This is a genomic window from Paenibacillus favisporus, assembly GCF_040545415.1.
Classification (GTDB): Bacteria; Bacillota; Bacilli; order Paenibacillales; family Paenibacillaceae; genus Paenibacillus_AQ; species Paenibacillus_AQ favisporus.
Map to the genome: position 1 here is coordinate 230,686 of NZ_JBEPLV010000005.1, position 230,686 is coordinate 461,371.

Sequence of the window (230,686 nt, forward strand, 5' to 3'; positions counted from 1 at the left end):
TCATGTCCGGGGCGATCCGGTTTGTGTACAGGCAGAACCGGGGGGTTCTGGTTCGCAGCGGGCAATTGGACGATTTTCCGACCGTGACGGTCATGGTCCCCGCCCATAATGAAGAGTTGGTCATTACCGCGACGGTGGAACATATTCTGCAGCTGTATTATCCCCCGGACAAGGTCCAGATCATCGTAATCGCCGATAACTGCACCGACCGCACTGCGGACAAGCTGAAGGCACTGAAGGCCAGAACCAGCTATAAAGACAGAGACCTGCTCATTTTGGAAAGAACCGGCACCGGCGGGAAATCCGGAGCTCTGAATGATGCGCTGAAGGAAGCTACCGGCGATTGGATTTGCGTCTATGACGCCGATGCCGCACCCGAGCACAACGCCCTCTACTTTCTGATCCAGAAAGCCATGGAGCAGCCAGAGCGCTACGGTGCGGTGTTCGGACGCAACAAAGCGCGCAACCGCGGGCAGAACCTGCTGTCGCAATTCATCAACCTGGAGCTGATCACGATCCAGCGGGTGCATCATACCGGTCTGTGGGAGCTGTTCGGTCTGGGAACGATCCCCGGGACCAATTTTATCGTCAAACGCTCGCTTATGGAGGATATTGGGGGATGGGATGAGCACGCTATCACGGAAGACACGGCGGTGTCCTTCGAAATTTTGGGCCGCGGCCAGCTGATCGCGCTCGCACCGCAGGCCGAAGCCTATCAGCAGGAGCCGGAAAGGCTCGGCGTCTACATGAAGCAGCGCCAGCGCTGGGCCAAAGGCAATTACAAGGTGGTCGTGGACAATATCCACCAGCTGTTTAATCGGAGCAGCTGGCGGATCAAGCTGCACGTGCTTTATTATGCCGCAAGTTATTTTTGGTTCATGGTGGCGATTATCGTTTCCGACCTTATTTTTATCGTCAACCTCGTGTACCAGATCATTGCGCTCTTTCACCCGGACACGGTATCTCCGTTCCAATTCAGCAGTGACCTGTATGTGTATCTGGTCATCGCCTGGGCACTGATGTACTACATTTATGTTCTTCAGATCAACCTGGCACTGGCCACCGATATCGGACAGAGCAACGTCAGGAACTTCATCCTGTCCTGTGTGTCTTACTTTACGTATGCTCAGCTGTTTCTGGTCATTTCGCTGCTGGCCTTCTGGTCGATGATCGTTGATAAAGTGACGGGCAGGCAGAGCAAATGGTATAAAACCAAGCGCTTTGGTTAGGCGCCTCTCACCATTGCCCAGCCGCGGCATATAATGGACCGACCGGTGCCTACAGAAAGGAGATCACGCCATGAGTTATCCCTCGTACGGTGGATGGTGTCCCCATTATTACCCGCGGCCCTATTACTATTCATGGATTCGTGAATACCCCCAGATCAAGACCGATACCCTCAACCAGTCCATTCAGGGATATTATTCGCTGATGGAGGAGGGCTACAAAATTCTCAACAGGCTGTCGGACCATGCCTTTGCCGTTCAGGTGATGACAGCCGCCCAGGCCGGCAACAAGCAGGAGGTGGACCGGCTGATGAAGTCGATCAGCAGCCAGTCGAAGATTTCGTCCGAGTTTTCTCCGAGCGGAATCGGGATTACCGTCGACCCGTTAGTTGAGACCGACCCTTGCTGCAAACTGGCCATGTTCCTGAAATGGGGAAAATAAACACAATGAACGGCATATGTAAGGATCATTCCAGTTCCACTGGCAGCCCGGAACCTTCGCGTTTCGGGCTTATTTGACGTTCTATGCGGAGTTCCCAAACAGCCGGGCCTCCTGATTTGTGCTGCCTTCGCGAAACGGAGTGCTGTACCCCCGTGTTCCTGTTGTATACTTAAGTTTAACGGAAGAATGTAACGGACAACCTGTTCGGCAATAGCACGGAATGACAGGATTTTGGCGAATGACGGGGTTATGATGACATACGAGGAGTGATCGGATATATGGCATGGGTAGAATCGCTGCAGCGGGCAATCGATTATATGGAGGACCACCTCTCCGAGGACATTACCATTGAGGAGATCGCGAAGCAGGCGCATTCGTCGCCGTTTCACTTTCAGCGGACCTTTACGCTGCTGACTGACATTACGATCGGCGATTATCTTCGGCGCAGGCGGCTGTCTCTCGCAGCAAAGGAGCTGACGGGGACGGATACCAAAATTATCGACCTTGCCTGCAAATACGGGTACGACACTCCCGAGGCGTTCTCGAAAGCTTTTCGCAAGCAGCACGGCGTTACCCCGACGGAAGCGCGGAAAGGGATCGGGAAGCTGCAATTTTATAACCGCCTGGTCATCCAGGTGAGTCTGAAAGGAGCCGAACCGGTGAAATATCATATTGTGGAGAGAGAAGCGTTCCAGGTCGTAGGAGTCAAGCGGGCCTTTTCCTGTGAAAATGGCCAGAACCTCGAGGGGATTCCGAAGATGTGGCAGGAGGTTCACCAGAACGGGGTCAACGACCTGCTGTTCCGCGTGAACAGCGGGCAGATCAAGGGTGTGCTCGGCGTATGCGTCGATCAAAGCGCGGTGAGACCGGAGGAGATGGACTACTGGATTGCGACCGAATGCGATCAGGAGGTGCCGGAAGGCTTGGAGAGGCTGGACATCCCGGCATCCAAATGGGCCGTGTTCGAAGTGCGCGGCCCGATGCCGGACGCGATGCAGAGCGCCTGGAAGCGGATTTTCTCCGAATGGTTTCCGTCCAGCGGGTACGAGTATACCGGCACCGCCGAGCTGGAGGTTTATACAGACGAGGATCCTTCCAGTCCGGACCTGTATTCGGAAATTTGGATTCCGGTGAAGTAACGATCTTTATAATCGCTCCAGCCCAAACAAGGCCGCCTTTTTAGAGGTGGCCTTGTTGATGTTGTGCCAGTGAAAAGCAATCGTTGATTTCCGGCCTGCTGTTACGGCTGGATTTTTGCAGGAAAGCCGGAAGCGGCCGGCGTATCAGTATATGATCGACCGCTTTAAGCATGAATCCCGTTTTGGAGGTTGGAGAAGCCAATGACGTCTTTTACGATGAACGTCATCCACATTATTCAAAATATACCGGAAGGCCGCGTGATGACCTACGGGCAAATCGCCGAGCTGGCGGGGAGCCGGAGAGCGGCAAGGCAGGTCGTGCGCATTCTTCATTCCTTGGGCAGGAAGCACCATCTTCCCTGGCACCGGGTCGTCAACGCGAAAGGCGAGATCGCTCTTGTGGAGGAGGAGTCGCGCATGCTGCAGATTCTGTATTTGAAGGGCGAGGGGGTAGAGGTCGACGCCGAGGGACGGATTGATTTGGAGGCATACCGCTATCATCCTGAGCCTGAGGCGGACTGAGGCCTTGCCACAGACTCCCTCCGTTCCAATAAGTGTAGCGGGGGGCGCTTTCCCGATGGATGCAGGGTAAATACGGCCGGGACATTCAGGAGGAAGCGAGCAATGCGCCCAGCTCTTTTTGATATTGCAAGAATCGGTCTGTAGAAGGGATGACCCGTGCGGCGGACTGGATCCCGCCGATTTTGATGCTTCGGACGACGGGATACGGTGCAGACAGCAGTGCATGCAGTAGGGAGAGATCCCGAGCGCTAAGCTGCCGGTGCCGCTGGTAGTATTCGACGGCGCGCAGCATTCCGCCCGCGTTCCAGGTAAAATTGCGGTGGAGAATGTGGGCTAAGTCCTTCATTCGCACATGCAGTGAGCTGTTTTCAAAGTCAATCAGATGCAGCTTTCCCCGCTTGTCTTTAATCAAGTTGGGATAATTATAATCTCCATGAATAAAAGCAGATGCCTGCTGCTCCGCTGTCATCGCCGCAAGAACGGCGGGCTCTCGCAGCCGGCCGATCACTTCTTCGCAAGGAGGGACTAAGTGGCGTGTATTTTCGTAATACCCAAGCAGGTCCTTATAATCCGAGACATCTTTCTCCAAGTCGAAATAACGCATCCTAGAGGCGGGGGCCTCCCCTGCGGGAAAGCCTTCGGCGGCAGCGTGAAATCTGGCCAGCGCGCGCAGACCTTTCCTCAAATCCGCTGCTGACCCAAAATCCGGCTGCCTTCCGTGCACCCAATTCGTCAGCATGTACACCGAGCCCTGATGGATCATGATCGGCGAAAGTGCGGTTGTAGGGTATACTTTTGGACTGCGGGTAAATCCCCGTTCGTCGAGGCAGGCAAAGACCCGGGCTATATAGAAGACTTCTTCCACTTGAACATCGTAGCCCTTCAAGCAGTAAGTACCCAAACGAGTCCGAATTCGGAACACGTCCTTCACCCGTCTGATTTCACGGATTCTCATGCCGTAGGTTTCTTCAATGCCGGTCCTGAAGTCCGTCACAAACATCACCCCTTGGTTATAGATTTGCCCACCTGCTCATGTATTCCATCGCCTGACGCCTGAGCACCCAGGTCTGGTCCATGGTCTTCAGCATCTCGGCGCTTCTGTTGCTCCGTGGGAACCGGACGGCATACCAGGCTTCCCGCGGCAAGCCGTATAATGCCGTGACCAATTTCCGCTCCGGTGGGCTTAAGGTCCGGATCCCTTCGTATCCCCTAAGAAAAGCCTCGATGAATGCGGTATTAAACCCGGTCGTATTCATAATCGTCTTGGCCGTATCCGCATAGGTGGAACCGACTCTGATAAAATCCCAGTCTATAATATGAAGACGCTCGTCATTTGCAATAATGACATTCGGCGGCGTGATATCGCCGTGAATTAAGGCCGGATTGGCCTTTTCCTGGGTGCAAAGCCGCGAAATATCCGGATGGCGGATTTCGGACCACGCCTCATCGGAGAAGCGTTTCCAATCCGCGCCGTATTTCCTGGCAGCTCTTCGGAGCGCCGGATTCGCGGAAGCAGCTTGAACCATGTTTTTCCGCAGATAACGATCCTTGACTTTCCACAGCCGAACTTGCTCCAAGGTAGCCGATTTCGATGTGGGCGGCAGCCCGCAGGGGAGGGTGTGAAGCTTTGCCAGGGCATGGCCCAGCTGCTCACAATCCTGCTCCGTCCCCATCGGCCGTCCATGAATCCACTCCGTCATATAATAAGGCTGCCCCTGGCGCATGACCCACAGCTTTCCCGAGTCGGCAGGAAGCCAGTCCGGCATAAAGCCATAGTCGCTGTTCATTAACAGACGAACATACTTTGCGGCGGATTTGATTTGGGCAGCCAGACCTGAGCGAAGGTGGGGATTCCGGTTATACGGCTTTAATGCAAACGTGCCCAGGTTCGTCTGGATCTGGATCACGGCGTTTTTCCGGTAAAACGATGAGACAGGCGTGGAGCGAAGGGTTTGCAGACGGAAACGCCGGGAAATGCTGCGGATTTCCCTTTGACTCAGTAGATGTGACATGGGTGGGGTCTCCCTCCGTTAGAAAGTAACTTAGACAGCAGCGCATGGTGTGGTGACCGTTGATTTTTTATCGTATTCTTTTTGTCATGAAAGGTATGGACATTCGCCTTGGATTTTGAAAAGCTTATGGATTCCTGGAACGATGGACGCTGGCACAGGGGTTGACTTTCCACTTAAGGGAAAGCTTTATACTGGAGCGGAGAGGAGGCTGGGAAATGTTCAAAATTACGGAATTTTCGAAAATTAGCCAGGTATCGGCCAAAGCGCTTCGCTATTACGACCAGATTGGGCTGTTGAAGCCGTCATATACCGATCCGGATACGGGATACCGATTCTATACGGCAGACCAGCTGAAGCGGGTTCACCGGATTCTGGTGTTTAAGGACCTGGGGTTCACCTTGGAGCAGATGATTCCGCTGCTGGACGGAGCCCTGGGCACGGAACAGATGCGGGCGATGCTTCTTCATAAATCGGCCGAAATTGCCGAGATGCTGAGGGAGGAGCAGGCCCGCCTGAACCGGATCGAGGCCAGGCTGGAAGAGCTGGACCGGAGTGGGGATGGAGAGCCACCCCTGGATGTCGTCGTGAGGCAGACCGGCCCTGAATGGATCGCTTCCATTCGGGAAGTCACTTCCAAATCAAAGGTTCCGGGGCTGATCCGGGAGCTGCGGCAGGCCGTCAAGACGCTGTACAAGGGCGCTCTGGACCAGAGGGTGATCGTTCTGTGGCACAGCTGCGCCGAATGCGAAGACGCCGTGGACCTGGAGGTAGGCGTTCCGGTTGCTGACCCCCTCCCGGACCAAGACCGGATCCGGGTTAGGGAGCTGAAAGGCGCCCGGCTTGCTTGTATAGCCCATTCCGCAGGCCTAGCAGGTTCCTATGAGGTCACGGCCAAGCTGGCCGGTTGGCTTGAGGAACAGGGATACGGCATTTCGGAGCAGGAACCGAGCCGGGAGATTTACTGGGAACTGCCGGACCAGCCGGCCAGCCCGGTGCTGTCCGAGCTGCAGATGCCGATCGTGGACAGACCGGGCGGAGCTCCCGGGGCAGAGGGGGGACAGGCATGAGGGAAAGAAGACGGGTTCCGTCCGGTATTCTGCAGGTCCTCCTGCTGGCGGTGGGCATATTTGTGATCAGTACGTCAGAGCTGCTCCCGATGGGTCTGCTGCCGGACATCGGGCGGCAGTACCAGGTCACCGTTCAGACGGCAGGCTGGCTCGTCACCGCCTATGCGCTCGGGGTTGTCGCGGGAGGACCGCTGCTGACGGTCGTTACAGTCCGGGTCCCCCGCAAACGCCTGCTCCTATACATGCTGGCCCTGTTCGGGGCAGGGAGCCTGCTCAGTGCAGTCGCGCCTTCCTTCGGACTGCTGATCGCCTCCCGCGTCGTCAGCGCCGTGGCTCAGGGGGCCTTCTTCGGTGCCGCCGTCGTCATGGCAGGCCAGCTGGCGGCTCCGGGACGGGAAGGCGCGGCCATATCTCTAGCCGGGTCGGGGCTGACGATTGCGACGGTCATCGGCGGGCCGCTGGGCACGCTGCTCGGACAGCAGTTCGGCTGGCGATTTCCGTTCTGGATGCTGGTCATCATTACGCTGCTCGTCGGAGCGGGCATCCTGTGGAAGATTCCAGACATGCCGCAGGTGACACGGCCTCAGATCCGCCGGCAGCTCGGGCAGGTCGCGCGTACGGGCCCGGTGCTGGCCCTGTTTACGACAGTATTCGGATTTGGCGGCGTCTTTTTGGCCTTTACGTATATCTCCCCGATCCTGCAGGAGATCACGGGGCTTCCGGAAGAGCGCATTTCAATCGTGCTGCTGCTGTTTGGGCTGGCGTCGGTGATCGGGAATGCCGCTGGAGGCAAGCTGGCCGACCGGCATCTTCATGCGGCTCTCTTGGGCAGTATGGGGCTGCTGATGGCAGTGATGATCGCCTTTTATTTCACGAGTACTTCGGTCGTTCCCGCACTCATTACGGTGTTTGTGTGGGGAGCGGCCGCGTACGCGATGGTCACTCCGCTGAACGTCCAGGTGCTGCGGCGGTCCGGCTCGGCGCAGGATTTGGCTTCCACCCTGAACATCTCTGCCTTTAATCTCGGCAATGCGCTCGGCGCCTTTATCGGCGGGTATGTGGCTGAGAGCAGGCTGGGGCTGTCCGGACTGCCGCTGGCTTCGGCCGTGATTGTGGCCATTGGCATCGCCTTAGCCGCGGGCAGCGTGATGCTGGAGCGCTCGAAGCCAGGAAGTGCAGAGTCTGCGGGGCAGGCGGAATGCGTGAATACTGCAGGCGAGGCGTCTTGCGGAATGAATCCCGGCGCCCAGTCATAGATTACAGGAAGCCGGATCATAGAAGCCGATGAGACCTCCCGAAGGCGGGAGGTTTTTTTGGTCTGTGCCGCTTTTTTCATTTTTTTCTGCTTTCAGTGTCACAAATGCTTCCCCTTCCTCGTGATATATGCAAAACCAAAGCGGGGAGTGGACGTTATGGAAAAGTTAACATGCGTCGTGGTCGGCGGCGGCTACGCCGGAATCAATGCGGTCAAGGCTTTGCAAAAATCGCTTAAAGGGGCTGGCCGGGAACTCAGGCTCATCCTGATCAACAAGGATCCTTATCACCTTCGCAAGGTGCTGCTGTTCAAGCCGGCGGCTCTGCAGGAGGATATTGCCATCCCCTTGAGACGATTGTTCCCGGAAGGGGAAGGCGTAGAACTCGTTCAGGGGGAGGTCACGCGTGTGGATTTTGACGCCAGGCAGCTGATCTACAGCCGCAGTGAGGGCGGGGACGCACGCCTTGGTTATGACATCCTGGTAATGGCGGCGGGTAGCATGGTCCGGCGCCCACAGCCGGATCAGGGCGGTATCGCGCTGACCTCGCCGGAAGCGGCTGAACAGATCCGCCGGATGTGGAAGCAGAATCTCCGTGAAGCGGCCGGCGCCGGTGCGGAGGAACGCGCCAAGCTGCTGACGTTTGCTGTGGCCGGAGGAGGCATCAGCGGCATTGAAACCTCAGCCGAACTGGCTCATGCCATTCGTGCCGATGCCGAAGGTATGGGTCTTCATCCCGCAGACATCCGGGTGTATCTGGTCAATGCCGAGGAGCGGCTGTTTGCACAGGGTCCGGCGAAGGTGTCCCGCAAGCTGGAGCGGCTGCTAGCCGATGAGGGGGTCACTACACTGCACGGACGCAAGGTCATCCGGGAACGCGGCGGGGTGATCGCCCTTTCGGACGGAAGCGAAATTTCCGCAGGGCTGTGCGTATGGACGCTTGGCATCGTGCCGAATCCAAGGCTTTCCAGCATGGGCTTCCCGGTTACTGTGGAAGGGAAAGTAGTTGTCGATGCGAGCTATCGGGTGGAGGGCAAACCCGGCGTCTACAGCATTGGAGATTGCGCGCAGATCGTCGATCCGGAGACGGGCCGGGCAGATGCTATGACCTGCAAGGAAGCCGGCGCTCAGGCGGCCAGGCTCGGCCAGGTCGTAGCAGCGGATGTCGAGGGCCGTCCTGCACCTGTCCATAAAGGGTATATGGATGTCTTCTGCTTCGGCCTTGGTCCGGCCAAAGGAATGGTCTGGACCCGGCAGTGGGGACTCGATATGATCATACAAGGGAGACTCGGCTGGAATATTCGGAAATTCACCTGGGATCATGCGAGTCTGCTCAAGTGAGCAACGCCATGCCAGCAGGAAAGGTGAGCAATCCATGAGGGAACTGTATGAGAATTACCGTCCGCTGCTGTTTTCGATCGCTTATCAAATGATGGGCTCCGTGTCCGATGCGGAGGATGCAGTGCAGGACGTTTTCGTGAAGCTGGCGGACCGGGACCTGGCACAGCTGAATGAACCGAAATCCTACTTGTGCAAAATGGTTTCGAACCGCTGCCTGGATATGCTGAAATCCACCCAGAGGCAGCGGGAGCAGTACTTCGGGCCATGGCTGCCCGAGCCGATCGAGACGTCGGCGGAGGATACCGCCGAAACCGTGGTTCGCGGGGAGCTGCTGTCCTACGCGATGCTGGTGCTGCTGGAGCGGCTGTCCCCGCTGGAGCGCGCTGTCTTTATCCTTCGGGAGGCGCTAGGCTTTGAATATCCGGACATTGCGGAACTCGTCGAGAAAACGGAGGTATACTGCCGCAAGCTGTTCAGCCGGGCCCGTGCCAAAATGGGGTTCGATCCCGAGATGCCGATTCAGCCGGAAGCTGCGGACGAAGAGTGGGTCCACCGGTTTCTGTCGGCTCTGGAGCAGGGCAGCATGGATTCCGTGCTGTCTCTGCTCTCGAAGGACGTCGTCATCACCTCCGACGGGGGCGGCAAGGCGTCCGCGGCGGTTCATCCGATCGTGTCGCCGATCTTCGTCGCCCGCTTTGCACTGGGCGTGTATCGCAAATTTTCGGCCGCTGACGGAGGCATCCAAATTGAGCATGTCTCACTGAACGGCCAGCCTGGGATTGTGTTCCGGTCTCAGGAGGGGGTCGAAGGCGCCATGCTTCTCCATGTGGAAGGTGACCGGATTCGTGATCTGTTTATCGTCAGAAATCCCGATAAGCTTCAGCATCTGTAGAACGGTGAGTTAACGCAGCAGTTTAAGGCCCCGGGAGTTATCCCGCGGGCCATTTGCTTTTCGCCCCCTAGAAAATACCTTGGTAACCGCCCCCACCATATGGGTAATGACCTCTATAAGGCTGAATCCTGACATCTGGGGTGGACATTGTGGGAAAAAGAGAGAGGATAACCTATCTGGAGCTGCTGAGAGGCATATTGATCATCGCGGTGGTTGCCATTCATACGACTTCGTTTTCGGTCACGAAGCTAACGACCGGTTCAACGTTATACCCGCTTTACTATATCATCAACGTCGGCTGTAATTTCGCCGTTCCGGGATTTCTGTTCCTGAGCGCGCTTCTGCTGTTCTATCATTACGACGGGAGGCAGCTGAGCTGGCTTTCATTTTATAAAAAGCGGATCAAGAAAGTCGTGGTTCCGTATCTGTTCTGGTCCTTTTTTTATGCGGCCTATTACACGTACGCTCACGGGCTCCCGCTGGAGCGGGGCTGGCATCGATTCTGGAGCAACCTGCCGCTGGGGAACAATTACGAGCATTTGTACTTCATGATCATTATCGCGCAGTTCTACCTACTGTTTCCACTGTTTATGCTGCTGCAGAAAATTCCGGTGCTGAAACGCCATCCGCTCGTCTTCGGGATCGCCGTCCAGCTGGCCATCTATTTGCTGAACTATTATGTATGGCATATGGACGAAATCGGAACGTTTATCGGATCGTATATGCTGTATTTATATCTGGGGGCTTATGCTGCCAAAAAGATGAGGGAGAAGGGCGTCCGACAAGCGTTTGGCTCAGGCGCGGGCTGGATGGCGGCAGCGTTTATAGCGGCTGCAGCCGTGTACATTGGGCAGAAATGGCTGCAGACCGCCGCTCCGCACTGGGTTCCGCAGCCGTATCTATCGTACATGAACAAGCTGTCTGAAGGTTTGTATTTCTCACTGGCCTGCTTATTCCTGCTGCAGCTGGCGCGGAAATTCCGTCAAGGAAGCCCGCTGTACAAGACGCTGTTTTCGCTCGGGACGTATTCCTACGGCATTTACCTGCTGCATCCATTCTTCCTGCTTCTGTGGCGGGAATATGTGCAGCAGACCGGACCGTTCTCTTATCATTTGCTTGTATGGGCCGGCGGAGCGCTGTCTATCCTGCTGTCCTGGGCGATCGTCAAGGCGGTCTCCCGAACGCCCCTGGCACCTTACATTGTTGGTGAATCGGCGAAATAGTCATAATTTCCCCTATTCATTTCCCAAGCGATCCTCTATTATATTACACAGGCATTGAAGGAGGACACGATGAAATGAGAAAGTGGTTTTTCATGCTCGCAGTCATCGTCATCCTGGTGCTGGTGGGCTTTAGAAGCGTACAGCATCAGATCGGCGGCTCGGGCACAAAGCATGTGAAGACAGAAACGGAACAGGAAGCCGCCAAGCAGGGCGGAGCTTCGGCGAAACCGGAAGAAGAATCCCCTTCCAAGGAAGAGAGTCCTTATTTGGACGTCAACTCGAATCAGGTGCATCTGGGCAACCTGCTGCTGGTCAACAAGGATCATCCCGTTTCCGGGGCTGCGGTAAAGAAAGATGTTGTCAATCTGTTTGATCATAAAGACCTGATGGAAGGATACAGCCTGCTGGACGCGCATATTATGCTGTCCGAGGATTTGGCACGCCATTTTATGACCATGGTGGACGCGGCCAGGAAGGACGGCGTGGATCATTTTCTCATCAGCAGCGGCTACCGCGATTTTGACAAGCAGGAGGAGCTGTATAAGGAAAAAGGCTCCGAGTACGCCCTTCCGGCCGGTGCTAGCGAGCATAATTTGGGGCTCTCCATGGATATCGGTTCCAGTCTGAAGGAGATGGATAAGGCGCCAGAAGGCAAATGGTTGAAGGAGAACGCCTGGAAGTACGGCTTTATTTTGCGTTATCCCGAAGACAAAATCAGCATTACCGGCATCCAATATGAACCGTGGCACTTCCGGTATGTCGGCCTGCCGCACAGCGCCGTGATGTATGAGAAGAATATGGCGCTGGAAGAATATCTGGACTATCTAAAGCAGCAGGGGAAGATCACGGAGACGGTGGAGGGCAAGACCTACGAGATCGCTTATTACCCGTCGGCCGATATGGGAAAAATTGATAAGCCGGCTTCTGCAAACTATGAAATTTCCGGGGATAATATCGATGGGGTCATTGTTACGACCGAGAAAGAGCAGGCAGCAGAATAGGGAATGTAACAATTTGGCTGCTTGACTCTGCCGAAGTCAAAGGAGTAGGATAGTTGCATGACTATCAAACTAACGTCAAAAGACGATGAGAAGCGGGCCAAAATTTTCAAGGCGCTGTCGGAAGTGAAGCGGATCGAAATGATCCGGTATCTGGTTCGGCATCCGGAACACAAAACATGCGGTGAGGTCGGCGAATCGCTTGGGATGGACAAGTCCAACGTGTCTTATCATCTCAAGATTTTGTATGAGGCCGATTTGATCCACATTTACCGGAGAGGCCAGAATAAATACGGGCAGCTTAGAGAGGATACGTTTAACGCATTTTTACCGGGTTTCCTGGACAGTCTATGATTGGGCGGGAAACCTCTCTTTATTCTCTGTAATTTGAAAGTTTTAAAACTATCCGATTAATACAAAATGGTTTTGAGGCCGTGTAGTCATCGCCTTTTGATCCCAATTCTAAATGATGGAGATGTGAATATTGTATGGTACAACCATTGATGAACCGTTCGATTCTGTTACAATCGCGCCCGGTAGGCATGCCGGGACCCGAAAACTTTGAGTTCCGCGAAGGGAGCGTCCAGGAGCCGCAGGAAGGACAAGCCGTCATCCGCACACTGTATCTGTCGGTGGACCCGTATATGCGGGGAAGAATGAGTGACGCGAAGTCGTATGTGGAGCCGTTCAAGCTGAATGAGGTCATTTCCGGCGGGATCGTCGGCGAAGTGGTGGAATCGAAGTCCGATGCCCTGCAGCCAGGGGACAAGGTGATCGGCATGCTGGGCTGGCGGCTGTATAACACGGTCGATGCCGGCAGCGTCCGCAAGCTCGATCCGTCGATCGCGCCGTTGTCCGCTTACTTGAGCGTGCTGGGCCTGACCGGATTGACGGCCTATTTCGGTCTGCTGGATATCGGCAAGCCGAAGGCAGGGGAAACGGTCGTCGTCTCGGGAGCCGCCGGCTCCGTCGGCATGTTTGTGGGCCAGATCGCCAAGATCCAGGGCACCCGCGTCGTCGGCATCGCCGGTACGGATGAGAAATGCGAGTACCTGATCCGCGAGCTCGGCTTTGATGCGGCGGTGAACTATAAAGCCGACAATTTCCAAGAAGAGCTGGCAGCGGCATGTCCGAACGGGGTCGACGTGTATTTTGACAATGTCGGCGGCAGCGTATCCGATGCGGTCATGAACCTGCTGAACGACTATGCGCGGATTCCGCTGTGCGGCGCGATTTCGTCCTACAACAGCACGGAGGATGTCGGCCCGAGAATTTTTTCCAAGCTGATCAAGACCCGCTCAATGATCAAAGGTTTCGTGCTGAGTGATTATGCCTCCCGCCAAGCTGAGGGCATGCAGCAGCTGGGACAGTGGCTGGCCGAAGGCAAGCTGAAATATGAAGAAACGATCGTCGAGGGCTTTGACCATGTGATCGATGCGTTCCTGCAACTGTTCCAGGGTACGAATCTCGGTAAAATGTTAGTAAAAGTCAGCGATCCGCAAGCCTAAAAATGGGCGCGACAAAAAAACATCTTGATCTGGTATGCATTTCATACGTTATGATCAAGTCAGGGAACGGCCGGAGGCCGCCGGCGTTACTGCGGTCATCGCGGGCGTGACGGGGACTCTCTTGGCGCTGTTCCTTGTCTGTTATGTAAAAAAGGATTAGAGCGGTGATCGCTCTAATCCTTTTTTGGTCTTCAACGTATGCCGCGGCTTACGCGCGGATATAGAACAAAAACTCCTGCCCGTTCCGGACGGGATCCTGTTCCAGCGTATACCCATGCTTCACGACTTCCTCCGGTACGTTGCGGAAGGAAGAAGGGCAGTCGGTAATGACCTGCAGCAGCTGGCCTTTCTTCAAGTCACGCAGCGTTTCCAGCGTGTAAATGACCGGATACGGGCAGGATTCTCCGCGGAGATCGAGCGTAAAATCAATGGACATGTTTCGTTTCCCCTTTCTTAAAGCCGATGCCAAACCGGTAGTTTTTTTGCCAGTACACAGCGATACCAAAGCCGACCGCCAGCAAAGCCAGCGTCAGAATGATCGCACCGGCCGGTCCCATTGCCGTAATAAGGTTGATCGGTTTGCCTGGCTTCACGATGGCATTGAAAATGCCGAGGTGGTCCCAGGCGTATGCCAAAGCGGTGGCTCCCGCAATGTTGCCGATGAATACAGGCAGGAATACCACCTGGCCTTCCATCAGACGGTACATCATGCCGGTTTCGCAGCCGCCGGCCATGACGATTCCGATGCCGAACAGGATACCGCCGATCAGCGTGCTCGGCGCGGCGATCTTCGTAATCGGATCCATTCCGTTTACGAGAATAATGATCAGCGTGGCGACGGAGCTGACAGCCATTCCGACGAAGATCGCCTTCGTCATGGCTGCCCGTCCGCTGATCCAGAGATCGCGGAATGCGGACGTAAAGCAAATCTGTCCCCGTTCAATCAGAATGCCGAAGGCGGCCCCGAACAAAGCGGCCGTGCCCAGCATCGTTTTGCCTGCCGCATAGAAATAGACGATCAGAGCCGCGTACGCGAGCGCCAGAACGGCACCGACGTAGGGCTGGATCTTCTTGCGGGGCGCGGAAGGCGCGGCGGCATTACCCTTCAGAAGGGTGGGCTTCCCCTTCCACCAGGAGGTATTTACCAGCTTGGTCCCGAGGTATGTACCGATTGCGGTAGCCGCAATAAAAATCCAGGAGTGGAGGGAAAACTGCGGCACGCCCGTGAAAAAGGCCGCCAGATTGCAGCCGAGGGCAAGCCGCGCTCCGAAGCCGGCGACAAAACCTCCGGCCAGCCCCTGAAGCAGCCGGCGTTTCTGCCGCGGCACCCTGATTTTGAAGCTGTTGCTGAGCAGAATCATGATCAGCGCGCCGATGAACATGCCCCAGACGATCCATCCGTCGGTCCGGGTGAACGTGGTTCCGTTCATATGGATCAGCTGAAAGTAAGCCCAGTCCGAAATATCCACGCCGCACCATTCCAGAAGATGTCCGCCCAGACGGGTAAACTCCCCGGTGACGGCCCAGACCGTGCCGGTGATACCAAAATACACGGCGCTTAGAATACCGGCCAGCGTCATGGCCAAATAAGGGCTCCAGTAGCGGTTAAACACTTTGTCGTACACCTGCTTCATTCTCGTCCAACATTTCCTTTCCGAACAGTCCCGATGTAGGGAACTGTTGAATTCATCATTTGGCTCTCCCAATGGTTTCCTTGCATTCCATAGGGATGCCATTCTATTCTACAACAACGGGCCGAAATGAGAAGAGGGTTTTTCGCGCCGGGCGATGCCCATGGAGATCGGAGGAAGTTGTGGTACAATGGCTCTAGTCAAACAAAGATTGGAGATGATTTCGCCCATGAACAAGCCGCTCAAACAACAAGAGCTGATTTCATATATTGCCGAGGAAACCCAAGCCGACCGGGACAGCATTACGCTCGTCCTGAAGCATGAGGAAGCCTATATTAACAACGCCAAGGCCGATGTGAGAGGCGAGGTGGAGATCGACATGGACGATTTGGTCGATTATGTGCTGAGCCGCCGCGATATCAAGCTGGACGAGATGACCGTGGAAGCTATTCTGGAGGCGGAAATGGATTTCTTGATGGACCAGGGATTGGCCAGTTACGAGGACTAGGCAGCCGGACCAGGCAGACAGACGGAAAAACCGCAACGAGCGTTTAAACTGCATCCTCAGTGGTAGATTGTCTCTACTCTGGAGGTGCAGTTTCGTTCGGGCGGTTTTTTTGATTCGTTCTCTTAAAATCGATAAAAGCACTACGGAACCAGCCGCATTAGTGCAGCGATTTGCCGTAATCCCGGATTTTGACGTCGACGTGCACGCTGATATCCGCTTTGGAAAACACTTCTTCCCACTTCAGCTGCTTCCATACGCTGTGGGGAATCGAGTTGCGGACATACTGTCCGATACCCATCGGGTCGGATTTTTTCTCCTGCATGTGGTCGATCAGCTTCTGGCACTTCCGGTTAATGGTTTTTTCCAGCTCCGCCTCCAGCTTTCGCTGATCGGTCCGCTTCTTCATGTCGAGCGCTCCGATATACTCCAGCAGCGAGCCCGACAGCTTGATACGGAGGGCGACCTGAATCGGCCTGCCCTCGCGGATGTCCCGGGTCGAGAGCACTTTGATTCTCCGCTTGCTGGACAGGTACTCCAGCGTCGCCTGCTCTTCCGCGTTCCGATCCGTTTGAATGCTGACGTTTAAATCGCCGGCACGGACCCCGTGATGGAGCAGGGCGAAGAACATCCGGTCATCCGCATCGATTTTCCCGACATACTGATCGTTTTTGAACAGGGCGATGCCGTCAATGGACAGAGAATCTTTCTCTTCCTTTAAGATCGTGGCTACCGGGTCAATGCCGTCGTCATAGTAGTCTCTGGTGAATGTATACAAGGAGGTGTCGGGAATTTCACCGGCTTTGGCCTCGGTCCGGATCAGCGTGTCGATATATTCCCCTGCAGTGGGGCCCTGGGGATAATCGTTGCGGATCAGGATGTGATGCGGGTCGGATTCCGCCACGATAATATGCAGGCGCGAGCCGATGGACGGGTCCCGGGTCAGCGTGTCCATGTTGCTCCAAACGCCTCTTCTCGCGAGCCTCTCGCCGAAAACGACCTGCCGCAGCTGCCCGTTGACCAAGCGGCGGTTGTTCTGCCGGTCAAAGATCATCTTGGCTTTTTTTCCTGACTCCGCCATGGTGGTGTAGACAATCGCGTCCTCGTGGTTGGACTTCGGGATGCTGGCGGTTACCCTTAATTTTGTATTTTCTCCTTCCCCGGATAAGTCATAGGCGAGCGTCCGGACGAAACCTGCCCGTTCGATAATATGCTGGTCGGTGCATCCCGTAAGCATCAGCATAACGGCAGTCAGCGACATCAGCAGGCGCTTGTTAATGCTCATGGCTGTTCATCCTTTCCCGAAGCTTTTGAAACAGGAGCACCAGGATCAGCAGCATAGGCAGGATAAAGGCAATCCCGATCTCCGTGAAAAGTACGCGACGGAGCTGATATTCCGACTGGGACAAGTACTTGGAATAAAACCCGACGATAAATACCCCGAGCACGATCAAAAACTCGAGGCGCTTGGGGCGGGTCTTGGGAAAGATCCGCTTGACCATAGACAGGGACGCGAACGAAAACATCGTGGTCGATATCAGATTGCCGAATACGAAAATGACAAACACCAGGTTTTCCACCCGGTTAATAAACGGCATCTCAATAAAATCCAGCATATCGATGATCGGGTACAGCAGGGATTGAAGCTGCTGGAAGCTGAAGAAGCCAAACGCCGTCAGCAGGACGATCACCTGAGCCAATGCAGTCAGCAGATGACCGTACAGAACCCCCTTGAACAACTTGCTCTTTTTGTTGACATAAGGGAATAGAAAGATGCACAGCTCATAACCAAGAAAGGAGGTATACACCTCGGCCCAATTGTGAAGAACCTGCCCCCCGGCAGGATCCTCAAAAAAATAAGACGTGAGGCGGATCAGCTTCCACTCGCGCGCCTGGTAAGACGTCAGCAATAAGGTCCACCAAGTCATAAATGCAAACACCGTGGCTGCTTTGCCGATGCTGTAAACAGGCTTGATGAGCAGGAAATACACCATCATACAGAACAGCAAAAAGATAAACGTGACATTGGATGTCTGGAACGAAATCATCTGAAAGATCAGAAAGAAGTTTTTTCCGACAAAGGAAGCGATCATGATATAAAAGACGGCTAATCCTGCATATACCGGGTAGAGAATCCATTTGGACAGGGATTTCTCCAGAATGTCGAACACGGACCGTCCCTTCCCCATGCGATAGACGACCAAATACAGCAGAATATTGCCGGTGGATACCAAGGCAAGAATGATATATCCCACCCAGCCGTTGGTTCCCATGTTCTCCGCTACCAGCCGCGGCAGGGCGAACAGGACGATGTTGTTCTCGATCATATAGATCAAGGTCGCAATATGAAAAGCGTTTAATTTTTCGTTCACAGTCCATCACCGCCGCTATTTCCGCATTTTGTTGATTTTTTTGTTGGATGTTTTCGTTATCGTTGGCCGACTGCGCAAAGCCCAAAACGGCCCCCGGATATAAGTGTCTAGCATGTCCTTAAAGTTGATTGGGGCCAGGGGCGTGAGATAAGAGGTCCCCATGTTCGTGACTCCCGCCAAATGGATCACGACCATGCCGATGGCCATTAGCAGACCAAGGTTCCCCAGAATACCGGCCATGATGATCAGCCCGAACCGGATGAGACGGATCGATGCACTCATGATGTAACTCGGGATGACGAAGGAAGCGATCGCGGATGTCGCGACGGCAATGATCAGGATGTTGCTCGTAAACCCGGCCTGAACGGCAGCCTGACCGATGACGATACCGCCTACGATGCCGATGGTCTGTCCGACCTTGGTCGGCAGCCGGGCGCCGGCTTCCCGCAGCAGCTCGATCGTCGTTTCCATGAGCAGCGCTTCGAGCAGCGGGGGAAACGGGACCTTGGCCCGGGACTCCGTCAAGTTGAGCAGCATCGTGTGCGGGATCATTTCATAATGGTAGGTTGTGACAGATACGTAGAAGGCGGTAAAGGAAATCGTAATCAGGAAGCCGATGAAACGCAAAACACGAAGCGCCGTGCCGATCAGCCACCGCTGATAATAGTCGTCCGGCGATGAGAAGAAATCGAAGAAGGCGGTCGGGCAGGTAAAGCCCGACGGACTGCCATCCACAAATCCGGCGACCCGCCCGGCGACCAGCTTGGACACGATTGCATCCGGACGCTCGGTCGTCATAAATTGCGGAAAGATGGAGTTGGGATTCTCATCGATAAACTGTATCAGCATATTGGAATCGGTAACGGCGTTATATTCAATCCTTTGGATCCGCCTGATCAGCTCGTCGACAATTTCCTGATTGGCGAGCCCTTCTATATAAGCGATGACGACGACGTTTTTGGCGACCTCCCCGACCTCCAGCTTAATGAACTTTAAATGGGAGCTCTTCAGCCTTTGGCGCAGGACACCGAGGTTCTGTCCAATATTCTCCACGAAGCCGTCATGGGGACCGGAGATGACCGTTTCGGTCTCGGATTGTTCGATGCTGCGGCCGGCCGGTTTGGCGATATCGACCAAATAAGTGCTGCCTCGGAAGAAAACAGCTGCCTTGCCGTTTAGAATGCCGTTGATGCACTCTTTGCTGTCTACGACGACGACATATTGGGAACGGCTAAGGACGGTTTTGACTTGTTCTTCGTCCGCATCGGTAAAGGGCTGGATGATTTCCTGCAGCAGCTGGTCATTGCCGACGAGAAAAGCCAAATAGATGACATCCACTTTGCAATGCGGGTAGGTTCGGTGTATAAAATCCATCGAGTTTTCGAACTGCCGGATCGTGTGCTCTAGCGAAGGATGCTCATTTTTTTCTGGCTCTTTGACTGTTGTTTTCTCTTGTTCCCCGGCTACAAAAAAATGCTTAATTTTTGCAAATATGTCCATAAATCACACCTCGTGGGTATTCTATCCAATTGCGATACAGTTATACGCGACCAGGTGCAGGCGGCAGAGGTTGCTGTTTGATCACAGAACAGAGGGGTAGTGTATGAAGTAGAGGATAAACTTCAAAGGAGGCGGGCCGGGGATGAAAGATTACCGGGAACTATATATTCGGGGGATATTGGATATAGCGGAGGAGCATGGGCTGGATTATACGAGGGAGAAGCTGGAACCTATGACTGAAGACGAGCTGATTGCGCTCCGGGACCGGCTGAGAATGAAATATGAGAACATCCATTTCAAGCGGTACTGTTGAGGGGGTGCAGGTTTGATTAGGGGGGTGAAATATTTCTCCTTTTGGAAATTTGGTTATGGAGAAAATATCTAGCCATTGCTATAATGGAGGCATCTGAGCGGGATCGAAGGGATGTGCGGTACATGAAAGCAATTGGCCTGGATATAGGCGGAACCTCCATCAAGGGCATGGTGCTCGACGGGAGCGGGCAGGTGCTCGACCTCGGTAAAATCGCGACCGATGCGAAGCAGGGAAAAGACCGGATTATGGCCAACATGCATTCGCTTTTGCATGAGCTGCTGCAAAGAAACGGGGAGGTAACGGGCATTGGTATCGGCACCGCCGGCCGGGTCGACGTCCACACCGGAAGGATTGTGTATGCGACCGACAATTTGCCGGGCTGGCAGGGAACGGAGCTGAAGGCGATCCTGGAGCAGGCATACGGGCGGCCGGTCTTTGTCGATAACGACGCCAACACGGCCCTCGTCGGAGAGGCCTGGTTGGGAGCGGGCAAGGGGATTCCCGACGTCACCATGCTTACCCTGGGCACCGGCGTAGGCGGGGCGAACATGGTGGGCTCTGAACTGTTCAGGGGGGCTGGCTGGAACGGCGGAGAATGGGGACATACCATTCTCATACCCGGGGGCCGGCCATGCAACTGCGGCCAGCGGGGCTGCGTGGAGCAATATCTGTCTGGGACGGCGCTGGTTTCCCTTGCGGCTGAGGCTGCAGGCGTATCCTATCCGTCAGGAGTTGAGGTGCTGGAGGACTTGAAGCGAGGACTTCCGGCTGTTGTGAAGGTTGTCAACGAATATGTCCGAAATTTAGGTGTGCTGCTGCACAATATCCATATCGGCCTCAACCCCGGTGTGATCGTCATTGGCGGAGGCTTGACCGATTCACGGGAAATCTGGTGGCCGCTGCTTGATGAATGTCTCTCCAGCTTAAGTCCGGGGATCGATGTCCGCCCGGCGCAGCTCGGCAACCAGGCAGGAGCGATCGGGGCAGCCAGGCTGATTTTGAACCAACTGGAAAGAGATTAGAGATACATAGCATGGCAGCCATTCGGGTAGAATGGCTGCTTTTTGGCGTATGGCGTTCATTTTTTTGAAAACCGGATGTATCCCCTTACACCTGTACTGCGCATGATGAAGGGGAAGGGAAGCGATTGAATAAATAGTTTGTATGTTAATTATATGTTTACAAATATTATTTACAAAAAACATTTTTGGCTGTAAAGTGAAAAGAAGAACATGCACTAGAGAAGGGACGATCCGGCCGTGAACAAGGGAGACTACGAGGATCTGTACGGACAATTTGTTTCCAGAACCAGCCGCGCGCTGAACCGGTACATGGCGTTACATTTAAAGGATGACGATATTACCCCGGAACAATGGACGGTCATTAAGCGGCTCAGTGAGCAGGACGGCATTACGCAGAAGGATCTTGCATGGATTGCCGATAAAGACCAGGCGAACCTGACGAAGATTCTCGACATCCTGGAACGTAAGCATCTCGTGCGCCGCAGCCGAAATGAAGAGGACCGGCGGTCGTTCTTGATCTATATCACGGAAGAGGGCCGGCAGCTGCATGGGGAGTTGGTCGGGCGGATCAACCGGCTGTACCGGGAAGATGTGCTCGCCGGCATTCCGGAGGCGGAGCTGGCCCTGTTCAGCGAAATGCTGAAGCGAATTAACCGGAATATCGGAGCGAGCGGTCCGTTCGTTGATGAATATGAGGCTGAGCAGTGATGAAAAGGTCCAGATGAAAGGTAGAACGTACCGCATTGATGGGTGCGAACCAATATGGAATCTAAGAGAAAGAGATGATGCGATTTGAATACGATGCATACTTATCCGGGGGTCCGGGCGGTTCACAAGGGCCCGGCTCCCGGAACCGTCCGGGACGCGTTCTGCATCCGGCGGATGCCGCTGCAGTGGTTCCGGGGGATCGGCTCGGCCGTTGCGGCAGGTGTGCCTACACTGGTTGGCGCCCTGACCGGACATCTTGATTACGGGCTGTGCGCCTCAATCGGGGGCTTTGCTTTTCTGTACGTGGGAAGCGAAACGTACCGGCAGCGGGCGATCAAGCTGGCCTGTGTGGCCCTGGGCCTGTCGCTTACCTTTGGTCTCGGGTCGCTCTCGGCGGCAACCCCGTGGCTGATGGTGCTGCTGTTTGGCTTGATCGGTGCCCTTGCCGTATTTGGCTTCGGCGCATTTCAAATGGCCGGACCGTCGGCCATGTTCTTCATTCTGACCTTCTCGGTCGGAACGAGTCTGCCGTACGATCTTTACGCCCTGCCGCTGCGAACCCTGCTCGTGCTGACCGGCGGAGCCTTTGCCTGGATGGTGGGAATGAGCGGTTGGCTGCTTCACCCTCATGGGCCGGAGACCAAAGCGGTCGCCGGGGCTTACCGGAGCCTGGCCGCCTTTGTGGATGCGATCGGAACCGATTTGTACCCGGAGAAAAGATACCAGGCGGCCGTTCAGCTTCGGGCAGCCGACGCTGCCGTGTCCGGCGGGGAGCTGCGCTGGCGCCGGAATTACGGGCCGACGCTGCGCCTGATGGCATTGAACCGGAAGGCCAATGAGATGTTTATGGCCGCCGTCGAAATCTCGCTGGACCGCCAGGCGGCGAAGGTGCCGGAAGGGACGGCGGCGTCCCTTCTCTCGATTGCGGATCGCTTGCAGCATCCGCAGCAGGAGATGCTGCAGCCCAAGGCGGCTGCGGACATCCCGAACGGGCATGTCCGGCGCTTGTCCGGGCTGCTGAACGAGGCGGCCTGCATCTGCCTAGGGGAAGATGCAGGCCGCGGGACGGCGGAGGAAGTGACCCTTCCTCCCTCTTTTTCCTTGCGCCGTCTCTTGTCCAGCGCTCTGAATCCGCACTCGGCGCTGCTCCATACCTCGCTTCGGTACGGCATCATGATTGCCGTCGCTGCTGCGGTCGCCTACTCCCTGGATTTGAACCGGTCCTACTGGGTGCCGCTTTCTTGTACGGCGGTGATGCTCGGTACGACGGTGCTCGGCACGGCCCACCGGGCCATCCAGCGGACGGCAGGCACCGTCGTCGGGCTGTTCCTCGGCGCCTTTATCCTGACGCTGCGGCCTGAGGGCATTTATATCGCGCTGATTATGGCTGTTCTTCAATTTATTATCGAACTGATTTACTTGCGCAATTACGCCCTGGCCGTCATCTTCATCACGCCGAGCTCGCTGCTGATCGCAGAGAGCAGCCATCCGGATATGGCGGTAAGCTTCTTCATCTCGGCCCGGTTGACCGATATTCTGATCGGGAGCGCCATCGGCATCATAGGCATGCTTCTCCTCTGGAGACGCGCTTCTTCCAGCAAGCTGCCGCGGGCGCTCGCAGGCGTCATCCGGATGGAAGGCAAATTGCTGGAGAGCATCCTGTCCTCCTCCCCTTCTAGTAGGGTTACCACATGGACGAAAGAGCTGGAAACTTCGCTTATCCGGCTGCGCCTGCTGTATGACGGTGCGCTGGCCGAGTCGGTGGGCCGGCGGAATCAGGCCAGCTCCTGGTGGCCTGCGCTGGATGCGGTGCAGCACATCGGTTACGCGCTGATCACGGCTGCCGGGAACGCCCAGAGCTATGCCGCACCTGATAAAGCGTCATCGGACTGCAGCCTGTTCTTTGAACAGATGGCTCAGGCTGCCGAGCGGCAGCTCACGCCTAAGCCGGCGAACATCCCAGCGCTCGGCTCCATCCCTGTGCTGCAGCATGAACTGGCCGGGCTTCATGAAGCGCTGCAGATCCGGGACCGCACGGCGCAGTCCCCTGCCATCAAATCATCATAATCTAACCTCTTCGGCAAGCCGTAATAGGACTTTATGTCCCGCGGTTTGCCTTTTCTTTTCTTATCCATCTCATTTCATCACGTCTCATCTCATCTCATCTCATCTGTTCTCTTCTACCTTTAACTTTAACCTTCCAGCTTTTACCGCCACCACCAGCTGTTCTTCGACAAAGCCTCCTATAGTTGTACTGAAAAAGACTACGCTTTTCGACAAGTTATGACTTGGCCAAAATCATATCGATGAACCGCTGTGCAGGGGGAGAGGCCTCCTCCTTCCGGGTGTAGATGGAGACCGGATTCGTCATATGCACGCCGTCGACTTCCACCCGGGAAATGACACCTGCCGCAATATGTTCGCGGGTCTCCAGCAGCGACAAAAAGGCCGCGCCGTAACCCTCCATCACGACCCGCAGCGTTTCGTTCAGACCGTTCATCTGCAGCCCGACCGGCGGGGCGGGCAGATGGCGGGCGGAGCATAGAGCGATCAGCTGCTCTCTGCCGAAACTGCCCTCCTCGCGGTAGATGAACGGCTCCTGCAGCATCTCTTCCAGGGTGACCCGGGCGCCGGCTAGAGGATGCCCCTTATGAACGATAAAGCACATTTCGTCCTCATACCAAGGGGTGCGCAGCAGAAGCGGATGGTCCAGCCGGATGCCGCCGATAAAGGCGATCTCCGCGCGGTAATGCAGCAGCAGATCGGCGGCCTGGCTGGAATTGGCGGTGCTGAGCTCGACGCCGACGCCGGGATAAGCGCGTTTGTAGCGGGCAATCCACTTGGGGAGCAGGAAGTTGGCCGGAAGATAGGTGGCCGCCAGGTGAAGCTTGCCGGCGCTGCCCGCCTTCAGCTGCTCCAGGGTCTCCTCGATATGGCCTTCCAGCTCGAACAGCCGTCGGGCTTCGGCGGCCAGATGCCTGCCGGCCTCCGTCAGCATGACGCCCCGCCCCTGGGGAATCAGCAGGCGGAGGCCGATTTCGCGTTCCAGCTTTTTAATTTGGGCCGTCACGGCGGGCTGGCTGAGATGCAGAGCCTCGGCTGCGAGAGTTACACTTCCGAGGGAAGCGGCTTGGTAAAAGAGGCGAAGCGCGTGCAGGTTCATGGGAGTTCTCCTTTACATAGGGATTAGAGATTGAGGTCAATTCATAATTGAAATTTATGTTTTATGAAAAACAATATATTAGATTTATGCCGTAACAGAGCATATTCTAAGCTTAAATTACAGGCGGGTGCAACCATTTGAGGAAGCTCAACGTCAAAATAGGAGGAATTTGTCAATGAGGCTGAAATGCGTGGATTGCGGCAGCAGTTGTCCCCTGGAGCCGTTTCAGGTTCGATGCGGGTGCGGCGGGCTGCTGGAAGTGGAGCAGGACCTGACGCTGGTCGATGCCGAGCTTCTGAAGCGGCGGTTTCAGGAGCGCCTGTCCGAACGGATGGGGGTCTATGCCAGCGGTGTATGGCGGTATAAAGAATTAATTTTTCCGGAACTTCCGGACGAATATATTGTTACTAAATATGAAGGCAATACCGGAATGTACGCTCCGGAGCCGATTCGCGAAACGCTGGGAATCCGCGGGCTGTACTTCAAAGCACAGAGCGAGAATCCGAGCGGCTCATTCAAAGATAACGGGATGACCGTGGCCGTGTCGCATGGTCGTTCTCTCGGGTACTCCGCATTTGCGTGCACCTCGACGGGCAATACCTCCTCATCGCTCGCCATGTATGCAGCCATGGGAAGGAGCCGGGCGTATGTTTTCGTCCCCAATCGGAAGGTATCCGCGAACAAGGTGCTGCAGACTCAGGCTTACGGCGCCCGGGTCCTCAGCTTTGACGGCACGTATGATGACGGAATCCGCTTCTTGGAGAAGCGGGGCGAGGAGTTGGGGTTGTACGTCTGCAACTCGGTGAATCCGCTGCGGATCGAGGGTCAGAAGAGCATCATTTATGAAATCGCTCAGACGCTCGGCTGGAGTCTGCCGGACTGGATTATCATTCCCGGTGGCGCGCTCAGCAACGTATCTGCACTTGGCAAAGGGCTGGCCGATTTGAAAAGCCTCGGGTTCATCCCGTCGGTGCCGCGGATCGCACTGATCCAGGCGGAAGGGGCCAGTCCCTTCCACCGCATGATAGCTTCGGGAAGCCCGGTGCTGACGCCGGAACCCCGGCCGGATACGCTGGCCTCAGCGCTGAACATCGGCAACCCACCGAGCTGGAAAAAAGCGCGCAGCGTGCTGGAGATGAGCAGCGGCGTAACCTGCTCCGTCACCGATGCGGAAATTCTCGCCGCCAAGGCGCAGATTGACCGGAGCGGAATCGGATGCGAGCCGGCATCGGCGGCGACACTCGCCGGATTGCAGAAGCTGATCGCCGAGAAGACGATTGCCAAGGATGAAACGGCGGTCTGCATTTTGACGGGAAACCTGCTGAAGGATACCGATGTGCTGAAGGGAAGCTTTCAGGACATTCCGGTTGACTTGTCGGGCTCGGATTGGGAGGCGCTGCTCCGGTAAACTTAAGCCGCGTCTCCTAAAGCCGGCGGAGGGTGACTGGGGGAATGATCGCCCACATACGGGGAGCGTTTTTGGGGCATCTTTTATGGAAAGGTTCGCCTGCGCTGACGTTGCCTTCTAATATCCGTCACGGGTTAATGATAACCAAGACGCTGTGGCACCCGCATGATTAGACGGTTTCCAGACACGATTACAAAGGGATAAGGGGCGCATGCTTTTTCATGATCAATAAGAGGAAATTCGTATATTTCGTCCTTGTTCCACTCCTGCTTATAGGGCTGGTTATTTCATTGACGCCGGCTTCCTTGTTCCGTGAGGCCGCGACAGCTCAGGTGGATGCTCCCGTAAGGACGGGGGGCACAGCGGGAACGCAGGGCAAGCAAGCGCAGGGCATGCACACACAGAGCAAGTATTACGACATCGTCGTCATCGGCAGTGAAATACAGGGGGTGCTGCTGGCCCGGGAAGCGCAAAAGCAGGGGCTCAGCGTTCTGATTCTCGATCCGCGGAGCAAGCCGGGCGGCGAGCTGATTCAGGGGCAGATGATCTTTCTGGACGAGCCGCATGACGCCAAGAAGCGGAGCCTGGTCCAGGGCGAGATCAAAACCTTGTTTGATGGCTACAACAGCGGGAAGATCCGGAAGGCGGCCGATTTTAACCGGTACTATAACCGGCTGATCAAGGGAATTCCGGTCCAAAGCGGAATCACGGTCAAGTCCGTCACGGCTGCGGCTTCCGGCGGCAGCAAAAAGCTGCTGAAATCCTTGACGTACCGGGATCCTCAAGGCAGCGTCGTTACGGTAGAGGCGGGCTATTGGGTGGAAAATACGGACTTTAATGCTCTGACCGGCAAGCTGAATGCGAAGCGGATTCCCGGGATGGAGCGCATTTCAAAGGTCGGCCATCCCGACTACATGGCGGCCACGATGATGCTGAAGTTCAAGCATGTGAACTGGAGCAAGCTCCACCAGGCTGTGCTGGACGACTACCCGTTGACCAACGTCCGGGATAAGTACGGCGGAAATACGTATGTCGATTGGGATTTTGCCACCGGGTTCAGCAACATCACGCTCAAATACAAGCCGCGCGATCCGCAGCTGCTGCTGAGAGGAATGAACACCTCTTACCAGAAGGGCGGCGAAGCTATTATGAACTCCCTTCTGATCTTCGACGTCAATCCTTCCGATCCGAAGTCGGTGCAGTCCGCCCTGGATAAAGCAAAGGCAGAGGCTCCGTCCATCCTGCAATTTTTGAGGAAGAACATCCCTGGATTCGACCGGGCCGAGCTGAACGGCTTTCCGGATTATTTGTATATCCGTGACTATAACCGGTTCGAAACGGATTATATTTTGACCTTCTCGGACGTCATGAACAGCCGGATGTTCTGGGACAACGTCAGTATCGGCGGCTATGCGCTGGATCTGCAGGGAACCCGGACGGTGCCGAAGGGCATCCATCTCGGGCAGCCGGACCGCTATGGCATTCCGCTGCGCTCCTTTGAGCTGAAGGGCTATGACAACGTCCTGGTGACCGGCAAAAATATCGGGGCGTCCATCGAAGCCTACGGCAGCGCGCGCATCATGCCGAACACCGCTCTGGCGGCGCAGACCATCGGCATCATTTTGGGCAGGGAGCTGAAGCAGGGCAAGCGCCTGCACGACCTGAACCAGGAAGACTTCAAACGGATTCATCAGTATTTGAAAAAGGAATACCATATTAAAGTAGACGGATAAGGAATGCGTTAGGATATTCGGGCGCTGCCCCTCGTCCCCGGTGTTCTTTACCATTCAACCGTTACCATCTGCGGTAATCTGGATCATCAGTGTGTCAGAAAAGGCAGGGGGCTTGGGGCTCTCTGCCTTTTTGCGTCGTTCGTGAAAGGCATCCCTTCGGGAACCGGTGCCGCTTGGAGAACAACAGCGTCTAGCGGCGCTTTTTCCATACAGGTGCGGTAGAGTCGCCTGCAGGGGAGATGCAAAATCAGAGACAGCGGATTGTCTTTTTCGCGCATTTACAGCGGATGATGGATCTGCTAGAATAGCGGTAAATCAATTGTCAACCAACACAAAGTTATTTTGGTTGACAATTAACGAGTAACAAATAGACCGATGTAACGACTTAACGATACCGAAAATATAACAGTTCGAAGGGATGATAACCTATGCAGAAGGACATGGTTCTGAGAAGCCCGGTACGGCAGGACTGGCAGGCATTGGCCGATAAGGCGCTGAATGGGCAGCGGCTTACCATGGAAGAGGGACTGGCCGTATTAAACGCACCGAACGATGAGATTCTGGGACTGATGCAGGCTGCTTTTACGGTAAGAAAGCATTACTACGGCCTGAAGGTGAAGCTCAACATGATCTTAAACGCCAAGAGCGGGCTGTGTCCCGAGGACTGCGGCTACTGCTCCCAATCCATCGTATCTACGGCGCCGATCGAGAAGTACAGCCTGCTGGATAAAGAGACGGTGCTTGCCGGAGCCCGGGAGGCTCTTGCGCGTAAAGCGGGTACATACTGCATCGTGGCCTCCGGCCGTGGCCCGACGCCGAGGGAACTGGATCAAGTAGTGGAGGCGGTTCAGGAAATCCGGGAGACGATGCCGCTTAAAATTTGTGCCTGCCTTGGGCTGCTGAAGGACGGGCAGGCCGAGAAACTGGCTGAGGCAGGGGTGCACCGGTATAACCACAACCTCAACACGAGCCAAGCGAATTATAGCCGCATTACCACAACGCACACCTATGACGACCGGGTGGACACAGTGCAGAAGGCCAAAGCCTCCGGCTTGTCCCCCTGCTCCGGGGTCATTATCGGCATGGGCGAAAGTGACGAGGATATCGTCGGCATGGCCTACGCCTTGCGGGAACTGGACGCCGATTCGATCCCGGTTAACTTTTTGAACGCGATTCCGGGGACGCCTTTGGAGCAGGCCGGACGTACGCCCGCGCTGAAGGCGCTGAAGGTGCTGGCTTTGTTCCGCCTCGTGTGCCCTTCCAAGGAAATTCGCGTGGCCGGCGGCCGCGAGCTGAACCTCCGTTCCCTGCAGCCGCTCGCACTCTACGCAGCCAACTCGGTGTTCGTGGGCGACTACTTGACGACCGAAGGGCAGGACGTGCTTGCGGACCATGCGATGATCGAAGATCTCGGCTTTGAGATCGAGGAGCGGGCGGTCTAGCTGAGGATGCGGAACCGTACGGCAGGAATACGGGCAGGTGCTGCGTAGACCGACCACAACCGCCTAAAATCAACGTATGTTTCGACAATTTCCCGCATAGGATGAAAAGCCGGAAAAACGACATTTGCCAGCAGGTGATGGAGCCGCTATAATAAACTCATTAAACTATCAGTAAACGGGTGTTTATTTATGCAAATTCTCAAAGATGACGTCCGCCAAAGTATTTTGAACGCCGCACTGGCCGAATTCAAGCAGCACGACTACGCCGATGCCTCCATGCGCCGCATTTCCGCCTCGGCCGGCATGACCACCGGGAACATCTACCGTTATTTTAAAAATAAAGAGGAGCTGTTCGAAGCGCTGGTCGGGCCGGTCTATGAGCGATGCATTGCCAACATCCTGGTCATTAAGGAGGAAGTGGACCAGAACTTCGCCAAAGGGACGGAGGCGAGCGATTGCCTGCAGATGGTCGAGAGCATTATTCTCGATCTGTTCGAGGAATCCAGCGCTGAGCTGATGATTTTGCTCAACCGCAGCACCGGTTCAAAATACGCCGGCGTGAAGGCAAGCATTTGCGCCTTGGTCGTATCGATTCTGGAGAGCATGATCCGCTTCGGTAAGGATGAGACCGGCGAGCTGACGCTGGAAGAGAAGCAGACGGCTCAGATGCTTGGCGGAACCGTGGTGGAAGGTGTATGTCTGATTCTGCGTGACCATGAAGACGGGGAAACGGTCAAACGGCTGGTGAACCAGCTGGTGTATCTGTACTACTTTGGCACCGATCATTGGAATAAGAAAAAGGGATGAATCCAAGGGATTCCCTTTTTTTTGCTCAAAAATGAACGCTTGTTTACTAAGGAAGTTGAAGGAGGAATATCAACAACATGCGGCAAATCATCAAGTGGCGTTGGGCGATTCTGGTGTTATGGCTGGTGGCGACGGTCCTGCTGACCGTGTTCCAGCCCGACGTGAATGCCATTCTCCAGCAGAGAGGCCAGGATCCCCTCGCCGAAGACAGCCCTTCCAAGGTTGCGGGGGCGCTGCTCAATAAAATGACCGGCCAGAGCGGGACCAGCGACATCGTGGTGTTCCACAAAGAGAACAAGCTGACCGATGAGGATATGAAGAGCATCGAGAGCGGCGTGATGAACATGAAGGCGAAGCAGTCTGAGCTTGGCATCACCGAAGTCCTGGACCCGTTCTCGATGCCTGAAGCCAAATCTCAGCTGATTTCGGAGGACGGCACGACCGTGATGGTCAGCTTCAGCCTGGACAAAAACGGGCGGGATATGGAAGAAATCACGGATCAGTTCAATCAGGCGCTGAAGGATGTCAAAGCGACGTACTACCTGAGCGGCGAGGATTTTATCCAGAACGACTATATCAAGGCGTCCACGGCAGGGGTGGAGAAAAGCGCGGCGCTGACCGTTATTTTTATTCTCGTCGTGCTTATCGTCATGTTCCGTTCGATCGTGATCCCGTTCGTGTCACTCCTTGCCGTGGGTGTATCCTACCTTTGTTCGATGGGGATTGCGGCGCAGATTATCGATAAAATGAATTTCCCGGTCACCAGCGTGACCCAGATGCTGCTGGTACTCATCCTGTTCGGGATCGGGACGGATTATAACATTCTGCTGTTCAACCGTTTTAAAGAAGAGTTGTCGCATGGCAGATCCGTCGATGAAGCCATCGTCGCTTCCTACAGAACGGCGGGCAAAACGATTGTATACAGCATTCTTACCGTCTTTATTGCCTTTGCAGGACTCAGCTTCTCGGACTTCGGTATTTATAAATCGGCCAATGTGGTTGCAATCGGCACAGTGATCTTGGTGCTTGAAATTCTGACGCTGACACCATTCCTAATGAAGACGCTCGGACCGAAGCTGTTCTGGCCGTCGAAAAAGGTCACGGGCCACAAGGAAAGCACCTTCTGGGCGAAGCTGACGGCAGTTTCCGTTAAGCATCCGGTCATCGTGACGGTCATCATCGTCATTCTGATGATTCCGGTGCTGCTGACCAGCGGCCAGAAGCTGTCGTTCGACCAGCTGAAGGAGCTGGGGGACGGCTATCCATCGACCAAAGGCTTCAGCATCGTCGCTGATCATTTCAGCCGCGGCCAGGCGCTGCCGACGACTGTCGTCATCGAAGACGACAAGACGATGGACAATAACGATACACTTGGGGTCATCGACAAGCTGACCGAGAAGTTAAAGGGCATCGACGGGGTCAAGTCGGTATCAAGCGTGACTCAGCCGCAGTCAGAGCCTGTGGAGGACTTCTATATAAGCAGCCAGACGGAAACGGTGACGGACGGCATTTCGGCCTCCAAAAAAGGCGTGGACCAGATCAAGGACGGCCTGGACCAGATCGGCGATAAGCTGACGACGCCTGACTTCTCCAGCGCCAATCAGCTGGTGTCGGGTACAGGGCAGGTCAAGCAGGGTTACGATCAAATTACGGATGCGATCTCGCAGGTGTCCGGCGGCATACAGCAGGGAGCAAGCGGCGCATCGGAGCTCAGCAAGGGCATCGCGAAGCTTGAAGCCGGCATGAACACCGTCAGCACCAATACATCCAAAATCAATCAAGGACTTTCGGAGCTGTCCAAAGGATATGCGTCGCTCGCAGGCGGTTATGAGCAGGTATCCGGACAGATTCCGCAAATTCAGCAGGGGCTTGCCGGCATGAATACGCTGATCGGCAATCTGGGTGATAGCCACAGCGAGCTGGCCGAGGATCCAAACTATATCCAGCTGAAGCAGACCGGCGAAGGACTTGTTACCGGTTTGGCACAGCTGGACGGCGGTCTCAAGGAACTGAATGCGAATTATGCCAAGCTGAACGCATCCTTCGCCCAGGCTTCCGGCGGCTTGGGCCAAATTGCCGCGGCGCAGAAGCAAATGACTACCGGCCTGGCAGCGCTGGAGCAAGGGGCTGACCAGTTGGCCAAGGGATTGCGCCAAGGCAGCAGCGGCAGCCAGGAAATCGCCGCAAACATGAAGAAGCTGAATGCTGCGCTGGGCAGCGTCCAAAGCGGGCAGCAGCAGCTGCTGAGCGGATTATCCAGCCTCTCGGGCGGCATGTCCCAGCTGAAGGAAGGCATCGACCAGAGCGGCAACGGACTGGGCGACATCTCTGATGGTCTCGGCAAGACCAATGACTTCCTGACCCAGCTGAACAGCTCGAAGACCTTCTTTATTCCACGGGAAGCGCTGGAGAACAAGGACTTCCAGCAGGCAGTGGATGCCTTTATGTCCAAGGACCGCAAGATTACGAAGCTGATCGTCATCCTCAACGACGATCCGTATTCCCCGGCGGCCATGAACACGATTGAGAAAATCAACAGCGAGGTTTCCGGTACGCTGAAGGGAACCGTGCTGGGCGACGCCAAGTTTGGAGCTGCGGGACCAAGCTCAACGACGTACGATACGAATGAGGCCCAGATCAAATCCTTCAACAGCACGGCGATTATCGTCATCGTCAGCGTGTTCGTCGTTCTGCTGTTCGTGATCCGTTCCTTCTGGCCGTCGGTCTTTATCGTATTGTCGCTTGTCGCTTCCTACTACGTGGCGATGAGTGCCTCGAAGTTCGTGACGACCTATATCATCGGGGCGGAAGGGGTATCATCCTTCGTGCCGTTCTTCTCCTTCATCGTCATCGTCGCGGTCGGCGTGGATTACAGCATCTTCCTGATGGAGCGCTACAAGGAATACGGGGAGTTGTCACCGGGAGAAGCGATCGTCAAGGCAGCCCGAAGCGTGGGCGGCGTCATTATTTCCGCCATGGTCATTCTCGGCGGAACGTTCGCAACGCTGATGCCTTCGGGGCTCGTGCTCTTGATCGAGCTGGCTGCGGCCGTGATCGTGGGTCTCGTCGTGCTCTGCTTCATCCTGCTGCCGATGCTGGTACCGGCCTTGATCGTGCTGCCGGAAACCCTGTCGCGCGGGCGGTCCCGCAAGCAGCAGATGGCCCATGTCAGCGGGAAGGACTCCACGCTGGATTCCTAATAACTTGTAAACGTATGAACGCATTGTGCAAAGGTCAAACCAGAACAATATTCTGTACACAGCAAAAAGACCGGAAGAGGCTGCAGCCCTCTTCCGGTCTTTATTTATATCAAGGCTTCACGCGGCGCGTTGTCCCGGGGGTGGGGCGGGACCGCATTAAGCCAGTGTTTTCAGCGCTTCAGGCGTGAACGGAGCAAGCTCGTCGAAGCGGCCTTCACGCACCTTGGTGGCCCAAGCCGGGTCTCCAAGCAATGCACGGCCTACGGCAACTAGGTCAAATTCGCCGCTCTCCAGGCGTTCCAGGAGATCGTCGATATCCTTGCTGCCTGCACCTTTGCCTTCGGCAAACAGGCTTGTGAACGCTTCGTCGAGTCCGACGGAACCGACGGTAATGGCCGGTTTGCCCGTCAGCTTCTTGGCCCAGCCGGCGAAGTTCAGGTCGGATCCTTCATACTCCGGCTCCCAGAAACGGCGGGTCGAGCAGTGGAACACGTCGACGCCCGCGTCAGACAAGGCGCCAAGCAGCTTCCCGAGGTCTTCCGGTGTTGGGGCGAGCCTTGCGTCGTATTGGTTCGTCTTCCATTGGGAGAGGCGCAGCACGACAGGGAAATCCGGTCCTACGGCACGGCGGACGGCTTCAACGACTTCAATCGCGAAGCATGCGCGCTTCATCATATCGCCGCCGTAGCGGTCCGTGCGGCGGTTCGTTTGTTCCCACAGGAACTGGTCGATCAAATAACCGTGGGCGCCATGAATTTCCACACCGTCAAACCCGATCCGTTTGGCATTGGCAGCCGCATCGGCATAAGCCTGGATCACGTAGGCGATTTCTTCTTCGGTCATTGGTTCGGAAACCTTATTGCCGTTCAGATCAAGGCCCGAAGGACCGATCGGCATCGCTTCCGGGTTCGGCTCGGCGCCGACCGGACGGGTCATGCCGATATGCCAGATTTGCGGCATAATCTTGCCTCCGGCTTCATGAACCTGCTTGACCACTTCGGCCCATCCGTTCAGGGCGTCTTCACCGAAAAATCTCGGAATGTTCGGGCTGTCGGTAGACGCCGGGTGATTGATTACCGTACCTTCGGTAATGATGAGGCCGACGTTGTTCTCGGCACGGCGGCGGTAATAGGCTGCTACGTCCGCGCCCGGCACTCCGTTCGGGGAGAATCCGCGGGTCATGGGCGCCATGACGATGCGGGTGGGCAGCGTCAAGTTGCCAATGGTAAAAGGTTCGAATAAAGCTGCGGTGGAACGGGTATGCTGTGTATTGCTGTTCATGTATCGGTTTCCTCCAATATGTGAGATTTATATCTTTATACATTTACATAAAAATAGATATATATAATGAAAAGAAAGAGCGTTTAAGCCAAAAGGTTCAGATGTGTACCATATGTCATTTTAGCCTAAAGCTCTTTCTTGAGTTGTTCGATAAAGCGGTTGATACCCTCCTCATTCCGTCTGTAGTAGGTCCACTGGCCGGCCCGGTGGGATTCCAGCAAGCCAGCCTTTTGCAATTTCACCAGGTAGCCCGAAACAACCGACTGTGCAAGCCCTGTTTTCTGCGAAATGCTGCCGACGCAAATGCCGCCTTTGAAATTACAAGATGCCGGCATATGCTCCTGAGGGTCAAAGTGCTCCTCCGGATGCTTCAGCCATTCGAGAATTTTAAACCGGGTCTCGTTTGATAGTGCTTTAATGGTTAATAAGGTATCCATGACTTTATTATATCTATTTTTATAGAAATGTAAATATTGTTTGGCAAAAAAGTTTAAGATCCGCAAAAACGCCTTTGCAGTATGGCTTTTAACGAATGTACCGCAAACGTCCAAGTTAACATTCCCGTTTGGGTGGATTTTCATTCGGGTAATAACGGGTGTAAATACTCGGACACCGTCCGTAACCGACCAGGAGGGGATGCATTGATGGACCGTAAGAATGAACAGCAGCCGCAGAAGGATGTAAAGGACAGCCAGCTGGAGGAATTCCGCGTCAGCGATGCGGGGAAACCCATGACTACGAACCAGGGCCTTCGGGTCTCTGAGGACGAACATTCGCTCAAAGCGGGTGAACGCGGGCCGACGTTAATGGAGGATTTTCATTTTCGGGAGAAAATGACCCACTTTGACCATGAGCGTATTCCTGAGCGTGTGGTTCATGCCCGGGGCTTTGGCGTACACGGGTATTTTCAGGTGTACAAGCCGATGACGAAGTATACGAAGGCGAAGTTTCTGCAGGACCCGTCGATGAAAACGCCGGTATTCGTGCGTTTCTCAACCGTGGCCGGTTCGCGGGGTTCGGCTGATACGGTGCGGGACGCCCGGGGCTTTGCCACCAAGTTCTACACGGAAGACGGCAACTTCGACCTCGTAGGCAACAACATTCCGGTTTTTTTCATTCAGGATGCGCTGAAATTTCCTGATTTGGTGCATGCGTTCAAGCCCGAACCCCATAACGAAATTCCGCAGGCGTCGACGGCCCATGATACGCATTGGGATTTTGTCGCCAATAACACGGAATCGGCCCACATGGTCATGTGGACGATGTCGGACCGGGCGATTCCGCGCAGCTACCGGATGATGGAAGGGTTCGGCGTACATACCTTCCGGCTAGTCAATGACAAGGGCGAAGCACATTTCGTCAAATTCCACTGGAAGCCGCTGCTTGGCGTGCATTCCCTGGTCTGGGACGAAGCGCAGAAAATCGCCGGCAAGGATCCCGACTTTCACCGCCGCGATCTGTGGGAAGCGATTGAAATGGGTGAATATCCCGAATATGAGTTTGGCGTGCAAATGATCCGGGAGGATGAGGAATTCAACTTCGACTTTGATATTCTCGATCCGACCAAAATATGGCCGGAGGAGCTTATTCCCGTTCAGCGCATCGGGAAAATGACGCTGAACCGCAATGTGGACAACGTGTTCGCCGAAACGGAGCAGGCGGCCTTCCATGTGGGCAACGTCGTGCCGGGGATAGATTTTTCCAACGACCCGCTGCTGCAGGGACGCTTGTTCTCTTATACCGATACGCAGCTGATCCGTCTGGGCGGACCAAATTTCCACGAAATTCCGATCAATCGGCCGGTGGCGGAGATCCATAACAACCAGCGCGACGGATACCACCGTATGACGATCAACCGGGGCCAAACGAGCTATCATAAAAACTCCCTTGGAAACAACGATCCCCGTCCGGTTTCGGAGCAGGAGGGCGGATACACCCATTATCAGGAAAAGGTGGAGGGGCGCAAGGTCCGGGCGCGCAGCGACAGCTTCAAGGACCACTATACCCAGGCCAAGCTGTTCTGGAACAGCATGTCCGACGTGGAGAAGCAGCATATTATTAAAGCTTTCCGCTTTGAAGTAGGCAAGGTGAAAAGTAAAAGCGTGCAGCAGCAGGTTGTCGACATGTTCGGCAACGTCGATCTGATGCTTGCTGAGCAAATCGCCCTTGGCGTTGGTGTCAACCCGCCGAAGGCCGGAGAAGAAGCCTCCGGAGCGACTGTGGCAGGAGGTGCCGAAACCCAGGCTTCCCCGGCGCTGAGCCAGCTCCACACCGCCATGTCTCCCGCTACCCGTAAGGTGGCGGTGCTGGCTGCTGACGGATTCGACGCGGGCGAAATGAAGGCCGTCCTCGCGGCCTTCGCTGAAGCAGGTGTCGTTCCGGAAGTTGTCAGCGAGAATCTGGGTATGATCGCAGGAACCGACGGCAGCCAGCTGGAGGCCATGCATACCTTCCTGACGGCTGACTCCGTGCTGTTTGACGCCGTCTATGTGGCCGGCGGGGAGCAGAGCATCGCCAAGCTGCAGGGCATCAAAGAGGCGGTCAATTTCGTGACGGAAGCCTATAACCACTTCAAAACCGTAGGCGCCTCCGAGCTGGCGGCCGGACTGCTATCCGGCTCAGGCATTCATTTGGCCGACGCCTCGGCATCTTCCGGCCATCTGACGTCTCCGGGCGAGGATACCGGACTGGTGATCCGCAAGGAGACGGAAGACGGTAGCGTCTTTGCCCGGCAGCTGGTCGACGCCATCGCCATGCACCGCCATTGGGGCCGGGAAATGCAGATGATTTCTCCAATGAAGTGATCGATTGAGAATAAAAATGGAATGGTCCGGCTCCGCTTGTTGCGGGGCTGGATTTTTTAACATTCAGCGTTATTCAGGCAGCGTTATTCCGACAGCATTATTCCGATCCTTGGCAGCCGAATCTGGCCTTCGTGCCTTCGTTTCTCTCCGCCCCGTTTGCCGCTCTCTCATTGCGTTCTCACATAGAAACCCGGTTCATTGGACGTGTTTGGATGGGATGAGTGCTTTATGGTAGGATAAGGAAGAATGTCAGGACCAACATCAATGGGTTTTCGCTGCTGAAAGGGTGCATAACATGAAGGAAAAGCTGGAGCGGTACAAATTTTTCCGTATCCTGGCTTCGATATATGAAATCAAAGCGATTCGTCTGCTCATTCCGCTTGCGGTGATCGCGCTCGTCTATTGGGAGGGACAGCGGGAGCTGCGGCAGATTCACTTGGCGCGTACGTTCCATGAGCTGCGTCTGCTGCCGGTGGGCACCGTTGTGGGGATTTGTCTCTTTTCCCTGTTTTCCGTCGGGGTGATGAGCCTGTACGATTACATGATCCGCATGCATTTCAAGCTGAAAGTTGGCTGGTGGAACACGTTCCGCTATGCCTGGATCGCCAACACGTTCAACAACATTATCGGTTTTGCCGGACTGACAGGCGCCGGTCTCCGTACCTTGCTGTATAAAAGGAGCGGCATTGCGCCCTCACTGATGGCGTCTGCGGTCGTATTTTTGTCACCGGTCATCATCACGGGGTTATCCATCATGTCCTGGGCCGTTCTAACCGGGCTGTTCCCTGCAACCACGATGATTCGGGAGCACCGCTGGCTGATTTTCGCCGTATGGGGGATGGCCCTTTACCTGCCTTTATTTATTCTGATGCAGCGCTCATCGCTATTCGCGCGGTGGTTCAACAAAGGGGAGGGCCGAACGCCGTGGAGCACGGTAGCCGTCTCTCTGTGCGCATCGCTTCTCGAGTGGGTCTGCGCCGGCGTGACGTTTTGGCTGATTGCCGCCAGCGTTCTGCATGATGTGACCTTCCAGGGCGTCATGGGCATGTATACCGTATCCGCCATTGCCGGTATCCTCAGCATGGCGCCGGGAGGCATCGGCGCGTTCGACCTGACCGTCCTGCTTGGCATTGAGCATATGGGATTTCCTGCCGAAAGGGCGATGGCCGTCCTGGTGCTGTTCCGGCTGTTCTACTACGTTATACCCTGGCTGATCGGGCTGATCATGGCGGCCTTCGAATTCGGCAGTCCAGCGAAACGCAACTTGGAGAAGGTCGAGACCGCCATCGAGATTCCGCTGAACGCCTGGCAGCGGCTGTGGCGCTGGCCGGGGCAGATGCGCTTTCTCAGTGATCTGGGCGTGTGGGCGCTTGGCAAGCTCGTGCTGGTCAGCGGTCTGCTTCTGCTGCTGTCGGCGGCCACGCCGGGACTGCTATATCGGCTGCGGTTGAGTGAGGAGCTGCTGTCCATGCCGATTATGCGCATCTCCCACCTGCTGTCGGTCATGATCGGCTTTATGCTGATTATCCTCTCCCGGGGCATTTCGCTCCGTATCCGCGGGGCGTATTTATGGACGAGCGGGCTGCTGTTCGCCGGGGCAATCTTCACCTTTACGAAGGCGTTTGATTTCGAAGAAGCGATCTTTCTGCTGATCGTTGCACTGATGCTGTGGATCTCGCGGGCCCGCTTTTATCGCTCGGGCGCCCTGATCGAGTGGAGAAGCGCAGCCGTATGGTACGTGCTCTCGGCGGTCATCGCCTTGGCTTATTACTGGATCGGCGCCCATGTCCACCACGGATGGCTGCGCCACCTGCCGACCACGGAGCGGATACATTGGATGGTCGGCTCAAATCCGTATGCCGCATCTGCTGTGATCGGTCTCGCTGGGGCATGGATCCTGCTGACCATGCTGATCGTGCTGCGTCCCAGCCGCAAGGTCGCGGCCCCGGCGACACCGGCCGATCTGGACAGGCTGCGGCAGTATCTGCAGAGTCATCACGGAAATTTGCTGACCCATATGCTGTTTACGGGGGATAAAAGCTTCTTCTGGTCCGCGGACGGCGAAGTGCTGATCCCTTACGCCCGCTCGCGGGACAAGCTGGTCGTGCTCGGCGATCCGCTCGGTCCGGAGAAGCTGGTACCGGATGCGTTGGGCGAGTTTTTGCAAATGGCCGATACCTACGCGATGTCCGTGGTCTTTTATCAGGCGACCCCCGGCTATCTGCCGATGTATCATGAGTTTGGCTACCGGTTTTTCAAGCTCGGGGAAGAAGCCTTGGTGCATCTGGATCAGTTTACGCTGTCGGGCAAGAAAAACACGGACCTGCGCACGGTACGCAACCGCTTTGAGCGGGAGGGAGCGGTGTTTGAAGTGGTTCATCCGCCTTTTGCACCGGAGCTGCTGCGTGAGCTGCTGGCGGTGTCGGACGACTGGATGCACGGCAGGCGGGAAAAAGGGTTCTCCCTGGGCTGGTTTGACGAGCGCTATTTGCAGGAGGCGCCGATTGCCGTGCTGCGGGAGACCGGAGGAAGCATCTTTGCCTTTGCGTCCCTTGCACCGGCTTATGACGGCGGACGGACGATATCCATCGATCTGATGCGCCACCGCAGCCAGGTTCCGAACGGGACGATGGATTATTTGTTCGTCCAGCTCTTGGAGTGGTCCAAGGAGCAGGGATACAAGATCTTTAACCTCGGGAACGCGCCGCTGGCAAGCGTGGGCGAGACCCGGAGCGCGCTGCGCGAGGAGAAGCTGGCCGCGCTGGTGTTCCAATACGGAGGGCATTGGTACGGATTTAAGGGCCTCCGGAAGTACAAGAGCAAGTTTTCGCCCGAATGGGAGCCGCGGTTCCTGGCATATCCCGCTTCCGTGTCCCTGCCAGTGCTGACCGTCGATCTGGTGCGGCTCGTATCGCGCAGGGTGTAAGGATGCCAGACGTGGCGTTGCTCGGGATGGCGGCAAAGGTCCAGTATTTTATATTGTGAAGTTTGGAGATCGGCCAGCCAGCGTAGAACATCTTTACCGCCAGGCTGGCCGTAAATTTGGAAATTCAGTCCGAAAACCTGAAGAATGCCGGAGAAGAGAATAGCTGAATGGTTTGCGATTTAGACGATGTAGAGCGGGTTCACGGTTAAATTGATCTTGTCTACTTATAATGGACAAATTCAGTTTTTGTCTTTTAAATGGTGGACAGAGGTAACATATCTTTGCTCAAACACCCGCCTCCACATATAGGACATGGGTCGGATATCGGCACTAAATATAGTTATTTTTGAGCCCGAACGCATGCAGGAGGATATATATGTCTTGTCCTTCTTTTGTAGGACAAAATAGGGATGTGTCCATAGGATAAGGACAGATCCCGTTTTTCATACTGTGGATGGCCAAAAGGCAAATGATCATCGTCATCAAAGGGAACCGGAATAAAACTTCAGCCACTCTTCACCAAAGAGATCCTATATGAAAAAACAGTCATTCCCTCTACAAGGAGGCTGCGACATTTTTAATTTTATTGTTCATATAAAAAGAGGCAGACCGTACCAGGCCCCTAATAGGGTGGCCGGTACAGACTGCCTCTTTTGTTGTTAAAGCGAAGCTTGCTTTGCTATACAAGCATGATGCGGTCAGCTCGCAATATCTTGTTCGTTGGTGTGCGGCTCCGACCGCTTGGGTCTGGGCGTTCTTCGGCGGCTGAAGAACATCGCAAACAGGGTGACCCCGATCAGAAGGACGAAGAAGACCGCCGCGATCATGAGGTCCGCGGTCGTAAAGCGGCCCGTCTCGGCATTCTGGTTATTGCCGCCCATCCCCGGCATGCCGGGGAAGCCGCCGCGGTCGTTGCCGCCTCCCTGGCGGCCGGCCCATGGCATATTGCCTTGGCCCGGACCGCCTTGCATTCCCTGGGGCGGCTGCATCTGCCCATCCGGAGGCTGCATGTTCCCCGGCATCTGCCCGTCAGGCCAGGCCGGTCCCGCTCCCCCGGCCTGGCCTTGCGGCGCGTCGCCTGCGCCTTGCCCTTGGGAAGCGGCGTCTCCGCCCGCCCCACCGGCTTGGCTCTGCGGATCGCCGGCCGCGTTCGGCCCGCCGTTTTGCGCCGCCTGCGCGCCGTCGTTAGCGCCCTGCACCGCTCCGCCGTTGCCTGCCTGTGCAGCCCCACCGGCTTGTTCGCCACCGTTGCCTGCCTGTGCCGCTCTGCCGCCGGTTTGCGCGCCGCCATTGCCGCCGGCCGCGGCCTGGCCGTTCATTGCCGGCGGCTGGCCGCCAAATCCGCCGAAGCCACCATCGGTCTTGGCTTCGACGACTAGCTCTCCGGACAGTTGCTTCTTGATGGACTCGGCCCGTTCGGTGGCGAATTTCACCAGGCTCTTATCCCCAGAAGCTCCTTCTAGCAGCTGTTCCTTGGTATAAAACTTGGTTGGATCTTTTTCCACATAAGGTGCGATCAGGGAAGATACCTGTGTTGTCAGCGACTGCATGTTCTCTTCCGCAAAGAAGCCGTCGGCGATCTGCTGCAGGTACGTATTATATTTCTCCCGGTATTCGTCGACCGAGAGGAGGGCCTTGATCAATGGCCGTTCGTCCAGCGTCGTCCCCGATACCGGAGTCGTAATGCTGAAATTGATATTGTCCTCGCTCAGGAAATTGGCGGCCATATCCATGCCCATGCCGCCCATGCCCATGCCTTGGCGGCCCTGGCCGCGCTGGCCGGGGTTCGCGTTGCCGGCCGCATCAGCGCCAGCCGCGGCGCCGTTCGCGCCATTGCCCGCGGCTGCTGCGCCACCGTTGGCGCCATCCTGCCCACCCCTGGCAGGAGCGCCGCCCCCTTGACCCGCGCCAGCATTGCCCTGCGACTGGCCGGCTGCTCCAGCGCCATTCGCGCCGTTATCTGGCCCTGCACCAGCATCGGCTTGCGCGCCGTTCGCGCCGTTACCCGGCGCTGCAACGGCATTCCCGCCCGGCGCCGCGCCGTTTGCGCCGTTACCAGCGTCCGCCGCGCCGGCGTTGCCGTTTCCGGCCCGGCCCTGGCCGCCGTTCATGCCGCCGCGGCCGCCCATGCCGCCGCCCATGCCAACGCCGAAGCCGGCGAAGGCCATGTTGTAGTCCCAAGGCAGCATGGAGAACTTGCCGTTTTGCTCATACAAATAGTAATTATGCTTCATTTGCCCCTGGTAGCTGTCCAAGCTGACCAGCGCTGTGGTGGCGGCAAAATACCGCAGCATTTCGTCCACGTCCGCGACATCCGCCACATTTCCGCCGTGATTGATCGTGTCGAGGAACTTTAACATGGCGGTCTGCGTGGAGTTCGGATTCGTTTTTAGGTTCAGACCGGTGTAATCCTTGATGTTATCGCTGATCCATTTCAGGTCGCTGCCCGTGCCGTCCGGCTTGTACAGGTCTCCGGTGCTGTTCCCGAAATTGCGCTGCAGGTAAGGCTCCTCGATCGCTTCCACGCCGAGGTACAGTCCCCATTCCTTGCCGTTGATCGTAACGTACATGTAGGCGTAGCCGGGAGCGGGAACGTCCATTTTGTTCATCAGCTCATAGGACAGGTACTCGCGCATTTGCGTAGGATCGCTGTAATTGTTGTTGAGGTTCAACTTGCGCAGGCCGTAAAGATTCTCGTCGTCGTTGTAGTGGTCAAAATCGATCTTGAAGCTGTACCGGTCGGAGTCCTCCATCTGCGCGACGGAGGAGAGGGTCATGTTTCCTTTGACCCGGATGCCGACCCCGTCGACCTGCTTGCCGTCCACGTTCACGTTGGCCTGCATCATTTCCTCGTCCAGCGGGTTGTCCAGGATCGACTGCAGATCCTTCGGGTTCATCGTAATGTCCACCGTATGGACCTTGCTCTTGTCAAACACCTTATCCATGTAGGTATCGGCCAGGCTGACGGTTTCCAGTCCCGCTTTCGGAAGAACGGCCGTTACCGTGACGAACAGCACGACGAGCAGCGCCGCGGCTGCCACAATGGTTCTGTTTTTCACCAAGCGTCAAACTCCCTTCCGTCCCAAAAGTGCTTGCTGCGGGACTTACGCGGTGAAATTGCCGTCGTAGCTCAGCATGATGGCAGAGGTGACACCTTCCATGCTCATGATTTGCTGCACAAATTCGGTGTTGTTGTCCTTCAGGCGGATTTCATAGGTCATTTCCAGCCCGCTGCCGGGAACGACGGATTTGGACTTGATGCTGTGCTTTTTGGACTGCATGGAGATCATGTGCTCCAGCGGCTTCTCAACTTCGGCATTCGTGTATTTCACGACAAGCAGGTACGGGTTGTCGATGGTCAGGCGGTTCACGAAGAAGAGGAGCACCAGGCCGATCAGAATCGCACCGATGATGACGAGCGGGATGAGGCCTGCGCCGCACAGAATGCCGGAAGCGACCGACCAGAAAATAAAGATCAGATCCATCGGATCCTTGATCGGCGTACGGAACCGGACGATGGAGAGGGCGCCGACCATGCCGAGGGACAGCACGATGTTGGTGGATATCCCCATGATGATCAGGGCGGTCGCCATGGTCATCACGATCAGCGAAATGTTGAAGCTGTGGGAGTACATCACGCCGCTGAAGGTTTTTTTGTAAATGACATAAATGAACAGTCCGACCGCGAATGCGACCACGATGCCGATCAGCGAATCGACGATGGAGAAGCTGCTCGTTTTTTCCAAAAAGCTGGATTTGAATATATCCGAAAAATTGGTGGTTGTCGTTTGATCCATGAATCGTTCCTCCGAATTTTAAATAGGATGCCTCCGCTGCCGGAGGCTCTGGTGCTCAGCCGTACATCCGGCTGTACTGGTATTTGGAAAAGGATGTCTTCCGGCAATCCTTTACTTGCAGAAGGTATTTGATCACATCCGGGAGATATTCGTCGTATTTGATCTCCAAGATGACCATGTTCGGGTCGAGGGTCTCGACCATCAATAAGTCCGGGTTCAGGATATTGGTGTCTTTGTAGCTGGTTTTAACGGAGCTGTCGAAGGTCACCCGCACATTCCCCTGCTCGTAAATGTACACCTCGCGGATATAATCCACGACGCAAACAGGCTTCAGCTGAAACAGGTTCATATGTACGTACAGCTCGCGCATGAGGGGACGGCCGTCCTCCTCCATCCAGGCGGTGTCGCCGATGCGGATCCGCTCGTATTCCTCGGCAGTGATCCGGCATTTTTCCTTGTAGCACAAATTATCACGTTTACTCTTCTTCTCCAGATTGATAAAGCTCGCGTCATGATCGTATAGGCGGACCCGGAATTTATCCCGGTGATAGAGCCCTTCCTTTTTCTGGTTCAAAATCTTGTTGTCGAAATTATCGAAATACACGCTTCGGATCAAATATTGCCCGTCCTTTTTGGCATGGGGGTCGAGCGTCATAAAGTGCTGCAGGTTGCTGCGGAGCAGGTGGCAGTCAAGCCGGGTGATCGCATGCTTCAGCTCCCGGCGTCCTTTGACTGGCGGCCGTTCAGGGGTCGTTCCTGCTGGGTTCAAGTCCACATTCCTCCTTTTGTTAAATTGGTTTGCGATTTGTATTATCGCAGTGCAAACTTAACGAAACCTTAAGCTGAAACTTCATGTAAAATTCAGAAAAGTTCCGAAAACCCCGAAAGCCCCGAAAGCCCCGAAAACCCCAAAAGTCCAAAAGTCCCAACCGCCCCAAAACATCATAAACACAAAAACCCCCGCATCTTGGTGTTCAAGACGCGAGGGGTAACATATTTCCTGAAAAACCCGAGCGGAGGGAGGCAGCTATTTAGGCAGACGGATGCGGATAATGACGCCCTTCGGATGGTTATGAAGCGCCTGGATAGTGCCGTGATGGCTGTGCACGATCCACTGGGCGATCGAGAGCCCGAGTCCGGAGCCGCCGCTCTCCCTGGTGCGTGCCCGGTCTTCCCGGTAAAACCGGTCGAAGACGCGCTGAAGGCCCTCCTCGCTGATACCGATGCCGGTGTCGCTGACTTCGATAAACACCCGATTTTCCTTGATATAGGTGCTGATCCCGATGCTGTCTTGCTCTCCCGTGTATTTGAGGGCATTGTCCAATAAAATGACCATCAGCTGATGCAGCCGGGCAGGATCCGCCTGGATCCGGGCCTTGCTCGTCAGCCGGAGCCAGATATGCTTGTCCGAAAGCTCGGCGATCTCGATATACGGGCTGCACATTTTGTGGATCAATTCGTCAATGTCGACCGGCTGCTTCTCCAGCTGGGTTTCAGTGGAATCGGCCCTGGCGAGCGTAAGCAGATCGGTCGTCAGCCGGGACAGCCGGCGCGTTTCTGAGAGGGACAAGGCGATGTTCTCAAACGTGTCCACGATTTTTTTATCCGGCATGGTCTGCAGCAGTTCCAGCTTGTTCTGGATGATGGTGAGCGGGGTGCGCAGCTCATGCGATGCGTTCTCCACAAACTCCACCTGCTTCTCCCAAGAGCGGATGACGGGTTTCATCGTTTTCCGGGATAAAATGATGCTGGCGGTGATCGACAGCAGGATAAACACGGCCGCGCAAATGATGATGATGCGCTTGAAGTTGCCCAGCAGATTATGCTCGGTATCGACATCAACCAGCAACTGGATGTAGCTGCCCTTGGAAAGGGGGTCGGGAACGGTCAGTGTGCGGAAGTGGTACGTGCCGTTCAAGGTCAGGTTGGAAATGACGCCAATCGTAGACAGGTCGAATTTGAGATTCTCCAAGCCGTAATTTTCGTAGTTCAGCATGCCGATCTGCTGGATGTTGGTAATTTCTCCATTGGCGTCCCATTGAACGGGAATGATCCGGGGGCTTGGAGGGGGCATGACCCTGCCAAACCGGAACCTCTCCGACGACCCATCCTTGAGCGGACTGCCGCCGAACCTGGCTTCGATGATGCTTTTGTACATGGTCAGATCCCGGTCGGGTTTGGCGAACAGCGTCGTTCGCATTTGGCCGAATACGATTGCTCCGAACAGGCCGAACAGAACGGTGAACGCGATCAGATTGTACAGAATCAGCCGGAGCTGCTGGTGACGGATCACTTTGTTTTTATTCATGGTCTTCACCGTTCTCCGACAGCATGTACCCCATGCCGCGGATTGTCTTGATGTATTTGTCGTAACCGGCCGCTTTGAACTTTTTGCGCAGGTTGCTGATATAGACCTCGATCACCGTGTTGGTGGTGCTGGAGTCCATACCCCAGACCCGGTCGAAAATTTGTTCTTTGGTCACGATGATGTTTTTGTTGTTCATCAGGTATTCCAGCAGGTCGATCTGCTTGCCGTTCAGCAGGATCGCTTCCTCGCCTATGCTGACCGTACGGCTCTTCAGATTGAGCTTCAGTTCCTTGAAGGAGAGGGTGTGCTCCCTGAACCCTCCGACAGAGCGCCGGACGATGGCCTCCAGGCGAAGCAGGAGCTCCTCGCGATGGAACGGCTTGACGAGATAGTCGTCGGCCCCCTTCTTGAAGCCCTGAATCTTGTCGTCGATGCTGTCCTTGGCGGTCAGTATCAGCACCGGCGTGGAGATGCCATATTCCCGAAGATGGGTCAGCACTTCGTACCCGTTCATACCCGGCATCATAATATCCAGAATGATGACATCGTATATATTTTGCTGGGCGAGATACAGTCCCTCTTCGCCGTCAAAGGCTTGATCGGCCTCAAACAGGTCCCGGGTCGTCTCGCATACCGTATCGGATAAATGCTTGTCGTCCTCAATGACAAGAAGCCGCATGGCATGTTCACCTCAATTGACGTTTGATCCTAATCGAAACCTATTTTGTCAGGAATGTCAAATGGGGAACTGCTTGCGGCTTAACTTGTTCAGAGCTGGAATGCATTCCGCTGCACGAGGCTCGTTCAACCAGCGGTCGGCCCAAGGAAGGATTAAGCGTGATTTCCCGTCTGCTGCTGAGGTTTCCAGGCACTCATGAGTGGGCCCGCCGCACCGTACAGCGGATCGGTATTCGGAAGGGGCACCCGGGCGATGTCTTCCAGCACCTTTGGGCGCTCCCCGGGCTTGCCGGTGCACAGATTGTAATCCATGCCGTCCGGATAGGCTCCGACAACCCTGAAATCCTTGCTGGCAGAGCATCGCTTGTGCCCCGTTCCGGCTGGAAGGACGGCCACGTCACCGGCGGTCAACTCGAACTTCTGGCCATGTTCACCGCCGAGCTGAAGCACAGCGGAGCCGCGAATAACCCCCAGCACCTCATGCGCATTGCTGTGATAATGATGGTAATCAAAGACGCCGTTCGTCCAGCTGTTCAACCAGCCGTTGCGGTTAAAGATAGCTTCCGTTTCCTCCGGTTCATCCTTAAGCGAACCCAAGTATAGGATGACCGGAAGGTAGGGGTTGCCCGGAATAACACCGTCATCCTTAAAAAATATCGTTTTGATCTCCGCACCGTTCATGCCGTCAACCTCCGCTCATCTGCTTTCATTTGGAATGTAAATAAACATATTCGCACTTTATGAAACGCGGTTGTCCTTAGAACGATACCTATGCTATAATCAAGACTGGTAAACGTCAATTTCATATTGTCGGGTAAATGAATGAATATATCCTTGGATAAAAGTCATTTATGGCCTAACTTTTTCTTGCTGTTAAAGGGAAAGTTAGGCCTTTTTGTTTTGCTGAGGACCCGGAGGTTGTGCCGGGGACAGGGAAACACCCGCTTATTTCGTAATCAGGAGGGATATAAAGACACGCTTTTGCGGACACGTGATATAGCGGCTTGCCGCGATTATGTTTAGCAGCGTACCGCAACGACGCGTCTAACTCAATGGATCAATTACATAACCAACAACCATTTCATCAGCTCTTTGCCAGCTATACCAGCAAGCTATTAAGAGACCACTTTGGCAAAGGACCTGAATCCGTGGTGGTTTCTGTCGGTCACACCTTTATTACGATATATTTGCGCAACTTCCTGACGCCGTCTGAACGCATCCTGCTGGAACAGGAGCAGGAGGACATGATTGTGCAGACCAGAGCCAATCTGATGCAGGCGGTGATTCCCGAAATTATCAGTTATCTTGAAATCATGAACGGATCGAAACCGGAAGAGGTGTATTATGACTGGAATCTCCATAAAAGATCGGGGATGATCGCGGTCGTATCGGCAGAGGCGGGCAAACAGGGCACCGCGGTGAACAGGGAGTACCCTGTGAAATCCGAAGTGGAAGCGGAAATACTCCACATTTGCCAGCAGATTCAAAAATCGCCCGAGCAGATTGATTCCTTTGAACTCAATTCCAGAACGCTGCTGGTAGTGCGAAGCGGCGTATACCTGGAGCTGGAGAAAACACTAATCCGGCTGGGCCATGGCCGCTTGCTGAAGTCGGTGAAGAGCGGACTGGAAAAAGAGTATATTATGCGCAGCAAGCGTCTGAACAGCCTGCTGCATCAGCCGGTATCCGATTGCTTTATAGACTGGAATGATAAGCTGGATAAGAGCATTCTTCTGCTGATCATGAATCCGCCCCGATAAATTTCGCGGGCGGATTTTGAATTTATAGAGGTGGGCCTATGGCGTCCGGGGCGTGTAGCGGTGCGTCAGCTTGTCCGTCATCTCCCGGATTTCCTCCTCGGACGGCAGGTGCAGGCGGCTCGCCGCCTCGGCTACTCCGGCAGCCGTCTGGAGGCTCCGGACCACTTCCTTAACGGAAGCGGCAAACGTATCGGCCGCACCCGGACCCATGCCGGTCAGCTCGTCCAGCGAAGCCATGGTACCGGGCTCAACGGACGGGTAATCCCCGTCTTTGGCCCCGGCTGCAGCCAGGTCGTAGAACGACTTGACCAGCTGACCGCGCTCCCGCCCGGATCCGCCTGCAATCACAAAAGCCTGGATCACGTAGGCATGAGCCTGGCGGCGCTGCGCAATGCCGCAGAACTTGCGTCCGCCGATGCTCAGATCATAGTCACCCGGGCAGTAAGCCCCGGCGACTTCCCCTTTGTCCACCGTTTGGCCGGTGGCGGCCAGCGCCTGCCGGATGAGCGCGTACATCCGCTCGAAGTCCCGGTGGAAGTGGAGATCGCCAGCGCCCCGCTTCGGCAGGATCAGCGACACGTTGACCACGTCCGGATCGAGCGGAACGGCGGCGCCGCCCGAATTGCGGATGGCCGTGCGGTACCCGAGCGATTCCAGCCAAGCCCGGGCCTGCTGCGCTCCGGGAAGCCGGCTGTCCCTCAGACCGATAATAAAAGAGCGGGGATGACGCCAAATATGGCATAACGGCGGACCGCCTTCTCCTGTGCGCCGGCACAGCAGCTCGTCCATCGCGAATGGATACAGGGCATCCACATCCTCCAGGTGTGCCGTCCGGTCCAAAATGAGCATCTGCCCCGCTATTTCCGTAATATCTTCAAACATGCGCACCGCTTCCTTTTCCTCAGGTAATACCGGGACCACCGGTTACCACCCGTTTATTCCGTACCTTTTACAATCTCCCTGATCCTGATTATGACATAACCGATCCGGCGTGGCTACCGCATGAGCATGGGCTTTTTCGACGGAGCAGGCCGCCCGAAAATGTCAAGAAACAGACAAAGGAAAAGCATACACCGAGCCTGTGAATACCATATAATGGATACAAACCGGACGGTCGGTTTTAAAACAACAAGGAGCTTTCCAATCATGAAAAAGCGTAAATACGAAGCCGAACAGACCAAACAGACCATTGTCGAGGGGGCTAAGGCGCTGTTTGCCGCCAAAGGGTATGCCGCAACGTCCATGATGGATATTTGCGAGGCCACGGGCTGCAGCAAAGGGAGCATCTACCACCATTTTCAGAGCAAAGAGGATTTGTTTCTCTACTTGGCGGAGCAGGCGTTTACGAACTCTTGGCAGACCTGGCATGAGCAGTCCGGGGAAGATCGCTCCGCGACGGAGCAGCTCTACGCTTACGCCGACTATTTTGTCGACACGCTTCAGAAGCCGCTCAACAAGGCCGGCGAGGAATTTATGATCCGGGTGGGTGCCGATTCGGAAGCCGGGCGGCGGTTCATGGAGATCATCCAGAACTACATGAAGGGATTTGAGGATCTGGTCCAGGCCGGACTGGACAGCGGGGAATGGAAAGGGGAGAGCGTGCAGGAGCTGTCCTTTATTATTCTCAGCTTTTATTCCGGTCTCAGCGACAGCTACCACCTGATGGACAAGGCAGCGATGAAAGAGCTGTTCCGCAAAGCCACCACGTTACTGCTTGATGGGATTCGCAAGTAATCAATCCTAGGGAGAGATGGCTGATGGAAACAAAGCGGTTCGCAGGTACCGACCACACGGGGAACATTAAATTTTCGGTGATTATTCCGGCCAGAAACGAAGAGAACTATATCGGGCGCTGCCTTGATTCTCTGGTTGCCGCGGCGAAGCCTTATCCGGGACAGGTGGAGGTCATCACCGTCTTAAACCGGTGCACCGACCGGACTGAGGAGGTTGCTTCGTCGTACGGGGCCGTCATTGTAAAGAACGACAGCAAAAATCTGTCGCAGATCCGCAACGCAGGGATTCAGGCGGCTAGGGGAGAGATCATCGTGACGATTGACGCCGACAGCTGGGTGACGGACAACATGCTGACGGAGATCGACCGGCTGCTGGCAACCGGACAATGGATCGGCGGCGGGGTGAGGAGCCAGTTTGAGCGGGTGTCGCTCGGTATCATCGTCTCCGGGATGCTGCTGATCGTGCCCCTTCTGTTCAAATACGGACTGGTTACCGTCGGACTGTTCTGGGGGTACAAGAAGGATTTTGAAGCGATCGGCGGCTTTAACGAAAACATGCTGATGGCGGAAGACGCCGAGTTTGCCAAGCGGCTCAAGCAATGGGGCAAGCAGCAGGGGAAGAAGTACGGCACCGTCACGAAGGCCAGCATGACGACCTCCTGCCGGAAGTTCGATAAGTACGGCGATTGGGGCGTCGTCAAGAACCCGAAAATTATATGGGCGTATCTGAAAGGAACCGACCGTAAGCACGCGGACGAAACGTACTACGAAATCCAGCGGTAGCTGTTTTACGGATCATCAGGCGATTTTTATCATAAATATATATTTCTGGGGCATACTAAGCGGACACCGATGAACTGAGGTAAATAACGGGAGGGTTCGCGATGTATTTCGGAAAAAAAGTGGTCGAGGAAATTCCCGAGGCCGATACTTTAATCTGGTCATGCGTAAACGATGGATGCAACGGCTGGATGAGAGACAACTTTGCTTTTGAAACGGAGCCGGTTTGCGTTCAGTGCAACTCTCCAATGGTGAGCAGCATGAAGATGCTGCCGCTGGTCGTCAACGACCATCCGACGAAAATGCTGAAGAAGGGGACGCTCATTTAAGGGCGTGACGTCCGGTCAGCTCAAAGCGATGTATGAAGAGGTCCTGCGAGGGCCTCTTCTTTGCTTTGGATGCAGGTTTAATCTGATCCGACGTTTCTTTTTATATCACCGTTACATTCACTTCTTAATATCTAGGCTGCAGGCCGGTTCCAAACCGATTCAAAAAGAAGCGGGAACGATGAGACAGAGCGAAATGAGGCGGAGCGATGCGGAAGAGCTATCCCTTTGAGCGAGCTCTTGACCTGCAAGCCGAATCTCAAGCCTTATGAGTCCGTACCGGACCGGATCGCGGAGATGGTCTGCATTTCGTCAATTCTACAAGGAGCTGAGGGATGTTGAACAGACTCATTGGGGCAGCGATGAAACGAACCGTACTGATTCTGATTTTGCCGGCCATCATTGTAGTTTGGGGAGAAATGTCTGCGTACCGAATGCAGCGGGGGGATCTCCCACCGATCAATCATTCTGCGCTTTTGATTACGGTTCAAGCCCCGAGTTACCTGGCCGAGGAAATTAAACATAACGTAACAACGCCTATTGAGCAAGCGGTCCGCACTGTGGAAGATCTGCAACTGCTGGAGACGAACAGTTTTAATGGCGGACTCCTGATCGGCCTGTATTTTCCCTTGCATTATGCTATGGACCGTGCCGAGCGGGATGTAAACGAAGCTTTAAAGGGCGTGGATTTGCCTGCGGGCACAGGCGAGCCGAAGGTCACCCGCATCAGGGCTGACTCCTTTCCGATCATGAAGCTGAAGGTGACAAGCCCTTCAGGGAAGGTGGATGAAGAGACGCTGCGAACGACTGTTCAAGCCCGCATCGCCGATGAATTGCTGCGTACGACGGGGGTAAGCGAAGTCCGGGGTACCGGCTCGGGAGATAATACCTATGTTCTATCGGTTCGGATGGATAAACTGGCCAAGGCTGGATTAACGGTCGATAACGTCAAGCAGTCCTTGGACGGGGTAAAAGATCTTTCTGTTCAAGGTCGGCTGGCGGACAGCGTTACGTTTATCCCTTTCGAAGCTGCAGGCCGGAGCCCGTACGAGACGGATTGGATGGACGCTGCCATCTGCGGAGACCACGGACAGAGCGTGCCCCTCTCTTCGGTTGCGACCCTTTCCCCATCGCTGGTTGATAGGCAGACGACTGCCAGGACCGGTGGAGTTAGGGGTGTCGTTGTGGACATCTTCAAAGAACCGTCGGCCAACCTTGCGGAAGTATCGAAGAGGATCCGCGGACGTCTTTCAGGCATGACGGGTTATCCGCCGGAGGACGTGAAATTAACGGTCATGTTTGACCAAGGAGCGCGCGCCCACCCCCACTGAACAGGGCTAAATGCTGTGTTGCTGCACCCCTGGTACTTCAAATAATTTCCATAACCATGTATGATTGGGCTAAGTGATTAAAATGTCCAATGCGTTCTGAGGCATACAGATTCATGGAAAAGAGTGTGCAGCAGCATGAGGAAATTATGGATGCGGGCGGCTGCGGTAACCGGTCTGGCCGCCGCCGCATGGAGCTTATCCATCGCCGCTTATTCTTCCGATACGCTTCAGGTCAAGCCGGTTCAGCCGCGGCTTGTTTTTAACGGGGAAGAGGCGAAAGGCGGAACCGGCCCAATGTTCTCCTACCGGGACTCGACGTACGTCCCGCTGCGCGACGTTTCCACGGCGATGGGAGCCAAAGTTTCTTACGACAAGGAGTTCAAGACGGTGCATGTGGATACGCCTGTTCCGGTGACCGGAAAGTCGAAGGCCAATGCCACGAAGACGTTGGGGGATTTCAAGCTGTCCATTTATGCAGCCGAAACGGAGGTTCCCTACGGCAAGCCGATTCCGGTCTGGGCGCAGATGGAGTATCTGGGGGACAAGGACGCGGTTGTTAATCAGGGCTTTAAGCCGTTCTACTTTGAGATCCGCAACGAGGCGGGAGAGGGAGGGGGCGCCCTTATCCCCGCGATCCTGATCCCCACTACATACTCGCCCGGTGATGTGTTTCTGGATCAGCTGGACTCATTCATCGATATTCCAAGCTATAACTTTACGATCTATCAGAAGGCCCACCCGAATGAGGAATTGCCCGCCCAGATGCTGAAGGACACCAGGTGGAGCACTCTTCCTCCAGGGAAGTACACGATCGCCGCGCGTCCTGATTTTAGCCTGAAGTCCACGGGCGAGCGTTTCGAGGAATCGGCCGAAATTCAAATTACTGTCAAGTAAAGTAACCGTAGTGGACCCAAAAAACCGGCTCCTATACATCAGGAAGCCGGTTTTTGACATGGGCATCGATTCCGTAGGGATGAGTGAAAGCTATACTTTAATGCGTCCGAGCGCCTTCTCCGCCGGCACGTAGTCGTAGCCGAGGTCGCGGGCCACCGCCTCGTAGGTGATGCTGCCGTTGACCACGTTCGCCCCGCTGCGGATGGCGCTGTTCGTTGCCAGCAGATGCTGCAGGTCCTCGCCGGCCAGCTTCAAGGCGAACGGCATGGTGGCGTTCGTCAGCGCCAAGGTGGACGTTTGCGGCACTGCGCCCGGCATGTTCGCCACCGCGTAGTGCACGACGCCGTGCTTCACGTACGTCGGGTTGTCGTGTGTCGTGATATGGTCGATCGTCTCGACGATGCCGCCCTGGTCGATCGCCACGTCCACGATGACCGAGCCCGGCTTCATCGATTTGACCATCTCCTCGGTGACGAGGCGCGGCGCTTTGGCGCCTGGAATCAGGACGGCGCAGATCAGGAGGTCCGCCTCCTGTACTGACTTCGCGATGTTCGACGGGCTGGACACCAGCGTCTTGATCTGGCTGCCGAAAATATCGTCCAGCTGGCGCAGCCGCGGAATGCTGAGATCGAGCAGGGTGACGTCGGCGCCGAGACCCACGGCGATTTTCGCCGCGTTCATGCCGACCGTGCCGCCGCCGATGATCGTCACCTTGCCGCGCGATACGCCCGGAACGCCGGAGAGCAGGATGCCCTTGCCGCCATGCGGGCGCTCCAGCAGCTGGGCGCCGATTTGCGCCGCCATTCGTCCGGCCACCTCGCTCATCGGCGTGAGCAGCGGCAGGGTGCCGTTCACGTTTACGGTTTCATAGGCGATGGCGGTAACGCCGGACTGCACCAGCGCCTCGGCCAGCTTCGGCTCGGCGGCCAGGTGAAGGTACGTGAACAGGATGAGCCCTTTACGGAAATATCCGTATTCGCTGGGAAGCGGCTCTTTCACCTTCATAATCATATCGGCCTGGGACCACACCTCCGATGCTTCCGTCAGAATGGTGGCTCCGGCCTGCTTGTATTCTTCATCGGGAAATCCGCTTTCCGCACCGGCCTGATGCTCGATATATACCGCATGTCCGTGCTGAATCAGTTCGAGGGCACCTGCCGGCGTGACGGCGACGCGATTTTCGTTGTTTTTAATTTCCTTGGGTACTCCGATTTTCATGACAGATCACCTCACCTCATAATATATTAAAAGTGTACAATCGAATCGGCGCGTATTCATCATACGTCTTGTCAATCCGTTTGCCGCAGCGGCAGGACATAATGTTCGGCTGGTGTTACCATAATTAACATAAGGGATGTGAATGCCGATGAGCAGCGGCTTCAACCTGCATATCCGGGAAGTGCTGGAGCGCCCGGTGTTCAAGCGGGCCCGGCTGATTGCCGGAGCGAACGGCCTGGACCGTGAGGTGGGCTGGGTGCATATTCTCGAAATCACGAACGTGGCCCCGTTCGTGACGAAGAACGACCTGATCCTCACCACCGGCCTTTGGCTCCATCATTACGAGCAGGAGCGCCTGTCCTACATGCAGCAGCTCATCCGCCAGCAGGCGGCGGGGCTGTGCGTGGAGCTGGGCACGAGCATCGAGAACATTCCGGAGGAAATTATCGAGCTGGCGGACCAGTGCGATTTTCCGCTGCTCGTGTTCGAGCAGCCTGTCCGCTTCGTTGAAATCACCCAGGATATTCACGGGCTGCTGATCAACCAGCAGCATCAGCTGCTGAAGGATCTGGAGGCCTTTTCGCGCCGGCTGCAGCAAATTACCCTGCAGAGTACGGATGTTCATGCCGTTCTCCATGTATTATATGAATACACGGGTTATCAAATTGTGTATCATTCGTCCGTGGAGGCGAATAAATTTTGTCCGAAGCCGGCAACCACGGAGGAGGCCGATGAGCTGACTTTCTTCTACCGCAAGCAGGTGGAGGGAAATGAAGCGGCCGCCCAGGAACCCAGCCGCTTCCCGATGCCGGGCGACCGGCTGCTGCTCTCGCAGCCCGTCATCTGCCTCGGCGAGACTTTGGCGTACGTGGGGATGATTCTCCCGGGCGAGCAGCCGCTGGACCGGATCGTCCTGCTGCTGGACTACACGGCCAAATCGCTGGCCACGCTGCTGCTGCGGATGCTTTTCCTGGAGGAGAAGCATTTGCGGGATCAGAACCAGCTGATCCAGGACATCCTGTCCCACCAGCTGGAGGACGAAGAGGCGGCGCGATCCCGGATGGGCGTACGGCCGGCCAAGCAGGGAGAGGTCCTCTTCATCGGCGGCATCGTCGAGCTGGAGTATCCGGACAGCGCCCTGCGGCCAGACCGGGACCGGATCGAAGCGGAGGAGCAGGATCTTCTCGTCCGGCTGCGCGCCCTGCTCAAGAAGCACGGTCTGCGCAATTTGCTGATGCAGAAAGGGCACCGCATCTACATTTTGTGCGCGCGGGAGCGTTCCGCTTCGGGAGACAACGCAGCGGCCTTGAAGCAGGCGGTGCGCCGGATCGTGGAGAGCCTGCGCCTGACGGGTGTGGGTCTGACCCAGCCGTTCAGCCTGCACGCAGGCTTTGGCAGCATCCGCCCGCGGATGACCGACATGCACAAGAGCTTCAAGGAAGCGGAGCAGGTGATGGAGGTGTCCCGCTCGGTGGAGCTGATGCGCAGTAGCCTGTTCTACGAGCGGATCGGCGTCTACCAGCTGCTGAAGGCCATCCCGGACAAGGCGTTCCTCCAATCGTTCGTCGAGGAGCAGCTTGGGGCGCTGATGGCTTACGACAAGGAGCATCACCTGCATTTGGTGCAGACGCTCGACGTCTATTTGCAGTACATGGGCTCGAAGAACGATACGGCCAAGGCGCTGTTTATCCACCGGCAGACCCTGTACAACCGTCTGGACAAACTAAATGAAATTCTCGGGGAGGACTTTTTGGAGCCGGAACGCCGTATATGCCTGGAAATGGCGCTGCTGGCCTGCCCGCTCTTGTCCTGACCCGTAAACCTGTTGATTTTCCAACTCAGAAAGGCAGTGCAGATAAAGGATGATGAAGTTATGAACAAAGTCGGACTGGTCATGAGAAAGATCCAATTTACCGAGAGGCAGGGGCCGCGCGTCTTTGCGGACCGCCTGCAGGCCATTGGCCGCGAGCTGGGGGTGGATATCGTCTTTATATCTCCGGAGCGCCATGTGAGCGGGTATGACTGGGTGCCGGGATATGAGCATGAGAAGGGTGACCTGGTGAACTATGACATCGTGCTGGACCAGATCTACGCGAACGGCATCGAGCACGTGATCTATACCGTATCTGGGTTTACTTATCTGAAAATGTTTCTGAAAAACAGCGTGCTCTTTCCGCACAGCTTTCCCGACCCGGCTCTGACGGGGTACGATATGATGAAGCCTTTTTATCAAATGGTGGACAAGGCGGTCGTGCAGACCGAGTTTTTGAAAGGCGAGCTTGCCCGCAATTTCGGGGTAACCGACGTGGATGTGATCCCGATCGGATTCAGCGAGGATCTGGCGGAGCGGCATTTTGACCCGTCGCAGATCGTGAACAACCGCATTTTGTGGATCGGACGGGACGAGGAGAACCGCCGGCCGGATCTCGTGCTGGAGTATGCCCGGCAAAATCCGGACAAAGAGGTGTACATGGTCTTCGGGGGCGAACGCTACCGGGAGAGCATGAAGAAGTATGACATCCCGCTCAACGTCCGGCTGCAGTTTGCGCTGAGCCAGGATGATATTTTTAAGCTGATGAACACGGCGAAGGTGTACTGGAACTGTTCGAAATTCGATACGTTCGCCATGCCGCTGACCGAGGCGCTCGCCATGGGCAAAATCGTTGTAAAGCCCGAGCACCCTTGCTACGGCCATATCAGTGCCCGGCATTCCTTTTCAGGGAACGAAAAAAATTGGTTTGAGCTGGTCAACATGGCTGCGGCATCGCCGTCTTCTTATTCCTGGGACAACCGGAGCTACGCGTTTGAGAGCTTTTCCAGCCGCATCATGAAGGAAGGGTACCGCGAGTTTTTTGACAAGTGGCTTAGGGAATAAAAGATTTTTGCCGGATATTGGTCGTGACAGATGACCGAAAAAGGAGTAATCTTCACTAGCGTATATGTCTTAAATTACATATCGGTGAACATGTAGCTTACCTCAAATAAGCGTAAAAAGGTGATGCAGCCATGTCCTTTTTCAACAAGTATGTCAAGAAATACTGGAAACTGTTTTGCGTAGCGGTATTGTTTCTGGCGGTAGAGTCGCTGTGCGACCTGCTGCAGCCGACTATGATGTCTAAGGTCATCGATGTCGGGGTGGCCCAGAGCCGGATGGATCAAGTCCTCCATTACGGAGGGCTCATGCTCCTGATCACCGCCGTCGGCGCAGTGTCGGCCTCCACCCGGAACATCATTTCAAGCCATGTGTCACAGCGGTTCGGGGCGGAGATGCGGTCGGATTTATTCCGGAAAATCCAGTCCCTGTCATTCGAGGACATGGATAAGTTCGACCGGGCCTCGCTCATCACGCGGCTGACGAATGACGTCACCCAGGTACAGAACTTCGTGAACGGGATGATGCGGTTCTTCGTGAAGGCGCCGCTGCTGTGCGTGGGCAGCCTCATTATGGCCATCCGTTTGGATGTGCATTTGTCGCTCGTGCTGGCGGTGGTGGTGCCGATTGTGGCCGTCCTGATCGTGTTGAACATGAAGATCGGCTTTCCATTCTTTATCCGGGTACAGCGGGCGTTGGATAAAGTGAACGGCGTCATGCGCGAGTATTTGTCGGGAGTAAGGGTGGTCAAGGCGTTCAACCGGTTTGATTACGAAGTGGAAAAATTTGAAAGCGCCAACACGGAGCTGTCCAGCCGCTCGGTCCTGTCGATGAGGGTCATGTCCGTTTTCGGACCGGGCATTTCGCTCTTCCTCAATTTCGGCATCATCGCCGTCCTCTGGATCGGCGGGATTCGGGTCGACAACGGGCAGATGCAGGTCGGCAGCATCATCGCGTTCATCAACTACATGACGCAAATGCTGTTCTCGCTGATGATGATCAGCAACGTCTTCAACATGTTCGTGCGGGCCAAAGCGTCCGCCGGCCGGATTGGCGAAGTATTTGCCGAAGGAAGCGGGCTGGATCATGGAGGGAAGTCGGCGGCGAAACGCGATTCTCAGCGCGGACGCATCGACTTCGAGCATGTGAGCTTCTCCTATGCGGGGACCCAGGGCGACCCGGTCATTCGCGACTTTTCGCTGACCTGCCTTCCCGGAGAGACGGTGGGGATTATTGGCTCGACCGGTTCGGGGAAAAGCACGCTGGTCAGCCTGATTCCGCGCTTTTACGATGCCGGCGAAGGGCGGGTCAAAGTGGCCGGCACCGACGTGAGGGACATGGACCCGCATGCGCTGCGCGAGATGATTGCCGTCGTTCCGCAGAAGATCATGCTCTTCACCGGCACGGTGGAGGACAATTTGAAATGGGGCAAGGAAGACGCGACCCAGGATGAAATGGAAGAGGCCTGCCGGATCGCCGAAGCGCATGACTTCATCATGGCTTCGCCTGAAGGATATGCCAGCCGGATCGGCCAAGGTGGCGTCAACTTCTCAGGCGGACAAAAGCAGCGCTTGTCCATTGCTAGGGCGCTGGTGAAGAAGCCGGAAATTTTGATTCTCGACGACTGCACGAGCGCGGTGGACGTCGCGACCGAAGCCAGAATCAAGGAAGCGCTACGGACGTATGCCAGCGAGCTGACCTGCATCCTGATCGCCCAGCGGATCACGTCGGTCATGGATGCCGACCGGATCGTAGTGATGGACCGCGGGGAGATGGTCGGCACGGGCACGCATGAAGAGCTGATGGAGACGTGCCGGGTCTACCAGGAGATTTACCAATCCCAGATGGGAAAGGAGATGCATCCGCATGCCGCAGAATGAAGCCGCACAGGCACAGCAGACGCCGCCTCCGGGAGCGCCGGGTCCTGCGGGACGCCCTGGCGGGATGATGAGGGGACCCGGAAGCGGGGGAATGGGCCGGGGCAAGCCGGTCAAGCCCAAAAACTTCCGGAGAACGATGGGGCGCCTGTGGCGTTATTTCGGACGCGAGCGCAAGCTGCTCAGCCTGATCATGGTATTTATCATCATCGATGCGGGCGTAAGCCTGATCGGGCCGTTTCTGATCGGCAAATCGATCGACGCTATGTCCGCGAACCAGGGACGCGTCGCTTTCGGGCTGCTTCAGTCGTTTATTATCGTGCTGGCAACTGCCTATATCACGGACGTCGTGCTCGTCTTTCTGCAGGGCTGGCTGATGGCCGGCGTGTCGCAGCGAATCGTTGCGGGGCTTCGCCGCTCGTTGTTTCAGAAGCTGCAGAAGCTTCCGGTATCTTATTTCGACGCCCAGTCGCACGGGGAAGTGATGAGCCGGCTGACCAATGATATCGACAATGTGAGCCAGACCGTTTCCCAATCGACCACACAGCTGATGGCCGGTGGCATCGCGATTATCGGCTCGCTGGTGATGATGATCGTGCTCAGCCCGATCCTGACCTTGGCGAGCCTTATTACCGTACCGATTTTGTATTTATTGACACGCACGGTCACACGCAAAACGTCGGTGCTGTTCAAGGAGCAGCAGGTTCAGCTCGGCATGCTGAACGGACATATCGAAGAGACGATTTCCGGCATGGAAGTCGTCAAGGCGTTCAATCACGAGCACCAAGCGATTAACGAGTTTGAGGCGGTCAACGGACGCTTGTTTGAAGTCGGGCTCAAAGCGCAGATCCGCTCCGGCTTCATGATGCCGCTCATGAACGTCATTAATAACATCGGCTTTGCCGCGGTCGCGCTCGTCGGCGGGATTCTCGCCGTCAAGAGCCTCATTACCGTCGGCGTAATCGCGAGCTTCCTGAGCTACTCCCGCCAGTTTGTTCGCCCGCTGAACGACCTGGCCAACATCTATAATCTGCTCCAGTCCGGCGTGGCGGGTGCAGAGCGGGTGTTTGAAGTGCTGGACGAGAGGGAGGAGCCGGATGATTTGCCGGATGCGGTACGGCTCGATCGCACCAAAGGCCACGTCGTATTCGAGGACGTAAGCTTCGGGTACCGGCCAGAGGTGCCGATCCTGAAAAGGGTTAGCTTCGAATCGAAGCCGGGGACCAGTACGGCCTTGGTGGGGCCGACAGGGGCGGGCAAGACGACGATCGTCAATCTGCTGACGCGGTTCTATGACGTGACCGGGGGTTCCATCCGGATCGACGGCGTCGATATCCGCCATTACACCCGCGACAGCCTCCGCCGCACGTTCGGGATCGTGCTGCAGGACACGTATCTGTTCTCCGGCACGATCAAGGAAAATATCAAATACGGCAAGCCTGACGCGACGGATGAGGAAATCCGCGAAGCCGCCGTGATGGCGAACGCCGACGTATTCATCCGCCGCCTGCCGGACGGCTATGAGACGGAGCTGTCGGAGAACGGCGGCAATCTCAGCCAGGGTCAGCGCCAGCTGCTAGCCATCACGCGCGTCATTCTGGCGAAGCCATCGATCCTCATCCTCGACGAAGCAACGAGCAGCATCGACACGCGAACCGAGCTGCATATCCAGGATGCGCTGCTCCAAATCATGAAGGATCGTACGACCTTCATTATCGCGCATCGGCTTAACACGATCCGGGACGCCGACAACATCATGGTCATCGATCATGGCGAGATCGTGGAGCAGGGCAGCCACGACGAATTGATCGGGCGCCAAGGCTTCTACGCCCGGATGTTCGAGAGCCAGTTCAAAAACCTGGAGATCGCAGGAGAATAATTGGTCGGCTTGCGCTCCCGGACCTTGTTCACGATTATATTGAATTTGTTTTAACCAGATCGAACACATTTGAATTGTTCCGTTTAAAGGAGTTTGTTCACTGACAACAAACACATTTCGAGGTGTATCTAGGTGTCTGTTCACTGACAACGAACAAATTCAGATTGTATCTTTACAAGGATTTATTCAGTGATAACGAGCAAATTCAAATTTGTATCTTTCAAGGTGTTTGTTCAGTGATAAAAAACATTCAGACTGTATCTTTCAAGGCGTTTGTTTACTGACAATGAACCAAATCTAAATTTTATTCCCATAGTGTTTGTTCACTCGTAATGAACAAATCTCGATTTTGTCTTTTAAATGGTGGACACTAACACTATATCTTTGCTCTCAGTCACCATCCCATATATTGATTTAAATATAAACATTAACACAAAATATGGGAAAATTTTCTATCCAGCTGCCCGTTGAAGAATATAGTGTCGTGTCCTCCTTTTGTAAAACAAAACAAGGATGTGTCCACTATATGAGGACAATAGATATACGAGAGCTATTTCAATGGAGAGTCTCGGGGAGCAGCTGGTAGGTTTGAGATTTGTGGAGTGTCAGGGAGCAGTTAGTGGGTTTGTGATCAGCAGAGTGTCGAGAAGAGTAGTAGATTGGTTTGAGATTGGAAAAGTGTTGGTGGTTTTAAGATCTGAACAGTGCCGGAGAAAAGGCTGATTGATTTGGGATTTGTGATTGTCGGGAGCAGCTAGTGGGTTTGAGATCAGGAAAAGTGTTGGTGGTTTTGAGATCTGAACAGTGCCGGAGAAAAGGCTGATTGACTTAGATAAGTGGAGTGTCAGGGAGCAGTTGATTGGTTTATGAATTGTGGAGTAGCCATGGGGCAGTTCGTGAATTTAAAACCAGAAGAACAACGGGGGAAAGTCGAACGGTTTGCACCCTTGCCCCTCATGCTGGTTCCCGATTAGACCAGTTTTGTCTACTGAAAACGAACATATTGCGATTTTGTCTTTTAAAAGGTGGACACTAGTACCATTCTTTGGTCCAGCATAATACTTCTATATATAGATAACGGACGGGTTTTAATGCTAAATATAGGGGTGAACTCTTGAAATGGCGAGCTGAAGAATATTAGTGCCGTGTCTTTCTTTTGTAGGACAAAATGGAAAAGTGTCCATTGGATAAGGACGTTTTTGGTATATCCTCTCTGTTATTCTTATAGGGTTAAGCGAAGTCCCCAATAGAATTGGGGCGCCAAGAATATACCAGCCATTCAGGTTGGAAGGCCCAGGATGAAAATAACGAACAAGCAACCTGCCCCCATTGAAGGGACCCCCAATGAAAAAGCAGCCATTCCCCATAGGGGAGGCTGCTTTTTATCTGTTTAATAGGCTTGCTTTGGACATATTAACGCTTGTCGATAAGCTGCTTCACCGAAGACTCGGAGGAAGTCTCTTCTTCATCGACGATTCCGCGCGTAGAGCTTCGGAACTCGCGGAGCGTGTCCCCGAACGCTCTTCCGAGCTGCGGGAGCTTCGATGGCCCGAAGAGGACGAGGGCGATGGCCAAAATAATGACCAGGCCGGATACACCAATGTTGTTCAGCATAGCATGTACACCTCTTTTCTGGATTAACGTCCTAGCCCCAGATGACTGAACACTGGACGGATGGCGGCTGTCGTATGGTCAGGACTGCAACCCCGAGTTGCCGGACTACGGAACTGATGCGGTCTCGGATAGACGGAGAGTACAATTTCCTGGCTGCCAGACGGATTGAACTGCTGCAGTTGCCAGACTTTGGGATTGTGCAGCTGCTAATGAGCAGGAACAGTTTCCTAGCTGCCGCAGGGCGGGAGGGCAACGACTTAGCTACCGGATGGCGGGAGTACAACGACATAGCAACCGGATGGTCAGGATTGCAACGATTTAGCTGCCAGACGGCTGTGCAGCTGCTAATGAGCAGGAACTGCAGTAGTCTAGCAACCGGATGGTGGCACTGCAACGACCTAGCTGCCAGACGGGCTGGACTGCATTTTCCGCCACTGGCGGCCGGATACGTAAACGCTGATCTCGAACAGCAGGATGAGCGGAATGGTGACGGACAGGTGCGAGACGAAGTCCGGCGGTGAAATGCAGGAGCCGAGGATCGCCAGCCCCAGGTACGCGTATTTGCGCGTCTTTTTCAGCGTATCGGGCGTCAAGATTCCGATTCGGGTCAGGAACAGAATGACCACTGGAAGCTCGAAGGCGATGGCCATCGGGATGACCAGATCGAACAGGAACCCGAAGTACCGGTCAATCCCGTACGTTTCGATCGCCCCGATCGTTTGGTTCATGCGCTTCATGAACTTCAGCATCATTGGAAACACGACGTAATAGCTGAACGACAGCCCGGCCAGAAAAAGCATGAAAGCGACTGGAATGAAGGGGAACGCGCTCTTCGCCTCATGCTCCGTGAGCCCCGGCTTCACAAAAGCCCACAGCTGGTACAGCAGGACGGGAACCGTGAACATGAGCGCGAAGATCAGCGCGCATTTCATGTAGATCAGAATGCCGTCCGTAAAGGAAAACACGTTCCAGGCGATCGGCTCCGCCAAAGGCTGAGACTTGAGGTAGAGCAGGATGCCGGGGGCGGCGTACAATCCGGCGGCAAACGTCACGATGAAGCAGATGCCGACGATGATCAGCCGCTTTCGCGCCTCGGCGACATGAACAATCCAGTTGTCTTGATCCATTTGATTCCCTCCGCATTTTCCTTGCCCACAGGCGGTGTTTTCGCTTAAACGAGAGATCCGCCCGATTTCAAATATTTCGCAATGCCTTCCGCAGCCCGGTAAGCGAGGGCGCCAACGGTGCCTGTCGGGTTATAACCGCTGTTATGCGGGAAGGCGGACGCGCCGACGACAAACACATTTTCGGCATCCCACATCTGGAGATAGTTGTTGACGACCGAAGTTGAAGGGTCTGATCCCATAATCGCCCCGCCGGTGTTGTGCGTGGATTGATACGGCACGATATTGAACGGCCCCAGCTCTTTGGAGGAGCCGATGGACGATGGCTTCATTTCCTTCATGATGGCTTCGGTTTTATCTGCCATGAAGGCGATCATTTGCCGGTCCTGCTCCTCAAAGTCGAACGTGATCCGGATCAGCGGTTTGCCGTAAGCATCTTTGTAGGTCGGATCCAGATCGAGATAGTGGTGCCTCCAAGGCATGCTCGATCCCTGCGCCGCCACGGTCAAGTAGTTGTTCGCGTATTTCAGCGAGGTCGCTTTGAAGTCCTTGCCCCACGTTGGCGTCCCTTTCGGAACCGAATTGTTCGCGATCGGGCGGAGCCCGGTTTGCGAAATCCGGATGCCGGCACCGTGGATGAAATTCAGATCGCTGTGGTCAAAGTTGTCGCCGTTGAAGTCCGGGATTTCCATGCCAAGCGCGCCGGCTCCGGCAAACAGGTTGAACTGCTTGTCGTCATAAAAACCGGTCGCTGAACCGCCATTTGTTTGGTAAGCGTAGTTTTTGCCCACAACGCCCGTTCCCGAATTCGGATCGTACGGCTTGCCGAGCTTGGACGTCAGCAGCAGCCGGACGTTGTTGAACACATAGCTCGCCAGAATGACGACGTCTGCCGGCTGTTCGTATTCCTGGCCGGTCAACGGGTTAACATATTTCACGCCTGTGGCCTTCTTCCCGTCATGCAGAATATCCGTCACGTTGGCATACTCACGGAGCTCGAAATGCCCGGATTTCTGTGCGACCGGAAGCACGGTCACGACCGGATCGGCCTTGGCGCCGTATTCGCAGCCAAAGCGCTCGCAATAGCCGCAGTACTGGCAAGGGGCGCGGGTAATGCCGTCCGGGTTCGTATACTGCTCGGACAGGTTGGCCGACGGCATCATATACGGATGGTAGCCAAGCTTTTTGGTCGCTTCCTCGAACATTTTGATCATCGGCGTCTTGATCATCGGCTTGGTCGGGAACGGCTTGGAACGCTTGCCGACCATCGGCGTCTGTTCTTGTTCCCCGGAAATACCCGCGACCTCTTCGAACTTGTAAAAATAGGGCTCCAGCTCGTCGTATGTAATGCCCCAGTCCTGAATGGTCATGCCATCCGGGATTTTTTTCTTTCCATAGCGTTCGATCGTTTTGCTCCGGATTTCGAAATCGTACGGCAAGAACCGGTACGTTTGTCCGTTCCAGTGGATGCCTGCGCCTCCGAGGCCTTCCCCGAGCAGGAAGGCGCCGTATTGGCGCATCGGCAGGGCGGTCATTTTCGACGTGTTCCGAAAGGTGATCGTTTCCTTGGACAAATCCTGCATCAGTTCATAGCGCTGGGCGTAACGGAGCTCATCATGGACCATGTAATAATCCTCGGTGGAACGGGGTTTACCGCGTTCCAGGCCGACGACCTTGATTCCCTGTTTGCTTAATTCAGCGGCGATAATGCCGCCGATCCATCCCATCCCGACGATCAGGACCGGGACTCTTGGCAATTTCGTAGCCATGGATAACTCTCCTTCTCTGTCAGCATGTAAAAATTAATGTGTGGCCAAATGGTCATGCAGGCTGAGCGGATCTGTTTTTGCAAAAGCGTCCTCACCGACAATTTTGGCATAGGACATCTGGTTGCCCGGATAGTTCCGCATCTTCCAGCCCTCCATGTTGACGTTGCCGCCATAGAGCGGGTCCGCATATACGCCTTCGAGCGTCATATTGCGAAGCAGATCGAAGAAGCTTTTGCCGGTGATGCCGTTAATCACTTCAATGTCACCTTTTTCGAGCGAAGTCAGGATGGCATCTTTTTCTTCGTCGGCAAGGTCGGTAAACCCCTTTTGGTACTTTTTCTGGCTTGCATTGTCAATCGCGGTAAGCCCGAGCAGGAAGACCTCGTTACGGTTAATGCTCTGATAGTCGCCCTGTGTGGCTTCCCCTTTAACAAAAGGCCCCATGCGGTATTCGCGGGCGTTGAAGCCCCAGTGGCCGGCTAACTGGTGGTCGATGTAGTAAGCAACGCCCAAGTCGTTGGCTCCAGGACCGTTATCGTCCTTAGGAAAAATGCGCTCTGTCGCTGCCTGTGTAATTTGCAGCTGGCGCTGGTTGAAGTACATGGTCGCATGGTTATAATCTGCAGCAGGCTGCGTTCCGGTTTGCGGCGATGTCGGCGCATTTGCAGCCGGCTTTTTCTTGTTGAAGCCGCCGGTAATGGCCCCGCCGATAACGCCACCGACGACCAGACCGCCGATCGCCGTCCCTGAATATTTCAGGAACTGGCGCCTGGACCCGCTTGGTGGTTGTTCCTTTTGTTGTTCTGCCATGGTTTCATTCCTCCTTGTGGGATATGTTCCCCTTTGCTGGGTATATTATGCACTTGCCATGCCAAGCCGAAAAAACCGCAAATACGAAAAATCACGATAATCCGCGTACATGAAAAGCTTATTGCTGGGGCATCGTAGCTGTATTGAGGCAAATTTGAAAAAGTTGAAGGGAGACACCTCCAAATGAAAAAATCGATCATTTTCCTGAGCCTGCTGCTCGTTCTTTCCCTGTCCGCCTGCGGTAAAAGCAGCGACAATAACAACAACCAGGGCGCAGCCAATAACAACGCCGGCACTACCGGGAATACGGGTACAACGACCGGGCAAACCGGCGGCAACGCAGCAGCCGGCAACGGGGAAGCGACCTTTAAAGCCAACTGTGTCAGCTGCCACGGCAACAACCTCGAAGGCGCTGTAGGACCGAACCTGCAAAAGGTCGGAGCCAAATACTCCGCGGACGAAATCGCCGGGATCGTATCGAACGGCCGCGGCGGCATGCCGGCTTTCAAAGGCCAACTGTCCGATGCTGACATTCAAGGCGTAGCCCAGTGGTTGGCCGCCAAAAAATAAGCGCGCTTCGGCCCAGCCATGCAAAAAGCAGCCTTTCCGTCAGGGGGCTGCTTTTTTACTTAGCCGGGAAACGGCGCTGCATTCGCATGTTCGCTGCAGGCTTGATGCTTGGCGGCTTGTTTATTTTTCGACAAAATCGGGTAATTTTAGAGAAAATTCAACATCAAGAATTTCGATATGGGGGGTTTCGCATGAAAATGGGAAGAATCCTTCTGGTCTGCCTGCTGCTCGCGTCAATGCTGACGGCCTGCGGGAATAACGGGGAGAATGCCGGGAAGGTCAAGCTGGAGTTTTTTCAAAACAAGCCGGAGGCCAAAGGCTCCTTTGATAAGCTGGTGGCCAAGTTCAACGCTTCGCACCCCGGGATCCAGGTCACCCAGGTGAATCCGCCGGATGCCGAAACGGTCCTCAAGACAAGGGTCGTCAAGAACGACATTCCCGACGTCATCGGCATGGGCGCGACCGACACGTATTCGATCCTGGCGCAGAGCGATATTTTCGCCGATCTGACCCAGAGCAAGCTGGTCGAGTCCATTGATCCGAACTACATAAAAATGCTCAAGGACGTAACGGGGCTGAGTAAAATTACCGGTATCCCTTACGCAACCAACGCCAACGGCATTATGTACAACAAGGACATTTTCAAGAAGCTGGGGCTGAGCGTTCCGAAAACGTGGGATGAGCTGATTGCGACTGCCCAAAAGGTGAAGGACAGCGGCATCATTCCGTTTTATTTTACATACAAGGACGACTGGCAGACGAATCTGCCGTTTAATGCGCTAGCACCTAACCTGGTCGGCATCGATTTCTTCAAGCAGCGCCGTGAGAATCAGGTGACCTTCCAAGAGAAATTCCGCGAGGTGGCGGAGAAGCAGCTGAAGCTGCTCGATTACGGACATGGGGACAACTTCGGGAAAACGTACGCGGACGGCAACCGTGCTTTTGCGCGCGGGGAATCGGCCATGTATATCCAGGGCAGCTGGGCTATTCCGGAAATCCGGAAATCGAACCCGAACGCGAATATCGGCTTCTTCCCGTTCCCGACCGGAAACGACGCCGACAAGAACAAGCTGATCTCTGGGGTGGACACGCTGCTGACCATCTCCGAGAGCACCAAGCATAAGAAAGAAGCGGAAGAATTCATCGCTTTTCTCCTCGAGCCGGATAACATCGGCCAGTACATCAAAGAGCAAACCGCGTTCTCGGCCGTCAAGGGCGTGACGCAGGACGACCCGGCGGTTGCCGAGCTGCAGCCTTATTTCAAGGCGGGCCGAGTCGTCGATTTTGCCGACCACTACATCCCGGCCGCCGTGCAGCTGAACTCGATCGTTCAGGGATTTCTGCAAAACCGGAATATCGACGCCTACCTGAAAACGCTCGATACCGAGTGGGATAAAGTCCAGAGCCGGAAATAACACCATGACCAAAAGAGGAGGATGAAGGGATGTCCAAGCGACTTACGGCGTTTTATTGGATGACCGTGCCGGCGGTCGTACTGTTCTTCGTATTTATGACACTGCCCGCCCTGCAGGGCATTTACTATTCTTTCACGAACTGGAACGGGTTCGGCAAACATTACGACTTTATCGGGTTCCGCAACTACGCAAACCTCTTTACGGACAGCAACGTGGGGAACGCCTATCTGTTCACCTTCAAGTTCGCCATCGTCGTCACCATTCTGATCAATGTGCTCAGTCTGCTGATCGCCCTTGGCCTGAACGCGCGGATCAAGGCGCGCAACTTCTTCCGCGGCATTTACTTTCTGCCGAACATTTTGAGCGTGCTGATCGTCGGCTACATTTTCAACTATCTGTTCTCCAACGTCTTTACGATCTGGGGGCAGAACCTGGGCATCCATGCGTTCTCAACGAACATTCTGGGCAACGAAAATCTGGCCTGGATCGGGGTCGTTATCGTGGCGGTATGGCAGGGGATTGCATTTAATACGATTCTGTATCTGGCGGGACTCCAGACCATCCCGGCTTCGCTGTACGAAGCTTCAAATTTGGACGGGGCCAGCCGCTGGCAGGAATTCTGGAGAATTACCTTTCCGCTCATTTCCCCGTTTTTCACGATCAATATGGTGCTGGCGATGAAAAACTCGCTGATGGTCTTCGACCAGATCGTCGCCTTGACCAATGGCGGGCCCGGCCGGGCGACACAGTCCATTTCGCACCTGATCTACATCGGCGGGTTCCAGGGAGGCGAGTTCGCTTACCAGTCCGCCAACTCGGTCATTTATTTTATCGTCATTGCGATCATCTCCATCCTGCAGCTTAAATTTCTTCAAGGAAGGGAGAGCGATATGTAATGAGAACGAAAACGAACTGGGCCGTCATGATCCTGATTGCCCTGGGGACGCTGCTGATTTTGTTCCCGCTGTACATGACCTTGACCATTGCACTGAAAAATCCCGAGGAAATGACGCGGTCGGTCTTCGCGATCCCGACGACGTTTCACTGGGAAAACTTCTCGAACGCGGTGAAAATGACCAACTTCTTTCGCGCATTCCGCAACAGCGCGCTCGTGACGATCTCGACGGTGGTGCTGACGCTGCTCACCAACTCGCTCGTGGCGTACGCCATCGCCCGGAATATGCACCGGAAGTTCTTCAAAGGGCTGTACTTCTACTTCATCAGCGCTATGTTTATTCCGTTCCCGATCATCATGCTGCCGATCGTCAAGCTGGCATCGGCGCTGCATATGACCAATCTGGTCGGCCTGACGATTCTGCATACGGTCTATGCGCTGGCCTTTAACGTCTTCGTCTACGTTGGCTACATCCGCTCGATCCCGACGGCGCTGGAAGAGGCCGCCACGGTGGACGGGGCAACGACGTGGGGCACCTTCTGGCGGATCATCTTCCCGCTGATGGCGCCGATCAACGCCACCGTCGGCATCCTGATCTGCCTGTCGACCTACAACGACTTCCTGCTCCCGCTGATCATCATCAGCGACCAGTCGAGCTATACGCTGCCGCTCGTGCAGTACATTTTCCAGGGACAGTTCAACACGGACTACAACCTGGCGTTCGCTTCGTATCTGATGGCGATGCTGCCGATGATCATCATCTACCTGTTCGCACAAAAATGGATCATCAACGGCGTGACACAGGGCGCCGTCAAATAAAGTGTAAAGCGTTGGTTACAAGCCGCTCCCCGGGCAAGCACCGGAGGGCGGCTTTTGACGTTCTTGACGAAAGCAGTGCTGTAAGCGTGCTGTCATCACAGCCGCGGCAGTCCTACAGCTGTTAGCTGCTCGTTCGTGCGCGCTTGGCCTTAGTCCTCCTGCCGAACTTCGGCTTTGACCCGAGGGGATGCGGATTTTTTTCTCCGTTTCAGGTACACGACGAGAGCCAGGACCGTAGCAGCCACCAGGATAGCGGCTAGCGAATACTGGGAAATCAAATGCAGAAACTGCTCGATCTTCGAGCCGACCAGCCTGCCGATCATGACATAGACGATCACCCAAGCGAGTCCGCCGATGTAGTTATAGATAAAAAAGGTCCGTACATTGATCCGGAGCACGCCGGACACGTATCCGGTAAAATGCCGGAGTCCAGGCACGAAGTAACAGATCAGAATGAGCTTGGTGCCGTACCGGTCGAACCAGCCGGTAATTTTGGCGATCCGGGCCGGGTTCAGGAGGACGTACTTGCCGTATTTTTCAAAGAAGGGCGTTCCCATACGATACCCGATAATATACGTCACCGTCGTGCCGACGATGGCGCCGATATACGAATACAAAATAATTTGCAGCAGGTGAAAGCTCCCCAGCGTCGACATATGGCCGGAGATGGCCATGGCCAGCTCTCCCGGGAAGGGAATCGCCAAAGATTCGGCGAAGAGGCCGCCAAACAGCACCATATACCCGTATTGTTCAAACAGATGGATGATCCACTCCATAGTTTCTCTCCTTACCGGCCCTCGCCGCCTGCAGTCAAATCCAACCTGAGGCCGATGCCGTCTCATGCTTTCGTCCATTCTAACGGAGCAGCGGGTCATCCAGAAACTGTCTCTGGACTAGGATCAAACTGGACTTTGGTCTTGGAGATTGCAGAAACTTTGCGAAAATCCCTGAATAATAAGAAAAACGCCTATCTTGCGATATAAGGAGGAGCACTCTCTGGAGCTTATACTTTCTTATATCTACAAATAAAAAGAACACTTCCCCTTCGGCCGAAAGGGAAATGCCCTTTTTAAGGTTTACCGGTTATTTCTTCGTGCCATGCTGCTTGGTCGGAAGCTTTGCGCTGGCTCCTTTGCTGATGCCATCCTTGTGTTTGCGGGCTTTTTCCTGGGTATCGTGGAGCTTCTCCACATACTCATGCGTGCTGTCCATGGCTGTACAACCTCCTTGTGTTTGCAGTCGGCATTCCCTGTTACTATGACCACTCCGGGCGGCCTGCATTCATTTTGCGGGAGGAAGGCAGAAGAATAAAAATACCCAGAAACGTTTGACAAAAACCGGTCAGCTGTTAGAATAAAAACTAAGTCAGTTAATTGAGAATGAATATCATTATTAATTAGATCGAAAGTGACATATGCTTTTTCGGAATATTTTCATTATTTTCAATGACTGGCCAGACTAAAGAAAGCGTTGGATAGCCATGAAAAACACTTACCTGTGGACGCTGTGGATCCTGCTTATCGTATTCTCAGCCGCTTCTTTGTTTATCGGGGTGAAGGATATTTCCCCGCTGGATCTGTTTCATCTCACAGCCGAACAGAAGCAGGTGCTTTGGATCAGCCGCCTTCCGCGCCTGATCAGCATTATCATCGCCGGCACGAGCATGAGCATTATCGGCCTGATCATGCAGCAGCTGACGAGAAACAAGTTCGTGTCGCCGACGACGGCCGGAACGATGGATTCGGCAAGGTTCGGCATTCTGGTGGCTCTTATGGTGTTTGGTAACGCGGCACCGCTGGTGAAAATGCTGGTGGCCTTCGTCTTTGCCCTGCTGGGAACGATGATCTTCATGCGGATCCTGGATAAGGTCAAATACAAGGATGCGATTTTTATACCGCTTGTCGGACTCATGTTCGGCAACATTGTCAGCTCGGTCACGACGTTTTTCGCCTATAAAAACGATCTGATCCAGAACATGTCCTCCTGGCTGCAGGGCGACTTTTCCATGATCCTCAAGGGCCGCTACGAGATGCTGTACATCAGCATTCCGCTCCTGATCATCGCCTATCTGTTCGCGAACCGCTTTACGATTGCGGGCATGGGGGAAGAGTTCGCGGTGAACCTGGGGCTTAACTATAAGGCCGTCGTCAACATCGGACTGGTCATCGTCGCCGCTATTTCATCGGTCGTGATTTTAACCGTGGGCATGATTCCTTTTCTGGGCCTGGTCGTTCCGAACATCGTCACGATGTATCTGGGGGACCATCTGAAGAAGAGCCTGCTACATACCGCACTGCTGGGAGCCGTGTTCGTGCTGTTCTGCGACATTCTGGGCCGGGTCATCATCTATCCGTATGAAATCTCCATCGGCGTCACCGTCGGGGTGATTGGCAGCGCGATCTTTATCTACTTACTGCTGAGAAGAAGGGCTTATACATGAGCAAATCCAACCTGACCAAGCTGATCGTTCTAACCGTCATCGCATTTGTCCTGATCGCTGTCTTTATGGTGATCCAGTCCGGGGGCAACTGGGATTATATCCTTCCGCGCAGGGGCAAAAAAGCGCTGGCCATGGTCCTGACCGGCGGAGCGATCGCCTTCTCGACGGTCGTGTTCCAGACGATTACCAATAACCGCATTTTGACGCCGAGCATTATGGGGTTGGATTCCCTGTATATGCTGTTTCAGACCTTTATGGTCTATGTGTTTGGCTCGATCAGCCTGACGGCGATGGGCAAAAACGTGAACTTTCTCATTTCCGTCGGCATGATGGCCGTGTTCTCGGTCGTGTTCTACAAGCTCCTGTTCAAAAGGGAAGGGCAGAACATTTACTTTCTGCTTCTGCTCGGTCTGATCTTCGGCACATTGTTTCAGAGCCTGTCCTCCTTTATGGAGGTGCTCATCGATCCGAACGAGTTCCAAATCGTCCAGGACAAAATGTTTGCCAGCTTCAACAACGTCAATACGGATCTGCTGCTGGTGTCGGCGGCCGGGATCGTGCTGGTGACCGCCTATTTTACGCGCTATACCAAGTATCTCGATGTTATTGCTATGGGAAGGGATCACGCCGTCAATCTGGGCGTCGATTACGACCGGGTGGTTAAAAGGCTGCTCATTGTTGTGGCGGTACTCATTTCCATCGCGACGGCGCTCGTCGGGCCAATCACCTTCCTGGGGCTGCTCGTGGCCAATGTGGCCTATCAGCTGATGCGGACCTACCGGCACACGCTGCTGATTCCGGCTGCGGTGCTGATCAGCATCGTCGCCCTTGTCGGCGGGCAGCTGCTGGTGGAGCGGGTGTTTACCTTCTCCACGACGCTGAGCGTCATCATCAATCTGGTCGGCGGCGTGTACTTTATCTATCTTTTGCTAAAGGGGAGTAAATCATCGTGATCGAGGTTAAAGGGGTTTCCAAACAATATGGCGGCAAAGCAGTGGTCGACAACGTCTCGGTGAACATCGCCAAAGGGAAAATCACCTCCTTTATCGGTGCCAACGGGGCGGGCAAAAGCACGCTTCTCTCCATGATCAGCCGCCTCATTTCCTGTGACGGCGGTGAAATCCTGATCGAAGGAGAGCGGGTGGACCGCTGCAAGAGCAGCGAACTCGCCAAGAAGATCTCGATTCTGAAGCAGTCCAATCATATTAACGTCCGCTTGACGGTCAAGGAACTGGTAAGCTTCGGCCGGTTCCCTTACTCGCAGGGCCGGCTGAAGCCCGAGGACTGGAAATACGTCCAGGAAGCCATCGATTATATGGAGCTCGGCGATCTGCAGGACCAGTACCTGGACCGGCTGAGTGGCGGGCAGCAGCAGCGGGCCTTTATCGCCATGGTCATTGCCCAGAACACCGACTACGTGCTGCTGGATGAACCGCTGAACAACCTGGACATGAAGCACTCGGTGCAGATCATGAAGGTGCTGCGGCGGATGGTGGATGAGCTAGGTAAGACGGTCATTATCGTCATTCATGATATCAATTTTGCCTCCGTCTATTCAGACGACATCGTCGCGCTGAAGAACGGCAGGGTCGTGAAGGAAGGAACGGCGGACGAGATCATTGATACGCCGGTGCTGAAGCAAGTCTACGGGATGGATATCCCCATTGAGAACATTAACAACAACAAAATTTGCGTTTATTTTGCCTGAAGCCTGAGGCCCGGGAGAGGTAAGAAGCAGCTTGTTCCAAAAATAATGTTCTCCCGGAGTTGATCGCGCCAGGTGAAGAATCAATTATGTGCAGTGCCAACTATAGGAAATTATATGCGTGGACTTATCCCAGCCAGGCGCCGGCGGGTAGTTCATCACATAATTTTATACATTTACGGCTTGGTTCAAGCCGAAACCAAATCAGAACATGGGGTGGATGAAGTTGAAAACAAGAAAGATGATGCTGTTCATCATCACGGCCGTGTTGGTCGTCGTGCTGGCGGCATGCGGCAATAAAAATACGGCAGAACCTACCAAAGAGGCGTCTGCTGAACCAACCAACACTTCGGCGGCTTCCGGTTCCGAGGAGCTGACGATCAAACATAAGCTGGGCGAGACCAAGGTCAAAAAAAATCCGCAGAAGGTCGTCGTGTTCGACTTTGGCATTCTGGATACATTGGATAAATTGGGCGTTCAGGTCACCGGGGTTCCGCAGGCGAACATTCCACCTTATCTGTCCAAATATGCCGACAAGGATGCATACAGCAACGTGGGGAGCCTGAAAGAGCCGGATTTTGAAAAAATCAACGCGCTGAGCCCGGACCTGATTATTATCTCCGGCCGCCAATCCGAAGCTTACGAGGAGCTCAGCAAGATTGCGCCGACGGTCTACCTGGGCCTGGATACGGCGCGGTACATGGAATCGTTTAAGGAGAATATGAACACCGTTGGCCAGATCTTCGGCAAAGAGGACGAGATCCAAACGGAGCTGGACCATGTCGACAAGACGATCGCGGAAATTCAGGATAAAGCCGCTGCTTCGGGCAAAAACGCCCTGATCGTGCTGGCGAACGAAGGCAAGCTGAGCGCTTACGGCGCGGGCTCCCGCTTCGGACTGATCCACGACGTGCTGGGCTTTAAGCCGGTGGATGCAAACATTGAAGCTTCCACGCACGGCCAAAGCGTCACATCCGAATACGTAGCCGAGAAGAATCCGGACTATCTGTTCGTCGTGGACCGCGGCGCGGCTGTGGCCGGAGAAGGCGGGGAATCCGTATCCGCCAAGCAGACGGTGGAGAACGATCTGATCAAAAATACGAAAGCCTTCAAAGAAGGGCATATCGTATATCTCGATCCGAACTACTGGTACCTATCCGGCGGCGGACTGCTGTCCGTGCAGGAAATGGTCAAGGAAGTCGGAGCAAGCATTCAGTAGTTAGGCAAAGAGTACGAGGTCGTTCAGGCGCGTGCCACCAGGAGCTGTCGCGGAGGTCCGTAAGGACGCCGCGGCGGTTTTTTTGTGTTTCTTCTCTGCCACCTTATCGCGGCCGTTCCGCCAGCATCAGGAAGTGGGTGACCAGATAAGCGCAAGAGGTAGCGCCAAACCATGCAAATATGCCCGGGGTCATCGCGAAGTACAAACTAATGGGCAGGGACCAAAGAAAAGCGATCAGTACAAGCGCTTTACGGCGAAACCAAGCAGACACGATCGCAAGGGCAGCCGGCACGCACAGCGTAAAGAAGGTGATTTGAAGGGGGCGGGTTTCGAGGCTGGATGAATACGGATTGAAAAAGCCCAGTGTCATCCAAAGCAGGATGGTGGCTATACCGGCGGTCGTTGCTAGCAGAGCCGCCGGGCGTCTGAGTTGGCGTATCATCGATAAAACACCTCTTTCGTCACTTGACCCCCGCCGCCCATTACCGGAGTGACCTCCAATTCAGAAAAAGGCGACTGGTGAGCCATGAAGAAGAAACGGGAATGCCCCGTAACGGACAGCACTTGAGCTTCGTTATTCCCTTTTACGGTCATGCTGGTAATCTTCGGGTCAAACACTTTTCCGGCAAGAATGTTCACATTACGCCCCTTAGCGGTTTGAACGGTAAAGCCTCCGGTCATATACGGGGTGTCCTCTCCTTGAAAGTTCAGATAGTCAGATGATCGGTACCACTGATACCCGCGGGACCCCTCGTTCACCCCACCCACTCCGAAGGCGCCGTATTTTTCGTAAAAGATGAGCTCTTCCCCGTCGACCGTGATGGTCGTGAGTACGTCGGACAGTTCAACCTGCTCTTCATGAAGGCCATATTCTACGGCCTGTTCAGCACTTGAAACCATGGAGAGCCGGGCGACGCCGACGTTGCACGGCTGCAGCCTATCAACAGGCAGATGACATATAACACAACCGGTACCATGACCAGTCTGGTTTGAATTTTGATCACGGCTGTACCTCCTACTCATACCTCAAAATCCAACGTCTTTTACTCTTGAACGTTACGCTGTGATAAAAGTTGGCCTAATGGCATCATTTCATCATATGCCTCCATCCTATTGTGCGGCAAATCGGGAATATGCTTAAATAACAGAAAGGGTTATAAACGATCGCCAAGGTACGCGTAAAAGAAAGGGGGGAGGACGGTGGCCCAGCTGGATTTTGATCCAAGCGGATATACGGTCAGCTACCAGGAGGAGTGCATTTCGCTGCTTGCCAAAGAGTATGCGCTGCTGCAATTTTTATACAGCCATCGCGGCCAGGCTTTCAGCCGGGAACAGCTGCTGGACCGGGTATGGCCGATGGAATATCCGGTGGAGCGGACGGTGGACGACCACATTTACCGTCTGCGTAAGAAGCTGCGTCCTTGGAGTAACCGGGTCTTTCTGAATACCGTGCGCGGCTATGGCTACAGCCTGACGGTCAAAGAGCCGGATCTCCGCAATCCGTCGATGCAGGATACCGAGCTGCAGGCCCAAATGCGGCAGCTGATGAACAAGTACCTCATGTACGGTCAATGCAAATCGATGATTACGCTGGCGAGCCAGCAGGATCTGCTCGGGTTTGAGCTGCCCCCGTCCCACCTGATTTTTATCCGGTATGCGCAGGCGGATATCCACTGGTTTTTGACGGATAACGAATTCCCGCTCTCGAGCAAGCTGTATTATTTGCTGCATTTTTACTTGTACTTTTACCATGAACCGGGAAAATGCCTGGATTATTTCGAGCGAACCATGGCCGCCAACATTGGTCCGGAGGATCATCAGCGGGAGCTGAGGATTTTAAATATTATCGGGCTGTATACCGACAACGGCCGGCCCGAAGAGGATCTGTCCAGGGTTAGGGCGGCATACGAGGCCGTTCGTGAAGCGGGGGGAGATCTGGATATTTTCAACGTCCATATCAAAATGGCGGAGATGTACGTCCACCTGGGTGCAGACAACCTGCCCGAAGCCGAACGCTGCGCAGGCGAAGTCGAACGGATGCTGGAGGAAACCCCGTATTTGCGGGAAATTTGCTTTTATCACGGGCTTAAAGGCCGGTTGCTGCTCCGGCAGGGGAAACGCGCCGAGGCCGCGGCTGCCCTGAACTACGGCATTGAGGTTGGAGAGATGACGCACAACGTGCCGCTGATCGTCGGATCGATCCGGGAAACGCTGGTTTTTCTGGAGCGCAGCGTGCAGGATCCACAGCTTCATCGCCAGTTTGCCGCGAAATACGCCGAATATAACCGGATATATCAACTGGAAGCCAATAAAGTGCCGATCGAAGAAAAAATCGAAAGCATTCTAAATGCTGTCTGATGTTCCTCTGATATTCCTTCGTTACAGTGAGAGTACGCCATATTCTGACTGAACGGAGGAATTTTTCATGTCTACCCTTGTTACTGAGCCGCGGCCCCCCGCAAAATCGGTGTGGACCAACCGCATCTATGCCAAAATGTTTACGGCTTACGCCATCTCGTCGTTTGGTGAATGGTTCGACGCTTTTGCGATCCAGGTTCTGGTCGCTTACCGATGGCAGGCCGATCCCTTAATGATTGCGCTAATTCCGGTCATGATGGCCCTGCCGGGCATCCTTCTCGGGTCGCTCGCGGGGGTGGTGGCCGACCGCTGGAAAAAGGTCAACCTGATGCTGATCGCCGATGCGGCCGAGACCGTTCTAACGGTCCTGCTGCTGTTTGCTCCCGGCATGCACTGGCTGCTGCCGCTATTGGCGCTCCGTGCCGCCATGGGCGTATTCCGCGTCCCGTCGCATCAGGCGCTGACACGCCAAGTGGTCCACGAGGATCAGCTGCTGAAGGCGACTTCCTACAACGGTCTAGTCAACCAGTTCTCCAAAATCGCCGGTCCGCTGCTGGGCGCGGTCGTCCTGACGGTGCTATCCCCGCAGATGTGTATTCTGGTGAATGCCGTAACCCGGTTGATCTCCTGCCTGCTGCTGTTTACGCTGCGCCGAATCGAGGCCAATCATACGGCTCCCCAGGACGACATGAATCCGGGTGAAAATGCCGGTCCGGAGCACAGACCGGGCTTCATCGAGCAATGGAAGCAGGGCTGGGCAGTGCTGCTGCAGCGCCGGATTCTGCTCACCACGCTGATCGTGAATATGACGGTCATCCTCGTTATTCTTATGATCGATTTCCAGTTTCCTACGCTCTATAGAGAGATTGCACCGGATAACGAATCTCTTCTGGGCTGGATGGTCTCCTCAACCGGCGTGGGTGCCGTAGCCACGATCATGATCTTGAATCGCCGGAACCGGATCGGTTACGGCACAGGGATCGGGGGCGGCATCGTCCTGGTAGGCGCAGCGATCGGGGCGATGGGGCTGCTGAGACCCGGTTCTCCGGAGATCTGGAGCATCGTGCTGGGTCTTGTCATCGGGATCGGCAACGGGCTGTTTATGGTGACGAACAATTACGCGCTGCAAAAAGAAACACCGGAAGGCATGACCGGACGGATATTCGGCATTCAGAACATGATGTCCAGTACGATTATGATCGCAGCTCCATTGGCCGGTGGTTTGCTGATCAAAGGATTTGGCGTGGGAGAGGTGTTCTGCGTCCTTGGCCTGCTCGTACTTGTTTTTGGTATCATCTGCCTTCTGCTTCAGCGGATGCTCTGGCCGACGGACGCCAAGAAACGCGCCCATGAAGAACCCCTGCGGCAGGTATCCGGGTAGACGGTGCCGCCTTGATCCACGTGCAGGCTGGATAGCTCCCGGACATGAGCACTCCTTCTGAGAGCTCAACCAGAAGCGGCTTGGCAGCCGGACAAACAAAGCCATAACTAATACAGCCCTGAGCCGGTCAACCGGCTCAGGGCTGTTTGTTCTGGCTGAAACTCCCCCTGCTTATTCTGTAAGCGGACTAAACAATGAAGAGGCTTGTATCCCGCACTTTGGTCGGGGGCGGCATCGACCAAAGTCCAGGAAAAAGTCTGGACCCCGGATAGAATTGCCGGAACCTCCTTCTCTGTACAATAAGACGTAATCAATGCCAAAACGTTCGGATGGAGGAGATTATTCATGGAAATGGTCAATGTAAGGAGCGTGGGCGCCCGGCCGGCGTTCCGCTGGTTTGAAGGGGAGAAGTGGCTGGTCCTAACCGCTGTCTTGGGATTTCTGCTGTCCGCCTTCTGCGGGATCTGGACCCTTGTGAACGGGGCGGAAGTAGCCCCTGGGGGCAATGTTCAAAACGCATTTTCTTTTAACGCTGCGATCGGGATATTTTTGCTGTCGACGGCTCTCATTATCCCGTATTCGGGTCTAGGACGAAGAGGCAGAGCCTTTTACCGCTACCCCTACATCGTGCTCGCACTCTATTCCTATTTTGCCGAAACGGTACAAAATTTCCGTGGAGTTAATCCCCGGTTTGTCAAAGATGGGTCCGCCTTTGACAAGGCAGTGGGCAACGTTTTTGCGTTCATCGCCCTGCTGCTCGTCGTTTTTTATCTGTTCCTGGCCGCGCAGTATTTCCGTCGCAAAGTATACGCGGCTCATCCTGAGCTGGTGACGGGCATCCGTTATGCCATGGTAGCCGTGATGCTGTCTTTTGCAGCGGGGATCTGGATTTCGGTTAACCAAGGCCGGACCGTGGGGCTGCATGGTAACATTATTTGGCTGCACGGCCTGGGCTTCCACGCACTTCAGGCCATCCCGCTCGTCGCCTGGCTGAGTACTCGGACTTCGCTCTCCGTTTGGGTACGTCTCCGAATGATCCACCTGACGGGCATTTGCTACGTGCTTGGATTGGTCTTCATCGGATGGCAGACCTTGTTGGGCCATACGGTTCTTGAATGGTCAACGCTCACTGTCGCTGCCGGCTTCTGCTTCCTGCTCTCCTTGGCTGCCGGTGCTTTGATGCTGCGCAACGCGGACGGATTATTGAGAAAAATGCATTGAGTCATTTATCTACAGCAGCCAGAGGAGTACCCTTTAGGAGTACAGCGCCGCGAGCTTTTCGGCGGTCCTGCCCCATGTGAAAGACTGAAGTACCATGCTGCGTCCGCTGCCGCCCAGGCTGCGCCGCAGCTCTTTGCTTTGGGCCAGTGTGACCAGATATTCCGCAAAACCTTCCGGACGCCAGTAGTCATCCACCAGGTAACCATTTACCCCGTGCTTAATAATTTCGGGAATGCCGCCGATCTGCGAAGCGATGACCGGAAGCCCGGATGCCATGGCCTCGACGTTCACGAGGCCGAAGGCTTCGTGCCGCTGGGAGGGACAGACAAAGCAGTCGGCCATCCGGTAGATGCTGTGAATTTCGCTGTGGTTTTTGTTGCCGGTCCAGGTGACCGCTACCCTCAGCTTGGCGGCCTCGGCTTTCAGCCTCCGGATATATCCCTCCTTGCTCCGGCCTGCAATCACAAGATGCAGTGGGACCTGCTTGCTTGCGATTTGCGCGGCTTTCAGCAGAACGGGCACGCCTTTTCTCGGGATGATCCGTCCAGTGAACAGCACGGTGAAGACATCCCCGATTCCATACCGGCTGCGGGCCTGCGCCCGCTCAAAATCGGTTGGCGGACGGAACCGGTCGGTGTCGACGCCAAGCTCGACCGTACGTATTTTGTGTGCTTGTGAGGGAAAACGTACGGACAGCTTTTGCTTTAGCGAAGCGCTGTTGGCGACAATCCACCATGCATGCTTCAGGCTCGCGGCAACGAGCCGTGTCGAAGGCACGAAAGTGAGCGAATGCAAAAACAGGGTTACTTTGGACTGGGGAACAGCCCGCTGAATAGCGGCCATATAGTGGGGACGGTTATCCACCTGGATGACGTCGTAAGTTTTCCCATGAATGAATCGAAGCACCGAAGCGAGGTAGACTTTGGAGCTGCCGGAACGGACCCTGACAATACGAACCCCCTCATCCGTGCTCTCCAGAGGCAATCCCGCGAAGGCTCTGCTTAAGACGGTTACCGCATGCTTCTTGGCAAGCTGCCTGGCGATGGATAAAATGCAGATTTCCACCGAGCCGCTGCCGGGAACAGGGAGCCGTTCGGGGGCTACGATCAGTATGTTCAAGCCGCTTTCCTCCCTTACAGCAAAGATGCTGATCCCCGCACCTGCTGCTTCAATTGATCCTACTATTATTTATGCGTGCCCCCATAAGGGAGTACGGGATGCCAGCCCAGAAACGGAATCTATTGTTCTGCTTGCGGGATGAATGTCCTGTCCAGTCCGCCGTGCCTTGCATACAATAAACAGGTTTTGCAAGCGCGTTACAATCAATTTTGAAGACAGGACAGGAGAGATCGGTGGATGGGGGAGAAGAACCGCACGGCAGTCGTCAGCAAGTGGATTAAAACGAAAGTGCTGCTTGGCAGCAAGGAAGTCCGGCCGTTTATGCTCGATACCCGTAAAATTAGCAAAACCGACCTGAAGGAGATGCTGAAGTCATACCGTATGGTCTATGTCAAACCGGAAAACGGCACCCACGGCAAAGGGGTAATTCGGGCGGAACAGCTGGAGAACGGAGATTATTCGTATCAGATGGAGACGGTAAAAAAGACCTTCGGCAGCTATGATCCGTTCTATCAATCGTTGCAGAAGCTGACCGGAAAGCGAAGCTACCTGATTCAAAAAGGGATTCATCTCGTAAAGTACCGTAAGCGCCGTTTCGATATCCGGGTGATGGTGCAGCGGCGTCCTGGAGGAGATTGGGAGGCGACCGGTTTGATCGGAAGAGTCGCCCACGAAGGCAAAATCGTGACCAATTATCACAGCGGGGGCACGCCGATGGATGTCAAAACGCTGCTCGGGGCCCATTTAAATGAGAAAGAGACGGCTAAAGTCATCCAATCCCTGAACAAGCTCGGAGTGACTACCGCAAAGCATCTGCACAAAAAGTACCCCGGTTTCCGGCACATCGGCCTGGACATCGGCTTTGACCGGACGTGGACGCCGTGGATCATTGAAGTGAATACGAAGCCCGATCCGTACATTTTTAACCAGCTGAAGGACAAATCCATGTATCGTAAAGTAATGAAGTTCAGACAGGCTTGGAAGTAAGCAGGCATCCACCGGATGACGTTCATAAGCAGTATATGCGGGGAAGGGGCTTGGCTGAAGAGCCGGCCTTCTTTTTTGTAACAGGCACTTATCATCGACGGCTTCCCCGAATGTTAAAAATGCAGCCTTTGTCCTGCGGTTGAACCCGCGGTCAAGGCTGCTTTTACTGTTCTAGGACGTTTGCCCAACCTCCCGTTCAAAACCGACGATCCAATCGCCCTGGACCGCGGCATACCCTTCATCTCCTTCGGCAACCAAGCCGTACAGATGCTTCACGTCCAAATATTCCTTCCGCTCCCCGTTATCAAATTCCAGGGTGATGTAATAGTACGTTCTGGAGGAGCCGCTGGAATTGACAAAGCCGCTGCCGTTATCATGATGGCTGCCGCTGTGATGGCGAACGTCCATCCGTTTGGAAATGACACGGGCGTACATGGACGACCGGGGCGTACGGGCATTTTTGAAATAACGGGCACCATTCATAATGATGCTGGCAACGATGATGATGAACACAATGCCGAATATAAAGGGGAAAATTTTAAACATAAAATCGAAGAAGTCAAAGCCTCCTCCGCCAAAGGGCGGTGGCCCGGGAGTCACCATAACGTTATTCTCCTTTCATGATGCCGGTTTGGTGTGCATTCAACCGGACATTGTGTAGAACGCGTAAAACGAAGGAAAGTTGTCGATTATCGGCAAAAAATACGGCGATTGGATGATTCATGGTCCGCTTCCATCTCTATATCTGCTATGCTAGTATTTGGAAATAAAAGATGATAGGGGGAGCTGCTATGCCAGAATCGAACCATGAGCCGATCATCTCCATCCAAGGACTCGAAATGAACTATGGGGGAAAGCAGGTTCTGAAGGGCATCAACCTGGATGTGTATGAAGGGCAGATCATCGGATATATCGGCCCGAACGGCGCGGGAAAAAGCACGACAGTCAAAATCATGCTGGGGCTTGTCAAAGGCTACAGCGGCCGGGTTCGCATCTTCGGCAAGGATATTTCGGACGGAGAGGTAGAGTATAAGGCTAGGATCGGCTATGTTCCGGAGATCGCCGAGATGTACGATAGCTTGACCGCCCAGGAATACCTGACGTTCGTTGGCGAGCTGTACGGTCTTGAGCGGCGGCTTGCCGATCACAAGGCGCAGCGGCTGATGGAGCAGTTTGGCTTAGAAGAGGTGTACTTTAACCGGATATCCTCTTTAAGTAAAGGTATGCGCCAGAAGGTGCTGTTGATCTCAAGCCTCCTGCATAATCCCGACATTCTTTTTTTGGATGAGCCGCTCAGCGGGCTGGATGCAAACAGCGTTATGGTGGTGAAGGAGATGCTGGCAAGCCTTGCAGCCGAAGGCAAAACGATCTTTTATTCTTCGCATATTATGGAGGTTGTGGAGAAGATCAGCAGCCGGATCGTTTTGCTGAATGAAGGGAACGTTGTTGCCGACGGCAGCTTCGAGCAGCTGCAGGAACGGCTGCATGAAGGAACACTAGAAGAGATTTTTACCGAGCTGACCGGTTATCATGAGCATAAAGATACGGCAGCCCGAATCGTGTCCATCGTAAAAGAGGTACAGCGATGAATGATTTCAAAACGCTGATTGTGCTGGACCGCTGCAAGGGTCTTTTCGAAAAGGCAGGGATGGATTATGTGCAGATGCGCCGTATTTTACAGGTCAAACTCACGATGGATGGCCGCCGGGCGCCGACACTCATCGGTAAAACTTCCCGATCTGCTGATCCCGATGAGCTGTCGAACCAGTTTCTTAAGTCGCTGTGGATTTATGCCGTGATGGGGGTGGTCATGACCCCATTCGTGGTCATGGGTCACAACCTTATTTTTCAGATGAGCATCGTATTCGGTATCTTGATGTTTATGATCACGACGTCGATGATTTCCGACTTCTCCTCCGTATTGCTGGATGTTCGGGACCAGACCATTTTGGGTTCCAAACCTGTGAACGCTAAGACGATCAATATGGCCAAGGCCATTCATATCATGATTTATTTGTTTTTTATTACAGGCTCGATTACGGCCGCACCGCTTGCTGCCGCCCTGTTCCGACACGGCATTGTATTTTTCTTGATCTTTGTGCTGGAGATCGTGCTGATGGATCTGCTGATCGTCGCGATAACGGCATTGTTGTACTGGCTCGTCCTCCGCTTCTTCGACGGAGAAAAGCTGAAGGACATCATCAATTATGTGCAAATCGGCCTCACGATGGTAATGGCGGTTGGTTATCAGCTCATCGCCAGAGTGTTCAATGTGGTGGATTTGCAGATCGGGTATGAGTCCCATTGGTGGCATGTATTTCTGTTCCCGGTCTGGTTTGCGGCTCCGTTTGAATGGTTGTTCGGTGGACATAGGGGAGAGGCGATCATCGTTTTCAGCCTATTGTCGGTCCTCCTGCCGCTCCTGGCCGTATGGATTTATGTCCGGATGATCCCTTCGTTTGAAGCCAATTTGCGGAAACTGTCCACCCAGACTGCCCGCAAGAAGGGAAGGGGCGGACGGTGGCCGGATGTTCTGGGGCGCTGGATCTGCAGAAGCCGGGAGGAGCAGGTGTTTTTCCGCTTTGCGCTCGGCATGATCCGGAAGGAGCGGGATTATAAACTAAAGGTGTACCCTTCGCTGGGACTCTCGCTCATCTTTCCGTTTGTTTTCATGTTTAATACGTTTAATTCGGGCAGCAGCTGGGAGGAGATCCGTTCAGGTAACTCTTATTTGTTTATGTATTTCTGTGCCCTGATGATACCCAGCGCCGTCATGATGCTGCAGTACACCAGCACGCCGAAAGGGGCGTGGATTTTCAGTACGGTACCGCTGCGTAATCATGAGCCTATCTATAAAGGCACGCTTAAAGCATGCATTGCTCAGCTTATTTTGCCGATTTTCATTGTGGAGAGCATGATCTTTATGGTGATTTTCGGCGTCAGAATTCTGCCGGATCTGCTGGTCATATTCGTCATGACCTTACTGTATACCGTGATCAGCTTCCGGCTGATGGGTTTGGAGATGCCGTTTACCGAACCTGCTCAGGCAGGAACGCAATCTGGAAGGGCCGGCCTGATGCTCCTACTATTTTTGATCTTGGGGGCCATGGCAGGGCTTCATTTTGCACTCCGTTTCTCGACTTACGGAGTATATGTGCTGATGGTTGTGGCCTTGATCGCCAATATTGCCGCATGGAAACTGGCCTTCCGTAACCTTTAAGCTAAGGGCCGGAATATATTCGGCAATCGGTCTTCTATCAAGCTGTACATAAAGCGGCTCCGCCAATGCGGCGGAAGGCCGCTTTTTCATGCCCAAAATCGCTATTGACATCCCAATTGAGAACCAATATCATTTAGATATTTAATTGATACTGATTCTCAATATCAATAATAAGTACATAGCAGAGAGGGAGATTGTGTTCATGAAGACATTCCGGTTAAAACGGGGGCTGCTCGCCCCGTTCATCGTGTGCTGCCTCATCGCTTTATTCACTGCAGGCTGCAGTACGGGGGGAGAAGCCAAGGAAGGAGCTGCGGCACAGGCTGGCAGCGGAGATTCAAGCACACCGGCCCAACAGGAAGAAGTTCGCACGATCCAGCACTCGATGGGAACCGCCGAGATGAAAGGGACGCCGAAAAACATCGTCGTTCTGGAATGGACGTACGCGGAGGATTTGATTGCATTGGGCATTCAGCCCAAAGGTGTCGCCGACGTGGAAGGGTATAAGAAATACGTGAACGCCCAGCCGGGGCTGTCGGCGGACGTCATCGATGTAGGTACGCGGCAGGAACCCAGTCTGGAACTGATTACAAGCCTCAAACCGGACCTGATTATCGCGGAAAATTTCCGCGTGAAGGATACATACGAGCAGCTAAAGGCGATTGCGCCGACCGTAGTTTTTGATAACTACTCCAAAGAAGCTTCCCAGGATCAATACGCCACGATGGAGCATTCCTTCCGGACGATTGCCGATATCGTCGGCAAGAAAGAGGAAGGCGAGAAGGTGCTCGCTGACGTGCAGGCCACCTTTGACGATGCCAAAGCGAAGCTGAAGGCGTCGGGCAAAGAGCATGTGAAATACGCTTTGATCCAAGGCTTTTCGAATCAAGATGCGGCGGTCATGCTGCTGTACTCGGACAACTCGATTGCTGCGGGCGCGCTGAAGCGTGCGGGTTTCGAGAATGCCTATCAGCCTAATCCCCTTCCGGAGGACGGCTATGCCCAGACGACAGTGGAATCATTGGTACCTGTACAGGATGCGAATCTGCTGTACGTGGTTCAGGATGATGATAACATCATCGAGAAACAGATGAAGAACAATGCCGTCTGGAACGGCTTGCATTTCGTTAAGGAACAACAAACGTATCCTCTGGGAGGCGATATGTGGGTATACGGCGGCCCGCTGTCGGCGAAAATCCTGGTCGATAAAGCGGTCAGTCTGCTGACGCAATGAAGCCGGTGATGGAGCCGATAACGGGGCACGAGGCAGCCGTAAGGCCGGAAAACCGCCGAATCAGCCTGAATCTGCTGGTGTTTGCCGGGGGAGGTGTTCTTCTGGTGATCCTTCTGGCGCTGAGCCTGACGCAAGGGGAGCTTCATATTCCGCTTCGTACGGTGTATGAAGCGATCGTTCACCCGCAGAACATTGCGGAACACCAGACCATTCGCGGCCTGCGGCTGCCCAGAGCCGTCATGGGCATTTTGGCTGGTGCCGCCCTGGCTGCGGCAGGCGCCCTGCTGCAGACGGTGACGCGGAACGCCCTGGCGGAAGCGGGAACCTTCGGGATCAATGCCGGCGCCTATTTTGCCGTGGTGCTGTGCACGATCTTTATGCCGTCCCTGATTCATTCGTCACCGCTTATCACGGCTTTGCTCGGCGGCTGCCTGGGCGCAGGGTTGTCTTACCTGCTGGCGGGGGCAAGCCGGAGCACGCCGGTCCGGATGGCGCTCTCCGGCATGATCGTGTCGCTGGTGCTCGCCTCGTTCACCGGCGCGCTTCAGCTGCTGTTTGAGAACGAGACGAATGGGCTGTTCGTCTGGGGTTCGGGTTCGCTGAACCAGAACGATTGGCACGGAGCGGCCTACAGCTGGCCGTGGGTGACCGGCGTCCTCGTTCTGGCATGGCTGTTCCGGCGCCAGCTGGACCTGCTGGAGATGGGGGACGAGACCGCCCAGGCGCTGGGCCAGCGGGTCGGGCTGGCCCGCACCGCCGCACTCTCCGCGGCGGTCCTGCTCGCAGGGGTCACCGTCAGCGTGGTGGGCCCGATCGGTTTTGTGGGGTTGATCGCCCCGCATCTCATCCGCTTGCTCGGGATGCGGCGGCATGCGCTGCTCATTCCAGGCAGCGCATTATGGGGCGCGGTCATCCTGCTGGGTGCCGACGCCATTGCCCGGTTGTTCCGCGGCACGCTCGGGGAGCTGCCGGCGGGGGCCGTCACGGCGCTGTTCGGCGCGCCGTGGCTGATCTGGCTGGCGCTGCGGGCCAGCCGCACGGCTGCGGCGGACGGCGGAGGCGGGATGAGCGCCGGCGTGCTGCATAAGCGCCCGCCGTACCCGCTGCTGCTTGCCGCTATGATTGTGCTGATCCTGCTGGCATCGGTCATCGGCATATCGGCAGGCAGCCTGCGCATCCCGCTGCGCGATACGCTTGCGGTCCTGAGCGGCGGCGGGGAGGCGATGTACCGCAATATCATCCTTGATATGCGTCTGCCCCGCCTGCTGGTATCGCTGCTGGCCGGAGCCGGTCTCGCCGTGGCCGGCGTTATGCTGCAGAGCACCGTCCGCAATCCGCTGGCGGATGCCTCGGTGGTGGGCGTCACCTCCGGCGCGGGCGTTGGGGCGCTGCTGCTGATCGTGCTCTTCCCAGCCGCCTCCGGCGGATGGCTGCCGGCTGCGGCCATCGTGGGCGCTGTGGGCGCGGCAGCCGTGGTCGGCGTGCTGTCCTGGCGGAAGGGGCTGGAGACCAGCACGCTGACGCTGGTCGGCATCGCCGTGTCGGCGGCCTGCGCCGCGGCGATCCAGTTCCTGGTCATCCGCTCCGGCATGGGGGCTGCTCCGGCGCTGGCCTGGCTGGCCGGCACCGTCTATGCCCGCGGCTGGAGCGATTTGATCAGGCTGGCTGCGCTGCTGATCGTCCTGCTTCCTGCGGCCTGGCTGATCGGCCGCCGGGCGGACCTGCTGGGATTCGGCGATGCCGTATCCCAGGGTCTTGGCCTGGCGCTGACGCGGGCCCGGCTGCTCACAGCGCTGATCGGCGTGCTCATCGCGGCCGCCGTCGTTCAGGCCGTTGGCACGGTCGGTTTCGTCGGCCTGCTGGCACCGCACGCCGTCCGCCTGCTGACCGGGCATCATACCCGGCGCGCGGTCGTGCTGTCGGCGCTGCTCGGGGGCCTGTTGATGGTCGTATCCGATATCGTCGGCCGGCTGCTGATCGCCCCCAAGGAAATTCCGGTCGGTCTTGTCGCAGCGGTCATCGGAACGCCTTATCTGCTCTTTCTGATGTTCCGCTCCAACCGGCTCAGGAAATAGCCTTCCGCCCCGGCTCCCTTCGCCTCTGCTGGAATAAGCTGGGGTGAAGGGGGTGAGACGCATGACGACATCCAAGCATTATTCGGCTGCCAAGAAGTATATGAACCGCCGGGTAAAGATCAAGACGAAGTACGGAAGCACGTTCTACGGTAAGATCGTCAAGGTCAGCAGTTCCAAGGTATATCTGAAGGTTTCCTCGGTCTCGAGCAGTCCCGGAAAGGCGCATATCTCGTTTTTTCCTTTCATTCTGCCGCTCGTACTGTTTGATCTGCTGGTGATTGCGCTGGCGGACGGCCGTCACCATCATGTTCCGCATCCACACTACCCACACGGTCCGTATCCCGGCCCATTCCGTCGTCTATGATCGGACTTGGTTCTGCGGCTAACAACCGTTTACACCAGGCGGATTTCGACAAAACGGCTGGTAAATGTTATCCTTTTGTCGTAATTTCATACAAAAAATGAAGCCGCACGCATGCCGCATTAAAGCGCTCTACATCCGGCAGCTGCGGGTTTCCCGCTTTGGAAGGCCCCCGGAAGGGGGCTTTTTTATATTTCCGGCACTTGGCACTATTTCTCACTTTGATTCTGTCCCTCAGAAGTAGTACATTATTAATTGAAATCATAAGGAGGTTTCCGAATTAATGTTCTATGAAGACAATGAGAATTTGAGCATCATGACCTACACCTTGAATAGCGGCATTAAAGGAACTGTACCTTTATCCAATAAGCAGATTCAGGAATGGATCGAGTGCTATCGCACAGATGCGAAATTCATCACAGCGATCGGTAAGGAGTTTTTCGGCCTGAATCCGGAGCTGGTCGCCGATTTTAAAGTGCATAATCGGTTCTCCAATTACGCTGAACTGATCAAGCCCGTAGTATCTTCTTCGGAGCCCGACAACACGGATCAGCTCTCGAAGGCGTACGAAGAAAATCGGGTGTACTTCAAAGTCGATTGCAAATGCGGTACGACTTACACGACCTTTTCCCAATACTACACGACCAAATGGTATTGTTCCAAGTGCAAGGAAATCGTATTTTTGGACAAGAAGAAGGGCAGAGTGCCGACTGATAAGGGCGATGCCTGGTACATGACCAATAAATACTATGTGGCACGGGACTAGCATGATTTCACGAACGAGCCTGAAGCAGGCAACATATATAGAGGAACTGAAGAATTGGACGGCTGCGCCGAAAGGTGCGGGCGTCTTTTTTGTGCTTGAGGGGCCTCATTTTTAAATATTTTGTGACTAATTTCACAAAATCGAAGATTTGGGCTTTGTATTGTGACATTTATCACAATATTCGGATTCAAAGTCTGCCATGATACAGGAAGAAACGATGAAGCCAAGTTATCGGAACCTGTTAGGCGGGTTTTAAGAATAACGACAGGAAAGAGGGAAGAGACGATGGATGTAGTTATGCTCTCACGTATCCAGTTTGCCGCGACGACGATTTTTCACTTTTTTTTCGTGCCGCTGTCCATTGGACTGGTGTTCACGATCGCGATCATGGAAACGATGTATGTCGTCAAAGGCAAAGAAGAGTACAAACGAATGGCTAAATTTTGGGGGAAGCTGTTCCTGATCAACTTCGCCGTCGGCGTGGTGACAGGGATTTTGCAGGAGTTCCAGTTCGGAATGAACTGGTCGGCTTACTCCCGCTTTGTAGGTGACGTCTTCGGGGCGCCGCTGGCGATCGAAGCGCTGCTTGCGTTTTTCCTCGAATCGACGTTTATCGGCCTGTGGATTTTCGGATGGGAGCGCCTGTCCAAAAAGGTCCACATGATCTGCATCTGGCTGGTCGCGTTCGGCACGGTGATGTCGGCGTTCTGGATTTTGGCGGCCAACTCCTTTATGCAGCGTCCGGTCGGTTTTACGATCCATAACGGCCGCGCCGAGATGAACGACTTTCTAGCTTTGATTACGAACGGCCAGCTGCTGCTGGAGTTCCCGCACACGATTCTGGCGGCTTTTATGACCGGGGCCTTTCTGGTCACCGGGGTCAGCGCCTACAAGCTGCTGAAGAAGCAGGATACCGCCTTTTTCAAAAAATCTTTTGTCATCGCGGTGATCATCGGGCTTGTGTCCTCGATCGGCGTGGCACTGGTGGGCCATCAGCAGGCGCAATATTTGGTGAAGACCCAGCCGATGAAAATGGCTGCGACCGAAGCGCTCTGGGAAACGAGCAGCGATCCCGCGCCGTGGACGGTCACCGCATTTATCGATACGAAAAATCAGACCAATACCGGGGAATTCCAAATTCCCTACCTGCTCAGCTTCTTGTCTTACAGCAAGTTTTCCGGCGAAGTGACGGGGATGAAGGAGCTGCAGTCCCAGTATGAACAGCAGTACGGCCCCGGGGATTACATTCCTCCGGTGCGCACAACCTTCTGGAGCTTCCGCATCATGGTGGCCAGCGGCTCGCTGCTCATTGTGCTCAGCTTGTACGGCGTCTATCTTGCGGCACGCAAAAAGCTCGACAACCGCAACACCTGGTTTATGCGCCTGATGCTGTTTGCCATTTCGCTGCCGTTTATCGCCAATACGTCGGGCTGGATCATGACGGAGATTGGACGCCAGCCTTGGACCGTATTCGGGCTGATGACGACCGCCGACGGGGTGTCGCCGAGCGTCACGGCCGGTCAGGTATTGTTCTCCATCATTGCTTTTACGGCCATTTACGCCATTCTGGCGGTGGTCATGGTGTATCTGTTCGTCCGCGTCATCAAGAAAGGACCGTACGCCGACAACGCTGCTCATTCGAATGAGTCGGCCGATCCATTTGATAAGGAGGGAGTTCCGCATGCTGTCTCTCAATGAGCTGTGGTTTGTCCTTGTAGCTGTCCTGTTTATCGGGTTTTTCTTTCTGGAGGGTTTTGACTTCGGGGTCGGGATGTCCACGGGCATTCTCGCCAAAAACGATACGGAGCGCCGGGTGCTGATCAATTCGATCGGCCCCTTCTGGGATGCCAACGAGGTGTGGCTGCTGACGGCCGGCGGTGCGATGTTCGCCGCATTTCCGAACTGGTACGCGACGCTGTTCAGCGGATTTTACACACCGCTGGTGCTCCTGCTGCTCGCCCTGATCGGGCGTGGGGTGGCTTTTGAATTCCGCGGCAAGGTGCAGACCGCTGCTTGGAAAAAAACGTGGGATGTCGTCATCTTCATCGGCAGTCTGCTGCCGCCGCTGCTGCTCGGCGTCGTCTTCGCCGACCTGATCCGGGGGCTGCCGATCGACCAGGCGATGGAGATGAAAGCCAGCTTCTTCGGCGACATCGTCAACCTGTATTCCGTGGTCGGCGGGCTCACCATGGTAGTGCTCTGCCTCGTGCACGGACTGATGTTTACGACGCTTCGGGTCACCGGCGACCTGCAGGTGCGGGCCCGCCGCTTGGCGGAGGTGCTGCTTGCACCGCTGGCGGTACTGATCGCGGCGTTCGGGGCGATGACCTTTTTCGAAACGGACATTTTTGAGGGCCGTGCCTTCCTGCTGACCGTCATGGGCGTGGTGATCGTCGCCGCTTACGTGCTGGCCGCCGTCTTCATCGCTAAACGCCGTGACGGCTGGGCATTCGGCATGACGGGTGCCGTCATTGCGCTGACGATTGCCTTTTTCTTTGCCGGACTGTTCCCGAACGTCATGATCAGCTCGATCGATCAGGCGTTCAACCTGACGCTGACCAACGCCGCATCGGGTCCGTATTCCCTGAAAGTCATGACGATCGTGGCTTTATCCCTGCTGCCGTTCGTGCTTGGCTATCAGATCTGGAGTTATTTCGTCTTTCATAAACGGGTTCACGAGCAGAGCCATCTGGAGTACTGAGCACAATGGATAAGCAGCTGCTGGGTTACAAAGGGATAAAGCCCGTTTTCGCCGTCATGCTGCTCCTGACGGTTCTGCAAGGCGTCTCCATCCTGATGATGGCCAAAGGGCTGGCCGAGGCCGTATCGGCCCTGTTCGCCGGGGCGCCGCTATCCGGGCAGACCGGCAGGATCGCGATGTTCCTTGGTGCCTTCCTGCTCCGGCACGGGCTCGGACTGCTGCAGCAGAACATCGGCAGCGCGTTTGCGGACCGCACCGCGGCCGATGTCCGGGGGCGGGTGCTGCGCAAGCTGTTCCGGCTCGGCCCGCGGTTTGCGCGAACCGAAGGCACGGGCCATCTGGTCACGCTGGCGCTCGAAGGGACGGAGAAGTTCCGCAAATACCTGGAGCTGATCCTGCCCCGGATGGCAGGCATGTCCATCATTCCTTGGCTGATTCTGGCCTACGTCTTTTTCCGCGACATCACGTCCGGCGTCATTCTGCTGGTCTCCATGCCGATCCTGATCGCCTTCATGATCCTCATCGGGCTGGCGGCCCGCAAGCAGGCCGAGAAGCAGATGGACACCTTCCGGGTGCTGTCCAACCACTTCGTCGATTCGCTGCGTGGCCTGGAGACGCTGAAGCTGCTGGGGCAGAGCCGGGAGCACGGCGCATCGGTAGCCAAGGTGAGCGACCGCTACCGGACGGCGACGATGCGCACGCTGCGCGTCGCCTTCCTGTCCTCGTTCGCGCTCGACTTCTTCACGATGCTGTCGGTGGCCGTCGTCGCCGTCGGCCTTGGCCTGCGGCTCGTGAACGGCCAGCTTGAGCTGGTCACCGCGCTGACGGTGCTGATCCTGGCGCCGGAATATTTCCTGCCCGTCCGGCAGGTCGGCACGGATTTCCATGCGACGCAGGATGGCAAAGAGGCGGGCGCCGTGATGCAGTCCATCCTGGACCGGCCGGCGGGAGAGCCGGCTGATTCCGACGGAGCGCCGGGTCCGGGCGCCGATTGGCGCTGGTCGCCGTTCAGCCGGCTGACGCTGTCGGGGGTGACCGTGCAGCACCAGGCTGAGGCGTACGGTTCAGCACCGGAGACGGATGGTGCTGAACGCGGACGGGTGAGTGGAGCTGACCGGCCCGCAGATGGCCGTATGGATGGGGCCGGGCAGGAGCAAGGGCAGGGGCAGAGCCCTCAGAACCCTCGTTCCCTGGATGACGCGTCCTTTGAGGTTCAGGGCATGACGACCATCGGCATCATCGGCGCCAGCGGTGCAGGCAAATCCACGCTGATCGACGTGCTGGGCGGATTCCTCGCACCCGATGCAGGCGAGATTTGCCTGAACGGGACGCCGGTCGGTTCGCTGGCCGGTGAAGCGTGGCGCAGCCAGATCACCTATATCCCGCAGCATCCGTATCTGTTCAGCTGCTCCCTGCTGGACAACATCCGGTTCTACTCGCCGGAGGCGTCCCGGGAGGAAGCGCTGCAGGCTGTGGAAGCTGCCGGCCTTGCCGGGCTGGTCCGCAGTCTGCCGGGTGGCCTGGATGAGCCGATCGGCGAGGGCGGGCGCCAGCTGAGCGGCGGGCAGGCGCAGCGCGTGGCGCTCGCCAGAGCTTTTCTGAGCGACCGGCCGATTATTTTGCTGGATGAGCCGACGGCCCATCTCGATATTGAAACCGAGTATGAACTGAAGCAAACGATGCTGCGCCTGTTCCGGGGCAAGCTTGTTTTTCTGGCCACCCACCGCCTGCACTGGATGCCCGATATGGACCGTGTATTGGTGATGGATCAGGGCAGGATCGTCGAGGAGGGCACCCATTCGGGGCTGCTCGGCAAGGGCGGGGCGTATGACGCTTTGATTCGATCGCAAATGGAGGGAGTAAGGTGAGAAAAGAAGGATGGATATTACCGTACATCCGGGCCCACTGGGGACGCTGCCTGCTGATTATCGGGCTTGGCAGTCTCGCGCTGCTGTTCGCGGCAGGTCTGATGTTCACCTCCGGACTGCTGATCTCCAAATCGGCGCTGCGCCCGGAGAACATTCTGATGGTATACGTGCCGATCGTGCTCGTCCGCACGTTCGGCATCGGGCGGGCCGTCCTGTTCTATGCCGAGCGGCTGGCGGGCCATGATACGGTCCTTCGGATCGTATCCTCCATGCGCGAGCGGCTGTACCGGATCCTGGAGCCGCAGGCGCTCTGGGTCCAGTCGCGGTTTCGCGCCGGAGACGTATTGGGCGTGCTGTCCGCCGACATCGAGCATCTGCAGGATGTGTATTTGCGGACCGTGTTTCCCGGCGCGTCGGCGCTGGTCATGTACGCGGCAGCCGCAGCGGCGGTGGGCCGCTGGGATCTTCGCTTTGCCCTGGTCCTGGCGCTGTATATGTTCATCCTTGTCGGTATTCTGCCGTGGCTGTCCCTGATGAGGACCAAGGCCCAAACGAAGCTGGCCAAAACACAGAAAGCCGGCATGTACCGGCAGTTGACCGATGCCGTGCTGGGTATGGGCGACTGGGTGATCAGCGGCCGGGAGGCCCAGTTTCTGGCGGCATACGAGGCGAAGGCCGGGGAAGCTGCCCGAACGGATGCGAAGCTCCAAACCTGGGTACGCTTCAGGCAGCTGGCCGCCCAGTGCGTTGTCGGCCTGATCCTGCTGACTGTGCTGGCCTGGGCGGCAGGGATGCATGCGGACGGGAAGCTGCCGGCCGTGCTGATCGCGGCCTTTGTGCTTGTCGTGTTCCCGGTAACGGATGCGCTGCTCCCGGTCTCGGAAGCCGTGGAGCATCTCCCCCGCTACCGGGATTCCCTGCGGCGGCTCTCGGATTTGGAAGGGGAGGAGTCTAACGTGAACGGATACGGAAACGGACAGGTGAGCGGAGATCAAGCCGCAGCGATGGCCGGCGGCGCCGTTCATATTCGGGTGGAAGGCGCCGGCTTTCGCTATGAAGGCGATTCGTCCTGGACACTGCGGGATATATCCCTCGATATTCCGCAGGGCAAAAAGGTCGCCATCATCGGACGAAGCGGTGCGGGCAAATCGACCCTGCTTAAGCTGCTGGAAGGGGCGCTTGCCCCCAGCGAAGGCGAGGTCACGCTGAACGGTGTCCCGGCCGCGGCGATCGGGGAGCATATGCCCCATATCGTTTCCGTGCTGAACCAGAATCCGCATCTGTTCGATACTAGCGTGGCCAACAATATCCGGCTCGGCAGCCAGGATGCCGGCGAGGAGGATATCGAGCGGGCCGCCCGGCAGGTGAAGCTTGACCGGCTGATCGAATCGCTGCCGGACCGCTACCATACCCGGATGCACGAGACCGGGCAGCGGTTCTCCGGAGGCGAGCGCCAGCGGATCGCTTTGGCCCGGATCTGGCTGCGGAACAACCCGGTGGTCCTACTGGACGAACCGACGGTTGGCCTCGACCCCCGGACAGAGAATGAGCTGATCCGGATCATGCTCGATTCGCTGCAGGGGAAGTCGCTGATCTGGGTGACGCACCATTTGGCCGGAGCGGAGCATATGGACGAAATCGTGTTTATGGAGGACGGCAGGATCGTGATGCGCGGCAGTCATGCCGAGCTGATGGAGAACGAGCCCCGCTACCGCAGCTTGTACCAGCTGGACCGGCCGGAGGCGCTGCTGATAAAGGCCAATTAAGCGGCTCTAGAAGGCGCTGCATGCATAAAAGAACCGGATTGGTGCATCCTACCACTTGGGCAGTTTTTTGCAATTAAAGGAGGTGCACCCGGACATGACGAATCACAATGATCAAGAGCCTAGCAAATACGAAGTCCAAAGAACCGAGCTGAACAAAATGCCGGTACCGGACAAACAAAGAGAAGAGTTCGCCAAAGAAATGGTGGAGGACGCCAAAGAAGCGTTCAGCCAGCAGCCAACCCAGGATAACGAATAATCGGCCTCGGGCTTTGGCCAAATGACCATTTTCCATTCATAGCAGCGATACGACGTCGGGGCGCCCTTAAGGAGATCGTGAAGATCGGGGGCGTCCCGCCTGTTTTTGTGCATAATACTTGACTGCACGTTCAAGAAAATGTTATCCTCACAACAGGATCAAGAAAGGGGCGTTTACGGTATGGGCAGACACAAGGAATTCGACCAGGAGAAAGCCGTCGACCAGGCGCTGGACCTGTTCTGGGAGAAGGGTTATGAGAGCACCTCCATCCAGGATTTATGCGATCATCTCGGGATTCACCGGGGCAGCCTGTACGATACGTTCGGCGACAAGCATGAGCTGTTTTTGGCCTGCCTGGACCGTTTCAGCGCAAGGGCGGACGAGAATTACAACTATATTTTAAAAGAGGACAGCGACTCGCCCAAGGAGCAGCTGGAGCGTTATTTTTCCAGAGTGATGGACGTTTCACTGAGTAACGCGGCCCGTGGGCGCGGCTGCCTCATGACGAACACGACCCTGGGAGCGGTAGCTTATGTACCGAACGTCGCCAGCCGGATCGATGCGCACTATATGCATACGGAAGGACTGCTGTTCAGCTTCTTGATGCGGGCGCAAAACAAAGGACTGGTGCGAAGCAAGCAAAGTCCGCGCCAGCTGGCCCGTTTTTTGAACGGCGTCAAGCAGGGCGTCCATGTCATGGCCCGGACGACGGCTGATCGCGGCGTACTGGAGGATATTTGTGCAGTCGCGGTGTCTACGGTTTTTTAAAGATAAATAGAAATGGGGAAGTTTTCAGCGAGTCTGAACCCTATTTTTTTGAAATTTTCTTGAACGATCGTTCAGATAAATGTAGTTACCGCACCGCCTGCTTCTCCCTTTTGTAGGGAGGAGGGCGATTTTTATACCTTTTTCTTGAACGAACATTCCAATAAAAGTGAGGGTGATCATATGAAACGCATGCTTTGGATCATTTTGATGATGTCGATCGGGGCGACGTTTACGTCCCCGTTATTTCCGCTCTATCAGGAGCGTTACCATTTAAGCAGCCTGCAGATCACGATTTTGTTTGCGGTATACGCCTTGTTCCTGCTGCCGTCACTGCTGGTCTCCGGATCCCGGGGAAGCGGTTGGGGCCTCAAGCGGGTGCTCCGGATCAGCATATGGATCTCCATTCTTGCTACTCTGGTATTTATGGGCAGTCAGCAGGCATGGCTCGTGTATGCCGCAAGAATTCTGGAGGGGATCGCTTACGGGACGTTTACCGGTACCGCGGTGGCGTTTCTGCTGAAGCAGACGCCGGGTGATAAAATCCCGCTGGCCATCACCTTATCGGGTATAACGGTATCGGTTGGATTCGGTCTCGGTCCTGCTTTGACGGGACTGGTCATTCAGTATCTGCACTTGATGCCGCTGCGCGTTCCTTTCTGGCTGTTGACGGCATTATTGGTGACCACGTGGATGGCTCTGGAAACGTTAAAGGATGCCGATTTTCTGGCGCAAAAAGGCAAGCCGAAAGCGGCACCTGCACCGATATCGCTGGGAGTGCCGTCCGAGATCAGCCCGCATTTCTGGTCGTTCAGCGCCCTGCCGATCTTTACGCTGTTTACGCTGAATGGTATTATTTTGTCCCTGATTCCTTCCTTTGTGAAAAGCGTGCTCCATTCATCCAACCTGTCCGTCTCCGGCCTGCTGATCCTGCTGCTGCTTGGAGGAGGGGCCCTGCTGCAATTGTTGCCGCTGGCGAACGAACCGGTTACCCGTTTGCGGCTGGGCATTGCGCTGCTGTCAATCGGGGCATGGCTGGTCGTTTTCTCGGGCTCCACCGGAAGCATCGTTCTGCTGTGGATCGGGGTGCTGGTTCAAGCCCTTGGCAGCGGCTGGACGTTCCAAATCAGCTTGCGTCTGGCAGGTGAGCTGCCGCACGCCGAGGCTCGGTCAAAGGTTATCACGACCTTTTACCTTGCCGGCTATGCCGGGTTTATCGTACCGGTTGTCGGCACCGGCGTGTTGACGTACTTTTTCGATCTGCATGTGTCACTTGTGGTGTTGAACATACTGGCCTCGCTGCTGGTGCTGTACGTGCTCGGTTATTCCGTCCGCTTCCGGCGTTATTACGCCGCTAGAAAGCAGAAGGAAATCCAGGTGGTGCGCAGTAAAGTTGCCGCCGCTGGGACAGACCAAGGGGCAATGACAAGCTGAGGGGCGTATGGCGATAGAAATAAAAAAGTCGAGTAAGGTTCAGAGAATCCTGACCTTCACTCGACTTTTTTTGCTTCTATCCCGAACTATTCCTTCGGATGAATCATTTCCTCCGGACGCACGACCGCGTCGAACTGCTCTTCGGTGAGCAGGTTGCTCTTCAGGGCCGCTTCTTTCAGCGTCAAGCCTTCCTTGTGCGCCAGCTTGGCGACCGCGGCGGCGTTTTCGTAGCCGATGTGCGGATTGAGCGCCGTCACGAGCATGAGCGACTGATTCAGGTTGCGCTCGATGACTGCGCGGTTTGGCTCGATGCCCACGGCGCAATGATCGTTGAATGAGCGCATGGCGTCGCCCAGCAGGCGGGCGGACTGCAGGAAGTTATAGATGATGACCGGCTTGAACACGTTCAGCTCGAAATTGCCTTGGCTCGCCGCAAAGCCGATCGCCGCATCGTTGCCCATAACCTGGCAGACGACCATCGTCAGCGCTTCGCTCTGCGTCGGGTTAACCTTGCCCGGCATGATGGAACTGCCCGGTTCATTGGCCGGGATCGTCAGCTCGCCGATGCCGCAGCGCGGACCGCTGGCCAGCCAGCGCACGTCGTTGGCGATTTTCATGAGATCAGCGGCAAGCGCTTTCAGCGCGCCGTGAACATAGACGATCTCGTCATGGCTCGTGAGCGCGTGGAATTTGTTTTCCGCCGATGTGAACGTTTTGCCGGTCAGCTTGCTGATATTGGCTGCCGTCATCTCGCCGAACTTCGGATGGGCGTTAATCCCGGTTCCTACCGCGGTCCCGCCGATCGCCAGCTCACGCAGGGATTCCAGGCTGCTGCGGATCATGCCTTCGCTTTTCTCCAGCATCCGGTGCCATCCGCTGATTTCCTGGCCCAAGGTCAGCGGAGTCGCGTCCTGAAGGTGGGTCCGGCCGATCTTGATAATATCCATAAACTGCTCGCTCTTCGCGCGGAAAGTCTCCTTCAGCTTCACCAGGGAAGGCAGGACTTGATCCTCCACGGCGATCAGGGCGGCAATATGCATAGCGGTCGGGAAGGTGTCATTGGAGCTTTGCGACTTGTTGACGTCGTCGTTCGGGTGGATACGCTGGTCGCTGCCTTGTTCCTGAAGCAGCTGGTTCCCCCGGTTGGCGATGACCTCGTTTACGTTCATGTTGGACTGGGTGCCGCTTCCGGTCTGCCATACGGCGAGCGGAAAATGATCGTCCAGTTTGCCGGCAATCACTTCGTCGGCCGCTGCGACGATAGCGTCGGCTTTTTCTGCATTCAGCTTGCCGAGCTCTTTATTGGCGAGAGCTGCGCTTTTCTTGAGGATAGCGAATTCACGAATCAGCTCAAGGGGCATTTTCTCCGTGCCGATTTCAAAATTTTCAAAGCTGCGCTGGGTTTGCGCCGCCCAAAGCTTGTCCGCCGGAACCTTGATCTCGCCGATGGTGTCTTTCTCAATTCTGAATTCCAATTGTGTTTCCTCCTTCTCCACTTCTATGAAAAATAGGTCTTCCTGATATGAAATATATCATAATCCGGGGACCAGAAGAAAACAGATTTCACCCGAAGCCAGTTTGGGCCTGTCCGGCCCCGATCCGCTTGCCTCTTCGTAAAGATGAAATACATTTTACAAACTCCGCCATCCCGTTTAACAATCGGCTCCTATAATGGGGACATGCTAGAATCCTTTAAAGGAGTGAATGATGAATGAAACGCAGTAAACGTCTGGTTCAAACCGCTTTCTGCCTGAGCGCGGCGGCAAGTTTAATTTTTACGGGCTCGGTCAGCGCCCAAGGAAACTCGAAAGCCCCATCGCCCAATGCAGGCAAAGCCAAAAACGTGATCCTGTTTGTCGGTGACGGCATGGGCACCGCAGCTCGCGATGCCATCCGTCTGAGCACCGTTGGCTTTAACGGCAAGCTGCAAATGGACGATATGCCATATGTTGGACTTCTGCGCACCCATTCCACGACTACGGTCACCGACTCAGCTGCAGCGGCAACGGCGATTGCCAGCGGCGTGAAGACTTACAATGGAGCCGTCGGTGTGGACGCCAACAAAAAACCGGTCAAAACGCTGCTTGAAATCGCCAAGGAGAAGGGCAAATCCACAGGTCTGGTGACGACGAGCCAAATTACCGACGCAACGCCTGCAGCATTCGCATCCCATGTGGAGGACCGCTCGAAGCAAAGCGATATCGCCAAGCAATACTTGGAGAAAAAAGTAGACGTGCTGCTGGGCGGCGGTGAGGACTTCTGGTATCCGCAAGGCACGCCGGGCCCGCATCCGGACCAGCCTGCTGAAGATCCGTCGGAAGGCAGCAAGGGCACTCAGGGTAACCTGGTGGAGAAAGCCAAGCAGCTTGGCTATCAATTTGTAACAAACAAAGAAGAGTTGAGCAAAGCGAAGAACGGCAGAATTCTTGGCCTGTTCGCCAATGAAGAAATGTTCCAGCAAAGAGAGGAAGGACAAGGCGACCTGTACAACCCGACGGTACCGCTTGTGGATATGACGAAAAAGGCGCTCGATACCCTCTCTACGAATAAAAAGGGCTTTTTCCTGATGGTCGAGGAAGAAGGTACGGACGAAATGGCGCATGAAAATAACGCCAAGCTGACGATCAAAGCCGGCCAGGAGCTGGATAAAGCGGTAGGCGTCGCCAAGGAATTCGCGAAAAAGCATCCTGACACGCTGGTGCTTGTGCTGGCCGACCATGAGACAGGCGGCCTGACAATTGAAGAGGCGGATGACAAAGACGAGTCCGGAGACGGCATCTCGAAGGAAGACGGTCCGTTCGCCATCGCGAACTCGAAAGATCAGTTCTATGTGGACTGGACGACTTCCGGCCACTCCGGCGTGGACGTGCCGCTGACGGCTACGGGCAGCGGAGCCGAGCTGTTTGCAGGCGTCTACGAAAACACGTATGTGCATGATGCCATTTTGAAAGCTTGGGGAATCAAGAAGTAACGAATTGTAAAAGGAATTATAAATCTATTGTTGCAAAGCCGCAGTTTGCAGGATGACAAAAGTCCCTGCAGCTGCGGTTTTTTGGTATTTCGGGGCCCGCCATAAAGTACATAAGATGTCACCTCCAGGGGATGATAACAGGGTTCGACCAATACGTGGAGGGAATCATTTATGGCACAGAATCAAGGATCCCAGACGAAAGAAAAGAAACTGAAATGGTGGCAGCTGTCGCTCCTCGGGGTGGCCTGCACGGTCGGTACGGGGTTTTTCCTGGGCTCTCATATTGCGATTGAGATCGGCGGCCCTTCCGCGGTCGTTGCGTACGCCCTGGCAGCGTTCGGGGCCTATCTGGTCTATGACAAGCTGTCTCAAATGACAGCGGAGGACCCGATGGAGGGCTCGTTCCGCTCCTATGCCAAGAAGGCTTTCGGCCGGTGGGCAGGGTTCAGCAGCGGCTGGGTGTACTGGTCGTCGGAGCTGCTTATTATGGGGAGCCAATTAACGGCACTTGCCCTGTTTTCGCGCTTTTGGTTTCCGCAGGTTCCGATGTGGTGCTTTGCGGCGGGTTATGGTGTTCTCGGGCTGCTTATCATTTGGATTGGAACCAAGGGATTCGAGCGAATGGAGAACATTTTTGCCGTGCTAAAAATTGCGGCGATCTTCATGTTTATGGTCATTGCCATTCTTGCGGTATCCGGCGTACTCCCGACCAAAGCTCACGGTCCTGCTTTTCCGCGGGATTGGATACCGGGCGGGCTCACAGGATTTTGGGCAGCGCTCATTTTTGCTTTTTACGGATACGGGGGACTGGAAGCGTTGGGTCTGATGACCATGAGGCTGAAGGAGCCCAAAGACGCGCCGAAGGCTGGCAAAGTGATGCTGCTGCTGTTAGTGTCCATCTATGTCATTTCCATCGGACTGGCGCTTATTCTCGAGCCATGGAAATCCTATGCCGCCGAGGAGAGCCCGTTTGTGGTGGCCCTTGTCGATTATAAGCTGCCGTTTGTGCCGCATTTGTTTAATGCGGTCCTCATTATTGCCGGCTTCTCGACGATGACGGCCTCGCTGTTTGCGGTGACGACGATGATCGTCACGCTGGCCAGTGACGGGGACGCACCGCCCTTTTTCATCAAGGGCAAGAAGAAGGAAGGCAAAAAGCCCCTGCCGGCCATCGGTCTGACGGCTGTGGGGCTTCTCGCTTCCGTGGTATCCGCTCTGCTGATGCCGAAAAGCGTATATGAGTACATTACGACGGCCGCGGGCATGATGCTGCTGTATAACTGGATGTTTATTCTCGTGACGTCCGGCAAGCTGCTGAAGCTGACCGGATGGGGCAAAGCCAAGCGGTATATCGGCATGGCGCTGATCACCCTGACGCTGATCGGAACGCTGTTTCATAAAATCAGCCGTCCCGGTTTTTTTATCAGTCTCGGATTTATCGTCGTGATCGGCTGTGTTACGCTGGTCATGCGTCATTTCTGGAACAAAACCGATGGGCCGAAGAAGGGCTCGTACGATACCGAAGAGCACGCAGAGTCTGGCCCAAGAACGATCAGGACCCGAACAAAATTCGGTATGCCTCGTATCCGAAGTAGAGGCCGAATCCGATAAGCGAAATGCCGGAAATGACCGAAATCGCGCTGACCAGGCGCTGCGTCAGCACCCGCCGGAACATGCTGGCTACGAGTGCCATCAGCACATCCCACAGCATGAGACCGGCCATGATGGCGCAGCTGTACAGGAACACCTCTTTGGCTTCGTACTTGGCGATCATGTCGGCGAGAACCGACCCATAAATCCCCATCCAGAACAGGATAGACAGCGGGTTAGAGATGGACATGATAAAGCCGGCGCTGAAGGATTTTACATGCGATTCATTGCTGCTGCGGGTTTCCATACCCGCTTTTCCTGCGGTCAGGAGGCTTTCTACGCCGATATAAGTCAGGATAAAGAAGCCGAACAGCAGCAGAAACGTTTTCATAAAAGGGATGTTAAGAAAATGAATGACCCCGAAATACACAAGCAGCATAAATATTCCGTCGGCCACCATGGCCCCGAGGCCCACCAGCCACGCGTGTAAAAAGCCTCCACGCAGCCCGCGGTCCATCTGGGCCGCATTGATGGGACCAATCGGAGCGGCCAGGGAAAGGCCAAGCAGGAAATGGCTGATCCATACACTCATTCAAAGAAAACCCCCTTCATCGGTCTGTCGCATTGTTACATCCTATGTGAAGGGCCCTGCTTGTACGACTAAAAAAGCAAATCTTGTCCGAAAAATAAAAGAGCCGTTATCCCATGCGGGATAGCGGCTTTGTTAATTACCCCAAATCATGAGGTCCAATATCGATGGTGCTGCGCTTTGGGTCTAGAAGCTTAGGGCTGCTTGGCCGGGCTGCCGGCCCGTTTGCCTTTGCGCGCCCGGCGCAGGAAGAGGGAAAAGAACAAGGCGGCGATGGCGAACCAGGTCGCCACGATAAAGGCGTCATTGATGCCGTTGATGCTTGCATTCGACGACACCAGCCCCAGCACCGACTGCAGTGCCAGCGATACGCCGGTTTCGGCGGGAACCCCTGCGGTGGTGGCAACCTCCTGCCCAAGTGCAGCGATATCCTGCATGATGAACGGATTGTCTTCGTTATAGAGCGTGGACGATTCCGCGATGTGAAAAGTGGTCCGCGTCGACATCACCGTCACCAGCAGCGCGGTCCCGATCGACCCGGCCACCTGCCGCATCGTATTGGACATCGCCGTTCCGTGGCTTCCGAGGTAGTAGGGAAGCTGGTTGAGTCCCTCGGTCTGCACCGACATCATGATCAGTGACATGCCGAAGCTGCGGATCGTGTAAAGCATCATCAGATGCGAGTACGACGTAGCGTCGGTCAACCGGCTGAATTCAAAGGTCATGACTGCGGTGATGAGCAGCCCGATAATGGCCAGGGGCCGTGCGCCGATTTTATCGAAAATCGCTCCCGAGATCGGGGACATGATCCCCATCAGGATCGCCCCTGGCAGAAGGAGCAGACCGGACTGGAGCGGGGTGAACCCGCGGATATTCTGGAGGTAAATCGGGAGCAGCAGCATCGCCCCGAACATCGTCATGTTGACGAGGCCGCCGACGACCGTCGAAACCGAGAAGATGTCGTATTTAAACACGCGGAAATCGAGCATCGGCGAGTCCATGTTCAGCTCGCGCACGATAAACAGGATGATAAATATGGCACCAACAATCAGCGAGCCAAGCACCGTAAAACTGGTCCAGCCCTTGTCTCCGGCGGAACTGAACCCGTACAGCAGGATCCCGAAGCCCAGGGTAGAGAAGACGACGCCCCAGAAGTCGAATTTCGGTTTGGTCAGGCGGTTGATGTTTTTCAGCCACTTCAGGGCGAACAGAATATCAAGAATGGCCAGCGGAATGACCATGAAAAACAGGATCCGCCACGTATAGTGCTCCACGATCCATCCCGATAGCGTCGGTCCGATCGCCGGTGCGAACATCATGGCAATCCCCATCATGCCCATCGCGGTCCCGCGTTTTTCGGGCGGGAAAACCGTCAGGAACACGTTCATTACGACGGGCATAATGATCCCCGCGCCACTGGCCTGTACAACGCGGCCGAACAGCATCAGCGGAAAGTTGGTGCTGACGGCGCAGAGCACCGCACCGATGGTGAATAGGCTCATAGCCGTAATAAAGAGCACCCGGGTCCCGTAGGACTCAATCAGAAAAGCCGTGACCGGAACGAGCACGCCGTTCACCAGCATGTAGGCGGTGGATAGCCACTGCACCGTCGTTGCGGACACGTTGAAATCATTCATCAGGTGGGGGATCGCCACATTCAGCAGCGTCTGGTTCAGGATGGAGACGAACGCCCCGAGCATGAGCACCGTCAACGTCCGCCCCAAGTGTATATTTTCCATAAGACAAGCCCCCTAAATATGGATTCGAACGGTCGCATTCATGCCTGGAACGAGCCCGAGGCCTTTATATCCTTCAATGGTTACGACGATAGGGATAACTTGCGTCACTTTGGTGTAGTTGGCGTTGGAATTGGTCGTTGGAAACAGCGAGAACGTAGACGCGGTAGCCAGTCCGATTTGATCGATCTTGCCGGTTAGCGTCGTATCGGGAAAAGCATCAACGTAGACGTCGACGGTTTGGCCGACCTTGATTTTATCCAGCTTGGTTTCTTCAATATTGGCTGTAACCCACAGGTTGTTCAGGTTGAAGGCTCTTGCCAGCGAAGTTCCCGGGGATACAAAAGAATTGGGAACCGCTGTTTGCTGAACGATGGTGGAGTTCACAGGGAACGTAATATCGACCCGGGTACCTCCGGAAGTGACGCTTCCTACGACATCGCCTGAATTGTAATATTTACCGACGGATCCGTTCCAGGTCGTAAGCTTGCCGGCCGCTGGTGCGGTGATGGATACCCCTTGCCCGGTGACCTGGGCGTTGTCGGTTTTAATGTAGTTGGACGTCTGGTTGTAGTAATAAATGGCCGCGCCGCCCAGGACGAGCACGATGATGACGACTACAACGTTGACCAGCAGTGCACGCGAATTCATATAAGCATGATCCCTCCTAAAGTTTGCATCCTAGTTATCGATTGAAAACAGATATCCAAGAGCATCTCCTAATTGCCCCATTCATATTCAGCAGAGGAATTTCCCGGATCGCCGCTCGGATAAAGGAACGCCGCCCTGGGGATAAATAAGAAATCCAGTTGATGAAAGGGGAGTTATACATGAAAGTGTACGTGGTTTACGACAGCGAAAACGGCCACACGGAAGCCTTGGCGCGTTCCGTATGGGAAGGGGCTAAAAGCGTAGACGGGGCTGAGGCAGAGATCGCTCACGTCAATGAAGCGGACATTTATAAACTTGAGGATATGGACGCTATCGTATGGGGGTGTCCGGGACATTTTGGAACGATCAGCTCAGGACTCAAAAATTGGATTGACCGGCTTGGCTACCTGTGGGCGCAGGGCAAACTGGTCAACAAAGTCGGGGCGGTGTTCTGCACGACGGCAACTGTGCACGGAGGGGTGGAATCCACCATGATCAACCTGCTGACGCCGATGCTTCACAACGGCATGATCGTCGTCGGTCTTCCCGGAAACATACCGGAGAACGCCCTGTACGGATCGTATTACGGCGTGGGCGTGACGTGTCCCGTGGAGCTTTCGGATGACGATCCCAAAAACCTGCCCGGCGAAAACGACCTCGCCCTGGGCCGAGCATTAGGCAAGCGCGTAGCCGAATTGGCCGGACGGTTCTCCTCGGCAGCAAGGTAAGGTACAGGCTATGATTATCGCCTTTATCGTTTTGGCTGTCCTCGCCCTGGTTTTTCTTTTTATTTACAATGCCCGGATGTCCAAGAAAACAGCGAAAAAGCAGGCAAAGGAACCCGTCCAAGAAACGGCGGAGCCAGCTGCTCATCTTGAACCTGTGAAGGCGGAGGGACCGCCGCCGGCAACCACCGGACCGGTGACCTCTGAACCGGTAAGAAGACCCGAGCCGGTGCCGGTGACAACCCGGAGGCCGCAGGCTGCAGAGCAGCAGGGCGACCGGGCTTACCGCGATGCTCTCCGGCAGTTCGCCGGAGGCACGCCGGCCAAGGAGGAGGAGCCGCCGGCGCCAAAGCCGGACTACAGTACGGACAACGCCTACCGGGAAGCGCTGCGGTCGATGGCGAAGAACAAAAAGTAGCACGATCCTGCAGCACAGCGAACAGCCGCTTTCGGTGATGGACCGAAGGGGCTGTTTTTGCGTGACCGAAAGGAACGGACGCAGAACCGCCATTGTATGCCGTGCTGCGGAATGTTATTTTATACATATCCAATATTCGCCTAAGACCGGGAGGGAAAGATCACCATCATGTTCACCGCCGTATGGGTCGCCATCATTTGCCTGGCCGTGATCGTTTTGCTGCTGGCCGCGGCAAGTGCTTATTTTTATAATGTGGGCATCAAACGCAGCACGAAGGAGTTTTTGGAAGCCGATCCGGCGCTGGTCAAAGAAGAGCACCCCTGGGAGCTTGAGGAGGAGTGGCTCCACAGCCAGCCTGTTGAAACGTTGGAGCTGACGTCCTCGGACGGAATTGCCCTCAAAGGATATTTCATCCCCGCAGCCACGCCTGCCCGCCAAACTGCCATCGTCGTGCACGGCTATTCCAGCCAGGGCCGGGAAATGGGGGCTTTTGCTAAGCTGTACCATGAGATGGGCATGAACGTGCTGATGCCGGATAACCGGGGGCACGGCCAAAGCGGAGGGAATTACATCGGGTTTGGCTGGCCGGACCGCAGAGATATTATGCGGTGGATCGGCACGGTCATTGACCGCAGCGGACCCGGGGCGGAAATCATACTGCACGGCGTATCCATGGGCGGAGCGACGGTGCTGATGGTAAGCGGGGAGGAGCTCCCCGGGCAGGTGAAGTGCATCGTATCGGACTGTGCCTACACGTCAGTGCGTGACATTTTGACCCATCAGCTCAAGCAGATGTATAAGCTCCCGCCATTTCCGTTGCTGCCGGCAACCAGCCTGATGTGCAAGCTGCGGGCAGGATACTCCTTCGGAGAAGCCTCAGCGTTGAAGCAGGTCGCCCGGACGAAGCTCCCGATTCTGTTTATTCACGGGGACCGCGATACCTTTGTTCCATACGTGATGCTGCACCGTCTTGTGGATGCCGCGGCAGGAGATAAGGAAGTCTATGCAGGGGGCTTCGCATGCGAACGCTTATTTTGTGGACAAAAAAGAGTACGAACGCAGGATACGCCAATTTATTGGGCGTTATATCCGGTTAGGAGAGGGGACGGAAAAGGAGATGATTCCCGAACCGGAGCCGCAGGCTGTTTTGACGCCCGTGCAGGGTTAAATCCTGACCTGACAACATCGTTCATTCGAAAAAAACTCCGGAAGCGCCTGTGAAGGCATCCGGAGTTTTATTTAAGAGATCAGAAAGTATAAATTTCGGAGCTTCTGCTTCCTGATCTCGCAAGAAAAACTTCCTTTAGACGCGGTCTGTCTTCTTTGAAGGTACGTCGGTAGACGTTTTTCTTATACCCACTAAGTTATATCGCCCGCTGAAACTGGCTGGTATACAAGTCATAATAAAAACCTTTGGCTTCCAGCAGTTGATGGTGGTTCCCCTGTTCGGCAATGCGTCCGCCGTGGATGAACAGAATCCGGTCCGCATCCTGAATCGTGCTCAGCCGGTGAGCGATGACAAAGCTGGTCCGTCCCTTCATGAGCGTCTGCATCGCTTCCTGGACATGCATTTCGGTCCGGGTATCGACGCTGCTGGTGGCTTCGTCCAGTATGAGGATGGCCGGATCGGCGAGGATCGCCCGGGCGATGGTCAGCAGCTGGCGCTGGCCGTGGCTGAGATTGCTGCCCTCGGCGGCCAGGATCGTGTCATACCCGTCCGGCAGACGGGATATAAAGCGGTCGGCATTCGCCAGCCTGGCGGCATGTTCTACTTCGGCATCGGTCGCATCTAGCCGTCCGAACCGGATGTTTTCGCGGATGCTGCCGGAAAAAACGTAGGCGTCCTGGAGGACGATCCCCACCTTGCTCCGCAGGCTGTCTTTATCCATATCGCGGATGCTCACCCCGTCGATGCAAATGTCGCCTTGGTCGATCTCGTAGAACCGGGTCAGCAGGTTGATGATCGTCGTTTTGCCTGCGCCTGTCGGGCCGACGAGGGCGATCATCTGGCCGGGCTCGGCGGTAAAGGATACGTCCTGCAGCACCGGCGTTCCCGGTTTATAGCTGAAAGTTACATTCCGGAACTCGACGCTGCCCTTCACCTCTCCAAGCTCCGCGACGGCCCGCTTGTGGTCTTCGGCATACTCGGTGTCGAGGTCGAAAATCTCAAATACGCGCTCGGCACCCGCAATAGCGGACTGCATCAGGTTGAACTGGTTGGCCAGTTCGGTGATCGGCCGGCCAAACTGCTTGGAATAGTTCAGAAAGCTGACGACGATGCCGACGGAGGTGTGCCCTTTTAACACCATCCAGCCGCCGGCCGCCGCGATCAGGGCGAAGCTGAGGTTGTTCACCATGTTCATGACCGGCCCGACCATGCCGGAGGCGATCTGCGCGCGGATGCCGACCTGATTCAGCTTGTGGTTGATCTTCTGGAACTGCTCGACCGCGACAGGCTCCCGCCGGAACAGCTTGACGATTTTCTGCCCGCTGACGGTCTCCTCGATAAAGCCGTTGAGCTCGCCGAGATGCTGCTGCTGGGCTTTGAACAGCTTTCGGGTCAGCCGCGTGATTTGGCTGGTGGCCACGAGCACGAGCGGAATGCTGATGAGGCTGACGAGCGTAAGGGGCAGGTTGAGCCTCAGCATGATGACCAGCGATCCGGCCAGCGTAATGATGCTGTTCAAGAGCTGCGTTACGCTCTGGTTCAGCGTGTTCGACACGTTCTCGATGTCATTGGTCGTGCGGCTCATCAGCTCTCCGGTCGGATGGGTATCGAAAAAGCGCAGCGGCAGCTGCTGGTATTTATCGAACAGATCCTGGCGGAGGGCTAAGACGGTGCGTTGGGAAACGGCCGTCATGACGTACACCTGAATCCAGGAAACGACGCTGCCCAGTGCATAGATGGCGATCATCAGCAGGCAGAGCGACCAGAAGCCGTCATGCTCTTTCGGCATAATGAAGCGGTCGATCGCTTTGCCGAGCAGGAAAGGGCCGATCAGGGAAATGACCGCGCTGAGAATGGTCGTAATGTATACGATGACCAACCCGAACCGCTGGCGGCTCAGATAGGCCCACAGTCTTCTGAGGGTAGCGCCAGCCTGCTTGGGCTTGGCTTTCTGCATGACCATGTTTCGGCCGGGTCCATGGCCCATCATGGGAGGGCCTCCGCGGCCGGCTTCAGCGCCGGCCGGTTTAGTTGGCTGCGGCATGCGTATCTTCCTCCTTCCGCTGCGAACGGTAAATATCCTGATAGATCGCGCTGGTCCGCAGCAGTTCTTCGTGGGTCCCACGGGCGGCAATGGAGCCGTTCTCCAGCACCAGAATCTGGTCGGCCTCCATGACCGAACTGATCCGCTGCGCGATGATGATGTTGGTGCTGCGGTTCATCAGCTCCTTCAGCGCCGCCTGAATACGCGACTCCGTGCCGACGTCGACTGCGCTCGTGCTGTCGTCCAGGATGAGAATCCGCGGCTTAACGAGCAGCGCGCGGGCGATCGACAGCCGCTGCTTCTGCCCGCCGGACAGGTTGACGCCTTTTTGCCCGATCACGGTATCATAGCCGTCCGGCATCTGCATGATAAAATCGTGGGCCTGGGCGGCCTTGGCCGCCGCGGTCACTTCCTCCAGCGGAGCACCGGGCCGGCCGTACCGGATGTTATCCAGCACCGTGCCGCTGAACAGCACGGACTGCTGCAGCGTCATGCCCACCATCCCGCGCAGGATGTCCAGCGGGATGTCGCGGACATCCGTGCCGCCGATGAGCACGCGGCCGCCAGTGGCGTCATAGAGCCGCGGGATCAGGTGAACGAGCGAGGATTTGCCGGATCCGGTAACGCCGAGAATGGCGGTCGTCTGCCCCGGTTTGGCTGTAAAGCTGATCCCGCTGAGCACCGGATCGGCATGCGGATACTCCCCGTAACCGAAGGATACATTCTCGAAGACCACGTCCGCGGCCGCCGGTTCCTTGGCCTGGGCGCCGGTGGGATCGACAATGTCCGGCTGCGCGTCAAACACTTCCTGGACCCGAGCCGTGGAGACTCTGGCCCGGGAGATGAAGGTCAGCATGTTGCTTACCATCAGCATGGCGAACAGGAGCTGGGTCACGTAATTGATATAAGCGATCAAATCGCCGGCGGGAAGGGATCCGCCGCGGGTAAGGGCGCCCCCGTACCAGAGCACCGCCACGATGCTCAAATTCAGGATCAGCGTCATGACCGGCATGTTCAGCCCCAAGAGCCGGTTGGCCGAGATGGCCTCCTTCGTGTATTCGCCGTTGGCGCCGGCAAAGCGCTTGCGTTCATAGCCTGCGCGGACGAAGGCCTTGACGACCCGAATGCCGGCGAGGTTCTCCTGCAGGACGCCGTTTACCTGGTCAAGCTTCGACTGAACCCGGCCGAACAGCGGAAAAGACTTCCGGATCAGCAGCACCAGAAAGACGACCAGAACAGGGATCGATACCGCCAGGACCAGCGTCAGCCGGGGGCTGATCCAGAGGGCCATGATGAGGCTGCCGAGGAACAGCAGCGGGGAGCGAATGCTCCGCAGGATCATCTGGACCACTGTCTGCAGCTGAACGACGTCGTTTGTCAGCCGGGTGATGAGCGATCCGGTCTTCAGCTCGTCCAGATTGCGGAAGGAAAAGGTTTGTATTTTCCGGAACAGATGGTCCCGGAGATCGGTGCCGAAATGCTGGGAGGCATAAGTTGAAAAGATGGTGCATCCCACGCCGCCAAGCAGGCCGACTAAGGCAACCCCGATCATCAGAAGACCCGTTCGCTCAATGTACGCAAGGTCGCCGGGGACAACTCCTTTATTAACGATGTTCGCCATCAGCGCCGGCTGCAGCAGGTCCATGGATACCTCAAGCAGCATCAGCAGCGGAGCCAGCAGAGCCGACACCTTATATGGGCGAAGGTAGGATATCATCAGTTTCCACATGGGCGGGACCTCACTTGGTATCAGAATCGGCTGCCTGCGCCTGGCCTCCCGGCGAAGAACCCGGGGCTCCGCCATCCCCCGTTTCGCGCAGCTCGAACGTATGGATGTACTCCTGGATCATCTGGTCAACGGCTTTCAGCTCACCGGTAATGACCTGCTGGATCGGCTGGAACTCGGGCTGGCTCAGCTGCTGCATCAGCGTGCTGCGCATGACCTGCATACGCTCCAGAAACATCAGCACGCGGCCGCGCCGAAACGTCTGGGCACTCTGAAAGCTCCGGCCGCCCTCATTGTCGCCGTGATGCTCCCTTTTGCCGCGCCGGCCGTGGTCATGGTGCCCGTGTCCGCGGCCCCCGCCGCGCCGATCGCCCCGCTCCCAGCGGCCGCCCTCAAGTATCCGGGGATCAGCAGCTAATTCCGGCTGCCGGCCTGCCTCGTTGTTCATATCTTCTTTCATTGACGTCACTCCTTAGAATTAATGAATGTGTATACGTGTAATGCTGTTTGTATACAAATGTATACGATTGTGTAATGAGAGTCAATTGTTTTTACCCTAAATCTGGAAAAGTCCAGCTTTCACTGTTCTTCGTTATCGTCTCTATATAATGCCAGCGTCCATTTTGTTATAATGTTGTTGATTCTGCAGACTAACAAACATGGTTCCAGAAACGGCTGTATCCGGACCCGTAGTATCACTGGCGTCTAAACCGCCTTGGAAGCAGCAGGCCCGATGCAGCCCTTTACGATATTTGTAACATGAATGACAGTTTATTTGAGGTGAAATAGAGACGATGGCCAAAAAGATTACGATGCAGCAAATCGCCGACCATCTGGGCGTATCGAAGTTCGTTGTATCCAAGGCACTATCCGGTAAGGGCGGAGTCAATGAAATGACCCGGGAACGGGTGATCCAGGCGGCTTCCCAGCTCGGGTATTTTTCGCAAAAGAAAGCCTATATGAGAAGCCCCCGCACGGAACCCAACACGCTTAAGCGCAGCGGTGCCAAGCATTCCGTGATCGTGCTGATGCCCAATATCCGTTTTCAGAACAGGGAATCGCTGTATTGGGGCAAGATTATGGAGGGAATTTCGATTAGCCTCGAGGAACGGGGACTGGGCATGGTGATCATCTCTGAGCAGAACGTGGACAACTTTGTCAGTCTCCTGAATCCGGAAGGGATTCTCGGACTCATTGGGGTCGGGGAAATTTCCACGCCGCTGCTGCTGGAGGTGCACCGGATGGGGCTGCCGATCGTGCTGGTCGACATGGAGGATCCGCTCATTCCGTCCGACACGGTCTTTGCGAACAATATGGATGTGATGGCCCGGCTGACGACCCACCTGATCGGCACCGGCCATCAGCGGCTGCAGTTCATCGGAAACGACCGGTATTCGCGCAGCTTCCGGGACCGCTCCATCGGCTACCGGACGGCGCTGGATGAGCAGGGGCTGCCGAGCCAGGAAGGGCTGGTCATTCCGCTTCCCGATTTGGAGAACGGCAGCTTCGAGCCCGAGATCCGGTCGTGGATCTCGCGGAGAATCAAATCCAAATCGCTGCCGACCGCACTGGTCTGCGCCAACGATGCGATTGCGCTGACGGCCCGGGATATCCTGATCGAGCTTGGCGTGCGGGTTCCGGAGGAGGTGTCGGTCTCCGGATTCGACAATATCGCCGATGCGGCCAAGGGCAGTCCGTCCCTGACCACCGTCCATGTTCCGAAGGAGGCGATGGGCCGCCGGGCTGTCGAGAAGCTGCTCGAACGAATGGACAAGGCGGATACGCCTCTGGAAAAAATCCTGCTCGCCGGCGATATCGTCTACCGCGATTCCACGGCGCCGGCGCCGGATGGCTCCGGGAGCTGACATCACGGCAGGTAGATACAATCTCAACCGGTCATAACAAAAAGCATCCCGCCCAACAGGCAGGATGCTTTTTATCGATAAAGGAAGTTTCGATGTTTCCGGAGAGTGCACAGGGTTGCCGTATGTGCGGGCTGAAAGAGCTGAAATCGCGAAGCTCTGTCTTTCTGTGCGCCCTTTAGATCGCTTACGACTGGGCAGTCAGTCCACCGAGCTCGCGGATTTGTGCCGTGTAATGATCGCGGATGAGGCTCTCCGCCTTTTTTGCATAAGGGCAGTAATCATCATTCCCGGCGGCATCCTCTGGTGCATACAGTGCTGCCGGCCAGTCCCACAGCATAAATCCTCCCACCCATGAACGGCTGGCGCAGGCTTCAAACATCCGCTCATAATAAGCGGCTTGTTCGTCCTCGTTTGGATCTCCGGGCAGTCCCCAGTCGTTTGGAATCCGGCTCGAACCGGTCCGGCTGGGACATCCCGCCTCCATAAAGAAGAAGGGCTTGCCGTGCCGGCGGACGACCGGCTCAATGCGGTCCAGCTGCTCTTCCCAGCTGTCGATCGGATAATAGCCGCTGGATGAAATGACATCCACTGCATCCCACCAAGCCACCTGACCTTCCTGATATTTGTCGCAGTTATAGGTAATGATGCCGGAGTATACTTGCCGAACCTGGCGGATGAGCTCGCGCCATTCCCGTTCCCTGCGGTCGGTCTGCACCATCTCGCACCCGATGCACAGCATTTCGCAGCCGGTTTCCTCGGCCATAGCCGCATAGTGCAGCATAAACCGGGTATAAGAGTCAAACCACTCGGACCATTTCGGTTCACAAGGCACGTCAATATCGAAAAAGTTGATATGAGCCCGCCAAGTTCCGTCGGCGCAATTGACGACCGGTTTCAGGCAGACGCGCAAGCCGAGACGCTTGGCGGAGGTAATCGCATGGCGAACCTCTTCATCCGTTACGGTCGGTTCTTCCGCAAAATGGATTTCCGTCGAATGAGCCGTATCCTGCAGGGCCGCAAAGGTGACGGCCGTCCAGTTCACGCCGAGGCGTTTTACCATTTCCTCCATCGAATGTCCGGCCTCAGGGGTGTCCCATGTGCCCCGGATGCCGGTCCATCCCCAGGTCATGCCGCCGATATATCCTTCCAGCAAGTTATTGCGCATTAAATTCACCGTGTGCACCTCTTCTTATGTTGTTTTGTTAGCATATTTCGTAATTAATTATGATAACTTTATATACTTGTTATAAACAAAATAAGCTATAAGATCAAGTGTGTGGCTGAGAAAATATGATAATTATAGGTATTTTGCTCGTGTTGGTGTGGAGATAGGGTGCATGAAAAGTAGATAACATATTGATAACAATGGTAAAAAACAAAAGCCCTGCCCGTAATAGTACAGGCAAGGCTTGATATGCATGAGGCTATTCTCTATTTAAGCGGCTGCTGATTCACGTAGCTGTCGGACAGGTTCAGGAGCTTAAGTGCCCGGTTATATTCGTCTTCCGTAGTGCCGCCGTCCACCGAGGTCCGGCCGCTCAGCGGGTACTGCGCTCCATCCTCGTATCCGGCTCCCGACACGAAGAGCGCATTGTCGGTCAGGAAGGAACCGGTCGGCAAATAATAACGCTCCGGAATCAGATTATAGCTCTGATTTAAGAGATCCTGTCCGAAATGAATATGGTCTTTGACGGAAACGCCCGTCAGATTGGCGACCGTCGGCAGGATGTCGACCTGTCCGCCCACGGTGTTATTCACTTCCGGATGTTTGATCGAGCCGCCCGCCAGAATCAGCGGGATGTTAATCATATCCGAATAGGAATATTCATGTCCGTAAATTTCCTTCATCAATTCTTTATCATCACGATCCAGGGAGTACAGCGGCAGTCCCATGTGATCCCCGTAGATGACGATGAGGCTGTCGTCCCAGAGACCGTTAGTCTTCAATTCATCGATAAACTGGCCCAGCGCATAATCCGCATAATTCTGGGCGCGGATATAATCCCCGACGAACGTACCCTCGTACCGCTCAGGGAGCTGCATGTGGTATTTTCTCTCCGGAATCGTAAACGGATGATGCGCCGACATCGAGATGACCTGGGCATAGAACGGTTTGTCTTCCTGGTCCATTTCTTTCATTTTCGCGGCAGTCTTCTTATACAGCACTTCATCCGATGGGCCGAAGAAGAAGGAGTCTTCGTCACCGAAGAAGGACTTGTCGTAATAATGCTGGAAGCCAAGGGACGAATACAGCTCCCCGCGGTTCCAGAACTCTACGTCGTTCGTATGGAAGGTCGCGGTCGCGTAACCGTTGCTCTCCATCAGCCTCGGCAGGCTCGGCAGCTTCTTGTCGACATAGTTCTGCGTGGCTGCCCCGCTCGGCGGAACGTAGAACGAGGTGTTCACGACGAATTCGGCATCCGATGTATTGCCTTGGCCGACCATTTGGTTGAAGTTCGGGAAGTAGTACTGCTCTTTGGCCAGCTTGTTCATATTAGGCGTAATTTCCTGGCCGTCGATCTTCAGGTTGATCAGGAAATTCTGAAACGATTCCAGCTGGATAATGATCACGTTCTTGTCTTTGGCATCCCCGAAATGCTGCGGCTGATCGGTCTTCTTAATGCCTTTGAGCTCATCGATCGAAGCCTGGGTAATGCTGTTCAGCGGAACGATGTCCTCTTTCTTCTTGGAGAAAATCGTATACGCTTCATAATTCAAAATGCCCATTTGCTGGGCTTTTTTGATCTCGTTCATGCTGGCCCGGTTCGGGACGATATTAAACAGGCAGATCACGAGGGACAGGATGAACAGCACGGTAACGACGCTCCGGCGGGCCCGGCGGCTGGTCTGATCCTTCCATTGCCGCGCTTTACGGCCGCGCACCATGATGATAAAGATCACGACGATGTCGGCGTAGATCAGCAAATAGTAAGGGTCCATCAGCGAAAAGACACTGTTGCGGACGGCCGTAACCTGGTTGACCTGCTCCAGGGCATGATAAGTCGCGATGACGCCATAGTATTTGAAGTACATAATGACGGCGAAAAAGATCGTGGTCAGCAGCAGGTTGGCGATGACATAAGCGCCGAATTTCCGCTTGCCGGCAAACCACTCAATCAGACAGAACACGAGCCAAATAAACGGAATTTCGGTAATGATGGGCTTCCAGGGCATCAGGTCATTAAACGTAACGGCCCATGCCAAATACCCCTTTAAAAGTAAAAGAATGGTGAATAAGACAAACGGTTTTCGCAGAAATCCACGAAGTGAAGACACGTTACCAACTTCCTTCCTTTTAATGACGGGCTGACTGGCTGATCTAAGCCGGGCAGCTGAGTATATCGCGCGAAAAGCTGGATGATTGCGCATAAAATTGAATATCCTGCGGTTGCTTGAGCCCTTTTGTCGCATAGAATCGAGGGCAATAGGTTTATTATGCCTTTGGCTCAGAAAGATGTCAAAAGGCGAATCCTTGTCATTTCTAGTTATCATTTACCATATTGGGAAGTAAATGAACCGCTTCCGCCGCTCCTCTGAACCATTCTTTGAAAACGTCCGGATTTCCGATCCGCCGGATGAAGGCGGGCTGAGCCGTAACGCCACGACACCCCGCTAATCACTGCGGAACACTGCTTATTTCCCACCGGTCAATAACCCCCTAAAAACTGTAAAATATTGTGTTGAACCGGGCCTGCATTTTAGGTAAAATGTGCGAAAACCATTATGTGTTAAATAAGTTAACACATAATGTAATGTTCAATGAAGGGGTTGAGGGGGATGTTTGACTGGCTTGGCTTTAAAACAGGTTTGCCGCTCTGGTGGTCGTACCGGTTAAACCGTCATTTGAAAGAGGATATCGAAAACATTTTTGAGGGAATCGCCCAGAATCGTATACAAATATTAGAGAGCTGGGTTACGGAGTATTGGTCTCATTTGGAGCGTTTGAGCATACAGCTTGGCCCGAACTTCGGCCATATCGTCCAGGATCCTGCCGGGCCTGCTGCATTGGAGCCGCTGTTTGCTTCCTATATGAAGAGAGGTGCCGATTTTTCGGAGATTTTCCTGATTCGTGACGACATGAAGGTGGTATACTCCACCCATCCGTCCCGCATTGGGGCAAGCTGCAGCCGGGAGGGCCTGATCGAGCCGGGGCTGAAGTATACGCTGCAGGGGAGTCCTTGCCTGTTCGGTCCTTATTCCGACCCGGCCACATTAGAGGTCGGCCCGAGCACTTCGGCGTTTCACGACGCGATGACGCTGATGTTTATTTTGCCGGTCATGATTGACGGTGAGTGGAAAGGGGCACTGTGCGGCCGGGTTCCAAACGATGTCCTGGGCGACTTGATCCAACGGGAGCAGGGGCATGTATATCCCGATTCAGGCGATAACTACATTTTCATGGCCAAGCCGGGACTGAACAAGAACATTGCGCCCGGAACGGCGCTGTCGCGGAGCCGCTTCGAGGACTTTACCTTTACGCACGGCGATAACCTGAAAGAAGGGGTGAGGACCGACTACGGGACGGTTCAGGTAAAGAACCATACCGAGCTGGAACTGGTGTTCAAGGACCCGGCCACAGGAGAACTGCATCCAGGGGTGGCGAACACGATAAAGAACGGAAGCAATCTGTTTGTAGAGTTTCCGGGATATTCGGACTACCGGCACATTCCGGTGATCGGTAAAGGGGTTACTTTTCAGCTTCCGCATTGCCCGGACGTATGGGGGATGATGTGCGAAGGGGATTTGGAGGAAGTGTACCGCTTCCGGAGCTTCGGTTGGAAGATGAAGAAAATGCATCTGATGACATGCCTGGCGGGCGTGGTGCTGAACGGTCTTCTATTCGGCCTGCTGGCCTGGAGTCTGCCTCCGGTCACGGGGCTGATCGCGGTTCTGGCGGCAAACCTGCTGTTCGGCTGGATCGCGGTCTCGGTTCTTGAACGCAGGGGGACGCGGCGGACGGCGGAGCATTTTCGCAGCCTGAGCCGGTTCATCCGAATCAATGCCGAAGGCAAAGGGGATTTGACCCAGCGGCTGGACCTGCGCGAATTTGCGGATGACGAGGCCAAGGAGCTCGGCAAATGGGTAAACAGCATGATCGATGCCCTGGAGGGCATCATGCTGCAGGTTAAGCAGGCGGCGCAGGACGTTCAGGACAGCCAGCATGTGCAGCATGCAACGGCCCAGTCGACCGCCAACTCGACGGAGCGGGTGAGCGGGAAGGTTCACAGCATGATCCGCGGCATCCGCGGCCAGTTGAAGGATATTGACGTGGCCAAGGACGTGTCGGTGGAGATGAGCGTTAGTCTGCGGGAAATCGAGGAGGCGGCCGCTCAGCAAATTGCGGTGGCGCAAAGCGAAGTGCAGCATATCGGCGACAAGATGAAGCAAATCCAGGACAAGGTGGAGGAGAGCCACCGGACTATTCGGACGTTTATGGAAACGACGCGGGATATTGCCGGCCTGCTGACGGCCATCGAGAACATTTCCAAGCAGACCAATCTGTTATCGCTGAACGCGTCGATCGAAGCGGCGAGGGCTGGCGAGCATGGTCAAGGCTTCTCGGTAGTGGCGGGGGAAATCCGCAAGCTGGCCGAGCTTACCCGGCATTCCACCGAGCAGATCCAGCGGACGCTGCGGCAGATCGGCGGGCAGGTGGAACTGGCCTTTGCCTCCATGGACGAAGGCAGTCGGGCGGTGGAGGAGGGCACGAAAATCGTCGCTTCGGCCTCTGAAATGCTGGGACAGGCTGGCAATCAGGACAGCCTCAAGACCAAGATGGTCGGTGAAGTGGTAGGCATCATGGAAAAGGTAGCCGCCGTCAGCATCGAAAACCGCAGCATATCGGCAGAGGTGGAAGGCACCCTGCAGGAGCTGCAGGAGGACATGCAGCATGTTCGGGGCACATCGGAAAGTGTGGAGTCCATCACCGGATCGCTGCTTCAGCTTGTCAACCAGTTCCGCTTGACCGAGACGCGGAGAAGATAGCGGGAAGACGGTGGCGTCGCATAACCTGCTGCTGCCGGATAAGTTCATTAGACAAAGCTCGTGCCCCTTTATCAGGGCGGCGCGGGCTTTTTTTAGTGGATAGCGAATTGGGACTGCCTGCTCCAGTTATGGTATGATGGAAAAAACAAGGGGAACGGGTGATCCTATGTCTGAAGAGAACCGGGAGCGGGCGGAGGTTCGGATATCGGTCCGGCCGCTGGTGGAATATGCTTTCTCAAACGGGGATATCGATTCCGGATTCCGGTCGGCCACCGCCATGGTCGAAGGCACACGAATCCACCAGCAGGTGCAGAAAACTTACGGGGAAGGCGACCAGAAGGAAGTGTTCCTGAAGCGGGAAATCCCGTTCGGAGACCTGACTTATGTCATCGAAGGAAGATGCGATGGCCTGATCCAAACGGATGACGGCTGGATGATCGATGAGATCAAATCGACCGCTGCGAGCCTGGATGCGATGGAGAGGGACGGAAAGCCCGTTCACTGGGCACAGGCCCAAGTCTACGCTTATATTTATGCCATGGACCACGGCCTGGACCGGATGACGGTGCAGCTTACCTACGTCGAGACGCATACCGGCACGGAGCGCCGTTTCCGGCGGGTGATGACGCTGGCGGAGCTCGAGGCCTTTGTGATGGGGGTGCTCGAGGTCTACACTCCGTATGCCGCGCTCCGGCTGAAAAATGCGCATCTCCGGGACGAGAGCATCCGCGCGCTGCCGTTCCCGTTCGACACTTACCGGGAAGGACAGCGCAAGCTGGCGGGAGCGGTCTATCAGGCGGTGAAGGAGAAGCGGAAGCTGTTTGCCAAGGCCCCGACGGGGATCGGCAAGACGATGTCCACGCTGTTCCCGTCCGTGAAGGCGATCGGGGAGGGGCTGCTTGGGCAGATCTTTTATTTGACGGCCAAGACGATCACCCGAACGGCCGCTGAGCAGGCCTTCGCCCTGATGCAGGCCAAAGGGCTGTGGATGCAGACGGTGACGATTACGGCCAAGGACAAAGTCTGCTTTCAGGAGGAGACGGTCTGCCGGAAGGACGCCTGCCCGTTTGCGGACGGCTACTATGACCGGGTTAACGGGGCGATTCTGGACATGCTGTCCCAGGAAACGGTGATGGACCGCGCCGTCATTGAGCGTTACGCGCGCAAGCATCAGGTATGTCCCTTTGAGTTTTCGCTGGACGCGGCTTACGCAGCGGATGCGGTCATTTGCGACTATAATTACATCTTTGATCCGCGGGTTTCGTTCAAACGGCTGCCCGAGGAGCAGAAGAGGCAGACGGTGCTGCTCGTGGACGAAGCCCATAACCTCGTTGATCGGGGCCGGGACATGTTCTCGGCTGAGATCGGCAAGTCGGCATTTCTTGAGCTGAAGCGCGGATACAAGGGCGTGGATGCCGGGGTTCAGAAGGCGGCGGATGCGGTCAATAAATTTTTTATCGAACTGAAAAAAGAAATGGGCGAAGCCCGCCAGAAGCAGTGGCAGGAACAGCCTCGCGAGCTCGGTGAGCGGCTGGAGCTGTTCATCGCCGAAGCCGAGCGGGAGCTGCTGGCTCCCAAAGGCGAACCCGGGCTGCAGGAGCAGCTGCTGGATGCCTATTTTGCGTCGCAGCATTATATCCGGATCGCCAAGCTGTATGACGAACGCTTTCTGACGTATGCCGAGATTCACGGCGGCGACTGCGTGTTGAAGCTGTTCTGCATGGATCCGTCCTACCTGCTCGCCCAGGCGGGAAAAGGCTTCCGCTCGACCGTGTTCTTCTCGGCCACTCTGTCTCCGCTGTCCTACTATAGGGACATGCTGGGCGCCGGCGAGGAGGACTACAGCTTGTCTGTGCCGTCGCCGTTCAGCCGGGAGCAGCTGGATGTGCGCATCGAGCCGCTGTCCACCAGGTACCGGGACCGGGACGACACCCGGGACGCGCTGGTGAAGCTGCTGCATGGCCTCATATCGGAGCGCAAAGCGAATTACATGGTCTTTTTCCCGTCGTACCAATATATGCGTATGGTGGTCGAGCCTTTTGCGGAGCTGCATCCGGAGGTTGGCATCATCGTGCAGGATACCGGAATGGCCGAGGAGGAGCGGGAGCGGTTCCTCGCGGCGTTCCAGGCGGACAATGCGGATACACTCGTCGGCTTCGCCGTACTTGGGGGCATTTTCTCCGAAGGCATCGACCTGCAGGGGGATCGGCTGGGAGGCGTCGTCGTGGTCGGCGTGGGCCTGCCGCAGCTCGGTTTTGAACGGAACCTGATTCGGGATTACTTTAATGAAAACGGGAAAAGCGGGTATGATTACGCCTACGTGTTCCCGGGGATGAACAAGGTGTTGCAGGCCGGAGGGCGGCTGATCCGATCCGAGCAGGATACGGGCGTGCTGGTGCTGGTCGACGACCGTTTTCTCCAGCGGCACTATCAGGGACTGCTCCCGGATGAGTGGAAGGGATTCACCGTCGGGAGGCCTTAGGCGGGCGAGACACGGCACAGCGAAGTGGTCCGCCGGGCGGCTTGGTCTTGACGGGATTTGGTTCCGCAAACGGGATGGATACGGGGGCGTGCGATACGTTCCCAACAAATCGTAGCCAAACGGGACGGCCCCCGGTATAGTGGAGAAAACAGGATAAAGGTGGGATCGCGCAGGATGACACTTCGTATCGGATTGATCGGAACCGGATGGTTCAGCGGCGTACATGCCGACAACTTGGCGGCGATGGATGGAGTAAAGCTGACTGCGGTTTGTGGTACAAGCCTGGAGAAAGCAGACCGGATGGCGCGGCGTTACGGGGCCGAGGGATATGAGGATCTGGATGCCATGCTGGACGCGGGGCCGCTCGACGCGGTGTATATCTGCGTGCCGCCGATGGCACACGGCGAAATCGAAATGAAGCTGATTGAGCGTGGTATTCCGTTTTTGGTGGAAAAACCGCTTGGGCTCGACACCAGCTTACCGGAACAAATTCTGGCCCGGGTCCGCGAGACGGGGCTGTTGACGTCGGTGGGGTACCATTTCCGCTACCAGCACAATGCGGCGCGGCTGAAGGAGGAGCTGTCGAACCATACGACCGGCATGGTGCTGGGACGGTGGATGGACAGCATGCCGGGCGTGTCCTGGTGGAGACGGCAAAGCGGCTCCGGCGGGCAGTTTATCGAGCAGACGACGCATATGGTCGACATGCTCCGGTATACGGCCGGTGAAGTGGAAGAAGTGTATGCGCTTTACGGGGACCGGGTTAAGCGGAGCCAGGTGGACGGGGTGGAAGTTGCCGACGTGGGAACGGTCACGTTCCGCCTGGCGAGCGGCGTGGTAGCGAACATTTCCAACACATGCGTCCTGCCGGAAGGCGGCGGGCTGAGCCAGACGGGACTGACGTTCTACACCGACCGGGGGATTGTCGATTGGAACCCGCAGCGGCTGCAGCTGGCGGCGCCCGGCGTCACGACAGAATATACGGAGCAGGGGAGCCCCTATGTACGCGAAACGGAAGCGTTTCTCCATGCGCTGCGCACCGGAGACCGCTCCCGTATTCTTTCAAGCTATGAGGATGCCTGCCGGACGCAGGCCGTGACTTGTGCCGCATTGGCCTCGGCATCTACCGGCAAGCCGGTCCGCCTCTAACTCCTTACCACATCAGCATGAGCAGCGGCGCCGCGCCGAGCGTGAACAGGGCGGCCAGGATCATCGAGACGCTGGAGATCGCTCCGCTCATCGAGCTGAAGCCGAAGGCCAAGGACGTTCCCGTTCCGTGGGCGCTCGTGCCGAGCAGCACGCCGCGGGCGATTTCGTTCTCGATCCGCAGGATGCGCAGAATCATCGGCCCGAGCACGGAGCCGAGCAGGCCGGTCATAATGACGAAGACCGCCGTAATGTTCGGCACCCCGCCGATGACCTGCGATACGTTCATGGCGATCGGCGTCGTGATCGAGCGGGGGATCAGGCTGGTCACCAATGAAGTGTCCAGCTTCAGCCCTTTGGCGAGCACCGCCGAAGAGATCATAGCCATGAAGGAACCGGTAAGCACGCTGACGACGATTTCGACGGCGTGCTTTTTGAGTACTTTGAAATTTTTATAGAGCGGCACCGCAAAGGCGACCGTCGCAGGCTGGAGCATATCGCTCAGCCATTTCCCGCCGGCGTTGTAATGTTCATAGGGAATATGCGTGCACAGCAGGAAAATAATAATGATGCAGGGCGTCACCAGCAGCGGCGACAGATACACTTTGGGATACCGCTTATACAATCGTTTGGCTGCCATGTAGATCACGAGGGTTAGCAGCAGACAGATGAGACCGATCATCATGACACCTTCCGTTCTTTATGTTTGGCGATGCGTGCGGCGGTCAAGCCGGAGCTGGCCATGACCACGACCGTGCTGAAAATGACGACGAGCAGGATTCGTACCCCGTCGCTCTCCAGCATCGAAAAATATTTCATCACCCCGACGGCGGCCGGGATAAAGAAGAGCAGGAGCTCGGCGAGCAGCCAGTTCGCCCCGACTTCGATCCATTCGAGCTTGACGATGCCGGATTCGAGCAAAAGAAACAATACGATGATTCCGAGAATGCTGCCCGGCACCGGCAGATGCAGCAGACCGGCCAGCTGGTTCATCGCATATGAAAACAGCATTAAAACGGCGACCTGAACGGTCCCTTTGACGGCATGCTTCATCAATTGTTTTCGCCTTCCTTTCATTTATAATGAAAATTTTACAGCAATCATTTTCATAGGTAAAATGCATATATCGAATGGATATCATTCCATATGGCTATGGTAAAAAGATACCTATAAGTTGAAAAATCGAAATGGGTGATGGGCAAGTACGTAAAATGTCCCTACGATCACTCTTGTTTTCGGATTTCTTGATTGTATTGAACCCGCGTGAGGTAGAAATCCGAAAGCCAAATGTGACCGCTTCGCTTCTTCGGAATCATTTTTCTCCCTTGCTTGCATCGCATTCTTCAATTCAACTTATATGGATCCACCGCAGTCCACTTGGACTCCATATTCAAGGGAAGGAGAACGACGTATGGACATCCGCCAATTGCAGTATTTTATGGAGGTCGCCCGGCTGCAGAGTTTTACGAAGGCGGCGGAATCACTCTATATCACGCAGCCGTCGATCAGCAAAACGATCCGCAACATTGAGGAGGAGCTGGGCGTCACCCTGTTTGACCGTTCGGGCAAAAAGGTGGTGCTGACCGATGCCGGCCGCATTATTTACGAGCAGGCGCAGCCGATCGTGAAGTCGTTCCAGAGCTTGTCCTCCGAGCTCGGCGATTTGAAAAACCTGAAGAAGGGACATATCCGCCTCGGCCTGCCGCCGATGGTCGGATCGAGCTTTTTCCCTGAGGTGATCGGACAGTTTCATCAGAAATACCCGCAGGTGACGATGCAAATATTTGAGGACGGCGCCAAAAAGGTGGAGGTCGACGTAGAAAGCGGTTTGCTCGACATTGGCGTCGTGGTGCTGCCGACCGACGACTCGCTGTTCCACTCGTTTTCGTTCGTCCGGGAAAACCTGATGCTGCTGGTGCACCCGTCTCACCGTCTTGCGCATCGCGAGTGCGCCGGTCTTGCCGATCTGGCGGAAGAGAACTTCGTGCTGTTCCGGGAGGACTTTGCGCTGCATGACCGAATCATTACGGAATGCGTCAAGGTCGGATTTCAGCCGCATATCGTTTACGAAAGCTCCCAATGGGACTTGATCAGCGGCATGGTTGCCGCCAATTTGGGCATCGCCCTGCTGCCGGAAACAATCTGCCGGGAAATCAACCGGGAGCGGATCCGGATTATGCCGCTGGTGGAACCGGTCATACCGTGGCAGCTGGGGATGATCTGGCGCAGGGACCGTTACCTGTCCTATGCCGCGCGGGAATGGATCGCGTTTACGCAGGGGAAATTGATGGAGGACAGGGGGTAACCGGGCAGACTGGAACGCATTATTTCTAATGAGGTTCAAAGAAAAAAATCACATTTATCCACACCTCCTCAGACCTCCCATTTTTGCTTTTAAAGCGTTTTGGATTCACGCATGTATCTCCTCATTATTTTTATGTTTTACAACCATTAAATGGCCGTATAGATGCCTTAAAACTCGTATTTTCATGCGATTTCAGTCTGATATAATAAAAGATGGAAATGCGCATTTCTACGGAAACTACGAGCGAAAAGGACTGATTCACAATCAACCACGATGAAATGAGCAGCCGGTTTGCCGCGGGGAGCATCCCCAAGCTGCTGTTGTCTCTTGCACTTCCGGCGATTGCGGCTCAAATCGTCAACGCGCTGTACAATGTCGTCGACCGGATGCTGATCGGCAGGATGCCGGGAGGCGGTACCTTTGCATTAACCGGACTGGGCATCGCCTTCCCGCTGATCATGACCATCTCGGCGTTTGCGGCCCTCATCGGCCTTGGCGGCGCTCCGCTGGCCTCCATGAAGCTGGGGGAAGGGAAACCAAAGGAAGCGGAGAAGCTGCTCGGCAGCTGCTGCCTGATGCTCCTGCTTGTTTCGGGAGTGCTGACGGCGGTGCTGCTGTGTTTTCACCGTCCCCTGTTGATCGCCTTCGGGGCGAGCGGTAAAACACTGCCCTATGCCAGTGAGTATATGGGCATCTATTTGTTGGGGACGGTCAGCGTGCTGATGTCCCTTGGGCTGAATTCTTTTATTTCCATTCAGGGTTTTGCCAAAACGGCAATGGCCACGGTCTGTGCCGGAGCTGTGCTGAACGCCATCCTGGCACCCCTTTTTATATTTCCGATGCATATGGGAGTCCGCGGGGCCGCCTTGGCAACCGTAATTTCCCAGACTGCGTCCGCTATATGGGTGCTGTCGTTTCTTACATCCAGGCGCAGCCATCTCCGCCTTCGGCTCCGCAACCTGCGGGTGAACCCCCGGATGGCGTGCCGCATCCTTGCGCTGGGGTTGTCCCCTTTTATCATGCAGTCGACGGAAAGCCTGATCCAGATCGTGTTTAATATTTCCCTTGCACGGTATGGTGGCGATTTGTATGTGGGCGCAATCAGCATTCTGACCAGCCTCATGCAGCTGTTTTCCCTGCCTTTATCCAGCTTTGCGCAGGGAGCACAGCCGGTCATCGGCTACAATTATGGATCGGGAGACTATGCAAGGGTGAAGGCGGCGATCCGGTTTTGTACGGCCGTTTGCGGTGTCCTCGGCATCGTGATGTGGGCAGTGGCGGTGTTCTTGCCGCGATTTCCCGTCATGATTTTCACGGATCAGGCTGATTTGATTGCGCTGACGGAAAGGCTGATGCCAGTCTTTTTCCTGGGGACATGCATTTACGGCATTCAGCTGGCGCTGCAGCAGATGTTTCTTGCGCTTGGGCAGGCGAAGGTATCCATCTTTATTGCCGTCCTGCGTAAAATTATTTTGCTGATTCCTTTGGTTTTTGTGCTGCCAGAGTTCATATCGCCCAAAGCCGATGCCGTCATTATGGCCGAGCCGATTGCAGATGCCTGCGCGGCGGTCACCTGCTGCATCTTGTTTGCGGCGACGGTCAAACGTCTGCTGCGGAATCCTGATCTTGCAAGCACAGCCGATCCATGAACAAAATATTGTTGGACTTTATTAGATATGTTTTAATTGACATATAAATCGGAAAGATCATATAATTAGGTTGCCTATTTAATTGGTAACCTAATTATTTTTTTGTGCGGGATATTATCCTTCATAGCACGTTGGGGAAAGGAGGATTGTTGGCGTCATGAACGACGATGGCAACAACCGTCAGAAAGCCTTCTGCCAGGGTACGGAACCGCAGGAGCATGATCAGCACCACGAAACCGTTGTCCAGTTGCTTCAGGCGGTCATGCGATTTAACAGAGGTGAGTTTCGTCACCGGGTAATCGAAGGCTTGAAGATGAGCGAGATGGGGCTGATGGTGCTCCTCATGCGTCATGTCGAGCCGGATAGCCCGGGACTGAAGGTGTCCGAGATCAGTGGGATGCTGGGGGTCACTTCTCCGACCGTCACCCAGTTTGTCAAAGCGCTGGAGAAGAAGAAATGGATCGTACGGACGCCGGATGAGGCGGACCGAAGGGTGGTCCGGATCAAGCTCAGCGAAGAGGGGCGGGAAGCGATTATCCAAGCCCGTAAGGCGACGATTCATTCCTTCAAGGGGCTTGTCGATCACCTGGGCATCGAGGAGAGCGAGAAGCTGTCCGAGCTGCTGACCAAGGCTTATAAGTATTATGAAAGCAAAACGCAGAATGATTCATCGGATGGAGGTGAAGTGTCAACATGCTGAAGCTTTTTCGTTCATTGAAGCCGTTCTGGCTTCTGATCCTGTTCACATTTGTGCTTGTGTTTCTGCAGTCCATGTCGGACCTGTATCTCCCGACGCTGATGTCGGACATCGTGGATAAGGGCATCATCGAGGGAGACATTCCTTACATTTGGAAAATCGGCGGCTTTATGCTGGCCGTAGCTCTGGGGGGAGCCATTTGCTCCATTGCCGCGAGCTACCTGTCCGCCAAAGTGGCGGGCGGATTCGGCAGATCGATGCGCAGCCGGGTATTCCAGCATGTCCAGAATTTCTCCCTGCAGGAATTTGACAAGCTGGGCACGGCTTCGCTCATTACCCGCACCACCAATGATATCGCCCAGACCCAGCAGGTGCTGACCATGATGCTGCGGATGATGATCAGCGCGCCGATGATGTGTATCGGCGGGATTATTATGGCGGTGTCCAAGGATGCCAAGCTGTCCCTGATCATCGTCGTGATCGTTCCGGTGTTGGCGGGCTCCATTGCCCTCATAGCCGGTATGGGAATGCCGCTGTTCAAGGCGATGCAGGTCAAGCTGGACAAACTGAACCGGGTGCTTCGCGAAAACCTGACCGGGATCCGGGTCATTCGTTCGTTTAACCGGATTCAGCATGAGCAGGAGCGTTTCAAGGAAGCCAACTACGATCTGACCAGCACGGCGGTCCGGGTCAACAAAATCATGGCGGCCATGATGCCGATCATGATGATCGTCATGAACTTATCGACCATCGCCATCGTCTGGTTTGGCGGCCTGCGCATCAGGGACGGACATATGCAGGTCGGGGACCTGATGGCTTTTATCCAGTACGCCATGCAGATCATGTTCTCCCTGATCATGGTTTCCATGATCTTCGTCATGGTACCGCGCGCTTCCGCATCCGCTGCGCGGATTAACGAGGTGCTCAGCATTACGCCGGATATCGACGATCCGCTCGTTGCACAATCCTCTGAAGAAGGACGCGGCTATTTGGAATTCCGGGACGTGACGTTCAGTTATCCGGGCGCGGAGCAGCCGGCGCTGTCGGGGATTTCATTCACCGCCAAGCCGGGGGAGACCACGGCGATTATCGGCGGCACCGGTTCCGGCAAGTCGACTCTGCTCAGCTTGATTCCGCGCTTCTATGATGTAGCGGAAGGCAGTGTGCTGGTCGACGGGGTCGACGTCCGCGAGATGACGCAGGAGGAGCTGCGCGCCAAGATCGGCTTCGTGCCGCAGAAGGCGCTGCTGTTCACCGGGACGATTGCGGACAATATCCGCTACGGCAAAAAGGACGCCACCGATGAAGAAATCCGCGAAGCGGCGGATATCGCCCAGGCGACCGAATTTATTATGAATATGAAAGACGGCTTTGAGTCGGAAATTGCCCAGGGCGGAAACAACGTGTCCGGCGGGCAGAAGCAGCGCTTATCCATAGCGCGGGCGCTGGTACGCAGACCGGAAATCTATGCGTTCGACGACAGCTTCTCGGCGCTTGATTTCAAGACGGATGCGAAGCTGCGCAGCGCGTTGAAGCCGGTGACGCGGGACGCAACCGTTCTGCTCGTGGCGCAGCGGGTCAGCACGGTCATGGACGCCGACCGGATCATCGTCCTCGACGAAGGGCAGATTGCCGGCATCGGCACCCACCGCGAGCTGATGGAGACCAGTGACGTTTACCGCGAAATTGTATCCTCACAGCTGTCAGAGGAGGAGATCGCATGAGTGAACAAACAAGAAGACCCGGACCCCAGATGGGAGGGCCCCGGCATCCCGGCGGCCATCCCGGCCAAATGATGCCTGCGCAGAAGGCCAAGGACTTCAAGGGCTCCCTGAAGCGGCTGGTCGGCTATCTGCGGCCGCGGCGGGGGACGCTGATCGTTATTTTTCTGACGGCGATTCTTAGTACGGTGTTCAGCATCGCGAGCCCGAAAATTCTCGGCAAGGCGATTACCAAGCTGCTGGAAGGCGTCATCGCGATGGCGAAGGGGACGCCGGGCGCTGGCATTGACTTTACCTACATCACCCAAATCCTGCTGATTCTGATTGGTCTGTACCTGTTCAGCGCAGCGTTCAGCTATATTCAGCAGTATCTGATGGCCGGCGTGGCACAGAAGGTTGTGTACGATATGCGGGAGCAGATCAATGCGAAGCTGTCGCGCCTGCCGCTGAAATATTTTGATTCCCGGACGCATGGGGAAATCTTGAGCCGCGCGACCAACGACGTCGACAACATCAGCACCACGCTTCAGCAGAGCTTGACACAGCTGATCACATCGATCGTGACGCTGGTCGGCGTCATCGTGATGATGCTGTCGATCAGCCCATGGATGACGCTGATTCTGATCGTGACGCTGCCGCTCAGCTTCATCGTCATCAAAGCGGTAGCTTCCCGGTCCCAAAGGCATTTTATGGCCCAGCAGGCTTCTCTGGGACAGCTCAACGGCCATGTGGAGGAAATGTACACGGGCCATAAAATCGTGAAGGCCTTCGGCCGCGAGCGGGAGTCCGTCGAGGATTTCAACAAAATCAACGAAAAGCTGTACAGCTCCGGCTGGAAAGCCCAATTCATCTCCGGCATCATCATGCCGATGATGATGTTTATCGGCAATATCGGCTATGTACTGGTCTGCGTGGTCGGGGGGATCTTCGTCACCCACGGCCGCATTACGATCGGGGATGTGCAGGCGTTCATCCAGTACGCCAGACAGTTCACCCAGCCGATTATGCAGACGGCCAACATTGCGAACATCATCCAGTCCACCATCGCTTCGGCGGAGCGTGTGTTCGAGCTGCTGGATGAAGAAGAAGAAGTGCCGGAAGCGGCGGATGCGGCTGTCCTGAACAATCCGAAGGGGGCCGTGGAGTTTGAGCATGTGCGGTTCGGCTATAAGGAAGACGCAATGCTCATTGAAGACATGAACATCGACGTGAAGCCGGGACAGACGATCGCCATCGTCGGGCCGACCGGTGCCGGTAAGACGACGCTCATCAACCTGCTCATGCGCTTCTATGAGCTGAACGGCGGGGCGATCACCATCGACGGCGTGAACATTACCCACTTGAAGCGCGGCAATTTGCGCAGCATTTTCGGCATGGTGCTCCAGGATACCTGGCTCTTCAACGGGACGATTATGGAAAATATCGCTTACGGCCGGGCCGGCGCCACGAACGAGGAAGTGATCGAGGCGGCCAAGGCGGCTCATGCCGATCACTTCATCCGTACGCTTCCGGACGGCTACGACACCGTGCTCAACGAAGAAGCGTCGAACATTTCCCAAGGGCAGAAGCAGCTGCTGACGATTGCGCGTGCCATTCTGGCCGACCCGTCCATTCTCATTCTGGATGAAGCGACCAGCAGCGTCGACACCCGGACGGAGGTCTTTATTCAGAAGGCGATGAACGACCTGATGAAAGGCAGAACGAGCTTCGTCATCGCCCACCGGCTGTCCACGATCCGTGACGCCGATCTGATTCTGGTCATGAACCAGGGCAGTGTGATCGAGAAGGGCAACCACGAAGAGCTTCTGGCCAAAGGCGGCTTCTACGCCGATCTGTATAACAGCCAGTTTTCCGGCGGAAGCATTCAGGAGGTTGTCTGAGGGTGAAGGCGACCCCACCCGCAACCCTTATCATCCGCATTTCAAAAGAGCAGCCATGACGGCTGCTCTTTTTTTGGAATATTGGCAGTTTATGCTTGAATATCGAACGTGTGTTTGTCAATATTGATCTTAGAAGTTCATTCATGAATAAAAAACGCAGACCGAACCTGCGGCGAATGCTTGATCACTTTACAGGAGTCAGGAGGAACGGAACATGAAAGAAACGATCCCGCTGCTTACACCCTTCAGCATCGAACGAACCATGGTCGCGGTCAGGGGGCAAAATCCTCGGCTCGTGCTGGCTCATCCGGAATACCCGGTATTCACGAAGGTGATTCCGGCGGAAGGGCGCGACATTCCGGTCACTGTGTCCTTGGTGGAGACCGGCCAGGGACCGGCGGCGGAGGTGGAGCTGCTGCAGGCGTGCAATTCGAAGGAAACCGAAGCCGTCCGGGCGTATGTAGGCAAAATGCTGTCCAACCATGTGGACCTCAGGCCGTTCTATGCGCAGCTTCAGGATGAGCCTGTCATCGGCTCCATTCTTCCGGGGCTGCACGGGCTGAAAATACTGCTGGAGCCAAATTTGTTTCAAAATCTGGTGCGGACAATTATCGGTCAGCAGATGAACCTGAGCTTTGCCGCTTCGCTCGTCTCGCGGATCACCGAGCAGTACGGCACCCCCGTGACGATCGGGGACCATACGCTCTACAGCTTCCCGAAGCCGGAAGCGCTGGCCGCGCTCGAACCGGACGAGCTGCTGCCGCTGCAGTTCAGCCGCCGCAAAGCCGAGTATATTACTGGCCTGGCGCGGCAGGTAGCGGAAGGCTCTCTCGACCTTAACGCCATGCCGGACCTTGCGGACGAAGAGATTTTCAACCGGCTGCTCCCGATCCGCGGCGTCGGCAAATGGACGGTCGAGTGCTTCCTGCTCTTCAGCGTAGGCCGAACCGATTTCTTCCCGGCCGATGACATCGGACTGAAAAATGCGATGAAGGTGCTGTGGGGCTTTGACAGCCAGCCGGCTTCCCCGCTCATGCTGGAAATCAGCCACAGCTGGTCGCCATGGCGGAGCTATGCCGCTTACTACTTATGGGCCTGGCTCGACGAGTGGAAGCTGCGGCAGAAGCAGGAGAAGGAACAGAAGAAGCCTGTCCGCGGCAAGTCGGCCCGGAAAGCCTCGGAACAATAGCGGCGGCTGACCTACGCCATAATCGAGCCGCATGCCACCAACCCATCGAGGCCGCCTTCAGCCAGTCCTAACCGCTACGCTTCCTGCATGCCGACCCCGTTCCAGAACATGTTGACGATCTCCTGGGCCAGTTCGCCCGCGGACGGGGCGAATTCTTTGGCAATCTCCCGGTTGCCGATCATCAGCATGGATGCCAGCGTGTGCGCCATAAGGAGCGGGTGTGCGGAGCGCACCTCCCCGTTTTTGATCGCCTCGGTGAAGCTGACGGTCAGCACATCGTGAATCTGGTCCTCGCTGACGCGGATTTCCTCCAGCTGTTCGGGCGCCAGCGAGGCGCTGGCATCGCGCATGATCGTTTCAAAGTCTCCGTGCGGGAAACGAAGCTTGTTCTCGGCCAGCTCCACGAGCCGGTCGTAGAGCGGCTTGTCCTGCTGCATAATCCGGAGGGAAGCATTGCGCGCCTTCTGCATCATGGCGGTGACGGCCGCCGTGAAGAGCTGGGCTTTATTTTCAAAGTGATAGTAAATGGAGGCCTTGGTTACGCCGCATACTTGGGCAATTTGCTGCAGCGAGACCGGCTCATAGCCGTACTCCATGAACAGGGCGGAAGCTGTTTTCAGGATGAATTCGTTCATGGGAGTGTCCTCCTGCCGGCGTTTGGGCCGGCCCGGGGAGCGTTTAACCGGATGTTTTCCCTGAGATTGTTCCATATCGTTGTCCTCCATAATCTAAGTAGTTGATCGTTGTCCTCCAGTAACTCCAAGATCCTGTTCTAAATCCTGATTGATAATTAACCTTCCGGTATATATAATTAATGTGGCATGGCAACAGCGGATGTGCCTTTCATTGAAATCTGAGATTGTATGCCGCCTGATAAGGCTGAAAAGTGCGGCGGTCCGTTCTGTCCCATATTGTATCACGGAGCCTGCGGAAGCCGCACTTTAACGGATTAACATGTACTTATACTATACCATTTTGGCACCTGTAACAGGTGGGGAGGAGCAGAATATGGGGGATCCCGGATACGGGCGCTGGGTCGCCGGAAAAAGAAGCAAATGGATCACGCTGGCCGTTTGGGTCATCATCGTGGGCGTGCTGAGTGCCATCTGGCCGATGGTCAACAGCGAGGTCCAGAACAATGCGGCCAATCTGGACGACGCCAAGCCTTCGGTTCATGCTGAACGCATCGCGGAGGAGCAGTTCAGCAGCGATGCAGGGGTTCCCGCCCTGCTGGTCTGGCACCGTAAAGGCGGGCTGAAAGACGACGATTTGAAGCATGTACAGAAGGTGTATGCCGAATGGAGCGCGAATCCGGTTCCTTATCAGGATTCGGTTCCGCCATTTTACCAAATGCCGGCGGCTGCGCTGAAAGCGATGCTGTCCGAGGACCAGAGCACGCTGGTCACCCCCGTGCTGTTCGAGAAAAGCGCAGACAGCGACCAGCTGAAAGAAGGGGTGGAGCAGCTGAAGTCCGGGATCACGCATGAAACTGAGCAGGATCCCTTCGCCGCAAGCCATAACGCCGGTTCGGACCTCAGCGTCCGCGTCACCGGTCCGGTCGGCATTTCGATCGACGCGACCGGCCTCTTCAAGAACGCGGATTTCAAGCTGCTCATGTCCACCGTCATTTTGGTGCTGGTCATCCTGCTGCTCATTTACCGCTCGCCGATTTTGGCGCTGATTCCACTGATCGCCGTCGGCTTTGCGTATGGCGCAGTCAGCCCCCTACTCGGCTTGATGGCCCAGAAGGGCTGGATCACCGTCGATTCCCAAGCCGTCTCGATCATGACGGTGCTGCTGTTCGGGGACGGGACGGACTACTGTCTGTTCCTGATCTCGCACTTCCGCCATTTGCTGAAGGAAGAAGAGAGCAAGACCCGGTCGCTGCTGCGGGCCGTGACGGAATCCTCAGGCGCGATCGCCATGAGCGGCTTCACGGTGGTCCTGTCGCTGCTGGCCCTGCTGCTGGCGAAGTACGGGGCATACCACCGTTTTGCGGTTCCGTTCAGCGTCTCCATTCTTGTGATGGTGATCGCGAGCTTGACGCTGGTACCGGCGCTGCTGGCGATTTTCGGGCGGACGTCGTTCTTTCCGTTCGTTCCCCGCACGCCGGAGATGGAAGAGGAACGCGCCCGCAAGAAGGGCAAACCGGTACCGGCCCGCAAGCCGAAGCGTCCCGGCTTTGCCAGCCGGCTCGTGGTCCGCAGACCTTGGATGATCGTCATTGTGACGGTGATCGTGCTGGGCGCGCTCGCTTCCGTATCCAGCCAGGTGAAGTTCACCTACGATATTATGTCATCTTTTCCGAAAGATATGGCCTCGCGTGAAGGCTTCGATACGATCGGGAAGCAGTTCAGCCCCGGGGAACTGGCCCCGGTGAAAATCATGGTCGATACGGAAGGGCAGCCGGACGGCCTGGAGCAGAAGCTGAAGGAGCTGCCTTATGTGGATGAGGTGTCAAAAGGGCAGCCGGGCAGTCAAAATGCCAATATTATCGCCTATGACGTCACGCTCGATATGAATCCTTATTCCAGTGAAGCGATGGACCAGATTCCCCACCTGCGGAGCACGGCAGAGCAGGCGCTTCAGGCGGCAGGGGTGGGTTCCCCGGCGGATAAAGTGTGGATCAGCGGCCAGACCGCCGAGCAATACGATACCCGCGAGACCGGCGACCGCGACACGTTGGTCATTATTCCGGTCGTCATCGGGATGATTACGCTGCTGCTGCTCGTGTATTTGCGGTCGATCACCGCAACGGTGTATTTGATGTTGACTGTTATTTTGTCTTATTTCTCGGCGCTTGGGCTGGGCTGGCTCATCATCCATTACGGGCTTGGCGCGGACGCGATCCAAGGGGCGATTCCGCTCTATTCATTCGTGTTCCTGGTGGCGCTGGGCGAGGACTACAACATCTTCATGATCTCGAGCATTTGGAAAAAACGGAAGCATATGCCGTTAAAGCAGGCGATTCAGGAGGGCGTGTCCGAGACGGGCTCGGTCATCACCTCCGCCGGCCTCATTCTGGCCGGGACCTTCGCGGTGCTCGCCTCGCTGCCGATCCAGGTGCTGGTCCAGTTCGGCATCATTACCGCCGCGGGTGTCCTGCTGGACACCTTCATCGTCCGGCCGTTTCTCGTGCCGGCCATTACGGCGCTGCTGGGCCGCTTTGCTTTCTGGCCGTCTTCCCATACGGAGGCCGAGAACACCAAGGCCGGCATGCCGTCCTGATCCATCAAAGGAGGAGTCCCTGTTTTTCAGGGGCTCCTCCTTTGTGCTCCCACCGAACATCTTTCGACCGCCGCCCAACCCGACCCATCCAGCCTGCCGCAAGATTCACCATTTGCTCAAGCCTTACACGGCTGTGGCTTCGGCGTCTGGCTTATAATAGGGAGAGACAGACCCTTTTTACGAACGACGAGGTGAACGCGGCATGAAGGTGTATGACGTTCTGCAGAAAGATGCGGAAGAATATATATTATTGTGTTACCAGGAGCTTGGCAAGACGGAGGCCGAGACCGTCCGGAGGCTCGCGGAAATCAGGGCCAGCATTGAAGAGACCGGAACGTATGAGCATACGTACGAGGAACTGGTTCACGGGGCAAAAATGGCCTGGCGCAACAGCAACCGCTGCATCGGCCGCCTGTTCTGGGACTCGATGCAGGTCATCGATGAGCGGGGCCTTGAGCGGCCCGGCGACATTGCCGAGGCGCTGCTGCGTCATATCGAACGCGGCACGGGCGGCGGCAAAATCGTGCCGACGATCACGGTATTTAGGCCGTCGGTACCCGGCATGAGCGATATCCGCATCCTGAACCACCAGCTGATCCGCTATGCGGGGTACGAGAACGGCGGAACGACCACCGGTGATCCGGCTTCCGCCCTGTTTACGAGGCTGTGCATGAAACTGGGCTGGACGGGAGAAGGGACGCCCTTCGACGTCCTTCCGCTTGTCATTCAAGGCGGGGAAGGCAGGCCTGAGCTATTTCCCATTCCGCCGGAGCTGGTCATGGAAGTGCCGATCACGCATCCGGATATCCCCGCCTTCGCCGAGCTGGGCCTGCGCTGGTACGCCGTGCCGATCATTTCCGATATGGAACTCGTGATCGGCGGCATCCGCTATACGGCGGCTCCGTTTAACGGTTGGTACATGGTGACCGAGGTCGGTGCGCGAAATTTCGCCGATGAACAGCGGTATAACATGCTGCCGCGGGTGGCGGAGCTGATGGGCTTGTCCACAGCGAGCGAAACCTCGCTCTGGCGGGACCGCGCACTCGTCGAGATGAACGTCGCCGTGCTGCATTCCTACAAGCAGGCGGGGGTCAGCATGGTGGATCACCATACGGCGGCTTCCCAGTTCCGGCTGTTTGAAGAGCGGGAAGCCAGGAGCGGCAGAGAGGTCACCGGGAACTGGACGTGGTTGATCCCGCCGTTATCACCGGCGACGACCCATATTTTTCACCATTCGTATGACAACACGGTCAAGACGCCAAACTTCTTTAAGAGAGAGGCGTCAAACGCTACGCCGGAACAAGCGGGATGCCCTTTTCACCATTAGCATATCGACTCCGACACCCTGCAGACCCGAAAAAAGTGCTTGATTGCTTGTTGCTTTTCGCCTGCTGCGTCGTATAATGATTTATTAGGTTATTTGACATTAAAGGGGATAAAGATAGAGCGTTGAACACCATACATTTGAACGAAATCATCCGTGAGCTGGTCGGACGGTCGGGACTGGGGGTTCAGGTCCGTCTGAGAACACGGTCCCGGGATGGACGCCTGATCGGCGGCAAGTACGGGATGGTTTCCAAGCGGATCACGATGTATACCGGTGTGATCGAGGAACAATGCATGCAGATGTTCGGATCATTGGACCGGGTGGAGGAGTATTTTACGATTGTTCTGGCCCATGAGCTTGGGCATGCCGCGGATCTGGAGCTGCCTGCTCTCTCCGAATCGCTGGAAGACATGAATCTTACTGAGGAACAGCGGATGCGCGTGGCGCTGCAGATTGAAGAGAACGCATGGAACTATGCGCTGGAGCTGATTCCCGAAGCGGATCTGCCCATGATGAGCGCCATTATCGACGAGTCGCTGTATGCGTACCGGCTTCAGGTGGAGGAAGCGGGAGCCGAGGCGGGCATCGCCTGATGTCAGTCGGAATCGGCTGCCGCGGGGTCAGAGGCAGATCAGCTGCATCTTATAAAATAATAAAGGATAGGCTCGGCAGACCCTTTGGATCTCTCGAACCTATCCTTTTCTGGTTGCTCGGGCAAAATCCGCCTGCCCTACAGTATTGACTGCTTATTCCGCTGCGTTCAAAGGGCTGACGACGAGCTCATACTGGTTCAGCGTAGAGCCCAGAAGGACGTCCTTGCTGCCTCCGGCCCCGCGGTGGGAAGCGCGGAAGGACTCGCTCTGCGTCCAGTTTTTAAACGACGCCTCGTCCTCCCAGACGGTGGACACCTTCAGCTCCTCGGCTTCCGCCTCCTTGCTCTTGCCCAGCCATACCTCCATCCGGACAAAGCCCGGCATGTCCTGTACGCCCTTCGCATTCGCAAAACGCTCGGCCACGGCTTGTCCGTGCCCTTCCTTGATCAAAATCGTATTGGTAATGACTATCATAAGGAATCGCCTCCGATTGTGGTATCGTTCCTTAATTCAGTCTACTCGTGTGCATCCAGTTTCTCAAGCGGCTTGATAGCCGGTCCTTCAAACACGACCCCGTCATAGGAAAACCGGGAGCCGTGGCAAGGGCAGTCCCAGGTCCGCTCCGCCGCGTTCCACTCGGTTTCGCAGCCCATATGCGTACACGTGTTATCCACCAGATGAAGATTGCCCTCCGGGTCTTTATAAGCACCGGCTTTTTTACCGTTATGGCGGACCACGGCGCCTTCGTCAGGATTCAGGTCTTCGATCCGGGTGTGGACGAGGCCGACTTTGCCGGAAATCAGCTCTCCAGCCACATCGGCATTTTCCTTCACCAGGTTCATAATCGACGGGTCGGCGAGGAAACGGGACGGCGTGTACAGCTCGCTGTACGGATTGTCCCTGCCGATAATTTGATCCGATAACATCCGCCCGGCGAGGGTACCGCTGGTCATGCCCCATTTGTTGAAGCCGGTTGCGACGTAGATCCCTTCGTCCTTGGACGTAATTTGTCCGATATACGGCACTTTGTCGATGGTGACCAGATCCTGGGTGGACCAGCGGAAAGGAATGCCTTTGCTGCCCAGCAGTTTGCCCCCATAGGCTTCGAGCGCCTCATAGTAGGAGAAGGTGCACATATGCTGCCCGGTTTTATGCCCTTCGCCGCCGACGATGACCACCTCTTCGCCGTTCCAGGAGGCGGCCCGCAGCGAGCGCGTCGGCTTGTCCGCACTGATATACATGCCGCCGGCAAACGCCGTTTCCGGCTTCATAGCCAGCGCATACGAGCGGTCGGCATGCAGCCGCGCGAAATAAAAGCCGCCTTCATCGAGGAACGGGAAGTGGGTAGCAGCGACAACATGGCTGCATTGAATCTTGTGGCTTCCGCGGTAGGTGACGACCGTTAACGGCCCCTCCTTGTCCACCTTATGGACCGTCGTATTCTCATATACTTGTCCGCCAGCCTTCACGAACTCCTCCAACAGACGCCGCAAATAATGCAGCGGATGGAACCGGGCTTGTCCCGGCAGCTTGATGGCACCCGATGCGAACTGAGGAATCGGCAGCTTGCTTACCCATTCGCCGGGGATGCCCAGCTTCTCATAAGCTTCAAATTCCTTCTCCAGCTTATTGAGATCCTTATCCTTCTCCATATATACATAGGCGTCTTCCTCATGGAGACCGCAGTCGATATTCAGCTTGGACGCCGTATCCCGGATGAATTGCAGCGCATCCCGGTTGGCGTGATAATACATTGATGCCCGTTCCTGCCCAAAATGGCTCAGCAGTTCATCGTACAGCATGCCGTGCTGGGCTGTAATTTTGGCGGTCGTATGTGCGGTGGTGCCGTTCAGTACTTTCCCCGCTTCGACCAGGGCGACCTTCAGCCCTTCCCGGGCAAGCAGGTACCCGGTCGTAATTCCCGCAATTCCCGCGCCTACGATAGCAACGTCCACCTTGATGTCTTCCGCCAGACGCGGAAAGGAAGGGAGGTCCGTTGTCGCTCTCCATAAAGATTCAGGGTACTGCGGCAGCTCATTGGATATCGGTTCAGATGGTTGCATAGCATCGTAGCCTCCTAAGTATTTTCATTTCATTTATTACCACTTTTCGCCAAAAAGAAACGGAGCTTGCCCGGGCGGCGGCTTTTCTTCCCTGCGGGGGTTGTTTACAATAGTAGGGAAAGCCTAAATCGTCCTGCGGGCGGGCGGAAAACCGGCCTTAGGGCGGCCAATTGGGGAATCCCGATATGAACAAGGAGGCGCTGAGCAACGATGAAATACCGGAGACTGGGAAGAAGCGGACTGAAAGTGAGTGAAATCAGCCTGGGCAGCTGGCTGACTTACGGCGGATACGTGGAGCGCGAAAATGCAGTTCAGGCGATCCGGACGGCCTATGACGAGGGCGTAAATTTCTTTGACACGGCCAATGTGTACGAGCGGGGTGCGGCCGAGGAACTGTTGGGGCAGACGCTGAAGGCGTACCCGCGGGAGTCTTACGTGCTGGCAACCAAGGTGTTCGGAAAAATGGGGGACGGGCCCAACGACCAGGGACTGTCGCGGAAGCACATTATGGAGCAGTGCGACGCCAGCCTGAAGCGGCTGGGCCACGACTATGTGGACCTGTACTACTGTCACCGGTATGATGCCGATACGCCGATCGACGAAACGCTGCGGGCGTTGGATGACCTGGTTCGCAAGGGCAAGGTGCTGTACGTCGGCGTCAGCATGTGGACCGCGGCGCAGATGGAGGCCGCGCTCGGCACGGCTGACCGCTACCTGCTGGACCGCATCGTCGTAAACCAGCCGGTATACAATATGTTTCAGCGGGAGATCGAGCACGAGGTTATTCCGCTCGGCGAAGCGAAGGGTATCGGCCAGGTCGTTTACTCGCCGCTGGCGCAAGGCTTGCTGACAGGCAAATACACGGCGCCCGGCCAGGCTCCGGAAGGCAGCCGCGCCGCCAAGCTCGGCTGGAAGGAAGACCGCATCAGCGAAGAGAAGATCGCGAAGGTGCGCCAGTTGGAGAAGGTCGCCGCCGAGCTGGACACCAAGGTAGGCCAGCTGGCCCTGGCCTGGATTCTGCGGCAGCCGAATGTGGCAAGCGCGCTGGTGGGGGCGAGCCGTCCGGAGCAGGTCACCGAGAACGTGAAGGCCTCGGGCATTGAGCTTTCGGCGGACGTGCTTGAACGGATCGAACAAATTTTGAACTCCTAATGATCGAATAAGGCATGGCGAAGGCCGTCCTGCAGCGGGTATCCCGATACCGTGCTCGGGGCGGTTTTTTTTTCTCCAGGCCAGGGGTGCATCGCTCGTCTATGCCCACCGGATATCGGGCATGCTCTAGATACGCCAGGGACTTTCCGCCGGCGGCACGGCTTTACATCGGGCGGGGCAGCTTGTAAAGTAGTTCTACGTTGAATCTGTTGCGGCAAGAAAGCCAAGTGGAGGAAATCGGATTGAAACACAGATACGAGTTTATCGAACACCATGAGCATATGCCTTTTACGCTGTTCATCAACAGCATTGACCATATTCCGTTTCATTGGCATAAAGAGCTGGAGCTGATTTACGTCCTCAAAGGCTCGGTGGAAATCCATGTCGCCCAGGAGCGGCTGATTCTGCGGGAAGAGGACCTGCTGGTCATCAACAGCATGGACGTGCACAAAATCGACAAGACCGGCGAGGCCAACGTCCTGCTTACCCTGCAGGTCGATCCCGGCACGGTTCAGGCCCAGCCGCAGCAGTCCAAAAACCGGATCGACTGCAGCTCCGTGAACGCCCGGGGTGCGGACGAAGCCCGCTTTGCGCCCATCCGCTCCGGCCTTGCCCAAATGATGTGGGAGCTGAACAAGCGGGAGGACGGATACGGCGACAAAGTGATGGGGCATCTGCATCTCCTGCTGGGCCAGCTGGTTCGATATTTCGCTACCGCGGAGCGGCTGGACGACAGCGCGAATGCGAGCGACGTGGATCTCGAGCGCCTTCGCCGGATCATTCAATACGTGGACGAGAACTATATGTACAAAATTAACCTGAACCAGATGGCCGAACAGGAGCATTTGAGCTTCTATTATTTTTCCCACTTTTTCAAAAGCAAGATCGGCATCTCCTTTCAGAAATATTTGACCCTCATCCGTTTGGAAAAAGCGGAGACGATGCTGAGGGAGACGACGAGCAACATTATCGACATCGCCGCGGACTGCGGGTTCGCCAATGTGAAGCTGTTTAACAAGAGCTTTAAGGAAAAAATGGGCGTGACGCCTTCCGAGTACCGGCAGAAGCATGAGCGGCAGAGCGGAGGAGCGGATGACAAGCATCTTCCTTTTACGAGAGATACATCGGAGAGCGGCTCCTACATCAAGGTCGATACGGTAAAAGTGCTGGAGGGCCTGTACCGGCATCTGCCGCAGGTTGAAGCCGCAGCGCCGTCCGTGCCGCCCGCCCCTGCCCGGAGCGTTGAGGAAAGCCTCGTTCTGGATGCGGCCGCTCCCGGGGAATCGTACGAGCCTCACTGGAACCGGCTGCTTACGGCAGGAAGGGCCGCCGAAGGGCTGCGCGAGGACTGGCGGAAGCAGCTGGCGGAAATCCAGGCGGAGCAGCCGTTTCAACATATCCGGTTCCACGGCATTTTCAATGACGAGATGATGATTTACGACGAATCCGAGGACGGGACTCCGCGGTACAATTGGAGTTATGCCGATGAGCTGTACGATTTTTTGCTGGGTCAAGGGATACGTCCCTTCGTTGGGCTCGGGTTTATGCCCGGCAAGCTGAAGCGTTCGGATGAGACCCTCTTTTGGTGGAAAGGGAACATATCGCCGCCGAAGGATATGGCCAAGTGGTCGGAGCTCATCCGCCAGTTTGTCCGGCATCTGGTCAACCGCTACGGCATGGAAGAGGTGCGGCAGTGGTACTTTGAAGTGTGGAACGAGCCGGATGCCATCGAGATCTGCTGGTCGGGGACGAAAGAGGAATATTTCGAATTTTACGCCGCCACCGCGCTGGCGATCAAGTCGGTCTCCCCGGATCTCCGGGTCGGCGGGCCGGCGCTGAATTATATTACCGTGTGGGAGACGGACTGGATTCAGACCTTCCTGCAGTACTGCCACGAGCACCGGGTGGATATCGATTTCTTTTCCTTCCACAGCTATTCGGAATATTGGCCCGGGGACGAGCACTCCGGTGGTCTATCCCATACACAGCCGCCGGAATTTTTTGTGGATACGATCCACAAGGTCCGCGAACGGATCGCCGATTCTCCGGCGGAGGCATTGGAGCTGCATCTGACGGAATGGAACTTTTCCTTGTATCCGCACAATCTGCTGCATGACACGATGTTCATGGCGCCGTTTATTATCAAAAACGCGATCGATTCCATCGGCCTGCTGCAGTCGCTCGGGTTTTGGACGTTCACCGACATTTTTGAGGAGATGCGGGCGGGAGACAGCCCGTTTCACGGCGGATTCGGGCTTATCAGCATGCACGGGCTCAAGAAGCCCTCCTATTACGCTTTTGCGCTGCTGAACAAGCTCGGCCGCCGGATCTTGGCCAGAGGACCGTATTATATTGCGACCGAGGAGAACGGAGACATCCAGGTGCTGCTGTACAACTATACACATGTGGACAGCTTGTACGCCAAAGGCGAATGGTCGGGCATCAGCGAGCAAAACCGGTACAACGTGTTTGAAAGCAAGGAGGCGCTGGACGTCAGCCTCGACATTCGCGGTTTGCAGGGGGATTACAAGGTGTCGCACTACACCCTGGACCGGGAGCACGGATCGGTGTTTGACGCATGGCAGGCGATGGGAGCGCCGGACTTTCCCAGTAAGGATGAGGTCGCCTATCTGCGCCGCCAAAGCGGGCCCGACTTGAAGGTCTCCCAAATCCGGGACACTTCTTCCTATACCGTTCGGGTCACCGTACCGCCGCACGGCGTGCAGCTGATCACACTCCATAAACAGTATTGAACACGGCTCCGAAATTTCCCGTTCCGCGGACGGAAATTCGGGGCTGTTTGCGAGATGCCTGCAGCAGCCGGGGATGACCGCAAAAAAAGGGGTGCTTTTAGGCAAAAGAGAACAAGAACGGGCTTTTGCTTCAGGGTTAGAATGAGAACAAGCAGTCATTTGTTGATTCTGCAAACGTCTACATGGAATGAACTAAAGAAATGGATGTTATAGGCCCGGTTGGACCGTAATATAACAGGAAGTTTCATGCAAAACTTTAGTTCAGTCTATGTACAATCCATGATTAAAGGAATGAGTCATCATGAATACATCCATAGATAAGCTGCTGAAATCGCTGACCCTGGAAGAGAAAGCGGCGCTCGTCGCGGGAGCCGACATGTGGAAAACGCAAGAGATTGAACGGGCGGGCGTTCCGTCCATTACGATGTTTGACGGTACCAACGGCGTCCGCAAGCCCGGAAGCACGCAGGAAATGGGATTGTTTTCGGAAAATATGCCGGCGACCTGCTATCCGACTGGCGTGGCGCTGGGGTCCACCTGGAACACAGAGCTCATTGAGGAAGTGGGCGAAGCCCTCGGCCGGGAAAGTCTGGCGCTGGATACGCAGATTCTGCTTGGACCCGGTGTCAATATGAAGCGCTCTCCGCTTGGCGGACGGAACTTCGAGTATTATTCTGAAGATCCGGTGCTGACCGGGGAGCTGGGCGCGGCCATGGTGAACGGGCTGCAGCGCATGGGCGTCGGCGCATCGGTCAAGCATTTTGCCGGCAACAATCAGGAGACCGAGAAGATGGTTTCGAATTCCGTTGTGGATGAACGCACTCTGCGGGAAATCTACTTGACCGCGTTTGAAATCATCGTCAAGAAGGCGAATCCTTGGACGGTGATGACCTCGTACAACCTGCTGAATGGAACCTATACCAGCGAGCATGATTTTCTGCTGCGCCAGGTGCTGCGCGAAGAATGGGGCTATGACGGGGTCGTCATGTCGGACTGGACGGCCGTCCACGACCGACTGAAGAGCCTGCGGGCCGGGCTTGACCTGGAAATGCCGGGACCGGCGAAATACAACGCCGTGAAGCTGGTTTCCGCCGTGCAGAGCGGCGAGCTGGACGAGAGCGTGCTGGATGCGTCCGTGCGGCGCATGCTGGAGCTGGTCGCCAAGGTCACCGCCGCAGCCGGCAGCAAGGAAGTGCGGCAGCCTTGGGACGTGGACGCGCACCATGAGCTGGCGCGCCGGGCCGCAGCGGAGAGCATTGTTCTGCTGAAGAACGAGAACGGCATCCTGCCGCTTGCGGCCGGGAAGCTCCGCCGGCTGGCCGTCATTGGCCAGAAGGCCAAGAAGCCGCGCTACCAGGGCGGCGGCAGCGCACGGGTTACGCCGACCCGCCTGGACATCCCGTACGATGAAATCGCGGCGATGGTTGGCGGGGAGGACCATCTGGCGTACGCGGAAGGGTACCGCAACGACAACGAGCCGGACGACGCTCTGATCGAAGAGAGCGTGCGGCTGGCCAGCCAGGCAGAAGCGGCTGTCCTTTTCGTCGGCCAGCCTGAAGGCACGGAATCCGAAGGTTACGACAGCAAAACGATCGACCTGCCGCCGGCCCAGGTGAAGCTGATCCAGGAAGTTGCCGCGGCTCAGCCGAACTGCATCGTCGTCCTGTGCAACGGTACGGCGGTGGCGATGCAGGAATGGATCGGCGGCGTGCCGGCCGTGCTGGAGATGTGGCTGTCCGGACAGGGCAGCGGCCGGGCCGTGGCGGACATCCTGTTTGGGCGGGTGAACCCTTCCGGCAAGCTGTCCGAGACGTTCCCGGTGAAGCTGTCAGACACGCCGTCCTACCTTACATTCGGCGACGGCAACCAGCAGGCGGTGTACAGCGAAGGGATTTTTACCGGTTACCGCTATTACGACAAAAAGGAGCTTGAGCCGCTGTTCCCGTTCGGACACGGCTTGTCCTACACGTCGTTTGAGTACGGCAGCCTGCGCACCCGCACTGCCAGCGGGGTGACGACGGTCGAAGTGGATATCCGTAACGCGGGGGAACGCGCGGGTCAGGAGGTCGTCCAGCTCTATGTTCAGGACGAAGAGAGCCGCCTGATCCGGCCGGTCAAGGAGCTGAAGGGCTTCTGCAAATTGCAGCTGGAGCCCGGGGAAACGAAGACTGCCGTCTTTACGCTGACCCCGCGGGATTTCTCTTACTATGATCCCAAGCGGGGGCAATGGGTGGCGGAAAGCGGCTGGTTCACGCTCATGGCCGGCAGCTCCTCTGCGGATATCCGTGCGACGGTACGGATAGACATGGCTTTTGAGGCGCAGCGGAGTCCAAGTCTGCACCAGTACAGCCTCATTCGCGACTGGATGGCGGAGCCCCGGTCCCGGGAAGTGCTGGAGCGGTTCATGGAGCGTATGAACGGGCAAATTTCCGATCCAATTTCGCTAAGCGAACAGTCGCTTGAGTTTCTTGGTGACTTTCCGTTCATCAAGCTGATCCAGCTGTACGGTCAGGAATTGCTGATTGAGCGCTCGCCTGAATCGATGGTCGACGAGCTGCTTGCTTCGGTTCACCAGACGAAGGTTTAAGCACAGCCCATAACGTTCACTCTATAAGGTACGGCTGTTCTTTGGAACGGCTGTACCTTTTTTGCGCTTTTCGGGCATCATGATTTCCCTAACTGCCGCCGGGACCCGGATGCAGCCGGACCGGTTCAACAAAAAACGTGAAGGTTCTGAGCAAAAAACGCGATGAAAGCGATATCAAGCGTTTCCTATAATTGAATATATCAGGAGCTCACCTAAACATCCTGAATGAAGAATTTTTGAAAGTGGGGCAATCACATGGGAGCTAAAACATCAGCGGCATCAGTGTACGGCAAGCTCAGCTCATTCAGAATGATGGGATACGGGCTGGGCGACGCGGCCAACAACTTCGTGTGGGGCATGACGTCGGTCTACCTGATGTTCTTCTACACGGACGTCTACGGCATCAGCCCGGCGGCCGTCGCATCGCTGTTTCTGGTCGCCCGGTTCTTGGATGCCATTTTTGACCCGATCATCGGGATGATCGTCGATAAAACGAATTCAAGATGGGGACGCTTCAGACCTTATTTATTGTTCGGCAGCATTCCGCTGTCGGTTATGTTCGTATTATGCTTCTCGACGCCGGATATGGGGAACACCGGTAAACTGGTTTATGCGTACGTGACTTATATTTTGCTCGGATTTCTGTATTCTCTGGTCAACATTCCTTATTCGGCCATGTCGCCTGTCATTACACAGGATCAGAGAGACCGCACGAAGCTGATGACATACCGCATGATCTTCGCCAATGTTGCGACGCTCATCGTATCGTATGCCACCAGCCCGCTGGCCAGCTGGTTCGGCGGCGACAACACTGCCAAAGGCTATCAATACACGGTGGGGCTGTACGCCATCGTAGCGATCGTGCTGCTGCTGGGCTGCTTCAAGAGCACGCAGGAGCGGATTCCGATCCAGAAGGAAGTCAGCACCACGGGCGGTTTGAAAACGTTAGCGAAAAACAGACCGCTCCTGCTCTCGTCCTTTGCCATGATGCTGAGCGGCGGGGCCAATACGATTTTCTTCGCCATTCCGGCGTATTATTTCAAATATAATGTAGGCCGGGAAGACCTGGCGGCGTATTACATCCCGGTGGTCCTCCTGATGGGCATGATCGGCATGGCCTGCGTTCCATTTGTGGAAAAGAGAATCGGCAAGAAAAACACGCTTCAGCTCGCCTTTCTGATCACGATCGTCGGCAGCGTGTGTCTGTACTTTACGAGCTACAGCAGCATTACGCTGATCTTTATCTTCTCGGCTTTGATCGGCTTGACCCTCACCGTGCCGTGGGTCGTCGGCTGGACGATGGCGGCGGACTCGGTTGACTACGGCGAATGGAAAACCGGGGTCCGGGCCGAAGGTATCAGCTACGCTTCCTTCAGTTTCGCCCAGAAGGTCGCGACGGCGCTTGCCGGCTCGCTCTCTGGTATTCTGCTTACGCTGACCGGGTATGTGGCTAACCAGGCACAGACGGTTACCGCGCTGCACGGTATCGCTTTTTCGCTCACGCTGGCTCCGGCCATTCTGACGCTGGGCGCGATGGTCCTGATCTTCTTCTATAATTTGACGGATCGCAAATACGCCGAAATCATTCAGGAGCTGGAACAGCGCAAAGCGCAGCAGGCTTAAATTACGATGCAGCTGGACAAGGCAGTCAATCTTAGGGTTGGCTGCCTTGCTTTTGTTATTTGTGTTGACAATGTGTACACATTGTGTATAATCGTACGTATATGGATGCCAAAATAGGAGGAACGACCAATGGATTCAAGCTTGCATATCCGTCTCCCGAAAGAGCTGAAAGAAAGCTTTCAACAGGCGGCAAAGGATAATCATAAGGATACTTCCACCCTGGTCAGGGACTGGATTGCCGATTATGTCGCCGAGCACCGCAAAACCGACGAAGAAACGGCGGCTGATTTGTATGTGGCGGGTTACCGGCTGCAGCAGGAGCTAGGAGGGAGGGAGCAGATCGATAAGGACTTTGTAAAGCAGCTTCAGGAGTTCTCTCTAACGGATCAAAAACAATTCACGCACCGAATCCTCTCGATGTATCTGGAACATGATCTGACCGTTCCCGCGATTGTTCAGAAGCTTCATGGCGGGTTTGCTTATTCCCAAATGTTTTTGCTTGGTTTGATCGGAGAAAAACCGAAGGACAGCGTTTAGTGCTTTTCTGCCCCCTATTCATGAGCGCCTGACGGCGTTTCGATTGTTTTCTCATTTGCCTTGAGTCCCCCGCCTGCCGCTCTCCGCGCATTGGCATTCCGCCGGGGAGAACGATATACTTGGGGGAGAACCTTGAATGGGAGGAACGGAATGGACTGGCTTAAAATTGACGATGTGGCGAAGGAAACCGGCCTGACCAAGCGCACGATCCGCTACTATGAGGAAATCGGCCTGATCAAATCACCCGAGCGTTCGGACGGAGGCATGCGTTTATATACGGAAGAAGACGTGCAGCATTTGAAAAATATCGTGTTGGCCCGCAAGGTGCTCGGCTTCTCTCTGCAGGAGATTCAAGAGTATTTGCAGATTCATGAGCAGGTGGAGCTCCACCGCAGCAAGTTTTCGTCCTCGTCCGACGACGACCAGCGCACGGCTGAGCTCGAGCAGATGGGGGAAGCGGTTACCAAGCAGATCGGCCTGCTGGACGTCAAAATCCAGGAGATCGCCCGCGTTCGGGAAGAGCTCGTGGCGCTGCAGGAACGGATTACGAACGCGTTAAAACGATAGTCTGCCTTCAGAGGCAAACAGCGATGACTTTATTTACCGGGAGTCAATAATCAGCAGCGAGTCGGCAAGCAGTCTGGGTGCATAGCACCAGGCTGTTTTTTTGTGCAAAACGCCGTATCCCTCGGAGAAAATGCCCTTGACTCTATCGGATGAATGACGCCTGGGAAATGCCTTTACTAGTTCTTATTACCTATTGATAAGTTCAAAATTATTAAAGAAAATGGATATATGTAGAAATGTTATGGGGATGAGCGAGAACAATCTATGATAATATGCTCATATAGACCGTGACTCAAGTAACAAGTTTGAGGGTGGGAGATACAGATTACCCAGTAGAAAGGAAACTGCTAGTGAAACGAATGTCGCTGTCCATTAAACGAAAGTTGCTGGTATCGTATCTCGTCGTACTGATCATTCCCAGCGTCATGATCGGAATGCTGTCTTACCAGTCGGCCAAGGGGAAAATTGAGGGAACGCTGATGAGCAACGCCCTGGAGAGCAGCCAATCCGCTGACCGGATCATCACGCAGAACATCCAGGCCAAGGTGGATGATCTCGCTTACCTGATTCAGCAGCCTTATGTAGCCAGTGCTGAAAGCGATCCCACCGGCAAGGGAGGCGAGCTCAAAGCTCAACTGAGGCAGTATCTTACCATGCATAAGGAGGTCAAGGATATATTGCTGGGCACAGATAGCGGCGATTTCGTCCGGGCCTCCGAGGACCCGCTGCCGGAACGGTACGACGTCCGCAAGCAGGACTGGTATATCCGGGCGATCAAGCAGGGGAAGGGCGCGACCATCTCGCCGGTGTTTAAAGCGGCCAACGGCCAAATGTCCGCTTCCATCGCCCAGATGCTCCCATCAGGCAAAGGCGTCATGTCGATCGAGCTCAATCTGGATACGATTCGCAGCCTGACCCAAATGAAGCTGGGCAAGGACGGATACATCGTGATCGTCGATACGGCAAAAAACTATGTGGTGCATCCGGACAAGACGGGGGAACCCGCGGAAGAAGTGGTGACCAAGCATCTGTTTGCCGGCCAAGAAGGAACATTCAGCTATACATACGAAAATGAGAAGAAGCGGGCGTCCTTCACGACGAACGAGCTCACCGGGTGGAAAATAGCCGGAACGATGTACGACAAAGAGGTGGCCGGTGCCGTCAGCGGTATCCGCAACACGGTGATCCTGGTCATTTCGATATCCATTCTGGCCGCCCTGGCCATCATCCTGTTCAATATCCGCTCGATCATTAAGCCGATTTCTGCGCTCACCTTGGCGACCGAGCGCATCAGCAAGGGGGATTTGCGGGAGGATCTGGACACGGCGAAGAGGGACGAGATCGGCAATCTCAGCCGTCACTTCCAGACGATGGTGGACAATCTCCGCACCATGATCGTCAGTGTCCAGGAAATCACGGATCACGTGAACGCGTCTGCCAAGGGGCTGGCTGCAGGCGCTGATCAGACGACCAAAGCGATCGAGCATGTGACCGAAGCTATCCAGGAGGTCGCCGCCGGAAGTGAGCAGCAGCTTCGCAGTGTGGAGCAGAGCATGGTGAGCATGGAGGTCATGTCCAAGGAGTCTGAGCGGATTCGGGCCAACATGGACGATGTCATGCAGACGATGCAGCGGACGACCCAGTCGGCGGAAGAAGGCAACGCGGCCGTGATCAGCGTCACGGACAAAATCCAGAGCATCCACGAGACGGTCAGCGACCTCGACGGCATCGTGGATACGATGAACGAGCGTACTTCCCAAATCGGCGAAATCGTCAATTTGATCACAGGCATTGCCCAGCAGACCCACCTCTTGGCGCTGAACGCGTCGATCGAGGCGGCCAGGGCCGGAGAGCATGGACGGGGCTTCGCGGTCGTCGCCATCGAGGTGCGGAAGCTGTCGGAGCAGTCGGAGCAATCGGCCCAGCGGATCGAGACGCTCGTCAGCGGCATGAAGGGTGAGATGACACGGATTCTGTCCGCCATGAACGATGCGAAGACGAGGGTGTCCGAGGGCATCGAAGCGGTGGATTTGACAGGACGGTCGTTCACGCGGATCCGCAAGGCCGTCAAAGGAGCCAGCGCGGACATCGCCTCGGCCGCCGAGGCTTCGCGCTCGCTTGCGCAGAGCGGCGAAAGCGTCGAACAGTCGATTCGGCTCATTCAGGGGTATTCGGAAGCAGCTGCAGGCAACACACAGGCCGTATCGGCTTCCGCCCAGGAACAGCTTGCCTCCATTGAGGAGATTGCCTCTTCGGCGGCCAGTCTGAACAAGCTGGCTGAGCAGCTGCTCGAGCAGGTCGCACAATTTAAAATCTAATAGGCAGGCGCCACCCGAAGCTGCAAGCGGGTGGCGCCTTTTTTGTACATTCCCCGAGCCATCCACATAATTTATCCATTTCTGGCACAACCTACGGTTAAATTCCTTCTTGCTGGCAAGGAGCGGAAATCGAGGTGACTAGTGGAGATGAAAAAAGGCGATGCAACACCGGATAAGCCGCGTATGGCCCTTCCAACAGGAAGGGCACTGGGTCTGCCGTCTCCTTCGTTGGATAAGGTGCCGATCCAGAAGGATCTGAAAGTCAATACGGAGATGCTGAAGGATATCTTCGATGACTGCTCGGACATGGTCTACCGGAGCATGGAGGTTGCCCCGGGCGTTGAGGGCCTGCTCGTATACGTGGAAGGGATCGTGTTCTCCGAAGAGCTTCAGATCCATATGATTCAGCCCATTATCCAGGGATTGGTGCGCCTGAAGAATGAGGGGGACGAGAGCAAGGAGCAAGACCCTGATCTGGAACCATTGGAAAATACGCGCGTATCCCTGTCCCAGGTCAACAGCGCCACCATGTGGGGGGATGTCATCGAGGGGCTGATGAATTCCAGCGCGGTCGTCCTGGTAGACGGGTATTCGGAAGCCCACCTGTTCAATGTGAAGGGCGGATTGCGCCGAACCGTATCCGAGCCGGAGACCGAAGCGGTCATCCGCGGGCCGCGCGAAGGATTTACGGAGATGCTTCGCGTCAATACAGCGCTGCTTCGTTTCAAAATTAAGTCCCCGAGGCTGAAGATGAAGAGTATCGTTCTCGGGACAGAGACCAAAACGGATGTGGTCATTTCGTACATCGAGGGACTGGCGAATCCCAAGATGATCCGGGACGTCGAGAAGCGGCTCAAGGACATTGAAATCGACGGAATACTGGAATCCGGGTATATCGAGGAGATGATCGAGGATCATCCGTTTTCGCCTTTTCCCCAGCTCCAGTACACCGAGCGCCCCGACACTGCAGCGGCTCAGCTGCTGGAGGGACGTTTTGCCATATTCACGGACGGTACGCCGTTCGTTCTCATCGGTCCGGTGACCTTTTTCCAACTGATGCAGGCGAGCGAGGATTATTACGAGCGGTACTTCATCACGAACTTCGTCCGGTGGATCCGGTATTTATTCGTGTTTATCGCCCTCTTCCTACCTGCATTGTATATTGCTACGACGACCTATCATCAGGACATGCTTCCTTCGACCCTGGTGCTCAGCATCGCGGCTGCCCGGGAGGCAATTCCGTTTCCTGCGGTCGTCGAGGCGCTCATTATGGAGATTTCCTTTGAGGCCTTGCGCGAGGCAGGCGTAAGGCTCCCGAAAACCGTCGGCCAGGCAGTCAGCATCCTGGGGGCACTCGTTATCGGTCAGGCTGCGGTCGAAGCCGGCATCGTATCGGCCCCGATGGTCATTATCGTGTCGATGACGGGGATCGCCTCCTTTACGATTCCGCGCTTCAACCTGGCCATCACGGTCCGCCTGCTGCGGTTTCCGCTGATGATTCTGGCCGGGGTGCTCGGATTGTTCGGCATCGTGCTGGGCACGGTCTGGATTCTGGTCCACGTGACCCAATTGACCTCCTTTGGCGTGCCGTATATGTCCGGCATCAGCCCTTTCCATGTCCAGGATAACAAGGACGTGTTCGTTCGCGCCCCATGGTGGAAGATGAAGCGGCGCCCATCCTGGGCATCGAAAAAAGACCGGGTGCGCGAGAAGAAGGAGATCAACGGTACCCCGCAATCAAACAAGGTGTGGTGATATGGACATGATCAAGAAATGGGCGGTAGCCGGTTTACTGCTCCTGAGCCCGCTTGCGCTGGCCGGCTGCTGGGACCGTAAAGAAATCAACGACATTGCCTTCGTCATCGGATCTTCCGTCGACAAGGAAAACGGGCTGTACCGAAGTGCCCTCCAGATCGCCCTGCCGGGGAATTTAGGCGGGGCAGGCAGCAAAGGCGGCGGCGGAGGCACCAGCGGCGGAAAGTCCTACTACCTGGAATCGAAAACGGGCATTACGCTGCGCAGCGCCAATATGGAAATCCAGGCCGGCAACTCCCGGAACCTTTCCTTCTCCCACCGGCGCGTGCTGCTTATCGGCGAGGAATTCGCCAGGGACGGCATTGCACCAATGCTGGACCAATTTGCCCGGATTCCTCAGAATCGCCTGTCATCGCTGGTGGCGGTGACAAGCGGAGCAGCGTACAAAATTTTGGACGCCGATGCGCCGATGGAGCAATTCTCCAGCGAGATGATCCGGGAGCTGATCAACGAATTCACGAAAAGGCCCGATTCGCTGAAACAGCTGGTTAACACACTTATGACCGATGGCGTGGACGTGGCACTTCCGTTCCTGTCTATTCAAGAGGCAGTGCCGCCGGGCGTGGGAACGTCCAAAAATAATATCCAGGTTACGGGCCTGGCCCTTTTTGATGAAGACAAGTTCGTGGGAGCCCTGGAAGGACAGGAGGGCAAAATCATTAACCTGGCCATGAATCAGGCTCCCTCCCCGGACATTATCGTCGACGGGCCCGGAGGCAAGGGCCACATTTCCATTCGCTTCAGCGAAAATGAGGCCAAGCTGAAACCGGTTGTCCGCGGCAACGATATCACGATGACCATCGAAATTTACGCCAAGGGCGCCGTGTACGAAAATGACTCAAACAGCATTATCAGCGATGAGCATAGCCTCCGGGACCTGGAGCGCCGGGCCAGCGAGGAGATTGTCGATAAAGTGCAGCTCGCCATGCGTTCTCTGCAGCATAAATACAATTCGGATATTCTGGGATTCGGCAGGACGATCTACGAGCACGACCCGAAGGCATGGCAGAGATTTAAGGGCAATTGGAAGAAAGTATATCCCGAGGTCAGGGTTATCGTAAAACCTGAGCTTCATATCGAGAATATCGGAGCCGTCGGCAAGCCCTTCGGCAGAAAGGAAATCAGGAATGATTAAGCTTCTGGGGCTGTATATCTTGGCCGCTATATTGGTAATCCTGATTGATCGGAAGGTCATGCGCGACATTCCGGGGATTAACCGCTGGATGGCCTATATTCTGCTCGCAGGCGGGTTCGGAATATGGGCCTACTGCCTGCAGTTTGGCCACGTCGTGTACGGATCGGTGCTGGCGGGACATTATCTCGACAAATTCGTTCCTTTTTGAATGTGAAATCGCAATAAAGGAGGCAGGGCTGTGAATAAAGTGACGAACCGGCAGTTTAGGATGCTCGGAATTACCTACATCTTGAACACCACATTAATCCACGTACCGAGTGAGCTGGCCAATTATGCCAAGCAGCACGCCTACCTGTCCTTTTTTCCGGCGGGAATCGTCGTTGCGCTGATGTTTCTGCTGCTGTCCAAAAGCGCCAAGCGGTTCCCCGGCAAGGACCTGTTCCAATCCCTGAACGGACGGTATAAAGTGATCGGAAGAGTGATTACCATCCTGTACCTGATATTTTTCTTTATCATCCTGGCCAGAGATATCCGTATGGTTGCTGACTTTACCAATGTCGTCCTGCTGCCGCTCACGCCGATCTTCATCATTTCTATTGCGATCACGGCGACGGTGATTTATATTGCCAGAGGAGGCGTGCAGACGGTGATGGGCATTGCCGACCTGTATGGGCCGATGATGACAACGGTGGTCCTCATCATACCGTTTATCGTTGCCAAGGATTTTGATTTCAGCTATATCAAGCCTTACTTTTATGTCGATTGGGCGGGCGTCGGCAAAGGGAGCTGGGTCGTCTTTTCTTACCTGGGCCAGATCTTGGCGCTCCCGTTCATCTTCTCAAGCAAAGATTACCGGATCCGTGACGGGATGTACGCTTTGATCCTGTCGACAGGGCTGCTGCTGCTGATCGTCATTATGATTTCGCTGCTGGTAGGCGTGCCCATTGCCGAAAGCCTGATGTACCCGTCTTACGAAATGTCCCGGCAGATTAAAATAACGGATTTCCTCGACCGGTTCGACATGCTGCTCGTTGGCCTCTGGTTTCCGGCGGTTCTGCTGAATATCGCCACCAGCTTGTTCATCATTTGTTACGGATTAAAAACGATGATCCCGCAGATTTCCGGAAAAATGATGACCTCGCCCATCGGGTTATTCGCCGTGGTCACCGCATTCTGGATCTATCCCAATTCGATCGAAGTGTTCCGGTTCGACAGAGAGTGGACGGTCGTGGCCTTGGTGTTCGTCATCGTGCTGCCGATCTTCATCTTTTTGTTCCATCGGCCGCATCGAAAGCCCCGGATGCAGGAACCCCGGGAGGACGCTACCTGACCCACCTGCCGGCAAAAATAAAACAGGCTCTTTCGGTTAGATTAGAGGGAATAAAAGTGATACAATAGAAGGAACGGGCGGCCCTGAAGCCTGCGGCTGAAGGGGATGTCCTGCCTGCTAGGCATACCTGAAGGGTGATTACATGACAACTAAATCGAGAAAGTACAACATTTTTCATAAGTTTTACCGGAAAATCAAGCTGAACATGATCAAGCTGTTCCGTTCCCCGGGTGGAGCACGCAAAGTGTCGCTCGGATTCGCACTCGGGTTCGGGCTTGAGATGATCGTCATTTCCACCGGATCGCTGGTGTATTTGATTTTTTACCCTACGGTAAGGTTGGCCGGCGGCTCGCTTCCGGCAGCTATTATAGGCAATGTCATCGGCAAGCTCACTTTCCTTCCTATCGTCCTCCTCCCTTTTGCCAAGAAAATCGGAGAATGGTTTTTCCCGAAAAAAATGGTGGATATTCCGGTCCAGGAACATGCTTGGAGAAATCTGCTGTCCGGCGATTTCACCATATTTAAGCATCTGCTGCAGGGCGGTCTTCACGTGCTGATCGGCATGTCGGTGTTCGGCCTGGTGCTTGGCGTCATTTCCTTTTTTGTCGTTCGATTCTTGTATAACCAGCGTAAAAGGCACCGCCTGGCCAAGCGCCAGAACGCCACTGCCGTCAAAAGTCTGTGAATCTTTTCATCTCCTTGGGCGGAATTTCAAGTATACTGTTTAGTAAAACAGTGGCGGGTTCCATGAACCCTGATGAGGAGAAGGATGCATGGCTCGGAATTTGGCAGGTAAAAAAATTGCGTTAACCGGTCCCCGCAAGGCGGCCGAAATGGCCAAACTTGTGGAGAATATGGGAGGCATTCCGCTGATTCGTCCCGCACAGGGAACGGTATTCCTCGACGATGTGAAGCTGCGCAAGGATATTGAAGCCTGGATCACCAATCCCCCCGCTTGGGTCATATTGACGACGGGCATGGGGCTCGACGCCATCGTTCAGGTGGCGGAGGAGATGGGGGCTGGCGCTGCACTGCTCGAAGCGCTGCAGGGCTCGTCCATTGCCGCCCGCGGGTACAAAACGGTGAATGCACTGAAGAAGAGAGGGCTGATTCCGATCGTACGGGATGACGACGGAAGCACGGCCGGTCTGATCCGGGGGCTGGCGTCCTATTCGTTTCAAGGGGCGGACGTCATTCTTCAGCTGCACGGCGATCCCGCCCCGAAGCTGACGGCCTGGCTGCAGGAACAGGGGGCCCAGGTGCGGGAAGTGCTGCCGTATCAGCATATTGCTCCGGAGGAAGCGGAGCTTGCGCGGCTGCTCGCCGAAATTACGGCGGCGGAGCTGGACGCCGTGGCGTTCACCAGCGGGCCGCAGGTGCGTAACCTGATCGAGTACGCCCGGGCGAAGGGCGAGCTCTCGAAGCTGGTATCGGCTTTCTCCGGACCGGTGGTCGCGGCGGCTGTCGGCAAAATTACAGCCCAGGCGCTGCGGGAAGAAGGCATCGAACGCGTCTGTTCGCCTGAGGAAGATGAGCGGATGGGCAGCATGATGGTGGAACTGGGAAGGTATTTTGTTCGAAACTGAAGGAAAGGGACATGTCCATACAGACGGGGGGATGCGGCTGGCTGCATCCCTTTTTCCTTCATCAAAACGAAAGGAATTAAAGGTTTTTTCCAGAAAGTGTGGAATGCTATAGGGAACGAGAGCGAGCAAGGAGGAACATAATGAACAAGAAAAAAAGCATTTTACTCGGTGATTACACGCATCCGAAATTTCACCCTTTGCAGGGGGTAGACGCTCAGATCAGCCATATTTTGAACGATGTCATTTCGGTTCAATGCAGCGAAAACAAAAATTTGCTGCTCGAGGAGCATTTGAAGCCGTTTGACCTTTGCATATGCTATTTCGACTTGTGGGACGAGAAAGTGTCTCCGCAGCAGACAGCGGGTTTGCTGTCTTACGTGAGCCAGGGTGGAGGCCTGCTTGTCATCCACAATGGCCTGTCCATCGGCAACCGGCGCTATGAGCTGGCCCAGCTGGCCGGCGGCCGTTTTAACGGTCATCCGCCGTACCAGCCGCTGTCGTTCCGGGTGAGCGCAGAGGATCAGGTTACGAAAGGCATCGAGCCTTTTGAACTCGACGAAGAGCCGTACCAGATTGATTTTGACCCGTTTGGCGAAAGAACCGTGCTGCTGGAATACGAGCTGGAAGGAACGTGGCATCCGGCGGCCTGGAAGCATAGCTACGGTATGGGAAGAGTCGCCTTTCTGATGCCGGGGCATCACGAGCCGACATTCCTCCATCCGCAAATCCGCCGGCTTATTCTGCAGGCTGCGCAGTGGGCGGCGCATCTTCCGGGTTAATACGGCCCCCGGGTTTATATGACCCATCATTTGGGGGTATAATATATTGACTATAGCTTTGGGAGGAATAACCATGAGTGATCTGTTTAAAAAAGCAATTTCATTAGGTTGGGGCCTTACCATAGTGAGCAAAGAGAAAGTCGAGAAGATCGTGGACGATCTGGTCAAACGGGGCGAGCTGGCGCCGTCCGAATCCAAGGATCTGGTCAACCGGCTGGTGGAACGCGGCGAGGAGGAGCAGTCCCAATTTAAAACGTGGATTCAAGACCAGGTTCGGCGTGTATTAACGGACATTCACGTTCCTTCCGATCAGGATATCGTCAGTTTGGAACAGCGCATTGCAACATTGGAGAAGAGGGTGGCGGAGCTCGAAGCAGAGCGTTCCGGACCGGCCGCGGAATAAGATGGCACTGCGCATCAGACATACCGGTCGTTACCGGGAGATCGCCATGGCGCTTATGCGTCATGGCTTTGGTTATATCGTGGAGGAGCTGGGCCTGTTCCAGATGCTGTCCATCCCAAGACGGTGGATTACCCATGAGACGCCGCAGACCAAGACGCTGGGGGAACGGATCCGGCTGGTTCTGGAAGACCTGGGGCCGACCTTCGTCAAGCTGGGGCAGCTGGCCAGCACCCGGTCGGACCTATTGCCGGAGCCGATTATCCGGGAGCTGATCAAGCTTCAGGATCAGGTTCCGCCTTTCTCGTCCGAGTCAGCCAAAGGCATAATCGAGCAGGAGCTGGACGACGCTATCGAGGATATTTTCTCCTGGTTTGAGGAGTCGCCGATCGCGGCTGCTTCCATTGGACAGGTTCACCTCGCCAAGCTCAAGACCGGTGAGGATGTAGCGGTCAAGGTCCAGCGTCCGGGTGCTCTGCAGATGGTGGTCAGAGACCTGGAAATCCTCAGAGACCTAACCGCACTGGCGGAGAAGCGCTGGGTATGGGTCAAGCAGTACCAGATCGCCCGCCTGGTGGAAGAGTTTGCGAGCTCCATGCGGGCTGAGCTGGATTATACCCAGGAAGGACGCAACGCGGAAAAAATCGCACTGCAGTTTCAGAACGATGAGACCGTGTGCATCCCGCGAATATTTTGGCAGTATACATCTTCGCGAGTCATGACGATGGAATACGTCCGGGGCATCTCTTTAAGCCATCAGGAGGAGCTTGTGGCGAAGGGATATGATTTGAAGGAAACGGCCGAGAAGCTCGTGGAAAGCATGCTGCACCAGATTTTCATCGAAGGCTTTTTCCACGCCGATCCGCATCCGGGCAATCTGCTCGTGCGTAAGGACGGCAGCCTTGCTTATCTGGATTTCGGTATGGTGGGACGGCTTAGCGAGGAGATGAAGGATCATCTGTCTTCGCTGATCATCGCCCTGATGCGGAAAAACACCGACAGCATGGTCCGCGCCGTGCTGAGGCTGGGCATGATGCCGGAAGACGGCGATATTCGCGAGCTGCGCAGGGATTTGGACAGTCTGCGGGAGCAGTACTATAATATTCCTTTTTCCGAAATCAGCATGGGGACGGCGCTGAACGATCTGTTCGCGGTCGCCCAGCGTCACAAAGTGATGATTCCGCCTGATCTGACGCTGCTCGGCAAGGCGCTGCTGACGATGGAAGGCGTCATCGAGAAGCTGGATCCTACGCTCAGCATCATCGACATGGCGGAGCCGTTTGGACGGAAGCTGATCAAGGACCGCTTCAGCACCCGCAACCTGCGCAAGAAGCTGCTGGGCGGAGCGGCGGGTCTGGCGGAGGCGCTGTTTGACCTGCCGGACCAGGCAAGGCAGATTTCATCGTTAATCAGCAAGGGCAAGCTGAAGGTTGAGATCAGCGTTCCGGAGATGGAAGCCCTGATGAGGAAGCTCGACCAGATCAGCAACCGGCTGTCTTTCAGCATCGTGCTGCTTGCCTTCAGCATCATTATGGTCGGACTGATCATCGGATCTTCCCTGAATCAGCAATCCTCGGTGCTGTGGCATTTTCCGGTGATCGGAACCGGTTTTATTGTGGCGCTGTTGATGGTGCTGTGGCTGCTGTTTTCCATATTCAAATCCGGCAGGTTTTAGCTGCCCGTATTGCCGCCATTATGATCCATACATTGTTATTCATGCGTTTTTCATTTCATCCTTTAAGGGAGGTCTGTCCGACGGCCCTGCACGGGTCACGTGACGGTCCTCCTTTTTAAGATATAGAAGTACAAGCGTCTGAACCGAGTTAATCGACTATATATCCCGCTAAAGGCGGAACTTAATGAATGAGGTGCATTATTGTTGAAGTTTTCAAGTTTGGGCGTTAACGAATCATTGGTCAATACACTGAGGGTGAACGGTATTGCCATCCCCACACCGGTGCAAGTGGAGACGATCCCGCTCCTGCTTGCAGGGAGCGACGTGATCGCGCGGGCACGTACAGGAACCGGCAAGACGCTGGCCTTTATGCTGCCGATGCTGCAAAAAATAGACCCGACGCAGCTGTACCCGCAGGCGCTTGTCGTTGCGCCTACACGCGAGCTGGCGCTGCAAATTACCGAGGAAGCAAAAAAGCTGGCAGCTGGGACCGATATCCGGATTTTGGCCGTGTATGGCGGACAGGACGTCGAGAAGCAGCTGCGGAAGCTCGAAGGGGGGCGGCAGCTGATCATCGGCACGCCGGGCCGGCTGCTGGATCACCTCCGGCGCGGCACGCTGGAGCTCGGGCGCGTCAAAATGCTCGTGCTGGACGAAGCCGACCAAATGCTGCACATGGGCTTCCTGGACGAGGTCGAGACGCTGATTCAGGCGCTGCCCTACAAGCGCCAGACGATGCTGTTCTCGGCCACGATGCCTGCCGAGGTCAAGCGGCTTGCGGCAGCCTATACCCGGGACGCGGAGGACGTAGTGATCAAAGGGGAGAAATCGCCGGTACCGCTGGACCACATCCGGCAGATCGTCGTGGAAGTGACGGACCGGACCAAGCAGGAGGCGCTGATCTCCATGATCGACACCTACCGACCGTTTCTGGCGATCATATTCTGCCGCACCAAGCGGCGGGCGTCGACGCTGAACGAGGCGCTGCTCGAACAAGGCTACAACTCGGACGAGCTGCACGGCGATTTGTCGCAGGCGAAACGCGAAGCGGTGATGAAGCGGTTCCGCGAGGCGAAGCTGCAGCTGCTGGTCGCCACGGATGTGGCGGCGCGCGGGCTTGACGTGGAAGGCGTCACGCACGTGTTTAACTACGATATTCCTCATGACGTGGAGAGTTACATCCACCGGATCGGCCGCACGGGCCGGGCCGGGGAGAAGGGCATGGCCATCACGCTGGTCGCCCCGAAAGACAAAGGCGAGCTGGCAAGCATCGAGCAGCACATCCAGTACAACATTGAACGGCGCCGGTATGACAAGGGCGCCGGCATCACCGCCGCGGGGACCAAGCCGCGCTCCATCCATGCGGAGCGCGATGAACGCGGACGCGGCGGCAGAGACGGCGGGCGCGGCGAAGGCCGCCCGCGCCGGGACGACCGCCCTGCACGCGCGGGCGGTGAAGGCAGAGGCGCCCGCGGCGAGGCCAAGCGGGCGCGCGGCGCCTACGCCGGAAGCGAAGCCGGCGCAGGCGGTGCAGGTGCCGGCCGCTCCCGCACCAGTGCGGCCGGGCAGCGTGACGGCCGCAGCGCTGGCGGCGGCCGGGGCCAAGCGGCTCGCGCGGAACGCGGCGCGCCGGTTGGCGGTTCCCGCGGCGGCCGGGATGCCAAGCGGAGCGGCACGGGCCGCCCATCCGCTCCCGGCGGCAGAGGCCGGAGCGCGGGAGGACGCGGGCGCCGGAAATAACGGCGCCCCGCAGACAAGGCAGCAGCTAACCCAGGAGGGGTCAGCTGCTGCCTTTTTTGTCCTCACGGATGCCCTGAAATTTAGAGGCAAATCTCCAAATCTGCTCATGAGGTGAGTTGGCGTCCCGTGCAAACCGTACTCTATCGCGGCGAGGGCCGATTTTGTTTTCTGACTCGGATGATTCGGGCATCCTCCCACTTTGCGGCCAAGCGTTTCGGCAACCCGTCACGCGCATGATATAATAGCAGGGCAGCTCATCCAGAACCTGGATGCCGCTGCTGCAATAGCAGTCAGCACCCGCTGCAATCAGTTATTAAGCAGAAAGGTCTTGATGCGTAATGATCAAGCTGAGCATATTGGATCAATCAACGATATCGGAAGGCAGCAATCCGGTGGAAGCGCTGGCCCAGACGGCGGCCATGGCCCAGGAAGCCGAACGCCTCGGATACCACCGTTTTTGGGTATCGGAGCATCATTTTTCCCCGAACCTGGCCGGCTCCAGTCCGGAAGTGCTGATCTCCCATCTGGCGGCGAAGACGTCGACGCTCCGGGTTGGATCGGGCGGCGTGATGCTGCCTCACTACAGCTCTTACAAGGTGGCGGAGAACTTCCGGCTCTTGGAAGGCCTCTATCCGGGCAGAATCGATTTGGGGCTCGGACGTGCGCCGGGCGGCATGCCTTTGGCGACCCGTGCCCTTCAGGAAGGCAAGATGCGCGGCGAGGACCGTTACGCCGATCAGATTGACGACTTAATCGCCTATTTGACGGATTCCCTGAGTCCGGAACATCCCTTTGCGGGCCTTCTGGCCACGCCAATGGTCCAAACCGTTCCGGAAATGTGGCTGCTTGGCTCCAGCGGGGGCAGCGCCGGGATTGCCGCCATGCAGGGAACCGGCTTTGCCTTCGCCCAGTTTATCAACGGTTCCGGCGGCAGTGATGTGATGCGCTGGTATCAGGAGCATTTTCAGCCGTCGGCCATATTTGATAAGCCGCAGTCTTTGGTGGCTATCTTTGCCGTATGCGCTGAAACGGAGGAGGAAGCCAACCGGATTGCGTCCAGCATGGATCTCTCGCTCATTTTATTGGAAAAGGGCGGATCGTCTGGAGGCACTCCGTCGGTGGAGAAAGCGCTGGAATATCCGTATTCACGGTACGACCGAATCCGGATTGAGGAGAACCGCAAGCGGATGGTCGTCGGTTCCCCGCAGCAGGTGAAGCGCAGGATTGAAGAGCTGTGCGAGGAATACAATGCCGATGAGGTGATGATCGCCAGCATTACCCATCGTTTTGAGGATAAGCTGCAGTCCTTCCGGCTGATCGCCGAAGCGTTCGGACTTCCGGCGGACGCCGCCGGACGATAACAGAACGAACAGGCGAAATTAGAATAACGTTTAGAGGTTTATTTTCATAGGATACGGAACGCGTTTAGCGTTAACTTTTTTTGCGGTATCAAGGAAGCCAAGTTTTCGAAGCTCATACCTTCTTATATCTAGAAAAAAGACGGCCCCCTGGATGTTACCCGTCCGGGGAGCCGTCTTTTGGCTTCGTGTAAGTGAAGCCGGGGTGCTTGACTACAGGCGATTTTTCCTTGCGCAGCGCATCCAGCAGATCGGACCCGACGTTCAGGTTTTCCGCCACCAGCTCCCGCGGCGTCAAGGCCATCCACTGGTTCAATGACACATCCGCGAACCGGTCGCTTTTGAACATTTCCAAAAACCAGAGGCTATCTGTTCCGGTATTCTGGATATAGTGTCCGAAGGCGAACGGCACATAGCCGACGTCGCCCGCGCGAACGTTGAACGTACGGGCCTTGCCGCCACCGGCGAATACGGTCATTCTGCCTTGGCCGGTAAGGTAATACTGCCATTCGTCCTGATTCGGATGCCAGTGCATCTCCCTCATTCCGCCGGGTTTGATTTCCACCAGTGCCGCCGCTACGGTGCGCGAGATCGGGAAATTGGACGAATCTGCGATCCGCACGCTGCCGCCGGATGTGATGATCGGAGGCTGCGCGAGCAGGCGGTGCGTAAAGGTTTGGGGCACCTCCCCGTAGGGCGAGGTTACCTTTTGGCTGTCCAGTGGACCGGGAACGGGTTCCTGCTCGATGTACACCTGGCTGGGAGGGATGCCTGCAAACGCGCTTTCCGGAACGCCGAAATTGGCTGAGAGCACCTCCTTGGGCGTGTGGGCGAACCAGTCGGAGATGCTGAGGGTATTCAGATCGGAGAAATGTCCGTCGTCAAAAACAAGCAAAAACTCGCAGCCTTCCTCCAGCCCCTGGATGGAATGGGGGATGCCTGGCGGGAAATACCAGAGATCTCCGGGACCCACATCGGCAATGAAATTGCGCCCGTTTTGGTCCACCGCCGTAATGCGTGCCCTGCCGAGCAGCATAAAGGACCATTCGGCCTGCTGGTGCCAGTGGAGCTCACGCAGGCCGCCAGGGGTGAGGCGCATGTTGACACCGGCCAGCGTGGTGGCGATGGGCAGCTCGCGAACCGTCACTTCCCTGGACCATCCGCCTTCATTAAGCTGCATGTGCGTATCGGAGAAGGAAAATTTTAAATTGGGTATCAGCCCGTTATCGGTCTTCGGTGGAACGAGCATGTCGGGATTCTCCATGTCCCGAAGCACGTCGCGAGGGCCCTCGTCGGTCGCCCCTTCGCGGCCGCGGATCGGCTGGGGAATCCGCCTGCCCGACTCCGGCCGATTGGATGAATGATTCATGCGTAAGGCTCCTTTTCAGCAGTAATCATGCCTTCAGCTACAGGAAAGTATATGAACCGCCGCATGTCCGATATGTAGCTGTTCTTCGCTCTTATTGATTCGCTTGGGGCCGGACTTGCATCACGGCCGCTTTGGAGTATCATGGAAAGTGGATCGTAAAATCACAGCCCGGTCGGTAGTCCGCGGCGCATGTACGGAGTCAGAGGGCGATTTCGCCAGCACAGCCTCCGGATCACATGTCAGTAACCTTCCCCCCTCGGGATGTCCCTCGGTCCGATTTATACAGAGGGGGAATACTGGTGAAACTCACGGTATTTTTTGAAGATCCTTATTGGGTCGGTGTCGTCGAAGTGCAGGGAGCAGACGGGCTTAAGGCGGGTCGTCACGTCTTTGGTGCCGAGCCGTCTTTGCAGGAAGTGTGGGAATACGTTATGAACGATCTTCCCGCGCTGGTGGAGCGTTTATCCTGCAGCGTCCCGGCCGCGCGGCTGCCTGTGAAGTCGGTCAACCCGAAGCGGCTTGCCCGGCAGGCGGCGAAGGAGTCCCGCTCCCGCGGCGTCAGCACCCAGAGCCAGGAGGCGCTTCGCCTGGAGCTGGAGAAGTCAAAGAAGCAGCGCGCCTGCCGAAGCAGGGAACAGCGGGAAGCCCTGGCCGCTTACAAGCGGGAGATCGCCGTAAGGAAGGCCAAGGCCAAGCATCGGGGTAAATAGCAGCAGAAAGCCAATTCTATATGAAGGATAGAAAGGGGTAATCACATGTCCGTATACCAATTCACAGCAGCCAAGACCTCTGGTCAAGAGGTGTCTCTTCAGGATTATGAAGGTAAAGTGCTGGTCATCGCCAATACGGCAAGCCAATGCGGATTAACGCCGCAGTATGGGGACCTGCAGAAGCTGTATGACCAGTTCAAGGCGCAGGGGCTCGAAATCCTTGGATTTCCCTGCAACCAGTTCGGAGGACAGGAGCCGGGTACCAGTGAAGAAGCCGCATCGTTCTGTCAGCTGAATTATGGGGTTCAATTCCCGGTATTCGCCAAAGTGGAAGTGAATGGGGAAGGGGCTCATCCGCTCTTTCAATATTTGAAACAGCAGCAGCCGGGTCCGGCCGAAGACGGCGAGATTCAATGGAACTTTACGAAGTTTCTCGTGAACCGTCAGGGAGAAGTGGTTGCCCGCTTTGAGCCGAAGGAGTCGCCTGAGGCCATGACGGAAGCCATTCGCGGTTTGTTGTAAAATGCCGTGAAGCATCCTGGAAGGGATACGAACCGATAATATCATAAACAAAAGGTCTGTCCCGAAAACGGGACAGACCTTTTGTTAATATCAGATAGTATAAACTCCAGAGCCATGGCTTCCTGATATTGAAAGAAAAACTTCCTTTAAACGCGGTCTATCTTCTTTGAAGGTACGTCGATAGACGTTTTTCTTACTTCTCCGACTGATCCCGGAGTTGAAGCACGGATAACCGTGCTTGCTGCATCCCAGAAACGGAGGTTACTGTGGAACGCTGCCGTTTAATCCCTTCAAGGCTTCCTCCACCGGAGTATCGCCTTCGAGCAGGTCGAACGACTGATTATGGGTCTGCCGGATTTGCAGCGCCGCGAGAACAGCTTCGGCCACATCATCTCTGGATACCCGGCCGTGACGCTGCAGCTCCGGAGCGGCATGCACCTTTCCTTTGCCAGGCTCGTTTGTCAGCCCGCCCGGACGGATAATCGTATAGCTCAGCCCGCTTTCCTCCAGGATGGTCTCGGCCTTGCGTTTGGCCATCAGGAAGGGCTTCAGGGAAGAAGGCATGGCGTCCGGATCCTTGGTGCCCATAGAGCTGATCAGCACAAACCGCGGAATTTGCTCCAGTACGCTCTGCTCAATGAGCCGAACGGTTCCGACATGATCCACATGCTCCGGATCTCCCGAGGTGCCGGCCCCTGCGGCGCAGACGACGATGTCCGCTCCTTTCATACCGTCGGAGAAAGCCCCCGATAAGTCTCCAAGGTAACCCTTGGCTCCTGCGGATTCCAGATCCCGGAGGTGGTCTTCTTTACGGACCAGCCCTCTCACGTCATAACCTGCCTCAACCAGCTTCGATACGATTCTGCGCCCGGTCTGCCCGTTTGCGCCTGCCACAAAAACGGTTGTCATCGTTGATCACCTCTACGTATGCATTACCCCGATGTCCAGGGCGGGAACACAGGTTTTGATAGGATTCCAAAAATAAACAAATTCGCCAGGTCGGCGTCCGGGGGAACGAAACATCGACCTGGCGAATTCGGTTGGGAGTGGTCCATGATATATGGCATAGCAGGCAGGGCGAACACGGTTCGTCCACTCTATGCTCCTGTTCTTTTTATACCCGGCGGCCATAGGGTTGAAACAGGAGTCCCCATTTTTTCTTTTGCGGATTTTGCCGACTCGCTTTAAGATAGAAATACAAGCATATACAGACTTCATATAGAGGGAGATGGAGCGGGAGATGATCGAGCAAGAGAACGGCGTTTTTCCTGCGGTGTGCCCGCTGGACTGCCCGGATACCTGCGGCCTGCTGCTGCACAAGGAGAACGGTAGAATCGTTAAAGTGACCGGCAACCCCGATCACCCGATTACTCAGGGTGCGATCTGCAATAAGGTAAGAAATATGACGGAGCGGGTTTATCATCCGGACCGGGTGCTGTACCCGATGAAGCGAACGGGGCCCAAAGGGGAAGGCCGTTTTGAACGGATTACCTGGGACGAAGCCGTGACGGAAATTACCCAGCGCTTTCGGGATATTATTGCGGAGCATGGCTCCGAAGCGATACTGCCCTACAGCTTCTACGGCAATATGGGCATTCTCAGCGTCGACGGCATGGACCGGCGTTTCCTCAATGCGCTAGGTACAAGCCGTTTGGACCAAACGATATGCAACTCCGCCGGCGGCGCCGGCTGGAAATATACGATGGGCTTCGGCGGCGGGACGACGCCGGAGGATACGGAATACGCCGATCTGATTCTGGTCTGGGGCGGCAACATCATCAGCACGAACATGCATCAAGTCGTCATTGCGGAGAGAGCCCGCAAGCGCGGAGCCAAAGTGGTCGTCATCGACGTGCACCGCAACCGCACCGGCCAGTGGGCCGACTGGTTTATTCCGCTGTATCCCGGAACGGATACGGCGCTTGCACTGGGCATGATGCACATCCTGTTCCGTGACGGACTGACGGACAATGACTTTATGGCCAAGTACACTGTCGGCCATGAGGAGCTGCGGGAGCATGTGAAGGCGTACACCCCGGCCCGTGTATCCCAGATTACGGGCATTCCTGAGGAAGATATCGAGAAGCTGGCCCGTATGTACGGCGAGGCGGAAGCCGCCTACATCCACATCGGCAACGGGCTGCAGCACCATGACAACGGCGGCATGAACATCCGCAGTATCGCCTGCCTGCCGGCCTTGACTGGCCACTGGCTGAAGCAGGGCGGAGGTGCCGCCAAGTCCAACGGCGGCTATAACGCGATGAACAGCGAAGCGCTGGAGCGCCCGGATCTGCGGCCGAACCCGGAGGCGCGCAGCATCAACATGAACCGGATCGGGGAAGCGCTGGCCATGACGGAGCAGCCGATCAAGGCGCTGCTTGTCTACTGCAGCAACCCGCTGGTCGTCGCGCCGGATACGGCGCGGGTTCAGGCCGGATTTGCCCGGGAGGACCTGTTTACGGTCGTGCATGACCTGTTTATGACCGATACGGCGAAATACGCCGATATCCTCCTGCCAGCGACCTCTTCCTTTGAGAGCACAGATTTGTTCGGCTCATACTGGCATCAATATGTTCAGATTCAGGAGCCGGTCATTCCTGCGCAGGGCGAGAGCAAGAGCAATGTGGAGCTGTTCTCCCTGCTGGGCCGGGCGATGGGCTTCGATGAAGAAGCCTTCTCCCAGACGGAGGAGCAGATGATCGAGGCGGCGCTGGATTATCCGGACAATCCCTATCTGAACGGAGTAACCCTGGAGTCGTTGAAGGAGCGGCGCTTCGTCAAGCTCGACATGACGCCGAAGCAGCACTATTTGGACCGGCTGCCGACCCCTTCAGGCAAAATCGAGCTGTATTCCGAAGCGATGAAGCAGGCGGGACTGCCGCCGCTGCCGGAGTATGTCCCGCTGAAGGAAGGCTACGACGGTGAGCGGCGTCCTGCAGCAGGAGAGAGCTTCCCGCTCATGTTCATTTCGCCGCCGAACCACAATTTCCTGAACTCCACCTTCGCCAATGTGGAAAAGCATCAGAAGCTGGAGAAGGAGCCGGTGCTGCAGATCCATCCGGAAGACGCCGCTGCTCGCGGCATTACCGACGGGGATCCCGTCTGCGTATACAACGAGCGGGGACAGTATGAGCTGAAGGCTGTGGTCACGGATAAAATGCTTCCCGGCACTGTCGTAAGCCAGGGATTGTGGTGGGCAAAGGACGGCCGCAGGCAGCGGGCCAACGCCTTGACGCCCGACCGCCTGGCCGACATGGGCGGCGGAGCCACGTTCTTCTCGACCACTGTCGAAGTAAAGCGTCAGTGAAGGTCATTGCGGGATGACACAATATGATAGATACTGTCATGTGGGACGGCAGACATAACGATAGATTGCTACAGGTGTCAGCCGGCTTTACGCTTGGCGGACACCTGCCGGAGAGCCCCCTGGGGCTTTCTTTTTTTCGTTCGTTATCTGCCGGTTTCCGAAGCCGGACATGTGCCCGGCCTCACCACATACCGCTGCACAGGAGATTCCTAACATGAAATTTCTGCAATCCTATCCAAGGGAAGTTCAAATATTTTTGGCGGCCAGCCTGATCAACTCGGCGGGCGGGTCGCTGATGTGGCCGCTCACCACCATGTACGTGTTTGAGGAGCTGGGCCACTCGATGGCTGACGCCGGCCTGGTCATCATGATCCAGGCGTTGGGCGGCATCATCGGCCAGCTGCTCGGCGGCGCGCTGTACCACCGGGTCGGGGTGAAGCGGCTCATCGTCGGATCGCTTGGCCTGAATGCGCTTGGTCTGTTCGCCCTGCCTTTCATCAGCCCGTATTGGTATTTATACATGGCTATGATGGGCTTTATCGGCTTCTGCAACGCCGTGTCCATGCCGGCGATCCAGGCGTTCATCGGCTACCGCTTCGCCGACCGGCGGGGCGAGCTGTTTAACGTCGTGTACGTCGCCAACAACATCGGCGTTGCCCTGGGGACGGCGCTGAGCGGATTCCTTGCCGATCTGTCCTACGACCTGACCTTTATTCTGAACGGGGTCACCTCGGCGGTTTTCGCGATGTTTTTCCTGAATTATCTCAGCCGGCTCGATAAGGAGCAGGGGCCGGTTCATCTGCAGAAAAAGGACAAGCCCGAACGTGCCGACGGTACCTGGTCCCTGCTCTGCAATACGAGGGTTTACCTGTTCATTGGCGTCGGTTCCCTGTTCCTTTGGCTGGGGAACTCGATCTGGAACACAGGCGTGTCCCCGTTCATTATCTCCGAGGGCATGCCGAAGCGGGCCTATGGCTTCCTGTGGACGATGAACGGCATTCTCATTTTTGTCGCCCAGCCGCTGACAAGCCTGATCAAGCGCTGGTTCGCACGGACCTCGTCGGCCCAAATTACGGCCAGCGGCCTCTTTTATCTGGCGGCCTATCTTGTCATTGCCGGTCTGCACAGTTATCCGGGAATGGTCATGGCTATGATCCTGGCGACGCTCGGAGAGATGCTGATCTCGCCGGCCATCCCGGCTTTCATTTCCGATCACGCCTATAAGGCGGCTCCGTTCTATATCGGTTTGACCGGGGGAATGGGGGCCGTCGGAAGAATGGCAGGGCCCTATGTCATGGGAATACTGTATGATAACGGAGGAATCATGCCGGTGACCTGGCTGGCGATTGGGGTAGCGGTGCTGTCGGTCGTGTTCTTTGTGACGCACGCGGTTCGCAACCGGCAGGCGGAGATCGATCTGGCCGAATCCTTCGGAAGCTGACGATGACTCGAATACCCCTGAACCTGGTCCTAGTTTACTATCAATTGAGGTGAAGCTGTTATGCCATCCGAACATCGTGTTTTGACCATCCGCCTCTCGGAAATGAGGGACGCCCAGGCGCTGATGGATATCGACGCCCTCGTGTGGAACGAGTGGACCGCTCCGGAACCGGTCCGCTGGTCTTCCCGGGAGGACTATCTGCGTCACTGCCCGCCGGGTTCCCAGCTGGTGGCCGTGGTGGACAACGTACTGTGCGGGTACATCGGATTTCGTCCGGCTACGGGCCTCTCCAGCAACAGCCATGTTTGTGAAATTAACATTGCGGTTCATCCCGATTATCAGCAGGAGGGGATCGGGTCGAGGCTGATCGAGGCGGGTAAGAAATGGGCGCAGGAGCAAGGAAAAAGAAAGCTGAGACTGCGGGTCCTGTCTTCCAACCCCGGAGCCATCGCATTTTACCGCAAATGTGGTTTCGTACAGGAGGGCTGCCTGGAACGGGAATTTTGTATCGGCGGCCGCGATGTCGATGATATATTGATGAGCTGCTTTCTGGCGCGTCCTTAATGGGGCTATGGGGCTATCTGTCCCGTAAAATACCATGATATGACATTTTTTGTGTATAATTAGTCAATCTGCCCGATATAAAACGGTACAAAAGGGACTTTCACAAGGTGAAGGTTCCTTTTTATACTATAATTAACGCTTTGTCATCAGCAGCATTCAAGAATCCGGATGGTTTCATCCCCGAATGATCAGTTTATAAGGGAATAGCAGAATTTATAGAAGAGGGGTCATAAGAGAATGGATCTTCATCTTGAGGGTAAAAAGGCGCTTGTCATTGCATCCAGTCAAGGACTGGGCAAAGCGATCGCCGCTGAACTGGTGCGAGAAGGAGCCGACGTCATGCTGGTCAGCCGCAGCGACGGCAAGCTGGAGGCGGTACAGCAGGAGCTGCAGAAGCTCGGCAGCGGCGTGGTGGAGTATTACGCGGCGGACATTACGATTCCGCATGAAGTGGAAGCGATGGTGCGTTATACGGCCGAGAAGTTCGGCCGCATCGATATATTGGTCAATAACGGAGGCGGTCCGTCTCCGGGAACGTTTGAAACGCTGACGGATGAAGACTGGGATAAAGCCTTCCAGCTGAACCTGCTCAGCTATGTCCGAATGATCCGCGAGGTGCTCCCGCATATGAAGGGACTGGGCGGGCATATCGTCAATTTGACGTCGACCTCGATCAAGCAGCCGATTCCCGGGCTCATTCTGTCGAATACGTTCCGCAACGGCGTAGCCGGCATGAGCAAGTCTTTGTCTCAGGAGCTGGCTCAGTACGGAATCTTGGTGAACACGGTGGCACCGGGGCGGATCGAGACCGACCGGATCATCCAGCTGAACGAATCGAATGCGAAAGCGAAGGGTGTCAGCGCGGAAGAGGTCGCAGAGCAGTCCCAGAGCGAAATTCCGCTCGGACGGTACGGAACGCCGGAGGAATTCGCCAAAGGCGTCGTATTCCTGTTATCGGGTGCCAACACCTATATTACCGGCACAACCCTTGTCATTGACGGCGGGCTGGTACAGGCTCTCTAAGGGCCATCCCAGCTCGTGTAATTCTTTTGTACCGGCGCACCCCCAAATGCTATGATGGAAGCAAGATGATCAATTTGGAGGGAAGCCGCAATGAATCAGGTGGATACCGCTTACCGGATCGTATCGGTGAACGTCGGCAAGCCGATCACGGTGGAGTATATGGGCAAACCGCTCACAACCGGCATACATAAACGCCCGATAGAAGGAGAAGTGTTCGTTGGACGCACGCAGATGGAAGGGGACGGCCAAGGTGACTTGAAAAATCATGGCGGGCCTGACAAGGCCGTGTGCGTCTATCCTGTAGAGCATTACGCCTATTGGAAGCGGGAACTGGGCATTCCGATGGAGTGCCCGGCCTTTGGCGAGAATTTGACCGTATCCGGGCTGCTGGAAGAAGAGGTGTGCATCGGCGATACGTTTGAAATCGGCGGGACGGTCATGCAGGTCGCCCAGCCGAGATTTCCCTGCTTCAAAATCGCCAGCAAGCATGGGGTGACCGACTTCCCGGCACGGGTGCTGGATACCGGATACAGCGGCTTTTATCTCCGCGTGCTCCAGGAAGGGGTGCTGGACCGCGAATCGTCCATCGTCAAGCGTGAATCCAGCCCGGGCGGCGTGACGGTAGCCGCGGTTTTGCGCCAGCTGGCGCTGGGACGCAAGCGGGCGGACCGGGAAGAGATTGCCCGGATGCTCCAAGTCGAAGCCCTTGCTTCGACCGTGAAGGAGCAGTTCAGCAACTGGCTGGCCTAAACCGGACATGCTGCGGCCAGGCTTCCGGCCGTCTGAGCATCGCTGAATGACCGCTTCATCGTATCGCAAAAATGCCGCCGTCCCCTGTCCGTTGGACAGGAGCGGCGGCATTTTGTCTGCCTTGGAGGAAGGGTTTTCAAAACGGGCTACCGAAGCAGCTTCCATTCGCTTTGTATCATCCCATAGACTGCATGATTCACGTACCCTTGGGGCAGCTTCTCCGCTTCTCGGACGATTCCCTCGAGAACGAACCCCAGCCGGTCGGGGATTGCGCGGCTGCGGTGGTTGCCCGTTGCGCATCGGATTTCAACCCGGTTGAGATCCATGTCCATCAGGGCATAATCAACAAAGGTCCGGCAGGCGCTGGTCATGATACCTTTGCCTTCAAATTCCTTCCCCAGCCAGTAGCCGATGCTGACGGAGCGGTTGTTCCAGTCGATCTGATGGTAGCTGATCAGACCGGCGATTTCATCGTCCACCCAAATGCCGGCGGAAATGCCGCCGTTCTCGGCGCCCTGCTTAATGGCGTTTTTCACAAAATTGGCCGTATGCTCCACTTCCCGGATCGCATCCACCCAGGGGAGCCATTCCCGCAGGCGATCACGTGACCGGTCGGTCAAGTGAAACAGCGGGCGTGCATGCTGCAGCGCCAGGGGCCGGAGCTCAATTTGGTCGTCAAGTGCGTATGTAAACATGAATGAATCCCTCTTTCTTTTCCCAAGATCGGCGAAATTGGCGGCCAGCTTATAAATGTAACCAACCATGCGTTTTCACTTCTCCCCTCTTACTTAACGGGACGCTTTAACCTTTTGTTCCAATGCGTATATATCGTCTTCCAGGGATATCATTCTCTGGCTGACCACATGGCGGCAGTCGCTCAGCGCCTGGTTGTACACATGCGGAGCGATGCGCGTCATAAAGAAGTCCAGCACGCCGTCCGCTGCCAGCTCACCGATGGCTTCGCCGCGTTCATCCTCAAAAAACTGCTGGATCTGCTGAATCGCCAGGTCCCGCTGTTCCTTCGCCAGCTTCATCGATTGCATATGCATTTAGGCCCCCTTCGGCTTTTATTTCCATGCTACCTTATTCCTCAAATGGCGTCAAAATGGTATTAGCCCCAATTTTCATGTTTGCCCCTGGATTGGGGAAGGATGTATAAGGCTTCGCGTTCACGTAAAAGGGGAGAGGAGCGCGAATGATTGAACTCTCCCGGCATTACAGGTATATTTATATGAAACAAGCTTTATACAGAGAATAAGATGGACGAGGTCTATCTATAAAGAAGACTTTATGGATGAAAGGTTGATAACTGTGGAGAAACCAAGCACTCCCTCCAATTTTATTAAAAATGTCATAACGGAAGACCTGAAGTCGGGCAAGGTTCAGAAAGTGGTCACCCGCTTTCCTCCGGAACCGAACGGCTATTTGCATATTGGGCATGCCAAGGCGATTTGGATCAATTTCGCGCTGGCCGGCGAATTCGAAGGCGCAACGAACCTGCGCTTTGACGATACGAACCCGCTGAAGGAAGACGTGGAGTTCGTCAGATCCATTGAGGAAGACGTGAAATGGCTTGGATACGAATGGGCAGAGAAGCGTTATGCCTCGGACTATTTCGATGAGATGTACAACCGTGCGGTGCTCTTGATCAAAAAAGGCAAAGCGTATGTCGACGATCAGACAGCCGATCAAATCCGCGAGACGCGCGGCACGCTGACCGAACCGGGCCAGAACAGCCCTTACCGTGACCGCAGCGTGGAGGAGAACCTCGAGCTGTTTGAGAAAATGCGCAGCGGCGAGTTCAAGGATGGGGAGAAGGTGCTTCGCGCCAAGATCGACATGGCCTCGCCGAACATCAACCTGCGGGATCCGGTCATTTACCGGATCGCCCATGCCACGCACCACAACACGGGGGATAAGTGGTGCATTTACCCGATGTATGCGTTCGCCCATCCGCTGGAGGATGCCATCGAAGGCGTAACGCACTCCCTCTGCTCGCTGGAGTTCGAGGATCAGCGCCCGTTCTATGATTGGGTTATCCAGGAATGCGAGATGGAGAGCACGCCGCATCAATACGAATTCGGCCGCCTGAATCTGGCGCAGACGCTGACCAGTAAGCGGAAGCTGAAGCTGCTCGTGGACGAGAAGATCGTCGACGGCTGGGACGATCCCCGGATGCCGACGATTTCCGGACTCCGCCGCCGCGGCTACACGCCGGAAGCGATCCGGAATTTCGTGTACGAGACCGGCATCTCCAAGAGCCAGGGTCTGGTGGATCTGCAAATGCTGGAACATTTTATCCGCGAGGACCTCAAGCTGAAGGCACCGCGGACGATGGCGGTGCTGCGGCCATTGAAAGTGGTCATCACCAACTATCCGGAAGGCCAGGTGGAATGGCTCGAAGCGGAGAACAATACCGAGAACCCGGATATGGGCACGCGGCAAATCCCGTTCTCGCGTGAAATTTACATCGAGCAAGATGACTTCATGGAGAACCCGCCGAACAAATATTTCCGTTTGTTCCCGGGCAACGAGGTCCGGCTGAAGAATGCCTACTTCATTAAATGCCATGACTTCGTGAAGGACGAGAACGGCCAGGTGACGGAAATTCACTGCACCTATGATCCGGAGACGAAGAGCGGCACTGGCTTTACCGGCCGCAAGGTCAAGGGAACCATCCACTGGGTCGAAGCTTCCCATGCCGTACCGGCCGAGTTCCGTCTGTATGAGCCGCTGATCAAGGCGGAGGAGACGGACGCCCCAGCCGAGGAGAACGAAGCCGAAACGGCAGAGAAAAGCTTCCTGGACGAAATCAATCCGAACTCCCTCGAAGTGCTGCACGGCTTTGTCGAAGCGGACATGAAGAATGCCAAGCCGCAGGACAAGTTCCAGTTTTTCCGGCACGGATATTTTAGCGTGGATTCGAAGTATTCGGCGCCCGGACAACCGGTATTTAACCTTGTCGTCTCCCTGAAGAGCTCGTTTCAACTGCCGAAATAAGGCGGGATCGGCTCGGCACATGAACCTATGAGAAGACCTGCAACGTATGAATGACATATAGAAAAGCCAGCCGCAGATGCAATCATCCAGCGGCTGGCTTTTTGTTTCAGTTTAGCTTGCTCTGTCTCGCTTATGTCAAACTTTGGCCCGGCCAATTGGGCCTAGCTTCTTTAGAGCGGTGAATCGTCATCATTGGCTGGCCCGGTCACAGTTCCGGCAGCACCTGCCTGGGTATGATGCTGAACGCGAATCCAATACCACATAATGCCGAATCCAGCCGCGCCGATCAGCGCCAGCATCACGCAAATTTTGTACATGGCCGCGCCGCCGAAGTTCTGGAACAGCCAGCCGCCGGCCAGGCTGCCGAGCATGCCGGAGATGCCGCTCCAAGTGAGCGTGTAGAGCGCCTGGGCGGGTCCGCGGAATGGGGCCGGCGTCAGCAGGCGTACCACCTGGGTTCCGACAAAGAAGAAGCCGCCGAAGGTGATGCTGTGAAGGATCTGGATGACGGCAATTTCGACCGGGCTCGTGGCGTTCGCCATCAGCTGCCAGCGAAGGACAAACAGAAGGCTCACAAGGGAAAGGCAGCCCACGAGCGTGGATAATTTACGCCTAAGATAACGATTGAACAGAATCAGCACACCGATCTCCAGAATGGACGACAGGAAGACGGCAAGTCCCACTACCGTTTTGGATCCTCCCAGTTCCGTGATGTAGAGCGACATGAACGTATTATTCATAAAGGTGGGGACTGATACAGCCATCCCCAGAACGATAAAAGCGATAAAATAACGGTTCACTGCAAATCTGCCAAAGCCCCGAAGACGCATCGGCGGCGTTTCGGAGGTCCGCTTGAGCGGAGGCAGGAGCAGGACGGACACGATCGCCAGGACAAGGATTCCCGTAAACACGAAGGAGAGGCGGGAGATTCCGATCCGGTCGAGGAAGAGGCCGGCCGCCACAGCCGTCACCGCCCAGCCAATAGAGCCCCACATCCGGAACGCGCCGAACCGGTGCGGCTGATCCGGAATATAGCCGAGAATCAGCGTGTTGCTCTGCGCAAACATCGGGCTTTGAAAGAAGAAAAAGAGCATCATGGCCACATAAATCATCGTAAACGTATCGGCATGAAATACAAATTGAGTCAGCAGCAGGGTGCCTGCCATCATGAGAAGCAGGCTGCGCTTGGTGTCCCGCAGGCGTTCGCTGGCAAACGTCCAGACCGGATTGGCCAGCAGGGAGATCAGCGGCCCCAGTGCCATCAGGCTGCCGATTTCCAGTTTGTTCATTCCCGCATCCTGCAGGTATAATTGAAAATAGCTGGTGAAAATCACCATGGTGCCATAGATTAAAAAGTTGAACGCCTTGAGCGACGTTAACGAAGACGGCTTGCTTCCGTTTTCCTGCACGCTAGCACATTCCTTTCCGGCCGTTTGCTAATATATAGGTTGAACTGAAGTTCCGCATTGTAATCTCTGATGACCCGCTTCTGTGCGCAAAGTTAGAAATTCTTCCGTTCATTCCATATCGAAAGCGGCGTTTTAAAGACTGCCAATCCCACTTTATCATTAGTTGAAAAGGGATACAAACCAACTTTTGAGAATTATCCCATTATTTATTTGGAGCTACTTTAAATGTATGAAAAATAGGACCTGGATTGCCTGTTCATGCTTGTAACGAGAGGGATGAGAGGAACGATGTTCAAAGTCACAGGAATTTTGCTGGCCGGGGGTCAATCCAGCCGGATGGGGACCGATAAGGCACTGCTGAACGTGAACGGCGAAACGGTAATCGAGCGGATCGTCCGCTTGATGTCGCCGTCTGCTTCAAATATCATCATTTCGGCTAATGACGACGAAAAATATGCGTTCCTGGGCAAAGAATTGGTGCATGACCGTTATCCGGGACAGGGACCGCTGTCGGGATTGCATGCCGGACTGAACGCTGCCGCCACGCCTTGGAGCGTCGTCACAGCTTGTGATATGCCGTTTGTAACGGAAGAGGTTTTTCGTTTTCTGGCACGGAAGGCAGAAGAAGCGGCGGCAGTTATGGATGATAAAAGCCGACTCCAGGCTATCGTCCCGGTATCGGGGGGGCGCATTCAGCCGCTGCTGGCTGCCTACCATCGCAGTGTTCTGCCGTCCCTGGAGACGTGCTTGTCTTCCGGCCGGCTGCGCCTGACCGCGTGGCTGGAGCAGCTGAAGGTGTGCTACGTCTCCGAGGAAGAGCTCATCCAGGAGCTTGGACACGGTGCGGACAAAGCCTTCTATAACATGAATGAACCTTCAGACTATAAGCGTGCCATGACAGGTCTTTCTTGAGAGAGGATTTTTGTTAAGTTGTCTGTATATTCCGATTTTATGCATAGGTTAGTAGGTTAGGTTTCGTCGGCAAGCCTAAACTATATAGAAAAAGGACGTGCCCTTTCCCGTCTAGGGAGAGAAGCACGTCCTTTTTATTTGAAGAAATTAATCTTCTACTTTCGGTTTTCTGAATTTCATCAGGAACTCATACACAACCGGCACGATGACCAGTGTCAGCAGCGTGGAGCTGACCAAACCGCCGATAACCGTGATGCCGAGACCTCTGGAGATGATGCCGGCACTGTTCTCCAGTCCCGATACGAGCGGCAGCAGGGCACCGATGGTGGCGAGAGCCGTCATCAGAATCGGACGGAGACGGGTGGCTCCGGCTTCCAGCAGCGCTTCGCGCGTCGACAAGCCTTCGCGTTCCTTGTGAATCACCCGGTCGATCAGCACGATCGCGTTGGTCACGACGATACCGATCAGCATCAGGGCGCCCATCAGGGCCGATACGTTCAGCGTCTCTCCGCCGATCCAGAGGCCGACAAGTCCGCCAATGATCGTGAACGGCAGGGAGAACAGGATCGCAAACGGCGCCAGGCCGCCGCCGAAGGTCACGACGAGCACGAAGTAGACGATGGCGATCGCCGCAGCCATAGCCAGGCCGAGCTGGGTGAACGTATCGTTGATCTGCTCGGTGGTGCCGCCGAATTTAACTTCGACGCCGTCCGGCAAGTCGATCTTGTCGATTTCCTTTTGCAGGTCCGAGGAAGCTTTGCCGACGTTGGAGGTGACGATGTTGGCCGTCACGTCCACGACCATTTTGCCGTCGTTGCGGGTGATCGTATCCGGCGACGTGCCTTTTTCCACTTTGGCGACGTCTTTGATCGGAACGTTCATGCCCAGCGGCGACTGAACCGTTTCGTTCTCAATGTCGTTGATGCTCTTGTATTCCTTGTTGTCGGTTTCGATATAAACCTTGTAGTCTTTGTTGTCGACCGTCACTTCGGTCAGCACCGGACGTTCGCGGACCGGGCTCAGCTTCATGGCGATTTGACCGGCCGTCAAGCCCATCGAGCTGAGCTTTTGCTGATCCGCCACGATCGTGTATTGGTCATAAGCTTTGGTCAGGCTGGTTTTCGCTTTTTCAAAATTATCCGTGTCTGCCTGCACCAGCTTCAGGATTTGCTCGGAGACCGGCTTGATATCATCCAGACTGTTGCCGTAGACGCTGACGCTGAGCGAGCTTCCGCCCATGCCGCCGGACATGTCCATCAAGCTCCATTCTCCGGTGGATACTTGTTTCTTCAGACCTTCCACGAGGTTTTTCTTCACGTTCTCAAAGTCTTTCGTATCTTTGTTGTACTCTACATAGAACAGACCCGAATTGGACGAAGATCCTCCAGCCAGCGGATTGCCGCTGCCACCGACGGAGTACTGCATCTTGTCGATGTTCGGCTGGCTCAAAATGTATTTCTCGGCTTCAAGGGCCCGCTTCTCCACGGTTTCCAGCTGAGCGCCAGGTTCAGGCGAGTAGGTCACCATGATGTATTTGTCCTCCTGATCCGGCAGGAAGCTGGTGCCGATCAGCGGGGTCAGGAAGAAGCTTGCCACGAGCAGAATGACCGCTGAGCCGAATGTGATCAGCTTGTGAGACAAGGCCCAGTTCAGAATCCGCTGGTAGCCGCGGGCCATCCGGCCCGGCTTGTCGTGATCATGCTGCTTGGAGGACTTGATGCCCTTCTTGAACAGGCTGTGGGCCAGCATCGGCACGAGCGTGATTGCTACGAGCAGGGAAGCTAGCAGGGCGAAGACCATCGTAAGCGCAAACGGCATGAACAGCTCGCCAACCATGCCGGTGACGAACGCCAGCGGCAGGAAGACCGCGATCGTTACGATCGTCGAGGACATGATCGGAACGAACATTTCGCGCGTCGCTTCGCGGATCAGTTCGCGTCCGCGAAGCTTCTCACCGCTGCTGGTCAAGCGGCGGTAAATGTTCTCGATGACGACGATGGAGTCATCGACGACGCGGCCGATCGCGACGGTCATCGCGCCGAGCGTCATCATGTTGAGCGTAATATCGAGCCGCCACAGAATCAGCAGGGCGATCAGCAGCGACAGCGGAATCGACAGGATCGAGATGATCGTGGAGCGAATGTTCCGCAGGAAGATCAGGATGATGATAACGGCGAAGAGCGCGCCGAAGACCGCTTTATCCAGCATCGTCGACACGGAGTCTTCGATCGGTTTGCCCTGGTCGAGCAGCACCGTAAGCTCCATGCCTTTGAACTGGCCTTCAAGGTCTTTGGCTTTGTCCTTCACGGCATTGACTACGTCCACCGTGTTGGCGTCATTGTCCTTGACGATTTGCAGGCCGATCGAGGCCTTGCCGTTCGTGCGGGACACCGACTCCGCACTGCCGACCACCTTGATGTCGGCGATATCGCTGAGCTTCACCGTCGGAATGCCGGTTGGAACGCCGGCCTGGCCGCCTTGAATGGAAGCAGCAGCATTGCCTGCTCCAGCACCGGCTGCATTGCCTGCGCCTGCACCGGCAGCAGCGCCCGCGCCACCGGCACCTTGACCGGCTGCCCCGGCAGTACCGCTCTGTCCTTGTGCGCTGCCCGCTCCCGGCGTAACCGGAATCGTCAGCTTTTTCAAATCATCGAGCGTCGTGATGTTGCCGTCCACGACAACCGCTTTGGAGGACTGCTCCAAATTGAACAGACCGAGCGGAACCCGTACGGAGGAGCCTTGAACGATACCCTTGACGGTATCTTCAGTCAGGCCGAGCTGGGCCATTTTCTCCTTATTAAATGTCAGCTGGACTTCCTTGACGTATTGTCCGGAGACGGAGACGGAAGCGACACCTGGAATTTTCTCCAGTTCAGGCACGACTTCGTCCTCAATGTTTTTGGTCAGACCCTCAAGATCGCTTGAGCTGTCGGACGCGCTGAGAGATACGACCGGAAACGAGCTCAGGCTGAACTTGGAGATCGTCGGCTTCTGGGCGCCGTCAGGCAGCGTCACTTCGTTGAGCGCTTCCCGGACGGCTGCGGTGGCCTGATCGAGGTCCGTGCCGTAGTCGAATTCCATGGCGATGTTGGCTGCGTTCTCCATAGACGTAGAGGAGACGTTCTTGACCCCGTCCACGTTCTGCAGCCGCTGCTCCAGCGGGATCGTAATATCCTGCACGACGCCTTCCGGCGCTGCGCCCGGGTAAACGGCGGTCACGCTAAGAAACGGGATGTTGATGTTCGGAATCGTCTCCTGCTTCATCACCAGCCCGCTGTACAAGCCGGCGGCGGCGACGATGACCGTCAGGATCCAGATGGCGAATTTATTGTTCAATGAAAAATTAATAATGCTCTTCATTTCGCAGGTTTCTGCTCCTCTCCTTTGTATCTCTTGCTCACGCTTCAGGTACGATCGGTTCTTGAAAACACGTACAGCCTGCAGATTTCCTTCAATTCGCGGCTTAAGGAAACAAGCTCGGGCACGCTCTCCAGGTTGGCGATCATGCCGGCCAGGATCGCTTTGCGCGGTTCGATGTCCCGAAACTCCTTGTCGATGATATCGATCGACTCCTGAGCCAGGTCACGCTCTGGTCCTTCCGGCAGCTTGTCCTTTAAGAGATCCCGCATCTGCTTGGTAATAATAAGCGGATGCCGCAGGCTCCCCCCGGACCGGTCCTTCAGCTTCTCCGTCCACTCGGTCCATATCCCGGGGGAAATAAGCGGATCCCGCTGCGACCGGACCATGCCGCCGGCGACTTCGTCCAGCAAAAACACGATATGATCGGCAACCCGCCGGATGTTCAGCGGCAGACCCGGAATAAACAGCGTCCGGATATATCCGTCGAGAAGGCCCACCACAAACATGGTAAGGTCCAGCGTGTAGGGATAGACGTCATCCCCGTAAATTTGCTCGAGCTTGTTTTTGAACCACTGGATGCCGATGATTTGCTTTTCACGCAAATGTTTCTGGGACGGTGGCTTTTTTCCCGAAGCATGGTGATCCTGAATCTGCACCACCAGAAACTCCCGGAGCTCCACGAGCAGATTCAGCACGACTTCCAGCTGTTTCCGCAGCTGTTCTTTGGGAGTCAGAAGGTGTTCCTGTTCCACCTGCATAACGCTGTCCCGGATCAGGCCCTCACAGTACAGGTAGATGCTGCTCTCCAGATCCTCCTTGGATTTGAAGTGCAGATACAAGCTGCCTTTGGACATGCCGCAGTATTCCGCGATTTCCTGCATGGAGGTGGCCGAAATCCCCTTTGTGGAAAACAGCTGCAGGGCGGTTTTCAGAATCTGTTTTTTCTTGTCCGCCAATTTCTCAGACAAATGCACCTTCACCCCTTTCTGACACTTCGGTTCTCAAATTGACCGCCTAGTCAGAACGATTATATTACAAAGCGAAGGTCGTTTTCAAACAACCCGGTGCCATTTACAAAAAAAGGCACCTTCCTGGTTGTAATACGCAGGAAGGTGCCGGTTGGGCTCCACATTTATAGGGAATGAATATGGCAAAATTGTGACGGTTTAGAAAGGCGGTTCTCTTAACCCATACAGCCGGGGAACATGCCGGTCGAAATGGCCAGCCGGTTCCAGCAGTTAATGGCGTTGATCGCCATCAGCAGGTCGACGATTTCCTTCTCGTCAAAATGTTCTTTGACCCTGCCGAACACCTCATCCGGGACGCCTGCCTCGGAAATTTTCGTCACGTATTCCGCAAGCTCCAGCGCGGCACGCTGCTGCTCTGTAAACACAGGTGCCTCCCGCCATACGCAGACCAGCGTCAGCTGCTCCAGGTAATCTCCCAGCTTGAGCAGGTCCTTGCTGTGCATATCGAGACAAAACGCGCATCCGTTGATTTGCGACACCCGGATTTTGATCAGCTCGGAGAGCACCTTGTCGATCGAAGTGCTCTGGGCAAACTGCTCAAAAGCAAGCATCGCTTTAAGAGCCGGCATATTGGCGTCCCTGTAATTCAATCTGATTTCCATCGATAACAGCCTCCTTTAGGTTCGTTCACAAAGAAGACTGATCAGGTACGGGATTTGTGACATCATTCCATAAAAAAGCAAAAAAAATTATGAGATCAGCTTCAAACCTACCGCTGAGGCCAAAATCATGGCAATAAACAGAATTCGCCGCCATTCCTTGGGCTCACCGAACAGAAACATGCCGGCCAGCGTGCTGCCTACCGTACCGATGCCGGTCCAGACGGCGTACGCCGTTCCCATCGGAATCGAGTTCATGGCGTAGGACAGCAGGGAGAAGCTGACGATAAAGGACAGGATCAGCATGACATATGCCGGCAGCCCTTTCTTTTGCGTGACGCCCTTGATCCCGATGACGCCGAACATTTCGCACAGGCCGGCGATGACGATTGCAATCCAAGCCATCAGTGATTCGCCTCCTTTTGTCCCTTGCCGTCTTTGTCAGTGACCAGCTTAAGGCCGATCACTCCGGCGAGAAGAACGAGAATGAGCAGCGTCTTGGACCAGCGGAACGGTTCGCCGAAGAACAGCATCTCGGCAACGACGGTGCCGGCCGTTCCCAGGCCGGTAAACACCGCATACACCGTCCCGACCGGCAGATGGTTCGAAGCGTTAATAATGAGAATGAAGCTTGCGATGATAGCGATGACAGTAAGAATCCATTCAAGCGCATTGTCCGAGTGCTTCAGGCCGGACACCCACAGCACTTCCACAACGCCCCCGATAATAACAGAAAGCCAGTGGCGGTTCATGATGATCCTCCTTTATTTGTCCGTTAGGATGCCACTTGCGTCAAATATGATGAATGCCCGCCCAGTATACGGGCCATGATGCCGCCAGTCTTCGCTGAGACCCCTCCAGTCCGCCGCACACCATTTCGATGAGGACCCCGTCGATCAGCGTCATGTAGGCGACGGCGGCACCGTCCGGATCTTTAACCGGGAGGTGGCCGGCGGAAGCGTGGTGGTGCATGACGCGAATCATCCGCTTTTCCATCGAATCCAGAAACGGAAAGACCAGTTCCATGACCTGATCATGCAGCGAGGATGGAGGAAAGTAGGCCATGCGCAGCACAAACTTGGTTTTGCTGCTCCGGGTGTACTCCTCCTGGAGATACTTCAGCAGTCCTTTGAGCCGCTGCTCGAGCGGCTGGTCTTTCAGGCTGATATAGCGGCGGATAATCCGGGTCCCTTCCTCATCGAGGGCGCCCTTCAGCGTCTGCAGGAACAGCTCATCCTTCCCTTTGAAATGCGCGTAGATGGACGGCTTTTTGATGCCGACTTCCTCGGCTATTTTTTGCAGGGACGCTCCTTCATATCCATCCTTGGCAAAATGCGATAATGCAGCTTCGAGCAGGGTGTTTTTGGCGTTCATATCATCGACTCCTGTTGACTACCTAACGGTCGTTAGGTGATATTTTTTCACACAATGCAGCCAATGTCAAGAAGATGGGCATTCTAACATCAGGCATGCACGGAAATTTCAGGCGGGCTTGTCCATTCGATAAAAATTCGTAGGAACTTTGAACTTGTTCATGTAAAATATACCTTATGGGTTTGGACGATGACCATGGATATGCATGTTTTTTAATGATACTTAAGAGAGGTAACATATGAGACGGGGAATACAAATCTTTATCATTGCCGCGATATTATTTGCGTTTTACTATTTTGGTTTCGGCGTGTTCGGCAAAACCGCGGGAACCATTGTCAGTATATTTTCCACGCTTACCGTCGTGTCGCTCGGGTTCATGATTTTTATGGAGAACCGCAACCCGTCCTCGACGATGGCCTGGATTCTGCTGCTCGCCCTGATGCCGGTGGTGGGTCTGTTCTTTTATCTGCTCTTCGGGCAAAACTACTTCAAACGGCGCAAGTTCGATAAAAAAGCCGAGCAGGATCTCAGAACATATGACCGGCTGGAAGAGAATGGTGCGCGGTTCCATCCGGATCTATCTTCCTTTAATCCCATGCAGCAGCAGCTGCTGCATCTCTCGCAGCGGCTGGCGCGGACTCCGATTTCCTTCTCCAGCGATACCAAAGTGCTGACCAACGGGCAGGAAACGTTCTCCACCTTGCTGAAGGAGCTCGAGAAGGCCAGGCATCATATTCATATGGAATACTACATTTACCGCGCCGATCATATCGGAACAAGGATTCAGCAGATTTTAATTGAAAAGGCCAAAGCCGGCGTGCAGGTCCGTTTTATGTACGATGCCTGGGGAAGCATGCAGCTGCCCAAATCGTTCCTCCGGGCCATGCAGGAAGCCGGAGTTCAGGTCGTCGCGTACGGAAGCTCCAAGGCGTTTTTTCTCTCCCGGGTCAACTTCCGCAACCACCGCAAAATCGTTGTGATCGACGGCAAGGTTGGCTTTATCGGCGGGCTGAACGTCGGGGACGAGTACCTGAGCCGCAATGCGGCATACGGCTTCTGGAGAGATACCCATATGCGCGTCAGGGGCGAGGCGGTGCGGACGCTGCAAATTATTTTCCTGCAGGACTGGCTCTATATGACCGGGGAAAAGGTGCTGGACGCCGAATATCTGTCTCCCGAGCTGGCGGAAAGCAGTGGCGGCGCCGTGCAGATTATCCCGAGCGGACCGGACAACGACCGGCGTACGCTCAAAAATATTTTCTTCTCGATGATCACCTCGGCGCAGAAATCGGTCTGGCTGGCGACGCCTTATTTTATCCCGGACGACGATATCCTGACATCCCTGCGCGTGGCTGCGATGTCGGGGCTCGACGTACGCATCCTTTTTCCTTCCAAGCCGGATAAGTGGCTGCCGTTCCTGGCTTCCCATTCGTATTTTCCTTCGCTGCTCGACGTGGGCGTCAAAATTTACGAATACGAAAAAGGGTTCCTGCATTCCAAGCTGCTGATCATTGACGGCGAAGTGGCGACGATCGGAACCGCCAATATGGACATGCGCAGCTTCCATTTGAATTTTGAAGTGAACGCGCTGCTGGTGCAGACCGAGAGCGTGCAGCGGATCGTGTCGGACTTTGAACGGGATTTGGTGTATACGAAGCAAATCATTCCCGATAAATTTAATAAGAAAAAAATACCGGAACGCTTTATGGAATCGCTCGCGAGGCTGCTATCCCCTTTGCTGTAGCGGCTTTGCGGTGATATAAGGTAGGCGGAAAAGCTTCTTTTGGCGGCCCGTGAGTGGTTGACATTCACGCGGCCGCCCTTTATATTTGTGATAATGATTCTCATTATTGTGGACGGACGTTATTAGACTGGTTTAAATCATATGATAGGCAGAATTGGGGGTTACGGGAAAGATGACGCTTTTGCAAACGGAAGCACTGACGCTGGGGTACGGCGATACCGATATTATTAAAGACCTGCATTTGGACATTCCCGAAGGCAAAGTTACGGTTCTGATCGGCAGCAACGGCTGCGGCAAATCCACGCTGCTTCGTTCCATGGCGCGTCTTTTGCGTCCGAAGAGCGGATCGGTACTGCTCGACGGCAAGGAAATCCACCGGACGTCGACCAAGGAAGTTGCCCGGAATATGGCAATTCTGCCGCAGGGACCGACGGCACCAGAGGGGCTGACTGTGCTTCAGCTGGTGAAGCAGGGGCGTTATCCGCATCAATCGTGGCTGAAGCAGTGGAGTGCGGAGGATGAGCGTCTGGTGAACGAAGCGCTGGAAATGACGCGTCTCACCGATTTGGCCGACCGCGCGGTCGACTCCTTGTCCGGCGGACAGCGGCAGCGGGCCTGGATTGCCATGACGCTGGCGCAAAACACCGACCTGATTCTGCTCGACGAGCCGACGACGTACCTGGATTTGAGCCATCAGATCGAGGTGCTGGATCTGCTGTATGAGCTGAACCGTGAGCAGGGACGGACGATCGTGATGGTGCTTCATGACCTGAACCTGGCCTGCCGTTACGCCGATCATATGATTGCCGTGAAGAACCAGGGCGTCTATTGTGCCGGTGCACCGGAAGACGTGCTGACGCCGCAGATGGTCAAGGAAGTGTTCTGCATGGACTGCATGATTGCGGAGGATCCGATCTTCGGAACGCCGATGTGCGTGCCGCACGGCAAAGGCCGTTTGTGCGGAGACCGGTGCAAGCTGTCGGCGGTCTGCGAAGCTTAGGGAGTCCGTTCAGTGAGCGGGAATTCACTTGAATTGTAATAACGAGATGGAACATATAACAGAAGGCGCTTCTGCACAGAAGGCGCCTTTTTTGCGTTATATGATCATAATGGCCAGATTATAGGTGGGCCTATCCGGATGAAATGACTGTGCTGATCAGGTCCAGGTCAAAATCAGGAGAATGGGAGGACGCCTGTGAAAGCACCGGTGCTTGGTAACGCATCAGAAGGTCGTAAATCCAAGCAGCTTCTGCACGCGGAAAAGAAAGTCCTTGAACCAGGTGGACTTTTCCTGATACGCGCTCAGGTCCAGACTGTAATGCCCGTCCCGGTTGTTCCAGAGCCGGTCAAAATAGCCGGCCATCTGCCGGTCCAGCGCATCGCCGCGCGGAACGGATATCCAGAGGTCGTTCTCCAGATTGTAATTGTCCAGGTTTCGCGGCGTGAGATTGGTCGAGCCGCCCATGATCACGGAGCTGCCTGAAGGGTTGGAGATGTACATCAGCTTCGTATGATACTGCTCCTCGGTCGTGTTGTACCAGCGGATGGCGATACGGCCATCGGAACGTTTAGTGAGCTCCTTAGCGACGGGACGGTTCGGGATACCGATCTTGTCCTGGCCGAACGCGTTCTGATTGGGGTCAAGCAGCAGCCGGATGTTGACTCCGCGGTCGGCGGCATCCAGCAGGGCGCTCATCACCTTTTCATCGGCCAGATAGAACATGCCCATCCACAGGGTGGACCCTTGCGGCGCCCGGTTGATCTCCAGCAGCGTATATTTGTCGATTTTGCCTTCGGTCAGATAGCGGACGGCTATTTTCCCTTCGGATGATTTCTTAGCGTCCTCGGAGGCTGGGGTATAAACCGGGAGTTGGTAGTCTCCGGACAGTCGGGCCGCCGCCTGCTCGCCTTTCAGGATGTCGCCGATAATCGGGCCTTGCACCTCAAAGGCAATATTGGAGTGGTAAGCGCTGGCATCATGCACGTTGCCGGAAGAGACCAGGGCGGTCTTCTCGCTGACCACAACCTTGCGGTGGTTGGCCTTGACGTTCAGCATTTTTAAATACGACCTTGCGGTGACCTTGGGCCCCTCGTTGGCCATCAGGTTCGGAATCCATCCTTTGCCTGACTGGCCGAACCATTGGATAAACGTCCGCCACACGGCGGAGTAGATCGGGTTCGAATCCCGCAGCGGATCCACATCGGTCACGACGACCTGGATGCCCGCCGCCTTCATCGCTTCGAGCAGGGAGTTCGGGGCGGAGCCGTAATTCGTATTGATCTGGTCCGTAATAAAGACGATTTGCATCTTGGGATACTGCTTTTTATGCGCTATGAGCTTGTCTGCCAAGTCCTTGCTGACGGTCGGAAACTTCTGCCCTTTATGCTTGTAATCGTTGAACAGGAACAGATCAATGACAAGAAACTCCCTGGATTCATCGACAATCTGCATGATCCGATTCGTAATCTGGGGCTCATGGATGACCTGCCCTTGGTTATCAGGGTAAGTCAAGTCGCGATAGAAGCGGACTTGATCGACATGGTAGAGTGGGCTCTCGTAAGATATGCCGGGAGGAAGCGGCTTGTGTGTCTGATAAACGATGACCCCGGCGAGCCAAAGGATGAGCAAGCAGGCTGCAGCCAGAATCCAGCGCCGAACCCGGCGTTTACGGCTTTTCCCCTGCGGCTGCCAGCTGGCTGTACGCGAATGGTATGGTTCAGGTGCGTGCTGGGATGGGATATGGTGGGTCATCGAGTCATCGCCTCCTTTGCTTGTCCACTGCAGCCGGGTTAAACGGCAGGGTTCTCTGAGGGAGTGCCCCACGGTTTGGAACCCTGCCTTGCTTGGTACAGCGGTCTAACCAACTATTAACGTCGAAAGGGCCTGTTTGAAGCAGCGGAACGTTGTCATCATATGGGAAAAGGGCATGGTGACCCTCGGTAGCCTAGAAAAACGTGCCATACAGCAAATAGATGTTCAGCGCTGCGATGACGGCTGCTACGATCCAGGCCAGTATCCGCGCCCAGCGCGGGGCGATAAAAGGTCCCATCTTAACGGGATCGGAAGTGAATTTGACCAGCGGGAACACGGCAAAGGACAGCTGCAGTGAAAGGATGACCTGGCTGAAAATCAGCAGCTGGCCGGTGGAGCCTTCCCCGTAAATTCCGATCACGATCACGGCGGGAACGATAGCGATCAGGCGCGTGATTAGCCGCCGGATCCATGGCTTCAGGCGGATGTTCATAAAGCCTTCCATAACGATCTGGCCCGCGAGGGTTCCCGTTAGCGTCGAGTTTTGGCCGGAAGCGAGCAGCGCGACGGCGAACAGAACGCTGGCCGCACCGGTGCCGAGCAGCGGAGTAAGCAGCTGGTAGGCGTCTTGAATCTCTGCTACTTCAGTATGCCCCGTTGAATAAAAGGCAGACGCCGCAAGGATCAGAATGGCCGCATTGACGAACAGGGCGATGGTGAGCGCCACGGTGGAATCCGCGGTAGCGAAACGGATGGCCGATTTCTTGCCGGCAATGGACTCATCGTACCGCCGGGTCTGCACGATCGAAGAGTGCAGGTACAGGTTGTGGGGCATGACGGTCGCGCCGAGCATAGCCAGGGCGATGTACAGCATTTCCGGGTTCTGCACGATGTCTGCCGTCGGAACGAATCCGGCCATGACCGCGCCCATCTCCGGCTTGGACAGGAACAATTCGACCCCGAAGCACATGATGATCACAGCGATAAACGAAATGACCAAAATTTCGATATGCCGGAATCCTTTGTTTTGCAGCAGCAGCACTAGAAGGACGTCCACGGACGTGATGAGGACACCGGCCAGCAGCTGCAGGCCGAACAGCAGCTGCAGCGCGATGGCTGAGCCGATGATTTCGGCCAGATCGCATGCCGCAATCGCCAGCTCGCATAATATCCAGAGCCCGATGCTGACGGGCTTGCTGTAATGATCGCGGCAGGCCTGGGCCAAGTCCCTTCCCGTAGCAATGCCAAGGCGGGCGGACAGGGACTGAAGCAGAATCGCCATCAGGTTCGAAATCATGATGACCGACAGCAGCGAGTAGTTAAACATGGCCCCGCCTGCCAAATCGGAGGCCCAGTTGCCGGGATCCATGTATCCGACGGCGACGAGGTATCCGGGACCCGCGAAGGCGAGCATTTTGCGGAAGAAGCTGCCCTTCAAGGGGACCTTCATCGATTTATGGACCTCAGGCAGGCTGGGCGGACCGCCTCCTTTGCGCCAGCCGCTTCCGGCGGCCGCCAGTCGGCTCTCCTCACTTGCGTTCATGGGCAGCACTCCTTTCACAACATTCTTTCGATTCAAATCGAGTCTAAACGGCTATCACATCCTATTGGAAAGCACCTGGGCGGTTGCATGTACTTCAAAAATTTTCCCCAAGGAAACTTTGTGGGCTCCTAAGCTAACGCTTCGGCCGAACAACCTGCAAAGCATTTATGGCTCGCTGCTGTGACGTGTGCCTATGTGAGCAGCCAGCATTACACCGCGGTGTGAACCGGGTCGCGGGAGAAGATGGGTACGGCGTAATCATCGGGATGTACAGGATGGAAGGTCGGCTCGGTTTGAGGCAGGTTGGCGAATTTACCAGAGGTTCTGTGGTATAATACTTTCTTTAGAGGATCGTGTGGTGACGAGCGGGTCACGAAGTGAATCAAGGTTTGCAGCATATCCATGAAAGGGGCGCATCAGATGAACGGAAACGAAGCGGAAAGCGGGTCTTTGCTGCCCGAAATACCTACAGGGGAAAGAAAAATCGAGCACGTGCGCCTGTGCCTGAGCGAAGATGTGGGCAGTGGCGTAACCTCCGGCCTGGAGCAGTACCGCTTTCGCCACTGTGCGCTGCCGGAGATCGGCTTCGAGGAGATTTCCCTCGAAGCCTCCTTCCTTGGGCGGACGCTCCGGACGCCGCTCCTGATCAGCTCCATGACGGGCGGAAGCGAAACGACCGGGGCGATCAACGCCCGCCTGGCTGCCGTCGCCGAGCGGCGCGGCTGGGCGCTCGGAGTCGGCTCGGTCCGCGCGGCGGTGGAGAAGGAGGAGCTTGCGCCGACCTTCCATGTGCGCGCGCATGCGCCAACGATCCCGGTGATCGCGAACCTGGGCGCGGTCCAGCTGAACTACGGCTTCGGCGTGGAGCAGTGCCAAAGGGCCGTCGATATCGCCGGAGCGGACATGCTCGTGCTGCACCTGAACGGTCTGCAGGAGGTATTCCAGCCGGAGGGGAACACGAATTTCAGCGGGCTGCTGACCCGGATCGGAGAGGTGTGCCGCCGGCTGGACGTGCCGGTCGGCGTCAAGGAGGTCGGCTGGGGCATCGACGGGGATACGGCGGCGCGGCTGTACGACGCCGGCGCGGCTTTCGTCGATGTGGCCGGCGCCGGCGGGACTTCGTGGAGCCAGGTCGAGAAGTTCCGCAGCCGGGACGCGGTTAGGCGCCGGGCGGCGGAGGCGTTCGCGGGCTGGGGCATCCCGACCGCGGAATGCATTGCCGAGGTGCGGGCGGTATCCCCGCACGGAGGGCTGATCGGCAGCGGCGGGCTGCAGGGCGGCGTGGACGCCGCCAAGGCGCTGGCGCTCGGCGCCGATCTCGCGGGCTTTGGCCGCAGCCTGCTCGGCCCGGCCGTCTCGTCCGAGCAGGCGCTGGACGAGGCGCTGGCGCAGGTCGAGTTCGAGCTGCGCACCGCGATGTTCAGCATTGGCGCGGCGGACGTCGCCGCGCTGAAGGGTACGCGCCGGCTGTTGCGGACCCGGACCTGACCCGGGCGGCGGACCGCAGCCCCCAGGCCGCAGGCAGCTGTATGGTGCCAAAAAGCAAACAATCAACCAAAGGCCCATTTTCCTCATCGGAAATAGGGCCTTTTTTGCTGCGATTATGGGTGTTGCCGCATTTCGTTGGGTCATCGATCCAAAAATTTTATATAATATTTACCAAAAAAAGTTTTGCCTTCGTTTCTGCCTGCCCTTATATTAAGAGTACAAATAACGCGAAATGTTCGCCTTTAGGACATGAAGGTTGTTGAATTGATGTAAAGGGGAAGGTGACTCTGCTTTGAAGAAATCCATTTTTCAGTTAAACACAAGAACCGTGGTGACGATAGGCATCGGTGCGGCCCTCTATGGAGCCACCAGCTTTATTGGAATTCCCGTGGGACCCGATACCTCGCTGCGTCCGGCGATTGCGCTGCTGGCGATTTTCGGCGCCCTGTTCGGCCCGGTGGTCGGGTTTATCGCAGGCCTGATCGGCCACGTGCTGAACGACCTGCTCACCAGCGGTACGGTATGGTGGGGCTGGGCGCTCGGTTCCGGCATTACGGCCGCATTTATGGGACTCATTTACTTATCCAAAGGGTTTGACCCGCAGAACGGTACATACAAAGGAAAGCATATCGGCCTGTTCATCGTATACGGCGTCGTCGGCATCATTCTGTCACTGCTCTTCTCGGGATGGTTTGACATCACGTTTATGGGCGAGCCGTCGGATAAGCTGCTGGTGCAGGTTACGGCCGCTTCGATTTCGAATATCGTCGTCTTTTTGGTGCTCGGGGTTCCGGCTGTGATCGGATTTGCCCGCAGAAACGCCAAAGTCAGCAATTTAAGCGTCAACGAGTAGGTGCTTGGCAGAGCGCCACAGGATAGGAGATTTACGTCATGATGCAGCCGATCATCTCGTTTCAACAGTACAGCTTTAAATATAAAAATCAGTCGGAGCCCACGCTGAAGGACATTACGCTGGACATTTATCCCGGAGAAAAGATCTGGATCGCCGGTCCCAGCGGCTCCGGCAAATCGACCTTGGCCCATTGTATCAATGGGCTTATTCCTTTTACCTACGGCGGGGACATCCGCGGCAGTCTGAGTATTGCCGGACGGAATCCTGCCGAATTGAGCATTTTCGAGCTGAGCCGTACGGTGGGGACGATTTTGCAGGACCAGGACTCCCAGTTCGTGGGCTTAAGCGTGGCCGAGGACGTGGCGTTTGTCATGGAAAATAAAGCGATGCCCCGCGAGCAGATGAAACGGGAAACGGCCGCTTCCCTGGAGCGGGTCGGCATGCTGGATTATATCGACCACAGCCCTTACGAGCTGTCGGGCGGGCAGAAGCAGAGCGTGTCCCTGGCCGGTGTGCTGTCAACGGATGCGGAGGTGCTGCTGTTCGACGAGCCGCTGGCCAACCTCGATCCGGCAGGCGGACGCAAAGCAATGCAGCTCATCGACGATATCCACCGGCAGGGCGGCAAAACGGTCATCATCATCGAGCACCGGGTGGAGGATGTGCTGCAGCAGCCGATCGACCGGATCGTGCTGATGAAGGACGGAGGCATCGAGGCGGTCAGTACGCCGGACGAGATTCTGGCGTCCGGCCTGCTGCGCGGCTGCGGCTTGCGGCCGCCGCTGTATGTCGATGCGCTGCGGTATGCCGGCGTATCCCTGGACGGTGTTCAAGGCCTCAGCCGGCCGCAGCCGCTGGGCATTCCCGGCCTTGGTGAGCGGCTGGATGGATGGAGCGAACAGGCGGCCGCACAAACGCCGTCACAGCCTGCAGAATCGCTGCTGGACGTACGCGGGCTGACCTTCGGGTATGAGCCCGGGCAGCCGGTTCTCAAGGATGTGTCGCTGCAAGTCGGGGCCGGAGAGATCGTTGCGCTCCTGGGGAACAACGGGGCGGGCAAATCGACGCTGTCCCAGCTGATTACGGGCATTCTGAAGCCGCAGTCCGGCTCGATGCGGTATGCGGGCCAGGATATGGCCTCGTGGTCGATCCGCCGCCGGGGTGAAGCGATCGGCTATGTGATGCAGAACCCGAACCGGATGATCACGCAGCATATGATCGCGGACGAGGTTGGCCTCGGCCTGAAGGTCCGCGGCGTGCCTGCCGCTGAGATCAAAGAGCGGGTCGCCGGCGTCCTGCAGACCTGCGGGCTGTATCCTTTCCGCAACTGGCCCGTTTCCGCGCTCAGCTACGGCCAGAAGAAGCGGCTCAGCATCGCCGCGATTCTCGTGCTGGCGCCGAAGCTGATGATTCTGGATGAGCCCACGGCCGGCCAGGATTATCGGCATTACCAGGAGTTTATGGATTTTATCGAGCAATTGGCCGGACAAGGCATCGCCTTCCTGCTCATTACGCACGACATGTATCTGGCCTTGGAGTACGCGCAGCGCGCCGTAGTGCTCAGCGGGGGCGAGGTGCTCGCCGCCGACACGGTCGCCTCGGTGCTCAGCCGTCCGGAGGTGACGGAGCCGGCCCATTTGAAGGAGACGTCGCTGTCCCTTTTCGCCAAAGCCAACGGCCTGGCTTCGCCTGAGCGGTTTGTGCAGGCTTTTATCAACGCAGAGAAGAAGGAGAAGAAGGGCCATGAATAGAACGGGCAGCCTCTATGTCACGGGGAACTCGCTGTTTCACCGGCTGGACGGAGCGGTCAAGCTGGTGCTGTTTATGGCCTGGACGGTCATGACGTACATGTTTTTGGATCTGCGGGTGTTTGTGTTGATGCTGGTTGTCGGGATCGCGCTGCTGGTGACGGCAGGGATTCCTTTTAAAAAGATGGCGTTTTTGTTTTGGCTGATGATAATTTTCACGGTACTGAACGGCATCTTTATTCTGCTCATCACGCCGACCTTCGGCACACGGCTGACGGGGACGGGTACGCCGCTGATTCCGCTCGGCTATAACACGATCAATGCGGAGACGCTGTTTTACGTGCTGACGCTGTCGGCCAAATATTTGACGCTGCTGCCGATTACGATCCTGTGCATTTTTACCACGCAGCCGAGCGCATTTGCCGGCAGTTTGAACCGGATCGGGGTCCCTTATAAAATCGCCTACGCCGTGAGTATTGCCCTCCGCTATATTCCGGACCTGACGGAAGAATTCCGCAGTACGCTGAACTCGATGCAGGCACGCGGCATGGGGATTACGAAAGAGGACGGCAGCATTGCGCAGCGCCTGCGCAACCTGGCGGCGGTCGTCGTTCCTGTGCTGCAGTCAGCGCTGCACCGGATCGATTCGGTGACGAACGCCATGGAGCTGCGGGGCTTTGGCACGCAGAAGAAGCGCACCTGGTACAGCGGCAAGGAGATGGAAGGGCTGGACTGGACGTTAGCCGTGCTTGGCGTGCTGCTGCTGGCTGTGGGCATTTGGCTGAAGGTGCGAGTGTTGAAAGGATTTTGGTATCCTTTTTAGGGATCGTCTGGAAGATGTTCTGGCAAGGGGCCCGGAGAATCCGGGTCTTTTTCGTCGAAAGCTTGATTGCCTGCGTCTGCGGCATTGGTTTTCGCAGCTTTCATTCATTTTGCCGCCTTTTCGTTTTCACACGCTCGCTGCATCTTTATCCTTACGCACTTTACTCTCCCAGGTTCAGATCGTCCCAGCCGCAGGGCGAAATGAAGGCTTAAGCCGGGCATCCGATCGTAAAGTCCAATCCTTGCCGCTCCGGGGGTTCTAATATATAATGGGTAGGATTGAGAGACGTCTGTTTAACTATTACCTAAATAGGAGTTGTCATATAAATGGCTTTGAAAGCAGGGATCGTTGGACTGCCGAACGTCGGCAAATCCACGTTGTTTAACGCAATTACCCAGGCGGGCGCCGAATCCGCCAACTATCCGTTCTGTACGATTGATCCAAACGTTGGGGTTGTCGAAGTTCCGGACGAGCGTCTGGATAAGCTGACCGAGCTGGTTCAGCCAAACAAAACCGTACCGACCGCTTTTGAGTTCGTCGATATCGCAGGTTTGGTTCGCGGCGCGAGCAAAGGTGAAGGTCTGGGCAACAAGTTCCTCGCTCATATCCGCGAGGTAGATGCGATCGTGCACGTGGTGCGCTGCTTCGAGGACGAGAACATCACGCACGTGGACGGCAAGGTCAACCCGGTCAGCGACATTCAAACCATCAACCTGGAGCTGATCCTGGCCGACCTGGAGAGCGTGGAGAAGCGCATCGACCGTTCGCGCAAAAACATGAAGGGCGGCAACAAGCAGTACGCCCAGGAAGTTGAAGTGCTGGAGCGCCTGAAAGAAGCGCTGTACAATGACCAGCCGGCCCGCAGCGTCGAACTGTCGGACGAAGAGAAAGTGATCGTGCGCGATCTGCACCTGCTGACCCTGAAGCCGGTTCTGTACGCGGCCAATGTCAGCGAGGACGGCGTGGCTGATGCGGACAGCAATCCGTACGTGCAGCAGGTCAAGGACTTTGCGGCAGGCGAGAATGCCGAAGTCGTTCCGATCAGCGCCAAGGTCGAGGCGGAAATCGCCGAGCTGGAAGGGGAAGACAAGGAAATGTTCCTGGAGGAGCTCGGTCTCGAAGAGTCCGGCCTGAACCGTCTGATCAAGGCGGCTTACCGCCTGCTCGGCCTGTACACGTACTTTACGGCAGGCGTGCAGGAAGTGCGCGCGTGGACGATCCGCAAAGGAACGAAGGCGCCGCAGGCAGCCGGCGTCATCCACACCGATTTTGAGCGCGGCTTTATTCGTGCCGAAGTGGTCTCCTACGACGACCTGGTCGCCGCCGGTACCATGAACGCCGCGAAGGAACGCGGCCAGCTTCGCCTGGAGGGCAAAGATTATGTCGTTGCGGACGGCGACGTAATGCATTTCCGTTTCAACGTGTAAACGTGTAATGGATGCGGCCATTAGGATTTTTAGTAAGCTGATAGTCAACGTAAAACCGCCATTCCCCGGGTAACCCTTGGAATGGCGGTTTTTTTGGTAGGGCTGAGTAGTCGGGTATCCCCGTCCTACCCAGCGCAAAAGGCCGATTATCGCTTGCAGCCTGCGACGCTCACAGCCCCTTAATGATTCACAGTAATGCTGCCGTTGGACGTGGCCAGCCCCACGGTAAACTGTCCGTCTCCCAAGGTGGCCGTAGCGCGGGAGTCGCTCTCATCCACCCAGCCGATGTTGCCCTTGATGGAGGAGTTGGACGTCTTGGCGGTCAGCTTGGCGCTGGCGTCCTCGGGAACGGTCAGGTTAATGCTGCCGTTTGAGGTTTTCACGTCCCAATTGCCGGCGATGCCGCTATCGCCCCGAACGGCGCCGTTGCTGGTCCGGATGTAGACCGGGCCGCCAAGCTGGTTGGCCGTCACCGTACCGTTGCTGGTCACCAGCTCGGAAGGGCCGTTGATGTTCGTTGCTACGATCCGGCCGTTGTTGGTCTTGGCCGACACTTTGCCCTGGATATCCTTTACGTTCAGGGTGCCATTCGACGTCACGGCCGTCAGTCCGGCATGAAGTCCGGAAGCGTCGATGGTGGAATTTTTCGTATGCACTTCCACTTCGACGGACTCCGGAACCTGGAGGTTAAAGTAATCTTCAGGCATCGCCCAGCCGCCGATCAGGACGATATCCGGCTGGTGTTTATCCAGTGTCAGGGTCAGCGTGTCTCCCGATGTTTCCGACTTCCAGTGCTGGTTCGTCCATTTGTCGGCATTAGCCTGGGAGGATTCGGTGCGCACGCGGACTTTTCCCTCATAGGCAATATTCGAGCCTTGAGCTTCCGTTACGTTGACCTTGCCGCTGTCGAGGAAAACTTCCACCCGCTTGATCTCTCCCTGCGCCGGAACCGATCCCTGCACGGCGCTGAGGTAACCCTTGTTAAAGAGGAACGTCCAGTCGGGGTAAATCGCCTGGGCTCCACTGACAATCAGAAGCAGAATCAGGATCGTGACGCTTCCGCCGCCCAGACGAACCCGCTGGTTGGCATGCACGACATTGGAAATGACAACTTCAATGCCGAGCAGGATGAGCAGGGTGGGCCATACATATTTCAGAACTTCAAAGCTGATGAACTGATTCATTTGAAGAATGATGATGACCCCAAGGCCGATCAATCCGATGGCGGTGGTCCATTTGCCGATCTTTCGGACCGGCGGGCGCGTCTCAAGCGGTGCGGTCACAGATGCTCACTTCCCTTATGGTTTGGTCTTTTGCCAAGCAGCCACATGCCGTAAACGATCAGGCCGACGGCCAGCAGCACGCTGGTAATATTGCGGTTCAGCAGCCATTCCCACAGGCCGGGGAAGACGCCGACGAGGAGCACGAGAATGCCCATGCCGATGCAGGTCGCCCCGATCCAAAACGGATGGACCGCCGATTCCTTCTGATATCCGTTCATTTGAATCCAGTCACGCTCGGTCCAAGGATAGCCGAAGGTATCCTGGCCCATCATCATCCGCTCGTGCTCCATGGCCGCGGCTTTCATCCAGCTCGCCTTCTGCAGGGCGTCAAACAGCTGGTAGAACCACAAAATCGCCAGAGCGAACGGAAACAGCATCGGAATCGACGGGATGAGGATGATGCAGACGCAGGCGCCGATCATGTACTGCAGTCCCTGTTTGGCGAATCCTAAATATAAATGGCCGAGGCCGGGAATCATCGACAACATAAACGTGAGCCATCTACTTTTTCTAATCATGGGTTACCCTCCTTAAATATGTGCTCCATTCGAGTGGATAAATGCTGCGTGGCCTCCGTCAGCCCGTTCCCCAGATGCTCGAAAATTCCGAATTGGAATAAGCAAAAGGTCAGGCAGGCCGCAAGCCCGAAATGGGCCAGCTTGGATTTCTGCGACTCGCGGGGCCGGCTTCTTGGCAGCGATCTTACCGCCAGCGGCGGCATTTGACGGACTTCCTCCATCACGCCGGCAACGATATCCGGCATATCCATGACCGGACCTGGATTCTCCCAAATTTGGGACATCTCCGTAATTTCCTGATACCAAGCCTGGCATTCCGGACACTGGTTCAAATGCTTTTCGATCAAGAGGGAGGTTTCGGGCGGCAGTTCATGGGCGGCGTAAGCGGCCATCTGGTATTGAATGAGTTCGCATTTCACCTGAGCTCCTCTCCTTTCTGACGCATCATTTGTCTGGCACGGTATAATTGGGACTCAACGGTTTTGGCGGTAATGCCCCGCCTCTTGGCAATCTCCTGATAGGAGCATTGTTCAAAATAATACATCTGCACGGCCGACTTATACGGCTCCTGCAGCTCATCGACGATTTGACGGATCCGGCTGTTCGTCTCTTCGGAGAGGACGATCTTCTCGGGTGTCTCGGCGGTTACCCAATCGTTTTCGCTAACCTCTCCCATCGTCCTTCGCGCCTGTTCCCTTTGGTGGGCCCTTTTCCAGTCCAGGCACTTCCGGACGGCGATTTGATACAGCCAGGTGGAGAAGGAGGATTCTTCCCGAAAAGCAGGCAGGGCCGAATATGCCTTAAGGAAAATGTCCTGCGACAAATCTTTCGCCGAGACGCTGTCGGCGGTCATTTTCAGGCATACGTGGTATACCATGCTCTGGTACCGCTGCACCAGAAATTTATAGGCTTCCGGATGGCCGGCTTTGACCGCCCGGATCCACTGCAACTCTTCTTCCAGTCTTCTCCCCTCCTCCCGATACGTTAAGTTAGACGCCGCATGTCGAGGCATCCCTGCAAAGTTTTTTAAAAAAATGTATTCAGCCGTTTTGGCGCCATCTGGCGGCATGTTCCCGGGACAGGCGGATGAACTCCCCAAGGGCCGGAGACAGCCACTTTCCGGGATGGTACAGCATTTGCGTGGCCACTCGGCAGGGGCTGTCGTCCCAAGGGAGCCGGATGAGCCGGCCGGAGGACAGCTCGTCCTTGACCGCAATGGCGGGCAGCAGGGAGATGCCAAGACCGGACATGACGCAGTGCTTGATCGTCTCGATGCTCCAGAACTCCAGGTCGCTGCTGCTGTAGATCGCGTGGCTGTTTAAATGCTGTTCGAGCAGCAGGCGGTAGCTGCAGTCCGATTCGGTATGGATAAAAGAAACGTCTTTCAAGTCCAGAGTATCAACCTGCGGCAGCAGGGTCAGCGGATGCGCCGGCGGCGCGATGAGCGCCATCGGTTCGTGGATGAGCGTCTCCGACTGCAAGTGCGGGTCATCCGCTTCCGGCTCCAGCACGAACACCAGGTCCATATCGCCGGACAGGGCCAATTTCTTGAGCTCCTTGCAGCCGGCCGGCCGGAGAATGATCTTCACGTCCGGGTACAGCTCCGTGTATTCCTTAATAATGTCCGGGAGCCGGAACGCCGCAAGAGACTCGGGTGCGCCGATGTTCAGCGTCCCGGAGGGCAGGCTTCCGCCAGCGGACATTTCGGCCAGCGCCCGGTCGTGCAGCTCCAGGAGCTGGATGGCATAGGGCAGCAGGCGCTCGCCTGCGGATGTAAGCTGTACCTTTTTCCCCAGACGGTCAAACAGCTTCGAGCCGACTTCCTCTTCCAGCGCCTGAATTTGCGCCGTGACGCTCGATTGGGCGTAGGACAGGATTTCGGCGGCTTTGGTAAAGCCATGCGTATCCGCAACGGTTCGGAAGGTGTGTAAGTGTTTTAAGTCCATCAATGATCCTCCATGATGCGAAATATGAATTCGTAGCGATCTTCAACTATCGGTTCTCCCGATGGAAACGATCAAAATAATCTGTTTTACCTATTTATCTATTATCTGTTAAGCTGTGAGCACTGCACAACCCTAGAATGACCGGTAATCCCTGCCGGTTACACCATTACAGCAGATAGGATGATCAAATATATGGCTTCATTAGAAAAGACCTCATTCGAAAAGACTTCTACAGCATCACACTTAACCTCTTCCATTCGGATGCCTCAAGCCATCGCTTTATATATCGGTTCGGTGCTCGGATCCGGCATCCTGATCGTGCCGGGGCTCGCCGCGCATATCGCGGGTCCGGCCTCGCTCCTGTCCTGGGGGCTCATGACGCTGCTCGTCCTGCCGATGGCCCTTGTCATGGGGCTGCTGTCGGCGCGTTACCCCGATGCCGGGGGCGTGTCCTCGTTTGTCTCCAGAGCGTACGGCACCAAAGCCGGGACGCTGGTCGGCTGGTTTTTCCTCATGTCGGTGCCGATAGGCGCACCGGTCGCAGCGTTGACGGGAGCAGGGTATATGACGGCTGCTTTTGGACTGGGTGACGGCGCCAGAATCGTCATTGCCGCGCTGATGCTGGCTGTGTCCCTGTTCATCAACGTCTTTGGGATGAAGCTGGCAGGCAGCGTGCAGATCGTCGTCGTATCGGCGATCGTACTGGTGCTCATCCTGGCGATATCCGGTTCTTTTCCCCATATGGAAGCAAGGCATTTCACGCCTTTTATGCCGGAAGGGTGGATCAGTGTCGGCCAGAGTGCGGCGATTCTGTTCTGGTGCTTTATCGGCTGGGAGGCGGTATCGCATTTATCCGAGGAGTTCGTGGACCCGAAACGGGCGGCGGTGCAGGGCGTGACGGTTGCGGCCATCATCGTCGGCGTGCTGTATTTTCTGACGGCATTGGCAACGGTGGGAACGCACAGCTATGGGGGGAGCGGGTCGGACGTATCGCTGCTGCTTGTTATTGAAAAGCTGCTCGGTCCGGCCGGGGCCGTCATCGCCGGCTTGACGGGGATGTTTATTTGCACGGCCACGGTCATTTCGTATACCGGCGCTTCATCGAGGCTTGCTTACGCGCTCGCCCGGGAAGGAAAGGCGCCGGCCTGGATGGGGAAGATGTCGTCCCGATTCCAGACGCCTGTCGGGGGACTGGGCTTTCTGGCGGGCTGTTTCGTGCTCGTGCTCGTTCTGTACGGAACCGGCGCAGTGTCACTGACCACGCTGATTACGCTCCCCAATGCCACGTTTATTTTGACGTATCTGGGCGGCTGCGCAGCCGGGATCCGGCTGCTGAAAGGCCAGCGGTGGGGACGGACGGTCAGCTGGCTGTCCTTTATCCTCACGGCGGCGGTGTTTCCGTTCGTCGGGTGGGCGATCTTGTATCCGCTGGTCATTTGCGGCATATATTTTTTGGTAAGTATAGGGCGGAAAAACAAAGCGCAAGCTTAACATAAACAGGCTTTCGGCTATCCTGTTCACCCATGTCGGCTATGGTAAATATGCGCGTACCGTGATATAATAAAAAGTCGTCTACCCTCTATTTTGATAGAGAGCAGCGATAACGATCAGAGCATATATATACCTAGTGTATTTTTTAAATAGGAGAGGTGAATCCCAGTGTTGGACCGATTGCAATCCTTGGCGGACCGTTATGAGAAGCTTAGTGAACTGCTTTGCGATCCTGACGTTGCGAACGACAGTAAGCGACTGCGGGAATATTCCAAAGAACAATCCGATTTGCAGCCTGCATATGAGGCTTATACCGAATATAAATCCGTCATGGAAGAACTCGAATCCGCCAAAGCGCTTCAGGCTGAGAAGCTGGACGACGAAATGCGTGAAATGGTCAAGATGGAAATCGAGGAGCTGACCCAGCGCCGTACCGAGCTGGAGGAACGCATCCGCATTCTGCTCCTGCCGAAGGACCCGAACGACGACAAGAACGTCATCGTGGAGATTCGCGGCGCGGCGGGCGGTGACGAAGCGGCCTTGTTCGCTTCCGACCTGTACCGGATGTACACGCGTTATGCGGATACCCAAGGCTGGCGCGTAGAGCTGATGGACGCCAATACGAACGATCTGGGCGGCTTCAAGGAAGTCATCTTCATGATCAACGGACGCGGCGCCTACAGCAAAATGAAATACGAAAGCGGCGCGCACCGCGTGCAGCGCATCCCGACGACGGAGTCCGGCGGACGGATCCATACTTCCACTTCTACAGTGGCAGTCATGCCGGAAGTTGAAGAGATCGATATCGAAATCCATGACAAGGATATCCGCGTCGATACGTTCTGCTCCAGCGGTGCGGGCGGACAATCCGTCAACACCACGAAATCCGCCGTTCGCGTGACCCATATTCCAACCGGAATCGTGGCCACCTGTCAGGACGGCAAGTCGCAGAACTCGAACAAGGAAAAGGCGCTTCAGGTGCTTCGTGCCCGGATCTTTGATATGATGCGGCAGGAAGAAGAAGCGAAGTATGCCGGTGAGCGGAAGAGCAAAGTGGGTACAGGCGACCGCAGTGAGCGGATCCGTACGTACAACTTCCCGCAAAGCCGGGTGACCGACCACCGCATCGGATTGACGCTGCACAAGCTCGATTCGGTGATGAACGGCGAAATCGAAGAGATCATTTCGGCCCTGAACATTGCGGAGCAGGCGGAAATGATGGATAAAGGGGAATAAGGCTTTGAAGGAAAGCACGTTTGTGATGACGACAAAGCAGAGTATACGGGAAGCCTTTGCGGAGGCTTCCTCTTTTTTAGCGGCGCATGAAGTGATGGAGCCGCAGCGGAACGCCCAGCTGCTGCTGGAGCATGTGCTGGGCCTGTCCGGCGCGGCCTATTACATGGCGCTGCCCGATCCGTTTCCGGACGAGCGGCAGAAGGCCTGGGAGGAAGTCATCTCCCGCAAGGCGGCGGGCGAACCGGCCCAATACATTATCGGGGAGCAGGAGTTCTACGGCATCCCCTTTCAGGTGACGCCCGCCGTGCTCATCCCGCGGCCCGAGACGGAGCTGCTCGTGGAGGCCGTGCTGCAGCAGGCCGCGCGGCTGTGGCCGCAAGGAGCGGCCCCGGCAGGGCGAGCGGCATCTGCGGCGGAGCAGGAGCCGCCGCAAGAGCAGGGTGCCGGCCGCGTTCCGGGGCCGGCTGACGCGGAGCTGCCGGACCGCGATGCGGCTCGTCCGGCGGCACAGGGCCGCGCAGCCGCTGCGCCCGGCGGCGATGCCGGTACCGCGGACGGCCTGCGCCCGCTGGTCGCGGCCGACATCGGCACCGGCAGCGGCGCCATCGCGGTCACGCTGGCGCTGCACGCCCCGCGCTGGCGTGTCTACGCCAGCGACATCTCGGCGGACGCGCTGCGGGTCGCCGCGCGCAACGCCGAAGCAAACGGTGTCCAGGTCGCCTTCGAGGAAGGCAACCTGCTGGAGCCGTTTGCGGGGCGGCGGGTCGACATCCTGGTGTCGAATCCGCCGTACATTCCTGCGGCCGATATTTCCGGCCTGCAGCCCGAGGTGCGCGACCATGAGCCGCGCACGGCGCTGGACGGCGGAGCGGACGGGCTCGCGCCTTACCGCATCATGATGCAGCAGCTGCCGCTGCTGCAGGAGCCGCCCCGGCTCATCGGATTCGAGCTGGGCATCGGCCAGGCGGGCGAGGTCGCAGACCTGCTCCGCCAGGCGGGCCATTGGGATGAAATTATAATCATCCCGGACCTCGCCGGCATTGAGCGCCACGTTCTCGGCGTCCGCCGGTGATCCCATAATTTTCTTTTTGACCCAATTTCCTCTACAATGGAACTACCTATGTTTTCCCTGGAGGAAAGGATATGCTGCGCAAACTGAAACAATTGGATTTCGCCGTCATGCTCGTGCTGCTCTGCCTGATGGCATTCAGTCTGACTTCCATATACAGCGTCACCGCCGGCCGGCCCAAAACCGATCTATATTCGGTGCGGATGGCCGTCTATTACGTCATCGGCTTTGCAGGGTTTCTGGCGACTTCGCTCGTCAATTATAAGCTGCTGATCAAATATGCACTGTACGTGTATATCTTTGGCCTGATGCTGCTCTTATTCGTCCTGTTTGCCGGTAACGAATACTACGGTGCCCGCGGCTGGCTCACCCTTCCCGGGGGACTCAGCCTGCAGCCGGCCGAACTGTTCAAGCTGTTCCTGGTCATTTTTCTGTCCAGCCTGCTGTTGAGGAAAAATCGAGACCGGTCCCGCGGCCTGTATTTCTGGCGGGATGTCGTGCCGATGGGGCTCCTCACCTTGGTTCCGCTTATGCTTGTGATGGCGCAAAATGACCTGGGGAACGCGCTCTGCTATCTCCTCATTCTGGTAGGGCTCCTGTGGATCGGCGGTATCCGGTATGTCCATGCGCTGATCGGGTTCGCCGTGGCCTTTGCCGCCATCTTCGGCGGAATTCAGGCGTACATTCATTATCATGACGAGGCGGCGAAGCTGTTCAAGTCCATTGGCCGCGAGCATTGGATCGCGCGTTTTGACCCATGGCTCGTTCCGGACAAAGCTTCCCGTGACGACAGCTGGCAGACCTACAACGCCAAGCTGGCGATCGGGTCGGGCGGCCTGGACGGCAAGGGCTACATGCAGGGGACGACGATCCAGTCTGACGGCCGGGTTCCGCTGGCTTTTGCCGACTCGATCTTCGTCCAGATTGCCGAGGAGTACGGATTTATCGGCTCGTCGGCGCTGCTGCTGCTGTATTTTATTCTGATCCACCGCATGATTCTGATTGCCGCGGACTGCCGCGACCGGGCGGGGCCATACCTGATTACAGGCATTATCACGATGTTCATTTACCAGATTTTTGTCAACATCGGCGCCTTTATCGGTCTGATGCCGCTGACCGGCATTACGCTGCCTTTTATTAGTTATGGCGGCACCTCACTGGTGATCAACATGGTCAGCATCGGGGTGGTGATGAGTGTCCGGATTCACGGGCAGGAGGAAGAGGAACTGCTCCCGCTGCAGAACGAACCGGCTCCGGCCACAGGAACGGGCAAAATTTTGCGCCTCATCCGGGATGGATTTAACAGGAATTGAATATGGCATGGCTGTTCTATTACAATAGACAGGTACGCATCAGGGGCAACGAGGAGCGGAAGGCTCCGCACAGGAGGATAGCCATGCTTCAAAAGCTGAAAAAAGTGGATTATGTCGTCGTTTTTATTCTTTTGATTTTCATGGGCATCAGCATCATGTCCATTTACAGTGTCACACAGGGGACGAAGTTTGCCGGTTCCCATATTAAAATGATCGAGTTTTACGTGCTTGCCTTCATCGCATTTTTCGGGCTGGTTATCGTCGATTACAAGCTGCTTGTCAAATATGCGCTTTATCTGTATTTGTTCGGGTTGGCCCTGCTCGTTGCGGTTAACTTCATCGGGACCGACGTCAACGGCGCCCAAGGCTGGATCAAGATGGGAAGCTTCAGTTTGCAGCCTGCGGAGCTGTTCAAGCTCATCCTGATTATTTTTCTGACGTATATCATTATGCGCAAAAATAAATCGAGGCTCTCGTTCTGGCATGACGTCGTCCCGATCGGACTGCTGACGTTCGTGCCGTTTGCGCTCGTTATGGTTCAGAATGACCTCGGGAACGCGCTCAGCTACGTTCTGATTTTGCTCGGACTGCTCTGGATCGGCAACATCAAGTTTTGGCATGCGCTGATTGCGCTGGTGGTGTTGGGGGCCGTCGCCGTCGGAAGCATTTTTTCTTACATTCATTTTCACGACAACATTGAGAAGTTTATGAAGGACATCGGGCGGGAGCACTGGACGGAACGTCTCGACCCATGGCTGGTGCCGGATAAGGCGACGGCCAAGGCGTCCTATCATACGAAAAACGCCAAGCTGGCGATCGCATCCGGCGGCATGGTGGGCGAAGGGTATATGAAAGGGTCCTCGGTTCAATCCGGACGCGTGCCGTATACTTATTCGGACTCTATTTTCGTGGAAATCGCCGAGGAATTCGGCTTCGTCGGTTCATCGGTCGTACTGCTGCTCTATTTTATCCTGATCCACCGGATGATTCTGATCTGTCTCGAGTGCCGGGACCGGGCAGGGCCGATTCTGATCGTGGGCATTATCGCCATGATGCTCTATCAGATCTTCGAAAATATCGGCGCCTTCATCGGCCTGATGCCGCTGACCGGGATTACGCTGCCGTTTATCAGCTACGGCGGAACCTCGCTGCTGATCAATATGGCGAGCATCGGGATCGTCATGAGCGTGCGCGTTCATGGGGAGGAAGTGGACGACGAGATGCTGACCCCCGCTAAGGGGACTGCTGCTCAAGGCGGACAGGCCAAAGCCGGCATGTGAAGCTGATGATTTACAAGAAACGACCGTTTTCGACAAGTCCTCGGGCTTGGGAAGGCGGTCTTTTTTTGCGGGTAAGAAGCTCGTAGAAAATACTAGATAAGATGAATTCGAGTATTTCTTTTCATTCCTTGTTTCCAAGGGGAATACCCGTGCCAAAGTTGGATTTCTTTAATTTCAATCTATATATAGATTGCTAGGTTTAGACTCTACCATTCCCGGACATACTGAGAACTATCATAGATTTGTTCTGATAGAGAGGGGCCCGGGGAAAATGGAAAAGACGATGAAGCAGGGGAAATATAGAGGGCAAGATTGGCTGCGCGACTTGGTGAAGGATACCGCCATTATTTTTTGTATTTTGTTTATGATCGCCATGATGTGGGAGAGCCAAAAGACCGACGCGGCCGTGGCCGGCGGGCCGATTCCGCAGGAATCCATCCGCCTGCGCATCCTGGCCAATTCCGATAATCCGGATGACCAGCTGGTCAAACGCGAGATTCGCGATGCCGTAGTAGCGGAGATGAACGGCTGGGTACAGGAGCTTGAGGACCCGCAAAGCCTGGATCAGGCGAGAACGACAATCCGGGAGCATTTGCCGGAACTGAACGATCTGGTGGGCCGTGAGCTGGAGAAGAGAGGCATTCATTACGATTACCATGTTGAGCTGGGCATCGTGCCGTTTCCGACCAAACTGTACGGCGGTACAGTGTATCCAGCCGGGAACTATGAAGCACTCCGGATCACACTGGGGGCAGGCAACGGTCAAAATTGGTGGTGCGTGCTGTTTCCTCCGCTCTGCTTCATTGATGCGGCCAGCGGAGATGCTGCGGCTCAGCCTGCCGATGCCAAGGCTCAGCCCGCGGATGCCAAGGGTGACACTAAGGGCGCCGTGACCACGGCGTCGGCCAAGGTGACGGATACGGCAGCCGCTCAAGCCTCCGGGAAAGCAGCTGCCGATGCTTCCCAGCCGGAAGTTCGCTTCTTCCTGGTAGACATGCTCTCCGGGTTGTGGTCCTGGCTGACGGGGCTGTTCGCTTAGGAACTAGCGGCCATCCTGTCCAGGGGCATGCGTCATGGAGATTTTGCAGATGTGCTATAATAAAACATACCAATTTCGATGACAGGAATGAACAACGATGAAAGGTTTGAACCAAGGGCAGGATGGAGGAGGCGCTCCTTCCGCCCATGATGCAAATAAGAGCCATGCCACACCGGTATGGGATGTGACCGTATTGATGGGACGCAGCACCGCTGCCGCAGAAGCGGAGAGGGAAGCGGTGTCCCGTGCAGAGCAGTCGATCGGCCGGGCAGCCGCCATTCTACGGGATGGCGGTACCGTTGCTTTTCCGACCGAAACCGTCTACGGCCTTGGGGCGGATGCCCGGAATACGGAGGCTGTCGAGGCGATTTTCAAGGCCAAGGGCCGTCCGTCCGACAATCCGCTTATCGTCCACATTGCGGATGCAAGCCAATTGGACGGGCTCGTGACGGAGGTCAGCGATACGGCGCGGCGGCTGATGGCGGCCTTTTGGCCCGGCCCGCTGACGCTGGTGCTGCCGCTCCGTCCGGGCGTGTTGTCCCCGCGGGTAACAGCGGGGCTGACGACAGTCGGCATCCGGATGCCGGACCATCCGATCGCACTGAAGCTGATCGGTGAATCCGGCTGTCCGGTGGCGGCGCCAAGCGCCAACCGCTCGGGACGGCCGAGCCCGACGCTCGCGAGCCATGTCGAGGAAGATTTGAGCGGGCTGATCGACGGTATTCTGGACGGAGGGCCGACTGGGGTCGGCCTTGAATCCACCGTTGTGCAGGTCCAGGAAGACGGCAGCGTCACCGTTCTCCGGCCCGGCGGCATTACGAGCGAGCAGCTAGCCGCCGCTTCCGGGACGGCAGTGACGACTGATCCGGGAATCGAACGCTCTCCGGATGAAGAGGAGATTGTCGCTCCGAAATCGCCCGGCATGAAATATACGCACTACGCTCCCAAGGGTGCGCTCACCATTGTGCAGGGCGGCACGCCGGAGCAGGTATCCGGCTGGATCGATGAGCAGCTGAAGGCAGCGGCGGGACGCGGGGAGAGAACCGGCGTGATGGCATTCGAGGAGCATATCGGCCGTTACGCCGCGGATTGCGTGCAGTCCCTTGGCAGTCTTGCCGGACTGGAAGCGGCCGCCCACCGGCTGTACGCCGCTCTTCGCCGCATGGATGAAGAAGGCGTGACGTTTATTTTGTCGGAAGCCTGCCCGGAAGAGGGGCTGGGCGCCGCCATCATGAACCGGCTCCGCAAGGCCGCCGGCCAGCGGGTTGTGCGCTTGTGACCTCTCGCCGCACCTTTTAAGAGACATCATTTACCTCTTGTCCGCATATGGTTGTACAAGAACCTAACGGACATGGGGGAATAGGGATGTTGGAGACTTCTGCCGGTTTAGGGCAGCTAATGACTATCATGATAATGGCCGTCGCATTAGGACTGGATGCATTCTCTCTGGGCGTAGGAATCGGCATGAAAGGAATCCGGCTGCTGCATATTCTCAAGATCAGCCTGCTGATCGGCCTTTTCCATGTGTTGATGCCGCTGCTGGGAATGTTTATGGGATATTACGTCAGTTCGCTGCTTGGACAAGTTGCCGCCCTGGTTGCCGGCGGGCTGCTTGTGCTGCTGGGTGGACACATGGTCCTGAATTCCTTCAAAACAAGCGAAACGCGAATGGTGGATCACCGCTCTTTGCTGGGGATGCTGCTGTTTTCGCTCAGCGTCAGCATTGACTCCTTTTCGGTAGGCGTATCCCTGGGGATGTTTGAGAGCAACCGGATTCTGACCGTGCTGGCTTTCGGGATCTGCGGGGGCGCGATGGCCGTGCTTGGACTCCTGCTCGGCAGGAGGGTAAGCCGGAATCTCGGCGAATACGGGGAGGCCCTTGGCGGCGCGATTTTGCTGGCATTTGGCCTCGCCTTTATCTTCTGATACAATATCGGCAAAGACACTTCGGGAGGTGCTAGAGACGTGAAGCATATTTTGTTTGTCTGTACGGGTAACACGTGCCGCAGCCCGATGGCCGAAGCTCTGCTTCGCAAGCTGGCCAAGGAGCGCAGCGTTCCGCTCGAAGTCCGTTCGGCCGGCGTGGCCGCCCTTGAAGGGACACCCATCTCGCGTCATGCGGAAGCGGTGCTGCGGGATCACGAGATCGATGAGCATTTGACCGCCAAGCCGCTCAGGGCCGACACGGTGGATTGGGCGGATTTGATTTTGACACTGACCCAGGGGCATAAACAGCATGTGATCCGGAGCTTTCCGCTCGCGGCTGACAAAATTTATACCCTGAAGGAATACACCGAAGATGACGAGAACGTGATCAAGGACCTGCAGGAGCTCGACAGCCTGTACGCCACCTGGGAAATGAAGCGGGCGCTCGGACAGCAGCTGGAGGACGAGGAACGGGAGCGGCTGATCGAGATCCAGCAGCGGATCCCGAGCTTTGATATTTCGGACCCGTTCGGCGGGTCCCGCGACGATTACGATGTAACCGCCGCAGAAATCCGCGCCGCTATCGAGCGGCTGCTGGATAAGCTGGAGGCGTTCCGTACATTTTAAGAAACAAGCTTAAATTAGCGCTTGGGCGGGAGCCTAGGCCTGAAAAAATGGAGTAAATTTGCAGATTGATTTTCATCGCGTCATGCTTTATGATGAAGGTGAAAAACATCGGTTCCGGTGTAACTGGCGACAATGTGGATCCAACCACGATGGAGCACCGGAATATACGGCCGGTCGCCTGGGCAAAAGAGCAATTCTGCGGAATGATCCGCGGACTGCTCTTTTTTTCGTCTAGTGGCTGCAAATGAGTTATAATGGTACAAGAAGTCACGGGAATACCGGGGAGCGCTAGATTCGTTTCTCTGTATTGCGCGAAATTTTAGGAGGTTTTTCGAAAGATGAAAATTGCTGTTGGAACAGATCATGCGGGTATACGTTTGAAAGAAGACATCATTGCCGTGATCGAAGGAATGGGGCATCAAGTTGCGGATGTGGGATGCGGATGCACGGATTCCGTGGACTATCCCGACTATGCTCTCCCTGTGTGCGATCTGGTTACCAAAGGCGAGGCCGACCGGGGAATCCTGATCTGTGGAACAGGCATCGGCATGAGCATCGCGGCGAACAAGGTTCCAGGCATCCGGTGCGCCTTGGTCCACGATGTGTTCTCGGCGATTGCCACCAGGGAGCACAACGACTCCAACGTGCTGGCGATGGGCGAACGCGTCATCGGTCCAGGTCTGGCCCAGGAAATCGTCAAGGCTTGGCTGGGCACGGAGTTCAGCGGCGGCGAGCGTCATGTCGGGCGCGTGAACAAGATTAAAGCGATTGAAGAGCGGTATCTGCACAATTAGGGAGGTTTTCTCATGGAAAGCATGTCAGGTGGCAGTCCATTGGAAGTTTCGCTGGGAGAACAGGTATCCCAAATTCTTCATGAGCTGGTGGAAGCCGCGGGGCTTGGCCCTGGTAAGGTACTGGTTGTCGGAACGAGCACCAGTGAGGTGGCCGGGAAACGCATCGGCACTTCTGGGGCACTCGGGGTTGCTGAGGAGCTGCTGCAGGCGATCGGCGAGGTCCGGGCCAAGTTCGGCTTCGACACGGTGTTTCAGTGCTGCGAGCATTTGAACCGGGCGCTTGTGATGGAGCGTTCCGTACTGGAGCGCCTTCGTTTAACCGAGGTCGCTGCCGTTCCTGTTCCGAAAGCGGGCGGCTCTATGGCTGCCGCTGCTTACCGTTCCATGAAGGAGCCTTGCCTGGCCGAAGCGATTGAAGCTCACGCGGGCATCGACATCGGCGAGACGATGATCGGCATGCATCTGCGGCGAGTGGCGGTACCTTTCCGCCCGACCCTGCGGTATGTGGGGCATGCGCGTGTGAATGCGGCCTACACGCGGCCCAAGCTGATCGGCGGCGAACGGGCGGTGTACCGTCTGGATGAAGAAGCCGGCAGAGCCGACCGTGACGGCGGCAGTTCAGATCTTTGCGATTAACATGAGCGGATGATTGAAACGAACATTTTATTTTGAATTCCAATAAGGGAGGAACTATTAACATGGATCAATTGCGTAAGAAGGACCCGGCTGTACTCGAGGCCATGAATTTGGAACTGAAGCGTCAGCGTGCAAACATCGAGCTGATCGCATCTGAGAATATTGTCAGTGAAGCGGTTATGGAAGCCATGGGCTCCGTCCTCACGAACAAATACGCCGAAGGATATCCGGGCAAGCGGTACTACGGCGGCTGCGAGCGCGTCGATATCGTCGAGGATATCGCCCGTGACCGTGCGAAAGAACTGTTCGGAGCCGAGCATGCCAACGTGCAGCCGCACTCCGGTGCGCAGGCCAACATGGCCGTATACCTGGCAGCGCTGAAACCAGGGGATACCGTACTCGGGATGAACCTTGCCCATGGCGGACACCTGACACACGGAAGCCCGGTGAACGCTTCCGGTCTGCTGTACAACTTCGTCGCTTACGGGGTCCAGGAAGATACGTTCCTCATCGATTATGACGAAGTCCGCAAGCTTGCGTTCAAGCATCGTCCGCGCCTGATCGTCGCCGGTGCGAGCGCCTATCCGCGTACGATTGATTTCGAAGCTCTCGCTTCGATCGCCAATGACGTGGGCGCGCTGTTCATGGTCGACATGGCTCATATCGCGGGCCTGGTTGCAGCCGGGCTTCATCCGAACCCGGTGCCTCACGCCCATTTTGTCACGACGACAACGCACAAAACGCTCCGCGGTCCGCGCGGCGGCATGATTCTGTGCAAGCAGCCTTGGGCTGCGGCCATCGACAAGGCCGTGTTCCCGGGCACGCAAGGCGGTCCGCTGATGCACGTTATCGCGTCCAAAGCCGTAGCCTTGGGCGAAGCGCTGGACCCATCGTTCAAAACGTATGCCGAAAACGTGGTGAAGAACGCCAAAGTATTGGCTGAGACGCTGATCAGCGAAGGCCTGAACATCGTATCCGGCGGCACGGATAACCACCTGATGCTGGTGGATACCCGCAGCGTAAACATTACAGGGAAAGACGCCGAGAAGGTGCTGGACTCCGTCGGTATCACCGTCAACAAAAACGCCATTCCGTTCGATCCGACCAGCCCGTTCGTGACGAGCGGAATCCGGATCGGTACGCCGGCTGCGACTTCCCGCGGCATGGATGAAGCGGCTATGGTGACGATCGGCAAAATCATCGCCATGACGCTGAAGTCGCCTAAGGACGAAGCCGTGCTGTCCAAAGCAGCGGCGATGGTGAAGGAACTGACGGATCAATATCCGCTGTATCCTGAACTGAACTACTAATAGGACACAGATCTTGAGAAGTGCAGGTCTGTGAGAAAATAAGGGACTGGGGAATATTCTCCGGTCCCTTTTTTTAGAGATAAGGAAGTATAAATTTTCCGAGGTTCCGAGGCTAAACATCCTGATCTCGCAAAAGAAACTCCCGCTAAACGCGGTCTGTCTTCTAAGAATGTACGCCGATAAAACGTTTTTCTTTTCGCTCTCAGAAGCCGTATAGGTCAATAAACCTTTCTGCCTTCACAGCGGATGTGTGCCTTCACACTCTTAGAGTGGCTTTTATATAGTAATTCAGAGGAAGCTGCTAGATTTTAGACTGGTAGATGCGAAGGGCAGATGTCAGATTGGCGGGTCTTTACGGGGTGCTTACACCATGCCGGTTCCCTTGCGCGGTCTTTCGGTTAACGTTTAAGCCGGCTGATCTTTGGGCCAGAATAAACATATCTTTCTTGGGTGCAAAATCATTTCCAGGAATGATATAATAAATAAGATTTGTGTACTTGCATGTATCGTATGCGAATGGGCATCTAACTAACCGGCAATGACAGCACTTAGACTTACGATTTAACCGGAGGGACTAACATGGGAAAACTGGTGATTTGTGATCACCCTTTGATTCAACACAAACTGACATTTATCCGCGATGTGCGGACGAACACGAAAGATTTTCGCGAACTGGTCGATGAGGTTGCTTCCTTAATGGCTTACGAAATTACACGCGAGGTTCCGCTCGAGTCGGTGAAGGTGCAGACACCCGTCGCTGAGATGGACGGCAAGGTTCTGGCGGGCCGTATGCTCGGTCTGATTCCGATCCTGCGCGCCGGGCTCGGCATGCTCGACGGCATGCTGAAGCTGATTCCCGCCGCCAAGGTGGGACATGTCGGCCTGTTCCGCGATCCGGAAACACTGCAGCCTGTCGAGTATTACACGAAGCTGCCGACGGACGTGACCGAGCGCGAGCTGATCGTCATCGATCCGATGCTGGCGACAGGCGGATCAGCTATTGCCGCGATCGACGTCCTGAAGAAGCGGGGGTGCACCCAGATCAAGATGATGAACCTGATCGCCGCGCCGGAAGGAGTCAAAGCCGTGCAGGAAGCCCATCCAGACGTGGACATTTATGTGGCGGCCCTGGACGAGAAGCTGGACGATCACGGTTATATCATTCCGGGACTGGGAGACGCCGGAGACCGGCTGTACGGAACCAAGTAAGGAGAGGGAAACCATATGTCAAAAATTAAAGTAATGACGATCTTCGGGGTGCGCCCGGAAGCCATCAAGATGGCTCCGCTCATCTTAGAACTGCAGAAGCATCCCGAACATATCGAATCCGTCGTCTGCGTAACGGCCCAGCACCGTCAGATGCTGGATCAGGTGCTCGAGGTGTTCAAGATTACGCCGGATTTCGATCTGGACGTCATGAAAGAGAACCAGACGCTGAACGAGGTGACCATCCGCGTTCTGCAGGGCCTGGAGCCGGTTTTGAAAGAGGCCAAGCCTGATATCGTTCTGGTGCACGGAGACACGCTGACGACCTTCCTGGCCAGCTATGCGGCCTTCCTGCAGAAGATCCAGGTAGGACATGTCGAAGCGGGTCTGAGAACGTGGAACAAGCTCTCCCCTTATCCGGAGGAGATGAACCGCCAGCTGACCGGCGTGCTTGCCGATCTTCATTTTGCCCCGACGGACTGGTCTGCAGGCAACCTGAAGAAGGAGAACAAGAACGAGTCCCACATTTACGTGACCGGCAATACCGTTACCGACGTATTCCAGTACACCGTCAAGTCGGATTATCACCATCCGGTGCTCGAATGGGCGCAGGGCAAACGGCTGATCCTGATGACGGCGCACCGGCGCGAATCGCAGGGCGAGCCTCATCTGAACATCTTCCGTGCCGTGAAGCGGATCGCCGACGAATTCGACGATATCGCCATCGTGTATCCGGTCCATCCAAGCCCGGCGGTCAAAGAACCGGCGCATCAAATTTTGGGCAATCATCCAAGAATTAAGCTGATTGAACCGCTGGATGTTGTAGACTTGCACAATTTTTATCCGCATACGCATCTGATCTTGACGGATTCCGGCGGTCTTCAGGAAGAAGCTCCATCCTTCGGTGTGCCGGTGCTGGTGCTCCGTGACACGACCGAGCGTCCGGAAGGCATCGAGGCGGGAACGCTCGAGCTGGTCGGAACGGATGAGGAACAAGTGTACGGACGGACGAAGCATTTGCTGACCGATCAGGAGGCCTATAATGCGATGAGCGGCGCCGCGAATCCTTACGGAGATGGCAAGGCATCCCAGCGGATTGTCGACGCGATTTTGCATCATTTTGGCATCAAAAATGAACGTCCGGAACAATTTCACAGAATGTTCACAAAGGAAAGTTAAGCCATATTCTGAGGGCAAAGGGTACAGCATACAGTTAAACTGTACGGTTGACACGGATTTGCGGGCTTTTTGCAGTGATTTAAGTCACATTTCCAGCCAGTTTCGACACGGATTTGTTCAATTGACAAACTCTCGGGTCATTCAGTAAAATGAACTGGGATTAGAGGGTGGACAGAGATGAATCAACCTGATAAGCCGCAAAAATCCAATAAAAATGCTGCAAGCCCTCTGAAGTATGCGGGCCTTGTAAGCGCCATCGGAATCGATCTGGCCGCGTGTACTTTAGGGGGCTTTTATCTCGGCTCCTGGCTGGACAAGATTTGGGGAGGACCCGGACTCTGGATTGCATTCGGAGTTTTGCTGGGTCTGGCGATTGGCGGCGTAAGCGTTTTTATGATCACCAAGGCAGTCATGGGGGAAAGTGATGAGTGAACTATGGAAATACCGCAGGGTATTGACTAGAGCGACACTTTATTTCCTGGCTCTTTGCTTCTTGGGTGCTGCTGTCTTCCCGCAATACCGGAGTATAGCGCTGGGTATGGTGCTTGGCTCCAGTGTCAGCCTTGCCAATAGCTTTTATTTGGGCTATAAAGTGCAAAAAGTGTTGGATTCAGTCGAAGGCGGGGGCGGCAAGAGAGTAAATATGGGTTTTCTGACCCGTGCAGCCCTCAGTGTGCTGGCCGTCGTTGTGGCCTATCAAAGGCCGGAGACGTTTAACCTGTATGCCGTAGCGGCAACACTGGTATTGGCACAGTTTCTTCTCTTATTCATAGGGATTCGATTGTCTCGTAAACAGGAGTAGACCTTCAACTGAGAAAGGGGTGAGAAAAACATGCATACATCACCGATTATTGAATTGGGCGGCATAAAATTCGACCTTTCCACAATCCTGATGCTCATCGTAACCTCCGTAATCGTGTTTGTGATCGCGAAGCTGGCAACCCGTAACTTGTCAGTCGAAAACCCGGGGAAATTGCAGAATTTCATGGAATGGACGGTGGAATTTGTCCAGAACCTGATTTCCAGCACGATGGATTGGAAGAAGGGGAAGCACTTTCTGTCCCTTGGATTGACGTTTATTATGTTTATCTTCGTCGGCAACCTATTGGGTCTTCCTTTTGGTATCGTTACAGGAGTCCACGATCCGGAACATGCGCATATCTTTGGCAAAGAAATCGTATCTGTCACCGAAGAATTTGCGAAACATCCGGATGTAGAAGAAGTCGAGCTGGCTTGGTGGAAATCACCTACGGCTGATGCCTCGGTTACCATGGGGCTCGCGTTTATCGTATTCTTCCTTTCGCACTTCCTGGGAATGACCAGAAATACAAAGAGTTATTTCAAGCACTATTTCCAACCTTACTGGTTCTTCTTCCCGATCAACGTTATCGAGCAGTTTGCGAAGCTGCTGACGCAGGGCATGCGTCTATTCGGTAACATCTTCGCGGGTGAGGTGCTGATCTCGGTTCTGTTGAAATTGACCGCAATTGGCGCAGGCGGATACATCGCTTCCGTGCTCGGTCTCATTGTTTGGCAGGGCTTCAGTATTTTCGTCGGCGCCATCCAGGCCTTCGTCTTCACGATCCTGACGATGGTTTATATCTCTCAGATGATCGAGAGCCACGACGAGCACGAACATTAGCTTCAAAGTTAAGCTTGGAGTTTTCTTTCTTCACTCTTAACTAAACATAAATAATAATAAAATACACATCTCTAAGGAGGATTTTACAAATGGGAGTTTGGGCATTTCTTGCAGCTGCGATTGCAGTAGGTTTGGGCGCACTTGGCGCAGGTATTGGTAACGGTCTGATCGTAAGTAAAACGGTTGAAGGTATCGCTCGTCAGCCAGAAGCGAAATCCACGCTTCAAACGACAATGTTTATCGGTGTAGGTCTGGTCGAAGCCCTTCCAATCATCGGTGTCGTACTCGCGTTCTTGTTCTACGCAGGAGCTTAATTTAAGCAGTAAGGTTTGGCGGGGAAGGCCACGGCCATCCGCGCCTTCTTTTTAGCCGTCAGATAAGGGAGGTTCTTGGATCCTTCCTTATCTGATTGTCTGATGAACAAGATTGAACGTGCACCGGAAAGGAGTGACTAGATTGAATATTATCCCTTCGTCTTTCATTGTGGCATTGATTGCGTTTGTGATTCTGTATTGGCTCCTGAGCAAATATGCTTTCGGTCCGTTGTTCTCCATCATGGAGAAGCGCCGTGAGCTTGTGACGAGTCAAATGAACGAAGCGGCACAAACCCGCGAACAAGCCATTGCTTACGTAGAAGAACAGAAAAAAGCTCTGGAAAATGCGCGCAAAGAGGCTTACGACATTATCGAGCAATCCAGACAAACGAGCAGCAAACAGGCTGACCAGATTATGGAACAAGCCAAAGTGGAAGCTGCCCGTATTAAAGAGGACGCTGTCCGCGATATCGCAAGCGAAAAGAACAAGGCGGTTCAGGAGCTGCGCAGCGAGCTGGGCGCCGTATCCGTGAAGATCGCATCCAAGCTGCTTGAGAAGGAAGTCAGCAGCGACAAAGCTCAGGAAGAGCTCGTGGACCAGTACCTTAAAGAGGTAGGGGGCAGACCATGAGCCGGGAGACAATAGCAGCCAAGCGTTATGCGAAGGCGCTGTTTGAAGTGGCTGCGCAGCAGCAGAAAACGCTGGAAGTGGAGCAGGAGCTCAAGGCCGTCGTTGGGGCCATTACCCAGGATGACGAGATCCGCCGTTTTATCTCCACGCCCAACATTGCCGTATCGGTGAAACTGGATGTGCTGAAGAAGGCCCTTCAAGACAAAGTATCCCAGCCGGTCATGAACACCGTTGATATGCTGATCGAGCGGGGCAGAGCGGATCTGTTCGCCGACCTGCTGGACAGCTACGTTCGGATCGAAGGCGAAAGCCTTGGACTTGCGGACGCCACGGTGTACTCCACCTATCCGCTGAGCGACCAGGAAATCGAAACGGTTGCCGCGGAGTTTGGAGCATTGGCTAAGAAGAAAATTCGCGTAACCAACGTGATTGATAAAAATCTGCTCGGCGGTGTAAAAGTCGTCATCGGCGATATGCTGTACGACGGCAGTTTGGCAGGGAAGCTGGAACGGCTTGAAAAGTCTTTTAACAGACTAGCACAGTAGATAGGGGTGAAGACACTTGAGTATCAGACCTGAAGAAATCAGTACGCTGATTAAAAGTCAAATTGAACAATATAAATCTGACATCGAAGTGGCCGAAGTCGGCACCGTTATTCAAGTAAGCGACGGTATCGCCCGTATTCACGGGATCGACAATGTTATGGCCGGTGAGCTCGTCGAGTTCGCCAACGGTGTTGTAGGCCTTGCGCTGAACTTGGAAGAAAGCAACGTAGGTGTCGTTATCCTCGGACCTTACACGGAAATCAAAGAAGGCGACCAAGTAAAACGTACCGGACGCATCATGCAGGTTCCTGTTGGGGAAGCTCTGCTCGGACGCGTTGTCAACCCGCTTGGTCAGCCAGTGGACGGCAAAGGACCGATCGAAGCTTCTGCTTATCGTCCGGTTGAGAGCAGCGCGCCAGGCGTTATCGACCGTAAATCGGTTCATGAGCCAATGCAAACCGGTATCAAAGCGATTGACGCTCTCGTGCCAATCGGCCGCGGACAGCGCGAGCTGATCATCGGTGACCGTCAAACGGGTAAAACCCAAATCGCGATCGATACAATCATTAACCAAAAAGGCAATGGCGTGAAATGTATCTATGTCGCCATCGGCCAAAAGCAATCGACGGTTGCGCACGTCGTGGAAAACCTTCGCCGTCACGGCGCTCTGGACTACACGATCGTCGTTACCGCATCGGCTTCCGAGCCTTCTCCGCTCTTGTACATCGCTCCTTATGCGGGCTGTGCAATGGGTGAGTACTTCATGTACAAAGGCGAGCATGCCTTGATCATCTATGATGACTTGTCGAAGCAGGCAGCGGCATACCGCGAATTGTCCCTGCTCCTCAGACGTCCTCCAGGCCGCGAAGCTTATCCTGGTGACGTATTCTATCTGCATTCCCGTTTGCTGGAACGCGCGGCGAAGCTGTCCGATGAACTCGGCGGTGGTTCATTAACCGCTCTGCCTTTCATTGAAACACAGGCGTCCGACGTATCCGCATATATCCCAACCAACGTTATTTCGATCACGGACGGACAGATCTTCCTTGAGTCCGAACTGTTCTATGCTGGACAGCGTCCGGCGATCAACGTAGGTATTTCCGTATCCCGGGTAGGTAGCTCCGCGCAGCTCAAGGCGATGAAAAAAGTCGCCGGCGGTTTGAAGCTGGATTTGGCCCAGTACCGCGAGCTTCAAGCGTTCTCCCAATTCGGTTCCGACCTTGACAAATCCACGCTGGCCCGTTTGAACCGTGGTGCGAGACTGATGGAAATCCTCAAGCAGGGGGTTAACCAGCCGCTCAGCGTTGAGCAGCAGGTAGCCAGCTTGTACACGGCAGTCAGAGGACACCTGGACGACATTCCTGTCGGCGACATCCGTCGTTTCGAGAGCGAATTCCTGGCGTTCCTTGAAAGCAACCATCCTGAGATCATGGCGTCCATCCGCGATACCAAAGATCTGGTTGCCGACAACGAAACGGCTCTGAAAGCGGCTATTGATAAATTTAAAAGAGGCTTTGCTGTGATGGCGTAAGCCTGGACGTGAACCGGGCCGCAAGGCTCGGGTTCATCTTTTTAGATATGCGCATCGAAGTCTGCTTTGACGATGTCAAAGCGCAGTAAATGCTTTCGAAGTAACTTTAGCTTTGCTAAAGTACAGTTTCGCTTACGAAGTTAGCTTTGACTGCGTCAAAGCTTGAAGGTGGTGAAAACATGGCAAGAGGATTACGCGAAATTAAACGTCAGATCAAAAGTATTCAAGGCACGAAGCAGATCACGAAGGCGATGGAAATGGTCGCTGCCTCCAAGCTGAGAAGAGCCCAGGAGATGGCGCAGCATTCCCGTCCTTACTCCGAGAAGCTGAAGGAAGTGGTCTCCAGCATCGCGTCCGGTACCAAAGGCATCAAGCATCCGATGTTTGAGAAACGTCCCGTGAAGAAAACCGGATACCTGGTCATCACCTCCGACCGCGGTCTTGCGGGCGGTTCGAACGCCAACGTGTTGAAGCTTGTCTCGACGATGATTAAGGAACGCCATAAGTCCAACGACGAATACGAATTGTTCGTGATTGGACGGAAAGGCCGCGACTACATGCGTCGCAGAGAGCTTCCAATTGTGAAAGAGGTTACGGACTTGTCCGACACGCCATCGTTTGCCGACATCAAGTCGATCGCTTCCGCAGCGGTCCGCGAGTTTGAGGAAGGCAAAATCGATGAGCTGTACGTCATCTACAACCGCTTTGTGAACGCGTTGACGCAAATTCCGGAAGCCAATCTGCTCCTGCCGATGGACAGCATGGAATCCGCAGCTTCTCCGGTGGCCAGCTACGAATACGAGCCGTCTCCGGAAGCCGTTCTGGAAGCGCTGCTTCCTAAATATGCCGAAACCTTGATCTTCAGCGCACTGCTGGACGCCAAAGCCAGTGAGCTGGGTGCCAAGATGACGGCGATGGGCGCGGCGACGAAGAATGCGACCAAGCTGATCAACGAATTGACGCTGTCTTACAACCGTGCGCGTCAGGCGGCGATCACGCAGGAAATTACGGAAATCGTATCTGGTGCGAACGCTCAGGTATAAGATTTTTAGACGGTGCCCTATTTTCAAATAACAGTTTTCATAACCCGGGGTGCTTGTCCGCGTATGGAGAAGCCCCGCCTGGTTTTCAGCAGCAAACTCATCCTTAATCGGTCTGTCGGCTTCGGTTACCTGCGATAGACATGATCTATATTTCATAATAGAACTTTGCACGGAGCATACCGTTAAGCCGCATGGCTTACGATTTAGGTTTGCGAATACAGCAGACTTGTAGGAGGGAACAAAAAAGATGAACAAAGGACGCGTTGTCAGCATTATGGGTGCGGTTGTCGACATCGAATTCGAAAGAGGTCAACTACCGGAAATCTACAATGCAATTAAAGTTGAGGGCACAGTCGCTGGCGGACGCCAGATTGACTTGACTCTGGAAGCTTCAAACCATCTGGGCGATAACATGGTGCGCTGCATTGCCATGTCTTCCACTGATGGACTCGTTCGTGGTATGGAAGCAGTGGATTTGGGCGGCCCAATTACAGTTCCGGTAGGATCCGCTACCCTCGGACGCGTATTTAACGTACTGGGTAAGCCGATCGACGAAGCGGGCGAAGTGACTTCCGAGGTTTCCAGCCCGATTCACCGTGAAGCACCAAAATACGACGAACTGTCGACCCAAGCAGAAATGCTGGAGACAGGAATCAAGGTTATCGACCTTCTCGCTCCTTACCAAAAGGGCGGTAAAATCGGTCTCTTCGGTGGTGCCGGCGTAGGTAAAACCGTTGCGATCCAGGAATTGATTAACAACATCGCTCAGGAACACGGCGGTATTTCCGTATTCGCGGGTGTAGGTGAACGTACCCGTGAAGGGAACGACCTGTACCACGAGATGAGCGATTCCGGCGTTATCAGCAAGACGGCGATGGTATTCGGACAGATGAACGAACCGCCGGGCGCCCGTCTTCGCGTGGCATTGACAGGTCTGACGATGGCGGAATACTTCCGTGATCAAGAGGGCAAAGACGTGCTGCTGTTTATCGACAACATTTTCCGCTTTACCCAAGCCGGTTCCGAAGTATCCGCCCTCCTCGGACGGATGCCTTCCGCGGTAGGTTACCAGCCAACGCTGGCAACCGAGATGGGTCAGCTTCAAGAGCGGATCACTTCCACGAAAAAAGGTTCCGTTACGTCGATCCAGGCGATCTACGTGCCTGCGGATGACTATACGGACCCGGCTCCAGCTACAACGTTCGCCCACTTGGACGCAACGACCAACCTGGAGCGTAAAATTTCCGAGATGGGTATCTATCCGGCGGTGGATCCGCTGGCATCGAGTTCCCGGATCCTGACGCCTGAAATCGTGGGCGAAGAGCATTACAACGTCGCTCAAGGCGTTAAGCGTCTCCTGGCCCGTTACAACGAGCTTCAGGATATCATCGCCATCCTCGGTATGGATGAGCTTAGCGAGGACGACAAGCTGATCGTAGGCCGTGCCCGCCGCGTACAGCGTTTCTTGTCCCAGCCATTCCACGTGGCCGAAGCGTTTAACGGCATGCCGGGTATTTATGTACCGGTTAAAGAAACGATCCGCAGTTTCAAGGAAATTCTCGAAGGCAAGCACGACGACCTTCCTGAAGCAGCCTTCCTCTTCGTTGGAACGATTGAACAAGCCGTAGAAAAAGCGAAGACGTTGGAATAGTGTCCTGCCGGGAGCTAACTGCTTCCGAAGTGAGCATTCAGGGAGGGATGTAAGTGAGCACCTTTTTATTGGAGATCGTCACACCGGACCACGTGGCTTATTCCGGAGAGGTGGACAGCCTGGTTGTACGCGGTGTGGAGGGTGAGCTCGGCATTTTGCCGAACCACATTCCGTTGGTCACCCCGCTGCGGGTTGCTCCGATTGCCGTGACGAGCGGCAAGAAAACCACCGAGATCGCGGTTAACGGCGGCTTTGTTGAAGTACGTAAAGACAAGGTTGTCGTTCTGGCTGAGAGCGCAGAGCTTCCTGAAGAGATCGATGTTGAACGCGCACGTGCCGCCAAAGAGCGGGCCGAGCGCCGTTTGGCAGCGGGCAAGCAGGATGAGATCGATTTCCGCCGTGCGGAAATGGCCCTGCAAAAAGCGATTAACCGGATCAATGTGGCCGGTCGTAAATAATAGTACAGAGAGCCTGTCTCGTTAAAGAGACAGGCTTTTTTATTGAAACAGGAAAATCCGAAGGTATAGTTCCTATGAAACCAGGGGATTCTTCTGTCATACAATCCCCAAATTCCATATAGAATATTGGTGCTGACTAGTTCAAATGACCTATTTATTTCCGAGGAAATTAGACAGAAAGCGCTTTACGATAAATTATTCAAAAATAAAGGAATTGGAACTGGATTCTTGAGGTCAAGGCAAGTATTATATAATAGTCCCTTGATGAGCTTGGTTGCTGGAAGGGACACCCAGCGTTCATCGTTATTCTTTTTTTAAATCAAGTGATGATGGAGGTAAGGGCATGGATTCGGACGTATCACAGAACATATCAAGCACCATCGGAGTCAGCGGTCTGATGTCCATTGTGGTGTCTTTGTTCTGCATCGGTTTGTCTTGGTGGGCGCTCCAGAACTTGAAGCTGGACCTGTTTATCAGGCATCCGAAGGGAGCTCAAGGGAGGCTGCTGCAGCTGCTGCTGGCGGTAGTACTGGGGCATTTCGTCGCTAAATTTCTGCTCGATTATATCGGCTGGAGCAACATGATCCGGTATATGTTTTAAGCCGTCAACGTTTGGTTATATCACTGATAGGCTGCTTGTAGGACTTCAGCAACTGAACATGGTTGAAAGATGTCGAATAATAACATTTTTTTATGTCAACAATGAAAAAGAACAGTTTAGGTAAGGCTGGCGGTTCCACTTGCCGAAGGTGGCAGGACAGCCTTACACGTTTAAAAAAGATGTGGACCTGGAACCGAAAAAGTCTGATTTCGTAACTCATCCCGCTTAGCGTGTCCTGATGCCGGCTGGCTTGAAGCGATAGTTCCTCCGGAGCATATTCGCCAAAAAACGCTTGTATCCGTCAAAAGGTCAGTGTTATGATGGAAGTTAGGGAATTAGCAATGTAATTTCTTGAATATCCAGAAATAAAGGAAAAATTGGACGCGGAGGGAATCATGATGAGCAAATTTATCGTCCGCGGTGGCAATAAACTGACCGGAAGCGTGAAAGTCAGCGGGGCAAAAAATTCTGTTCTTCCGATCATCGCTGCCTCTCTTCTTGGGGAAGAAGGAGAAAGCATCATTATCGATGCGCCTCCTCTTGACGATGTAATTACAATCAGTAAAGTATTGGAATCCATAGGTGCAGTCATTACATACGAAAACGATGTAATGAGGGTCAATGCCCAAACGATTTCCTCATGTGAGGCACCTTATGAGTGGGTGCGGAAGATGCGGGCGTCTTTTCTGGTCATGGGTCCTCTGCTCACGAGAATGGGCCATACGCGGATTTCACTGCCGGGCGGGTGTGCCATCGGTACAAGACCTATCGATCAGCATCTGAAGGGCTTTGAAGCGCTGGGTGCCGAAATCAGCCTGGGACAAGGATACATTGAAGCGAAAAGTAATGGCAGACTGCGCGGGGCCAAGATCTATCTGGACGTGGCCAGCGTAGGCGCTACTGAAAATATTATGATGGCCGCCACGCTGGCTGAAGGCGTGACGGTGATCGAAAATGCGGCGAAAGAGCCGGAAATTGTCGATTTGGCGAACTACCTGAACGGCATGGGCGCGAAAGTGCGCGGCGCCGGTACAGGTATTATCCGGATCGAAGGCGTGGAGAAGCTGCACGGTACCGAGCATACGGTCATTCCGGATCGGATCGAAGCAGGCACCTACATGGTGGCAGCCGCGATTACCGGCGGAGACGTGTACGTGGAAGGCGCGATTCCGGATCATTTGGGTCCGGTGATTGCCAAGCTTGAGGAGATGGGCGTTGAGATCGAACCAGGCGAAAACGGCGTACGCGTGAAGGCGAACCATCCGCTCAAAGCGGTTGATATCAAGACGCTGCCGTATCCGGGCTTCCCGACCGACATGCAGTCGCAAATGATGGCGCTGCTGCTCAAGTCGGAGGGCACGAGTGTCGTGACCGAAACGGTGTTTGAGAACCGCTTTATGCACGTGGACCAGTTCCAGCTGATGAATGCGGAGATCAAGGTTGAGGGCCGTACGGCCATCGTAACCGGCGGTGCCAAGCTGACAGGCGCCAAGGTATGCGCTACCGACCTCCGGGCCGGAGCAGCGTTGATTCTGGCGGGCCTCGTGTCGGAAGGGACGACAGAGGTCAGCGGTACGCATCATATCGACCGGGGCTATGTTCACCTGGCTGAGAAGCTGCAAGGCCTGGGAGCCGATATTTGGCGGATTTCCGTCGATGAGCCGACCTTGACTCAGCCGGTAGCGGCTAAGAAAGAGGCGGACAGCAAAGAAGAGGAAGTCAAGCTGGTGAATGTGCAGCCGACTTGGGTGTAAGTCCTTATTTGATCTTGTGATAGGCGGAACATTTTACTGGAAACGATTCATTGTACTGTAAACAAACAAATGGCCGGAGCTACGCGGCCATCCACCATAAGCAGCTGAGAAAAGACCAGGCCCATTGCGGCCTGGTTTTTTCTGTCGTAAATGTCCCGTTTGATACCCCCTGGTCCCCCGTCCAACTTGTCCGCGATCCACCATCTCCTTCGTTTTCGTCACCCCAATCAAAGTCCTTCTTATTATAAAGAGAGCTTTCCGAGTGAATGAACGATCCTAGTCGATATCACGGGGCCGTTTCGGCTCTGGGCCAGTTCATACTTCTTCTTATACAATGCAGGGTATCTGGTTCTGACCCAGCCTATTTGTTCTCTTAAGGAATGGAAGGTTCTCTCTGCTTGGAAGGCACAATCTCTGTTTCTCTTAAAAAGGGTTCTATCACTCTCAAGCCTCTCATATGTATGAATATCGGATGTGAACGGTGAAGACGGGAGCGGACGATAGCGCCGCGTCCCATCGATATCTGCCCGCCGCGCAGCCGGTATCCGGAAGGTCTAGTAACGAAGACGAAGCATGGACGGAGGTTTGAGAGAATATGAAGGATCCACGCACACAATTAAAAATTCCCGTCGCTCCCAGAAGCGAAGCGCTCACGCCGGATGATCCGAGAAGCACGGCCCCCCAGCCGGGCAGGCCGCAGCTGACGCTGCTGCCCGGCCATGCTGCGCAGCCGCCAGAGGCTGCAGCGCCGGCGAGGCCGGAGCGCCAAGGCACGCTCCGGCCCGAAGCCCCGGGCGCGCCTGGCGGCGCCCGGCACACCCCAGGGCGGCGCCCATGGACGCCGCCGCCAAGCCGCGGCCCGGCCAAAGGGCCGCGCCGCCCGGGCAGCGCCCGCAAGGTGCCCCCAGCCGCCCTGTGGGGGGCGGGCGGGGTGCTCGCACTAGCGCTGCTGCTGCCCACGCTGGTGGTGGTGTCGACGAACCACCACCCCGCACCGGTGCCCGCGCCCATTCCGGCGCCGGCACCGGCCAAGCCTGCCGCGCCGCAGGCGGAGGCGCAGCTGCCGAACGTGTCCGTCTATCTGACGAAGACGGGACAAGTGGAAGTGCTGCCGATGGAAGACTACGTCACCGGCGTGCTGGCGGCCGAGATGCCGGCGGACTTTGAGCTTGAGGCGCTCAAAGCGCAGGCGATTGCGGCCCGCACCTTTATCGTCCGCCGCCTGGTGGACGGCGACATGAGCGGCGTGCCGGACCGCAAGGCCATGGTGACCGATACGGTCAGCCACCAGGCGTATATCTCCAAAGAAGTATTGGAGAAGGAATGGAAGGCGCAGGGGAAATCCGCGGAGCTGGCCAAGCTGCAGCGGGCGGTGCAGGAAACTCGCAATACGATCATGACCTATAAAGGCAAGCCGATTACGGCATCCTTTTTCTCTACCAGCAACGGGTATACCGAAAATTCGGAAGATTATTGGAAGGATGACATCCCGTACCTCCGCAGCGTAGCGAGTCCATGGGACAAAGAGCTGGCACCGGGGTACAAGGAAACGGTCACGATCAGCCGGAAAGATTTTATCACCAAGCTCGGTTTGGCCGGACAGGCTATCACAGTATCGACAGGTCAGCCTTTCATTCAAGTCTTGTCTACGACGGAGGGCCACCGGATTAAAGAGATTTCCATCGGGGGTCATGTGTTCAGCGGCCGGGAAGTGAGAGAGAAGCTGAACCTGCGGTCCAGCGAGTTTACTTGGAAGACCTCGGGGGCCGACATCCAGATCACCACGTACGGATACGGGCATGGCGTCGGGATGAGCCAGTGGGGCGCGGACGGGATGGCCAAGGAAGGCTCCACCGCCACGCAAATTCTCAAACACTACTATACGGGCATCGACTTTACGCAAGCTTCAAAACTTCTCTCTAAAGATTGAAAAAATAATATAAAGAGATACGTATAAAAGATTCCGCCCCGGTAACAATGTTACTGAGGTGATAAACATATGAATGAACAAAACAAAAGTAGTCAAAACCACGGCGAAGCTCCTAAAAAAGTGCAAGGAGAGCCTGTAAATCAGCCTTCTTCGTGGAAAAAGCTGTTGTCTAAACGGTGGGTATACCCGGCAGCTTACGTGGCCGCAGCAGCAATTATACTAACCTTAGTGTGGGTCTACCAGGATACCAGCCAGAAGAACCTTACCCAAGACCCCGCTAAAGTAACGGAGCAATCTACTACCGCTTCGGATGCTGCAGCCGGCAAAGACTCTGCCACAGACGCCAAGGACAATGCTGTTGAAGTAACCGCCAATGCCGAAGGTATGGTATGGCCGGTGGCGAATGCCAAAGACGTTAAAGTCGTGAAGCCGTTCTATGATGAAAATGGTACCGAAGAAAATCATCAAGCCGCGATGGTTCAGTACGATGACACGTTCACTCCGAACGTCGGTGTCGACCTGGCCCGCGCAGATGACCAAGCGTTTGATGTCAAGGCCGCTCTCGGCGGAAAAGTCACTCGCGTCGATTTGAACCCGCCGCTGACGGGAACCGTGATCGAGATTACCCATGACAACAATCTCAAGACGGTCTACCAAAGCCTCTCGGACGCCAAAGTTAAACTGGGCGACACCGTGAAGCAGGGCGATACGATCGGCACCGCCGGACGCAGCGAAATCGAGAAGGAACTGGGCAACCACGTACACTTCGAAGTGTACGACAATGGAACTCCGGTCAATCCGGAAACCGTTCTTCCGAAGCAATAACCGAAAGCGTGAATAAAAAATAAGCCTAAAGGCAGGGACAATCCCTGCCTTTTTGTGTGCAAACCCTTGTGAATGGCGGGAAAGGGCTCTTGGCAGCCCCCTCGATTTGCGGGGTTATTTTGCGCTGCCCGTAAAATAAATGGGCCTTGCGGAGCTTGTCAGGCTTGGAAAGCGCGAATATATAGGCACGCCCCTCATATAATGTACCAAACTATCCACAGTAGGGAGGCGGGAGCGTGCACGATTACATCAAAGAACGGACCATTAAAATTGGTC

At 55.7% G+C, this 230,686-nt stretch carries 201 protein-coding genes and 1 riboswitch (2 of these 202 running past the window's edge); of the genes, 140 read left to right on the plus strand and 61 right to left on the minus strand.

The window, feature by feature from the left end; genetic code table 11:
* From ABID47_RS22425 to ABID47_RS22440, 4 genes are all read left to right on the plus strand, one after another.
* Positions 1-1,229 carry the 3' portion of a glycosyltransferase family 2 protein gene (locus tag ABID47_RS22425; protein ID WP_354500023.1) on the plus strand. Its footprint begins 67 nt before the window's first position, so only the last 1,229 of its 1,296 coding nucleotides appear in the window; its start codon lies beyond the left edge, outside the window; its stop codon occupies positions 1,227-1,229.
* Between the two features lie 70 nt (positions 1,230-1,299).
* A complete protein-coding gene (locus ABID47_RS22430) occupies positions 1,300-1,668 on the plus strand; it encodes a hypothetical protein (RefSeq protein WP_116233338.1) in 369 nt (122 codons plus the stop codon).
* A 278-nt stretch (positions 1,669-1,946) separates the two neighbouring features.
* A complete protein-coding gene (locus ABID47_RS22435) occupies positions 1,947-2,807 on the plus strand; it encodes an AraC family transcriptional regulator (protein WP_354500026.1) in 861 nt (286 codons plus the stop codon).
* A 201-nt stretch (positions 2,808-3,008) separates the two neighbouring features.
* Positions 3,009-3,329, plus strand: coding sequence for an MGMT family protein (locus tag ABID47_RS22440; RefSeq protein WP_354500028.1), 321 nt, complete (start codon positions 3,009-3,011; stop codon positions 3,327-3,329).
* An 85-nt stretch (positions 3,330-3,414) separates the two neighbouring features.
* Here ABID47_RS22440 and ABID47_RS22445 read toward each other — a convergent pair whose 3' ends face one another.
* Positions 3,415-4,323: an aminoglycoside phosphotransferase family protein gene (locus ABID47_RS22445; RefSeq protein ID WP_354500030.1), complete on the minus strand. Its 909-nt coding sequence runs from the start codon at positions 4,321-4,323 to the stop codon at positions 3,415-3,417.
* Positions 4,324-4,339: 16 nt separating this feature from the next.
* A complete protein-coding gene (locus ABID47_RS22450; protein WP_354500032.1) occupies positions 4,340-5,341 on the minus strand; it encodes a phosphotransferase in 1,002 nt (333 codons plus the stop codon).
* 215 nt (positions 5,342-5,556) lie between these two features.
* Between ABID47_RS22450 and ABID47_RS22455 the strand changes: the two genes are divergently transcribed.
* The 8 genes from ABID47_RS22455 (at position 5,557) to ABID47_RS22490 (ending at position 13,623) form a co-directional block, all read left to right on the plus strand.
* Positions 5,557-6,408: a MerR family transcriptional regulator gene (locus ABID47_RS22455; protein ID WP_354500034.1), complete on the plus strand. Its 852-nt coding sequence runs from the start codon at positions 5,557-5,559 to the stop codon at positions 6,406-6,408.
* Positions 6,405-7,664 (plus strand): MFS transporter, encoded by a 1,260-nt coding sequence (locus tag ABID47_RS22460; protein ID WP_354500036.1) that lies wholly within the window; start codon positions 6,405-6,407, stop codon positions 7,662-7,664. Before ABID47_RS22455 ends, ABID47_RS22460 begins: the two co-directional genes overlap by 4 nt.
* Positions 7,665-7,820: 156 nt before the next feature.
* Positions 7,821-9,002: an NAD(P)/FAD-dependent oxidoreductase gene (locus ABID47_RS22465; RefSeq protein ID WP_354500038.1), complete on the plus strand. Its 1,182-nt coding sequence runs from the start codon at positions 7,821-7,823 to the stop codon at positions 9,000-9,002.
* Positions 9,003-9,036: 34 nt separating this feature from the next.
* The gene (locus ABID47_RS22470; RefSeq protein WP_354500040.1) at positions 9,037-9,894 is read left to right on the plus strand and encodes an RNA polymerase sigma-70 factor; all 858 of its coding nucleotides are present in this window, start codon (positions 9,037-9,039) and stop codon (positions 9,892-9,894) included.
* A gap of 149 nt (positions 9,895-10,043) precedes the next feature.
* A complete protein-coding gene (locus ABID47_RS22475) occupies positions 10,044-11,117 on the plus strand; it encodes an acyltransferase (RefSeq protein ID WP_354500043.1) in 1,074 nt (357 codons plus the stop codon).
* Positions 11,118-11,191: 74 nt separating this feature from the next.
* Positions 11,192-12,118 carry a M15 family metallopeptidase gene (locus tag ABID47_RS22480; RefSeq protein ID WP_354500045.1) on the plus strand — a complete coding sequence of 309 codons (927 nt, stop codon included), beginning with the start codon at positions 11,192-11,194 and terminating at the stop codon, positions 12,116-12,118.
* A gap of 57 nt (positions 12,119-12,175) precedes the next feature.
* Positions 12,176-12,469: an ArsR/SmtB family transcription factor gene (locus tag ABID47_RS22485; RefSeq protein ID WP_076172099.1), complete on the plus strand. Its 294-nt coding sequence runs from the start codon at positions 12,176-12,178 to the stop codon at positions 12,467-12,469.
* A 134-nt stretch (positions 12,470-12,603) separates the two neighbouring features.
* Complete coding sequence (locus ABID47_RS22490; protein WP_354500047.1) at positions 12,604-13,623, plus strand: NADP-dependent oxidoreductase; 1,020 nt, start codon at positions 12,604-12,606, stop codon at positions 13,621-13,623.
* 208 nt (positions 13,624-13,831) lie between these two features.
* Here ABID47_RS22490 and yedF read toward each other — a convergent pair whose 3' ends face one another.
* Positions 13,832-14,059, minus strand: a complete 228-nt coding sequence (yedF, locus tag ABID47_RS22495; protein ID WP_076172096.1) for a sulfurtransferase-like selenium metabolism protein YedF — start codon at positions 14,057-14,059, stop codon at positions 13,832-13,834.
* Positions 14,049-15,257 carry a selenium metabolism membrane protein YedE/FdhT gene (gene yedE / locus ABID47_RS22500; protein ID WP_354500049.1) on the minus strand — a complete coding sequence of 403 codons (1,209 nt, stop codon included), beginning with the start codon at positions 15,255-15,257 and terminating at the stop codon, positions 14,049-14,051. Before yedE ends, yedF begins: the two co-directional genes overlap by 11 nt.
* Before the next feature lie 187 nt (positions 15,258-15,444).
* Between yedE and ABID47_RS22505 the strand changes: the two genes are divergently transcribed.
* The gene (locus ABID47_RS22505) at positions 15,445-15,762 is read left to right on the plus strand and encodes a hypothetical protein (protein ID WP_432807142.1); all 318 of its coding nucleotides are present in this window, start codon (positions 15,445-15,447) and stop codon (positions 15,760-15,762) included.
* Positions 15,763-15,919: 157 nt separating this feature from the next.
* On the opposite strand, the gene ABID47_RS22510 is transcribed toward ABID47_RS22505, so the two are convergent.
* The 3 genes from ABID47_RS22510 to ABID47_RS22520 are packed head-to-tail and all read right to left on the minus strand — an operon-like array spanning position 15,920 to position 19,631.
* Positions 15,920-17,044, minus strand: coding sequence for a Ger(x)C family spore germination protein (locus ABID47_RS22510; RefSeq protein ID WP_354500052.1), 1,125 nt, complete (start codon positions 17,042-17,044; stop codon positions 15,920-15,922).
* The gene (locus tag ABID47_RS22515; RefSeq protein WP_354500054.1) at positions 17,034-18,131 is read right to left on the minus strand and encodes a GerAB/ArcD/ProY family transporter; all 1,098 of its coding nucleotides are present in this window, start codon (positions 18,129-18,131) and stop codon (positions 17,034-17,036) included. Before ABID47_RS22515 ends, ABID47_RS22510 begins: the two co-directional genes overlap by 11 nt.
* 15 nt (positions 18,132-18,146) lie before the next feature.
* Positions 18,147-19,631, minus strand: a complete 1,485-nt coding sequence (locus ABID47_RS22520; protein WP_354500056.1) for a spore germination protein — start codon at positions 19,629-19,631, stop codon at positions 18,147-18,149.
* A 142-nt stretch (positions 19,632-19,773) separates the two neighbouring features.
* On the opposite strand from ABID47_RS22520, the gene ABID47_RS22525 reads away from it, so the two are divergent.
* The 4 genes from ABID47_RS22525 (at position 19,774) to ABID47_RS22540 (ending at position 23,741) form a co-directional block, all read left to right on the plus strand.
* Positions 19,774-19,944 carry a hypothetical protein gene (locus tag ABID47_RS22525; protein WP_163882017.1) on the plus strand — a complete coding sequence of 57 codons (171 nt, stop codon included), beginning with the start codon at positions 19,774-19,776 and terminating at the stop codon, positions 19,942-19,944.
* Positions 19,945-20,066: 122 nt separating this feature from the next.
* The gene (locus ABID47_RS22530) at positions 20,067-20,966 is read left to right on the plus strand and encodes an ROK family protein (RefSeq protein WP_354500058.1); all 900 of its coding nucleotides are present in this window, start codon (positions 20,067-20,069) and stop codon (positions 20,964-20,966) included.
* A gap of 237 nt (positions 20,967-21,203) precedes the next feature.
* Complete coding sequence (locus ABID47_RS22535; protein WP_354500060.1) at positions 21,204-21,674, plus strand: MarR family winged helix-turn-helix transcriptional regulator; 471 nt, start codon at positions 21,204-21,206, stop codon at positions 21,672-21,674.
* A 93-nt stretch (positions 21,675-21,767) separates the two neighbouring features.
* The gene (locus ABID47_RS22540) at positions 21,768-23,741 is read left to right on the plus strand and encodes an FUSC family protein (RefSeq protein ID WP_354500427.1); all 1,974 of its coding nucleotides are present in this window, start codon (positions 21,768-21,770) and stop codon (positions 23,739-23,741) included.
* A gap of 214 nt (positions 23,742-23,955) precedes the next feature.
* On the opposite strand, the gene ABID47_RS22545 is transcribed toward ABID47_RS22540, so the two are convergent.
* Positions 23,956-24,837: a LysR family transcriptional regulator gene (locus ABID47_RS22545; protein ID WP_163882009.1), complete on the minus strand. Its 882-nt coding sequence runs from the start codon at positions 24,835-24,837 to the stop codon at positions 23,956-23,958.
* Positions 24,838-25,012: 175 nt separating this feature from the next.
* On the opposite strand from ABID47_RS22545, the gene thrC reads away from it, so the two are divergent.
* The 5 genes from thrC to ABID47_RS22570 all read left to right on the plus strand — a co-directional run bounded on the left by thrC (position 25,013) and on the right by ABID47_RS22570 (position 33,427).
* Positions 25,013-26,245 (plus strand): threonine synthase, encoded by a 1,233-nt coding sequence (gene thrC, locus ABID47_RS22550; RefSeq protein ID WP_354500063.1) that lies wholly within the window; start codon positions 25,013-25,015, stop codon positions 26,243-26,245.
* Between the two features lie 221 nt (positions 26,246-26,466).
* A complete protein-coding gene (locus tag ABID47_RS22555) occupies positions 26,467-27,978 on the plus strand; it encodes an FAD-dependent oxidoreductase (RefSeq protein WP_354500065.1) in 1,512 nt (503 codons plus the stop codon).
* Positions 27,979-28,406: 428 nt separating this feature from the next.
* On the plus strand, positions 28,407-29,420 hold the full coding sequence (gene bioB / locus ABID47_RS22560; protein ID WP_263881190.1) for a biotin synthase BioB: 1,014 nt from the start codon (positions 28,407-28,409) through the stop codon (positions 29,418-29,420).
* A 189-nt stretch (positions 29,421-29,609) separates the two neighbouring features.
* Entirely contained in the window at positions 29,610-30,227 is a 618-nt protein-coding gene (locus ABID47_RS22565; RefSeq protein ID WP_089549611.1) for a TetR/AcrR family transcriptional regulator, read from the plus strand.
* Positions 30,228-30,304: 77 nt separating this feature from the next.
* Positions 30,305-33,427 carry an MMPL family transporter gene (locus ABID47_RS22570; protein ID WP_354500069.1) on the plus strand — a complete coding sequence of 1,041 codons (3,123 nt, stop codon included), beginning with the start codon at positions 30,305-30,307 and terminating at the stop codon, positions 33,425-33,427.
* Between the two features lie 156 nt (positions 33,428-33,583).
* Here ABID47_RS22570 and ABID47_RS22575 read toward each other — a convergent pair whose 3' ends face one another.
* Together ABID47_RS22575 and ABID47_RS22580 are read right to left on the minus strand one after the other, a co-directional pair.
* Positions 33,584-34,708 carry an NADH:flavin oxidoreductase gene (locus ABID47_RS22575; protein ID WP_354500071.1) on the minus strand — a complete coding sequence of 375 codons (1,125 nt, stop codon included), beginning with the start codon at positions 34,706-34,708 and terminating at the stop codon, positions 33,584-33,586.
* Between the two features lie 125 nt (positions 34,709-34,833).
* Positions 34,834-35,145, minus strand: coding sequence for an ArsR/SmtB family transcription factor (locus ABID47_RS22580; RefSeq protein ID WP_105445588.1), 312 nt, complete (start codon positions 35,143-35,145; stop codon positions 34,834-34,836).
* A gap of 207 nt (positions 35,146-35,352) precedes the next feature.
* Between ABID47_RS22580 and ABID47_RS22585 the strand changes: the two genes are divergently transcribed.
* Positions 35,353-37,512, plus strand: a complete 2,160-nt coding sequence (locus ABID47_RS22585; protein WP_354500073.1) for a catalase — start codon at positions 35,353-35,355, stop codon at positions 37,510-37,512.
* Positions 37,513-37,807: 295 nt separating this feature from the next.
* Positions 37,808-40,438: a bifunctional lysylphosphatidylglycerol flippase/synthetase MprF gene (gene mprF, locus ABID47_RS22590; protein ID WP_435530657.1), complete on the plus strand. Its 2,631-nt coding sequence runs from the start codon at positions 37,808-37,810 to the stop codon at positions 40,436-40,438.
* A 698-nt stretch (positions 40,439-41,136) separates the two neighbouring features.
* On the opposite strand, the gene ABID47_RS22595 is transcribed toward mprF, so the two are convergent.
* The 6 genes from ABID47_RS22595 to ABID47_RS22620 form a co-directional block, all read right to left on the minus strand.
* Positions 41,137-43,497 (minus strand): CotH kinase family protein, encoded by a 2,361-nt coding sequence (locus ABID47_RS22595; protein WP_354500077.1) that lies wholly within the window; start codon positions 43,495-43,497, stop codon positions 41,137-41,139.
* Between the two features lie 45 nt (positions 43,498-43,542).
* Positions 43,543-44,235: a DUF4956 domain-containing protein gene (locus tag ABID47_RS22600; RefSeq protein ID WP_354500079.1), complete on the minus strand. Its 693-nt coding sequence runs from the start codon at positions 44,233-44,235 to the stop codon at positions 43,543-43,545.
* Between the two features lie 55 nt (positions 44,236-44,290).
* The gene (locus tag ABID47_RS22605; protein WP_354500081.1) at positions 44,291-45,004 is read right to left on the minus strand and encodes a polyphosphate polymerase domain-containing protein; all 714 of its coding nucleotides are present in this window, start codon (positions 45,002-45,004) and stop codon (positions 44,291-44,293) included.
* Positions 45,005-45,262: 258 nt separating this feature from the next.
* Positions 45,263-46,543: a sensor histidine kinase gene (locus tag ABID47_RS22610; protein WP_354500083.1), complete on the minus strand. Its 1,281-nt coding sequence runs from the start codon at positions 46,541-46,543 to the stop codon at positions 45,263-45,265.
* A complete protein-coding gene (locus ABID47_RS22615; RefSeq protein WP_089549619.1) occupies positions 46,536-47,222 on the minus strand; it encodes a response regulator transcription factor in 687 nt (228 codons plus the stop codon). The genes ABID47_RS22610 and ABID47_RS22615 overlap by 8 nt, the downstream gene beginning before the upstream one ends.
* Positions 47,223-47,374: 152 nt before the next feature.
* On the minus strand, positions 47,375-47,902 hold the full coding sequence (locus ABID47_RS22620; protein ID WP_354500085.1) for a cupin domain-containing protein: 528 nt from the start codon (positions 47,900-47,902) through the stop codon (positions 47,375-47,377).
* 371 nt (positions 47,903-48,273) lie between these two features.
* On the opposite strand from ABID47_RS22620, the gene ABID47_RS22625 reads away from it, so the two are divergent.
* Positions 48,274-48,981 (plus strand): Na-translocating system protein MpsC family protein, encoded by a 708-nt coding sequence (locus ABID47_RS22625; protein ID WP_354500087.1) that lies wholly within the window; start codon positions 48,274-48,276, stop codon positions 48,979-48,981.
* Between the two features lie 36 nt (positions 48,982-49,017).
* On the opposite strand, the gene ABID47_RS22630 is transcribed toward ABID47_RS22625, so the two are convergent.
* Entirely contained in the window at positions 49,018-49,863 is an 846-nt protein-coding gene (locus ABID47_RS22630) for a lipoate--protein ligase family protein (RefSeq protein WP_354500429.1), read from the minus strand.
* Positions 49,864-50,127: 264 nt separating this feature from the next.
* On the opposite strand from ABID47_RS22630, the gene ABID47_RS22635 reads away from it, so the two are divergent.
* The 5 genes from ABID47_RS22635 (at position 50,128) to ABID47_RS22655 (ending at position 54,045) form a co-directional block, all read left to right on the plus strand.
* Positions 50,128-50,715, plus strand: a complete 588-nt coding sequence (locus ABID47_RS22635) for a TetR/AcrR family transcriptional regulator (protein WP_354500089.1) — start codon at positions 50,128-50,130, stop codon at positions 50,713-50,715.
* A 20-nt stretch (positions 50,716-50,735) separates the two neighbouring features.
* The gene (locus ABID47_RS22640; RefSeq protein WP_435530663.1) at positions 50,736-51,497 is read left to right on the plus strand and encodes a glycosyltransferase; all 762 of its coding nucleotides are present in this window, start codon (positions 50,736-50,738) and stop codon (positions 51,495-51,497) included.
* Positions 51,498-51,598: 101 nt separating this feature from the next.
* Positions 51,599-51,823, plus strand: coding sequence for a cold-shock protein (locus tag ABID47_RS22645; RefSeq protein ID WP_076172035.1), 225 nt, complete (start codon positions 51,599-51,601; stop codon positions 51,821-51,823).
* Positions 51,824-52,155: 332 nt separating this feature from the next.
* Complete coding sequence (locus tag ABID47_RS22650) at positions 52,156-53,151, plus strand: efflux RND transporter permease subunit (RefSeq protein ID WP_354500093.1); 996 nt, start codon at positions 52,156-52,158, stop codon at positions 53,149-53,151.
* Between the two features lie 135 nt (positions 53,152-53,286).
* Positions 53,287-54,045 (plus strand): stalk domain-containing protein, encoded by a 759-nt coding sequence (locus ABID47_RS22655; RefSeq protein WP_354500095.1) that lies wholly within the window; start codon positions 53,287-53,289, stop codon positions 54,043-54,045.
* A gap of 90 nt (positions 54,046-54,135) precedes the next feature.
* On the opposite strand, the gene ald is transcribed toward ABID47_RS22655, so the two are convergent.
* Positions 54,136-55,263 carry an alanine dehydrogenase gene (gene ald, locus ABID47_RS22660; protein ID WP_089549627.1) on the minus strand — a complete coding sequence of 376 codons (1,128 nt, stop codon included), beginning with the start codon at positions 55,261-55,263 and terminating at the stop codon, positions 54,136-54,138.
* 148 nt (positions 55,264-55,411) lie between these two features.
* On the opposite strand from ald, the gene ABID47_RS22665 reads away from it, so the two are divergent.
* The 4 genes from ABID47_RS22665 to ABID47_RS22680 all read left to right on the plus strand — a co-directional run bounded on the left by ABID47_RS22665 (position 55,412) and on the right by ABID47_RS22680 (position 61,891).
* A complete protein-coding gene (locus ABID47_RS22665) occupies positions 55,412-57,076 on the plus strand; it encodes a PucR family transcriptional regulator (protein ID WP_354500098.1) in 1,665 nt (554 codons plus the stop codon).
* 60 nt (positions 57,077-57,136) lie between these two features.
* Entirely contained in the window at positions 57,137-58,138 is a 1,002-nt protein-coding gene (locus ABID47_RS22670) for a glycosyltransferase (protein ID WP_089549629.1), read from the plus strand.
* Between the two features lie 131 nt (positions 58,139-58,269).
* Positions 58,270-60,015 (plus strand): ABC transporter ATP-binding protein, encoded by a 1,746-nt coding sequence (locus ABID47_RS22675; protein ID WP_354500100.1) that lies wholly within the window; start codon positions 58,270-58,272, stop codon positions 60,013-60,015.
* Positions 60,002-61,891 carry an ABC transporter ATP-binding protein gene (locus ABID47_RS22680; protein ID WP_435530658.1) on the plus strand — a complete coding sequence of 630 codons (1,890 nt, stop codon included), beginning with the start codon at positions 60,002-60,004 and terminating at the stop codon, positions 61,889-61,891. Before ABID47_RS22675 ends, ABID47_RS22680 begins: the two co-directional genes overlap by 14 nt.
* Positions 61,892-63,304: 1,413 nt before the next feature.
* Here the strand turns inward: ABID47_RS22680 and ABID47_RS22685 are convergent.
* The 4 genes from ABID47_RS22685 to ABID47_RS22700 all read right to left on the minus strand — a co-directional run bounded on the left by ABID47_RS22685 (position 63,305) and on the right by ABID47_RS22700 (position 67,208).
* Positions 63,305-63,505 carry a twin-arginine translocase TatA/TatE family subunit gene (locus ABID47_RS22685; RefSeq protein ID WP_354500102.1) on the minus strand — a complete coding sequence of 67 codons (201 nt, stop codon included), beginning with the start codon at positions 63,503-63,505 and terminating at the stop codon, positions 63,305-63,307.
* Between the two features lie 398 nt (positions 63,506-63,903).
* A complete protein-coding gene (tatC, locus tag ABID47_RS22690) occupies positions 63,904-64,632 on the minus strand; it encodes a twin-arginine translocase subunit TatC (RefSeq protein ID WP_089549631.1) in 729 nt (242 codons plus the stop codon).
* A gap of 44 nt (positions 64,633-64,676) precedes the next feature.
* Positions 64,677-66,398, minus strand: a complete 1,722-nt coding sequence (locus tag ABID47_RS22695; RefSeq protein WP_354500104.1) for a GMC family oxidoreductase — start codon at positions 66,396-66,398, stop codon at positions 64,677-64,679.
* Between the two features lie 33 nt (positions 66,399-66,431).
* Positions 66,432-67,208 (minus strand): gluconate 2-dehydrogenase subunit 3 family protein, encoded by a 777-nt coding sequence (locus tag ABID47_RS22700; protein WP_076172005.1) that lies wholly within the window; start codon positions 67,206-67,208, stop codon positions 66,432-66,434.
* Positions 67,209-67,391: 183 nt separating this feature from the next.
* On the opposite strand from ABID47_RS22700, the gene ABID47_RS22705 reads away from it, so the two are divergent.
* The 4 genes from ABID47_RS22705 (at position 67,392) to ABID47_RS22720 (ending at position 70,907) form a co-directional block, all read left to right on the plus strand.
* Positions 67,392-67,778, plus strand: coding sequence for a c-type cytochrome (locus tag ABID47_RS22705; RefSeq protein WP_116233377.1), 387 nt, complete (start codon positions 67,392-67,394; stop codon positions 67,776-67,778).
* 191 nt (positions 67,779-67,969) lie between these two features.
* Positions 67,970-69,193 (plus strand): ABC transporter substrate-binding protein, encoded by a 1,224-nt coding sequence (locus ABID47_RS22710; protein WP_354500107.1) that lies wholly within the window; start codon positions 67,970-67,972, stop codon positions 69,191-69,193.
* Between the two features lie 29 nt (positions 69,194-69,222).
* A complete protein-coding gene (locus ABID47_RS22715) occupies positions 69,223-70,089 on the plus strand; it encodes a carbohydrate ABC transporter permease (RefSeq protein ID WP_089549634.1) in 867 nt (288 codons plus the stop codon).
* Complete coding sequence (locus ABID47_RS22720) at positions 70,089-70,907, plus strand: carbohydrate ABC transporter permease (RefSeq protein WP_089549635.1); 819 nt, start codon at positions 70,089-70,091, stop codon at positions 70,905-70,907. The genes ABID47_RS22715 and ABID47_RS22720 overlap by 1 nt, the downstream gene beginning before the upstream one ends.
* A 149-nt stretch (positions 70,908-71,056) precedes the next feature.
* Here the strand turns inward: ABID47_RS22720 and ABID47_RS22725 are convergent, their stop codons facing one another.
* Both ABID47_RS22725 and ABID47_RS22730 read right to left on the minus strand, forming a co-directional pair.
* The gene (locus ABID47_RS22725; protein ID WP_354500109.1) at positions 71,057-71,683 is read right to left on the minus strand and encodes a DedA family protein; all 627 of its coding nucleotides are present in this window, start codon (positions 71,681-71,683) and stop codon (positions 71,057-71,059) included.
* Between the two features lie 307 nt (positions 71,684-71,990).
* Complete coding sequence (locus ABID47_RS22730) at positions 71,991-72,119, minus strand: DUF4023 family protein (RefSeq protein WP_076171988.1); 129 nt, start codon at positions 72,117-72,119, stop codon at positions 71,991-71,993.
* Between the two features lie 268 nt (positions 72,120-72,387).
* On the opposite strand from ABID47_RS22730, the gene ABID47_RS22735 reads away from it, so the two are divergent.
* The 4 genes from ABID47_RS22735 (at position 72,388) to ABID47_RS22750 (ending at position 76,271) form a co-directional block, all read left to right on the plus strand.
* On the plus strand, positions 72,388-73,347 hold the full coding sequence (locus ABID47_RS22735; RefSeq protein WP_354500112.1) for an ABC transporter permease: 960 nt from the start codon (positions 72,388-72,390) through the stop codon (positions 73,345-73,347).
* A complete protein-coding gene (locus ABID47_RS22740) occupies positions 73,344-74,300 on the plus strand; it encodes an iron chelate uptake ABC transporter family permease subunit (RefSeq protein ID WP_354500114.1) in 957 nt (318 codons plus the stop codon). Before ABID47_RS22735 ends, ABID47_RS22740 begins: the two co-directional genes overlap by 4 nt.
* On the plus strand, positions 74,297-75,055 hold the full coding sequence (locus ABID47_RS22745; protein WP_354500116.1) for an iron ABC transporter ATP-binding protein: 759 nt from the start codon (positions 74,297-74,299) through the stop codon (positions 75,053-75,055). Before ABID47_RS22740 ends, ABID47_RS22745 begins: the two co-directional genes overlap by 4 nt.
* A 238-nt stretch (positions 75,056-75,293) precedes the next feature.
* Entirely contained in the window at positions 75,294-76,271 is a 978-nt protein-coding gene (locus tag ABID47_RS22750; RefSeq protein WP_354500433.1) for a siderophore ABC transporter substrate-binding protein, read from the plus strand.
* A 103-nt stretch (positions 76,272-76,374) separates the two neighbouring features.
* Here the strand turns inward: ABID47_RS22750 and ABID47_RS22755 are convergent, their stop codons facing one another.
* The 3 genes from ABID47_RS22755 to ABID47_RS22765 are packed head-to-tail and all read right to left on the minus strand — an operon-like array spanning position 76,375 to position 77,275.
* Positions 76,375-76,713: a hypothetical protein gene (locus ABID47_RS22755; RefSeq protein WP_354500118.1), complete on the minus strand. Its 339-nt coding sequence runs from the start codon at positions 76,711-76,713 to the stop codon at positions 76,375-76,377.
* Positions 76,710-77,171, minus strand: a complete 462-nt coding sequence (locus tag ABID47_RS22760) for a hypothetical protein (RefSeq protein WP_354500120.1) — start codon at positions 77,169-77,171, stop codon at positions 76,710-76,712. The genes ABID47_RS22755 and ABID47_RS22760 overlap by 4 nt, the downstream gene beginning before the upstream one ends.
* Positions 77,144-77,275 (minus strand): hypothetical protein, encoded by a 132-nt coding sequence (locus ABID47_RS22765; RefSeq protein ID WP_354500122.1) that lies wholly within the window; start codon positions 77,273-77,275, stop codon positions 77,144-77,146. Before ABID47_RS22765 ends, ABID47_RS22760 begins: the two co-directional genes overlap by 28 nt.
* Positions 77,276-77,471: 196 nt before the next feature.
* Here ABID47_RS22765 and ABID47_RS22770 point away from each other — a divergent pair, with 196 nt between their 5' ends.
* The 3 genes from ABID47_RS22770 to ABID47_RS22780 all read left to right on the plus strand — a co-directional run bounded on the left by ABID47_RS22770 (position 77,472) and on the right by ABID47_RS22780 (position 81,231).
* Positions 77,472-78,629 carry a winged helix-turn-helix domain-containing protein gene (locus ABID47_RS22770; protein WP_354500124.1) on the plus strand — a complete coding sequence of 386 codons (1,158 nt, stop codon included), beginning with the start codon at positions 77,472-77,474 and terminating at the stop codon, positions 78,627-78,629.
* Positions 78,630-78,696: 67 nt separating this feature from the next.
* Positions 78,697-80,010, plus strand: a complete 1,314-nt coding sequence (locus ABID47_RS22775) for an MFS transporter (protein ID WP_354500126.1) — start codon at positions 78,697-78,699, stop codon at positions 80,008-80,010.
* A gap of 345 nt (positions 80,011-80,355) precedes the next feature.
* On the plus strand, positions 80,356-81,231 hold the full coding sequence (locus ABID47_RS22780) for a hypothetical protein (RefSeq protein ID WP_258875399.1): 876 nt from the start codon (positions 80,356-80,358) through the stop codon (positions 81,229-81,231).
* 33 nt (positions 81,232-81,264) lie between these two features.
* Here ABID47_RS22780 and ABID47_RS22785 read toward each other — a convergent pair whose 3' ends face one another.
* Positions 81,265-82,350: a glycosyltransferase family 4 protein gene (locus ABID47_RS22785; protein ID WP_354500128.1), complete on the minus strand. Its 1,086-nt coding sequence runs from the start codon at positions 82,348-82,350 to the stop codon at positions 81,265-81,267.
* Between the two features lie 237 nt (positions 82,351-82,587).
* Between ABID47_RS22785 and ABID47_RS22790 the strand changes: the two genes are divergently transcribed.
* On the plus strand, positions 82,588-83,337 hold the full coding sequence (locus ABID47_RS22790; protein ID WP_354500130.1) for a YheC/YheD family protein: 750 nt from the start codon (positions 82,588-82,590) through the stop codon (positions 83,335-83,337).
* Positions 83,338-83,508: 171 nt separating this feature from the next.
* Here the strand turns inward: ABID47_RS22790 and ABID47_RS22795 are convergent, their stop codons facing one another.
* On the minus strand, positions 83,509-83,940 hold the full coding sequence (locus ABID47_RS22795; protein ID WP_354500132.1) for a DUF2500 domain-containing protein: 432 nt from the start codon (positions 83,938-83,940) through the stop codon (positions 83,509-83,511).
* A 188-nt stretch (positions 83,941-84,128) separates the two neighbouring features.
* Between ABID47_RS22795 and ABID47_RS22800 the strand changes: the two genes are divergently transcribed.
* The 13 genes from ABID47_RS22800 (at position 84,129) to ABID47_RS22860 (ending at position 99,783) form a co-directional block, all read left to right on the plus strand.
* Positions 84,129-84,926 (plus strand): ABC transporter ATP-binding protein, encoded by a 798-nt coding sequence (locus tag ABID47_RS22800; RefSeq protein ID WP_354500134.1) that lies wholly within the window; start codon positions 84,129-84,131, stop codon positions 84,924-84,926.
* Complete coding sequence (locus ABID47_RS22805) at positions 84,923-86,557, plus strand: hypothetical protein (protein WP_354500136.1); 1,635 nt, start codon at positions 84,923-84,925, stop codon at positions 86,555-86,557. The genes ABID47_RS22800 and ABID47_RS22805 overlap by 4 nt, the downstream gene beginning before the upstream one ends.
* A 202-nt stretch (positions 86,558-86,759) precedes the next feature.
* Complete coding sequence (locus ABID47_RS22810) at positions 86,760-87,791, plus strand: ABC transporter substrate-binding protein (protein WP_354500138.1); 1,032 nt, start codon at positions 86,760-86,762, stop codon at positions 87,789-87,791.
* Positions 87,792-87,799: 8 nt separating this feature from the next.
* Complete coding sequence (locus ABID47_RS22815; protein ID WP_354500140.1) at positions 87,800-89,866, plus strand: iron ABC transporter permease; 2,067 nt, start codon at positions 87,800-87,802, stop codon at positions 89,864-89,866.
* A gap of 61 nt (positions 89,867-89,927) precedes the next feature.
* The gene (locus tag ABID47_RS22820; protein ID WP_354500142.1) at positions 89,928-90,230 is read left to right on the plus strand and encodes a hypothetical protein; all 303 of its coding nucleotides are present in this window, start codon (positions 89,928-89,930) and stop codon (positions 90,228-90,230) included.
* 280 nt (positions 90,231-90,510) lie between these two features.
* The gene (locus ABID47_RS22825) at positions 90,511-90,993 is read left to right on the plus strand and encodes a hypothetical protein (RefSeq protein ID WP_116233394.1); all 483 of its coding nucleotides are present in this window, start codon (positions 90,511-90,513) and stop codon (positions 90,991-90,993) included.
* Between the two features lie 285 nt (positions 90,994-91,278).
* On the plus strand, positions 91,279-92,691 hold the full coding sequence (locus ABID47_RS22830; RefSeq protein WP_354500144.1) for a cytochrome ubiquinol oxidase subunit I: 1,413 nt from the start codon (positions 91,279-91,281) through the stop codon (positions 92,689-92,691).
* A complete protein-coding gene (gene cydB, locus ABID47_RS22835; protein ID WP_354500146.1) occupies positions 92,675-93,694 on the plus strand; it encodes a cytochrome d ubiquinol oxidase subunit II in 1,020 nt (339 codons plus the stop codon). Before ABID47_RS22830 ends, cydB begins: the two co-directional genes overlap by 17 nt.
* Before the next feature lie 5 nt (positions 93,695-93,699).
* Complete coding sequence (locus ABID47_RS22840) at positions 93,700-95,562, plus strand: ABC transporter ATP-binding protein/permease (RefSeq protein WP_354500148.1); 1,863 nt, start codon at positions 93,700-93,702, stop codon at positions 95,560-95,562.
* Positions 95,559-97,328, plus strand: coding sequence for a thiol reductant ABC exporter subunit CydC (gene cydC / locus ABID47_RS22845; RefSeq protein WP_354500150.1), 1,770 nt, complete (start codon positions 95,559-95,561; stop codon positions 97,326-97,328). The genes ABID47_RS22840 and cydC overlap by 4 nt, the downstream gene beginning before the upstream one ends.
* A 94-nt stretch (positions 97,329-97,422) precedes the next feature.
* On the plus strand, positions 97,423-97,584 hold the full coding sequence (locus tag ABID47_RS22850; RefSeq protein ID WP_181909194.1) for a hypothetical protein: 162 nt from the start codon (positions 97,423-97,425) through the stop codon (positions 97,582-97,584).
* Positions 97,585-97,764: 180 nt separating this feature from the next.
* Positions 97,765-98,352 (plus strand): TetR/AcrR family transcriptional regulator, encoded by a 588-nt coding sequence (locus tag ABID47_RS22855; RefSeq protein WP_354500153.1) that lies wholly within the window; start codon positions 97,765-97,767, stop codon positions 98,350-98,352.
* A 180-nt stretch (positions 98,353-98,532) separates the two neighbouring features.
* Positions 98,533-99,783 carry an MFS transporter gene (locus ABID47_RS22860; protein ID WP_354500155.1) on the plus strand — a complete coding sequence of 417 codons (1,251 nt, stop codon included), beginning with the start codon at positions 98,533-98,535 and terminating at the stop codon, positions 99,781-99,783.
* Between the two features lie 86 nt (positions 99,784-99,869).
* Here the strand turns inward: ABID47_RS22860 and fumC are convergent, their stop codons facing one another.
* The gene (fumC, locus tag ABID47_RS22865; protein WP_076171931.1) at positions 99,870-101,258 is read right to left on the minus strand and encodes a class II fumarate hydratase; all 1,389 of its coding nucleotides are present in this window, start codon (positions 101,256-101,258) and stop codon (positions 99,870-99,872) included.
* Between the two features lie 236 nt (positions 101,259-101,494).
* On the opposite strand from fumC, the gene ABID47_RS22870 reads away from it, so the two are divergent.
* Both ABID47_RS22870 and ABID47_RS22875 read left to right on the plus strand, forming a co-directional pair.
* Positions 101,495-102,754, plus strand: coding sequence for an alkaline phosphatase (locus ABID47_RS22870; protein WP_354500157.1), 1,260 nt, complete (start codon positions 101,495-101,497; stop codon positions 102,752-102,754).
* 171 nt (positions 102,755-102,925) lie between these two features.
* Positions 102,926-104,365, plus strand: a complete 1,440-nt coding sequence (locus ABID47_RS22875; RefSeq protein WP_251678323.1) for an amino acid permease — start codon at positions 102,926-102,928, stop codon at positions 104,363-104,365.
* Here the strand turns inward: ABID47_RS22875 and ABID47_RS22880 are convergent.
* The 3 genes from ABID47_RS22880 to ABID47_RS22890 form a co-directional block, all read right to left on the minus strand.
* Complete coding sequence (locus ABID47_RS22880) at positions 104,307-104,936, minus strand: LysE family transporter (RefSeq protein ID WP_145027929.1); 630 nt, start codon at positions 104,934-104,936, stop codon at positions 104,307-104,309. The genes ABID47_RS22875 and ABID47_RS22880 overlap by 59 nt on opposite strands.
* Before the next feature lie 191 nt (positions 104,937-105,127).
* On the minus strand, positions 105,128-106,672 hold the full coding sequence (locus ABID47_RS22885; RefSeq protein ID WP_354500160.1) for a DHA2 family efflux MFS transporter permease subunit: 1,545 nt from the start codon (positions 106,670-106,672) through the stop codon (positions 105,128-105,130).
* A gap of 12 nt (positions 106,673-106,684) precedes the next feature.
* Positions 106,685-107,320, minus strand: a complete 636-nt coding sequence (locus ABID47_RS22890) for an HlyD family secretion protein (protein ID WP_116233405.1) — start codon at positions 107,318-107,320, stop codon at positions 106,685-106,687.
* A gap of 179 nt (positions 107,321-107,499) precedes the next feature.
* Here ABID47_RS22890 and ABID47_RS22895 point away from each other — a divergent pair, with 179 nt between their 5' ends.
* The 3 genes from ABID47_RS22895 to ABID47_RS22905 all read left to right on the plus strand — a co-directional run bounded on the left by ABID47_RS22895 (position 107,500) and on the right by ABID47_RS22905 (position 109,684).
* Positions 107,500-108,048, plus strand: coding sequence for an NAD(P)H-dependent oxidoreductase (locus ABID47_RS22895; protein WP_116233406.1), 549 nt, complete (start codon positions 107,500-107,502; stop codon positions 108,046-108,048).
* Between the two features lie 10 nt (positions 108,049-108,058).
* The gene (locus ABID47_RS22900) at positions 108,059-108,463 is read left to right on the plus strand and encodes a hypothetical protein (RefSeq protein ID WP_116233407.1); all 405 of its coding nucleotides are present in this window, start codon (positions 108,059-108,061) and stop codon (positions 108,461-108,463) included.
* Positions 108,464-108,631: 168 nt separating this feature from the next.
* Positions 108,632-109,684: an alpha/beta hydrolase gene (locus tag ABID47_RS22905; RefSeq protein ID WP_354500163.1), complete on the plus strand. Its 1,053-nt coding sequence runs from the start codon at positions 108,632-108,634 to the stop codon at positions 109,682-109,684.
* A gap of 143 nt (positions 109,685-109,827) precedes the next feature.
* Here the strand turns inward: ABID47_RS22905 and ABID47_RS22910 are convergent, their stop codons facing one another.
* From ABID47_RS22910 to ABID47_RS22920, 3 genes are read right to left on the minus strand one after another with little or no spacing between them, the layout of a single operon-like run.
* On the minus strand, positions 109,828-111,675 hold the full coding sequence (locus ABID47_RS22910) for an ABC transporter ATP-binding protein (protein WP_435530659.1): 1,848 nt from the start codon (positions 111,673-111,675) through the stop codon (positions 109,828-109,830).
* Positions 111,659-113,404 carry an ABC transporter ATP-binding protein gene (locus ABID47_RS22915; protein WP_354500165.1) on the minus strand — a complete coding sequence of 582 codons (1,746 nt, stop codon included), beginning with the start codon at positions 113,402-113,404 and terminating at the stop codon, positions 111,659-111,661. The genes ABID47_RS22910 and ABID47_RS22915 overlap by 17 nt, the downstream gene beginning before the upstream one ends.
* A 10-nt stretch (positions 113,405-113,414) precedes the next feature.
* The gene (locus ABID47_RS22920; RefSeq protein WP_354500167.1) at positions 113,415-113,861 is read right to left on the minus strand and encodes a hypothetical protein; all 447 of its coding nucleotides are present in this window, start codon (positions 113,859-113,861) and stop codon (positions 113,415-113,417) included.
* A gap of 334 nt (positions 113,862-114,195) precedes the next feature.
* Here ABID47_RS22920 and ABID47_RS22925 point away from each other — a divergent pair, with 334 nt between their 5' ends.
* Positions 114,196-115,266, plus strand: a complete 1,071-nt coding sequence (locus tag ABID47_RS22925; protein ID WP_251678319.1) for a LacI family DNA-binding transcriptional regulator — start codon at positions 114,196-114,198, stop codon at positions 115,264-115,266.
* 184 nt (positions 115,267-115,450) lie between these two features.
* Here ABID47_RS22925 and ABID47_RS22930 read toward each other — a convergent pair whose 3' ends face one another.
* A complete protein-coding gene (locus tag ABID47_RS22930; protein ID WP_354500437.1) occupies positions 115,451-116,431 on the minus strand; it encodes a glycoside hydrolase family 113 in 981 nt (326 codons plus the stop codon).
* Positions 116,432-116,697: 266 nt separating this feature from the next.
* On the minus strand, positions 116,698-118,542 hold the full coding sequence (locus tag ABID47_RS22935; protein ID WP_354500169.1) for an LTA synthase family protein: 1,845 nt from the start codon (positions 118,540-118,542) through the stop codon (positions 116,698-116,700).
* Positions 118,543-119,043: 501 nt separating this feature from the next.
* Here ABID47_RS22935 and ABID47_RS22940 point away from each other — a divergent pair.
* The 3 genes from ABID47_RS22940 to ABID47_RS22950 all read left to right on the plus strand — a co-directional run bounded on the left by ABID47_RS22940 (position 119,044) and on the right by ABID47_RS22950 (position 124,882).
* Positions 119,044-121,251: a methyl-accepting chemotaxis protein gene (locus ABID47_RS22940; RefSeq protein WP_354500171.1), complete on the plus strand. Its 2,208-nt coding sequence runs from the start codon at positions 119,044-119,046 to the stop codon at positions 121,249-121,251.
* Between the two features lie 166 nt (positions 121,252-121,417).
* Positions 121,418-123,733: a helicase C-terminal domain-containing protein gene (locus ABID47_RS22945; protein ID WP_354500173.1), complete on the plus strand. Its 2,316-nt coding sequence runs from the start codon at positions 121,418-121,420 to the stop codon at positions 123,731-123,733.
* Between the two features lie 174 nt (positions 123,734-123,907).
* A complete protein-coding gene (locus ABID47_RS22950) occupies positions 123,908-124,882 on the plus strand; it encodes a Gfo/Idh/MocA family protein (RefSeq protein ID WP_354500175.1) in 975 nt (324 codons plus the stop codon).
* A gap of 4 nt (positions 124,883-124,886) precedes the next feature.
* On the opposite strand, the gene ABID47_RS22955 is transcribed toward ABID47_RS22950, so the two are convergent.
* Both ABID47_RS22955 and ABID47_RS22960 read right to left on the minus strand, forming a co-directional pair.
* On the minus strand, positions 124,887-125,561 hold the full coding sequence (locus tag ABID47_RS22955; RefSeq protein ID WP_354500439.1) for a CidB/LrgB family autolysis modulator: 675 nt from the start codon (positions 125,559-125,561) through the stop codon (positions 124,887-124,889).
* Positions 125,561-125,932 carry a CidA/LrgA family protein gene (locus ABID47_RS22960; RefSeq protein WP_354500441.1) on the minus strand — a complete coding sequence of 124 codons (372 nt, stop codon included), beginning with the start codon at positions 125,930-125,932 and terminating at the stop codon, positions 125,561-125,563. The genes ABID47_RS22955 and ABID47_RS22960 overlap by 1 nt, the downstream gene beginning before the upstream one ends.
* A 358-nt stretch (positions 125,933-126,290) precedes the next feature.
* Here ABID47_RS22960 and cidR point away from each other — a divergent pair, with 358 nt between their 5' ends.
* The 6 genes from cidR (at position 126,291) to ABID47_RS22990 (ending at position 134,320) form a co-directional block, all read left to right on the plus strand.
* Positions 126,291-127,184 carry a cidABC operon transcriptional activator CidR gene (gene cidR, locus ABID47_RS22965; RefSeq protein WP_105445544.1) on the plus strand — a complete coding sequence of 298 codons (894 nt, stop codon included), beginning with the start codon at positions 126,291-126,293 and terminating at the stop codon, positions 127,182-127,184.
* Positions 127,185-127,462: 278 nt separating this feature from the next.
* Positions 127,463-128,833: an MATE family efflux transporter gene (locus ABID47_RS22970; protein ID WP_354500178.1), complete on the plus strand. Its 1,371-nt coding sequence runs from the start codon at positions 127,463-127,465 to the stop codon at positions 128,831-128,833.
* Positions 128,834-128,990: 157 nt separating this feature from the next.
* Positions 128,991-129,533, plus strand: coding sequence for a MarR family winged helix-turn-helix transcriptional regulator (locus tag ABID47_RS22975; protein ID WP_354500180.1), 543 nt, complete (start codon positions 128,991-128,993; stop codon positions 129,531-129,533).
* The gene (locus tag ABID47_RS22980; protein ID WP_354500182.1) at positions 129,527-131,254 is read left to right on the plus strand and encodes an ABC transporter ATP-binding protein; all 1,728 of its coding nucleotides are present in this window, start codon (positions 129,527-129,529) and stop codon (positions 131,252-131,254) included. The genes ABID47_RS22975 and ABID47_RS22980 overlap by 7 nt, the downstream gene beginning before the upstream one ends.
* Positions 131,251-133,131 (plus strand): ABC transporter ATP-binding protein, encoded by a 1,881-nt coding sequence (locus tag ABID47_RS22985; protein ID WP_354500184.1) that lies wholly within the window; start codon positions 131,251-131,253, stop codon positions 133,129-133,131. The genes ABID47_RS22980 and ABID47_RS22985 overlap by 4 nt, the downstream gene beginning before the upstream one ends.
* A 214-nt stretch (positions 133,132-133,345) precedes the next feature.
* Positions 133,346-134,320: a DNA-3-methyladenine glycosylase family protein gene (locus tag ABID47_RS22990; RefSeq protein ID WP_354500186.1), complete on the plus strand. Its 975-nt coding sequence runs from the start codon at positions 133,346-133,348 to the stop codon at positions 134,318-134,320.
* Positions 134,321-134,394: 74 nt separating this feature from the next.
* Here ABID47_RS22990 and ABID47_RS22995 read toward each other — a convergent pair whose 3' ends face one another.
* Positions 134,395-134,955 carry a TetR/AcrR family transcriptional regulator gene (locus tag ABID47_RS22995; RefSeq protein ID WP_354500188.1) on the minus strand — a complete coding sequence of 187 codons (561 nt, stop codon included), beginning with the start codon at positions 134,953-134,955 and terminating at the stop codon, positions 134,395-134,397.
* 373 nt (positions 134,956-135,328) lie between these two features.
* On the opposite strand from ABID47_RS22995, the gene ABID47_RS23000 reads away from it, so the two are divergent.
* From ABID47_RS23000 to ABID47_RS23010, 3 genes are all read left to right on the plus strand, one after another.
* Complete coding sequence (locus ABID47_RS23000) at positions 135,329-137,548, plus strand: MMPL family transporter (RefSeq protein WP_354500190.1); 2,220 nt, start codon at positions 135,329-135,331, stop codon at positions 137,546-137,548.
* Positions 137,549-137,750: 202 nt separating this feature from the next.
* A complete protein-coding gene (locus ABID47_RS23005; protein WP_354500192.1) occupies positions 137,751-138,875 on the plus strand; it encodes a nitric oxide synthase oxygenase in 1,125 nt (374 codons plus the stop codon).
* A 122-nt stretch (positions 138,876-138,997) separates the two neighbouring features.
* On the plus strand, positions 138,998-139,468 hold the full coding sequence (locus ABID47_RS23010) for a hypothetical protein (RefSeq protein WP_200634185.1): 471 nt from the start codon (positions 138,998-139,000) through the stop codon (positions 139,466-139,468).
* Between the two features lie 153 nt (positions 139,469-139,621).
* On the opposite strand, the gene ABID47_RS23015 is transcribed toward ABID47_RS23010, so the two are convergent.
* A complete protein-coding gene (locus tag ABID47_RS23015; protein WP_076171875.1) occupies positions 139,622-139,942 on the minus strand; it encodes an antibiotic biosynthesis monooxygenase in 321 nt (106 codons plus the stop codon).
* A 41-nt stretch (positions 139,943-139,983) separates the two neighbouring features.
* Positions 139,984-141,531 carry an FAD-dependent oxidoreductase gene (locus tag ABID47_RS23020; protein ID WP_354500195.1) on the minus strand — a complete coding sequence of 516 codons (1,548 nt, stop codon included), beginning with the start codon at positions 141,529-141,531 and terminating at the stop codon, positions 139,984-139,986.
* Positions 141,532-141,741: 210 nt separating this feature from the next.
* Between ABID47_RS23020 and ABID47_RS23025 the strand changes: the two genes are divergently transcribed.
* The 18 genes from ABID47_RS23025 (at position 141,742) to ABID47_RS23110 (ending at position 164,889) form a co-directional block, all read left to right on the plus strand.
* The gene (locus ABID47_RS23025; RefSeq protein ID WP_354500197.1) at positions 141,742-142,683 is read left to right on the plus strand and encodes an aldo/keto reductase family protein; all 942 of its coding nucleotides are present in this window, start codon (positions 141,742-141,744) and stop codon (positions 142,681-142,683) included.
* Between the two features lie 242 nt (positions 142,684-142,925).
* Positions 142,926-145,436 (plus strand): GH39 family glycosyl hydrolase, encoded by a 2,511-nt coding sequence (locus ABID47_RS23030; RefSeq protein WP_354500199.1) that lies wholly within the window; start codon positions 142,926-142,928, stop codon positions 145,434-145,436.
* A gap of 301 nt (positions 145,437-145,737) precedes the next feature.
* Positions 145,738-148,023 (plus strand): beta-glucosidase family protein, encoded by a 2,286-nt coding sequence (locus tag ABID47_RS23035; RefSeq protein ID WP_354500201.1) that lies wholly within the window; start codon positions 145,738-145,740, stop codon positions 148,021-148,023.
* Between the two features lie 255 nt (positions 148,024-148,278).
* Positions 148,279-149,646 (plus strand): MFS transporter, encoded by a 1,368-nt coding sequence (locus ABID47_RS23040; RefSeq protein ID WP_326103762.1) that lies wholly within the window; start codon positions 148,279-148,281, stop codon positions 149,644-149,646.
* A 129-nt stretch (positions 149,647-149,775) separates the two neighbouring features.
* Positions 149,776-150,183, plus strand: a complete 408-nt coding sequence (locus ABID47_RS23045) for a ribbon-helix-helix protein, CopG family (protein WP_076171863.1) — start codon at positions 149,776-149,778, stop codon at positions 150,181-150,183.
* A 150-nt stretch (positions 150,184-150,333) separates the two neighbouring features.
* On the plus strand, positions 150,334-150,750 hold the full coding sequence (locus tag ABID47_RS23050; RefSeq protein ID WP_251678301.1) for a MerR family transcriptional regulator: 417 nt from the start codon (positions 150,334-150,336) through the stop codon (positions 150,748-150,750).
* Between the two features lie 359 nt (positions 150,751-151,109).
* A complete protein-coding gene (locus ABID47_RS23055; protein WP_354500443.1) occupies positions 151,110-153,068 on the plus strand; it encodes a methyl-accepting chemotaxis protein in 1,959 nt (652 codons plus the stop codon).
* 183 nt (positions 153,069-153,251) lie between these two features.
* On the plus strand, positions 153,252-154,823 hold the full coding sequence (locus ABID47_RS23060; RefSeq protein WP_116233562.1) for a spore germination protein: 1,572 nt from the start codon (positions 153,252-153,254) through the stop codon (positions 154,821-154,823).
* 7 nt (positions 154,824-154,830) lie between these two features.
* Complete coding sequence (locus tag ABID47_RS23065) at positions 154,831-156,018, plus strand: Ger(x)C family spore germination protein (RefSeq protein ID WP_354500204.1); 1,188 nt, start codon at positions 154,831-154,833, stop codon at positions 156,016-156,018.
* Positions 156,011-156,226, plus strand: coding sequence for a hypothetical protein (locus ABID47_RS23070; protein WP_116233435.1), 216 nt, complete (start codon positions 156,011-156,013; stop codon positions 156,224-156,226). Before ABID47_RS23065 ends, ABID47_RS23070 begins: the two co-directional genes overlap by 8 nt.
* A gap of 30 nt (positions 156,227-156,256) precedes the next feature.
* Entirely contained in the window at positions 156,257-157,348 is a 1,092-nt protein-coding gene (locus ABID47_RS23075) for a GerAB/ArcD/ProY family transporter (protein ID WP_116233436.1), read from the plus strand.
* Between the two features lie 142 nt (positions 157,349-157,490).
* Entirely contained in the window at positions 157,491-158,033 is a 543-nt protein-coding gene (locus tag ABID47_RS23080; RefSeq protein WP_116233437.1) for a DUF2062 domain-containing protein, read from the plus strand.
* A gap of 88 nt (positions 158,034-158,121) precedes the next feature.
* A complete protein-coding gene (locus ABID47_RS23085) occupies positions 158,122-158,934 on the plus strand; it encodes a uroporphyrinogen-III synthase (protein ID WP_116233438.1) in 813 nt (270 codons plus the stop codon).
* Positions 158,935-159,074: 140 nt separating this feature from the next.
* Positions 159,075-159,713: a ThuA domain-containing protein gene (locus tag ABID47_RS23090; protein WP_076171848.1), complete on the plus strand. Its 639-nt coding sequence runs from the start codon at positions 159,075-159,077 to the stop codon at positions 159,711-159,713.
* A gap of 73 nt (positions 159,714-159,786) precedes the next feature.
* Positions 159,787-160,116 (plus strand): phasin family protein, encoded by a 330-nt coding sequence (locus tag ABID47_RS23095; protein WP_076171846.1) that lies wholly within the window; start codon positions 159,787-159,789, stop codon positions 160,114-160,116.
* A gap of 1 nt (position 160,117) precedes the next feature.
* The gene (locus ABID47_RS23100) at positions 160,118-161,788 is read left to right on the plus strand and encodes an ABC1 kinase family protein (protein WP_076171844.1); all 1,671 of its coding nucleotides are present in this window, start codon (positions 160,118-160,120) and stop codon (positions 161,786-161,788) included.
* Positions 161,789-161,989: 201 nt separating this feature from the next.
* The gene (locus ABID47_RS23105) at positions 161,990-163,528 is read left to right on the plus strand and encodes a DEAD/DEAH box helicase (protein ID WP_354500208.1); all 1,539 of its coding nucleotides are present in this window, start codon (positions 161,990-161,992) and stop codon (positions 163,526-163,528) included.
* A gap of 338 nt (positions 163,529-163,866) precedes the next feature.
* Positions 163,867-164,889 (plus strand): LLM class flavin-dependent oxidoreductase, encoded by a 1,023-nt coding sequence (locus ABID47_RS23110; RefSeq protein WP_152399932.1) that lies wholly within the window; start codon positions 163,867-163,869, stop codon positions 164,887-164,889.
* A gap of 154 nt (positions 164,890-165,043) precedes the next feature.
* Here the strand turns inward: ABID47_RS23110 and ABID47_RS23115 are convergent, their stop codons facing one another.
* Entirely contained in the window at positions 165,044-166,255 is a 1,212-nt protein-coding gene (locus ABID47_RS23115) for an oxalate decarboxylase family bicupin (RefSeq protein WP_354500211.1), read from the minus strand.
* Positions 166,256-166,554: 299 nt separating this feature from the next.
* On the opposite strand from ABID47_RS23115, the gene ABID47_RS23120 reads away from it, so the two are divergent.
* Positions 166,555-166,965, plus strand: a complete 411-nt coding sequence (locus ABID47_RS23120; RefSeq protein WP_354500213.1) for a YjdF family protein — start codon at positions 166,555-166,557, stop codon at positions 166,963-166,965.
* 45 nt (positions 166,966-167,010) lie between these two features.
* Positions 167,011-167,487, plus strand: coding sequence for a glutathione peroxidase (locus tag ABID47_RS23125; RefSeq protein WP_076171834.1), 477 nt, complete (start codon positions 167,011-167,013; stop codon positions 167,485-167,487).
* 261 nt (positions 167,488-167,748) lie between these two features.
* Here the strand turns inward: ABID47_RS23125 and ABID47_RS23130 are convergent, their stop codons facing one another.
* Positions 167,749-168,396 (minus strand): SDR family oxidoreductase, encoded by a 648-nt coding sequence (locus ABID47_RS23130; RefSeq protein WP_354500215.1) that lies wholly within the window; start codon positions 168,394-168,396, stop codon positions 167,749-167,751.
* Positions 168,397-168,727: 331 nt separating this feature from the next.
* Here ABID47_RS23130 and ABID47_RS23135 point away from each other — a divergent pair, with 331 nt between their 5' ends.
* From ABID47_RS23135 to ABID47_RS23155, 5 genes are all read left to right on the plus strand, one after another.
* Positions 168,728-170,794: a molybdopterin-containing oxidoreductase family protein gene (locus ABID47_RS23135; protein WP_354500217.1), complete on the plus strand. Its 2,067-nt coding sequence runs from the start codon at positions 168,728-168,730 to the stop codon at positions 170,792-170,794.
* A gap of 214 nt (positions 170,795-171,008) precedes the next feature.
* Positions 171,009-172,235 (plus strand): MFS transporter, encoded by a 1,227-nt coding sequence (locus ABID47_RS23140; protein WP_354500219.1) that lies wholly within the window; start codon positions 171,009-171,011, stop codon positions 172,233-172,235.
* 60 nt (positions 172,236-172,295) lie between these two features.
* Positions 172,296-172,799, plus strand: coding sequence for a GNAT family N-acetyltransferase (locus tag ABID47_RS23145; RefSeq protein WP_076174768.1), 504 nt, complete (start codon positions 172,296-172,298; stop codon positions 172,797-172,799).
* A gap of 237 nt (positions 172,800-173,036) precedes the next feature.
* Entirely contained in the window at positions 173,037-173,822 is a 786-nt protein-coding gene (locus ABID47_RS23150) for an SDR family oxidoreductase (protein WP_076174766.1), read from the plus strand.
* A 90-nt stretch (positions 173,823-173,912) separates the two neighbouring features.
* Positions 173,913-174,572 carry an MOSC domain-containing protein gene (locus ABID47_RS23155; RefSeq protein WP_354500222.1) on the plus strand — a complete coding sequence of 220 codons (660 nt, stop codon included), beginning with the start codon at positions 173,913-173,915 and terminating at the stop codon, positions 174,570-174,572.
* A 146-nt stretch (positions 174,573-174,718) separates the two neighbouring features.
* On the opposite strand, the gene ABID47_RS23160 is transcribed toward ABID47_RS23155, so the two are convergent.
* Positions 174,719-175,267, minus strand: coding sequence for a GNAT family N-acetyltransferase (locus ABID47_RS23160; RefSeq protein ID WP_354500445.1), 549 nt, complete (start codon positions 175,265-175,267; stop codon positions 174,719-174,721).
* A gap of 93 nt (positions 175,268-175,360) precedes the next feature.
* Positions 175,361-175,615, minus strand: a complete 255-nt coding sequence (locus tag ABID47_RS23165) for a DUF2164 domain-containing protein (protein ID WP_116233563.1) — start codon at positions 175,613-175,615, stop codon at positions 175,361-175,363.
* A 268-nt stretch (positions 175,616-175,883) separates the two neighbouring features.
* Between ABID47_RS23165 and ABID47_RS23170 the strand changes: the two genes are divergently transcribed.
* On the plus strand, positions 175,884-177,572 hold the full coding sequence (locus ABID47_RS23170; protein WP_354500225.1) for a glutamine--tRNA ligase/YqeY domain fusion protein: 1,689 nt from the start codon (positions 175,884-175,886) through the stop codon (positions 177,570-177,572).
* A gap of 170 nt (positions 177,573-177,742) precedes the next feature.
* Here the strand turns inward: ABID47_RS23170 and ABID47_RS23175 are convergent, their stop codons facing one another.
* Positions 177,743-178,981 (minus strand): MFS transporter, encoded by a 1,239-nt coding sequence (locus tag ABID47_RS23175; RefSeq protein WP_354500227.1) that lies wholly within the window; start codon positions 178,979-178,981, stop codon positions 177,743-177,745.
* A gap of 258 nt (positions 178,982-179,239) precedes the next feature.
* Here ABID47_RS23175 and mobA point away from each other — a divergent pair, with 258 nt between their 5' ends.
* Positions 179,240-179,893: a molybdenum cofactor guanylyltransferase gene (mobA, locus tag ABID47_RS23180; protein ID WP_354500229.1), complete on the plus strand. Its 654-nt coding sequence runs from the start codon at positions 179,240-179,242 to the stop codon at positions 179,891-179,893.
* A gap of 147 nt (positions 179,894-180,040) precedes the next feature.
* Here the strand turns inward: mobA and ABID47_RS23185 are convergent, their stop codons facing one another.
* The 6 genes from ABID47_RS23185 to ABID47_RS23210 form a co-directional block, all read right to left on the minus strand.
* Complete coding sequence (locus tag ABID47_RS23185) at positions 180,041-183,253, minus strand: efflux RND transporter permease subunit (RefSeq protein WP_354500231.1); 3,213 nt, start codon at positions 183,251-183,253, stop codon at positions 180,041-180,043.
* Positions 183,254-183,297: 44 nt separating this feature from the next.
* On the minus strand, positions 183,298-184,221 hold the full coding sequence (locus ABID47_RS23190; protein ID WP_076174747.1) for a TetR/AcrR family transcriptional regulator: 924 nt from the start codon (positions 184,219-184,221) through the stop codon (positions 183,298-183,300).
* A gap of 215 nt (positions 184,222-184,436) precedes the next feature.
* Positions 184,437-184,883, minus strand: a complete 447-nt coding sequence (locus ABID47_RS23195; RefSeq protein ID WP_163882733.1) for a carboxymuconolactone decarboxylase family protein — start codon at positions 184,881-184,883, stop codon at positions 184,437-184,439.
* A gap of 87 nt (positions 184,884-184,970) precedes the next feature.
* Complete coding sequence (locus ABID47_RS23200; RefSeq protein ID WP_076174742.1) at positions 184,971-185,285, minus strand: DMT family transporter; 315 nt, start codon at positions 185,283-185,285, stop codon at positions 184,971-184,973.
* Positions 185,285-185,632, minus strand: a complete 348-nt coding sequence (locus ABID47_RS23205) for a DMT family transporter (protein ID WP_152399944.1) — start codon at positions 185,630-185,632, stop codon at positions 185,285-185,287. Before ABID47_RS23205 ends, ABID47_RS23200 begins: the two co-directional genes overlap by 1 nt.
* A 40-nt stretch (positions 185,633-185,672) precedes the next feature.
* Positions 185,673-186,254 (minus strand): TetR/AcrR family transcriptional regulator, encoded by a 582-nt coding sequence (locus tag ABID47_RS23210; protein ID WP_354500235.1) that lies wholly within the window; start codon positions 186,252-186,254, stop codon positions 185,673-185,675.
* A 238-nt stretch (positions 186,255-186,492) separates the two neighbouring features.
* Here ABID47_RS23210 and cls point away from each other — a divergent pair, with 238 nt between their 5' ends.
* Positions 186,493-187,998 (plus strand): cardiolipin synthase, encoded by a 1,506-nt coding sequence (gene cls / locus ABID47_RS23215; RefSeq protein ID WP_076174735.1) that lies wholly within the window; start codon positions 186,493-186,495, stop codon positions 187,996-187,998.
* A gap of 172 nt (positions 187,999-188,170) precedes the next feature.
* Positions 188,171-188,998, plus strand: coding sequence for an ABC transporter ATP-binding protein (locus ABID47_RS23220; RefSeq protein ID WP_076174732.1), 828 nt, complete (start codon positions 188,171-188,173; stop codon positions 188,996-188,998).
* A 222-nt stretch (positions 188,999-189,220) separates the two neighbouring features.
* Here ABID47_RS23220 and ABID47_RS23225 read toward each other — a convergent pair whose 3' ends face one another.
* Positions 189,221-190,750, minus strand: coding sequence for a phospholipase D family protein (locus ABID47_RS23225; protein ID WP_354500238.1), 1,530 nt, complete (start codon positions 190,748-190,750; stop codon positions 189,221-189,223).
* A 193-nt stretch (positions 190,751-190,943) separates the two neighbouring features.
* Complete coding sequence (locus tag ABID47_RS23230; RefSeq protein ID WP_354500240.1) at positions 190,944-192,293, minus strand: Nramp family divalent metal transporter; 1,350 nt, start codon at positions 192,291-192,293, stop codon at positions 190,944-190,946.
* A 420-nt stretch (positions 192,294-192,713) separates the two neighbouring features.
* Between ABID47_RS23230 and fni the strand changes: the two genes are divergently transcribed.
* The 5 genes from fni to ychF all read left to right on the plus strand — a co-directional run bounded on the left by fni (position 192,714) and on the right by ychF (position 198,632).
* Positions 192,714-193,781, plus strand: coding sequence for a type 2 isopentenyl-diphosphate Delta-isomerase (gene fni, locus ABID47_RS23235; RefSeq protein ID WP_354500242.1), 1,068 nt, complete (start codon positions 192,714-192,716; stop codon positions 193,779-193,781).
* A 292-nt stretch (positions 193,782-194,073) separates the two neighbouring features.
* Positions 194,074-194,634 (plus strand): ECF-type riboflavin transporter substrate-binding protein, encoded by a 561-nt coding sequence (locus ABID47_RS23240; protein ID WP_084204127.1) that lies wholly within the window; start codon positions 194,074-194,076, stop codon positions 194,632-194,634.
* 41 nt (positions 194,635-194,675) lie between these two features.
* Positions 194,676-196,385, plus strand: coding sequence for an ABC transporter ATP-binding protein (locus ABID47_RS23245; RefSeq protein WP_354500447.1), 1,710 nt, complete (start codon positions 194,676-194,678; stop codon positions 196,383-196,385).
* On the plus strand, positions 196,378-197,205 hold the full coding sequence (locus tag ABID47_RS23250) for an energy-coupling factor transporter transmembrane component T family protein (protein WP_354500244.1): 828 nt from the start codon (positions 196,378-196,380) through the stop codon (positions 197,203-197,205). The genes ABID47_RS23245 and ABID47_RS23250 overlap by 8 nt, the downstream gene beginning before the upstream one ends.
* 326 nt (positions 197,206-197,531) lie before the next feature.
* Positions 197,532-198,632, plus strand: a complete 1,101-nt coding sequence (gene ychF, locus ABID47_RS23255) for a redox-regulated ATPase YchF (RefSeq protein WP_076174721.1) — start codon at positions 197,532-197,534, stop codon at positions 198,630-198,632.
* 179 nt (positions 198,633-198,811) lie between these two features.
* On the opposite strand, the gene ABID47_RS23260 is transcribed toward ychF, so the two are convergent.
* The 5 genes from ABID47_RS23260 to ABID47_RS23280 all read right to left on the minus strand — a co-directional run bounded on the left by ABID47_RS23260 (position 198,812) and on the right by ABID47_RS23280 (position 202,379).
* Positions 198,812-199,915: a DUF4097 family beta strand repeat-containing protein gene (locus ABID47_RS23260; RefSeq protein WP_354500246.1), complete on the minus strand. Its 1,104-nt coding sequence runs from the start codon at positions 199,913-199,915 to the stop codon at positions 198,812-198,814.
* Positions 199,912-200,433 carry a hypothetical protein gene (locus ABID47_RS23265; RefSeq protein ID WP_076174717.1) on the minus strand — a complete coding sequence of 174 codons (522 nt, stop codon included), beginning with the start codon at positions 200,431-200,433 and terminating at the stop codon, positions 199,912-199,914. The genes ABID47_RS23260 and ABID47_RS23265 overlap by 4 nt, the downstream gene beginning before the upstream one ends.
* Positions 200,430-200,852, minus strand: coding sequence for a zf-HC2 domain-containing protein (locus tag ABID47_RS23270; protein WP_145028043.1), 423 nt, complete (start codon positions 200,850-200,852; stop codon positions 200,430-200,432). Before ABID47_RS23270 ends, ABID47_RS23265 begins: the two co-directional genes overlap by 4 nt.
* Positions 200,849-201,382 carry an RNA polymerase sigma factor gene (locus tag ABID47_RS23275; RefSeq protein ID WP_163882721.1) on the minus strand — a complete coding sequence of 178 codons (534 nt, stop codon included), beginning with the start codon at positions 201,380-201,382 and terminating at the stop codon, positions 200,849-200,851. Before ABID47_RS23275 ends, ABID47_RS23270 begins: the two co-directional genes overlap by 4 nt.
* Positions 201,383-201,473: 91 nt before the next feature.
* Positions 201,474-202,379: a LysR family transcriptional regulator gene (locus ABID47_RS23280; RefSeq protein ID WP_354500249.1), complete on the minus strand. Its 906-nt coding sequence runs from the start codon at positions 202,377-202,379 to the stop codon at positions 201,474-201,476.
* 192 nt (positions 202,380-202,571) lie between these two features.
* Between ABID47_RS23280 and ABID47_RS23285 the strand changes: the two genes are divergently transcribed.
* From ABID47_RS23285 to spoIIID, 29 genes are all read left to right on the plus strand, one after another.
* Positions 202,572-203,870 (plus strand): amino acid permease, encoded by a 1,299-nt coding sequence (locus ABID47_RS23285; RefSeq protein WP_354500251.1) that lies wholly within the window; start codon positions 202,572-202,574, stop codon positions 203,868-203,870.
* 168 nt (positions 203,871-204,038) lie between these two features.
* A complete protein-coding gene (gene prfA / locus ABID47_RS23290; RefSeq protein WP_076174707.1) occupies positions 204,039-205,106 on the plus strand; it encodes a peptide chain release factor 1 in 1,068 nt (355 codons plus the stop codon).
* A 4-nt stretch (positions 205,107-205,110) separates the two neighbouring features.
* Positions 205,111-206,178 (plus strand): HemK/PrmC family methyltransferase, encoded by a 1,068-nt coding sequence (locus ABID47_RS23295; protein ID WP_354500253.1) that lies wholly within the window; start codon positions 205,111-205,113, stop codon positions 206,176-206,178.
* Positions 206,179-206,249: 71 nt separating this feature from the next.
* On the plus strand, positions 206,250-207,488 hold the full coding sequence (locus ABID47_RS23300; protein WP_251678276.1) for an FtsW/RodA/SpoVE family cell cycle protein: 1,239 nt from the start codon (positions 206,250-206,252) through the stop codon (positions 207,486-207,488).
* Positions 207,489-207,571: 83 nt separating this feature from the next.
* Positions 207,572-208,768: an FtsW/RodA/SpoVE family cell cycle protein gene (locus tag ABID47_RS23305; RefSeq protein ID WP_354500255.1), complete on the plus strand. Its 1,197-nt coding sequence runs from the start codon at positions 207,572-207,574 to the stop codon at positions 208,766-208,768.
* 316 nt (positions 208,769-209,084) lie between these two features.
* A complete protein-coding gene (gene spoIIR / locus ABID47_RS23310) occupies positions 209,085-209,807 on the plus strand; it encodes a stage II sporulation protein R (protein ID WP_354500449.1) in 723 nt (240 codons plus the stop codon).
* 196 nt (positions 209,808-210,003) lie between these two features.
* Entirely contained in the window at positions 210,004-211,086 is a 1,083-nt protein-coding gene (locus ABID47_RS23315) for an L-threonylcarbamoyladenylate synthase (protein ID WP_354500453.1), read from the plus strand.
* A gap of 86 nt (positions 211,087-211,172) precedes the next feature.
* The gene (locus ABID47_RS23320; protein WP_076174701.1) at positions 211,173-211,733 is read left to right on the plus strand and encodes a manganese efflux pump MntP; all 561 of its coding nucleotides are present in this window, start codon (positions 211,173-211,175) and stop codon (positions 211,731-211,733) included.
* Positions 211,734-211,772: 39 nt separating this feature from the next.
* Complete coding sequence (locus ABID47_RS23325) at positions 211,773-212,360, plus strand: low molecular weight protein arginine phosphatase (RefSeq protein ID WP_076174699.1); 588 nt, start codon at positions 211,773-211,775, stop codon at positions 212,358-212,360.
* A gap of 109 nt (positions 212,361-212,469) precedes the next feature.
* Positions 212,470-212,551: riboswitch (ZMP/ZTP riboswitch) on the plus strand.
* Positions 212,552-212,698: 147 nt separating this feature from the next.
* Entirely contained in the window at positions 212,699-213,154 is a 456-nt protein-coding gene (gene rpiB, locus ABID47_RS23330; protein WP_089549712.1) for a ribose 5-phosphate isomerase B, read from the plus strand.
* Between the two features lie 21 nt (positions 213,155-213,175).
* A complete protein-coding gene (locus ABID47_RS23335; RefSeq protein WP_116233566.1) occupies positions 213,176-213,790 on the plus strand; it encodes a TIGR01440 family protein in 615 nt (204 codons plus the stop codon).
* A gap of 62 nt (positions 213,791-213,852) precedes the next feature.
* Positions 213,853-215,100 (plus strand): serine hydroxymethyltransferase, encoded by a 1,248-nt coding sequence (gene glyA / locus ABID47_RS23340; protein WP_145139594.1) that lies wholly within the window; start codon positions 213,853-213,855, stop codon positions 215,098-215,100.
* Between the two features lie 579 nt (positions 215,101-215,679).
* Positions 215,680-216,309 (plus strand): uracil phosphoribosyltransferase, encoded by a 630-nt coding sequence (upp, locus tag ABID47_RS23345; protein ID WP_076174689.1) that lies wholly within the window; start codon positions 215,680-215,682, stop codon positions 216,307-216,309.
* 15 nt (positions 216,310-216,324) lie between these two features.
* Positions 216,325-217,485 carry a non-hydrolyzing UDP-N-acetylglucosamine 2-epimerase gene (gene wecB / locus ABID47_RS23350; protein WP_354500259.1) on the plus strand — a complete coding sequence of 387 codons (1,161 nt, stop codon included), beginning with the start codon at positions 216,325-216,327 and terminating at the stop codon, positions 217,483-217,485.
* A 177-nt stretch (positions 217,486-217,662) separates the two neighbouring features.
* Positions 217,663-217,917: an AtpZ/AtpI family protein gene (locus tag ABID47_RS23355; protein WP_076174685.1), complete on the plus strand. Its 255-nt coding sequence runs from the start codon at positions 217,663-217,665 to the stop codon at positions 217,915-217,917.
* Positions 217,910-218,287: an ATP synthase subunit I gene (locus ABID47_RS23360; protein WP_076174683.1), complete on the plus strand. Its 378-nt coding sequence runs from the start codon at positions 217,910-217,912 to the stop codon at positions 218,285-218,287. Before ABID47_RS23355 ends, ABID47_RS23360 begins: the two co-directional genes overlap by 8 nt.
* Positions 218,288-218,317: 30 nt before the next feature.
* Positions 218,318-219,127, plus strand: coding sequence for a F0F1 ATP synthase subunit A (gene atpB, locus ABID47_RS23365; RefSeq protein ID WP_354500261.1), 810 nt, complete (start codon positions 218,318-218,320; stop codon positions 219,125-219,127).
* An 89-nt stretch (positions 219,128-219,216) separates the two neighbouring features.
* Positions 219,217-219,441: a F0F1 ATP synthase subunit C gene (gene atpE, locus ABID47_RS23370; protein WP_036706394.1), complete on the plus strand. Its 225-nt coding sequence runs from the start codon at positions 219,217-219,219 to the stop codon at positions 219,439-219,441.
* A gap of 142 nt (positions 219,442-219,583) precedes the next feature.
* Positions 219,584-220,072 (plus strand): F0F1 ATP synthase subunit B, encoded by a 489-nt coding sequence (gene atpF, locus ABID47_RS23375; protein WP_116233470.1) that lies wholly within the window; start codon positions 219,584-219,586, stop codon positions 220,070-220,072.
* Positions 220,069-220,617: a F0F1 ATP synthase subunit delta gene (locus ABID47_RS23380; RefSeq protein ID WP_089549717.1), complete on the plus strand. Its 549-nt coding sequence runs from the start codon at positions 220,069-220,071 to the stop codon at positions 220,615-220,617. The genes atpF and ABID47_RS23380 overlap by 4 nt, the downstream gene beginning before the upstream one ends.
* Positions 220,618-220,633: 16 nt before the next feature.
* The gene (atpA, locus tag ABID47_RS23385) at positions 220,634-222,148 is read left to right on the plus strand and encodes a F0F1 ATP synthase subunit alpha (protein WP_076174674.1); all 1,515 of its coding nucleotides are present in this window, start codon (positions 220,634-220,636) and stop codon (positions 222,146-222,148) included.
* A 179-nt stretch (positions 222,149-222,327) separates the two neighbouring features.
* On the plus strand, positions 222,328-223,191 hold the full coding sequence (gene atpG / locus ABID47_RS23390; RefSeq protein ID WP_076174672.1) for an ATP synthase F1 subunit gamma: 864 nt from the start codon (positions 222,328-222,330) through the stop codon (positions 223,189-223,191).
* Positions 223,192-223,438: 247 nt separating this feature from the next.
* A complete protein-coding gene (gene atpD, locus ABID47_RS23395) occupies positions 223,439-224,842 on the plus strand; it encodes a F0F1 ATP synthase subunit beta (protein ID WP_145028066.1) in 1,404 nt (467 codons plus the stop codon).
* A 53-nt stretch (positions 224,843-224,895) separates the two neighbouring features.
* Complete coding sequence (locus ABID47_RS23400) at positions 224,896-225,300, plus strand: F0F1 ATP synthase subunit epsilon (protein WP_076174668.1); 405 nt, start codon at positions 224,896-224,898, stop codon at positions 225,298-225,300.
* 343 nt (positions 225,301-225,643) lie between these two features.
* Positions 225,644-225,901, plus strand: a complete 258-nt coding sequence (locus ABID47_RS23405) for a DUF1146 family protein (protein WP_354500266.1) — start codon at positions 225,644-225,646, stop codon at positions 225,899-225,901.
* Between the two features lie 398 nt (positions 225,902-226,299).
* The gene (gene murA / locus ABID47_RS23410) at positions 226,300-227,655 is read left to right on the plus strand and encodes a UDP-N-acetylglucosamine 1-carboxyvinyltransferase (protein WP_145162902.1); all 1,356 of its coding nucleotides are present in this window, start codon (positions 226,300-226,302) and stop codon (positions 227,653-227,655) included.
* Positions 227,656-228,250: 595 nt separating this feature from the next.
* A complete protein-coding gene (spoIID, locus tag ABID47_RS23415; protein ID WP_354500268.1) occupies positions 228,251-229,585 on the plus strand; it encodes a stage II sporulation protein D in 1,335 nt (444 codons plus the stop codon).
* A gap of 69 nt (positions 229,586-229,654) precedes the next feature.
* Positions 229,655-230,410, plus strand: a complete 756-nt coding sequence (locus ABID47_RS23420) for a peptidoglycan DD-metalloendopeptidase family protein (RefSeq protein WP_192716699.1) — start codon at positions 229,655-229,657, stop codon at positions 230,408-230,410.
* 236 nt (positions 230,411-230,646) lie between these two features.
* Positions 230,647-230,686: the 5' portion of a sporulation transcriptional regulator SpoIIID gene (gene spoIIID / locus ABID47_RS23425; protein ID WP_089549722.1), read on the plus strand. The gene runs 248 nt beyond the window's last position; 40 of the gene's 288 nt are visible here — the first part of the coding sequence; it begins with the start codon at positions 230,647-230,649; its stop codon lies off the right edge, out of view.

Excerpts from the sequence above, each read along its gene's own strand:
- ABID47_RS22430 (WP_116233338.1), top strand. The coding sequence starts at position 1,300 with ATGAGTTATCCCTCGTACGGTGGATGGTGTCCCCATTATTACCCGCGG.
- ABID47_RS22435 (WP_354500026.1), top strand. The coding sequence starts at position 1,947 with ATGGCATGGGTAGAATCGCTGCAGCGGGCAATCGATTATATGGAGGAC.
- ABID47_RS22440 (WP_354500028.1), top strand. The coding sequence starts at position 3,009 with ATGACGTCTTTTACGATGAACGTCATCCACATTATTCAAAATATACCG.
- ABID47_RS22450 (WP_354500032.1), bottom strand. The coding sequence starts at position 5,341 with ATGTCACATCTACTGAGTCAAAGGGAAATCCGCAGCATTTCCCGGCGT.
- ABID47_RS22455 (WP_354500034.1), top strand. The coding sequence starts at position 5,557 with ATGTTCAAAATTACGGAATTTTCGAAAATTAGCCAGGTATCGGCCAAA.
- ABID47_RS22460 (WP_354500036.1), top strand. The coding sequence starts at position 6,405 with ATGAGGGAAAGAAGACGGGTTCCGTCCGGTATTCTGCAGGTCCTCCTG.
- ABID47_RS22465 (WP_354500038.1), top strand. The coding sequence starts at position 7,821 with ATGGAAAAGTTAACATGCGTCGTGGTCGGCGGCGGCTACGCCGGAATC.
- ABID47_RS22470 (WP_354500040.1), top strand. The coding sequence starts at position 9,037 with ATGAGGGAACTGTATGAGAATTACCGTCCGCTGCTGTTTTCGATCGCT.
- ABID47_RS22480 (WP_354500045.1), top strand. The coding sequence starts at position 11,192 with ATGAGAAAGTGGTTTTTCATGCTCGCAGTCATCGTCATCCTGGTGCTG.
- ABID47_RS22485 (WP_076172099.1), top strand. The coding sequence starts at position 12,176 with ATGACTATCAAACTAACGTCAAAAGACGATGAGAAGCGGGCCAAAATT.
- ABID47_RS22490 (WP_354500047.1), top strand. The coding sequence starts at position 12,604 with ATGGTACAACCATTGATGAACCGTTCGATTCTGTTACAATCGCGCCCG.
- yedF (WP_076172096.1), bottom strand. The coding sequence starts at position 14,059 with ATGTCCATTGATTTTACGCTCGATCTCCGCGGAGAATCCTGCCCGTAT.
- yedE (WP_354500049.1), bottom strand. The coding sequence starts at position 15,257 with ATGAAGCAGGTGTACGACAAAGTGTTTAACCGCTACTGGAGCCCTTAT.
- ABID47_RS22505 (WP_432807142.1), top strand. The coding sequence starts at position 15,445 with ATGGCTCTAGTCAAACAAAGATTGGAGATGATTTCGCCCATGAACAAG.
- ABID47_RS22510 (WP_354500052.1), bottom strand. The coding sequence starts at position 17,044 with ATGAGCATTAACAAGCGCCTGCTGATGTCGCTGACTGCCGTTATGCTG.
- ABID47_RS22520 (WP_354500056.1), bottom strand. The coding sequence starts at position 19,631 with ATGGACATATTTGCAAAAATTAAGCATTTTTTTGTAGCCGGGGAACAA.
- ABID47_RS22525 (WP_163882017.1), top strand. The coding sequence starts at position 19,774 with ATGAAAGATTACCGGGAACTATATATTCGGGGGATATTGGATATAGCG.
- ABID47_RS22530 (WP_354500058.1), top strand. The coding sequence starts at position 20,067 with ATGAAAGCAATTGGCCTGGATATAGGCGGAACCTCCATCAAGGGCATG.
- ABID47_RS22540 (WP_354500427.1), top strand. The coding sequence starts at position 21,768 with ATGCATACTTATCCGGGGGTCCGGGCGGTTCACAAGGGCCCGGCTCCC.
- ABID47_RS22545 (WP_163882009.1), bottom strand. The coding sequence starts at position 24,837 with ATGAACCTGCACGCGCTTCGCCTCTTTTACCAAGCCGCTTCCCTCGGA.
- thrC (WP_354500063.1), top strand. The coding sequence starts at position 25,013 with ATGAGGCTGAAATGCGTGGATTGCGGCAGCAGTTGTCCCCTGGAGCCG.
- ABID47_RS22555 (WP_354500065.1), top strand. The coding sequence starts at position 26,467 with ATGATCAATAAGAGGAAATTCGTATATTTCGTCCTTGTTCCACTCCTG.
- bioB (WP_263881190.1), top strand. The coding sequence starts at position 28,407 with ATGCAGAAGGACATGGTTCTGAGAAGCCCGGTACGGCAGGACTGGCAG.
- ABID47_RS22565 (WP_089549611.1), top strand. The coding sequence starts at position 29,610 with ATGCAAATTCTCAAAGATGACGTCCGCCAAAGTATTTTGAACGCCGCA.
- ABID47_RS22570 (WP_354500069.1), top strand. The coding sequence starts at position 30,305 with ATGCGGCAAATCATCAAGTGGCGTTGGGCGATTCTGGTGTTATGGCTG.
- ABID47_RS22575 (WP_354500071.1), bottom strand. The coding sequence starts at position 34,708 with ATGAACAGCAATACACAGCATACCCGTTCCACCGCAGCTTTATTCGAA.
- ABID47_RS22580 (WP_105445588.1), bottom strand. The coding sequence starts at position 35,145 with ATGGATACCTTATTAACCATTAAAGCACTATCAAACGAGACCCGGTTT.
- ABID47_RS22585 (WP_354500073.1), top strand. The coding sequence starts at position 35,353 with ATGGACCGTAAGAATGAACAGCAGCCGCAGAAGGATGTAAAGGACAGC.
- mprF (WP_435530657.1), top strand. The coding sequence starts at position 37,808 with ATGAAGGAAAAGCTGGAGCGGTACAAATTTTTCCGTATCCTGGCTTCG.
- ABID47_RS22600 (WP_354500079.1), bottom strand. The coding sequence starts at position 44,235 with ATGGATCAAACGACAACCACCAATTTTTCGGATATATTCAAATCCAGC.
- ABID47_RS22610 (WP_354500083.1), bottom strand. The coding sequence starts at position 46,543 with ATGAATAAAAACAAAGTGATCCGTCACCAGCAGCTCCGGCTGATTCTG.
- ABID47_RS22615 (WP_089549619.1), bottom strand. The coding sequence starts at position 47,222 with ATGCGGCTTCTTGTCATTGAGGACGACAAGCATTTATCCGATACGGTA.
- ABID47_RS22620 (WP_354500085.1), bottom strand. The coding sequence starts at position 47,902 with ATGAACGGTGCGGAGATCAAAACGATATTTTTTAAGGATGACGGTGTT.
- ABID47_RS22625 (WP_354500087.1), top strand. The coding sequence starts at position 48,274 with ATGGATCAATTACATAACCAACAACCATTTCATCAGCTCTTTGCCAGC.
- ABID47_RS22630 (WP_354500429.1), bottom strand. The coding sequence starts at position 49,863 with ATGTTTGAAGATATTACGGAAATAGCGGGGCAGATGCTCATTTTGGAC.
- ABID47_RS22635 (WP_354500089.1), top strand. The coding sequence starts at position 50,128 with ATGAAAAAGCGTAAATACGAAGCCGAACAGACCAAACAGACCATTGTC.
- ABID47_RS22645 (WP_076172035.1), top strand. The coding sequence starts at position 51,599 with ATGTATTTCGGAAAAAAAGTGGTCGAGGAAATTCCCGAGGCCGATACT.
- ABID47_RS22650 (WP_354500093.1), top strand. The coding sequence starts at position 52,156 with ATGTTGAACAGACTCATTGGGGCAGCGATGAAACGAACCGTACTGATT.
- ABID47_RS22655 (WP_354500095.1), top strand. The coding sequence starts at position 53,287 with ATGAGGAAATTATGGATGCGGGCGGCTGCGGTAACCGGTCTGGCCGCC.
- ald (WP_089549627.1), bottom strand. The coding sequence starts at position 55,263 with ATGAAAATCGGAGTACCCAAGGAAATTAAAAACAACGAAAATCGCGTC.
- ABID47_RS22665 (WP_354500098.1), top strand. The coding sequence starts at position 55,412 with ATGAGCAGCGGCTTCAACCTGCATATCCGGGAAGTGCTGGAGCGCCCG.
- ABID47_RS22670 (WP_089549629.1), top strand. The coding sequence starts at position 57,137 with ATGAACAAAGTCGGACTGGTCATGAGAAAGATCCAATTTACCGAGAGG.
- ABID47_RS22675 (WP_354500100.1), top strand. The coding sequence starts at position 58,270 with ATGTCCTTTTTCAACAAGTATGTCAAGAAATACTGGAAACTGTTTTGC.
- ABID47_RS22680 (WP_435530658.1), top strand. The coding sequence starts at position 60,002 with ATGCCGCAGAATGAAGCCGCACAGGCACAGCAGACGCCGCCTCCGGGA.
- ABID47_RS22685 (WP_354500102.1), bottom strand. The coding sequence starts at position 63,505 with ATGCTGAACAACATTGGTGTATCCGGCCTGGTCATTATTTTGGCCATC.
- tatC (WP_089549631.1), bottom strand. The coding sequence starts at position 64,632 with ATGGATCAAGACAACTGGATTGTTCATGTCGCCGAGGCGCGAAAGCGG.
- ABID47_RS22695 (WP_354500104.1), bottom strand. The coding sequence starts at position 66,398 with ATGGCTACGAAATTGCCAAGAGTCCCGGTCCTGATCGTCGGGATGGGA.
- ABID47_RS22700 (WP_076172005.1), bottom strand. The coding sequence starts at position 67,208 with ATGGCAGAACAACAAAAGGAACAACCACCAAGCGGGTCCAGGCGCCAG.
- ABID47_RS22705 (WP_116233377.1), top strand. The coding sequence starts at position 67,392 with ATGAAAAAATCGATCATTTTCCTGAGCCTGCTGCTCGTTCTTTCCCTG.
- ABID47_RS22710 (WP_354500107.1), top strand. The coding sequence starts at position 67,970 with ATGAAAATGGGAAGAATCCTTCTGGTCTGCCTGCTGCTCGCGTCAATG.
- ABID47_RS22715 (WP_089549634.1), top strand. The coding sequence starts at position 69,223 with ATGTCCAAGCGACTTACGGCGTTTTATTGGATGACCGTGCCGGCGGTC.
- ABID47_RS22720 (WP_089549635.1), top strand. The coding sequence starts at position 70,089 with ATGAGAACGAAAACGAACTGGGCCGTCATGATCCTGATTGCCCTGGGG.
- ABID47_RS22725 (WP_354500109.1), bottom strand. The coding sequence starts at position 71,683 with ATGGAGTGGATCATCCATCTGTTTGAACAATACGGGTATATGGTGCTG.
- ABID47_RS22730 (WP_076171988.1), bottom strand. The coding sequence starts at position 72,119 with ATGGACAGCACGCATGAGTATGTGGAGAAGCTCCACGATACCCAGGAA.
- ABID47_RS22735 (WP_354500112.1), top strand. The coding sequence starts at position 72,388 with ATGAAAAACACTTACCTGTGGACGCTGTGGATCCTGCTTATCGTATTC.
- ABID47_RS22740 (WP_354500114.1), top strand. The coding sequence starts at position 73,344 with ATGAGCAAATCCAACCTGACCAAGCTGATCGTTCTAACCGTCATCGCA.
- ABID47_RS22750 (WP_354500433.1), top strand. The coding sequence starts at position 75,294 with ATGATGCTGTTCATCATCACGGCCGTGTTGGTCGTCGTGCTGGCGGCA.
- ABID47_RS22755 (WP_354500118.1), bottom strand. The coding sequence starts at position 76,713 with ATGATACGCCAACTCAGACGCCCGGCGGCTCTGCTAGCAACGACCGCC.
- ABID47_RS22760 (WP_354500120.1), bottom strand. The coding sequence starts at position 77,171 with ATGGTTTCAAGTGCTGAACAGGCCGTAGAATATGGCCTTCATGAAGAG.
- ABID47_RS22775 (WP_354500126.1), top strand. The coding sequence starts at position 78,697 with ATGTCTACCCTTGTTACTGAGCCGCGGCCCCCCGCAAAATCGGTGTGG.
- ABID47_RS22780 (WP_258875399.1), top strand. The coding sequence starts at position 80,356 with ATGGAAATGGTCAATGTAAGGAGCGTGGGCGCCCGGCCGGCGTTCCGC.
- ABID47_RS22790 (WP_354500130.1), top strand. The coding sequence starts at position 82,588 with ATGGGGGAGAAGAACCGCACGGCAGTCGTCAGCAAGTGGATTAAAACG.
- ABID47_RS22795 (WP_354500132.1), bottom strand. The coding sequence starts at position 83,940 with ATGGTGACTCCCGGGCCACCGCCCTTTGGCGGAGGAGGCTTTGACTTC.
- ABID47_RS22800 (WP_354500134.1), top strand. The coding sequence starts at position 84,129 with ATGCCAGAATCGAACCATGAGCCGATCATCTCCATCCAAGGACTCGAA.
- ABID47_RS22805 (WP_354500136.1), top strand. The coding sequence starts at position 84,923 with ATGAATGATTTCAAAACGCTGATTGTGCTGGACCGCTGCAAGGGTCTT.
- ABID47_RS22810 (WP_354500138.1), top strand. The coding sequence starts at position 86,760 with ATGAAGACATTCCGGTTAAAACGGGGGCTGCTCGCCCCGTTCATCGTG.
- ABID47_RS22815 (WP_354500140.1), top strand. The coding sequence starts at position 87,800 with ATGGAGCCGATAACGGGGCACGAGGCAGCCGTAAGGCCGGAAAACCGC.
- ABID47_RS22820 (WP_354500142.1), top strand. The coding sequence starts at position 89,928 with ATGACGACATCCAAGCATTATTCGGCTGCCAAGAAGTATATGAACCGC.
- ABID47_RS22825 (WP_116233394.1), top strand. The coding sequence starts at position 90,511 with ATGTTCTATGAAGACAATGAGAATTTGAGCATCATGACCTACACCTTG.
- ABID47_RS22830 (WP_354500144.1), top strand. The coding sequence starts at position 91,279 with ATGGATGTAGTTATGCTCTCACGTATCCAGTTTGCCGCGACGACGATT.
- cydB (WP_354500146.1), top strand. The coding sequence starts at position 92,675 with ATGCTGTCTCTCAATGAGCTGTGGTTTGTCCTTGTAGCTGTCCTGTTT.
- ABID47_RS22840 (WP_354500148.1), top strand. The coding sequence starts at position 93,700 with ATGGATAAGCAGCTGCTGGGTTACAAAGGGATAAAGCCCGTTTTCGCC.
- ABID47_RS22850 (WP_181909194.1), top strand. The coding sequence starts at position 97,423 with ATGACGAATCACAATGATCAAGAGCCTAGCAAATACGAAGTCCAAAGA.
- ABID47_RS22855 (WP_354500153.1), top strand. The coding sequence starts at position 97,765 with ATGGGCAGACACAAGGAATTCGACCAGGAGAAAGCCGTCGACCAGGCG.
- ABID47_RS22860 (WP_354500155.1), top strand. The coding sequence starts at position 98,533 with ATGAAACGCATGCTTTGGATCATTTTGATGATGTCGATCGGGGCGACG.
- ABID47_RS22870 (WP_354500157.1), top strand. The coding sequence starts at position 101,495 with ATGAAACGCAGTAAACGTCTGGTTCAAACCGCTTTCTGCCTGAGCGCG.
- ABID47_RS22875 (WP_251678323.1), top strand. The coding sequence starts at position 102,926 with ATGGCACAGAATCAAGGATCCCAGACGAAAGAAAAGAAACTGAAATGG.
- ABID47_RS22880 (WP_145027929.1), bottom strand. The coding sequence starts at position 104,936 with ATGAGTGTATGGATCAGCCATTTCCTGCTTGGCCTTTCCCTGGCCGCT.
- ABID47_RS22885 (WP_354500160.1), bottom strand. The coding sequence starts at position 106,672 with ATGGAAAATATACACTTGGGGCGGACGTTGACGGTGCTCATGCTCGGG.
- ABID47_RS22890 (WP_116233405.1), bottom strand. The coding sequence starts at position 107,320 with ATGAATTCGCGTGCACTGCTGGTCAACGTTGTAGTCGTCATCATCGTG.
- ABID47_RS22895 (WP_116233406.1), top strand. The coding sequence starts at position 107,500 with ATGAAAGTGTACGTGGTTTACGACAGCGAAAACGGCCACACGGAAGCC.
- ABID47_RS22900 (WP_116233407.1), top strand. The coding sequence starts at position 108,059 with ATGATTATCGCCTTTATCGTTTTGGCTGTCCTCGCCCTGGTTTTTCTT.
- ABID47_RS22905 (WP_354500163.1), top strand. The coding sequence starts at position 108,632 with ATGTTCACCGCCGTATGGGTCGCCATCATTTGCCTGGCCGTGATCGTT.
- ABID47_RS22910 (WP_435530659.1), bottom strand. The coding sequence starts at position 111,675 with ATGCCGCAGCCAACTAAACCGGCCGGCGCTGAAGCCGGCCGCGGAGGC.
- ABID47_RS22915 (WP_354500165.1), bottom strand. The coding sequence starts at position 113,404 with ATGTGGAAACTGATGATATCCTACCTTCGCCCATATAAGGTGTCGGCT.
- ABID47_RS22920 (WP_354500167.1), bottom strand. The coding sequence starts at position 113,861 with ATGAAAGAAGATATGAACAACGAGGCAGGCCGGCAGCCGGAATTAGCT.
- ABID47_RS22925 (WP_251678319.1), top strand. The coding sequence starts at position 114,196 with ATGGCCAAAAAGATTACGATGCAGCAAATCGCCGACCATCTGGGCGTA.
- ABID47_RS22930 (WP_354500437.1), bottom strand. The coding sequence starts at position 116,431 with ATGCGCAATAACTTGCTGGAAGGATATATCGGCGGCATGACCTGGGGA.
- ABID47_RS22940 (WP_354500171.1), top strand. The coding sequence starts at position 119,044 with ATGTTTGACTGGCTTGGCTTTAAAACAGGTTTGCCGCTCTGGTGGTCG.
- ABID47_RS22945 (WP_354500173.1), top strand. The coding sequence starts at position 121,418 with ATGTCTGAAGAGAACCGGGAGCGGGCGGAGGTTCGGATATCGGTCCGG.
- ABID47_RS22950 (WP_354500175.1), top strand. The coding sequence starts at position 123,908 with ATGACACTTCGTATCGGATTGATCGGAACCGGATGGTTCAGCGGCGTA.
- ABID47_RS22955 (WP_354500439.1), bottom strand. The coding sequence starts at position 125,561 with ATGATCGGTCTCATCTGTCTGCTGCTAACCCTCGTGATCTACATGGCA.
- ABID47_RS22960 (WP_354500441.1), bottom strand. The coding sequence starts at position 125,932 with ATGAAGCATGCCGTCAAAGGGACCGTTCAGGTCGCCGTTTTAATGCTG.
- cidR (WP_105445544.1), top strand. The coding sequence starts at position 126,291 with ATGGACATCCGCCAATTGCAGTATTTTATGGAGGTCGCCCGGCTGCAG.
- ABID47_RS22970 (WP_354500178.1), top strand. The coding sequence starts at position 127,463 with ATGAGCAGCCGGTTTGCCGCGGGGAGCATCCCCAAGCTGCTGTTGTCT.
- ABID47_RS22975 (WP_354500180.1), top strand. The coding sequence starts at position 128,991 with ATGAACGACGATGGCAACAACCGTCAGAAAGCCTTCTGCCAGGGTACG.
- ABID47_RS22980 (WP_354500182.1), top strand. The coding sequence starts at position 129,527 with ATGCTGAAGCTTTTTCGTTCATTGAAGCCGTTCTGGCTTCTGATCCTG.
- ABID47_RS22985 (WP_354500184.1), top strand. The coding sequence starts at position 131,251 with ATGAGTGAACAAACAAGAAGACCCGGACCCCAGATGGGAGGGCCCCGG.
- ABID47_RS22990 (WP_354500186.1), top strand. The coding sequence starts at position 133,346 with ATGAAAGAAACGATCCCGCTGCTTACACCCTTCAGCATCGAACGAACC.
- ABID47_RS22995 (WP_354500188.1), bottom strand. The coding sequence starts at position 134,955 with ATGAACGAATTCATCCTGAAAACAGCTTCCGCCCTGTTCATGGAGTAC.
- ABID47_RS23000 (WP_354500190.1), top strand. The coding sequence starts at position 135,329 with ATGGGGGATCCCGGATACGGGCGCTGGGTCGCCGGAAAAAGAAGCAAA.
- ABID47_RS23005 (WP_354500192.1), top strand. The coding sequence starts at position 137,751 with ATGAAGGTGTATGACGTTCTGCAGAAAGATGCGGAAGAATATATATTA.
- ABID47_RS23015 (WP_076171875.1), bottom strand. The coding sequence starts at position 139,942 with ATGATAGTCATTACCAATACGATTTTGATCAAGGAAGGGCACGGACAA.
- ABID47_RS23020 (WP_354500195.1), bottom strand. The coding sequence starts at position 141,531 with ATGCAACCATCTGAACCGATATCCAATGAGCTGCCGCAGTACCCTGAA.
- ABID47_RS23025 (WP_354500197.1), top strand. The coding sequence starts at position 141,742 with ATGAAATACCGGAGACTGGGAAGAAGCGGACTGAAAGTGAGTGAAATC.
- ABID47_RS23035 (WP_354500201.1), top strand. The coding sequence starts at position 145,738 with ATGAATACATCCATAGATAAGCTGCTGAAATCGCTGACCCTGGAAGAG.
- ABID47_RS23040 (WP_326103762.1), top strand. The coding sequence starts at position 148,279 with ATGGGAGCTAAAACATCAGCGGCATCAGTGTACGGCAAGCTCAGCTCA.
- ABID47_RS23045 (WP_076171863.1), top strand. The coding sequence starts at position 149,776 with ATGGATTCAAGCTTGCATATCCGTCTCCCGAAAGAGCTGAAAGAAAGC.
- ABID47_RS23050 (WP_251678301.1), top strand. The coding sequence starts at position 150,334 with ATGGACTGGCTTAAAATTGACGATGTGGCGAAGGAAACCGGCCTGACC.
- ABID47_RS23055 (WP_354500443.1), top strand. The coding sequence starts at position 151,110 with ATGTCGCTGTCCATTAAACGAAAGTTGCTGGTATCGTATCTCGTCGTA.
- ABID47_RS23060 (WP_116233562.1), top strand. The coding sequence starts at position 153,252 with ATGGCCCTTCCAACAGGAAGGGCACTGGGTCTGCCGTCTCCTTCGTTG.
- ABID47_RS23065 (WP_354500204.1), top strand. The coding sequence starts at position 154,831 with ATGATCAAGAAATGGGCGGTAGCCGGTTTACTGCTCCTGAGCCCGCTT.
- ABID47_RS23070 (WP_116233435.1), top strand. The coding sequence starts at position 156,011 with ATGATTAAGCTTCTGGGGCTGTATATCTTGGCCGCTATATTGGTAATC.
- ABID47_RS23080 (WP_116233437.1), top strand. The coding sequence starts at position 157,491 with ATGACAACTAAATCGAGAAAGTACAACATTTTTCATAAGTTTTACCGG.
- ABID47_RS23085 (WP_116233438.1), top strand. The coding sequence starts at position 158,122 with ATGGCTCGGAATTTGGCAGGTAAAAAAATTGCGTTAACCGGTCCCCGC.
- ABID47_RS23090 (WP_076171848.1), top strand. The coding sequence starts at position 159,075 with ATGAACAAGAAAAAAAGCATTTTACTCGGTGATTACACGCATCCGAAA.
- ABID47_RS23095 (WP_076171846.1), top strand. The coding sequence starts at position 159,787 with ATGAGTGATCTGTTTAAAAAAGCAATTTCATTAGGTTGGGGCCTTACC.
- ABID47_RS23100 (WP_076171844.1), top strand. The coding sequence starts at position 160,118 with ATGGCACTGCGCATCAGACATACCGGTCGTTACCGGGAGATCGCCATG.
- ABID47_RS23110 (WP_152399932.1), top strand. The coding sequence starts at position 163,867 with ATGATCAAGCTGAGCATATTGGATCAATCAACGATATCGGAAGGCAGC.
- ABID47_RS23115 (WP_354500211.1), bottom strand. The coding sequence starts at position 166,255 with ATGAATCATTCATCCAATCGGCCGGAGTCGGGCAGGCGGATTCCCCAG.
- ABID47_RS23125 (WP_076171834.1), top strand. The coding sequence starts at position 167,011 with ATGTCCGTATACCAATTCACAGCAGCCAAGACCTCTGGTCAAGAGGTG.
- ABID47_RS23130 (WP_354500215.1), bottom strand. The coding sequence starts at position 168,396 with ATGACAACCGTTTTTGTGGCAGGCGCAAACGGGCAGACCGGGCGCAGA.
- ABID47_RS23135 (WP_354500217.1), top strand. The coding sequence starts at position 168,728 with ATGATCGAGCAAGAGAACGGCGTTTTTCCTGCGGTGTGCCCGCTGGAC.
- ABID47_RS23140 (WP_354500219.1), top strand. The coding sequence starts at position 171,009 with ATGAAATTTCTGCAATCCTATCCAAGGGAAGTTCAAATATTTTTGGCG.
- ABID47_RS23145 (WP_076174768.1), top strand. The coding sequence starts at position 172,296 with ATGCCATCCGAACATCGTGTTTTGACCATCCGCCTCTCGGAAATGAGG.
- ABID47_RS23150 (WP_076174766.1), top strand. The coding sequence starts at position 173,037 with ATGGATCTTCATCTTGAGGGTAAAAAGGCGCTTGTCATTGCATCCAGT.
- ABID47_RS23155 (WP_354500222.1), top strand. The coding sequence starts at position 173,913 with ATGAATCAGGTGGATACCGCTTACCGGATCGTATCGGTGAACGTCGGC.
- ABID47_RS23160 (WP_354500445.1), bottom strand. The coding sequence starts at position 175,267 with ATGTTTACATACGCACTTGACGACCAAATTGAGCTCCGGCCCCTGGCG.
- ABID47_RS23165 (WP_116233563.1), bottom strand. The coding sequence starts at position 175,615 with ATGCAATCGATGAAGCTGGCGAAGGAACAGCGGGACCTGGCGATTCAG.
- mobA (WP_354500229.1), top strand. The coding sequence starts at position 179,240 with ATGCTTGTAACGAGAGGGATGAGAGGAACGATGTTCAAAGTCACAGGA.
- ABID47_RS23185 (WP_354500231.1), bottom strand. The coding sequence starts at position 183,253 with ATGAAGAGCATTATTAATTTTTCATTGAACAATAAATTCGCCATCTGG.
- ABID47_RS23195 (WP_163882733.1), bottom strand. The coding sequence starts at position 184,883 with ATGGAAATCAGATTGAATTACAGGGACGCCAATATGCCGGCTCTTAAA.
- ABID47_RS23200 (WP_076174742.1), bottom strand. The coding sequence starts at position 185,285 with ATGGCTTGGATTGCAATCGTCATCGCCGGCCTGTGCGAAATGTTCGGC.
- ABID47_RS23205 (WP_152399944.1), bottom strand. The coding sequence starts at position 185,632 with ATGAACCGCCACTGGCTTTCTGTTATTATCGGGGGCGTTGTGGAAGTG.
- ABID47_RS23210 (WP_354500235.1), bottom strand. The coding sequence starts at position 186,254 with ATGAACGCCAAAAACACCCTGCTCGAAGCTGCATTATCGCATTTTGCC.
- cls (WP_076174735.1), top strand. The coding sequence starts at position 186,493 with ATGAGACGGGGAATACAAATCTTTATCATTGCCGCGATATTATTTGCG.
- ABID47_RS23220 (WP_076174732.1), top strand. The coding sequence starts at position 188,171 with ATGACGCTTTTGCAAACGGAAGCACTGACGCTGGGGTACGGCGATACC.
- ABID47_RS23225 (WP_354500238.1), bottom strand. The coding sequence starts at position 190,750 with ATGACCCACCATATCCCATCCCAGCACGCACCTGAACCATACCATTCG.
- ABID47_RS23230 (WP_354500240.1), bottom strand. The coding sequence starts at position 192,293 with ATGAACGCAAGTGAGGAGAGCCGACTGGCGGCCGCCGGAAGCGGCTGG.
- fni (WP_354500242.1), top strand. The coding sequence starts at position 192,714 with ATGAACGGAAACGAAGCGGAAAGCGGGTCTTTGCTGCCCGAAATACCT.
- ABID47_RS23245 (WP_354500447.1), top strand. The coding sequence starts at position 194,676 with ATGCAGCCGATCATCTCGTTTCAACAGTACAGCTTTAAATATAAAAAT.
- ABID47_RS23250 (WP_354500244.1), top strand. The coding sequence starts at position 196,378 with ATGAATAGAACGGGCAGCCTCTATGTCACGGGGAACTCGCTGTTTCAC.
- ychF (WP_076174721.1), top strand. The coding sequence starts at position 197,532 with ATGGCTTTGAAAGCAGGGATCGTTGGACTGCCGAACGTCGGCAAATCC.
- ABID47_RS23265 (WP_076174717.1), bottom strand. The coding sequence starts at position 200,433 with ATGATTAGAAAAAGTAGATGGCTCACGTTTATGTTGTCGATGATTCCC.
- ABID47_RS23280 (WP_354500249.1), bottom strand. The coding sequence starts at position 202,379 with ATGGACTTAAAACACTTACACACCTTCCGAACCGTTGCGGATACGCAT.
- ABID47_RS23285 (WP_354500251.1), top strand. The coding sequence starts at position 202,572 with ATGGCTTCATTAGAAAAGACCTCATTCGAAAAGACTTCTACAGCATCA.
- ABID47_RS23300 (WP_251678276.1), top strand. The coding sequence starts at position 206,250 with ATGCTGCGCAAACTGAAACAATTGGATTTCGCCGTCATGCTCGTGCTG.
- ABID47_RS23305 (WP_354500255.1), top strand. The coding sequence starts at position 207,572 with ATGCTTCAAAAGCTGAAAAAAGTGGATTATGTCGTCGTTTTTATTCTT.
- ABID47_RS23315 (WP_354500453.1), top strand. The coding sequence starts at position 210,004 with ATGGGACGCAGCACCGCTGCCGCAGAAGCGGAGAGGGAAGCGGTGTCC.
- ABID47_RS23320 (WP_076174701.1), top strand. The coding sequence starts at position 211,173 with ATGTTGGAGACTTCTGCCGGTTTAGGGCAGCTAATGACTATCATGATA.
- rpiB (WP_089549712.1), top strand. The coding sequence starts at position 212,699 with ATGAAAATTGCTGTTGGAACAGATCATGCGGGTATACGTTTGAAAGAA.
- ABID47_RS23335 (WP_116233566.1), top strand. The coding sequence starts at position 213,176 with ATGTCAGGTGGCAGTCCATTGGAAGTTTCGCTGGGAGAACAGGTATCC.
- glyA (WP_145139594.1), top strand. The coding sequence starts at position 213,853 with ATGGATCAATTGCGTAAGAAGGACCCGGCTGTACTCGAGGCCATGAAT.
- upp (WP_076174689.1), top strand. The coding sequence starts at position 215,680 with ATGGGAAAACTGGTGATTTGTGATCACCCTTTGATTCAACACAAACTG.
- wecB (WP_354500259.1), top strand. The coding sequence starts at position 216,325 with ATGTCAAAAATTAAAGTAATGACGATCTTCGGGGTGCGCCCGGAAGCC.
- ABID47_RS23355 (WP_076174685.1), top strand. The coding sequence starts at position 217,663 with ATGAATCAACCTGATAAGCCGCAAAAATCCAATAAAAATGCTGCAAGC.
- ABID47_RS23360 (WP_076174683.1), top strand. The coding sequence starts at position 217,910 with ATGAGTGAACTATGGAAATACCGCAGGGTATTGACTAGAGCGACACTT.
- atpB (WP_354500261.1), top strand. The coding sequence starts at position 218,318 with ATGCATACATCACCGATTATTGAATTGGGCGGCATAAAATTCGACCTT.
- atpE (WP_036706394.1), top strand. The coding sequence starts at position 219,217 with ATGGGAGTTTGGGCATTTCTTGCAGCTGCGATTGCAGTAGGTTTGGGC.
- ABID47_RS23380 (WP_089549717.1), top strand. The coding sequence starts at position 220,069 with ATGAGCCGGGAGACAATAGCAGCCAAGCGTTATGCGAAGGCGCTGTTT.
- atpG (WP_076174672.1), top strand. The coding sequence starts at position 222,328 with ATGGCAAGAGGATTACGCGAAATTAAACGTCAGATCAAAAGTATTCAA.
- atpD (WP_145028066.1), top strand. The coding sequence starts at position 223,439 with ATGAACAAAGGACGCGTTGTCAGCATTATGGGTGCGGTTGTCGACATC.
- ABID47_RS23405 (WP_354500266.1), top strand. The coding sequence starts at position 225,644 with ATGGATTCGGACGTATCACAGAACATATCAAGCACCATCGGAGTCAGC.
- murA (WP_145162902.1), top strand. The coding sequence starts at position 226,300 with ATGAGCAAATTTATCGTCCGCGGTGGCAATAAACTGACCGGAAGCGTG.
- spoIID (WP_354500268.1), top strand. The coding sequence starts at position 228,251 with ATGAAGGATCCACGCACACAATTAAAAATTCCCGTCGCTCCCAGAAGC.
- ABID47_RS23420 (WP_192716699.1), top strand. The coding sequence starts at position 229,655 with ATGAATGAACAAAACAAAAGTAGTCAAAACCACGGCGAAGCTCCTAAA.